This window comes from Halorhabdus rudnickae (genome assembly GCF_900880625.1).
Lineage (GTDB): Archaea > Halobacteriota > Halobacteria > Halobacteriales > Haloarculaceae > Halorhabdus > Halorhabdus rudnickae.
Genome location: NZ_CAAHFB010000001.1, coordinates 900025 through 1127264, shown reverse-complemented (window position 1 = coordinate 1127264; position 227240 = coordinate 900025). Strand labels below are relative to the sequence as shown.

The window sequence follows — 227240 nt, the reverse complement described above, 5'->3', positions numbered from 1 at the left end:
CGTGACGTGGGTCCCCGGCTCCAGCCACTCACTGTCGAAAACCGGCTCGCTCGATTTCGTTGCCGTGATAACCACGTCCGAGCCGGTCACTGCTTGTCTGGGCGTTTCGACAGCCGTTACAGTCGCGTCGAGACGATCGTTCATCTCCTCGGCGAAAGACTGTCGGTGCTCGTGCGTCGGCGAGTAGACCGCAACGCGCTCCAGATCACGGACTGTCGCAACTGCTCGCAGTTGGCCCCGTGCCTGTGCGCCACTGCCGAACAGTCCAAGTTTAGACGCGTTTTCGCGCGCGAGGGCATCGACGCCGACGGCACCGACTGCGCCGGTCTTGTGGGGGTTTAAACTCGCGCCGTCGAAGACTGCCAGTGGCTCGCCGGATTCGGCATCAAACAGCGGGAGGACGAAGTGGGCATCTCTCTCGTCGAAGCCCGCAGCATAGGTGTACCCGCCCATCACGCCCGTTTCGGGTAGCATTGCCAGGTACCCCGTGAGCATCCCCTGTGGATCGTCGGCTTCGAGTGTCGTCCGTGGCTTTGCAGGCGCACCGTCGCCTCGTTGACGGTATCCCTCTCGCACGGCATCGACGTATTCAGCGGTCGTTGCTAGCCCCGAAACCTCTTCGCTCCGAATGAAGTGTACCTCGGCCATGGGTACGCAACGAACGCGCGATAGTTATGCATGCTGGAGACGACGCTTTCAGACTGATCCCGAGCCGCTAGTTATCACGGATGGTTTCAGTCACTGCACGTCATCGAGGGGTTCCCTCGACGTGTGCCACTGATCGTCCGGTATACCGTCGCAGTCGGTCGTTATGCTCATTGATAATCTGGTACCAGTCTTTATTTGGGTGGCGAGCGTACCCACGAGTAGGAGTCAAAACGTGGCACCGTTGCCACCGTGACCCACCATGAGTGCAAAGCCCACGGACGATATGGCCGACCGGCAGCGCGAACAGCCGGAGGACCGCTACGCACAGTTGCAGCTCGACGACGAGTTCGTCATCTACGACCGGGAGAACCACACAGCGTGGGTACAGTCGTCCGTGGCAGTCTCACTCGAAGACTATCGGTGAACTGCCGCCGTTTTTTCAGTGGAGAGTTCGACCGCTGAGCCAGTAGGCTGTCAGACCGCGCCAGGGGAGCAGCAGAACTAAGCCTGCGCCGATAGAGACGGCCAGGAAGACGAGCGAGAACGAACCCGGCGTCGGGAGGAGATCGCGCAGTACCTGGCCGATGAGTGCCGCCGTGATCCAGGCCGGGATCGTCAAAGAGATCGCCCGAAGCGCTGATCGCCGGGCATCAACCGTATAGAGGCTCCCCAGGAATGCAGCCAGTATCCAGCCAACGACGAACGGAACGGCGGTCTCGACCAGTCCCGCGACGTCGGCGAGTGACTCGCCGTGAGCCCCTACCGAACCGATCACGACGAAGGCGGCGATCGCCAGGAGGTCCCCGACGGCCAGGACCACCGTCTCGGCGGAGGGATCGACGCGGCTCCGGAGCGTCTCGACGACAGTTCCCATACTCGTGGGGAGTGCGGGCGGGGACTTGGGCGTTCCCGTTTCCGTCCGGGTCAAACACTTATCGCCCCGCCTCGAAGCGCGAGGGTGGAGTACACGTTGCTTGGCTGGCCCGAAGACGGGCCGACGCTCGATCTCGATCACGAACGGTTCGCCTACGCGGGGAAGTTCGTCATCTCGAGTACGGGCAAAGCGGTCGCCCGGGACGGTGACGAGACTGTCGCCGCCGCCGCGTTCGACCCGGATCGGACTGATGGCGACTGTCTCCGGATCCGGTACGTGACCGTCCGACTGGATCGTCGGGGCAAGGGGATCGGATCGTCTCTCCTCCGGTTCGTCGTCGAGCGCGCTCGCGAGCGAGGATACGACGAGGTGAAAGCCGGCGTCAACAACCCGATCGCCTACGAGGCGTTCTACCGCGCCGGCCTGGCGTACACTGGCGAACGGACGGGACTGGCCGAACTCGTGCTCTCGACGGCGGCCGATCGTGACGCCGAACGCTATCGGGCAGGTCTCGACGTCTATGGCGAGCGTGACCTGGACAAGCGAGAACGAGCGTTCCTCCGGGCGCGGACGGGTGGCTCGCCGCCCGCGGTGGTCACATCACCACTCCGAGAGGGCGGCGATGACCCGGTGGCGGGGGATTCAAACCGTGGCGGGGTCTAATCGATCGCAATGGGAAACGCCGATCTCCGGGATATCGCGGCCATCGAGTCGATCGCTTTCGACGATCTGGCGGGGTCGATCGTGGCCGTCGACGCCCACAACTGGCTGTATCGCTACCTCACGACGACAGTCAAGTGGACGAACGACGAGGTCTACACGACGAGCGACGGCCAGGAAGTCGCCAATCTCGTCGGTGTCGTCCAGGGCCTGCCGAAGTTCTTCGAACACGAGGTCACGCCCGTGTTCGTCTTCGACGGTGCTGTCACGGATCTCAAGGACGACGAGGTAAAGCGCCGCCGTGAGCAGCGCGAGCAATACGAGGACGACCTCGAGGCGGCCCGCGAGGAAGGCGACGCTGTCAGGGTCGCTCGCCTGGAGTCCCGGACCCAGCACCTTACCGATGTAATTCTGGAGACCACGCGGGAACTGCTCGAGTTGCTGGACGTTCCCGTCGTCGACGCGCCGGCGGAGGGCGAAGGCCAGGCGGCCCACATGGCTCGAAGCGGTGACGTGGATTACGTCGGCACCGAGGATTACGACGCCCTCCTCTTTGGCGCCCCTCGCACACTCCGGCAACTCACCAGCAAGGGCGACCCGGAACTGATGGACTTCCAGGCGACGCTGGACGCACACGATCTCTCCTGGGAACAACTCGTCGACGTGGCGCTGCTCTGCGGGACGGACTTCAACGAGGGCGTCCACGGATACGGCCCCAAGACCGCGGTGAAAGCCATCCGCGAGCACGGCGACCTCTGGGGGGTCAGCGAGGCCGAAGACGTCTACGTCGAGAACGCCGATCGCATCCGGGAGCTGTTCCTCGATCCCGCCGTCACCGACGACTACTCTTTCGAGACGTCACTCCACCCCGATCTCGATGCCGCCCGGTCGTTCGTCACCGACGAGTGGGAAGTCGATGCGAGCGAAGTCGAGCGTGGGTTCGAGCGTATCGAATCGTCGGTGGTCCAGACCGGGCTGGACGACTGGGCGTGAATCCGTACCGACGCTTCGGTCCGGTTTTTCATTCCCCGTTTTCGAGAGCATCGGCGATCCGCTCGTGTGCACGGACGAATCGCCAGAGCAGGTAGAACAAGGATATTGTCCAGACGACGGACAGCCAGAGCAGTATCTGTCCTGCGATCAGGAGGCTGTAGGCGAACGACAGAACGACACCGACCACGACGAGTGCGACGACGAGTTGACGCTCTCGTTCGTTGTCCATGGTCGCCGTTCCACCACCGCTCTGATGAATCTACCGTGGGTCTGCTATGGCGACAGCTCGACCCGTATCTTTTTGTCAGTGTGCCGTTCTTTGCACCGTATGTGTCCCCGCTGTGATCGGGCTGTGGTCGCTGGAGCCCTCCTGGTCGTCTTGCTGGCGACGGTCACGATCGCTGCAGCACGGCCACCTCCCCAACCACTCTGTGAAGGCTGCTCCGGGGACGTGGTAGACGGGAGCGATGTCGAGTCCTCGACGATCACGATCGCCCTCGACGAGAACGGTCGCGGACACTGGACGGGACGGCTCGATCTCCGCGCGAACGCGAGCATCAACTCCCAGTCCGTGCAGTCGGCGGCCAAGGACGCACTCCGGGGCCACCGGGACGAAGCGACACCGCGAAATCTCTCGGTGAACGCGAGCGCGGACGCCGTCACGATTGGGTATGACGTTCCGAGAATGGGCCACCGGAGTGCCGGCGGCGTCCTGATCGTCGATTACTTCCACTCCCAGGGGGAGCAGGGACGCTGGTACGGCGTCAACGTCGACCGAGTCGTCGTCACTGGCCCCGAGGGAACACAGCTCATTCGGGCACCCGAGCAGTACCGACTGAACGAAACGGCCCTTGCCATCGACGGGGAGTACGGTGACACGTTCGCTCGAACTATCTCTCCGGGCTGGTATCTGACGTTCGGCCAGGACGATGGCATCCTCACCAGCGTCGCGTCCCACTTCGGGATCGGCGTCGACATCGCTCAGCTGAAAGGGGCCGCCATTCCGGGGACGGCGATCATCCCGACGATCGTGCTCGGGGCTTGTCTCGCGTTCCGTGATCGTCTGGCTGGGACGGTTGCCGACGTGTCGACGAAAACGGCGGCTCTGTCCGTCGTCGCCATCGCCGGGCTGGCGGCTGCAGCCGCTGTTACTGTTGGTCTGGACGGGGCTACGTTCTTGCTCGTGATGAGCGCGACACTGCTGGCCCCGTTGGTCGCGCTCTCGCTCGTCCTGGTTGGACTCCAGTACGGCCTGCTTGCGGGACGATTCGGGTTCGATCTCGACGCCAGATGGATCGTCCGGTCGGCCGCTGTCGGCGTCGTGCTCGCGTTGCTTGCCGCACCGCTCGTCGCCGGTTCGCTCGGCCCGATCGCGATTGGATACGGAAGTGTGGTCGCGGTCGCTGCCCCGACGCTGTTCGTCCCGCTCGCGCTTGCCGAGCGACGGCCGGTACGCTGGCTTCTCGCGGTCGTGATCGTGCTCTCGCCACTGTTACTTACGCTCGGATGGGCACCATACGGGAGCTACGGAGCGATGTACGCCCCGGGACTGCTCGCTGCCTGGGCGCTCCTCACGGCTGCGATCGGAATGGCAGGGTACACTGTTGGACGTGCCCGACGGGACGCAATTGCCGATCGTCCGTCGGCTCAGTAACGTTTCGAGATGAACAGTCCAGAACCGAATTCATCCTACTATCAGCTGTCCCGAAGCCGAGGTGTACGTTGAAGCAGTAGACTACCTTGGGCGGTCCGATCCGATCTATGGTGGAGAAAAATCAGTGACTCCGTGGTTCGTTGGATGCATTGGTCTACCTCAACAACCTGTAGACGACACTTCCAGAGGGTTATGGGTCCGGGCAGTCACGGATGAGATGGAACGCGCGACCGCGCCACCCTACAAGAGATACTACGAGCCAGTCTTCTACAAAGCCGCACAGAACCGAGCGTATCGTGAACGAGTGATCAGCGAAGCGTTTTGACAGGGTAATTCTCGTACAGAGCGGTTCTCAGTCAGTCAGGCGGCCGAGATCGTAGAACATGAGCGTGGTATTCTGGTTCCCTCCACCGTGGGGGAACGCTTTGACGAACCCATATTTTTGATAGAATTCGATCACATCCTTGTGGGAGTGGAGAATAACCAGTCTGAATGGCGTGTCTGAGGTTTGTGTGTCCGCGAGAATGTGTTTTACGAGGTACTCACCGAGTCCTTCGTCTTTGAATCGCTCATCAACAGCGAGATGGCCGAGAAGTCTGGCGGGCATATCGAATGGCCCCTCGTACAACTCGCTTGCGCCATCCATTTCTTCTTCGTTGTAGTCGTCGTCTCGTAACGAGTTCGGTGATACGCAGAAGAACGCGGCAAACTCACCGTCGAAGTACACCAACCTGGTTTTCCCGAGTCGAGCTCGCTGATAATTCTCGACTTCATCTGTGTTGATAAAGTCGTTAAACCAGTCCTTGCCACAGTCAAATTTCGGGAGGGATTCACCCAACTCGTATGGATGGATCTCCACCCGTGGGTGAATTTTCTCGAAGTTGGAAGTCACTAGGGATGAGGAAGCAACAGATCGATAAAAAGGTTAATTAAGTGTCTTCTTGGAGTGCCTCGCGGTGCCGTGCGAGGTCATCTTCCATCTCCTCCGGAGCTTCGAATTCTTCCATCTCGTTACGGAGATGGTCGAACTCGTCCTCGGTGAGAGACGGAACGGACTGTGGGTACGCCATCGTAAGTTTAGGTCGGTCATGCAGGCATATAATAGTTAACACTCAGACACAATCAGTCCGTATTCGGTCTGAGGCCCACGTTCTAAGCTCCATACCCCCATATGAGTTTGCACTGTCTTGAAGGTAGTGTTCAGATAAGGATTGAAGGATGAGGCGTGGCGTTTTCAAAGTGTCTATGCCCGAAAACGCACGCCTCAGCGGTAGTATCGACCAGATCGACTTAGAGTTTGTGGAGCGAGAAGCGACACCGCGATTTTTGATGAAGCTCAGTATTCAGTTGCATCTTGCTGGACTATCGCTTTCGAATACTGTTTCAATTCTTGAGGTATTCGGTGTCCAACGCGCTCGTTCAACCGTCCACAACTGAGTTCACAAGGCCGATCTACAGCCCGAAACTGGACGGAGCCCGGATCACGTTGCGGTTGACGAAACCGTGATCCGACTCGACAACGAGCGATACTGGCTGTACGCTGCCGTCGATCCCGATACAAACGAATTGCTCCATACAACGCTTGAACCAACTACAAATTCAGCTCTTGCTCACGCGTTCTTTCGCGAACTCCGCGAGAAACACGATCTTGACGACGCGATGTTTCTCATCGATGGGTCGCACTCCTTGAAAGACGCTTGCAACCGACACGGCCTCGATTTCAGATACGAACGCGCTGGAAATCGGAACAGCGTCGAACGTGTCTTTCGTGAGGTAAAACGTAGAACATCTTCGTTTTCAAACTGTTTCAGTCACGCCGCTGCGGAAACAGCTGACGACTGGCTCAGATCTTTCGCATTTGCATGGAACCAGCTTATCTGAACACTACCGTCTTGAACGCTCTTGAGTGAGCGATTGTTGGGAGCGGTATAGAACGGTTCGGATAATTTTGGGTGAATGTTTTGCTCGGGGCATCACATTCACATCGTTCGAAGCCAGCGAAGTTGTCTGTAGAGCAACGAACTCAGTAGAACTCTCGCACCAGCCGATCGGCCCGTTCGGGTGCGCCATCGGGAATGTCGGCCATGTTCTCGTCGATCCCCTCGCGCTCGCTGTAGGGAACGCTGGCCTCGTTCTCGTAGAGCACGCCGATGTGCTCGGTACTTGGGTCCATGATCTTGTCGCGGGCGGCCTGGTAGTTGCCGGGGTCGTGGTCGGTCTCCTCGAGGTCGACGATCGCATCCCGGAAGTAGTCGTAGGTGTCGACGTCGTTGAACGTCACGCAGGGCGAGAACACGTTCACGAACCCGAACCCGTCGTGCTCGATGGCTTGCTTGACGAGCTGGGTGTGCCGTTGGGAGTCCGAGGAGAACGACTGGGCGATGAAGGTCCCGCCGGCGGCCAGCGCGAGTGCCTGTGGGTTGACCGGCGGCTCGACCGTGCCGTCCGGCGAGGTGGCGGTCTCAAAGCCCTGCTGCGAGGTCGGGGAGGCCTGCCCCTTCGTCAGGCCGTAAATCCGGTTGTCCATCACGACGTAGGTGATGTCGATGTTCCGCCGCACGGCGTGGATGAAGTGCCCGACGCCGATCGAGTAGCCGTCGCCGTCCCCGCCAGCGACCATCACTTCCAGGTCGGGATTGGCGAGTTTCACACCCGTCCCGACCGGGAGCGCCCGACCGTGAACGCCGTGCAGCGCGTAGCTGTGCATGTACGTCCCGATCTTGCCCGAACAGCCGATCCCGGCGACGACGAACGTGTTGTCCGGGTCGTTGCCCGTCTCGGCGAGGGCTTTCATCATGCCGTTCATCGTCCCGAAGTCACCGCAGCCGGGACACCACGTCGGTTGCTTGTCGGATTTGAACTCCGTGAAGTGTGTCTCAGAACTCATCGTTGGACCTCCTGTGGCGGAGCCTCGCCAGCGATCGCCGATTCGATCTCGTCGGCGAGTTCGTCGGCCTTGAACCGGACGCCCGTATACTTCGTGACGCGCTGGACGCGCGTCAGCGTGTCGTGCTCGATCAAGTCCGCGAACTGCCCCGTCGCGTTACACTCGACGACGATGACGTCCTCGCTGTCTTCGACTTCCGCGGTCAGGTCGGGTCGCGGGTAGATATACGGCACCGAGAGGAATCGAACGTCGACGCCCCGCTCATCGAGCATCCCCAGGGCCTCGCGCATCGCACCTTCGTTCGACCCCCAGGAAAGCACGAGCGTTTCGGCTTCGGAATCGCCGAATTCCCGGTAGCCGAAGTCTTCTCGTTCGCGAGCGGTCTCGACTTTCCGCTGGCGTTTCTGTACCTGTTCGACGCGGATGTCTTCTTCTTCGGTCCGGCGACCGAGTTCGTCGTGTTCGAGGCCGGTCGTCATGTGTGCTGCCTCGGGCGTCCCCGGGAGCGCTCGCGGGCTGATCCCGTCATCGGTTGCCGCGTGCGCCCGGAAGCGCCCCTTCTCGTCGAGCCACTCCTCGACTTCGTCGGGATCGACGACGTTCCCGCGGTCGATCTCGACACTGTCCATGTCGAAGCGCTCGGGCGGGTAGGTCTGTTCGGAGACCGCAAGCGAGAGGTCCGCTGTGAGGTATACCGGAAGCTGATACTTCTCGGCGAGGTTGAACGCCTCGATGGTCCGGTCGAAACACTCCCCGATCGTCGTCGGTGCGAGGACGAACCGCGGGATTTCGCCGTGCCCGCCATAGAGCATCGCGTTCAGATCCCCTTGCTCCTGTTTCGTTGGCATACCCGTCGATGGCCCCGAGCGCATCACGTTGGCGATCACGAGGGGTGTCTCGCTGGTGGCGACGAGACCGAACGTCTCGCTCATCAGATCGATCCCCGGCCCGGACGTGCCGGTCATCGCCCGCGCGCCGGCTCGGGCTGCGCCCAGTGCCATGTTGATCGCAGACAGCTCGTCTTCGGCCTGGACGACCGCGCCGCCGAAGTCCTCGATCCGGCCGGTGAGGTACTCCATGATGTCCGTCGCGGGCGTGATCGGATATCCCGCGTAGAAGCGACAACCGGCTGCGAGGGCAGCCATACCGATGGCCTCGTCGCCGTTGAGCAGGACGTAGTCGGCGTCAGTGGTCTCTAGGCTGAACTGGCCGCCGCAGTCGGTCTCCTCGTGGACGTAATCCCGGCCCAGGCGGGCCGCCTCGCGATTGTTTGCGACGATGGCCTCGCCCTTCTCGCCGAAGCGTTTGACCAGTGCCTCATCGAGGTATTCGACGGGGAAACCGGTGACTTCACTCGCGGCCCCCAACGCGACGACGTTGCGCATGATCGCCCCGCCGGCCTCCTCGGCGAGGCTGTTCAGCGGGACTTCGAGGCCGATGGTCCCGTCGGGCACTTCGATGTCTTGCATCGTCGTCTGCTCGCCGTCGTAAATGATGACGCTTCCCTCTCGGAGTTCATCCAGGTTCTCGTCGATGGTCCGCTCGGTCAGTGCGATCAGCACGTCGAGCCGATCGACGACACTTTCGACCCGGTCGACCGAGGTTCGGACCTTGTAGGCCGTGTACCCGCCCCGGATGCGCGAGGCGAAGTCCTTGGAGGTGAAAACGTGGCGACCGGCCCGTGAGAGTGCCCGGGCGAAGATCTTGCCCGTCGAATCGATCCCGTCGCCGGCCTCTCCGCCGATCGCCCAATTGAGATCGTTTTCCATGTGGGTTCGAACTATCCCGCCACCGAGAAAAAGCCTTCTGCAACCTGCAGTGTTCGGGGCGTATCGGCGTCGCTGATCGACTCCGAACGGCTGTAAGTGGTCGCCCTGCCCTCTGTTGTCGGCACCCGGTCGTAGTAGAGTCGTTCTATCGAGCGAGAACGGTCGGAACGACGACGAAGGTGGTCTGACATGTGTCGGACAGGAAGGGAAAGATAATTAGTGTTGAACCGTTACGAGTCATTTAAATATGGACTCCATCATCGACGACGCCATGGACGAGGGCGAAAAAGACGTGGCGGAACCACCGGTCGAGCAAGCGCCGGAGACGACAGAGACGACAACCGAGGATGTTTCGACGTCGGGACAGATGACTGACGAGGAGCTGGCCGACGTCGTCGAGGACTTAGAGACGAAGATCACGGTCGTCGGCGCTGGTGGTGCCGGCGGCAACACCGTCACGCGGATGATGGAAGAGGGGATCCACGGCGCGAAGTTGGTCGCGGCAAACACCGACGCCCAGCACCTCGCCGACGAGGTCAAGGCCGACACGAAGATTCTCATCGGCAAGAAGCGTACCGGCGGTCGCGGCGCGGGCTCGGTGCCCAAAATCGGTGAGGAGGCTGCCCAGGAGAACATCGAGGACATCCAGCAGTCCATCGACGGCTCGGACATGGTGTTCGTTACCGCGGGACTGGGCGGGGGGACGGGGACCGGCGCGGCCCCAGTCATCGCTCAGGCCGCCCAAGAGGCCGGTGCGCTGACCATCTCGATCGTCACCATCCCGTTTACGGCAGAGGGAGAGCGCCGACGGGCGAACGCCGACGCCGGTCTCGAACGCCTGCGCTCGGTCGCCGATACGGTGATCGTCGTGCCGAACGATCGCCTGCTCGATTATGCTCCGTCGATGCCGCTGCAGGACGCCTTCAAGATCTGTGATCGGGTGTTGATGCGTTCGGTCAAGGGAATGACCGAACTCATCACCAAGCCCGGGCTGGTCAACGTCGACTTCGCCGACGTTCGCACGATCATGGAGAACGGCGGCGTCGCGATGATCGGTCTCGGGGAATCCGACGGCGACAACAAGGCCCAGGATTCGATCCGCTCGGCGCTGCGCTCGCCGCTTTTGGATGTCGAGTTCGACGGCGCGAACTCCGCGCTGGTCAACGTCGTCGGTGGTCCCGACATGTCTATCGATGAAGCCGAGGGCGTCGTCGAGGAAATCTACGACCGGATCGATCCCGACGCCCGGATCATCTGGGGCGCCAGCGTCAACCACGAGTACGAGGGCGAAATGGAGACCATGATCGTCGTCACGGGCGTCGAGTCCCCGCAGATCTACGGCAAGAGCGAGGCCGAACGCGAGAAGGCCGCCCAGCGCATGGGCGACGATATCGATTACGTCGAGTGATCTTTCGATCTCGGTCGACACTTCTCGGCTCGTTTATCTGTTTGATGGCGTTTTTTCGATGTCTCCACCGGTCGAGCTATACATACTTTCGTGCATTCGTTATCACCAATGATATCTGCGACGGAAGGTATTTGTTGACATACCACGCGATTTTCGATACATGGGAACGACTAGGCGAAAATACCTCGGACGGCTTTCTGGCTTGGGAGCGGCCACAGTCCTTTCTGGGTGCCAGAACCTGCCTTCAGGATCGGGAGGTACGATCGAATTTGGGGCCTTGGCACCGCTCAGCGGTGATCTCGAAACATTGGGGAGAGATGCGAAACGCACGGTCGAGCAAGCCACGAAAGATATCAACGACGCCGGTGGAATCAATGGCAAAGAGGTCGAGCTGACTGTCCTCGATACAGAAGCGGACGTGGATGTCGCAACCGAACAGTATCAGTCGCTCGTCGATCGCGGGATCGTCGGGCTTGTCGGTGGACTCGTCAGCGACGTGTCGATCGCGTTGGCACCCGAGGCGACTACCGATAGCGTCATGATGGTTAGCTACGCTAGCACCGCCCCACAACTGTCGACTGCTGGTCAGGCCGACGGGCGAAAGTACTTCGGGCGGACTGTGCCAAACGACGGGATTCAAGCAGCGGTGATGGCGAAAGTCATCGATAGCTCGATCTACCTCGACGCGGATTCGGTCACAGTGCTGAGTATCGACAACTCGTTCGGTTCCGGACTCGCTGCGGCACTCCGTCAGTCCCTCGATGCGTCGGTCGTCGCCGACGTTCGCTACGATCCAGGTGCTGAAACGTTCAGCGACACGATCGAAACCGTCTTCGAAAACGACCCGGACGCCGTAGCCTTTACCAGTGTTTCCGGGCAGGAGCGTGGAGTTCTCGATGCGTATGCCCAATCCGACTACGACGTTCCCTGGGTGTTCTCGGCAGGAATGTTCGGGGGAGATATCCCATCGTATTACGAGGGGTTCTACAGCGCGTCGCTTTCCTCGAACAGGACGGACGGATACTTCGACCTGGTTCGGCGACTGTCGGACATCGACGAGCTCGAAACCTACGCTGCAAACGCCTACGACGCGCTGTTTTTGATGGCTGCTGCAGCCGAGAAGGCTGGCGATGCCAGCGGCCCGGCCATCGCCGAGACGCTCCGGTCGGTCTCCAGTGGCACGGGCCATACCGTTTCAGTCGGTGACTTCGACCGTGTTCGGTCACTTATCGAAGCCGGGAGGGAAATCAACTATCAGGGGGCGTCCGGCAGCGTCGATTTGACAGCGAATTTGGAGCCGTTGAGTTCGTACCTGGTTCAGCGCGTCACTGACGGGTCAGTCGAGTCTTTGGAACTGCTACAACCCCAGTTCTTCCAATCGGGTGGTGACCAATGAGCTCTCTTCGCAAGCGATTCGTGGTGGCGATCGAAAGCGCGCTTCCGGACGTTATCAGACGTCGCTACGCCGCGAAGTTCGGTGTGCTGTTGCTGGTTGTGGTGGCCGTCCTCGTCGTTGGCGGTGTGGTGATTCACTTCCAGACTGGCGGACTCGTCGAGTCCCAGACTGAAGAACAGATCCGTGGCGTTGCGGACTCGCAAGCCAATTCGATCTCGAAGTGGGCTGCAACCAAACAGTCGACGACATTGTTCCTTGCAGACACGATCAGCGACCGTTCGGAATCGCTCTCGCCGTCAGCCCACCAGCGATGGCTCGAAGGGAAACTCATCGGATTACCGGCCGATGTCCGGGCGTTGCACTACGTGACGACCGCGGAAGGTGAGGTCATCGCCAGTACTGATGACGATCTGACCGGGGCGTCGCTTGCCAGTGTCGAGGCGGCATGGACCGACAGTAGCGGTGCGATCGTCACGTCCGGTCCGACGGGAACGTCCCCGCCATACGAAAGCGAAGGTCAGGATGTCCTGGCATTCGTCCAGCCCGTCAGTGAGACGGAGTCTGTCGTGCTGACAGTGTCTCTTCAAGCGCGGTCTCACGAGTTCACGTCCCCGTTCGCGACTGGAGACGTGAAAGTCGTCAGCTCCGACCGAACGATCATCCTGGACAACCGAAAGGCATCGATACTCGAACAGTTCGAAGCGACTGGCAACACTGGATCGGAGAGTGTCGATGCCGCGCTCAACGGTGAGACGGGATACGAACGCGTCTCCGCGGGTACGGGGATGGGCGAAGGCGAGTACGTAATGGCATATACACCGATCACCGGGACCGAATGGGCCCTTCTCTATCACGTCCCGTCGGATCGCGCGTTCGCACTGCAATCTGCCGTGTCCCAGAACATCGGGTTACTCGTCGCGCTGGCTGTCGGCACGTTGATACTCGTCGGGGTGACGATCGGTCGTGGGACTGCACAATCGCTCGCAACTGTCGCCGAAACGGCCGAAGACATCGCGAACGGTGATATCAACAGTACGCTCCCCGAGACGACTCGTGTCGACGAAATGGGCCAGCTATACGACTCGTTCGCGTCGATGCAGGCATACTTGACGACTGCCGCCGAGCAGGCTGACGCGCTTGCAGAGCAGCGGTTCGACGATCCGGTCCTCGAGGAGGAGGTCCCCGGTGAGTTCGGAAAGGCCCTCGACGAGATGGGGCAAGACATCCAGACACTGATCACTGATGTCGAGCAAGCACGAGACGATGCCGAGGCGGCAAAGGAGGACGCGGAATCGATGGCCTCGGCGCTCGAAGCGAAGGCCACCGAGTTCAGTGCCGTGATGGATCGGGCAGCTGCGGGCGATCTCACTCAGCGGATGGATACCGACAGCGAGTACGAAGCGATGGTTGAGATCGCCGAAAACTTCAACGACATGGTCGCCGAACTGGAAGCGACGATCGAGCGTCTCGAAGAGTTCGCCGGGACTGTCGATACGTCGACGGACACGATCACCGCGAGCACCCAGGAAATAAAGTCCGCTAGCGAACAGGTGAGTCAATCGGTCCAGCAGATCGCCGAAGGGGCCGATCGACAGAACGAGAACATCCAGCAGGTCTCTCAGGAGATGACCGATCTCTCGGCAACGGTCGAAGAGATCACCTCATCGACAGATGAAGTCGCAGCGAAGTCAAAGTCGGCCGTCGAAGCTGGTGAATCCGGCCGCACGTCCGCTCAGCGGGCAGCCGCGGAGATCGAGACGATCGAACGGAAATCCACCGAGGCTATCGAGCAAGTCGAGGCTCTCGCGGCCGAGATGGATCGGATCGGTGAAGTCACGACGCTGATCGACGATATCGCCGATCAAACGAATATGCTCGCGTTGAACGCCTCGATCGAGGCGAGTCGCGCGGGTGAGGCAGGCCAAGGCTTCGAGGTCGTGGCCAACGAGATCAAGACGCTCGCCGAAGAGACGCAGGAAGCCACCAACGACATCGAGTCGCTGATCGAAACAGTCCAGTCCCGGACAAACGACACGGTGGCAGATATTCGGGAGATGGACGAAAGCGTCGAGACAGGGAAGGAGACAGTCGATAACGCGGCGGAGACGCTGACTGACATCGTTCGCCAGATCGAAGAAGCGAACGACGGTGTGCAAGCGATCAGCGATGCGACTGACGAACAGGCGGCCTCGACCGAAGAAGTGGTCGCGATGGCCGACGAAGTCGGGTCGATCAGCGAGGAGACGGCCGCCGAAGCCGAAAACGTCGCTGGAGCTTCCGAAGAGCAGACGGCTTCTATCACGGAAGTCTCGGAACGTATCGAGACACTCTCCAGCCAAGCGACCGATCTCAGAGATCTCATCGAGCAATTCGAAACTAGCGAGACGAACGAAGACGAACGATAGTAGCGATTGGAACTGTCTCGCCGGATGAGTCCTCACCGTTCGACGAATCGATTCGGTCCCTGCCTCGCTGTTGCAATTGCTGGACGAGTTTTGATTCGTGTCAGCAATTACCTCCTAGCCAATGCACGGACGAACATTCGGCGTGCATCACAATATAGAAAAGCCATCAGCGGATAGCACCTCCTATGGACGTACCCTACGATCTCACGTCGTACGTGCGGGTGCTGAAGCTCGCGAGCACCCCGTCCTGGCAGGAGTTCAGCCAGGTCGCGAAGATCGCGGGCGCGGGCATCCTGCTGGTCGGACTGCTCGGGTTCCTCATCTTCGTTGTGATGACGTTCGTTCCGGGTGGTATCTGATGGGAATCTACGCCGTCAAGACCACAGCTAGCCAGGAACGCACTGTCGCGGATATGATCATCAACCGCGAGGAGGAGTCAGTCCACGCGGCCCTTGCCCCGGACAGTCTGACCTCGTACGTGATGGTCGAGGCTGACGACGCCTCGGTGTTCGAACGGATCCTCGACGAGATCCCCCACGCTAACGGCGTCGTCCAGGGTGAGTCCTCGATCACGGAGGTCGAGCACTTCCTCTCACCGAAACCCGATGTCGAGGGCATCGCCGAAGGCGACATCGTCGAACTCGTCGCCGGACCGTTCAAGGGTGAGAAGGCCCAAGTTCAGCGCATCGACGAAGGCAAAGACCAGGTGACTGTCGAACTGTACGAGGCGACGGTTCCGATTCCAGTTACTGTCCGTGGGGACCAGATTCGAGTTCTCGATTCAGAAGAGCGGTAACCGTTGGTTCTCGTTGTGGGGCTGGCTGGGCGCACACGCAATGTAGTTACAGACACTTTGAACGCCCCAGTGTAGTACGTGTCCGCGTTTCTGGACACTGCTGGTCGAATTCAGCCTTCTATTTTCGGCTACTGTGTTTCCGCTGGAAGACGCCGGTCGAGTGGAGTTTGTCCTTCCCAAGCCATGCGACTTTGCGTCGGAAAGTTGCTTTGTGGCGCAAACCTTATTTGACAGCGGACGGACAGTGAAATCGTACGAATGTACTCTGCTGCCGTGGCGGCCCCCTCCACGAGTCTCCGTAGTACAGCCCGTTGCGAGAGCCGAGTCGTATCGTTCCGAGACGCGAACTGTCATCCGATCGGGGGTATCCGCGGATGACTGCCATCCAGATCGACGATCTGACAAAGGACTTCGGCGACGTGCGGGCGCTCGACGGACTCGATCTGACTGTCGAGTCCGGAGCGGTCTACGGGTTCCTCGGCCCGAACGGTGCTGGCAAGTCGACGACGATCAACCTCCTGTTGGGGTTCCTCGATCCGTCGGCTGGGTCGGCGTCGGTGCTCGGTCACGACATCGTCAGCGAGTCTCGGGCGATTCGTCGCCGGATCGGCGTCCTTCCGGAGGCGTTCTCGCCGTACGAGCGACTTACCGCCCGCGAGCACGTCAGCTACGCAGCGGATCTCAAGGACGTAACTGTCGACCCGGACGCCCTTCTGGACAGAGTGGGCCTCGAGGAGGCTGCCTGGGATCGTACAGCCGGCGAGTTCTCGACAGGCATGGAGCAACGTCTCGCGCTTGCTTGCGCACTGGTCGGCGATCCCGATCTGTTGATCCTCGACGAGCCGTCGTCCGGACTCGATCCCCAGGGAATGGGGGAGTTACGGAAGTTAACCCGGGAGGAAGCCGCCGACGGGACGACGGTATTTTTCTCCAGTCACATCCTTTCGGAGGTCGAGGCTGTCTGTGATCGAATCGGGATCCTCGTCGATGGGGGTCTGGTCGCCGAGGGGACGATAGACGAACTCCGCGACGGTACTGAGACTCACTCCCCGCTTTCGATCCGTGTCGAGGAGATGCCTCCCGGGCTTGACCTCAGCGAGATGGCCGGGGTCGCGTCCTCAAGCGTCGAAGACAGCACGCTCTCGGTACTCGTCACCGATGCGAGTGCGAAGATCGACGTCATCCGCCGGGTGGATCGCGTCGCGGAGATCGAAGACGTCATCTCCGAACCGGCGTCGCTAGAGGCATTATTCGACCGGTACGCAAACGGGCAAACGGGCACGCCCCGGGGCGACGAGACGGACGAACCTCCAGAGCCATCACCGGAGGTACCAGCATGAACCAGACACTGACCATCGCACGGAACGACTTCCGGGACATCCGTCGGTCGAAACTCCTGTGGGGCGTCATGGGCATGTACGTGGCGTTCACTGCACTGGTCCTCTACGCAGAGGGGACAGCCGCCGCACCAGACGTCCGCCAGGCGGTGTTCAACCAGTTTTTCATGACGACGCTGTTGCTTCCGCCGGTGGCGATCGCGGCCAGTTACCTGGCAGTGGCGGGCGAGCGCGAATCCAATACGGTCGCGTTCTTGCTGAGTCAGCCGACGTCGCGGGCGGCTGTCGTGGCCGGGAAGTTTCTCTCGCGTGGACTCCTTATCCTGGGATCGCTACTCGTCGCGTTTCTCGTTGGAGGCGGTATCGTTGCCGTCATGTACCCCAGTCTTGAATTGGGCGTCTCTGGCGCCTTCGTCGTCCTCTCTATCGTGTTCGTCGGCGCATACGTCGGCCCGTCGATCGCCATCTCGGCGGCGACCCGTACTCGGTCGCGGGCGATCGCCGGTGCAGCTAGCTTCTACGTTCTCACGGACGTGCTCATCGTCTTTGGGGACTTCTCGCTGGTCGCCGCGTTGCGGTTCCTCTTCGAGGAAACCCTGGGGATCGGACTGGCCGATGAGTTCTACTCTTTCGTGTTCAACCTCACTCCTGCGGGATCATATCTGAACACGATGTATCTCATCTTTGACCCGGCCGCCTACCCTCAACTCCCCGCGCAGGCGCCATCGCAGCCGTTCTATCTCGAGCCCTGGTTCAGCGTCGTGCTCTTGCTGGCGTGGACTGTCGGCCCCCTGGCGGTCGGATACTGGCGCTTCCGGGGTGCAGAACTGGGGTGACCGCTCCATGAGTGATACCGACGTGAATCCGGCGGATCTTCAGCGACAACTCGACGATATCAGGGGCGCGATGGGACTCACCGAGCGATATCCGGGGCGAGCGCGGCTGTGGTTGCTCGCGGGCATCCTCGTCGGCACTGTCGCGATCGCCGTCCAGGTGACGTTTTTCTTTCACGAGAGCATTTCCGCGACGGCATACGTCGTCATCTGGGGTGGATTCGTCATCGTGGCCGTCCTGACGTTGTGGCTGATGGCCGCGAGACTCCCCAAGACGGACGCCCCAGAGACCGCGCCAAGCTGGCGCGCCCTCTTCGGGTCGCTGGGTGTGTTCCTCGTCGCCGTCTCCAGTGTCCCAGGTGAGGTCGCCGGGCAGGTCGGCGGGCTCGACCGGGCGCTGCTATACTTCGGGATTGTACTCGCTGTCCTCGGGCTCGCGTTGTTGCTTTCGGGTGTCGTCCTGTCGGCTTATCGCGTCCGCCGACGCGACCGGCTGGTCTTCTACGTCGGCGGGGCCTGGACGCTCGTCTTCGCGTCGATGCTCCCGTACGTCGACGTCCTGCGATACCTCGGCCTTGGCATCTTCGGCGCCCTGTTCGCCCTGTATGCCGTCCTGGCCTACGTCTACCTGACACGGTGACCATGGACTTCGACAAACTCGTCCATCAGCCGACGCGGCTCCAACTGTTTGCCTATCTCTACCGACACGGCGAGTCGAGCTTCTCGGACATCACTGAGGAACTGGACGTGACCGAGGGAAACCTCGCCAGTCACATGAACAGACTCGAGGATGCCGACTGCGTCGATGTCGAGAAACAGTTCGTCGAGAACAAACCACAGACGACCTACGAGCTGACCGATCACGGCCGTGAAAAGTTCGAGGAGCACGTCGGGACGCTTGAGGCGCTGATAGAAAGCCTCGAGGAGTGACCGTCGTCCTCACTGCCCCCTCGCAAGGACCGGAGCAAGTCGAGTCCCACACCCGGATTAGTCGAATATCGTACTGTAGAGGAGCTAGACGTTCAGTACGGAAATCGTTCCGACGATGACGCTCATCACGCTTGCCGTGGAGCGTCGGTTGACACACGCGCCCATGAGTGGTTGACACACGCGCCCATGAGGCCTTCTTCGCGCGTGAAGTAGACGCGGGGGATCAGGACAACGGGAAATTCGAACGAGAGAGCGACCTGGCTGACGACGAGGGAACCTTGCTCGAATCCGGCGAAGACCACGGCGAGGCTTGGGACGAGCGTGACCGACCGCTGGATCCAGACGTTGATATTCACGTCTAGAAAGCCGTCCATGACGGGCTGGTCTGCCATCGTCGCCACGATCGACGACGAGAGCCCGGCGGCGATCATCGCGATGCCGAAGGCGAAACTGGCGTGTCCGCCAAAGACGCCGTCGAGGGTGCGTACGCTTCGTTGCGGGTCTCGATGCCTGTGCCGGTGAGTGCCCCGGCCACGACAGCGAGAATCGCGGCGTTGACGAACATTACGCCGAACAACGCGAGCACGGTATCGGTCGTTTCGTAGTGGTAATGTTTCCGGTAGGCCGCCTCGGTGTCGCTCGATTCCGCGATGAGACGGACGCGCCGATCCTGCATGATACGGGTCAAGATACACGGAGTGGGACATCACGGTCGCGCCGAGGATTCCGTGGCGACCTACAGCGTGTTCGTGTCCGGGATCGGCGGCACATGTCCGGCACCGACCGCCGTGGCCGAGGGCTGTTCGATACCGTTCCGTACACGGCGGGCGTCGGTGACAGCCGACAGTCGCAGGCACGACAAAAACGAAAGTGACGGTCGAGGATAACGATCCACGGCGGCTGGTGGGTCCACAACCACCACGTTCACTCAATTCGTCTTACATGTAGCCCAGATCGCGCAGCCGTTCCATCAGGTCTTCTTTGTCCTGGGCCCGGCCGGCGCGTTCGGTCGTATTGGCCATGTCCTGTAGCCAGGCGGGTTCTTCGGCGGACTTGTCGGTGCTGATCTGACTTCCGAGCGACCGGAAGCCAGCGAAGTACTTCGGGGAGACCGGGACATCTTCCTTCTCGATGCCGTCGGGCAGGTCGTCTTGGCCCTGCGGAACGTAGCCCTCCTCGGGGAACTCCGCGACCGTGTCCGGGACCACGAAGTGCCAGAAGGTCTCCCAGACGTCCGGTTCGGCGAACTGAAGGATCGGCTGGATCCGGTCGTGCGGTGGGTAGATGTCGGGATCGTGACGCGGGCTGAAGAACGTCTCGGCGGCACGGGCCTCCTGCTCGTCCCAGCGCACACCCGACAGAATGCCGTCGACGTTGTACTCCTCGATGGCGTCGTTCAGGGCGACGGTCTTCAGCAGGTGATTGCCGACGTAGGTGTCCAGCAGGAACGGGAACGTGTCCTCCTCGTACTCGAGGATGTTCCGGATGTGGTGCTGGTTGTGATCGCTGAGCGCCTCGACTGGGATGTCGTCGCCGGGTTCCAACCCGTTCTCGTCGACGTAGTCGCCGACGTCGGTGTTCCGGGCCCAGATAACTTCGAGGTCCCATTCCTCGGCCCAATGCTTGACGAAGTCAATCAGTTCGTCGAAGTGCTGGTAGTGGTCGATGAACACGACCGGCGGGACTTCCAGGTCAAAGCGGTCTGCGACCTCTTTGACGAAGTAGAGGGTGAGCGTCGAGTCCTTTCCGCCGGTCCACATGACCACGGGATTATCGTACTGTTCGAGGCCCGCTTTCGTGACCTCGATTGCCTTTTCGATCTTGTGTTCGATGCTCGGGTAATCCTCCGGCTCCTCGCCCTCGCCGTCGGTATACTCGACGCCGAGGTACTCGGGGAACTCCGTTGCACTCGTCATGAGTGTAATGAGATATAATTAGAAGGCAATTGAGTCTTTCGGACTCTCCGGACAGAAACGTCGGGATCGACTCAGCGGATGAACTCGTTGTCCCGCCAGTCGACAGTGTCCTCGCCGCGGTCCTCGGCCGGGTCCTCGGTGACGTTGATCGAGGCCGGCGTGTGCTCGCCGTCGACGATCCGAACGGCCTGCAGTTCCTCATCGATCGAGACGATCGCGGTGAGTGTCCCCTTCTCGGCGATCTCGGCGACGTCACAGAGGACCTCGAACATCGGGAACTGCAGGGTCGTGTTCTGAAGAACCGTTTCGCGGTCGCCCTTGAAGCAGGCGTACTCGACCAGTTCGGACTCGATTTCTTCTTCTTCCTCTTCTGTCAGCGCGCCCCACTGGCCGCCACCTCCGGCGTGTGGCGGTTCGGGCTCTTCTTCGTAGACGCGGTTTTCGGTCACGCTGGCCTTTAGCTGGGCCGTCGGCGTGTACTTACTAATCGAGCCGTCCGTGGCGACGGCACTCAGGATCAGCGTGTTGTTCCGTCGCGTGATCTCGACGTCCTCGATCTCCGGGGGCAAATTGGGGTCTTCAAAGTGATCGTGGACGTCTTCGAGTGGCAGTTCGAGTGTCGAGTGGAGTCTGTATACGCGGCTCGTCATGGTTGGAACAGGGGGCGGGGCCATCTCGCGCGACGATCGAGTGACACCAGTGATCACTGAAACGTACGTGCCCAGGGCATATAGGGCCTGCCCTTTCGGCTCCGTTCGATATTTGTTCAATGCGGCCGTCGTCGACCGTCCTGGCTTGGGTCTCGCCCGAACTGCCGGTCCAAACGGTTTTCTTCGCGCCGATCTGTCCTCACGTATGAGCACACACGTAGCTATCGTCGGCGCGTATGGCAGCGCCGGCTCGGCTGTGGCGGGCGAACTGGCTGACGATCCGGACGTCGAATTGACGCTGATCGACGACGGCGATCCGGGCGGCGGCCTCTGTATCCTTCGGGGTTGTATGCCATCGAAGGAGGTTCTCTCGGCGGCCGAGCATCGCTTCGCCGCGAGACACGACCCGCGACTCCGTGGGGACGCACACGATGTCGATCTCGAAGCCGTCGTCGAGCGCAAGAACGGACACACCTCGGACTGGGCAGCACACCGACGTGATTCGATCGCCGAACTGGCCGACCGCGAAAACGTGGAATTCATCCACGACACCGCACGGTTCGTCGACGACCGAGTGCTCGAAGTCGACGGCCGACGGCTCGAACCCGACTACGTCGTGATCGCGACGGGGTCAAACGTGGCGATCCCGCCGATCCCCGGAATCGAAGACGTCCCCGTCCAGACGAGTGCGGACGTCCTCGATCGCACCGACTTCGGCGACTCCGGTATTGCGCTGGGGCTGGGGTACATCGGGCTGGAACTCGTCCCGTACCTGGCGGAAGCCGCCGATATGGATCTTACCGTCGTCGAGGCACTGCCCGACGTACTCGACGAAGCAGACGCCCCGTTCGGCGAGGAATTGCTCTCCTATTACCGCGAACACTTCGATGTCGATGTCCTGATCGACGCCGAAGGAAAGCACGTCGAGCAGTCAGCCGACGGCGTCCGGATGACAGTCGATGTCGGTGGCGAGACGCGCACGCTCGAGGCCGAGGAACTGTTCGCGTTCACCGGCCGCGAACCGGCGCTCGATCGACTCGGGATCGGAAACACGTCGCTGTCGCCGGGCGAGGGCTGGGTGTCTGACACGATGCAGGCCGCCGGTGATGACCGAGTGTTCGTCGTGGGCGACGTCAACGGCAGGGAACCGATCCTTCACGTTGCCAAAGAAGAGGGATTCACCGCCGCCGAGAACGTCCGTCGTCACCGCGGGGGCGACCCCCTCGAGGAGTACGATAACGTCCACCATCACGTCATCTTCTCAGGACTCGGCGTCCTGCCCTTTGCCCGCGTCGGACACTCCGTGGAGTCGGCCGAGGCCGCCGACCTGGAGTTCGTCACCGCCACGCGGGCGGCCTCGAGCGACGGTGTCTTCAAGACCAAGAACGTCGGCGATGGCCTCGCGCGACTCGTTGTCGGGACGGACGGTACCGTGCTCGGCTATCAGGGGTTGCACTATCACGCCGACGTGATGGCTAAGACGATGCAACTGGCTGTCGAAATGGAACTGGACGTCCGGGAGATTCCCGACCGGGCATACCACCCGACGACACCCGAGATCATCGACGGCCTCCTCAGCGACGCGGCAGCAGAACTCGAGTGAGGGCTCAGCTTTTGCTGGCAGCGACGAACGACTCGTCAGTCGTCGGCCGCGGCTCCGTCGCCGGTACTCGCGTCGGCTTCGATCTCGCTCTCGATGCTCGGCGGGTACTTCCCGCGGTCGAGTTTGAGATCTGACTGCGGGCGAGCCATACAGGTCAACGCGTAATTCTCCATTTCCTGCTCGGTCAGGCCTCGCGCAGCCGGCTGAGTCACCTCGCCTTCGATGATCTCCGCGCTACAGGCGAGACACATCCCGACTCGACAGGAGTACTCTTGGGCGATGCCTTCGTCGAGACACCGGCTCAGAATGGTCTCGGTGTCCTCGACTTGCACGGTTTCGCCCGTACCCACAAACTCCACGGTGTACGTGCTCATGGGATGGGATATGGATGACCCCACCAAAACTCTTTATCAGTCGTCAGGCTCTCATCAGGGAGACTCGCTACGCCCCCTTCCCCTTGTTCGGTGTGAGCGCGGATACGCCGCCTCCAAACGATCCCGCAGGAACAGCTGTGGGGCAGAGGCCTTCCTTCTGGCTACCCTGATTCCGTTTTCGATTCCGATTCGGACAGCGATTCCCAGAACCAGATCTTCTTTAACGGTTCCAGGGGCTTCCGGTCGAGTCGGTCCCGCTCTTCCCAGGCGGTCATCGACGGAGCGATCGTGACCAGGTATGGCCCGACGCGCTTGGTGTAGGCGTAGATGATATCCCCGATGAGGTCGCGGCTGTACTCCTCGACAGGCTTACCGAGTTCGCCGCTGTCTTCGCGGATGACGTCACCATTGTGGTTGAACGTCATCCCATCGCCCTCACGGAACACGACGTAGCCGCTGTGGGGATCGAGGACTTCGAGCTCTTGGAAGTAGTGGATTTGCTCCCACTCGTAGGCACCGAGTTCGTCCATCCCCTCACTCGACACCGGGCCGTCGAGGATTGTTCCTCTGGCTTGCTCGGCGGCCTCCGCGCTCGCGAACCGCTGGATGTCGATCAGCCGCGTCGGTTGATCGGCCTTCCGTGGGTGGGCAGCGAGGAATCCCCGCCCTGTCCGGTCTTTTTCGACGGACACGCCGCCGAAAATGTTCTCCAAGTCACTGATGTACTTCCGGCGATCGAGGCGCGTATTGAACTGCAAATAGGCCAGTGTCGCATCGTGTCGTTTGCGTGATCGGACTGGGGCAACGTACTCGGTCTCTGGATGGGCGATGATGAACGTATACGGATCAGATTTGCTGTATTTCGAAGATGTCGCGTACGCAAGCAACGGCTCGTGGATCGGCCGTTCGGAGAACCGTTTGTTGATCGCCTCGGTGCGTTTGACGTTGTCGATATAGACCCGCAAGCTCGTGAGTTCGCTCTTGACGCGGTCCGTGTCTCCCCGTTCGGAGAATTGACGGATCGTCGAAACGGTGTCTTTGACCTTGAAGACGATGTCTGCTGTCGCCGTGAAGTCCTCCGAGTTCTCGAAGTGTGGCGCCAACCTGTCTTCGAGTAGGGTCACGAACTCCCCGGCGGTCGACTCCAACCGTTTCAGATCCGACTCGGACAGTTCCGGTCGACGTCGAAGATACTCCGTCGTATCGTAGAGGCGCTGTGAGAGGTTCTTGTACTGGGAGATGGCGTTGAAATAGGTAGTCCCGAACCACTCGATCTCTTTGAGGATGTTCCCCGTCCGGTCCGCGAGCCCGGGGTACTGGAGTTGTGGTTCGCCTTCCGTTGTTTCTTGTTGGGTCTCCGGTTCGGTTTCGGCTGACGCTTGCGTTTGTTCCTGGCTGGGCTGGTCTGTCTCTGTCTGTTCGCTGTTGAGGACCCCACACCCGGCAAGCCCTGCGAGTGGCAACACAGACACCGAACGGATGACGGCTCTTCGTGACCGCTTCATGTTACGATCAAAAGATGATATAGGAGTAAATAAAATCCATGGTTGTTCCGCTTCCATACGTCTGGCTGGGAACGGCAGTGGTGCGTCTCTGTTTACGTGTTCGAGTGATTTCGTTTCTCACAGCGGCACCTGTCGCTGTTCACCGACGGAACAAATTGATAGCCGACTAATCGATCGGTGGCCCTGCTCGACGCCGGAGCGCAAAGAATTAACCTGCCTCGGCGTTGACCCGGTTGCATGACCACTGAAGCGTACGACGTCGTCGTCGCGGGAGCCGGAACTGCCGGTTGTTACGCAGCGGCGACGATCGCCAACGAGGGTCTGGACGTGGCGATCCTCGAGCGCAAGTCCGAGGAGGAAGCGGGACACATCGCCTGTGGCGACGCCCTGAAGGGAGCGGGTCACTTCCCGGAGGCGATCCCCCGATCACAGATTGAACCCGCCTTCACGAACACGGATGTCGATCACGGGCGCTTCGAGATTCCCGCGGAGGACACCGTTGTCAACATCCCGATCCCCGGCGAACTCGCGGTCATCGACCGCTGGGAGTACGGCCGTCGACTCATCGACGGGGCAGCAGATGCAGGCGTCGAGTTCCACTTCGATACGGTCGTCCAGGACGTTCTCCAGAACGGGACGGTCGAAGGCCTCGAAGCGATCCGGAACGGGGAACCGGTGGCCTACGAGGCATCGATCGTCATCGACGCCGCCGGCGCGCTATCGATCCTTCAGGACGAGGCCGACCTCGAGGCGGCGACATTCGACACGAACGTCACCTACTCGCAGTTCTGTTCGGCTTACCGGGAGATCGTCGAGGTTGAGGAACCTGTCGAGTGGAACGATGCACTCGTGTTCAAACCGACCGAGCGCTCGGCGGGATACCTCTGGTACTTCCCTCGCACCGAGACGGAGATAAACGTCGGTCTGGGCTTTCAGATGAACGAGGAACCGATGGAGTTAGTCGACGCCCTGAAACGAGATATTCGGGATCGCGAGGAGTTCCAGGGTGCGACCGTCGAGGACAAACTCGGTGCCGCACTCCCGACTCGCCGCCCGTACGACTCGGCGGTTGCCCCCGGATTGATGGCCGTCGGCGACGCCGCCGGTCACGTCAATCCCACTACTGGCGGGGGAATCGCCGGGGCCGCCTACGCAGGCAAGTACGCTGGCGAACAGGCGGTCGAGGCAATCGCGGACGGTGATCTCTCCGAGGACGCACTCTGGCGGTACAACGAACGAGTGATGGACCACTTCGGGTCGCGGTACGCCGCCCTCGACGTCTACAACATCTTCAGTACGGCCTACGACATCGACGACCTGATGGGGTTGCTTGCGCGCCTCCCGGTGAGCAAGCTCTCGGAGGCACTTTACTCGGGCTCGGCCGACCTCTCCTGGCCCCTGAAGGTAAAGATGGCACTGAAAAGCGTCGGCCACTGGGGAACGATACTGGATCTCTATCGGACGAAAAACCACGCCGACGACCTCATGGATCACTACGAGGCCTATCCCGACTCGCCGGGGGCCTTCGCAGACTGGCAGGCCCGCCGTGACGAGATCTTACAGCGTGTCTACGAGACGACTGGTGCCGAGCCGAAGTACTGACGCCCCGATCGGGACTCATCCTGTGTGCATCACTCACGGCCCCAATAGTTAACTCGTCTCACGGTATAGTTACACATAGACAGTGTAGAGTGGGGCTCGGCACTCGCGGTGGTGCCCGTCGCGGCGGCTCGATACACAGGGGAAAGACAATGGACAGAGAGCAGTTTCAGCGGAACAATTCGGCGGTCGCACCACTCATCGGTGTGATCTTGATGATCGCGATCACTGTGTTGCTGGCAGCGACCGTCGGCGCGTTCGTCATGGAGATGGAGATGCCCGATCGCGATCTCGTTACGGCGGTCGATCTACAGATCACACTCGAAGATGGTGGCAACGAGACGCAACTCCGCCACAACGGTGGCAACGCAGTCCCGGTCGAAAAGACGCTCGTCGTTATCGAGGGGGCCTCACCGTCGAGTGTCGACGGCGAGTATCAACTCGCGGCCCTCGACCCCTCCCTCTCGCCCGACGACACGATGACGGCAGCGACGACGATAAGAATAAACAATAGTGATTTCGGGACATCAGTGGACTTCACCGGAGCATCGATAACGATCGTCACGGAGAACTCTCAGGGACGGACCGTTACGCTCTACGAGTGGGACGGGCCGGACGCCTGACTTCGAGTCGTCTGGGGAGTCACTCGTCCCGATCGGCGATCGTCAGAATCGCCTCGCGCAGCGCCGCGACGCCGATCCCGATCGACGCCTCGTCAATGTCGAACGTCGCGGTGTGATGGCCGCCCGGGTGGTCCGTCCCGATGCCGACGAACGTCGCCTCGCCGCCCCGCTGCTGGACGCGACGCATGAGATACGTCGCGTCCTCGCTTCCCCCGAGTTCTGCCCTCCGGAGTCGGGAGTCGACGCCCGAGATCCCGCTGGTGACCTCGTAGATCAGTTCCCGGAGTGATGGATCCGGGTCTGCGCTGGGGGCTTGGCCCGTCCTCTCGATGGCTACCTCGCAGTCGTGCATCTCCGCGGCTGATTCGATGACCGTCTCGGCTCGGTCACGCATATACTCCATCAGGCGTGTCGTCTCCCCGCGGACTTCACCGTCGATATACGCTGATTCCGGGATGACGTTCGAGGCCGAACCACCACCGACATTCCCGGCGTTGACTCGCGTCATTCCCTCGCCGTGGCGCGGGATTGCGTAGAGGTTCTGGACGGCCGTCGCCATCGCTTGGACGGCGTTTCGACCGCGATCGGGGTGCCCACCAGCGTGGGCGGACTCGCCCTCGAATTCCGCCCGAAGGTTCGAGACAGCCAGGATTCCTTCGACTCCGGCGACGACTTCCCCGGTGGGATGCCCGAGTCCGAGGTGGATCGCCATCAGGGTGTCGACGTCATCGAGGTGCCCGCTTTCGGCGATCGCCCGCCCGCCGCCGATCACCTCCTCGGCAGGTTGAAAGATTACTTTCAGTGTCCCCTCGAAGTCGCTGTCAGCGATCGCTTCGAGGACGCCGACACCGATGGTCGCGTGACCGTCGTGGCCACAGGCGTGCATCGCGTCGTCGTACTCAGCACGGAACTCCTCGGCGACTGGGTGATGGTCCGGGTCGGTAGACTCGGTCCGTGGGAGGGCGTCGATGTCCACCCGGAGGGCGACGGTTGGTCCCTCTCCGCGCCGCAGGACCGCAATTGCGCCTGTCTGACCCCCTTCGAGCCGGTCGAGAGTCTGCTCGTCGACACCGGCCTCGCTGGCGCGCTCTCGCCACCGGCCGAGTTCGTCCGCGTCGGGGACGCCGGCCCGGGCATCGCTCGCGAGGGCGTCTGGGCCGACGAAGACGTCGTCGACGCCGATTCGGTCGAGTTCCTCGAGGATCCGGGCGGTCGTATAGAACTCCCGCCAGGCCGGCTCCGGATGGCGGTGCAGGTCTCGTCGCAACGAGATGAGGTGCTCCGGCGTTTCGGTCATGTCTCCCCGGAACAGTCGGGGCTATGTAAAACCGCTCGTGGTGGGATTGCAAAACCAGGGCCGACGGCTCCGTCAGCGACCAGCGCCACGACGCTGTTCGACGGACGCCTCGAGGTGGACGCGGTCGGGGAACTCCCACTCGGTCACGTCACGGGCGAACTCGTCGTGGCCGACGATCTCGATCGTGCGGGTGAAGACAGTGTGTCGCCAGGGATCGAACTGGTTCCCATCTGCGCTCAACCCCCGAGACTGGGGGATGGTGATGTCCTCGGGGGACTGGGGATGGGGGCCCTTTAGTTCGACACCCTTGCGGGCGGCCGTTTCCTTGATCTCGGTCACCACGTCCTCCAGCAGGTGGCGATCCCCACTCTCGACCGTCAACGTCGTCACGAACGGCATACCGTCAGGTGATGGACGGTCGACGCCCAAAAAGCCACCCTTTCGATCGTCTTAGTCCTTGCCGACCGACAACGGTGCCGATCGCGGAGTGGTCGCTTCGCGTCGCTCGGTTCCGCGCTCCGATATGCTCTTAAGGTCTCCCGGTCTAGCCGTCAGTAATGATTGAGGCCACGAGCGCGGGAGCCATCCTCTTTCGCGATACGCGTGGCCAGCGAGAGTACCTGCTGCTCAAGAGCCGACCGGGGGACTGGGAGTTCCCCAAGGGGGGCGTCGAGGGCGAGGAGGAACTCCAGCAAACTGCCATCCGCGAAGTGAAAGAGGAGGCCGGAATCAGCGATTTCCGGCTCATCGACGGCTTCCGTGAGGAGTACGACTACGTGTTCGAGGCGAACGGTGAGACCATCCACAAGACCGTCCACCTGTTCATCGCGAAGTCCTTCGAGGCCAGTGCCGAACTCTCGAAGGAACACCACGACCACCAGTGGCGTGACTACGAACAGGCGAAAAACACCATCACCCAGGACGGACCCCGCGAAATCTTCGAGGAGGCCCACGACTTCATCGACGAGAAAGACGTCTGAACTGTGCCGCGGCGGGAGCGTCACTGATCGGTGTCACGAGACGATAGCAACGGCTTTCGAACAGGTTTGACCGCCGAGACGATGGCACCGAAGAAGACGGCGCCGTCAAAACCACTGCCACGCTTTGCTCTCGTTGAGTGGGCCCCTACCACTGCAATCGAGCAGGGTCCAGACTGTCAGTATGCCCGTCTCGAGTGGGACGGCGAGCTGGCCACCGAATCGGCGCCTGGGGCTCGACGATTATTGGTCCTCGACTGAGGGCTGGTCCCTTTCAGTAGCACTTGAATCCCGGAACAGTGACACGACGAGGTATAGCGGGCCGCCGATAACCGTCCCGTACGTGACTATCACAAGCGGGGTGAACAGCACTCCCCGCCCTGAGCTCAGGTTCGATTGCGTACTCACGAGAACGCCAGCCACCAAGATCGCAACGACGACGAGCCACCGCTTGATCGAGCGTAGCTCTCTGTGGAGGGGAATTCGATCTGTCGGGGACATGTGGGGGGTGTGACTGGCACACTACAAAACAGCGACGGTACGGTTTTGTCTACTCGGTCCATTGCACGCGTGTGGCGATCGACGCGGAATTCGACTTCGAGTTGCGGATCTGTCAGTGGGCCGAGCGCGTCTGGCCGCCCGGCCGCGACCGCCAGCGGCCGGTGATCGTCGCCCGCCAGTTCGGCACCAAACGCCGTCGGTGGGACACGATCGTCATCGAATGCGACCCTGACGGCCTCCGACAGCGGGCCGAGTTCGGCGAGCAAGCGATCGATTCCGATCTGCTGGACGTACTCCCACACGCACCCGCCGAATGGGCGTTCTATCGCGACGTACTCCCCGATCCCGGCTATCCCTGGCGGTACGTCCGTGAGGCGATCCATCGGGCCACAGACCGGGGTATTCTGGAGACGCGCAAGTACGAGGGTCGGATCGAGATCCGCCGAAAATACGCCTATCCGGACTGGGTCGAGCGGATCGTCGCTATCGAGAACAAGCCCGATCTCGATGCCAGTGCTGCCAGGCGCCTCGCTCCCCAGATCGAACGGGACGTCGCGATGGGGCTGGCCGACGAGGTGTGGGTGGCGACGGCCGCGACCGGCGAGCGGGTCGAACCTGCGTTGCTCGAAAACCTGCCTGTCGAGGCCGGCATTCTCGTTGTCGATCCCCGGGCCGGTGATGCTGAGGTGGCCTGGCATCCCCGGACATTGGATCCAACGACGCCCGGTACGCGTATTCTCGAACGGCCGGTCGGGGGCGATCACGACGCTTCGGCGGCTCGCTTCGAGTACGCCGATCCCGAATGGAAAGGCCACAAGCGCCTGGAGATCGCCGAGCGGGCATACGCACGGGGCTGGCGAAAGTACGTCGACACGATGCGTTCGGACTGCCGGTACTTCGACACCCGGTGGACGACAACCGGCCCGGTGCCGTACTGTCGGGCGAAAGAGTGCCAGCAGACGAGCTCGGAGTGCCGTGGCTCCTGTTCGCAGTTCGAGCCCGAACCGCCGGCCTGGCGGTCGAAAGGGTGGCCGCTCTCAGGCGGCCCTGGAAAAGATATCGAACGCGTTCTCGACCGGCGCCGACGGCGTCACCGGCCCGGACTGGAGTGACTCTCGCGGCGGCCCGGGACCTCACTCTTCGAGGACAGACACGTCGAGTTCGTCGCGTTCGACTGCCAGCCTGAACGTCGGGACTGTCGTCCGAACGCGTTCGAGCAACCCTTTGTCGGTCAAGTTTCCGAGCGCGCTTCGGACCGCATCGACGTCAGGATCGTGTCCGTCCTGCCGGAGGTCCTGCAGGACGCTAACCACGCTCTGAGGATTTCCTTCGGGTCCGGCGATGACTTCTAGGACGGCCGCCTGGAGTTCAGGGACGTGGACGACTCCGTCGCCGGCAGCCCCCTCGATCAACCCCTCGTCTTCGACCAGCTGGGCGGCTTCCGGCGTCGCACAGATCAGGCTGTCCTCGTTGCGGTAGTAGTATTCCCCGAGTTCGGACTCCAGATACGTGTGGACCTCGCTGCCGTTTTCCATCCCCCATCGGTCCTGTAACTCGGCGTTCTTCGTCGGCTGCAGGGCGACGACGTCCGCCAGCCGCTCGAGGGCGTCCTCGGAGAGCGTCATCGACGGTGATTCGGCAGGGCGGTATTACAGCCTTCTGTCTTCGGTCGACGGCACCTTACAGTTCCGAGAGGGTCTGGGCCACGTCGTCCCAGTGGCTCCCTTTCCAGAAGTACTGCCCGCAGTCCTCGCACTGCCAGATGTCTGCTTCGTCCGGATCGGGGGCATACGCTGGCGTCGATCCGGCAACTGGGGTCGCTTCCAAGTGGCCGTTGCAACGGCCACAGCGGGTCGGCGTCCCGGCCGGCGTCAGATCCACTCCCGCGTCGACGAGTTCTCGTAACTGCTCGTGAACGTCACGCGACTCGAGGAGGGCGCTGTCTGGCGCGCTCGCGGCGAGCGATCGGTCGCGTGTGACCACCGTCCGACTCTCCGCCTGCGCGATCGCGATAAGTCGATCGTCCGCTTCGATGCCACGGTCCAGCGCGTAGGCCGCGTCGTAGCCACACATCCGCAGGTACGTCGCAAGCTTACCAAGCATGGCGTCGAGAAGGAATCGCTCGGATCTCATGGCTCGTCACATCGCTACGTGATCCGTCATCAAAAGCGACTCTTCCATCTGTCACACCTGATGTCCGTGCTCGTCGCCGGTACTGCTTTGATGGCGGCTGATAAAAAGTAATTAATTTTACCATTAGTGTCAAATATACTTATACTTGCTATTATATCGTCAAGGGATCTTCAAGATGGTTCTTGCCGAGTTGCCATCAGTTTGACCCGGTTGAAACGACTCATTTGGCCTTGTTTAGACGCGTAGTTTTCATGGTGTTGCGTGGCTGAGGCTGAGTTCGATGTTTCTGACAGCGCATTTCAGGACGAGTTCGCGGAACTGTCCGAACCACGTTTGAGCTCGAACGATCTTGCCGTATTTGCGGCGAAGGGCGAAAACGTGGACTCGGCGTTCGAGCGTTGATGGTAGATCGAATCATCTTGCAGAAGATCATTGGCGATGCCGTGCCAGCCGAATTCGCGGGGCTTGACCGCCGGTTTGACGCCTTCAGACCGTGGTCTTTGGCGAAGTGGCCACCAGTCGTGGCCTTTGTCGGCGGTGAGAATGTTCAGCCTGTCGAGATTGCGTTTGACCGTTTGCCAGCCGATCTTCGAATCGTGCAGTTGTTTCATCGAGCAATGTATATCTAGAGTTTGCCAGTTTTGCAACCATTGAGAAGCGTCGTTTTCACCGCCTCGAACGTGTGATTCGTGCGTTTGGCGTAGTGTTGACTGGTGGCTGAGCCATGCCGGTTGCGTCGATAGCTTGCACATCGCCAAGATCGTGCAACTCCGCCGACAGCCGTAGCAAGACGCGCCAGATCCGCATTTCGAGATCTTGCTTGGGCGTAACACAGTCGTGAAATCGGACAGATCAGCCACCGCTAGGTCGAGAGGTTGGCGACAATTCCATGTATCTCGTGAAGTACTGATACGGACCAGTTTTGATCGGTCCTGACGACGGCAAGTGGCCCAACAGCCACACAGATTCCTGACCAAGCAAGGAGGATCATCTGTTGTCGCCCTCGATCTCACCGGGCGTACAGTCGACGCTGGTCGTTCTTCGGAGTCGTTCTCGTTGGCCCCGACGCAGGCGAGTACGTCTCCCTCGAAGACGACAGTGTACTCGTCCACGAGGACGACCGCTGATCTCGACCACGGTCGAGAGTCGTCCACAGTGACCGGCGGACCAACGACCGAAGCGGTGGGTTCGAGTCGCCATCCGTCGTCGTATCCCAGGGGCTACTCGTGAAGGGGAGGCACCGCATCGATGTACCGCTGGAGTTCCGTCTCGGAGCGTGTGACGACATCGGAGTGGGATCGCTTGATCGTCCGCACCGCTTCGGCAATCGATGCCTTCACGTCAATATATTCGTCGTCACAGTCGAGGCGGGACTGGAGGACATCGGCGGCTGGGGCGGCAAGTTCGGCGTGGGAAGCGCCGACCCGCCCGAGGGCTTCAGCAGTCTCTTCCCGCAGTTCAGCGTCGACATCACCGAGGTCGGCCTGCAACTCCTCGAACCAGTGTGGGTCTATGTTGGGATCCGACGCGCCGATCTTCCCGAGGGATTCGAGGGCTGCCACTCGAACGCCGCGATCCTCGTCGTCCACGAGTGGCCACAGGCTATCACTGACCGTCGTCGGTAGTTCCGTGTCGGCTGCTGCAATCGTTCCGAGTGCTTCGGCTGCCGCCTCGCGCACGTACCGTTGTCTGTCCTCGACAAGCGTCTGAAGATCGTCTCGGATGAGCGCGGCAACCTCGGAGTCGTCGGCCCCGATCTTCCCAAGTGCGATTGCGGCGGCGCTCCGATTGTGGAGCGAGCCGTCGTCGAGAAACTCCCGAAGGTCCTCAACGGCTGGCCGAACTGTGGCTGAACGGCTGGCACCGATCTCGCCGAGTGCTTCGGCGGCGTCACACGAGAGTGCCTCGTCGTTGAGGCAGGTCCGGAGGTCTTCAATGGCAGGGTCGAGTGCCTCGGGATGGGCGGCACCGATTCGCTTGTACGCATCGATGATCCCAGACATATCGACCTCGTCGTCGGAATATCTCTCATCCACCGCCGCGAGGATTGGGTCTGTGGTGTCCGCGGTACTGTCGAAGCGGTCGTCCAACGCCGTAACGACGCGCGGTGCGACCGCAGGGTCCGCTGCTGCAATCTTCCCGAGTTCCGTCACGGCGGCGTTGCGCACGGACTCGTTATTGTCGTCTACCAGCGTCACCAGGTCGTCGACGCTTGGTCGGACAGCAGCAGGCCGGACGGTCGCGATGTCGCCAAGGGCTTTCACGGCACCTGCTCGGAGACGGTGATCGTCGCTTTCGAGGTGTGGGGTGATACGGTCCAGTTCGGGAACGACCGCATCGGGATGTGCGGCACCGATCCGCCCGACAGTGTTGAGTATCTCCCCACGGGGCAGGTTGCGAAACCGATCTCCCGTCTCCGTTTCAACACGTCTCAGCAGCTCTTCGACGACGACCGAGAGTTGGTCAGGATAGGCGATAGCGACGTTTGCGAGTGCGACCGCAGTGCCGATCTGCTGTGGTCCCGCCTGCTCGGTAAGCCGGTCTCGCAGGCCCTCGACGACGGGATCGACGATATCGGGACAGACGAGCGCGATCTGGACGAGTGGCGCTGACAACGGACTTTCCTCGACCGTCTCGTCTTCGGTCAGTGCGAGCAGGTCGTGTCTGGCAGGCGCGATCGCCATCGGGTAGTCGTATGAGATCGTCGCCAACAGAGTGATTGCATAGCCACACAGCGACTCGTCCTCGAGGCAGTCGATGATCTCGTCGATGTGCGGGCGCAACAGCACGGACTTGGTCTCGGCGAGTGTCTCGAGCGCTGTCACAGAGGGTTCTCGCACGTGCTCGTCTTCGGTGTCGAGGTTTTCCACGAGCCACTCGACAGTTGTATCGAGCGCGTCCAGGTCATTCTGTGCGACCCACATGAGCATGTCGCGGGCCTCCTCCCGTGTCCGTCTGGTCTCGTGGACGACGTACGGTTGGAGGGCCTCTGCGACGCGTCGAGTGCAGTTGGGGTGGGCCCCGATCTTCCAGAGGGCTTCCTGGGCGTCCGAACGTCCGTGGTGGCCGTCGATGAGCGCACACAGGGCCTCGATCTCGTCGTCCGTCGCCGTGGCGGGATCGACTGTTTCTCGGAGCTCCTTGGCTCGTTGCGCTTCGTCGTCGGGGTCGTCTGAGGTATCGTTCGTCATGTTGTATTCCGAAATCGGGTTGGGTATCTACGTACCGGGGCTGTCGTCTGCTGTCGGTCGGGGAGTCCTTTCGTTACAGCATCGAACTCACCGATCCTCCTGTCTCGGTGGGTTCTCACCGGAGCCACCGGTATCACGGTCAGTTGTCGAATCCGGCCTGTCGGCGGGGTCGTCAGGCTCGTCGACACCCTCTGCATCGAAAATGGCGCTGGAGATGTCGCCGTTGTCTGTGGCCTGGAGTCCCTGATCGAGGCGCGTAATGTAGTCCGCGCGTTCCCGAACGTTGGCCGACAACAGCGTGTCCCGTGCCTTCGAGAACGTTCGCTCGTGGGCCCCATCGGCGCGGAGCAGATCAGCATCGATAGCCTCCTGAACGGACTCGTTCACGGCGTCGATACACGCTTCGATCCGTGTCAAGGGGCCGTGGTTCTCTGCACCCTCGACGATCACATCGGCGTAGAGGCCTTCCAGGAACGCTTCCGGGTCGTTCACGTACGGCCCCCTCGTGAACTCACGGAGCTCCGAATCGAGTCGTCGGTGCCACTCGTCGGCATCGTCCTGCACTGCTTCGAACAGGGCTCGAACGTACACGTCGGCGACGAATTCCTCCGGACGGTCCGGCGCTTCCCGCGTGGCGGTCGATTCGATTTTGTCGCTCACGATCTCGAACCACTCGTCGGTCACCCGGGTGTCGGTGTGGGTTCGACCGACCGTCGCGAGCGCCTCGGCGAAGATCCGCTCGAAGATGTCGGCTCGGTCGAGATCGATCCAGTCGAGGGAGAACCCATCGTCGAGAACCGACAGCACCTCGATCACACAGAAGCGGACCTCCTCGGACTCGACACCGGCGGCGTGTCCGAGTGCGCCACCGAACACCGAGGCCACGTACACGACTGGATGTGGTGGATTGTCCGGCGCGGTCGCAGCCGTTTCGATCTGGGACAGCACCGCCTCGACAAGTCGCTCGTGCGTGCGTTCGCCGACGTCAGACCGAGTCAGCACTGCAGTCAGAATCTCTGCGTCGACTGCCGCGAACGCGTCGAACCAGGCTGTCTTGTCGGGCTCGTCGATGGACTCGCGACTGGTCCGTAGCGACTGGACGAGCACCGTAACCCACTCCTGGGTACGACTCGATGCGCCATCAGCCGCCCAGCGAGCAGCTGCGCCGCCGTAGACGTCTGCGAGGAACTGAACCGGGTCCTCGATCGATTCGGCCGAACTCGCCCGTGCTTCGATGCAGTCCGTGATGCCAGTGTACCACGTGTGCTCTTCGCGTGGCGTCACACTGGGGTCAGCTTCGGCCAAATCGCCAAACATGTTCCACTCGTCCCAGTGGCCCCACTCGCCCGCCCCATCCATCCCGTTCATCTCGACGCTGTCGTCCGAACCGGCCGAGTCGGGTTCGAATCCCTGAACGGCTGTCGAAAGGGCGCGGCGATACACGGCTGTCAGATGCTGGGTCCGTTCCTGGGTGGACTCCGTGGCGGCACCACCCCGTGTCACTGACTCGTCGTAGAGGGCCATCCAGTCCTCGAAGCCCAGGGAGTCGTCGAACGGGATCGATTCTACGCCATATGGGTACTGACTGACCTGGTCCGGGTATTGCTGTTCGACGTTACCAACGGCCGCGAGGGCCGTGGCGTGCAGCACTGCCCGGAGTTCCTGTTCAGCCTCGAAGTGGCCGGCGTCTGCGATGGCGTCGACGAGGCGGTGACACCTCGCAAACAACTGCTCGGCGCGGTCGAGGTCGCCCGTCTGGACGACGGTTCGAACCGCACCCCCGTAGGCGTCCGTCACGAACGCCTCGGGAGCCACGTCGCGTCTCGACACTGCCGCTGTGTTTGCCATGCTGAGCCCGACGGCATCGAGCCAGGGACCGATCCGGTCGTCCGAACACTCGTGTTCGAACACCCACTGGCCGACAGCGGTGACGTAGAACGCTTCGAGCATCGCTGGTCCGGCGTCCTGTTCGGTAATGATAGTGACCGCGTCGCTGGCACGAGACTGGATATCGGCCACCCAGGCAGCCATCGCCTCGGGCGAACAGTCGACGGCCGCGACGGCCCCAAGCATGGACCCAAAGCTCTTGGCGAGTACGACCGTCGTAAAATGATCGCTGGGGCTCGAGGCGTACTGGCGAACGAGTGAGACGATCGTCGAGAGACCGCCGTTCGCTGCCGCTGGATTCTCCGCCCGTCGGACGATCCGGCCGACGGCCTTCCCGTAGACGAAGTGGAGCGGAAACCGCCACCCGTCGTCCGCGACCATCGCGTGAAGCGTTTCGTCGACACACCCGATTGCGCCGTGGTTTACCACCGATCCGTCCGGCGGCTGTGCGAGCCTCGCCAGCGCACCCGAGAACGCGGTGGCAAACGGCTCTAAATTCCCGCCGATGCTCTCCTCGTGGGGGTTCGATACCTCGTTCGTGACCTCTAACACACCGAGTGCGACCGCGTGGACCCACTCGTCCGTTCTCGGATTAGCCAACGCAACGGCTGTGATTGCGGTCTCGTAGACTTCGCCCCGGTACTGGAGTGCCCCCTCCGTATCGGAGCGCCGATTCCGACCCACGTCCGCCACGAGATCGTCGACGAACGAGAGCCACTGCTGTGCTGCGTCCGGCCCGTGTGTCCTCGAGACGATGTCGACGACCTCGGCGAGAACACGCCCCACGAACGCCCCACCGAGTGCGTGATCCGGAACACCCGCAATGGCTGCTAGGGTGCTCTGGTCGGCGACCGACTCGACGTCGAGGTTCCGACGAGATGGGAACTGTACCGTGTTCCAGCCGATCGCATCCAGTAGCTCCTGCGCAACGGCTGCCGGGTCACGCTCAGTATCGACGCTCGGATCCGCGACCGAGAACTCGACGCGGTCGGTCCAGGCTGGAAGCTCATCACAGCCAACCCGTTCAGCGACCTCGTCGAGGCGCTCGCGGTTGGTGTCGTCACAGATGAGCAGTGCGCCGGCACAACTTCCGTCCCCGACCCACTCGGGGAGTGCTCGGACGCCCTCGTCGCCGAGTATCTTCGCTGGTTGGGCTCCGTACGTCGCGACGACGACCGTGTTCGGTGTCGCTTCGATCCCCGTCCGAATCTGGTCGGGGTTTCTCAGATCGGGGAGCTTGACGGTCGTTCCCCAGTCTTCGAGTTCCGAAGCGAGTGTAGCAGCGACCTGTCGTTTTCCGCTCGATTTCGGGCCACCGAGGACGACCAGTCCGCCATCGAGCGCATCGAGGAGGTCGTCGCCATCGCAGCCGTCCTCTCCGTCGACGAACGACCGCCAGTCTAGCCCCTCTTCGTCGGTCTCGTCTGCTTCCTGAATCGTGCCCGGGAGCTCACGCTCGGCAGCAGCCTCATGCAGTGTCTCCGGCCCGTCCCAGTGCCAGGCATCGACGAGTGGCGAGGACCCATACGCTTCAGGGTCCGTGGAGACGGTTTCGAGCGACCGCCTCTCCGACTGGAGCGCATCCACTGCGTCGTCGAGTGCCTCACGAGACACGTCGAGGATCGGTTCCTCGTCGTCGGCCGCGAGACGCTCGCGAATCCGTGCTCGCATCGACTCCCCGGCGAAGACCTGGAGATGGTCGACTGTTCCAGGCGGGAGATCCAGGGCACGTTCCAGTGCCTCAGCAGTCGGTGCAAGTGTCCGATTTCGAGCGATGGAATCGAGCCAGTCCCCGTCCTCGGCGATTCCAACCGCGACGAGCGCGACCGCAGCCAGAGCCGCTGGTGACCGCTTGTTCGGGATTCGGCTGGGGAGACCCCCTCTCGGAAGGAGTCGTGTGATGGCATCCGCGAACTCGCTATCGAAGGGACCGCTCGTGATCTCACACCCCTCGAACACTCGTCTGACGTCCCCAGGCAAGAGTACTGCCGACGTGTCGTGTTTCGAGAGGGGGAGAAACGCTTCCGGCGTGACTGTCCCGTCGTACCATCCCAAGTGCTCTTGCAGCTCCGGGGTGGTGAAGTAGTAGGGTGGATACCTGGCTCGTTCCAGGACGGCGGCTCGCTCGTCGTCATCCAACCCGTGCGTTCCACCTGAGAGACGCTGTCGAACCTCGTCGATTGCTGTCCCGGCAGCAGTCGGCGGCGTTCGAACCACCACCACCCTATCGACAGTCTCGATGAACCCCCCTGACACTCCCGGATCACTCCGGCAGAGCCAGTCGAAACTCCGGGGGTGGGTGACGAGTACTGCGCCACCCGATCTGGAAAACAGCGATTTCTGCCCGTACTCGTAACTGTAGGTCGAGAGGGGCTCGTCGTCGAGGGCGAACGCTGCTGAGACGAAGTCCTCGACGATTAGGAGTTCCCCGTCGTCAGCAACGTCCGTCTCGGGCAGTCGCTCGACGGACTGCCCCAGTGGCCGTAACTGCTGTGACATTCCGATACCGGGTGCACCGAGAACGAGGGTCACCTCGCCCAGCTCGATGGTGGCTGCCAGTTCGTCAGGTCTGACTTCTTGGATCGTGGTATCCATGAGTGTACTGCAACCGACTCTGTTGACGACTCGTCTGAGAGAACGACAACAGTAGGTGGATATGCCCCTTTCGTCATGAAGTTAATATAACAGTTGCTATCTGGCAGTAGTTACCCACTGATCGCCGATCTGACTCCAGCTCTTGATCCGGCGGCCGCGTCGATTCGCACGTCTGGTGGACCCAGGCCTGTGTTTGCGGTGCTCCGTTACTCCAACCGATGGAGTTGGGTTTTATTTCATTCGAAACAGGTCCATCAAATTGCTTATTGTCAGCCGGGTCAGACATCGGGTAATGAACGGCAACGAGCCACCCACTGAAGCCGCCACTGGCCCGCCTCTGGCCCACACTGATATCGTCGAGGCGCTTCTCGCCGCACTCGATTCCGATGCCGCCCCATCCCGGCACGAGGACCGACAGTCACACGTCGACAACCTTCTCCCGCGACTGGCGGACGCCGCTGACGACGAGAGTCAGTCACAGATCGCCGAAACTCTCTTTGCAGCCATCGTCGATGGGGTCGAAACCGGACAGTTCGAACAGCGTTCGGTTCCCCTCGACCGTTTCGAGTCCATCGTTGCGCACAATCCAAGCGCTGACACACTTCGACAGCTGCTGGCCCGGACACTGGTTCGGGTAATCGAGGACGACGGGGAATCGGGACGGGTCGTGTCCATGACGACCCATCTCGACCGCCTCGATACGCTCGCCGCCAAGTACCCCGACGACGAGGAGATACAACACCAACTCGCCAGTGCACTTGCCAGTGCCGTCTATTCCTGGGGTGAGAACGGGCGATTCGACGACGTGCAGCGGTCACTCGACCGGCTGGAAGCCCACGCTCGTGCGTATCCGGGCCACATGGGCGTTCAGTCTCAGTTCGCAACAGGCCTGTTCAATGCCGTGTATCACGCGGCAGACGCCGACCGGCTCGACATGACGCAGACACACCTCGACCGCCTCGATACCCTCGCGACGAAGTACTCGACCGCCGAGGAGATACAACTACAACTCGCCAACGGACTGTACAACGCTGCAGGGGCGGAGGGCAAAGCCGAAGTATTCGAACGACTCGACGCCCGCATCGACCGACTTGAACAGCTGTGTGACGCCACCCCAACTGAAGCGATTCACGTCCGCTATGCGAAGGGACTCTACAACGCAGCGACGTACACTGCGACCGCTGGGCGGTTCGAAGCGGCGCAATCCCGTCTCGACGATCTCGATTCGGTCCACTCTACGTATCCTGACAACGAAGCGATCCAAACCCGCCTCGGCAAAGCCCTCTATCACACCTGCTACTTCCGGGGCGAAGCCGGTCGGCTCGACGAACAGCGAGCGGATCTCGACCAGCTTGCGGAACTCGCCGTCGAGAATCCGGACACCGATACACTCCAGCGCAATCTCGCTAAGGCCCTGGCCAGTTGTGCCACACACGCAGGAAGTCATGAACAGTTCGAGGTACTCGACCGCTTTCTCGACCAGTTGGACACGCTGGCTGACGACAACCTCAACGACGAGGAGATACAGTCGCGATTCAGTCTCGCACTGTTCAACGCCGTGACCGACGCGGGGCAAGCGGGTCGGTTCGAGCACCAGCGAGAGCTTCTCGACCGGTTGGAAACTCTCGCTGGGAACCACCCCGGCATCGAGGAGGTCCACGTTAGACTCGCGAAGGCGAGCCTGAACGCGACGAAGGAGCAAGGTGATGCTGGGCTGCTCGTCGGTCTCCACGTCCATCTCGACCGCCTCGAAGCACTCGTCGCCGACTTCCCTGACAACGCGGACATCCGAAACGCGTTCGCCACCTCGCTGTACAACGTCGTCACGTTCATGGGTGAGGCCGACCGGATAGACGACCTCACGACAGTCCTGTCGCGTCTCGAATCCGTTACCGAGGCCTCGACCGAGTTCGTGGCGGTGCAACGCCAGTTCGCTGACACCCTCCGTGCGGTAGTCTATCATATGATGTCGGCAGGCCGATTCGAGGACGGACAGGACTATCTCGACCGTCTCCACCGTCTCGCCAGTAGCCATTGTGACGATACTGAAATCCAGTGCTATTACGCAAGCGCGCTGCAGACGGCTCTCTCCCACGAGGGTGACGCCGGTCGAGTCGACGTACTTCCAACTCGGCTCGACCAGCTTGAAACCATTGCAGCGGCCCATCCCGAGAGCGAGCGGATCCAGCGTACGTTCGCGTCGGGGCTGCAGACTGCAATCCTTACCCAGCGGGAGGCAGGTCGATTCGAGCACGAACGGGAGTATTTCGACCGTCTCGAAACACTCGCACGCGACCATCCGACCGACGAGGAGATACAGGTCGTCCTCGCGGACGTGCTCGCGAACGGTGGTTCGCTCGACCGACTCGAATCACACGCAGCGGCATATCCCGACGTCGCCGACGTTCAGGCCGCCTTTGCAACGGCGCTCTGGAACGCCACGTTCCACGCGGCCGACGCCGGACGGACCGATGCTGTGGACACACATCTCGACCGTCTCGAAACGCTGGCGACGGCGTATCCGGATATCGAGACGGTACAGGAGCGCCTCTCGAACGCAGTCTTCACTGTCGCGCGATACCAGGCCGAGGACAGTCGGTTCGATGCGTTCGAGCGGTCGGTCGACCGTCTCGAAACACTGGCTGCCGACAATCCTGCCGCCGATTCGATCCAGTCCGATTTCGCGCAGGTCCTGTTCAACGCGGTTTTCGCGTCGAGTGGTGCCTGGCAGTTCGAAGACGCGGCGGACTACCTCGACCGACTCAAAGCCCATGTCGAAGACCATCCAGAGACCGAGGAGCTACAGTCAGAATTCGGTGCTGCGATCTGTAAACTCATGGAACGCGAGGCGGCTGCCGGTCGAATCGAGGACTTTCAGACACACCTCGACAGCCTCCAGACCCTCGCACGGGACCGTCCCGATAGCCAGACAATCCAGCGGCGACTCGCCTGGGCACTGGATCATGCTATCGAAAATCAGGTGGGGACACTTGCCGACCGCCAGTCGACTCTCGAACGGCTCGAACTGCTCGCCCACGAGTACCCCGACGACGAGGAGGTACAGTCACAACTAACCAGTGCACTCCAGTTCGCCCCCTTCGCCGATCACGACCGATTCGACGGTCCCTCGTCCATCTAAACCGAACCCCACTGTCGAAGGAAACCGCCGTTTCGACGGCAGAACCAGCCGAGAGGGACCGTTCGACTACGATCTCTGTGAGTATACGCGTCGCTATCGGTTACAACGGCATGTTCGCCTTCGACGCCCGTGTGCGCGGTCACCCCGGAATGTCCGCACGAGTCAGTCCCTCGGAGCGGGAGCCACAGATCAGTATCCTGTATCCCCAGCACAATTCGTCGTCGTGTCAGAACGCGAATTCACCGGCAAGCTCGACACTGACCGTGTGAAAGTCCATTCTGTCGGTAAAATCTGCCCCGGACACCTTGTCTTCGTCTGCCTGTCGCCACGTCGAGGGCTGAGTCACAGTCTTCGGGCATCGACGCTTCCAGCATCAATGCGACTGATTCGCCCATCCAGCCGGCGTCGGTCTCGTACACGTCGGCCCCCCGATCCAACTCGAGGGTCCCGAACCGGTCGTCGTCGAAGATATCTGAATCTAGACACTCGTCGGGTATTCTCTGTAGCGCCGGGTCGGTCCCTGCGGGATCGACCACCGCTTCGAGCAGGGCCTGTGATGACTCACTGCGGTCGCCCTTGAGGAGACGTACGCTGATCGACACGACCAACTCCGCCCCGATCCGTGTCTGAAACCGCTTTTCTCCTCGTCGGGGAGCTGCAGTTTGACGGTGAGGTGATCGATCCGGATCCTGGGCTTTCATCGAACCTGAGACGTTCATCAGCAAGACGACATCCATCGGTTGTACCTCTGCTTGGTCGGCGGTGTTCAGATACGGATTGAAGAGTGAGGAATGTTGTCTTCAAAGTGAGATACGCCCGAAAAAACACGCCTCAGCGGTAGTATCGACCAGATCGACGTCGTGTTTGTGGAGCGAGAGGCGACACCGCGATTGCTGATGAAACTCAGTATTCAGCTGCAGCTTGCTCGACTATCGCTTTCGAAAACTGTTACGATTCTTGGGGTATTCGGTGTCGAACGCGCTCGTTCAACCGTCCACAACGGGGTTCATAAAGCAGATCTACAGCACGAAACTGGACAGAGCCCGGATCAGATTGCGGTTGACGAAACCGTGATCCGACTTGACGGTGAGCAGTATTGGCTGTACACCACTGTTGATCCCAAAACAAACGAATTGCTACATACAAAGTTTGAAACGACCACAAATTCGGCTCTTGCTCACGCATTTTTCACGAGATCCGCGAGAAACACGACGTTGACGATGCTATGTTTCTCATCGACGGATCGCACTCGTTGAAAGATGTTTGCCACCGACACGGCCTCGATTTCAGAGACGAACGCGCTGGAAATCGGAACAGCGTCGAACATGTCTTTTGTGAAGTAAAACGCAGAACCTCTTCGTTCTCAAACTGTTTCGGTCACGCCGAACCGGAAACTGCCGAAACAGCCGACAATTGGCTCAGATCGTTCGCATTCGCATAGAACCAGCTTCTCTGAACACTGCCGGTAAAAATACCTCGTATGTATTTTGTATATCGGGTTTTATACTGATTCTACTGTCTGTTCTAAATATTTAGACGGGATCTATTTATCATGTAGTTTTAGTTTAGTTATTTTTACTGTTCGATCGGTCTGCGACGGTGCGTCCGAATCGGACAGCTGGTCGAGGTGAGTGGCCACGGTTCGCATATTGGCCCGAATGGCCGGGTCTGAGTGTGTGCCGTCGCAGTCGACTCGCCGAGGGGCCACCCAACGCCGAAACGCCCAGTGGCAATTTCTCGTCTCTGCGTTTAGCTGGTCAACGTGTTCTCCAGAGACTTCGACGCGCTGACGACCAGACTCGCATCCGCCTCGAGATCTCCTTCTAGTAGTTTCTCCGGGCCGCTGGTGACCGCGATCGCACCACGGGGGTACCCGGCGGAGTCGACGATGGGCGCGGCGATCGCCTCGACATCTGGGAGAAATTCTCCGTGATCCCGGGCCAGCCGTTGTTCGCGAACGTCTTCGAGAGCCCTGGTGATCGTCTTCGGATCGGTGAGCGTCGCGTCCGTGTGAGCGGGCAGGTCGCCGTCGAGGATCGCCTCGCGTTCGTCTTCAGGGAGGTACGCCAGGATGGCTTTTCCGGCGGCGGTGGCGTACATCGGCAGCGAGTCACCCTCCGCGACAGGCTGGACGGCGTTCCCGGTCGGAGCCTGACTGTACATGACGGCCGCGGTCGGCCGTTCGTAGATGACCAGGACGACGGTATGCCCGATCGATGCCGCCAGGTCATCGACGACTGATCTGGCCCCTTCGGGGCACAACCGGTCTTGGACGTCAGTCCCGATCGTCCAGTACCGTAACCCGGGCCGATAGGTGGTCCCGTCCTCGACGAGATACCCTCGATCTGTCAACGTCCGCACGTGCTTGTAGATGCCCCCTTTCGACCGGTCGAGTCGGCGGGCGATTTCACTGACTCCGGCTCCTCCGAGGTCTACGACCACTTCGAGGACATCGAGGCTCGTATGAACCGCCTCGACGCTCGGGCCATCTGATCGGTGCATGCCCGGGATATGGCGACCTACCGGTAAATAACGTTCGCCAGAAGCGAACGGTGGTCATCGTCATCGAACTCCGGTCTGGGTACCGGCGGGTTCCCGTCGAGACTCAAAAGAGGGGTGGCGTGCTTTTTCGAGATCCGACGAGCGCACCCAACTGTCAATCGGTTCACTCACGTTCCTCGTCCAGTGAATCTCCCCGATTACAGTCACAGCCACCGGCATCGAGGAGATCTTGCACGGCGTAGGAACGGCCACAGGCCTCGCAGGTGATCCGAACTGAGACGCTCACGTCGGGTTCGGTTACTTCGACGACATCGGCGTTTTTGAGGCGCTGGACCGTCTCGCTGACGACGCTCTCCGAGCGTGAGCGGGCCCACTCGACGGTATTGATCGCTCCCTCGGGAGTGATCGAGGCTTCGCGGGCGGTGTCCACTGAGAGACAGTCGTTGAGGTGGGTCCTGATCGTGGCGTGAGAGATCCAGTCATCCGTGACTGCGTCCACGTCGACGCCTGCCTGTTCGAGCCGCGTCACTAGCCGAGCCTGTTCGGCGGCCGCAGTCCCTTCCTCGTCGCGTAACACTTCGTATAGCGCGCCGATCCCTCTGTCGCTGCTAACGAGCGCAGGGACCGCCTCGCCTGCCTGTTCGATAGCCGTCCGGAGGATTCGCTCGTTGACAAACGTCTCTAAGTCCCGTAAGCTTGCCTCGGCCGTGTATCGGCGACGAAGCTCCTCGTCTAATCCTCCCAAAGTGTATCGGTCGGCGACCCGTCCAACTTTGCACGAGCATCCGTCACTCTCGGACGGCCGTGTGTCGCTCCCGTTCTGTTCGCTATCGACCATCTGTCAGTACTGGGTTAGATGCCCTGGCACATGACGCTACCGGCCCATTTCGTCGACTATCGGATGCGTACTTTTTTATAACTGACCGTGTGAATTCTCCACGGATGGCTACAAATGCGAGTGATCGGTCAATCGACAACCAGTCGGTCACGATCACGGTCGACAATGTCGGCGGGATCGATCATGCCGACGTCTCGGTCTCCCCTGGCGTAACCGTGTTTCGCGGCCGGAATGCAACGAACCGGACGTCGTTCCTCTCGGCGGTCGCCAGCTCGCTCGGGGGATCGAGTGGTTCTCTCAAGAGCGATGCCGAGGAAGGGTCGGTCGAGTTGCAGGTTGGTGAGCAGCGTCACACGCGGGAATTTCAAAGAACAAGCAACTCTGTTCGCGTCGGTGGCGAGCCGTACGTCGACGAGACGTCGCTGATCGACACCTTCGTTTCTCTGCTCGAAGACAATCCGGCCCGACAGGCCGTCGAGCGGGGTGACGATCTCAGGGAAATCATTATGCGGCCGGTCGACACCGACGAGATCGAGCGGCGAATCGAATCCCTCCGGGCCGAGACCGAACAGCTTGAGGACCAAATCGAACGAGTCCGAGAGCGCAAAGATCGGCTACCAGTACTCAAAGATCGCAGTCGTTCCCTGGAGGAGGAGATCGCATCCCTTGACGAGACGATCGAGTCCCTCCGTGAGGAGATCGCCGCTTACGAGGCCGACCAATCGACGGCGGCCGAGGCCGATGCCCTCGTCGAGGAACTCGAGCAAACCCGTGGGGAGCACAACCGCGTGGAGAACGAGATCGAGGTGGTCGAGGCCGAAATAGACTCTCTGGAGGACGAACTCGCCGACCTCGAGGACGGGCGTGACACTGAGTACACGGACGAGGACCTCGAATCGGTCAAAGATGACCTGGCCGCTGCCCGCGAACGTCGTCGACAACTCGAAGAAACTATAAACTCCTTGATTACTATTGTGGAGTTCAACCGGGACCTTCTGGCGGGCTCTCTGGAACTGCCCGGTATCGAGCCGGCCGATGCCGGGCCGGTGACAGAGATCGCCCCAGACGAACAGCAGGACCTCATTTGCTGGACCTGTGGGAGCCAGGTATCCCGCGGCGACGTCGACGAGCGACTGGACGCTCTCGGAGAAGTCATCGACGAGAAACGCACCGAACGTGCCGAGATCGAGAGTCACGTGGCAGACCTAGAGGATCGTCGTGCGGAAATTGAGGAGGAACTAGCGGAACGCGAACGCGTCGATCGGGAACGCCGAACCGTCGACCAACACCTCTCGGAGAAACGCGACCGTCTCTCGACATTACGAGCCCGGGAGTCCGAGCTCGCAGAGCGCATCGTCGATCTGGAGTCCGAAGTGGCCGAGACCCAGCAGTTGCGCGACGACGATCTACTCGAGATGTACGAGCAGGTCAGCGATCACCAGTACGAACGGGGACAACTCGAGCAACGACTGGGGGACGTCCGCGAGGAGATCGACGAGATCGAGTCACTGCCTGGCGTTGAGGACCTCACCGCCGAACGCGAGGGTCTACGCGAGCAGATCGCCCAAGAGCGTGCACGGATCGACCAGTTGGAACGCCGTGCCGTCGAGACGTTCAACCGCCAGATGGATGACCTACTCGACGTTCTCGCCTACGAGAACCTCGCGCGCATTTGGATCGAGCGGCGGACCGCAGATACGAGCCCCGACGCCGACACCACGTTCGCACTCCACGTCGTCCGTGAGGGCGAGGACGGGACCAGTTACGAAGAGACTGTCGACAACCTCAGCGAGAGCGAACGCGAATTGATCGGTCTCGTGTTCGCTCTGGCGGGATACTTGAGTCACGAAGTCTACGAGGAGGTACCGTTCTTGTTGCTTGACTCTCTGGAAGCGATCGACGCCGAACGGATCGCCAGCCTCATCGATCACTTTGCCGAGCACGTCGAAGTCCTGTTCGTTGCGTTACTCCCTGAAGATGCCCAGGCAGTGGACGACCGTCACCAACGGATCGACGCCGATGTTCTCCACTGATCTCGCTCGAGCCGGCGAGATTACAAACATACGGTTGTAAAGAGGGTGCTGTGTTCGTCGGCTGTGAACCACCGAACGATCGCCGCGATCTCCTGCACGCCCGGGCGTTCACCAGAGGTGAACGCTACACTCTCGACGTTGTCTTCCGGTTGCGGTTATCCACGGTTGAATGCAGTCGACCGCCACCTGTGTCGGAACCGCTGGGGAATCGGTCAGTACGATAGTTCGTCCGCGGGGTCTGGTTGTGATGAGCGGCAACTGATCGTGTCGGTCTCAGACAGGGCGTTTTGGCGTGTTGAACGCCCATGTGGGTGATTTCTCCGATATGTCGGAGTCATCGTGGACTGAACGCGTTCACTATGGGTGAACGAATTATTGCGACCACGCTGTAGCTCACCACTCATCTGACGTTATTGCTCCGTAGTCCCCCGTTTTTCTGGCCAGGCGTCTCTCTCGGTGGGCATGACCCGTTCACTGATAGGGAACGTTTGAACAATAGTGGGGAATATCGGCATCGGATAGGATGGATCGGCCCGGCCTCCACTCTGGAGATCTTATTGTCGCATCTGTGGCTCGTCTCCTATCATATGGCTGTGGAGACGTTTTCGTCGGGGAAATTATATGGAGGCCCGTGCAACTTCATAGCTATAAGGGAAACCATGGCAGACCCGCATGACCCGGACACGTCGGGGCCGGACCGAACTCGGTTGCTCAGCCGCGCCGTGCCGAACTTCGTTCGGCGGCGCTTCACGTTGAAGTTCGCGCTCATTCTGGGGGTCATGGGTCTGACCGTCGCTGTCATCGGGGCGACGGCGACGGGAGCCGTCGTCGATCAGGTGGAAGGGAACGTCGAACAGCAGTACCAGAACCTGGCGTCCCAGCAGGCCAATTCGATCGAGACGTGGATCGAGCGGAACTCGATCTCGGTCAAACTCGCCTCGAAAAACCGGGCCTTCAGTGCGAACGAACCAGGCTCTCGCTTCGGGATCCGCCAGGAACTGGCTACTACTGCTGGCAACGTCTACGGTGCTCACGCGATTTATCTGGTGAATGGGAGCGGCACCGACCATCGGGTCGTCGCGAGTCCACAGCTCACCTTCGCCAGGAACCTCTCCGAAACGTCCCGTGCCTGGATTCAGTCCAGTCCGATTGACTCGCTGAACGTGATGGATGTCCACATCACGGATGTCCACCGGGTGAGTGGCACCCCGGTCGTGGCGTTCGTCAGTCCGGTCACCGGTCATCCAAACCGGTACCTCGTCATGGAGTACTCCGTCGAGAATCTCGCGGCGTCCCTGGACACCGACAGCGAAGCCCGCTTCACCCAGGTCGTCAACGACGAGGGGATCGTCCAGGTCGCCCGGGACGACGAAGAGATACTCGGTCAGTACGGTGATGACGACGCGATGCGGCCGGTCCGTCTCGCACCTGGGCTACTCGAGTCCGATCAGCGTGCGGGCGTAATTCCCGAGATGGCACCACAGGACGCCGTCCTCTCGGAGCCGTACGCCGTCGGGTACGCCCCGATCCGCGTCTCGAACGTCCCGCTGAACTGGACGGTCCTCATCCACGAGCCGCGTTCGAACGTCTTCGGGTTCGTGTGGGCCATCTCACGCTGGGGGAGACTCGCCACCCTCGCGGGCGTCCTGCTTGTGGTCGCACTCGGCGCGGTCATCGGGTATAACACCACTCGCGACATCAACCGACTCCGCGAGTGGGCCCGTCAGATGCGTGAGGGCGATCTAGAGACGACTGTCACTACCACCCGTATCGACGCCATTGGCGAGTTGTACGCCGGCTTCGAGAATATGCGGTCGTCGTTACGCCAGCAGATCACGGAAGCTGAACGGGCGCGCAAGGAGGCCGAAGTGTCGCGGGCGGAAGCCATGGAGATGAACCGCTACCTCGAGGAGAAAGCCGAGGAGTACTCTCGGATCATGCGCCAGTGTGCCGAGGGAGACCTCACCCAGCGGTTGGATCCCGACGGCGAGAACGACGCTATGGATCGGATCGCGACTGACTTCAACGAGATGGTCGCGGAACTGGAGCGGACGACCGACCAGCTGAAACGCTTCGCTGTCCGAGTAGAGGACACAGGTGAAGTACTACAGGCCAGCTCCGACAGCGTCCGTGTCGCCAGCGGCCACGTCGCCGACTCCGTCCAACGCATCGCCGATGACGCCGACGAGCAGAAGGAACAACTTCAGGATGTCTCCCGGGAGATCGACGACCTCGCGGACACCTTCGAGCAGTGGGCCGAGGAGTACGCCGACCAGGAGGTGCAGGAATCGATCGATCGTCTCGGAGAGATCGCTACCCGCGTCGGCGAAGTCGCCGAACTCAGCGAGGAGACCCTCGCTGAGTCCGGCATCGTCGCCGGTGCAGCCGAGGAACAGGCTGCGGAACTCAATGAAGTATCCGAACGAGCCTGCGACCTCACCCGTTACGCGCGACCGCTACATGACGCCCTCGACGAGTTCGACACCGATAGCGACGCTGAACTCTATCTCGACTCAGAACCCGTTTCCGACTGAACCCCACCATTTTGGCCCGGTTTTGCCTCCCCGGCCGTTCTTGCCGACCCGAAGTAAGCGAGATAGTCATCCGGCCGCCGACTTCTCGTGGCGACCTCCGGCCGGTCGGTCAGCGGCTCTCTACTGGGCAGTCACAAGGTACAAATACATTTCTGATAAATTGTGGCAGTGACCGCTCGCCAACGACAGACCACTTACCAACTTCCAGTATCTGGCACGCACCACTCTGTCTCGGTGGCGGTCGGCCGATCTCCCCTTTCGGGTCTGTCTTTGTGGGACGCGTTCGGATCGCCACAGAAAATTATTTATATCGTAATGCCGCACAAACGTTTATGGCGAATGTGACCCTCGACGAAGTGACCAAGATTTTCGAAGATGAGAGCGGGGAAATCGTCGCGGTCGACGACGTGAACATCGACATCAGGGACGGCGAGTTCTTGGTACTGGTCGGTCCGTCAGGGTGTGGCAAGTCGACGACGCTCCGGATGGTTGCGGGCCTCGAGACCCCGACCACAGGTACGATCAGCGTCGACGGCGAGCCGATCACGCATCGCTCGCCCCAGGAACGAAACGTGGCGATGGTCTTCCAGTCGTATGCGCTGTACCCGCACATGACTACCCGGGAGAACATGTCCTTCGGGCTCGAGGAGGCAACCGAACTCTCCGACGAGGAGATCCATACGCGCGTCGAGGACGCGGCGACGATGCTCGGCATCGACAACCTTCTCGATCGTAAGCCGGACGAACTCTCCGGCGGCCAACAACAGCGCGTCGCGCTCGGTCGGGCGATCGTCCGCGAACCGGACGCGTTCCTGCTGGACGAACCACTGGCGAACCTCGACGCGAAACTCCGCTCGGAGATGCGGACCGAACTCCAGCACCTCCAGGAGAACCTCGACACGACGACGATCTACGTCACACACGACCAGACCGAAGCCATGACGATGTCCGACCGGATCGCCGTTCTCAACGACGGTCAACTCCAGCAGATCGGGACGCCCCTGGAGTGTTATCACCGTCCGAACAACCAGTTCGTGGCTGGATTCATCGGCGAACCGTCGATGAACTTCCTCCCCGTGACGCTCGAAGACGGCCACCTCGTCAGCGAGCACTTCGAGTATCCCCTCGGAGAGGAAACGCTCGCGAATCTGGAAGGGCAGACGGACTTCGTTCTGGGTATCCGACCGGAAGACATCGAGATCGTAGACGCCCCGAGTGGCGAACACGAGTTCCCGGGCGTCGTCGACGTGGTCGAGCCAATGGGGAACGAGAACACTGTCCACGTTGCCTTCGAGGGACAGGACCGGGCTGACGCCGAGCTGACCGCGACGATAAGTGGAATGCGCAACGTCCCGGAGGCGGCGTCCATCGGGGTCGGGCTCCCGGAGAACGCGATCCACATCTTCGACGGCGAGACCGGCGAGTCCCTACACAACCGCGACCTCGGTGACGTCGAAGGCGACCGCCCGCTCCGCGGCGCCGAACCGGCCTGAGTCCGGGACTGCACCTTCGCGTCGATGCCCGTGGTCCCATAGCTCTTTGTGCGGCAGAGTCCCCAATAAAAATCGAACACAATAATTATATATGAGTATGTTGAACACCAAGGTGTATGACATCGGATAACGGTACTGGCGATGGTTCGGTTTCGCGTCGAACAGTGATCGGCACGGCAGCGGGGCTCGCGACGGTCGGTCTCGCAGGCTGTGGGAGCGGCGACACGACTGAGGCGCCGGCCGACACGCCTGGTGATGGGGACACCGGTGGTGGCGATGGTTCTGGTGGGATGACCGAGATGGGGCCGACACCAAACGACACTGCACTTGAAGTGTTGCACGCATGGACCGGCGGGGACGGCGCGGCGGCCATCGAAGAGTTGACGTCGATGTTCAAGGAGGAGTATCCGGATATGGCGACGAACTTCCGCCCCATCGGCGGGACGGGGAACGTCAACCTCGACTCTGTCGTCGCACGGCGGCTTGCCAACCGAAACCCGCCGGCCGCCTGGCAAGCCTGGCCCGGACAGAACATCACTCAGTACGGTGGCTTGCTGGCGAACATCACCGACGTCTGGGAAGAGAACGGCTACGTCGATTCGATGAACTCCATGGCCGCCGAGCAGTGTAAGCTCAACGGTGAATTTCGGTCGATGCCGATCGGCTCTCACCGGATGAACAACCTGTTCTTCAACGTTCACGTCTTCGAGGAGGCCGGCGTCGATCCGTCTTCGGTCGACAGCCCGACCGCGCTGCTCGATGCATTACAGACGATCGGTGAGGAAACCGACGCGGACCCGATGACTCATGCGATGTCGAGTACGTGGCCGACCCTGCAACTCGTCTTCCAGAACTTCCTCGGCATGGAGGGCGGCTACGACGCCTATATGAACTTCATCGAGGGCGACGTCGATCAGGAACATCTCACGCAGGCCCTCGAGCTCACGGCGGAGATGCTGAAGAACCATATCAATGCGGACGCCTCGACGATCAGCTTCACCGAGGGCAACCAGCAGATGATGGAGGGTAACGCGGGCTGTATTCAGCAGGGCAACTGGGCCTACGGCATGTACCGCGCCGAGGACAGCGGTGTCGAGTACCAGACCGACTGGGACTGGATGGCCTACCCCGGCACGGAGGACATGTACCAGCTCCACATCGACGCGTTCACGTTCGCGCGTGACACTGAGACGCCCGTCAAACAGCAGACCTGGGCGAAGTTCGTCGGTACGAAAGACGCCCAAGTCGCGTTCGGTAATCTGAAAGGCTGCATCCCGCTCCGGACTGACATCGACACGAGTCGGCTGACGGACTTCCTCGCGTTGAACTCCGAACACTTGGCCAACAAAGAGAAGTTCCCGCCGGCGATCGCCCACGGGCTCGCGCTGCCGCCCGAACGGATGGACGCGGCGATGACTGCAATCGGGAACAACTTCATGGGCCCATTCGATGTCGAAGCGACCGCGTCCGCGCTCACTGACGCGGTTTCACAGTAACGCTGTCGCGCCGTATTTCCGAACATTTCAATCATGTCACGCACACAGGATGCGGTAGCGGACACTGGTTCCACAGCCGCAGGCTACGGATGGCAACAGCGGTTACGCCAGTTCTGGAAGAGTGACTTCCTACGATCCTCGCCGTTTTGGGCGCTCCCGCTATTACTTATGGGGCTCGCCGTCTACGGTGGGATCATCTGGAACTTCTTGATCTCGCTCACGGAGTACGAGGGGTTCCTGCAGCCACCGGATTACAGCCAGCTCGACTTCAGTATGTACGTCCAGGCCCTGGGAGATCCGGCTGTGTTCTCGACCGGCAAGAACACGTTCGTCCTCTTGGTGGCCTTCACGACGATATCACTGGTACTGGGACTGTTCTTGGCTATTCTCCTCGACCGGGATATCCGTCAGAAGGGGAAGGTCCAGACGATCTACCTGCTGCCGATGGCGCTGTCGTTCGTCGTGACAGCCCAGTTCTGGCTGTGGATGTACAACTACGAGAACGGACTTATCAACACGATCGTCGGGCTGTTTGGCCTCGGGCCGTACAACTGGATCGGCAATCCACAGCTGGTCCTCGGGTCGGTGCTCTTCGCGTTGATCTGGCAATTCAGCGGGTACTGTATGGTCGTGTTCATCGCCGGCCTGCAGTCGATTCCCAACGACCAGTTCGAGGCAGCCAAGGTCGACGGCGCGAGTACCATCAAAACGTATTGGCGGGTTATCATTCCGCAGCTGAAATCTGCGTCGGTGAGCGCGGCGGTCGTGTTGATGATCTTCGCGCTGAAGATATTCACCTTCCTCTATGCGATGTTCGGGACGTATCGCCCGCCCAAGGGGACTGACGTTCTCGCCACGCTGATGGTGCGAGAGGCGTTCAATCTCCAGAACTGGGCGTACTCTGCCGCGATCGCGACCATCCTCCTCGCGATGGCACTGGTCGTGGTTGCGCCGTACCTCTACTACCAGTACAAAGCGAGGGCACTCTAACGATGAGTCAAGCAACCGACTCGAAACGAAACGGTGTCGCGCGCATACTGCCGGACATGAGCTACAGCCGACTCGGGATTTACTTCCTGGTCCTGTTCTTTACGGCCTTCTTCCTCTCGCCAATCTGGACAGGGCTGGTCACGTCGCTGAAATCCAGCGGCGCGGCGACGACGCCGTTCCTGCCACCCACGCCGGCGAACTTTACCCTTGAGAACTGGGGGCGGGCGTTCGACCTGCTCAGCCGCGGGTTCATCAACAGTTTCGCGATGGCGATCCCCTCGACGATACTCGACGTCCTGCTGGGAAGCATGGCTGCCTACGGCCTGACGCTGGTCGACTGGCGCCGCCAGATGCCCGTCGTGTTGCTGTTCGTCTTCGGGATCTTCCTCCCGTATCAGGCAATTTTGGTCCCGCTGAGTGACTTCTGGACCAACATCCTGCCGCTCACGAACGGCGTGATCATCGAGGGCATCACGATCCTCCCGCCGAGCGATCGGTGGGGGACTCTGGCAGAACTGACGCTCACCCACGTTGCCTACGGGATCCCGATCTGTTTCCTGTTGTTCCGGTCGTACTACAAGGGGATCTCGAAGGAACTCGTCGAAGCGGCGAAAGTCGACGGGGCGAGCATCACGAAGATCTACACTCGCATCGTCCTGCCGCTCTCGAAGCCGATGATTGGCGTCGTGCTGATCTACCAGTTCACCCAGATCTGGAACGAGTTCCTGTTCTCGCTGACTCTGATTGGCAGTTCCTCGGACGAGGCTGCGACGATCACGCTCATCCTGTCGGGCCTCGGTGCCGACCTGAGCGGGGTCAACTTCCCGCTGCGGATGGCTGGCGCCTTCCTCGCCGCGCTGCCGACGCTGTTCATCTATGTCCTCTTCGCCGAGGAATTCGCGGAAGGGCAGGCGACATAACGGCTTTTCTTCTTTTTTGACGCACGTTTTCGGGACGATCGGAGTCCGATTCGTGAAGGCGCTACTCTCTCGGACGCCGTCGGCCGAACACCAGTGTTTTGAGACGCCTGTTCCAATTCCTCCGCTATGAGCGAAGCGCCAACCCGACTCAAAGCTGTCATCTGGACGGTTAGTCTTGGGATTCTGACGTCCTTTACGCTTGGATCGACGATCACCGTCGCTACGCCCGAGAACGAGGCGCTGGTGACGGGCATCGCCCTCATCGTCTCCTCGTTGATCCTCTATCCGCTCATCGTCCGAAACTGGAGCCGCTGGTCACGCGAGCAACCGCTGGTCAGGATCGTCGTTTACTTCTCGCCGCTGTTTTTCGGGGCCGTCGTCTTGGACACGTTTGTCTCACTTCTCGTCGGCTGGCAGGGCTTGCTCACGACTACGCTTGATACTGTCGCCGCCTCTCTCGCCTTCGCCGTCGCACTGTGGCTGTCCTTCTATGGCGGAGCCGACCTCGTCAGGGAATATGTAGTCAGAAAGTTGGATGTTGAGTGGTGATCCAATAGCCCACGAAACGTGACGGGCGTCTCGGATTGGTAATTTTATTTACTATTGGTGGGAAAGTGAATTTTATTGTCATTTGTCTGTCGGCCATTCCGATATTTGCGAGGTGACGACCAACCGATCGGGCGTTCCTGACAACAGTTTCCGTGTTCGTGAGTATTGGATGATTGAGGGCATTTGCCGTCGATTTTCCCCGGATGCTGTTCGTCAAGGTGATCTGTACTGTACTCGTCTGCGAAGCCGTGACCTGGGTCGTAGCGCTACCGATCGACGCCTGAATCCCGTAACTCAATCCTCAGTAACGGCAGCTGGGGAACACCGACTGGTCGGTGGTTTCTGGGTCACCAGTCTATGGTGTGCTGAGCGGTGAAGTACTATCGAAGTAGCTATCGTATCAATATAGTTCTATACTTTATATCGGTATGTTTTTACAGATCGTGTTGTGTGCTATTGCCTTAGGTCGCGGACTCCTCTGCCAGGAACTCACGTATCTTTCCGAGGGGCCAGGTGTTGAGCGTGTCTTCAACTTCGGCCCAGCCGCGCCTGGCGGTGTGGACGCCAAACCGGGTGAAGTCGTAGCTCGACGGGTGGTGAGCATCGGTATCGACGACGATCGTCGCGCCCGCGTCGACAGCCTGTTTGACTTCGTTTCCCCCGAGATCGAGACGTTGGGGGTTGGCGTTGATCTCTAGGGCGGTGTCGTGGTCGGCGGCGGCCGCGGCCACTTTCGGAACGTCGAGATCCAGTCCGGGGCGCCGGTTCAGGTACCGGCCTGTCGGATGGCCGATAATGTCCACGTGTGGGTGTTCGGCGGCGGCGATCAGGCGGTCGGTCCCGTCTCCATCGAGGCCTGCATGTGGCGAGGCGACCACGAGGTCAAGCGCAGCGAGGAGGTCGTCCCCGACCGAGATCGATCCATCGACGTCGATGTTCGCTTCGACGCCCGCCAGCACGGTGATGTCGTCCTCCCGTTCGTCGACGGCGCGAACTTCTTCCAGTTGCGCGCCCAATTCGTCGTCGTCGAGGCCGACGCCGCCGACCATCCCCGGGCCGGTCGCGTGGTCGGTGATGGCGACGTACTCGTAGCCCCGTTCGGCCGCAGCTTCGACCATTCCCTCGATCGTTTCGTTCCCGTCGGACCACTCAGTGTGGACGTGCAGGTCGCCGCGGACGTCCGTCGTCTCCACGAGAGTCGGCAGTTCGCCCGCGACTGCTGCTGCGACCTCACCGCGGTCCTCTCGTAGCTCCGGCGGGATCGGCGGCAATCCGAGTGCGTCGTACATCGACTCTTCAGTCTCTCCAGCCACACGCTCGCCCGCTCGCTGGTCGTCCTCTTCGACACCGTTCACGTCGAAGACGCCGTACTCGTTCATCTTCAGTCCGCGCTCGATCGCCCGGTTGCGCAGCGTGACGTTGTGGCTCTTGCTGCCGGTGAAGTACTGCAGGGCTGCGCCGAACTCCGCCGGATCGACAACCCGGAGATCGATCCGGACGCCACGGGATCGGATGCTGGCCTTCTGCTCGCCGGCCTCGATGATCCGATCGACCCCTCCCCAGTCGGTGAACGTTTCGACGACAGTCGCGGGGTCGTCGCTGCCGACCAGCACGTCGACGTCGCCGATGGTCGCGTTCCAGCGCCTGAGCGACCCGGCAAGCGCACATCGCTCGACGGCGTCGGAGACGTTCAGGTACGTCACAACCTGCTCGCCACGGGGACGGGCGTCGCCCAGCAACTGACGCTCGTGTGCCTGTCGGGCGAAGTCGATCCCTGAGAGGATATTCTCCTCGGTCGTCGCACCGAACCCCGAGACATCCTGAATCTCGCCCGCCTGCGCTGCTGCCTCCAGGTCGTCGAGCGTCTCGATCTCGAGTGCCTCATACAGCGTGCCGACGGTCTTCGGGCCGACGCCCTCGACGCTCGTCAGCGCGTCCATTTCGACGGGCAACTGCTCGCGTAACGCCTCGAGTTCCGCTATCTCGCCGGTTTCGACGTACTCGACGATCTTCGACGCGATGGCCTCGCCCACGCGATCGATTCCCTGGACGGCTTGGACCCCTTCATCGGCAAGGTCGGCGACGTCCTCGGGATATTCGGCGACGTTCTCGGCGGCCCGCCGGTAGGCCCGGGGCTTGTACTCGACGTCTTTGGCCTCCAGTAGGTCGGCGAACTCCTCGAGACGCTCGGCGACCTCGGCGTTGCTCGTCATGGCCCACCCCGTGCGCGTCGATCACCTGCATCCCCGTCCTGGCCGAGTGCCTTCCGGAGGAACCGCATCCAGCGTCGACGGTCTGCGGCCGTCGCGGCGTCCCGTTCGGCCCCGACATCGGCGGGTTCGAGAGTCTCCAGGGCGTGAAGCGCCCGGTCGATCCCGACGATCGACTCGGCCAGCGTCTCACCCTCGTCGTAGGACAACGACGCCGATTCGAGCCGTTCGACTCGGCGATTTCGCTCTCGTCTGAGCTTCGTCTTGACGGACTCGACGCGGTCGCGCTCCTCGGCCGGAACGGTTTCTCGCCGCCTGGTCTCGAAGACGATCGTGCGTAGATCGAGTGACTCCCCGTCGATCTCGATAGCGTCTGGGATCTCGGCCCCCACCGTCGCGCCCTCGCGCTCGATCCGTTCGAGGAGTTGTTTGCGTTCGTACTCGTGCACGTCTTCCCGTCGGAGGCCGACGGACAAAAATACCCGCGTCGGATCCCCTCGAGCGCGTTCCGGCAAGCCCTGTGTTCTGGATCTCCAAGACGGTGATTGGCCGTTTGTCATCGGTGCTCGCTGGGAGACGACCATTTGAGCGGAGCAACCATCCTGTGATCTACTCGCTGTCGGTACATTTCCGTCCGTATTTGACGACCTGGACAACCCAGCCTTCGATGTCCGTGAGCGTGTGTTCACCGTCACTTTTCAGTGTGGTCCGGTCTGGTCGTCGGGTTAGGTGGCAGTCGTCAAACCTCTTTACTCCTGTTGGTTGTCCAAATGGGAGAGAGCGACTGCGCGACGTAGCAACGAATACTCTTCTGGTATATACACTCAGGTGGATTAAAACTAGTCCTCTAGTTGAAACAACACATCGGTCGCTACGTTCAGTATTGTCGCCCTGCGCACTCGCTCATCTGAATATTTGCCTTTAAAGATGTCTTCGTGCTTTTCACGCCGGTTCCCCTCGAACTGTAGTCTACGAGTCAAAGCGGCAACCGGGGACACTTTTAGGAATTTTCATGTGTGTTTGGAGCTATAAAGGTTAGTCGTGTCTCAAGATACTAATCCTGTTTCGCGACGTACCTTGCTGAAGACGATGGGATCGGCAGGGGTTTTCGTCGGTCTGGCTGGTTGTTCGTCATCGAACAAAGCGGAAACGACCGAACCACCCGAAACTGACATGCCGACTGACACGCCGACCGACACGCCGACCGAGACGCCGACTGAAACCGAATCGGCGACTGGGACGGTCTCGATCATCCACGACACCCACTTGCAGGGTCGCTACGGTGAACTCGACAATGCCGAGAACATTGCCAACTACATCGGGCTGATGGATCAACTCAACGAGGAGTATCCTAATGCCCTACGCCTGGGGGTCGGTGACGATCTGGCGTCGTCTGTCCTGTCGTCCGTCTTCGATGGCAAACACATTGTCGACGCTCTCAACGCCGGGTCACTCGACTACGATGGATTCGGAAACCATGACTTCGACATGGGTCCGGACACGTTCCGAGAACAAGTCGCAAACAGCGACTTCCCGTGGCTCAGCGCCAACACGATCGACGGTGAGACGGGCGAGGTATTCGCCAAGGAAGAAGGCGCAAAGAAATATGTTCTCACTGAGGTCGACGGCATCACGGTCGGCTTGACCGGCATCCTCACCGAAGAGACGCCCAACGTTGCGACTGTCGGCAACGCCGAGGTGCTCGAACCAGCCCCCGCGTTACAGGAAGTCGTTCCGCAGATGCGCGAGGAAGGGGCCGATGTCGTTGTCGTTCTCTCACACGTCGCCAGTCCGGTTGTCGAGGAAGAGGTCGCCCCGAAGGTCGACGGTGTTGACGCCTACGTCGGCGATCACGCGGCACTTGCCTACGAGACGCCGAAAGTCGTCAACGGCAGTCTCGTCTCGATCATCGGAGACGAGTTCAAATATCTCGCCGAGCTTCACCTCGAAGTCGAGGACGGCGAAGTCGTCTCCCACGAGTTTACCCGTCACTCGTTGGCTGAAGAGGTCGAGCGCGGCCTCGAACCCAATCCAGAAGTGGCGGATCTTATGCGGTCCTACCGGGACCGACTCGAGGAGGAAGTTGGAGCAGAGATCGGACGTACCGAAACGACTCTTGATGCGCGTGAAAAAGTCGTCCGCCGCGAGGAGTCCAACCTCGGGAACTACGTTGCCGAGAAGATGCGCAATCACCTCGATGCCGATGTCGATGTTGCGCTCATGAACGGCGGCGGTATCCGGACGGACTCCCAATACGAGCCCGGAACGCTTACCCAGCGTGACATCGTCAACATCTTCCCGTTCGGCAACCGGCTGACTGTCTTGGAAGTCACTGGAGAAACGCTGCTCGCGACCCTCGAAAACGGGGTTAGCGAGGTCGAACGTCTCTCCGGTCGATTCCCGCAGGTTGCTGGCATGGAGTACACGTACGATATGAACAACGAGGTCGGCGATCGCATCACCGAGGTGACTGTCAACGGGGAAGCGATCGATCCCGACGCGACCTATTCTCTCGCTACGAACAACTTCGTTTCGGGAGGCGGCGACGGCTACGAAATGTTGGCCGACGTGCCACGGATTCTCAAGCCGGTCAACGGCCCGCTGCTTTCCAGTCTGCTCATCCGACGTATCGAAGCAGAAACCCCGATCGCACCCGAGCGTGACGGCCGCATCACGATCAACAACGCTACCTGGGAAACTATCGTCTCGAAGAAAGTTCCCCTTCTGGCCTGATCGCTCTCGGAGTGATCGGACACTCAGGATTATTCATAGTCGACCCCCGAGTTTCGAAATCGCCGAGAAGGCCCGTTTACGGACCTCTTCCTCGTCGGTCTCGTCTAAGAGTGTATCGAGTGTCTCTCGGGCGCGATCGCCGCCGACTTTGCCCAGCGTGAAGATCGCCTGCGTCCGGGCATTCGTGGGCTGATCCGTGTCCGTGACGACATCGAGCAGTCGCTCCTCGACGCGGTCGTCCTCAAGCTGGGCGAGGCTTGTCGCCGCGAACTGGGCGGTCATCTGATCGTCGTCGGCGAGTGTTTCGACGAGTGCATCGACCACCCGCTCGTCGGCGTCAGTAACGACCCGTCCCAGCAACCACGCCGTATTGCGCCGCTGGGCGGCCTGTGTCCCTTCCTCGATGATCTCGACCAGCGGCACGACGACACTCTCGTCGTCGGTCTCGCTCAACCGATCGACGATCGTCTCTCTGATTTCGTGGCTCTTTTCGGTCGGGACGTTCGCGAGCAATTCGATGAGCGAGTACACCGCTGTCCGACGGACGATCGCCGATTCGTCCGAGAGGGCCGCCACTAGCGCATCGACCGGCGAGGCGTTCTCGAAGTTGCCGAACGCGCCGACGGCGATCCGCCGGACGCGCTCGGAGGGGTCGTCGTACATGTCCAGCAACGCCCCCAGAGCTTGCCGATTGCCGATTTGCCCCAGTGCTTCGGCGGCCTCCCGGCGCACCACGACTGTCGGATCAGTGAGCAACTCTTCTAGTGCGCTCACAGCGCGCGGATCCCCGATCGATCCACAGGCCCGTGCTGCCCGCGCCCGGACGCGGGGATCGTCGTCCTCGAAGCGAGCCACCAGCGGCTCGATCGCGTCGTTGTCGCCGAACTGGCCGAGTCCGTTGGCGGCGGCCATCCGGAGTTCCGGCACGTCGGCCTCCAGAGCGTTGATGAACGCCTTTGCGCGCACCCACTCGGCACTCTCAGCGTCGAAATCAGCCCCGGCCATATCCTCGATCAGTGCCTCGATCGCGTCCCCGCCGAGGTCGTCCAGCGAGTCGACGGCTGCCGCGGTCACCGCACCGGTGTCGTCCTCTCGGGCAGCCCGGACGAGCGCACTGACGATGTCTCGGCGATCCTGGTGGTCGTCGAACTCTCCCAGGATCGACGCTGCACGCTGTCGGACGTCGTCGTTGTCGCTCTCACGGAGTAATCTGATAAGTTCCTGAACGTCGCCCTCTCGCTCTAATTGGAAGAGTGACATATCATGTCCGCTCGTAGATCCGGTGTTGTTTGTCGGCCGCCTCGAAGGCCGAGCGCGCGCCAGCCGGAATGGTTTCGGTCATTCCGATCATGAGGTACCCGCCCGATCGAAGCGAGCCGCGGATAGTCTCGAAGATCGGGTTCTTGTAGGCGGCATCAATGTAGATGAGGAAGTTCCGACACAGCAGGAGATCGAACCCGCTCTTTGGGTCGCCGCCGATGAGATCGTGCTGTTTGAAGGAGACCATCTCGCGGATGTCGTCCCGGACGGTGAAGGTGTCGCCCTCGCGGTCGATGTATCGGTCGCTGTCTGCCAGCGGTTCCAGCTCCGCCTCGATGTCGCTTGTCTGGGAGGCTTCGTAGACCCCGTTGCGTGCCGTTTCCAGGATATCAGGGTTGATGTCCGTCGCCAGGATGTCCAGCCGGTCGGCCCGGATGTCCGGGTCGTCCCGGGCGAGCATCGCCAGGGAGTACGGTTCGCGACCGTCGGCACAGGGCGCACTCCAGGCCTGGACCTCGCGGTTTTCGGCGGTCAACCTCTTGAGGATCGGCCGTAGTCCCTCCCAGGCATCGGGGTTACGGAAGAACCCGGTGACGTTGATCGAAAGCGAATCCAGCAGCGCTTCCTGCTCATCGGGGTCGCTTTCGAGCAGCCGCTTGTAAGTGCGGTAGTTCTCGTTGTCAGTGCGACGCATCCGGGCGGTGATCCGCCGGTCCATGTAGGCGTCGTTGTAGAAGTCGGATTCGAACGATAGCTCCGACTCGAGGTACTCGAGCAGGGACTCAAATCCCCGCTGGGATCCTGACCGGCGACTCATCGATAGGTCACGTTACCCAGTAGTGAGGGCTCGGTAGTATTGATTGCAACGGTTGTCAACGGTCTCACGCGTACAAAAGGGATAGCCGTCACAACCGACGGTGTGTGCAGGCCCGCTACAGCGTCACGACGTCCAGGATGTGGACGATGTTTCCGTCGCCGAGGACGGCTGTCCCCGAGAGTCCAGGCGTTCCCGAGAGGATGCCTTCGAGGGGCTTGACGACGACTTCTTCCTGGCTGTTGACCTCGTCGCAGTGGAGAGCGACCTTCCGTTCGGACTCGCGGACGCGGACGAGCATGCCGTCGCCGTTTGCGGTCTCCCCGGGGACGTCGAAGCCTTCCGCAAGGTCGATGATCGGGTAGATCTCGTCGTTGTGCTTGATGACCTCGTTACCGTTGATCGTTCGGGCCTCCGTGGCTGCGGTGATTTCGTCGACGTTCTTGATCGGGATTCCGTATTGCTCCTTGCCGACCTGGACGAAAAGCACCTTCACGATGGCCATGGTCACCGGCAGGCGCAGAGAGACAGTCGTCCCTTCGCCCTGGGTCGACTCGACGTTGACTGACCCGTCCAGTTGCGTGACCGTCTCGTGGACGACGTCCATTCCGACGCCACGACCGCTGGTGTCGGTTACTTCTTCGGCCGTCGAGAAGCCCGGGTGGAACACGAGGTCATAGATCGCCGAGTCGTCCATCCGCTCGAGTTCGTCTGCCGAGCGGACTCCGCTTTCGAGGGCTTGCTCGCGGATCCCTTCGACATCTAACCCCGCGCCGTCGTCCTCGACAGTGATGACGACGTGATCGCGTTCCCGGGAGGCCCGCAATTCGATATGCCCTTCGCGTGGCTTGCCCTTCTGTTCGCGCTCTTCGGGAGATTCGATCCCGTGATCGACGGCATTCCGGAGGATGTGCATCAGGGGATCGGAGATTTCGGTGAGGATCGTCCGGTCGAGTTCGATGTCCTCACCCTCGATAGTGAACTCGATCTCCTTACCGAGATCCCGCGAGAGGTCCCGAACCAGCCGGGGGAACTTTCCGACGACTTTCCGCAGCGGGATCAACCGCATGTCCATGACGGTGTTCTGGAGGCTGGCGGTGATCTTATCGAGTTCGTTCAACGTCTCGTTGGCCGAGTCCAGACTCTCGTCTTCGACCGCTCGTCGAAGCTTGATCCGACTGGTGACTAGCTGCTCGACCAGCCCGTGGAGCGTATCGAGTTGTCCGACATCGACCCGGACTGACTTGATCTCGTCGACCGAGGAGTCGGTGCTGCTCGCCGACGACGATGGCGTAGAGCCCCCGTCGTCGGTCGATCCAGTGTCCGACGCCGCGACTGCTTGGGTCGCGTCGGTCACCGTCGCCGCCTCGATGGGACCCATCCCGTCGAGTGTCGACTGGACGCTCTCTCCGTCGTCGTCAGCGACGAACGCCGAGAACGTCTCCTCGAAGTCACCGTCCTCGATGGCCTCCCGGTCGGGATCGGTCGCAAGCACGTCGAGTTCTTCGATCAGCGATTCGACGGCGAGCATCGCATCGACACCCTGCATGTTCCCGTCGCCGACGTCGACGCTGACGTGGTAGACCGATCTTTCGTCTGGTTTCGGGACGTCCACGCGTTCGAGGACGGACTCGACGTCGACCGTGTCGCCGTCGGCGGCTGCGGTACTGTCCTCACCGGACGCCGATCCGTCTTCGGATCGGTCACGACCAGCCTCGTGGTCGGAACCGGCCGCGTCGGCACCTTCCTCGATGACCGTCCGGATGTCTTCGACCATCGCTGCGGTCTCGACCGTCGATTCGCCCTCGGCTTCGATCTCGCCGACGATGGCTTCGATATCGTCCACACCGGCGAAGACGAGGTCCATGATCTCGGGGGTGACATCCATCTCCCCCTGGCGCATCTCGTCCAGCAGGTCTTCGATCGCGTGGGCTAGGTTACTCGCTTCCTCGAAGCCCATCGCGCCGAAGTTGCCCTTCAGCGTGTGAGCCGTCCGGAAGATCGAGTCCATCGCTTGCTGGTCGTCCGGGTCCGATTCGAGTTCGAGCAACGAGTTGTTCAGCTCCGTGATCGCCTCCTCGCTCTCACGGATGAACGCGTCGAGATATTGGTCCTCCATGTTGGTTAGTGTCCCTCCGGTTTGATCGCATCCAGGATCGCGCTCGCAATTTCGTCCAGCGAACGGACCGTATCCACCTTGCCGGTCTCGATCGCCCGCTTGGGCATGCCAAAGACCGCCGAGGACGACTCGTCCTGGACGAGCGTCCGTCCCCCGGCTTGCTTGATCGCGCGGATTCCCTCGGCCCCGTCCTCGCCCATCCCGGTCAAGATGACGCCGACGAGTGGATCCGTGATCACCTCGGCCGCACTTTCCATGGTCACGTCGACCGCCGGCCGAACGCTGTTGACTGGCGGCTCTTCGGTCAGCGAGACCCGCAGTCGACCGCTACGGTAATTTGCGACGACCATGTGGTGACCGCCGGCCGCCACCAGCGCCTCGCCGCCCCCGATCCGGTCGCCATCCGTCGCTTCCCTGACGCTGTACTCGCTGCGGCCGTCCAGACGGTCGGCGAATCGTTCGGTGAACTCATCAGGCATGTGCTGGACGATGAGGATCCGCAGGTCGGCATCGACGGGCAACTCCGAGAGGACTCGCTCGACGACGGTCGGGCCGCCAGTCGAGGACCCGATCACCAGCGTCGGGTTCTCGACGTATTGTTCGGCGCCCGGTCGTGAGAGCGCCTCGCCCCCCTTGGTGGTCGAGGAACCAGTGGTTTCAGTCGACCGCGCCGTGGGATCGACCTCGGCGACCGAGTGTACCATCTCGACGAGTTGGTCTTTCAGCCGGGACATCTCCATCGACACCTCGCCGCCGGGTTTCGTGAAGAAGTCCACGGCGCCTTTCTCCAGGGCCTCGAAGGTGACGTCGGCGTTCTCGTCAGTGTGGGCCGAAAGCATCAGGATGGGCGTCGGCGACGTCGCCATGATCTGCTCGACGGCCTCGATGCCGTTCATCTCCGGCATCTCGACGTCCATCGTCACGACGTCGGGGTCGTGTTCGTCGACTAGCTCGACCGCTTCCCGACCGTGTTTCGCCGTGGCGACGACCTCGATCCCACCGTCCTCCAGAATGTCGGAGATCACACTCCGCATGAAGTGGCTGTCGTCGGCGACGACGGCTCGTGTCGATGTCCGTGCTGACATGTTATCTGTTGCTTTGCTTTCGGTCCTGGGGGTTAAATGTGGTCACACGCGCGCCGGCTACCGACTGACCGCGCCTGATCACGTTCTTTGCACTCTCTCCGAACGTTGCCCAACGGGCCAGATAAAGACTCCGCCGTCGTAATCAACCTTGATAACCCGATGGACACACTTATGGTGATTTTGACGGAAGTGAGAGATACCGTTGCCCGGTGGCACGACCCGTTCGCTGGGTCCAACACGGGTCGCCGCCGGGAGGGAGTCACAGATGTCAGATTCAACCGGACAAGTCCTGGAGTTCGAACTCGGCGAGGAGACGTACTGCGTGAGTATCGACTATGTGACCGAGATCGTCGACGTCGGGGAGCTGACGGCCGTCCCGAGCTCGCCCCGCCACGTCGAGGGCGTCATGGACTTACGCGGGCGGACGACTGCCATCGTCGACCCGAAGGTCGTCTTCGACATCGACGACTCCGGCGAGGAACGGCGGATCGTCGTCTTCGATCCCGATATCGTCCAAGATCAGGAGGCCGCCGGCTGGCTGGTCGACGAGGTTCGCCAGGTTCGGCAGGTCGACCCGGAGAACGTCGATGCCTCTCCGGCAGGGATGGGCGCCAGTTCCATCAAAGGTATCGTCAAACGTGAAGAGGGGTTCGTCATCTGGGTCGATCCAGCGGCCGTCCACGCCGAGTGATGGTCCACGCCCGGAGGACGACATCTCCTGTCGGTCTATTGGATCGATGCGGAAGGCTTTTTCACCGATGCCGTCCCATCCTACCGTAACCCGCGGCGAGGGCATCCATTATGATCGAACTCACCAAAACTGGTATCGAAGGACTCGACTCGATTCTCAACGGCGGGATCGTCAGCAACTCGACAACGCTCGTCATCGGGACACCCGGTGCCGGCAAGAGCATTCTGGGGTTGCAATTTATCTACAACGGCGTCGAACAGTTCGACGAACGAGGCATCTTCCTGTCCTTCGAGGAGAATGCAGCGGACCTCCGTGCCGCCGCCGAGTCGATCGGCTTCGACCGCTGGGCAGAGTTCGAAGAAGCGAAGGACATCAAGGTCTACGACAAACAACGGCTGTTACAGCAGAACGATTTCTCTGAGACGCTCGACGTGCTTCTCGAGGATATCGACCAGGGGGAGTACGATCGCCTTGTCTTGGACTCGCTGGCGATGTTCGAACTGTTCTTCGAAGACGAGAGCGAGCAACGTACCTACCTGTTAAAGTTCACTGACATCCTCAAGCAGAACGGGCTGACCAGCCTCTTGACAAACGAACAGGCGGCTGTGTTCCCCGACACGGACATCGGCCTTGAGAACTTCCTCACGGATGGAAACATTTACTTGATACAGACGCCGACCGAGTCGGGAGTCAACCGGTACGTCTGGGTGGCGAAAATGCGAAAGCAGAACATCGAGACGGATATCTATCCGATGGAGATTACCCAGGGGGGTATCGAGGTTCACGACAGCGCCAGCGCCTTCTCGATGATGAACGACTCGACATCTCCGATCTGATAGCCATCCGAAGGCCATTCTTACCGTTGAAAATCGCATATATCGAACGCTCACCGTCTGTATTCGGGGCTTACTGCCCAACCCCTCTCACCAATTTCGCGTGGCTTTCATCGTCGATACTTTTACTTCGACGCGCTATAGTATCTGATAACAATGGCATCGGTCGATTTACTCCGGACACTCGGGAACAAGTACAGCGCCGAGATCCTGGACGCGACCGACGAACCGAAATCGGCACAGGAACTGAGTGACCAACTCGACATCCCGATCGCGACGTGTTATCGACGGATCGACGAACTTACCGACCACGATCTGCTCGAACTTCACGATAACGTCCTCTCGGACGACCGACGGCGTATCAAGGTCTACCGGCGCAACGTCGATGCCATCGAGGTCGACTTCGACGAGTCACTGCTGATCGATGTCCAGGAGCGGTCGGAGGTCACGAACCGACTCGATGAAGCCTGGCGCACTCTCTCAGAATCCTGATCGCGCACACACGAGACAGCGTCTATCTGCGCCCCCGATTATCAGCCGAGATATTTTCGAGGAATGATTTAAGATGTCTCCTCGGGAATCTTTGGACAGTGCCAGTGATCGAACTCCTCTATGCGATTTTGACCCTCGTCTTCGTCGTCGCGGGGTTGACAATGGTCGGCATGGCGATGCGGGCGTACGTCCAGACGTCTCGCCGCGCGATGCTTCACCTGTCCGTCGGCTTTGCCCTCGCGGTAGCGGGTGCCGCGGCGACGATGATCAGCGCGTTCATTACCGGCTTCGACGGGACCCGCGGGCTGTTGCTCGTCAACAGCGGGTTGACGACCTTCGGGTACCTCTTTGTGATGTACAGTCTGGTGACCTACCAGGCTTGATGGGCCTCGTCCCGGTCACACCCTCGGGGCACCCCGTCGCGGATCCGGAGCTCCATCCAGTATTTTCGAATGTGGTAGCCATTTCTCGCCTACTGAACCTGCTGTTTTCAACCGTGATAATTTTGGAGCCATTCTTAAGTAGGTGTACGAGAACCTCTCAAGTAGAGTCTGGGAACCGATACCCAGGCGGAGAATACCATGTTCGAACGCAAAAGCGACAAACCGAACGAACGAGCCCAGGTCGGGATCGGGACACTCATCGTGTTCATCGCGATGGTGCTGGTCGCGGCGATCGCGGCGGGCGTGCTGATCAACACGGCCGGGTTCCTCCAGAGTAGTGCCGAACAGAGCGGTGAACAGGCAGCCGAGCAGGTCACCAATCGACTAGTGGAAGTGAATACAGTCGGAACTGTCAATGACAGTAGTGGCACGTCGAATATCGCCACTATTGAGATGACGACGAAGCTTGCTCCAGGATCTGCAGACGTCAACCTGGAAGATACGACGATGCAATGGGTCTCGCCGGACGAAAGCGCCCAGCTGGTGGCCACGGGTTCAGACAATCCGGGTGGTCTTGACACCTTCAGTTGGACACCAGTGCAGGACAACGACGGATCCATTTCGAACGATTCGACGCTAAACGATCCTGTGGATCGTGCTGAGATTAGCATCGATCTTGCAGGCAGTAGTAACCTGACTTCACTCGAAGGCGGCGCGTCAGCCGAACTCCAAGTGAACACTCGATCCGGTGGCCAGACGACGGTGACGTTGGTCGTGCCAGACTCGCTATCGAACAAGAATACGGTCCAGCTGTAAGCGGCCTTCCCTCTCTTCTTTCTCCGTCAGTTTTAGGCGACAGCGATAGCCCTACCGACGGAATTATACTCCCTCGCCATAGATTCTCTCTCATGGTTACGGGAGACGACGAAGAGGACGACGGACGTGTCCTAGCTCCCGAGGAGTTGGACATCTCTGACGACGAGCACGTCGCCGAGATCGAGGACGGCCGCTACGTCGTCTCCCCGAACGATCCGATCAGCGACGTGGATGGGATCGACACTGTCGACTCGAGCTCGCCGTCGCCAAGCGAGACAGAAAGCGAGCCGTCGACGGAACCGGAGTCCACTCCGGAACCATCGACATCGGACGATCCTGATACCGCGCCACAGCAGGCGAGCGATCCGGGACCGACGCGTCCAGCGGAATTGACAGAGGCAGACGTCGAGGCGTGGCTCCGGGAGTCTTTCCGGAAAGCCGACTCCCGGTACGGGTTTCACGTGACGGCGACGTTCGACGGCCGAGTCTCCCAGCGCCGGATGATGTCCAACGACGTGGTGACTATTTTCGAGAGCCTGATCCTGTGGTACGCCCAGCATATCGACAGCGAAACGCCTGTCGAGGAGATTCTCGGTATCCTGCTGACCGAATCAAATGTTCCGATCAGCTACCCGACTGAACGACTCTCGAGTCTCGTCAAGGCACACGGTCTCGGCCCCGAGGACTCGATCGCGGACCTGCTGGAACGCGTCGACGACGACGGCTTCGAACTCTGATTGGGTCGTTGACGGGTCGTCTTAATATCCACCGAGAACGCTATCAAACGCGATAATCTCACGGAAGCATTTATTGGGTAAATTCGCCAACCCCACAGGTAGAAGACATGCCAGAAGTATTGATCGCGGACGACTCGGAATTCATGCGCAACCTGCTTCGTGAGATCTTAGAAGAGGACCACCAGATCGTCGACGAGGTCGAGAACGGTGTTGAAGCCGTCGAGGCCTACAAGGACAACGAACCGGACCTCGTCATGATGGACATCGTCATGCCCATCAGGGACGGTATCGAGGCCACCGACGAGATCAAGTCCTCGAACCCCGACGCCAACGTCATCATGTGCACTAGCGTCGGACAGGAGGAAAAGATGAAAGAAGCCGTCAAGGCCGGGGCTGACGGGTACATCACCAAGCCGTTCCAGAAGCCAAGCGTGATGGAGGCCATCGAGGACGTCGTCCCATCGTGATATGAAAGTCGATATTCAGTCCCTCGGGACATTCAACCAGCTCGCTCACGAGGGCGCTCAGCAAGCGACTGCGTCGATGTCTCAGATGACCGGCATCGACGCGGCCGTCGACGTGACCAAGATCACGCTCGTCGACCGGGCCGACATCGGCGAGGAGCTGGACGACCGAGAGTACGTGGGGGTCCAGTTCGACTTCGAAGGTGAACTCCGGGGCCAGACGGCGCTGGTGTTGGATCGTCCCTGCAGTGAGACGCTGACCGACGCGCTTCTTCCGGGCAGCGCGGCGGGCGACATGGCCGAAAGCGGCGTCAAGGAGATAGGAAATATCATGATGAGTGGGTTCATCGACGGGTGGGCCGACTACCTCGAGACCACCATCGACCACTCCCCGCCGACCTACATCGAGGGGGTCGGCAGAGACGTCATTCCGTCCTCGACGGGCAACGGTGAAACCGACCAGCTGTTCGTCTTCAAGAGCCAGATCGAGTACATCGAGGAGTCGGTCGAGTTCTACATCTACATGCTTCCGGACTACGACTCTCTTACCGGCCTGATGACGAGCCACGCGGACACCGAGAGCGATGCCATTCCCATCGATAAGCTCGAGGTGTTCAACCAGATGACCGAACAGGGCACTCAGACAGCGGCCGAGAACGTCTCGATGATGACGGGTATCGATACCGAGGCCGAAGTGTCCCAGATCAGCTTCGCCCGTATCGAGGACGTCCCAAAACAGATCGAAAACTCCCGCTACGTTGGGACCGTCGTCGAATTCTCGGGGGTCCCGAGCGGCTTCTTGCTGGTTTTGTTCGACGAGATGTCGGCGAAGAACGTCGCCGAGGCGATGATGCCGATCGAGATGGACGGCGACGATCTCACCGACCAGCACACGGCCGCAATCGAGGAGCTTGGCAACATCATGACCAGCGGGTTCGTCGACGGCTGGGCGAACGTCCTTCAGACGTCTGTCGATCACACGCCGCCCCGACTGGTTCACGACATGGGCCAGGCGATTCTGGATCCGCTGGCGGCACAGGTCGGCCAACACCAGGAGCACGCATTCATCATCGACTCACGGATGCGGACCGACGACCTCGAGTTCGAGGCAGAGATCCATGCACTCCCCAACGAGCAGGAACTCCGGGAAGCACTCGATGCACTGATGGTCGAACGGGCCGAAGAGACTGACGCTAACCCCGACGCACTCTTCCAATGAAGGTCTACGACGGATCCCAGACGGCAGAGACAAAGCAGACCGAACGGATCAAGGTCGGCATCGCCGAGTACGACATCTCGACCGATGGAGCCGTCCTCACGACGAGTGGTCTAGGTTCGTGTATCGGGGTCGCCCTCCACGACGAGGAGACCAAGGCGTCGGGACTCGTCCACGTGATGTTGCCGACCGCCGAGGACGTCGACGGCGGTAACCCTGCGAAGTTCGCCGACACGGGCGTCGAAATGCTCGTCGACACCCTCGAGAGAGAGGGGGCCCACCGCTCGAACATGATCGCAAAGATCGCCGGCGGCAGCGACATGTTGGACTTCTCGAAGAACGGCTCCGGCATCGGTGCCCGCAACCTCTCTGTCGTCCGGAAGACCCTCTCCACACTCGATATCCCCGTTGTCGAAGCGGATGTCGGCGGCGATCACGGCCGCTCACTCAGACTGGAAGGCGATACGGGCGACCTGATCGTCAGGAGCGCCAACCGCGAGGAAAAGCGCCTGTGAGTGACTGTCCCGTCCCGTGATGTATTTCGATCGCGGTTGTCTGACGAGCGTCATTCGTTTCGGAAATCGATATTTTGACGCTCCTCGACCCATTACGTGCCGGAAACAACAGACTGCCGGACGCTAATTTCCATTTGATGGATTGGGATAGAATCATCAGTTATCACATATGATACTCTAAACGGTACATTCAAGGGCGTATGATGGGATATATGTAGTAATGAGTAGTCTCTCCCTCCTCTGGGTTGGATCGAACGTGGAGGTGGTGGCGGGACAATCCCTTCTGGACGCCGGCGGATGGTTCCTCGGCCCGGTGGGATCGGTCTCGCCGGAGCCGGTCGTTGTCGCGGTGTTGGCGGTCGGGTTCGTCGGCATGAGTATCAAGTCGGTCTTTGACTCGATCCTTTCCGACGAGGACGCGGGAGATAGCAGCGAAGACGCGGATGACGACGGATTGATGCCCGAGGAGGGTGGCGACGAGTTTGGCGACCTCGGTGGTCTCGACGAGGGTGGCGACGAGTTCGGCGAGTTCGGCGACGACGAGTTCGGTGGCGACGAGTTCGGCGACATGGACGGCGGCCCGGACACTGACGAGCTCGAACACCGGCTTGACGAACTCGAAACCGAGGTCGGTAGCCTTTCCTCGACGGTCAACACGGTCCGCAACGAGAACGAGCAGATCTCCGAGACGGTCGATGATGTCGAGGAGAACGTCCGGAAACTGCTCGACATCTACGAGATGGTGACCCGCGGCGTCAATCCCTTCGCTGACGACATCGACGCCGGCGGGTTGGGCGGTCCGGGCGAGCAATCTTTCGGCCTCTTCGATGACGGCGGCGGCGACGAAGCCGACGAGGAACTCGAAGAAGGCATCGCTAACGCCGACGCAGAGGGATTTTTCGACGAAGATCTTGTTGAGGATGACGACGAAATGGAGACTGACACCGACGTCGGTGATATGCTGGGTGACGAGAGTGGAAGCGACGAGGACGAGGTCGCATTCGACGACGAATTCGACGAAGACTTTGAGGATGTCGACGATGGATTCGACGAGGACTTCGAGGACGATTTCGAGATGGACGACGACGATACTGAGGGCGATTCCGGCGGCGAGAGCGGCAAGTCCTTCGCGGAGCTGAAAGACGAATATGAGTCCGGCGACGCCGAGTGGGCCGAGGGTAGAGAGGACGCAGACGACCCAGTGGAGGAAGACGTGGCCGACGAGGGTTTCGACACCGACGACGCCGGAGATGCTATCGAGGAGATGGAGACCGAGGCGGCCGACGACGCGTTGGCCGACGACGATCTCTTCGATACGGTCATCGAAGACGAGGGGACGGCCGTCGAAGCGGAAGACGACGCGGAGACGTTCGAAGCGACGGACGACGAGACGTCGGAGGCGCCCGACGAACCGGCGGTCGAGGCCGACGACACTGAAGACCTCGACGAGGACGGAACCGACGACGCGGACATCGACGTGGAAACTGCAGACGAACCTGGTATGGAGACGGAAACGGAGTCCGTCGACCCAAAAACGGCGTCCGCGGAGACAGAAACGGTGTCTCGGGACGCAAGTGAAACGGAAAACGCGACCGATACCGACGATGGAAAACCATACCTTACGGAGTTGCCCGACGGGTTCCTGGCCGATTTGATTGTCGTCGAGTGGCTCGAGTTTCTGGTCTCGGAGGTCGGCGTCAGGGCCACCGCGGAGGCCATCCACTACTACGAGCGTATCGATTGGATCGACGATGAGGTCGCCGAGCAACTCCAGGCGTACCTCCGTGGATTCGAGGACGGTGGGGACGCGACGACGCTGACGATCGATCACCACACCAAGAGTCTCCGATACGTGAGTCAACTCAACGGCGGCGGTGCCGAATCAGTCGCACTCGATCAGATCCCGGCTACGGTCGGAGGTGGGTCAGATGGGATTCAGCGTTAGCGCCTCGGTAGCCATCCTGGCCGCCGCACTGTTGATCGGCTTCGGGATGTTCCACAGTGCCGCCTACGATACCGTCGAACGGGTGACTGACGCCCGGAGTGACGCCCGCGACGACCTTCTCGACCAGCAGAACACGGCGATCAACGTCACGGGGGCCGTCCTCTACAGTTCCAACGACACCACCCGCGTCACCGTCGTCAACGACGGGGCGACGACGCTGAACGTCGACGAGACGGACCTCCTCATCAACAACGAGTACCGGACGGACTTCGACAGCGAAGTCGAGGGTGACAACACCACAGACCTGTGGCAATCCGGCGAGGAACTGACGTTCAGCGGCGAGACGCCGGCCCTCGACCCGGCCAACGAAACCGTCCGGGTGAAGGTCGTCTCCGGCCCCGGCGTCGCCGCCACGGCGGAGGTGACCGAGAGTGGCTAGTGTTTCAGCTTCCCACTTGATCATCTTCATCGCGAGTGTCATCGTCGCCGCCAGCGTCGCCGGCGTGCTGACGAGTACGGTCGACGAACTTAGCCAAGCCGTCGACGACCTCGGACTGGGTGTCAGCGAAGATGTCCGTACGGACGTCGAGATCATCAGCGATAGCGGCGCAGGTATTTACGACACGGACGGCAACGGGAACATTACATTGTACGTCAAAAATACCGGCTCCCAGCGATTGGCCGCCGAAAGCGACGCGATGGATATATTCGTCAACGGACAGTTCAAGACCGGTCCCGACGTGATGGTGACGGTCGTCGATGGAGATGTCTGGACGCCCGGGAACGTCGTCAGAGTCGAAATCGACCACGCGCTGGGGGTCGGCGAGGACGTACGGGTCCAGCTCACGGTCAACGGCGACCAGGAGGTGTTCGAGTTCCGCACATGAGTATCGCAACCACTGATCTATACTCGTTGGGTTTGGACGAGCGCGACCGATTGAACAAGGAACTCGGCGGTGGCATCCCGCCCGGCAGTATCGTCCTCGTCGAAGGCGACTACGGCGCGGGCAAGTCCGCGATGAGCCAGCGCTTCAGCTACGGGCTCTGTGAGACCGGTCAAACGGTCACAATGCTCTCAACGGAGCTGACTGTCGGGAGCTTTCTCGATCAGATGCACTCACTGGATTACGGCATGGTCGAGCACATCCTCGACGAGAATCTGTTGTTCCTGCACGCTGACATCGGCGATTCCAACACGTTCCGTGGGGGCGACGACGAGGAGAACGATCGGATGGATCTGCTCAAGCGACTGATGGACGCCGAAGTGATGTGGGAGACCGACGTCATCATCATCGACACGTTCGACGCCATCCTCCGAAACGACCCGAAGTTCGAGGCGCTGGTCCGCCAGAACGAGGAACGGCAGGCGGCACTGGAGATCATTTCGTTCTTCAGGGACGTTATCGCCGAGGGGAAAGTCATCATGCTCACGGTCGACCCCTCGACGTTGGACGAGGACGCGATCGGCCCGTTCCGGGCGATCGCCGACGTGTTCATCGAACTCGAGATGGTCGAGGTCGGTAACGACGTCCGCCGACAGATCTCGGTCAAACGCTTTGCCGGCATGGGTGAACAGGTCGGCGATACCATTGGCTATTCCGTTCGTTCGGGGACGGGGATCGTCATCGAATCGCGCAGCGTGGCATGAGGGGATGAACACATGACAGATCACGGCAGACCCAAACCGTCGGACGAACTCCGCCAACACGCCGCCAGACGCCCCCATCTTCGTGATCACCTCCAGAAGTTCAAGCAGATCACCGGCGAGTTCCCGATGTTCGTCGAAGAGGCTGACGGGGAATACGAGTCCGACCGACCGAATATTCTCTACCCCGTCGGCGGCCCGATCTACACGCACGTCTATGGCGACATCGGTCAGGACATCAAGTATTACGCGATCGAACCGGAACTGGCCGACGACGAGCGCACGGTCTTCGAAAAGGTCCGTAACCGTCTGCTGGAGAAAAGCGTCATGAAACCTGCCCCCAGCGAGGAGGCCGAGTACGACGACCGCATCGAGGAACTTCTTCAGGAGACGACGGCCGTCAAGAATCACGACGAGGGAGGCGGCGTTCTCAGCCGGTTCAACGACATCACCAACATCGGCAAGGTCGAAGTCACCGAAGAGACCTACGAAAACATCCGATACCGGCTCAACCGCGACATCGTCGGGCTCGGTCCACTCGAACCGGTGATGCGCGATCCGGCCAACGAGGACATCCACGTCATCGGTCCACACGAGTGTTACGTCGACCACGCCGTCTACAGCCTCATCAAGACGACCGTCGACTTCGGGGAACCCGAGGAGTACGAGCAGTGGCTGCGCAACATGGGCGAGCGGATCGGTGATCCCGTCTCGGACAACGATCCGATCATCGACTCGACGCTGCCCGACGGATCGCGTATCAACATCATCTACTCGGACGACGTCTCGCTGAAAGGCCCCTCGCTGACTATCCGCCAGGGCGACGACGTTCCCCTGTCGATCTTCCAGATTACCAAGTGGGGAACCCTCTCACCCGAACTGTCTGCGTACCTCTGGCTGGCCCTCGAAAACGAGCAGACGGTGTTCGTCGTCGGGGAGACGGCCTCGGGGAAGACGACGACGCTGAACTCTATCATGTCGTTCATCCCGCGGGACAGCAAGATCTACACCGCAGAGGACACCTCGGAGGTGTTGCCGCCCCACGATACCTGGCAGCAACTCCTCACCCGGGAGGGCGACGACGAGGGGACGGACGTCGACATGTTCGATCTCGTCGCCGCGGCACTACGGTCCCGTCCCGACTACATCATCGTGGGCGAGGTTCGTGGCGAAGAGGGGCGAATGGCCTTCCAGGCCGCCCAGACGGGCCACCCGGTCATGCTGACGTTCCACGCCAGCGACATCGTCTCGATGATTCAGCGCTTCACGGGCGACCCGATCAACGTCCCCGAGACGTTCATGGACAACGCCGACATCGCGCTGTTCCAGAATCGGGTCAAGCAGGGCGACGACGTCCTCCGTCGGGTCACGTCGGTCCAGGAAATCGAGGGCTACTCCAAGGAGATGGACGGGGTCGTCACCCGCCAGAGCTTCTACTGGGACCCCGTCGAAGACGAGATTGTCTTCCAGGGGATGAACAACTCCTACGTTCTGGAAGAACAGATCGCGACGCTACTGGGCTACGAGGATACGCGTGACATCTACGACGACCTGCAGTTCAGGGCGAACCTCATCGAGCGGGCGATCCAGGAGAACGTTCTGGGCTATCACGAAGTCAACGAATTGATCGAGAACTACCAACGGGACGGCCTCGAGGGGCTGCCCTTCGATATCCACCGCTCAGACTGATGGCCTCCGAAGAAGCCAGCACGCTCGACCTGACGATCTCCGGGACAGTCGCATCGCTACTGGACTCCTACCGACGGATGGGAATTCCCATCCAGCGGTACGTACTCTCTATCCTGTTGCCCGCCTTTGTCTTCTTTCTCGTCACGATCGGGATCGCGGTGGTCGCGCCACTCCCGCTCTCGATCGCGCTTCCGTTCCCGTTGCTCGGGGTGTTGTTGTTCGGGGCCGCCGTCTTCTATCCGAAGGTGCAACTCTCCCAGCGCCGCCAGGCGTTGAACAACCGGTTTCACCTCATGGTCACGCACATGACGGTGCTCTCGACCACGAAGATCGACCGGATGGAGGTCTTCCGGGCACTCGCTTCCGAAGACGAGTACGGTGAACTCGCGACCGAGATGGGGCGGGTCGTCGAACTGGTCGACACCTGGAACTTGAGTCTCGACGAGGCCTGTGCCCGGCGAGCCAAGGAGGTCCCCAGCGAGGCCGTCTCGGACTTTTTCGATCGCCTGGCCTACACCATGGGTGCCGGCCAGAGCCTGGAGGACTACCTGCTCTCCGAGCAGGACATGATCATCGACAACTACAAGACTGTCTACGAGGGGGCGCTGGGCAACCTCGAAGTGATGAAAGACCTCTATCTGTCGATGATCCTCTCGATGACCTTCGCACTGGTGTTCGCCGTCGTGTTGCCGATCCTGACAGGGACGAACCCGATGATGACTGTCAGCGCTGTCATCGTCCTCTTCATTTTCATCCAGTCCGGGTTCTTCGTCGCGATCCGTTCGCTATCTCCCTACGACCCTGTCTGGTATCATCCCGAAGAGGTCAACTCACCGATGGACCGGCGGATCAATCTGAGCTTCGCCGTTGGAGTCGTACTGACGCTCGTCCTTTCGGTCATCAGTTTCGGCGGGTACGCCGGGATCAGCCCGATCACGCTCAACATGCTCCTGCCGTTTTTCGATCCCGTTCCGCTGTCGATGTACGCGGTCGTCCCAATTTCGCCGCTGCTCATCCCCGGCATCGTGATCCGCCAGGAGGAAAACCAGATCAAGGCGCGCGACCAGGAGTTCCCGAGTTTCATCCGGGCGCTGGGATCGACGGAGGGGGCCAAACAGTCGACGACTGGGGCCGTCCTCGAATCGCTCCGCAAGAAGGACTTTGGACCCCTTTCGGAGAACGTTGACAACCTCTATAAACGGCTGAACATGCGGATCGAACCCGCGAAGGCCTGGCGACACTTCACCGCTGAGTCCCGGTCGTATCTCATCCAGACGTTCAGCGAGATGTACCTCGTGGGTCGCGAGATGGGTGGCAGTCCCAAGCAACTCGGCGAACTCATCAGCGAGAATATGAACGAGGTCCTCCAGTTGCGCCAGCAACGCGACCAGGAGACGACAACGCTTATCGGCGTCCTCTATGGCATCACTGCCGCTTCGACGTTTGCCTTTTTCATCGGCTTGCAGGTCGTCAACCTCCTCTCGGCGATGAGCCTCAATCTGAACGCGGGGAGTCGCATGGACGTCGGGTCGCTCATCAACACTGCTGTCTACGACATCCCGACCATCGAGTTCCTGCTCATCATCGTCATCGTGTTCAACGCCCTGCTGTCCTCGCTGATGATCCGGACGACTGACGGCGGACACAAACTCAACAGCTACATGCACTTCGTCGTCCTCTCGTGGCTTGGGGCGATCATCGCGATCTTCACGAAGGGTGTCGTCTCCGCGGTCATCAATATCTGATTCGCTACGGGTCGGGACGTTCCGGTCTCGGGACTGCGAAACGTCGTCTTTTTGCTCGTCGGCGGCGTCGGTGTCGCACATGACCGATCGTGAGGCGTTCTTGGCCGGGAACCGCCCCGACGACGTCGCTTTCTTCCTGCACGAGGACGCGGTATCGAACCCCGAGGCCTTAGACGAGTACGCCGAGCCAGTCGAGAACGGGCTGGTCTTGGTGTTGCCAGGCGAGGAGGGCCGCAGTGCCTTTCAGTCGGCCGCCGGGATCGACCCGATGGCGCTAGCCCAGGCAGCGATGGACACGCCCAGCGAGATCGACCGGAGTCTCGTCGGTGGGACCTGCCCGGTGGCCGACGAGGCGCCCGAAGACGACCATCACGTCAGACTCGTTTTCGCGTTCGCCGAAGCACAGAACGAGGAGGTGGGTGGCATCTACGCCGAGGGCGACGTGATCCACGCCTACGCGGCTTGTGCCTGCGGGCAGCGATACAGCGAGAAGTGGGTCGTAGAGGAGTAATCGTCGAGGATCATTGTCGAAAAGTGACGGTGAGGCCCCGTCTGCACGGGCTCACAGCACTGCAAGATAGGCGATCCAGTAGATAAATCCGACCGCGCCAGCCCCGCCGATGACGAGTGCTGGGCCGGTCCGGTTTGCCTCGGCGTGCAACTTGTAGCTCCAGTACATTGCGAGTAGTCCGGCAAGCGGGAGGACGAAAAGCGATACTGCGGCTGCGAGTATCCCTCCCCAGAAGTACAGACGGCCATCCTCGTTTGCGTCCCGGATCCTCTCACGTATCGATTCGGTGGTTTCGTCCATGCCGGACAGTCGACACGCTACCTAATCGCTCAGTCAATATTTAACTGCTGTGGTCCCCGAGGACAATCTAGATCGAGCAGCCCGTGAAACGTGGGCGAATGCTGGCACGCTTGGGCGGCGGCTTGCCCCAGCAACACCGACACTCCGTTCGATCGTCCGTCGCAGTCGGGTCGACGGCGACACCATCGATGTTTCTCTTCGCTTGCGTGAAGTCGCCCACATGCCCCGTCCCACGCCGATACCACAGGTGAACGATGACAACGTCGGCGCCGTTCGAGACAGCAATGGATAGCCAGATGCCGAGTGAGCCGATAGCTCCACCCCAGACCCAGGCAATGGGAACCGAATAAGTCCAAGCGACAAGACAGAAAGCGCCGCGGCTGTCGGCGTCTCGCTGGTGCTGCGGAAGCTCCCTGTCTCGGCCCACGATGCCGAGGGCCCGACGACGGAGTCGTGATTGCAGCGACGTCCCCGTCACGCAGGCCGGGAATCACGGGACGAGCGCTACCGAGTCGACGATTCCTCACGGCGGAAACGCGGTCGCCATCGGGATCAGCGGGCTCTACCGGTTTGCGCTCGACGCATACTGGACGTGGGGCTAACTGGGCTATGCGTCGATGTCCAATCGCCGGAAGGCATCCACGATCGCCTGCTTGGCTACCGCGCCCCGTGTCGCCCAGTGATGGGCGTAATCGAGCATGTCGTCGTAGACGTCGGGCTTGCAGCCCGCCGCCTTCGGGTGGCCGCCGCCGTTGACCTGGCCGGCAACCTCGTGGGCGCGTTCGAAGTTCTCGGTTCCCCGGATGGACGCCGATCCGGCGGGTTTGACGATGACTGCGGCGTCGGCACCCTGCTCGCGGAGCGCTTCGGCCACCTCGTTCTGCGAGCAGCGACCGTAGGTGACCCCGACCGTCCAGGGACCGATCTCGCGCAACTCGGCGCGTTCGACGGCTTTTTCGATTAGCGCCTGCTTCTCGACGCGTTGCTCCGTGAGTAGCTCTTCGGCGTCGGGGGGGAGATCGGCGCCGTGTTCACGGACGATCTCGATGTACTCCTCGGGTTCGAGCCAGTGAGCGAGGTCCGCAAGGTCGTCGCTACGCGGATCCTCACGGATCCAGAGGTCGTGATCCCGCGTCGCGGCCGCCAGGTCGGCAAAGCGGTCGTCGAAGTCGGCGGCGAGTTCCCGGAGCGCCACGTCGGCGGTACACTCCTCCTCGGACTCGCCGACTGTCAGATCGACTCCGGCGTCCCGTACCAGCGTCGCGAGGTCGCGGTCCCACTGGTGGTGGTCGAACCAGCGAACGTCGCCGTCGCTTTCGGTCAGGTCCGCAAGCGGTTCCAGGTCGCCCGCGTCGTCGGGACAGAGATCACAGACGTAGATGTCGGCCCCGCTCTCCGCGTATTCGGCGACCCAGGAGAGTGCACGTTCCAGATCGTGTGGACTGGCCGGCAGCAGCGGCGCCTCGCCGACGGCGTCCCGGATCAACGCGACGCAGGCGAGACCGTCCGCGTCGGGGTCCGCGACGACGATCTGTTCGGCCCCCTCCAGGCGCTTGGCCGCCTCCTGCTCGCGTTTGGCCTCCTCGACTGTATCGGGATAGAAAAAGCCCTCGCCGGGCAGAATCGACTTGCGCTCGATGGACAGCCGTTCGTCATCAATGAGCCACTCGTCCATGCTCAGGCCCCTCGCTCACGAGCGGGTACCTCGCCGTCTTCGAGTTGCCGGACAGTCAACACGGGGACCGGCGATGTTCTGACGACGGCTTCGGCGACGCTGCCGAGTAGCAACGCGTGTTCGCCGTGACGACCTCGGGTTCCGGTCACCACGACGTCGGCGCCGACGTCGCTCGCGTACTCACAGATCTCCGTCGCAGGCTTCCCCGAACGGATCGCCGTCGATACTTCGCGGTCGCTCTCTCCCTCGATCCGTTCGAGTGCCTCCTGTCCGCGCCGTTCGAGGGACGTTCGGAGATCCGCCCGCACGTCTTCGGGAGTCGAGGCGACTTCACCCTCGTCGACGACGTACAGCGCGTGGACAGCTCCGTCGAATCGGCGGACGAGGTCCAGCCCCACGGTCACCGCCCGCTCGGTGCTCGCCGAGCCATCGGTCGCCAGCACTACAGTTTCGTACATGGGCGAGGATAGTTCGCCCACCCTATATAGATGCGGCGGCCCCTGGACTACAACGTCGGAATCGCCGAAATATCTGTCACCGGGGGACCGCCCCTGGTGGCTCGCTTGAGGGACCCGGCCTCTGCCGGTAGGTTTTTTGACTATGCCTCTCCCAGAGAGGGACAATGGATGTTGAGATCGATACAGTGTTCGTGCCCGTCGACGGGACCGACCAATCGGAACGGGCTGTAGAACACGCACTGGCGATCGCCCAACGCTATGACGCGGATGTCCACGTGTTGCACATCACCGAGGAACACGTCGCACGCGGACTCGAAGCCGGTGACATCGCAGCCGATAGCGTCGCCGAGGAGCACCGAGCGTTCATGGGAGCGATCCGCGAACACGTACGGAACGCCGGCTACGAGGTTTCACTCTCTCAGTCAGCCGCGTTCGGTTACTCGGCGAGTTCGCTAAGCCGCCATCCGGTCAGCGTCGTACTCGATGCGGCCGACGAGGTCGCGGCCGATTTTTTGGTCGTCCCGCGGGAGTCGGCCATGAACGATCCCGGGGCGATGCTCGGGCGGGTTGCCGAGTACGTCCTCTCCTATGCCAGCCAGCCCGTCCTGTCGGTGTAGCCCGACGCCTCGACCGTTTCACTCCCGATCCGCGATCCGGATCGCCATCTCGAGTTCGAAGCTCTCGGTGTTGCGAATCTCGAAACCGACCTTCTGGTAGAGGCCGATCGCCGGTTCGTTCCATCGTTCGACGGTCAGCCAGACTCGGTCGATCCCCTGTGTTTTCCCGTACCCCAGGAGGGTCTGGACCAACTCCGTGCCGATACCCGCCGACTGGTGACTCCCGAGAACGAAGATCGCCAGTTCGTAGGCACCTTTGTCGTCGGGTACCAACATCGAGTGGCCGACCGCGTCCTCACCGTGCCAGGCGATCACGTTCAGGCATTCCTCATCGAAGACCCGGTCGAGCCAGCGTCTGATCTGGCGTTCGCCGACCGGTGGAATACCCTGGGCGCGGTCCTGCGGATCGAAGTCTTCGTACATGGCGACGAGGTCCTCACGATTGTCTTCAGCGACCCGGACGACGATGTCTCTCCCTTCGTCGTCGACGAACTCGTGTGGCGGGGCGGGGAACGGTCCCGAAACCTCCGTCGGATAGGAACGATCCTCACTCATCTGATAAGAGTCACCGGCGTTTCAGCGTTGAGTACGACGAACTCAGCGATCGAGCCGAGTTGAATCTTTCCGAGCGGACTTCGAGTCCCGCCGCCGATGACGAGTCGGTCGAACTCTTCTTGATCGGCCATCTGAACTAACTCGCCACCGGGGTGGTCCGTGATCCGGCGTACCGTCGCCTCGACGTCGGCATCCTCGAGGGCCGTCCGGACGTCGGTTTCGATGTCGGTCAACGTCGACTCGATCTCCTCGGAGTTGAAGATCGCGACCGTTAGCTCGTCGCCGGTCTCCTGGACGCGCTCTATGGTCTCCTCGAGCGCCCGTCGGGAGTTCTCGCTCCCGCCGACTCCCAGCAGAACCTTCATACGCTCTCCATTGGTGTAATGGATAAAAAAACTCCGTTCCGTGACCCTCCGGAGGCGTCGACACGCTTTTTCGACCCCGGGCCGGACTGGCCCGCATGGTCGACGATCCCGCGGACGATTCAGGACCGGCCGTGGAGACGCCACGGACGGTCGAGGGAACCGACGATGACGCCACCGATGGGTCCACGTCGGACGGTTCGCCATCCGAGGGGCCTCCCACCGACGCGCCGGCGGGGGACGACACACCGGCAACTGCCTCGGAAGGTGGCAACCGAACTAGCGACGAGCCGGCTGACGACCACTCGGGGTCCGAGCCACCCGCGGATGTCCGTTCTTACGATCGGTTTCAAAAGATCGACGGTGGCACGTATGACCGTGCCAATGACTTCCTCCGGGAGCGTACCTACATCACCGCCCGTGAGTGGGCCATTGCCCGGCTGTGTGCGGATTTCCGTACCGAGACCGGTGTCGAGATGACCAAGATCGGCGAGAACCTGCCCGACTTGGTCCCGTTCATGACTGACACGTACTCCCCGCAGGCGGTCAATCAGGCTCGGGCCTCTTTCGAAGAGAAGGTCCAGATGGCCGGCGCAACCTTCCTCTACGGGGCGATGAGCGATTTTTTCACCGCCGACGAACTCGACGACCTGATGTACGAGGCCACTGAGGTCGCAAAGTTCCTCCTGGAAGTCGAGGGCGTCGAGTTGAGCGTCGATGAGGAACTCGAGGCCGAGGACCGCATCTCCGAGGTCATGCGCGAGGTCCGGGAGCATAGCGTCGCCTTGCGCCACGACGAAGTCGAGTGTCCCGAATGCGGGCACTCTTTCCACGTCGATAGTGGAGAGTGACTGGCTGCACGGAGTGATCGAGGTCGGTCAGTCGTCGATCCCATCCGCTGTTGCTGGCTCCGATCCTCGTTCGTCCGGTGAGTTGGCAGGCGTCTCATCGGTCGACTCCGATCCGTCGGGGTTAGCCCCGTCTCACGGTTCGTCGGTGTTCTCTGTCCCCTGTGGCTGTTGGCCCTCCTCGTTGCGCTCGATAGTCTGGTCCGGGACGGGACGTGCTACGCGAACGTTGCGTCCCTGGTGGTCGTCGAACACCTCGCCGTCGTCGGTCCGCTCGTAGACAACGGTCCCCCGGACCATCGTCAGCTTGGGGAACAGGCCGCGCCATCCTTCGAAGGGCGTCCACTCGCAGTTAGTATGGAGGTCCTCGCCGTGGATCTCGCGGGTCTGTCCTGGATCGACCAAGACGAGATCGGCATCGTAGCCCTCGGCGATCCGTCCCTTCTTCGGCAGATCGAACAGTGTCGCCGGATTGGCGGCCGTCAGGTCGCGGACGCGCTCGTAGGTGAGGTGGCCGCGTCGCGCTTCCTCGAGCAGGAGGGGGAGGACGGTCTCGACGCCAGGGACGCCGCTGGGGGCCTCCCAGATGCTCGCGTCCTTCTCCGCGCGGGTGTGGGGTGCGTGGTCCGTCGCGACGATGTCGACCTGACCGTCCCGGACACGGTCGTAGACGCGTTCGCGGCGTTTCTCGCGGCGCAACGGTGGGTTCATGCGGCCGAACGTCCCCAGTTCATCGAGGTTCGAACGCGAGAGCAGGAGGTGGTGTGGCGTGACCTCGCAGCTGATTCCCGCGTCGCGGGCTGCGTCAATCGCCTCCGGCGTGCTCGCGTGAGCGACGTGCAGGTGGACATCGTACTCCGCCGCGAGCTCACAGACGCGTTCGACGGCTGTGATCTCGGCGCGGGCCGTCCGGTAGGCCGACCACGCGTCGGCGTCTGTCCGCTCGCGCGTCCCCACGTTGAACTTCGCTGCGTTCTCTGCGTGGACGGTAACGGTCACGTCGTGGCGCTGGGCCACCTCGAGTGCGTCCCGGAAGCGCTGCTCGTCGATCCCCATCTCGCCGGTCGAATCCGCGAGAAATACCTCTCCGAGCGCAAAGATCGGCCGATCGAACAGCGAGTCGGGATCCCAGTCGGGTGTGACCCCACCGTTGAGACCGAAGTCGACGACCGAGTCTGTGGCGAACGCCGCCTTCTCCTCGAAGGTGTCGCCGTCGATGGTCGGCGGGTCGGTGTTGGGCTGGTCGACGACTGTCGTGACGCCGCCGGCTGCGGCGCTCCGTGATCCAGTCTCCCAGGTCTCTTTGTGGGGGTCGCCCGGCTGGCGAAAGTGAACATGTGTGTCGATCATCCCCGGCAGCAGGCGCTTGCCCGTGGCGTCGATTTCGCGCTCGCCCTCGACCGGGGGTAGGTCTTCTTCGACGGCCGCGATCTGTTCGCCCTCGATGCGAACGTCGCGACGACGGCCGTCGGGAAGCGTGGCGTTCCGGATGAGCATGGACCCGGATCGATGCCCCGGGACCCTAAGTGTCCCGGAGTGTCGCGCTCGCCCCGAAACTCGTCGTGCTCAGCGGCTGTCGGTGACTCCCGCCGGAGAGTCTTAGCCGCTGGCAGCCCTGACGCCATTTGTGGCGTCGACCCCGACGGTTCACCAAGTCGCGACTTATAATCGCTTGCCGAAGTCGATCAGCTCGTAGCCGTTCACCTGTTCCGTTCCGAGCCGTTCGTAGCCCCGATCCGGATAGAAGTCGGTTGCACTCGTCTGTCGGCTGGCAGTCGTCAGTCCGATCCGAGCACAGCCACGCTCGCGGGCCGCGCGTTCGAGTCCGTCGACGATCGCCGTCCCGTGGCCTTCGCGCTGGTGGCCGGGATCGACGGCGATCCGCTTGAGTTCGGCGGTCGACCCGTCCCGGAGCAGTCCACCGCACGCGACGATCTCCTCGTCGCTCTCGGCCACTAGGAACTCTCCGCCCGAATCGAGGTAGATCTGCCCGATCGCTCGCAGATCGCCGTTGTTCGGGACGTCGTTTGGGTCCGTCCCCGCTTCCCGGAGCGCCCGTCGGTAGAGATTCTCGACGGCCGGTCCGTCGCCTGGCTCATACCGCCGCACAGCTCTCTCTGGACGAGACCCAATCATTCAGTCGAACTCGATCGACTCGCGGTCGCGTACTTCGCCGAACAGCCAGTCGGCGTGTTCGAGGGCGTACTCGCGGTGATCGTTCTCGATGAACCCGATGGCATCCTCGATCAGGACGGGACGGTAGTCCCGCAGGCCGGCACTGGCGGCCGTATGGAGGACACAGACGTTCGCCAGCGTCCCGCATATCAGCAGATCGTCGATGCCGTGGGCGTCGAGCCATCCCTCCAGTTGGGTCTCGTGGAAGGCGTCGTAGGTGTGTTTCTCGACGACGAGATCCGCCGGCCGCTCGTCGAGTTCGGCGACGAGTTCGGCGTCCCAACTCCCTTCGAGGACGTGTTCTCCCCAGCGTTCGAACTCGTCGTAGTAGTGAGCGTCCGCGAACTGCTCGGGCGGATGGACATCGCGGGTATAGACGACCGACGCTCCGACGTCCCGGGCGCGGTCGATCAGTTCGACGCAGGGTACGATCGCGTCTTCACTCGGCGGGGAGTAGAGACTCCCGTCCGGGCGACAGAAGCCGTTTTGCATGTCCACGACGACCACTGCCGTCGCGTCTGGATCGAATGACATGACTATCGGTGCGTCGGTTCGCCACGGTAAAAATCGTCGGGGCCGTCAGTGGATCGGTCACGTCGGCCCTGCATAGCGGGTGGCTCCGTCGACCGGCTCACCTGTCCCGATCGGGGCATTTGTAAGGAGCTCGCCCCGAGGGTTGGTATGGTCGCCCGAACGCACCTTCTAGTGGTGATCGTCGCGGTGGCGCTGGTCGGTCTCCCAGTCGTCGCGGCGGTCGAGTCCCCCCAGTCAGCATCGACAGCTCTGGACGACGACGCCCTCCAGGCGACGAATACAACGCAGTCCTCGACGGTCGCAGACCAGCACCCGCCCGATCCTGCGGCGGACGTCCTCGGGTGGGAAGCGGGGTACTGGTACAACGAGTCGATCAGCGTCACGCCTGCGGATGGATTGAATGACTCCGAACTCGACGCAGTGGTCGCCCGCGGCATGGCCCGTGTTGAGCAGATCCGTCGTATCGAATTCGAGGAACAGCCTCCGGTCGAGGTCATCAGTCGGTCGGCCTACGAGGACCGCGTCAGCAACGACACCTCGAGTATGACCGACGCCCAGCGTCTCCACCAGAACGTCAAGTACGAGGCGCTGTTGATGGTCAACGAGTCCACTGACGCGACCGCGGTCCAGGCCGACAACCAGGCCGGCGGCGTCGGTGGCTTCTACGATCCTTCGGCGGGCGAGATCAAGATCGTCTCGGAGAACACTTCGACGCCGAAGATGAACGAGATCACCCTCTCACAGGAACTGTTCCACGCGCTCCAAGACCAGCGGTTCAACATCACGTCGTACAATCAGTCGACCCAGGAGCTTCACAACGCCAAAGACGGGATCATCGAGGGTGACGGAAACTACGTCGATCACCTCTACCAGCAACACTGTGAGAACGAGTGGGAAGGGAGCTGCCTCATGCCCGAGGGGTCACAAGTCCCCTCGGACTTTCAACCCCACTTTGGTCTCTATCAGATCCGCCTGCAGCCCTACAGTGATGGTCCGCCCTTCGTCAAGGAGATCCGCGAGGAGGGTGGCTGGGAGGCCGTCAACGCTGTCTACGAGAACCCGCCTGCGTCGACCGAGCAGACGATTCATCCCGAGAAGTACCCTGAAGACGTGCCCACGAATCTTTCCGTCTCTGACCGGAGCGACGATCGCTGGCGGGTGCTTGCACTCAACGGGAGTCATAATTACGCCACCTTCGGTGAGGCGGGGCTGTACGTCACGCTGTGGTACCCCACCTTCGAGGAACGGCTCCCTCCTGACCAGGCTATCATCCCGCTGGTGAACCACATCAATTACGGATCGGACGGTGGCGTCCAGGAATTCGATCCGCACAATTACAACCACAGCTACACGGCTGGCTGGGACGGCGACAAACTGGTGTCGTACGTTACCAACGAGTCTAGCGAGACCAACGAAACCGGCTTCGTCTACAAGACAGTCTGGGATTCAACCGAGGACGCCGCTGAATTCCGAGCGGGCTACCAGCGATTGCTCGAAATCCGCGGTGCGGAGGCCGTCGAGGGTCGACTCGGGACCTGGCGGATCCCGGATTCCACGGAGTTCGGTGACGCGTTCTACCTGAATCAAAGTGGCAAGACGATGGTCATCGTCAACGCCCCGAACGTCGAAGAAATCTCGGCGGTTCGGGCGGGGGCCGCCCCCGAAGGCGAACGGACGGCGACGACGGAATCGGGCGGTGGTGACGGCACGAACGTCGTCACCTCGACTGACGGCCCCGGGTTTACCGTTCTGGGCGCGTTCGCGGGACTTCTCGCCCTCGCCGTGACCTTCATCCGGAGACGCTGAGTTCGATACGGACGACCGGACAGGTTTTTTACACGCAGCGAGAAGCGATCGGTAGCATGACCAAGGAGACGCCGTTCGATATCGTTCCCCCGTCCGCCATCGCGTCGGGACGGGCGACCGACGCCTACTTCGACCGGACGATGGAGGCTCTTGAGCACGCCGAAAAGAACCCTCACGTCGTGGCGGAGGTCTCGGCCGATCAGTTTCCGACCGGCGACTTCGCCGTCCTGGCAGGGCTGAAAGACGCCGCTCATCTGCTCGCGGGCCACCCCGTCGATGTCGACTCTCTTCCGGAAGGACAGCTGTTCGATCACGGACCGGTGATGCGGATCGAGGGCCCTTATCGCGAGTTCGCGCGACTGGAGACTGCCCTGCTGGGTTTTCTTTCCCATCCCACCGGGATCGCTACCAACGCCCTCCGCGCCCGGCTGGCTGCGCCAGACTCGACGGTACTGAGCTTCGGGTCCCGGCACGTCCACCCGTCGCTGGGCGCGATGGTCGAGCGCAGCGCCCTGCTGGGCGGCCTGGACGGCATCTCGAACGTCGCCGCCGGTGAGGTGATCGGCCGGGAGGCCGGTGGAACGATGCCCCACGCGCTGGTCATCTGCTTCGGCCGGGGCAATCAGGAGGACGCCTGGCGTGCTTTCGACGAGGCGGTCCCCGACGAGACGCCCCGCGTCACACTGTGTGACACCTACAGCGACGAGGTCGACGAGGCGATCCGGGCCGTCGAGGCCGTCGATGGTCTCGACAGCATCCGACTGGACACGACGAGTTCACGCCGCGGAGACTTCCGGCGGATCGTCCAGGAAGTCCGGTGGGAACTCGACGCCCGTGGGTACGACGACGTTGGGATCTTCCTCAGTGGCGGGCTCGATCCCGCGACACTCCGGGAGCTTCGGGACGTCGCCGACGGGTTCGGCGTCGGCGGGTACGTTTCTAACGCCGATCCGAAGGATTTTGCCCTGGACATCGTGGAGATCGACGGCGAACCGGTCGCCAAGCGCGGGAAACTCTCCGGGGAGAAGGCCGTCTATCGGACTGCGGCGGGCGGTCACGAGGTCGGCCTTGCCGATCGACCGGGGCCGACGGACGCAGAGTCGTTGTTCGAGCCACTGCTCCGGGACGGCGAGATCGTCCGGGAATTCGATCTGGAGACGGCCGCGAGCCGGGCACGCCAGGACGCCGACGCGGTCGACTTTGGCGAGTGACGAGCACGTCTCCGATGCGATCTCTTCGAGGAACGACCGGCGACGACCGTTAGGTGTCGGTCTGTCGTCCAGGGACCCGCAACGTGACGGTCGTGCCGTCCCCGCCGGTCTCGAAGTCGACGGCCCCGTCCAGCGAATGGATAATCCAGGAGACTAGCCAGAGTCCCACGCCGCTGCCGTGTGACAACTGGGTCTCCTCGCCGTTCGTGATCGGCTCTAGTTCGTGCTCGGGGAGCCCAGGACCGTCGTCGTCGACCGTGATCGTAGCCGTCCCGTCCGCGACTGTAGCTGTGACGGTCACCGTCGGTGCGTCGTCGGGATCGTGTTCGATCGCGTTCGTCAGCAGTTCTTCGAGGGCGATCTCGAGTCGATCCTGGCCGTCGAAGGACAGCGACGCATCGTCGAACTCGACCGTTAGGTCTGCCGCCGGATACGATTCTCGGACCGTCTCCACGACGTCGTTCAATAGGGTATCGAGGGACTCACACGCGTAGCGTTCGCGTTCGAACGTCCGGAGAACGCGGTTGAGCTTCTCCTGTTTGTTCATCATGATCTCGGCGTTCTCTTCGATTACTTCCAACCGTTCGCGAACTTCGTCGCTGCGCGCTTGGGTGGCGGCGTACTCCGCGTTGCCCAGGATCGTCGTGACGGTGTTCGATAGGTTGTGCCGGAGCAGCCGGTTGAGGACGCTGACCTGCTGGCGGTTGTGCTGTCTGGCGGTCACGTCCCGCAATGCGAGCAATGTCCCCGAAGCTGTGCCGTTGCGCTGGGAGAGTGCCGTGGCCTGGACGTCGAAGTACCGGTCGGCGTTGTCGACCTCGCAGGTGATGGTCCGCTCGGTACGGTCGCCTTCCAGCCAGTCACACAGTTCCGGACTGACGACTCCGAGTTCCGTACCGATCACTGCCGCCCGCTCGACATCGAAGACGTCTACCGCAGCAGGGTTCACATCGACGACGCGATACCCATCGTCGACGACGACTACCGGATCGTCCAGTGTCTCTCGGAGTTCCGTCTGGGCAAGTTTCCTGGCCGCCGGGACGACCTCGAGGAACCGATGGCGATAGACCGTCGTGAGCAGGAGCGCGCAGGTCAGTACGATCCCGAGGATCGTCGGATCGTACGGCGTCCGGATCATACCGGTGAGATTGAACGCGTTCGCCCCCCACGGCGCGAGGACGGCCATCAGCAACAGACCCGCCTGGGCCCGGTAGAGATGGTCCGCGGAAACGACGAGTTCGAACAACAGGTACGATCCGAATGCCAGCAGCGCATAGGAGTACGCCGTATGAACCCAGAATAGCGGACCGTACAGCGAGTCCGGGACCGCCGCTGCGGTATCCGTGACGACGAGGGTCTCCCAGAACAGCGAGTGGATGCCGACTGGCTCGTTGGTGAGCGCCGCCAGGATGCTGATGGTTGGAACGACCGCGAGCAGACCGAGACGCGGATCTGTCAGCCAGTCGCGCCGCCCGGTGTACTCGAGGACGAATACCACCCAGGCGACGGGGATAACCGCGATTCCGACATATGTGGCCTTCGTGAGGAGCATACTGGTGAGTCGGTCCGTCCTGAAAAGTTCGAGCCCCGCGGTCAGTGACCACCAGCCGGCGGCGACAGCGATGACGGCGAGGGGCTGGCCGCCCGGCGCGTCACGCTTCCGGAAGACGGCCACCGCTACGGATGTGGCGATCAGTGTCGCGGCGAAAAGCGGCAGCGCAGTGAGCGTGAACTGCCAGCCCATGTCTCTGCGCGTACACAACTCGTTGTGCACGTATGACTGTACTGGCCCCGTTTTCAGGAGCAATAACTGTCTCGCAGAAACTCATATGCCCGAGACACCCTCTGAACACAATCCATAAGTCCTCGCGCAGTGGGGGTAGACACATGACGTCGTCACCACAATCGCGGGCCGGGTCCGGACAGTCCCGTGTGTGGGTGGCGAGCGGGCGGGTAGCCAGTCTATGGCTACAAGTTCCGAAACTGAAGCGTCTCTGAGTGGCTCGGGGCGAGCGTAGCGACCCCGTTCCGGGCCGGTTTTTTGGTGTTGCGCGTCAATCACCCAGCATCCCGATCACATCAATGCCACCACAACCACTGTTCGAGGGCGTCTATCCCGCGATGACGACGCCCTTCGCCGCGGACGGAAGCATCGACTTCGACCAACTGCGGGCCAACGCCCGGCGACTCGAAGCCGCTGGCGTCGACGGGGTCGTCCCTGTCGGATCGACCGGCGAGAGCGCCACGCTCAGCCACGACGAGCACGTCGAGGTGATCGAAGCCGTCGCCGACGCTCTCGAAGACGTGCCCGTGATCGCTGGCACCGGAAGCAACAACACCCGCGAGGCGCTGTCGCTCTCCCGGCGAGCACGCGACGCCGGCGCGGACGCCCTCCTGCTCATCTCGCCGTACTACAACAAGCCCGAACAGCGCGGGCTCCGCGAGCATTACCTGACGATCGCCGACGAGATCGACCTTCCACAGATCGTCTACAACGTTCCGTCCCGCACCGGGCGGAACATCGCGCCCGACACGGCCGTCGCATTGGCCGACCACGAGAACATTCAGGCGTTCAAAGCTGCCTCGGGCGATATGGGACAGATCACCGAAATCGTCGAACGTACCCGCGAGAAAGACTTTACCGTTCTCTCGGGCGACGACCCGCTGACGCTGTCGATGCTGTCGATCGGCGCGCGCGGCGCGATCAGTGTCGTCGCAAACGTCGAACCCGTCCGGACCTGCGCGATGGTCGGGGCGGCACTCGCGGGGGACTTCGAACGCGCCCGCGAGTTGCATCACGAACTCGGTCCGCTCTCGCGGGCGCTGTTCGTCGAGACTAATCCCATTCCGATCAAAGAGGCGATGGCGATCCGGGATCTGGGCTCGCCGGAACTCCGACCGCCACTGACGCGACTATCTGAAGAGCACCGTCAGTATCTCCGAGACGTTCTCGATGATCTCGACCCGATCGACATCGAGACGCCAGTCGAGACGACGGACCGATAGTCATTCCGGGGCCGAGCACGGAGCGGAGGACATGAGACGAATCGGCGTCACCGGGGCGGCTGGACGCATGGGGGAGACAGTCATCGAGACGGCGGGCGATCGGGAAGACGTCACTGTGGTATTCGCCGTGGATGACACAGACACGGAAACGGTCGCCGACAAGCCGGTCCACGACCCGGAAGACATCGGGGCGTTGCTGGCGACACACGAACCGGACGCGATCGTCGATTTCTCGGTCCCCGAGGCGACCGTCGCATTCGCCGACGCCTGTGCGGCGGCGGCCGTCCCACTCGTGACTGGCACCACGGGCTTCGAGGACGGCCAGCTCGACAGCCTGACGCGTGCAAGCGAGGACGTGGCAGTCCTGAAGGCCGCGAATTTCGCCCGCGGGATTCAGGCACTGCTGTCGACCGTCCGGGCGGCCGCAGAAGCGCTGCCAGGCTACGACGTCGAACTCACAGAGACCCATCACAATGACAAGCAGGATGCGCCCAGCGGGACAGCGAAGACACTGCTCGACGCACTTGCTGAGGAGCGTGACGACTTCGAGGAAGTTTACGGCCGGGAGGGTATCGACCCGCGCGAGGACGGCGAGGTCGGCGTCCACGTCCGGCGGGCCGGCGACGTTCGCGGCGAGCACGAACTCATGTTTGCCGGCAACGACGAGGTGCTGACGCTCACCCACCGCGCGGAGGACCGCGGGGTCTTCGCCGCGGGGGCACTCGACGCCGCGGTCTGGCTCGCTGGCCGGGATCCGGGATTCTATACCTTCGGGGACGTAATCGAGGGATGACATGAGCCTGAAAGCCGACGTTGAGACGCTCTGGGAACGATCGGACGACCTTACCCCCGCTGATCTCACCGAGAACCAGCAGGCCACGCTCGATCAGTTCCTCGAAGCCCTGGAAGCCGGCGAGGTACGGGCCGCAGAGAAGCAAGACGGCACCTGGGAAGCAAACGAGTGGGTCAAGCAGGGCATCCTGCTGAACTTCACCCTCCGGGAGACCCAGGCCCGGGAGTACGGCGACGTGACCTACCACGACGTCCTCCCGCTCCGGGACACCGCCGACCTCGGGGATCGAGGAACTCGAAACACGCCCGACGGGACGGTCCTCCGACGGGGCGCGTACGTCGGCAGTGACGCGATCATGATGAGTCCGTCCTTCGTCAACGTCGGCGCACACGTCGGCGACGGAACCTTGGTCGACTCCAACGACGTGGTCGGCTCGTGTGCACAGATCGGCGACGACGTGAAACTCGGCGCGAACACCGTCATCGGCGGTGTGCTCGAACCCGTCGAGGACGCGCCGGTGATCGTCGAGGACGGCGTCGCGCTGGGTGCTGGCAGTCGGGTCACCTCGGGGTTCGTCGTCGGCGAGGGTTCGATCGTCGGGGAGAACACGTTGCTGTCACCCCGGATCCCGGTGTACGATCTGGTCGACGAGGAGATCGTCTACGGACACCTCCCACCCGAGCGGCGGGCCTTCCAGCGTTTCGTCGAGTCCTCCGTCGGCGAGCACGATCTGTTCGAGGGCGGGGCCTACAAGCCCGCCGTGGTGGCGACCCACGTCGAGGAGGAGACGCTGGACGGGGCCGAGCGAGAGGACGCGCTCCGGGAGTGAGACGGAAACACGTTGTGGAAGTGGGGAGTATGTTTGTCCCCCCACGCGGGGCAATGGGAACTCGTAGGCACGATCACCTACCCGGCTGTTTTTTCGAGAATCTCCCCTCGTCAGTCGGGGTCACCAGCCGGTGTGATGGGATTGTCGACAGTGGAAGCTGATACACGAGACAGTAGCAGCGATCGCCTACTGTCGATCGTGTTCGTCGAAAAAGAGCGTCACGCTGTCCTCCTCGCCGGCTGGAATGTGGACCAGCACGGCGCTCTCGTCTTCGCTGTAGGCAAAGGAGTTCACCGTGTCTTCGACCGTGTCAGCGGCGACTTCGTCGTACATCGTCGGCCCTGCTTGGACCTTTTTGGGCGCTCTCGAACGGTCGAGTCCCAACAGGTACGACGACAGCTGCGAGTCGTCGTAGTTCCGAACCTCTGCCCGAGCGTCGAAGGTGACGACGCCTTTTTCCGTCTCCGTGATGGTGAAGTTCGTCACGTTGTACTCGCCATCCTCGAAACCGGTGGTCGCACCGTCGTCCTCGTAGAACGAGTACGAAGCCTCTTCGTCGAGATAGGTGTTTAGTTGAAGCGTCGTAAGCGGCTTTTCTCCCGTGTACTGTTGCACTTCGCGCGTCGGGATGATCGAGTCCTTGCGAACGTAGATCGGCAGGTGGTCGATGGGGACTTCGACGGTCATCCACTGGCCGCCGTCGTACACCTCGTTGTTCCAGAAGTCGACCCACGTCTCACCGTCCGGGAGATAGACATCGCGCTCGGTCACGCCCGCTTCGACGACCGGTGCGAGTAGCATGTCGTCGCCGAAGAGAAACTGGTCTGCGATGTCGCGGACCTCGTCGTCGTTCTGGAACTGGTAGACGAGCGGTTGGAAGATGGGCTTTCCACTCTCCGAGGAATCCCGGAACTCGTTGTAGAGGTACGGCAGTAGTTTGTATCGCAGCTCGGTGTACTTCCTCGTGATATCCACCGCTTCCTCGCCGAACGTCCAGGGGTGTTGATTGCGCGGGAGGTCCGGGTCTTGCTTCTTGTGGGTGTCCGTGTGGTTCCGGAAAAAGGGGATGAACGCACCCACCGCTGTCCAGCGCTTGAATAGCTCGGGAGACGGCCGCCCGACGAATCCACCGACATCGTGCCCGCAAAATGCCAGCCCGGACAGTCCCATGTTCAGCATCATCGGTATCTGCATCTGAAGGTGGGCCCATTCACTCACGCAGTCGCCGGTCCAGATAGCCGCGTACCGCTGACCGCCAGCGTAGAGGTTCCGGTTCAACAGAAACGGACGGTCGTCGGGCTTGAAGAGGTCGAACGACTCGCGTGCCGCCCGCGCGTAGTCGAACCCGTACATGTTGTGGTACTCCTCGTGTAACATCGTGTCGTCTCCCGTTCCGTGGACGTTATCCACTGGCATCGTCCAGTCGTAACTACCGTTTTGCTGGAAGATCGACGGTTCCCCCATATCGTTTTTCACCCCGTCGAAGCCCGCGTCGAACAACACGTCGTGTTGTTCGGCCCACCAGCTTCGAACCTCCGAACGGGAGAAGTCGGGCCACACCGCGACGTCGGGCCAGACTCTCGCTTTGAAGGGCTCGCCGTTAGCGTCCTTGGTCCAGTAGTCGTTGGCAGTCCCTTCGAGATACGGGTCGTACGGTTCGAGCTCCCCGTCACCATCGATGTCAACCGCTTGGTCTACTGCGACGCCCGGGTCGTTGACGGCGACTGTCTTGAGCTCCGGTAGTTCATCACTGAGTGACTGCAGCGCATCCCGATGGGTGTCCTGAATACTGAAGACGCGGTAGTTGTCCATATAGCCGATGTCGAAGTGCATTGCGTCCAGTGGTATTCCTTCCTCCCGGTACCGCTGTGGCACTTCGACGAGTTCCTCGGGGCTGTACTCCCACTTGCTCTGGTGGAAACCCATCGCCCACTTGGGTGGCAGGTTGATCGTCCCAGTCAGGCTCGTGTAGCTGTCGAGCACGTCGCTGATCTCCGGCCCGTAGGCGAAGTAGTACGTCAACTGTCCACCGTCGCCGACGAAATAGTAGTAGTCCTCGCCGGCGTTGGTGTCGTAGGTCTCTTCGACGCCCTCGGGGTTTGCCACTTTGGGTGTATGAAACACCGTATGGTGCGGGTTGTCGAAGAAGATACCGTAGGCACCAGCGTCCTTCAGGCCGACGAAGAACGGGATCGAGGTGTAGACGTAGTCGTTCGTGTAGAAGTACCCGTACTGATCCGTGTTCCAGTTTTCGAGTTTCTTCCCGCGCTGGTCGAGGGTGAGTTCGGGCTGCTCGCCGAACCCGTAGAAGGCCTCGTCTTCGTCGGCCTTCTTGTACACGTAGGGAAGCGGCTCGTTCGGGGTCGGATCGGTCATCTCGACATCGTTTTGCGTGGCTGAGCCGTATCCCGACGACCCCGACTTCAGGTCGCTCTCGTTTTTGTAATACGCATACGATGACGGCGTCGTTGGCGTCGAGTCGGATGCTGTCCCGTCGCGCTCGGGAGACGGTACGTATCCCGACGACCCCTTGTCTAGATAGTCCTCGTTGACGACGGTCCCGTCCTCGTTGAGGAACCGGACGCCGAAGAGTTCAGTATTGATTTCGACAGCGATGGTGTCGGTTTCGATGGCGATCGTTTCGGAACTCGTTTCGACACGAAAGTCCGGGGTATCCCAGTCGTCGCGTCCGTTGTTGATTCCTCGGGATTCGTATTCCTCCTCACCGGGGTCCACGATGGAAACGCGAGCGAGCGTGTCACTGAACAGGCGAATGTATCCTTCGTGACTCCCGAGGTCGAGTTTCACTCCGTCATCGAGAATTTCATGGCCTTCAACGGACAATTGCATGAGCTCGTCCTCGTCGACCTGCGGTTCGTAGTGGACCTTCGAACCGAAGTGGTGGGCCGATGCGGGGGCCGATGTGAGAGCGCTCCCTGCTAGAAGGGCGGCCGTTGATTTCAACACTGTGCGGCGTCCGACCGGATGGAAGCCGGAGTCGTTTGGATTGTCGTCAAACATTGGGTGTGTCGGTGGTGGTATGTGTTCGGAGGGCAGTTCGGTGGGCGACGGTCCACGGTGGTTCATCGCACAGATCCCGGGATCCGATCCAGTGATCTGTACGTACCAGTTGCCATGGATTCAGTTACCACTATGATTCAGTCTCTACCGAAATTCTTGTTCTTTACACATTTCAGTTGGAATCATTTCGCCGGGGAATAATAAACTTCTGGCCGACATAATAGTGATAAAATATAGTGGGGGATGGAATTAAATAAATAGATGTGGGGATTTCCCCGGTGGAAAAAGACATCCCGGCAGCGGCATCGTTGCCACTGGCGCCATCGAACTGTACCCTATCTGTGTCAGCCGGCACGACGAGACACTCACCGCCCTGGTCGATCGTCGAAGCCTCCAGCTCACAAAGCTCCGCTGACGGTCGGGCGTCGGAAACAAGCAGACTGTCGACGGCTCCGTAGTCAATGGCAATTCGCGCTTACTCAGCTCCGTATGCGACATCTCTGCCCTGTTCCATGTCGGAGAGAGGTGATCGACAACGGACACCAGCACACAACCAACGGTCTCTGACGTTGGATAGTTGGTTTTCGGAGTCGCGTTTACTCTCTGTCGACCATCAAGAGCGCGAAACGCCGAAGCGCAATCCTTGTTATCGACCTTCCCGTGTCTTCGCTAATGAGTCACTCGCCGCCGGTCCGGCGTCTGGCCGACTGGGACCACGATCGACTACTCGATCTGGCCGCCGAGTACGAGACGCCGCTGTACGTCCTCGATCCCGACCGTGTCGCCGCAAACTACCGCCGGTTCGACGCGGCCTTTCCAGACGCCGAGGTGATGTACGCCGCGAAGGCCCACACGGGTCGAGCCGTCCTCTCGACGTTACTCGACAGCGGCGCGACCATCGAGTGTGCCGCCCGTGGCGAACTGAAGCGGGCAATCGAGGCAGGCGCTGACCCGAATACGCTCCAGTACACCGCCGTCAATCCGCCCGACGCAGACCTCGATTACGCGGTCGAACTCGCTGGGGACAACCCAGGACTCACGATTACCGGTGGTGCCGAGGATACGTTCGATCGCCTCCAGGCGCGGGGGTACGACGGTCGCGTTGCCATCCGGATCAATCCCGGTATCGGCACAGGCCATCACGAGAAGGTTGCGACGGGCAAGGACGCCAAGTTCGGAATTCCCTACGAGCGCGTTCCCGAACTCGCCGACGACCTCCGGGAGTGCTTCGATCTCGTCGGCCTTCATGCCCACGTGGGCAGTGGCGTTCTCACCGACGAAGTCGAGGACCACGCCCGTGCGCTGGGCAAGGTAGCCGACCTGGCTCGGGAGGTCGGCGACGGCGATCTGGAGTTCGTCGATTTCGGCGGTGGATTCGGTGTCCCCTATCGCGAGGACGAACCACCACTCGATCTCCAAGGCGTGGCCGAGACGGTCCGTGGTGCGATCGGCGACCTCGATGCGACCCCGAAGTTCGAACCAGGGCGGTACATTGTCGCCGACGCCGAGTTGATCCTCACGACCGTCAACACGGTCAAGGAGACGCCGGAAGCGACCGTGGTCGGCGTCGATGCCTCGCTATCGACGCTGATCCGGCCGGCGATGTTCGACGCCTATCATCCGATCCGGAACGTCTCAGCGCCTGGGCGAGACCCCGAACCGGTCTCGGTCGGCGGTCCTTGCTGTACCAGCGCCGATGTCTTCGCCACTGACCGACCGATCTCCCGTCCCGAACGGGAGGACGTTCTCGCGATCGGCAACGCCGGGGCCTACGGGTACGAACTTGCGAACAACTTCCACTCACAGCCTCGGCCTGCCGAAGTGGCGATCGACGGTGACGGCGCGCGGGTCGTCCGTCGCCGGGAGACGATGGCCGACGTCACGCGCGTCGAAGCCGATGCCCCTGGTGCGCCCGACCCGGAGCACGAGTGATGGCCGTCGACGTTCTCGACTTTCACCAACGCGCGGTCCGGACGCCGTCCCACGAGTCGGTCGATTCGATGCGATCGCTGCTCGTCGAGACGCTCGAAGATGCGGGCGTGAACGTCCGCGTCGACGAGGGTGGCAACGTTATCGCGCGACGTGGTGGCGACGCTGGCGACAGCCCCCGCCTTTTGTTCAACACACACCTCGATACAGTACCACCGCACGTTCCGTACGAACGCGACGGCGAGATCGTCCGGGGACGCGGTGCCTGTGACGCGAAGGGGCCGCTGGCGGCGATGGTCGGGGCGTTTCTCCGAGCTGATCCCGCCGATGGGCGCGTCACCCTTGCAGTCACGCCCGACGAGGAAACGACTCAGACCGGCGCGGCACATCTCGTAGAGACGCTCGATACTGACGTTGACGCCGCGATCGTCGGCGAGCCGACGGGGCTGGACGTTTGCTACGCCGCCCGCGGTCAGTTCGAGGGGGAGATCACGCTGGGCGGTGAGAGCGCCCACGCCAGCGATCCGAGCGACGGGACGAACGCGATGCGGGCGGTGGGGCCGGTGATCGACGCGATGGATCGCTACGACGATACACACGGTCCCGGCGAGCACGACACGCTGGGATCTCCGACGCTAACGCCCACGATGATCGAGGGCGGGGAGGCACCCAATCAGGTGCCGGCCGAGGTGACGGTCACCTTCGACCGGCGGAGCGTGCCGCCCGAGCGCAGCACGGAATTTCCGGCATCTCTGCAAACCTACCTGCGGGATGCGTTGCCCGCGGACGCTACCGTCAACGTGGACCTGATCCGCCCGGATACGCCGTTTCCCGAAGCCTTCGAGACCGACCCCGAGGCGCGGATCGTCGAAGTTCTTCGTGAGGCGAGTGGTGGGACGGTCCGGCCGTTCGGTGCGGCGACGGAGGCCGCGCAGTTTGCCACGCTCGCGCCGACGGTCGTCTTCGGTCCCGGCGTGCTGGCCGACGACGAGGGGCCAGTGGCACACTCCCCGCGGGAATACGTCGACCGACGGGACGTCCGGCGGGCGGCGGACATACTCACTGCGGCTGTCGAACGGTTCGTCACTGACTGAACGGCACGACCTTTTCCTCCTCGGGGTTCCTCGCTCACTCCGTTCGCTCGGACCCACTCGTCGCAAAACGTCGATGAAAAGGGCCGCGACTCACGCCGTTCGTCGCGGGGAAACTGCGCTCGCTATGCTCGCGCAGTACGCTCAATAGGTCTTTGCGAAGTAGGCCGTCTCAACCGCCTCTTCACCGCAAATCGCACACGACCTTTTCCTCCTCGGGGTTCCTCGCTCACTCCGTTCGCTCGGACCCACTCGTCGCAAAACGTCGATGAAAAGAGCCGCGACTCACGCTGTTTGTCGCGGGGAAACTGCGCTCGCTGTGCTCGCGCAGTACGCTCAATAGGTCTTTGCGAAGTAGGCCGTCTCTTCGGCCTCCTCCCCACACATCGCACATTCGTCGTGGATTGGCTCTTCGTCGCGGTCCTTCGGGACCATCACGATCTCGGCCGCGATCGCGTCCTTGATCGGCTCCTCACAATCCTCGTCACCGCACCAGCCACACTTGACGTACCCGCCGTGCTGGCCGATGGTGCCGAGGATCTCCTCGCGGGACTCGGCCTCGCGGATCTCTCCCTCCAGGGTTTCCTCGGCACTGGCGTAGAGTTTCGCGAAGACGGTATCGAGGTGTTCTTCGACGGTGTCGGCGACGCCCTCTCGATCGACCGTGAGCTCCTCGCCGTCGGGTCGGTGGACGAGCGTGAGTTCATCGTCGTCGACCTCGTAGGAACCGACTTCGATCCGCAGCGGGACGCCGTTGAGTTCGTGTTCGTTGTATTTGAACCCGGGATTGCGGTGATCGCGGTCGTCGAGTTCGACGCGAACGCCTGCCTCTCGGAGATCTGCCTCGACTGCCTCGGCGTATTCCAGCACGTCGTCCTTGCTTTCCTCGTCCCAGATGGGAACGATCACGACCTGGGTCTCGGCGAGCGTCGGCGGCAAGACCAGTCCCTGGTCGTCGCTGTGGGTCATAAACAGCGCGCCCAGCGCCCGCCAGGACAGCCCCCAGGAGGTCGTGTGGGCCGTCCGCTCTTGCTCGTCCTCGTCGACGTAGGTCACGTCGTAGGCCTCCGCGAAGGAGGTCCCCAGATAGTGGGAGGTTCCGCCCTGGACGGATTTGCCGTCGGGCATCAACGCTTCGACGGACGTCGTGGTGTGGGCACCGGGGAATTTGTCGTGTTCGGGTTTGCGACCGATCAGGACGGGCATCGCCAGCACCTCCTCGTAGAGGCGCTCGTACTGATCGAGGCGCGTCTCCATCTCCTCGATAGCGTCCTCAGCGTCGTGGTGGGCGGTGTGACCCTCTTGCCAGAGGAACTCTTTGGTGCGGAAGAACGGTTTGGTCTCGGTGGCCTCCCACCGGACGACGCTACACCACTGGTTGACCCGGATCGGGAGGTCACGGTGCGAGCGAGTCCACTGTGCGAGGAAGGGCGTGATGATGCTCTCGCTGGTAGGGCGGACTGCAAGACGCTCCTCAAGTTCGTCGTAGCCCCCCTTCGTGACCCACGCCACCTCGGGATCGAACCCTTCGACGATGTCTTTCTCTTTTTCGAGGTACGGCTCGGGAATGAAAAGCGGGAAATACGCGTTCTGGACACCGGTCTGTTTGAACCAGCCGTCGAGATGGTTCTTGAGGCGCTCCCAGATAGCGTACCCGCGGGGGCGGGTAACGATGAACCCGCCCATCGGGGCGTAGTCGGCCAGGCCGGCCTTCTGGACCAGTTCGGCGTACCATTCTCCGGTTTCGTGTTCTTTGCTCGTCGTGATTCCGAGTTCTTGCTCTGACATTGGTCGAACCTCGTGTTCGCTCGGCGTGATGGTCGCTTCGTGCGAGCGTTTATCCGTGGTAACGCATCAACTCCCCATTGCCGGTCGGCACGGCAAGATTACAGATGGACACCTGTTGTGGTTGAAGCCTGCTCGCCGCTCATACTCGTGTGTCCACGAGGGGCGGCTTAAACCCGCCGTGTTCGCGCCGCCACGCATCCGCAAGCGGGCGAGGTCAGTCGGCCGTCAGCGTCGCGGTCCCGTCCTCGGTCGTCCGGAGCGTCCCGGCGAAGGTCCCCCGATAGCCGAAGATGTGCTCGTAGCCGTACGCCGAAAAGAGGATGGGATCGAACCCCTCCTGGGCTGCCAGTCCCTCCCCGTCGACCGCGGCGTAGGTCTCCCCGGCGTCGACGTGGACGAAGTTCTCGGCGAAGACCTCGTACTCCTCTGCGGGGGGTTTCTCGACCGGTTCGCCCTGCTCGTAGACCTCGAGATCGTGAGCGATGGTCTGACCGGCGATGGCGCCCGTCGTCGTCAGGAACTCCCGGACCAGCCGGTAGGCGTTCTCGGCGGCCTCTACCGAACCCTGATAGCCAGCCTCGACTTCGAGGATGTCCGCCTCCGCGGCGAACAGTCGTCCTTCGGCATTGACGCCGGTCTCGACCAGCGCCCGAACGGACAGATGAGGAACGATCTCCCGGGCGAGGTCGTTCAGTCCGGACGTGATCGCGAAGGGCTTTGCCGCTGAGCGCGTCGAGTGGATCGACAGCACCGTACATCCCCGGACCGCCTCGGCGAGTTCGACTGCCAGCTCCCGCTCGTGAGCGTCCTCGGACGTCTCCTCGTCGAATGCCCGGTTGAGGTCCGTATCGACGTAGCGGACACCTTCGGCCAGGGCTTTCTCGTTTGCGACGATCAGCCGGACCGGTCGTTCTACCGTCGATTCGTCGGCAAGCAATCGCTCAACTGCCCGGACGCCACACGGTTCGTCGCCGTGGATCGCCGCCACGATCGCCAGTTCCGGCTCCCCCTCCCCCAGTTGCTCGATTCGCATGGCGGTACGTAGACGACCGAGCCACAAGAGCTACCGGAATACGCGTCGGTGGACACCGGTAGAAGACCGCATTCACTCGCCGTCCGGCTCGACCCCGAACGGACTCTCTCCCTTGGTCCACTCCCAGCCAGGCAATCGCGTCTGGAACCCGGCAGCCAGCGCTGCGTCCAGATCGTCCAGCCCCGCAGCGTCGTCGTCGGAATCTCCGTGGGTCGTCACGTCCGCGTAGTGGAACGTGGCTTCTGCGAGCGTCGACAGTGGCTGGCCACCCGCGATCGTCGCCGCCAGCTGTCGACCGAGCTGTTCGTCGACGACGAATCCCGGGTAGTCACCTTCGACGTCGAGGTCCCGCAGGATGGCGACCAGCGCGGCGACGTTGACGGCCCGGTCTCCGTCCGAGAAGACCGTCTCGACGGCGTCGTGGTACTGTTCGTCGGTGATCGGATCCACCGTCGTATCGAACGCGTCGCCGAGATCACGACGGACCCGATTGACCAGCGGGACGACGACCTCGCCGCGGTCTTCGACCCAGGTCCGTTCGGCGGCGACGACAGCCGGTGTCACGCGCATAGGCACACTCACAACGGGTTCGAGCCTGTAGTTTCCGGAACGTTCTCTCGTGTATCAGCCCTGTAGTTTCCGAAGGTTTTTATTAGCAGAGAAGGATACCCCAACGTGGAGATCGGTTTTCCGGACTCTCAGCGTTAGTCAGACTGGTCCGGAGTACCACACGAGCGGGAAGCGCTATCGTATCATGACATTACTATTCAGTCGGGGTCCCACTCATCGACAGCACGGGACTGCTGTAGCAGTGGTGCGGTCGACTCAGTTCCACGGTGGGGACCGGGACGCCCTGTGTGTTTTGCAGCTATGAGCAAGGTAGATCAGCAACTCGAGGACACGAAGGCGACGATCGAACGCGAAGTACCGAACGACATCTCCATCACGGAGGTCACTTTCGAGGGGCCGGAACTGGTCGTTTACACCCGCGATCCCAAGACGTTCGCGGGCAACGGCGACCTCGTTCGCCGGCTGGCCTCGAAACTCCGCAAGCGAATTACCGTCCGGCCCGATCCCGAGGTCCTCTCGCGGCCCTCGGATGCCAGAGACCAGATTCTCTCGGTGATCCCCGAAGAGGCCAGCGTCACCGATCTGGACTTCCACGAGGACACCGGCGAGGTTGTCATCGAAGCCGAGAAACCGGGCATGGTGATCGGACGACACGGCTCAACGCTCCGGGAAATCACCAAGGAGGTCGGCTGGACGCCCGAGGTGGTCCGGACGCCACCGATCGAGTCGGCGACAGTCAGCAACGTCCGGAGCTTCCTCACTCAGGAACGCGAAGACCGTCGGGACATCCTGGAACGCGTCGGCAGACAGATCCACCGCGAGGAGATGTCCGACGACGAGTGGGTCCGCATCACCACGCTCGGGTGCTGTCGAGAGGTCGGTCGCGCCTCGTTCATCCTTTCGACACCCGAAACCCGCGTTCTCATCGACTGTGGCGACAAGCCGGGTGCAGAGGGCGAGGTTCCGTACCTCCAGGTGCCCGAGGCGCTGGGATCTGGCCCGAGTTCGCTCGACGCCGTCGTCTTGACACACGCCCACCTCGATCACTCGGCGCTCATCCCGCTTCTGTTCAAGTACGGGTACGATGGCCCGATCTACACGACCGAGCCGACCCGCGATCTGATGGGTCTGCTCACGCTTGACTACCTCGACGTCGCTTCCAAGGAAGGGCGGAGCCCGCCTTACGACTCCGAGATGGTCCGGGAGGCGATCAAACACACCATCCCGATCGAGTACGGCGACGTGACCGATATCTCGCCGGACATCAAGCTCACGTTGCACAATGCCGGCCACATCCTCGGTTCGTCGGTCGCACACTTCCACATCGGTGATGGGCTGTACAACGTCGCGTTCTCGGGTGACATCCACTACGACGACACGCGGCTGTTCAACGGCGCAGTCAACGAATTTCCTCGCGTCGAGACGCTCGTCCTCGAGTCGACCTACGGCGGTCGCAACGATTACCAGACCGACCAGGCAGACTCCGAACAGAAGCTCAAGGAGGTCATCAGGGAAACGTACGAACAGGACGGAAAAGTCCTGATCCCGGCGTTCGCTGTGGGACGGTCCCAGGAGCTGATGCTGGTCCTCGAAGAGGCGATGCGAAGCGGCGACATTCCGGAGATGCCGGTTCATCTCGACGGGATGATCTGGGAAGCGACGGCCATTCATACCACGTATCCCGAGTACCTCCGGGACGACCTCCGGGATCGGATCTTCCACGACGACGAGAACCCATTCCTCGCCGACCAGTTCAACCATATCGACGGCGGTGAGGACGAGCGACAGGAAGTCGCCGATGGCGAGCCGGCGATAATCCTCTCGACCTCGGGGATGGTCACTGGCGGGCCGATCATGTCCTGGCTCGAGCACGTCGGTCCGGATCCAGACTCGACACTCGTGTTTGTCGGCTACCAGGCACAGGGAACGCTGGGTCGGCGGATCCAGAACGGCTGGGACGAGATCCCGCTGGGCAACGGCAGCCGGGGCAACACCCTGAAGCTGGAAATGGGTGTCGAGACCGTCGATGGTTTCTCGGGCCACGCAGACCGTCAGGGCCTGGAGAACTTCGTGAAGACGATGAACCCGCGCCCGGAGAAGATCCTCTGTGTCCACGGTGACGAGTCCTCCGTACAGGATCTCTCTTCGGCGCTGTATCACGACTACAACTTGCGGACGTTCGCGCCAAAGAACCTAGAGACGTTCCGGTTCGTCTGACCGATCTTGGAGGATCTCATTCGGGACTCTTCGTCGATCCCATGAACGATACAAGCGCACCCGGCCGTCGTTCGACACGTAGCTTACTGCTCGATCGTCAGCGATCGCTCCTCGCAGGTGCGACGTTCGTCGCCATCGTCGCGACTGCCGGCAGTCTCTATCTGAGCCTTGGGCTCGGACTGGTGCCCTGCCGGCTGTGCTGGTATCAGCGCATCCTCATGTACCCGCTCGTTGTTGTCCTCGGTGTGGCCACTTTCGGGAATCGACGGCGGATTTACCGGACGGTTCTCCCGCTGTCGGTACTCGGGATCGGGATTGCAGCCTATCACTCCCTGATACAGGTTTCGGCCGCGACGGGGGGTGCGTGTACTATCGGTGGTGGGTGCGGGACCGTTCAGTTGCGAGTGCTCGGCCTCTCGATACCGAACCTGTCGCTGCTCGCGTTCGCGCTGATTACGACGGCGATGCTCGCTGTTGGCGTTCGCTCGCTCGATTGAGGCGAGACAGACGATAGCCGTCGCCTCTCTCTTTCATCGGCGACTGATCGCTCCATTGATTCACAGTTGGTACGAATTATCACATCGGACTTATGCGTGTCCATCACCACCAATCCCAATATGGAATACGTCAGACTCGGAGAGACCGGGCTCGAAGTATCGCCGATCGCGCTGGGAACCTGGCGCTTCGGCATGGAACACGAGGACACCGGCGTCGTCGAGACGGATCGTGAAGATGCACACGAGCTGTTAGACGCCTACGCTGAGGCTGGTGGGAACTTCATCGACACGGCCAACGGGTACGGTGGTGGCGACTCGGAGCGATGGATCGGCGAGTGGCTCGACGACCAAGATCGTGAGGACTACGTTGTCGCTTCGAAGTGTTTCTGGTCGGATGTCTCGCGGTTTCAGGAGAACCTCTCGGCGAAGAACGTCCGCGCGGAGGTCGAAGCGTCTCTGGAGAAACTCGACACCGACTACCTCGACATCCTCTATTTGCACCGCTTCGACGACGAGACGCCAATCGAAAAGACGCTGCGGACCATCGACGACCTGATCAGCGAGGGTAAGGTCCACTACGTCGGTCTTTCGACAGCTGACGCCTGGAAACTCACCAAGGGCCTCTGGAAAGCCGACGTCAACAACGACGAGGCCTTCACCGTCACCCAACCCCAGTATTCGGCAGTCCACCGCGAACCGGTCGCTGAGTACCTCGACGTCTGTGCTGACCAGAACCTCGCAGTCTGTCCGTACTCGCCGCTGCACGGCGGATTCCTCACTGGCAAGTACGAACGCGTCGGGGACAGCGAGGTTCGGGCACCCGACGGCTCGCGGGGAGACATCGACGAGCACTTCCAAGACTGGTACCTCCGGCAGGAAGCCTGGGACGTCCTTGAGGAAATTCGCGCGGTGGCCGCGGAAGTCGATGCCTCGCCCGCCCAGATCTCGCTCGCCTGGCTGCTGGCCCACGAGGATCTCACGATCGTTCCAATCATCGGCGCACGAACGACCGACCAGCTAGAAGAGAATCTCGGCGCCATCGAGGTCGATCTCACTCACGAGCAATTCGAACGGATCGACGCTGCGATCGAAGCCTGAATCTCGGGCGACTCGTTCTCAGACGTTCTCAGCTTTCGACTGTCTCGGCCGGATCGACGACCTCGCCGTTTGCTGGGTCGACACCGACGCGATCACAGAGGTCGTACAGCGGGCACGCCTCGGGACCGTCGAGACAGGCCGGCTTGCGCGCCGTGCAGTACTCCCGGCCGAACTGGATGCTCGCGGTGTGACCGAAGCCACATCTCTCCTCGGGAACCATCTCTTCGAGCACCGCCCGGACTGTCTCGTGGTCGGCGTCCGGCGGGGCGATCCCGAGCCGACGATAGATCCGATGGACGTGCGTATCGACGGGAAAGACCCCGTCGCGCCCGCCCGCGAACAGCAGAACGCAATCGGCCGTCTTGGGACCGACACCGCTCAGTTCCAGCAGTGTCTCCCGAACTTCCTCAGCGTCTTCGTCACGCACGAACGCGTCGAAGTCGGCTTCCCTACCGTACTCGGTTCGGATCCGTTCCGCGATGTCGATGATCCGGGCGGATTTCTGGTTGTGCAGTCCCGCCCCGGAGATCGTCTCGGCAAGTTGTGCCCGGTCGGCGTCGGCCAGTGCCTCGACGAGATCCGGTTCCGTCTCACCCTCACGAGCGGCGGTGTCCGGGTTCGCTCCGTACCGTTCCATCAGGGCGTCGTGAGCCGGCTGGCTCGCCGCGTCGCTGGTGTTTTGACTGAGGATCGTCCGAACGAGACATTCGAAGGCGTCCTGGCCGCCGTAGGTTTTCTGCCAGTACAACTCCCCTAACCGATCCACGACTGTGCCGGCTCGAGTGGAGGCGCCCGCGTCGGTTTCGAAGGCCGTCGTCGATCCACCGCCGTCGCCTCCGCCGCTGATGTTCCGACTCGGCTCTACATCCTCGCTCATATCCCTGATTCCGTCAGCCACGGACAAAAACGATCGGACACGTCCGTTCGTCTTCCACCCGTCACTTGTGTCCACATCGTATTTTGTGTGCTATACTTCACGTCCGACCGCTGAGGACGATCACTCGACGGCCAGGGTCATCGTGACCGACTCACCGGCCGAAAGCGCCTCGATCAGATCGCGATCCACGTCGGCGGCCGCCGCATCCGCGTCGATCATTACGGTTCGATCGTCGACGTAGTCGCTGGTTCGGAGCACGAGGCTGCGGTCGTTCTCGAAGGTGAGGTCAGGGTGTCCCCGTCCGATGATCTCGAACTGGTGGCTGTCGGTCGAGAGCGTGGCCGTGATCTGACTGTCCCGATCCTGGCAGGCTTCGACGAATCCGGGATCGAAGTCCGCGGGAACGCGGTCGGCCTCGATCCCGACGATGCAGTCTCCGGCCGGGGTGAGGTAGTCGTCGCTCGTGAGCTCGAGCGTACTTTGGTGCGTCGCGGTCACGTTGTCGTCTCCCCGAGCACGAATGCGTTCGTCCATGGTCGTGGCTCCGGACGACGGTACTTGAGACGTGCGTTTCGATCAGGCTTCCGACGCCAGATCTTCCTGAACGGTCGTCCCGCTCACGTAGGCGGCAAACCGGACGCCGATCAGGCTGACGAGGATACCGGCCAACAGGAACAGCGCGAGTCTGGCCCCGGGAGAGACCGCGAACCCTTCGACGACGATCGGTCCGAGGTCGACCGCCGAGATCCGTATCGAGGCGAACACGGCTGCCCGTTCGAGGAAGTAACCGGTGACTCCCCGAACCACGAGTCCGACGGCGACGACGCCGAACGGGAGATTGAGATAGGCACTCCGAACGCCATCACGCTGGAGCAACTCGTCGAGCAAGCGCCCGGTGCTTGCGGCCAGCGCCGCTGCGGTCAGCCACGGGACGCTATCGAACCCGAAACGCATCGCCAGGATGACCTCGGCGTCAGAGGCCGTGGCCGAGACGCCAAGTGCTCCGACGAACAGGCCGATCAGCGTCAGGCCAGCGGCGACGACGTACGTTACCAGCGACACCTGCCCGGAGTACAGCGCGTCGTGTATCTGCCGGGGCAGCGTTGCGAGGTACTCGTCGATGCCGAGGCCCTTGTATAGCAGTACCAGCCCGACGGCCGCTGCGATCGCCCCGACAGTCATGGTCACGCTATTGAGTACCAAAAGGAGGACCGGCAACGCGAGCAGCGCTGCCCCGATGGGAACCAAGATGGTCTCGCGGAGTTCCTCGTCGGCCATGAACTGTTTGAGGAGGTAGTACGTCGACTCGATGTCCCGAGCCTGACGGACGATCACCTGGTCGACGGCGTCGACGGGGATCCGGCTCTCGACGATCGGAACGAGTCGCTCGTCTTCCGGGCTGTCAGTGACGACGATCGCGGAGTCGGGATCGTGTGACTCGAGCAGTTCGTCGGTCTGGCGGGCTACCGACCGATCGACGCCGACAGTCTCACTGCCACCGGAGAGGACAGCGACCGTCACGTCCTCGCCGTTGTCCTCGAGGTCGCGCGTGATACGAAGTCCTTCGAGAAGGCAGTTCACGCGGCTGTCTTCGGGATCGTCGATACCGAATTCCGTGACTAACGACTCGACCGCTTCGAACCCCACGACCGGCGGGTCCGCGGCTCCAGCGAGGTCGCTTCCCCGGTCTACACACACCACCAGCGTGCTCACATCCGGGAGGTAGCCGGGGATGAATAAAAATCCTCGTTACCGTGGCCCCCACCTGAGAACAGTCGACCGTCTAGAGCAGTCCGGTCTTCTGGAGCTTCATCAGGTCCTCGGTGTCGAGGGTCTCGCCGTCCTTGAACTGCTGGTATATCTCTTCGGCCTCCTCGCGGGCGGCCTCTTTCTCCTCTTCGCGGCGCGAGCGCTCCTCTTTTTCTTCTTTCTTGTCGAGTTCGCGCAGGCGCTTCTGGACGCGCACGAAGTCCTCGTGGTGCTGGTCGGCGGCCTCCTGGGCCTCGACGAACTTCTCGTGCATCTCGTCGGCCTCGTCGCGGACCTCGTCGGCCTCGCGATAGGCCTCAATCATCTGGTTGTGGTGCTCTTGAGCCTCGTCGGCCAGCTCGGTCACCTTCTGGTGGTGTTGGCTGGCCTCCGAGCGGATTTCCTGGGCCTCGGCCTTGATCTCGTCGACGTCGTCAGTCTGCTCTAACTTCTCCTTGCGTTCGGCAAGTTGCTCACGTTTGTCCTCGATTTTCTCGATGAGTTCCTGCTCCTCTTCGGAACCAAGCACTTCCGTCTGCTGTTTGAACTCGAGGTCCTCGATTTCCTCTTCGAGTTGATCGACGCTCTTGCCCTCGTTGAGTTCTAGCTCTTCTTTTTTCTGTTCGACCTCGTCGAAGAGCTCGTTCGCCTCGGCGTTGAGCTCGTTTCGCTTCTCCTTGTGTTCTTGAACCTGCTCGTTGAGCTCGTCGCGCTTCTCGCGGTGTTCCTGGGCCTCGTCGACCTTATCGCGGGTTTTGGCGTTGAGGTCGTCTCGCTCGGAGGCCCGTTCGGAGGCCATCTGGTTGAGATCGTTACGTCGATCTCTGAGCTGGCCAGCGAGTTTGATGAGCTCGCCCTTGGATTTGTTCTCGAGGTCGTCGTCTGTTACTGATACGTTCTTGGATTGGTCTATCGAATCTGTCATGGTTGACTCTCTGTGCCGTTCCCGCCTCGGCGTTCGACAGTACGGTCTCTCCCGACCTGCTGGCGCCTGATAAGTAGCTTCCCTGTCATGCTGGGCGTCGCGCGATACTGCCGAACGCTCGAAGCGTTCAGGTAGTTGCTACTACATCGCCCCATAGTTTAAATATTCCGGTCACCGTGGTCCGTGAGTGGTCATATCACGGGATCGAGGGCCAATTCGCTCGAATGTGAGACTCTACCACAGCCATTTATAACTGGTAGCTGTTGCTGATCGATCTGTCCGGCAGCGAAAGCGCCAACTCGACCGTCTCCGCCCCTGCCGGGATCTCGATCGGAGTCACGGTATTCGAAGTGTTTCCTTCGAAGGTAATTAGATCTTCTCCATATATCGCCCGATTTTCAGGAGAGGTACCGGTCGTCGCCCGGCTTGACTTCCCCGGCACGCCACTCGCGAAACACGATTGACGTCGTGGCCGCCGCCTCGCACTTTCACTTTCACTCCGGGGTCGGATCGCTTTCATACTGTTCGGTGACCTACTGGTAGATATGCTCGAATCGCTCACGCCGACCTGTGACGCCGAGGGCTGTGACCGGCTGCTCTCGGCTGACGAGCGTCAGCTCGTCTACGAGTCCCCCGGCGGAACCCGCCACGTCTATGAGTGTGCCTGTGGCGCGGTGACTGTCACGGTCCATCGTTGAGTCGAGGCGTGGTACTGTTCTCACTCGACTGCCGTGGCTTCGACCGGCAGGCCTAAATCCGGCGACACGGCTAGCCGGGACATGAACGATCGCGGGGCGGGCGCGTGGGTGTCGCTGTTCTCCGGCGGCAAGGATTCTTCCTGGGCGCTGTATCGTGCCCTGGAGCGTGATCTGGCCGTCGAACGACTCGTCACGGTCCACCCGAGTGGGGACTCTTACATGTATCACGTTCCGGCGACTGAGCTGGCTCGACTGGCGGCCGAGAGCATCGGCATCGAACTCCTCGAGGTCGAACCTGATGACTTCGAGGCCGATACCGCCGTCGACGCGGGCACACAGGGTGACGCCGAACTCGAACCCCTCGAGGCGGCCGTCCGCGACCTCGACGCCGCATTGCCGGGCGGCGTAGCCGGAATCGTCGCGGGTGCCGTCGAGAGCGAGTACCAGACCACACGGATCGAGGGGCTGGCCGACCGGCTCGGCGCCGAGTTGTTCGCTCCCCTCTGGCAAGGCGATCCCGAGACGCTCGCCAGTGAGATGCTGGCAGCGGGCTTCGAGATTCGCATTGTCCGGGTGGCTGCTGGTGGCATGGACGAGACGTGGCTCGGGCGCCGGCTCGACGAGGATGCCCTGACGGACCTCCGTTCACTCAACGAGGAGTACGGCGTTCATATCCTCGGCGAAGGCGGGGAGTTCGAGACACTTGTCACTGACGGGCCACACATGGATCGACCGATCGAACTCGAGTACGGCATCGAGTGGGATGGGACGCGGGGGTCGATCCGGGTCGAGGACGCCTGGCTGGCGTAGCCTGACGGAAACAGCGCCCGTAGTCACGTTGCAACGACGGACCGTTCCTGACGTACTTTTGAGTCGCCTCGCTGAGACTGGTCGCGGACACTACTGACCGTTCGTGATATGGGTGTGGGCACCGATCAGCGCGCCAGCGAGGTCGAGGTTCTCGACGTGAGTTTCTTGGTCGATGATCGTGTCGCGGAGCTCGCAGTCCCGGACAGTAGCGTCCGGGAAGATAAGCGACTCGGCGACCGTCGAGTCCTCGACGGTCGCTCCGTCCATGACGTGGACGTTCTCGCCGATCTCGGCGTTGTCGACGGTTGCGCTCTCGGCGACAACGCTGTCGCCGTCGAGTTCCCATGCGACGGCATCGAGGTAACTCTCCGGCGTCCCGATGTCGAACCAGGCGCCGTCGAAGGTGAACGAACGGACGTCCCCCCGATCGACGAGCCACTCGATGAACCAGCCCGGCTCGTCTGGATTGTTCCCGCCCCCGAGATATTCCTCGAAGCGAACGTCTTCGGCGGGGAACGCATAACAGGCGATCGAGACGAGCGTGCTGTCGGGATTCGACGGCTTCTCCTGGAAGTCGACGACGCGATCGTCCTCGACGGCGATGAGACCGTACGATTTCGCCCGTTCCCGCGAGCCGACATCGTACGCTGCCAGTGTCGGCTGACCGTGGCTCTGGAAGCTATCGAGGAAGTCGCTGACGTCGAAACTGATGAGATTGTCTCCAGCGATGACGAGCAAGTCCTCTCCGTCCAAGCCCTCACGGTCGACAAGTTGTGCCAGGGCTCCGATCACGCCGAACTTCTCGTCTTCCTCGACGGTCTCCTCGACCGAGAGCGTCGGCTTCTCGAAGTCGCTCTCTGCGAGATGGTCGAGGAAATCGTCCGCGAAGCGCTCGTTCGTCGAGACGTAGACATCCTCGATGCGATCGTCAGCTTCCAGATCCTCGAGGATGCGATCGATGACAGTCGTCTCACCGATCGGGAGGAACATTTTCGGTCGATTGCGGGTGACTGGCCAGAGACGCGTCGCGTAACCTCCGGCAAGTACGACGGCTTGCATATCACCGAGATCGGGGCCCCGGTCTAAGGCCTTTTTCATTCGGACGATAGACGTGTTTCCCGGTCGTATCCGATGCGGCTATTTTTGCCGTGTACTACGCCGCTACGGCGTTTTCAGTCGATGGGAATGGCCCGGTGGGTTATGGCCCGTCCGGACCTACGTCGAGTCAACAATGCCGGGAATGCGTGCGGAAGTCGAGGTCCTCTCTCCGGACACTTGCCCCGTCGCGGAACTCTCCGAACGGGCCGAGGGCCCGCTCACCTCCGTCTCGCGGGCGGGACAGGACGCGAGTTCGATCACCGAGGAGTTCACCGCCAGCGGCGAGACGGACTTCTCGGACGATCGGCTCTCACAGCTGTTCGAATACCGTTCGACGAACGTCTATCGATTCCGGCACGAACCGCTCGACTGCGTCTGTGAGTTCGTCGAGGACCATAGCCACCCGATCTCTGAAATTCGCGCCCAGGATGGTTCGCTGGTACTCTCGTTGCACCTCACGGCCATTCAGGACCTTCGTGACCTCGTGACGGACCTTCGTGAGCGGTACGGGTCCGTCCGGATCCGCTACTTGCTGCAGGTCGACAGCGACGAGGAGGGCAGCACGGACGTCGTTCCGATCAACCGCAACCGGCTAACTGATCGCCAGCAGGAAGTCCTTGAGACGGCCTACCAGATGGGATACTTTTCTTACCCGCGGGAAGCAAACGCGACCGATGTCGCCGCCGAACTGGGCATCGACTCCTCGACGTTCACCGAACATCTCGCGGCCGCCCAGTCGAAACTGATGGACGAACTGCTGACCGAACTGTGACCTGACCCGTCTTTTGGCCGACTCGGTGATTGAACCCGCATCAGTCCGGGTGTATTCCCGTCCGCTGGGACTTTCGGACGACCTTAAATAGTGACAACGGGGACCGTATTAGTGCCATGGACACCGTCGACGACATCACTGAACTGATCGGGAACACGCCGCTACTCCGACTCGATGACGGGTCTGGGACAGCGGTGCTCGCGAAAGTCGAATCGTTCAACCCATACTCGGTGAAGGATCGCATCGGGCGCTCGATGATCGAGGCTGCCGAGGCGAGTGGGGAGATAACCGAAGATACGGTTGTCGTCGAGCCCACGAGCGGGAACACCGGGATCGGCCTTGCGAGTGTCTGTGCCGCGAAGGGGTACGATCTCGTGCTCACCATGCCCGAGTCCATGAGCGAGGAGCGCCGCCAACTACTCGCCGGACTCGGTGCGGAACTTGTGTTGACCGACGCCGACGGCGGTATGAGCGGCGCGATCGACCGCGCACACGAACTCGCCGCGGAGTACGACGATTCGTTCGTCCCTCAGCAGTTCGAGAACCCCGCAAATCCGGGCGCCCACCGGGAGACGACCGGGCCGGAACTCTGGGACGCTACCGACGGTGAACTCGACGCGTTCGTCGCGGGCATCGGAACCGGCGGGACGATCACGGGCGTCGGCGAGTTCCTCCGGGAGGAAGTCGAGGCCGACGTCGACGTGGTCGGGATCGAACCCGCCGAATCGGCGGTTCTCTCCGGCGAAGACTCCGGTAGCCACGGCATTCAGGGGATCGGTGCTGGCTTCGTGCCCGAGATCTTGCGGACTGAACTACTCGACGAGGTCGTCACCGTCGAACGCGAGGAGTCGATCGCCGAGGCGCGCCGAATCGCCCGCGAGGAGGGACTCGCCGTCGGGATCTCCTCGGGCGCTGCGGCCCTCGCCGCCAAACGGGTCGCCGAAGGGTATCCCGACGACGCTGTCGTCGCTACCCTGTTGCCGGACACTGGCGAACGCTACCTTTCGACGGATCTCTTCGAAGACGTCTGATCTGTTCGTATCACCGGAAAGTTCGGTCTCGCTGGGGGAACTCCTATCCTGTCTCCGATGTCCCAGCAATCGTGGATCTGCCAACCTATCGGTACAAATCTATAAGTATTATCCATCTGTATAAGTGAGCGTGAATACTATGGATTCAGAGAGTTCTAGACAAGGATACCTCAACGAGTGGTATCGCCGGCGTATCGGCACTCCAGCAACTGAGGACGAAGTGATGGGTTACTGGGTGGTTGTGCTCGGACTGTTGCTCGGTATTCTAGGCATTCTGCTGGTGATGACCAGCGAGGCCGGCACCCAGCTCCGCGGTTGGGGCATCATCATGGGCGCCTTCGGTCTCGCGTTACTCGTCGCCGGACCAATCGTACGATTGCCGCTGGGGAATCGCGCGTCGTATGCTCTGCTGGCCGGAATGGTGCTCTGTCTGGCGGGGATCGCGTGGTTCGTGACGGTGTATCCGGGCGACTGGCGACCCCAGGCGAGTCCGATCATCGCCGTGTACTCGATCGGGCTGCTCGTGATGGGCTTTGCGGGCGTGTTCGTCCCGTTGCTCACGATCCGTGATGAGGAACTCGCCCGGTCAGAAGCCGAATCCGACCGGCTGCGCCAGGAACTCACCGAGACGGAAGCCGAGTCCGAACGCCTGGGCGCGGAGCTGGCTGATACCCAGGCTGACGAGGCGGACTTGGCGGCCAGATTGGGACACCTTCGGCGGAGCCAATCTCGATTCGAACTCTACGAGGACGCAGCCGAGGAGTGGCGCTGGCGGCTTCGTCATCGCAACGGTAACGTCATCGCCGAAGGGGGCGAGGGCTACACCCGCAAACACAACGCCCAGAAGGGGCTCGCGGGCGTCCGTCGAGACGCTCTCGGCGCGACGGTGCTGCTCATCGAGGACGAGGCAGATCTGCCAGCCGAGGAGGAGACCTTCGAACCAGTCGCCGAAATAGACAGTCAGTCGACGTTCGAACGCTACGAGGACAACGCGGGGGAACATCGTTGGCGACTCCGCCACGACAACGACAACGTCCTCTGTGACTCCGCCGAGGGATACGCCTCCCGGGGCAACCTCTCACGGGCGCTCGAACGAATCAGGGAGTACGTCGGCCCGGCCCAGTATCTCCGGATCGACCCGACCGCCTTCGAAATCTACGAGGACGCCACCGGGGAGTACCGCTGGCGGTTGATCCACCGCAATGGGAACATCCTCGCTGACGGTGGCCAGGGCTACTCGCGGTACAACGACGCCAGCCGCGCCGTCGACCGCATCCGTGAGAACCTCGCTGACTACGAGTTCGAAATCTACGAGGACAATGCAGGCGAGTATCGCTGGCGATTGCTCGCGAGCAACGACCGGATCGTTGCCGATAGCGGCGAGGGCTACACTGACCGTACTGAGGCAGAGACGGCCCGCGAGCGTGTCGAAAAGTACGCACCGGATGCCGACGCCCTCGAAGTGAGTCCGGCTGCCTTCGAGATCTACGAGGACGCAGGCGGGAAATGGCGCTGGCGACTCCGTCACCGCAACGGGAACATCCTCGCGGACGGCAGTCAGGGATACAACGACTGGAGTGCCGCCCGCGACGGGATCGAGAGCGTCAAGCGCAACGCGCCCAACGCCGAGACCGAAGACGTCTGAGGGCGCTCGTCGTTCGTTCTTTCATTTTCACCAAGGTGCTGCCAGTGCTCCCGCGTCCAACAGCAACAGGACGGCCACGATCGAGGCCGCGAGCAGGAACGGCCGGGCGTTCGTGGCCGGCGTTCGAACCTTCCGTTCTGCGGTACCGTCCGAGAGCCGGGCGGCCGCGATCTCCGAGAGCGCAGCGAGTATGAACCACAGGACGACCATCCCGACCACGAGGTGGCCCTGCGTGGTCTCGAGGAGGCCATCCGCAGTGTACGACGTCGCCGCCTGGTGAGCCCCGGTCAGCAGTGTCACGAGTGCCCCCGCGCGGGCGATCCAGACAAACCGCGTAGTGAGTCTGCTGAGGGGCTCGCTGTCGAGCGTTCCGTCCCGAGCGATTGGCAGGACTGCAAGCGTGAGAAACAGGACGCTCCCAGTCCACAGTGCAGCGAACAGGAGGTGTATTCCGGCGACGAATGCGTCTGCGGGTGTCATATGCTCGGATTGAACTCCCGGCCCATCAAAACATTGGAATCGGCAGCCATCGAGGGCTCGGGTGACGACGCGATCAGAACACCGGATCGGCTTCCGTATCGGAATCGTCGATCTCGCCGAGATCGAGCCGGTCGAGCAGATTGACGAACGATCCCGGATCGGGAATCAGGAACAGCCGGACCTTGAAGGCTTCTGCTCGGTCAGTCACGTCGACGATGCTGTCCAGCACGATCGATAGCGAGTCCACTCGTACGTGCGAGAGAGCGTCCTCGGCGATTTCCTCACCGTCGGCCTTCCGGAGCGTCGGTGTCCCCATGTCGATGGTCGTCCCCAGCGTGTTGGCGATTCCGTCGACGAACCCCGACGTGAGGATGTTACAGACCTCCTGGAGGGCGCTCTCCTGCAGCTGGTTGAACTCGCCGTCGACCTCGGTCCCGGTCAGCAACTCGGCCATCTCGCGAGCTGTCTCCTCGTAGAAGGTTAATAGAAAGACGCCGTAGGGCGGTTCCTCGAGTCGGATGCTCGCACTGTAGATCGGGTCCGTACCGATCTCCTGGGCGATGTCTGGTGGGTCGACGAACGCCAGACTCTTGATGTCGACCGTCGCGTCCACCCCGGCGAGCGAGCCGAGCGACGACGCCGCGTTCTCCGCGCCCGCTTTGATGAGCTGATTGATGACCCGCAGTTTCCGGATGTCGATGAGCAACGGCATCTGCTTGCTATACCCAACAGGGAACTGGTCCTTAGTGATTGTGCCTGCCCCTCGTCGGACGATGGCGACTGTCTCGAGCAGCTGTCACTCGATGATCTCGACGATCCGGCGTGGTTCGCCGGATAGCGCGGGTTCGGGATCGACGAGCTGGAGGACCTCGTGGTCGGTCACGTCGGGGTAGGACTTCTCGACGGCGTCTTCTATCAGCCCTTTCTCGAGGCGGAAGTCGACGCCCTCGTAGACGACGTCGACTCCGTGTTCGTCGAAGGATAAGGCAGTCATAGGCGTGAGTTACGCGGTCGCCCCCATAAGCGTCGCGGACAGATCCGGGACGTTCCATTCTGGCGTCAGACACTAGTCAGACGCGGGCTGGGGGTTTAATATGTCGGATTCCCCTTAATTGACGTGTGCTGGGATCGACGCCGCTTGAGGAACTGGTCATCCCCGACGGGACGACCGTCGAGGAGCACGACCTCGTCGCCGACGGCGACGTGATCGTCGGTGGCCAGAGTACCGTCGAGTTCGGCGTCAGAGGGAACAACGTCATTGCGGGCGAGCGGGTACGCTTTGGCGGTCACATCGAGGCTGCGGGCGACTGTCGGCTGGACATGTGGTGTGACATCGCCGAGGACGTCCTCGTCGGGGAGGACGCCTACCTCGGCGAGCGGGTCCACGTCGGCGGCGAGTTGAAGGTCGCTGGCGATCTGGACATCGGCGACGACGTCGACATCGACGAGGGATTCGAGGCCAACGGCTGGATCGTCATCCGAAATCCGATGCCGACGATCGTTTTCCTGTTCGTCTATCTGGGTCACCTTCTGCGGATCGGTGAGGAGGAGGCCGCCGAGGACGTGCTTGCGACGATGACCGAGGACGACCGCGAGTACGAACCGGTCGTTCTCCCGCGAGGGGCCCACGTTAGCGACGACGCCTGGCGAGTCTCTGCGCCAGCGCGGATCGGCGACGACTGCCGCCTTCACGGCAACCTCCGGGCCGAGTCGCTCACCGTCGGTCGGGACACTATCGTCTTCGGAAGTCTTCGCGCACGGGCTGACGTCACCGTCGGGCGGGCCACCGAGATCAAAGGCGACGTGACTACCCGCGAGGGCACCGTCTCGATCGGTCCTGGCGTCCACGTCTGGGGGGACATTGCCGCCGAGGACGTCGCCCTCCACGAGAACGCGACCGTCGAGGGGACTATCCGTGCCCGCGGCGAGATGGAATTCCACACCGGGGACGTCCTCGAAGATAACGACGAGACTGCCGCTGCCATGGCGAACGCGGCTGACCGACTCGAAAGTGTGGGCGACGACGCCGAACCTGTGGCGTGCGACGGTGATCGAGACGAGGACGCCCCGGCCAGCGGTGACGAGGTGGCCGCCGACGGACAGACCGGCGACAGCCGGCCAGACAAGGTCGCGAATGACGGCCAGGCTGACGAGGTTGCGGACGACGAACAGATCGACGACGGCCAGGCCGAGGAACCGGCTGACCACGGTCAGATTGACGACGGTCGGGCTGACGACGCGGAGACGGGCCCCGACCGGACGACGCCGGAGTCAAACCCACCGGAGTGAGGAATAGGTCGCCGTCAAAAGGAATGCTTGGAGAATACCGTCGACGGTGAGACGCGTCACTCAGTCTCGTATCGGTCGAACAGCGCCGAGAGCTGCTTGGCACGCATGCTGAGCATCTTCGCGTTGACGTACATCTCGCCGAGCGCGAGGGTCTGTTCCTCGGCGATGGCCGCGACGTTCTCGGCACTCTCCATGTTTTCGCGGCTGATCTCGGCGGCGCTGTCGGCGATGCTGGCTACTTCCTCACTGGAGGCCGCCTGATCGTCCGTCGCGTTGCTGATCTCTTTGACACCGCTGGTCGTGTCTTGGACAAAGTCGAGGATCGATTCCAAGGCCTCCAGTCCTTCGTCCATCGTCTCCTGGCTCTGGCCGACTGTCTCGCGCATCTCCCTGATCTCATCGACCGCCTGGGTCGTCTGATCCTGGATATCCATGATGAGGGATTCGATCTCGCCGGTGGCGTCTTTGGTCTCCTCGGCGAGTGACTTCACCTCGTCGGCGACAACGGTGAAGCCGTTGTTATCCCCGCTCGAGGCGTGTGCGGCCTCGATCGAGGCGTTCAGAGCGAGAATGTTCGTCTGTTCGGCGATATCGTCGATGAGGTCGACGATCTGGCCCACTTCGCTCATCTGGTCGTCGAGCGTCTCGACGGTTTCGACGACTCCCTCGGTCTGCTCGTCCACCTCGTTCATGGCGTCGCTGACCTCCCTTGTAGCCTCGATTCCTTCGACGGTCTGGCGCTCGGTCTGGTCGGCCTTCTCGGCAACTTCATCCGAGGAAGCGGCGATTTCCTCGATGGTGGCGGACATCTCGCCCATTTCCTCGGATATCTGTGTCACCTGCTCGTGTTGCTCGTGGAAGGCATCCGCGAGTTGCTGGACGTTGTCGGCCATACTTTCGCTGGCCTCGCGCACAGCTTCGGTTGCTGTCGTGACCTCTTCGCTCGATCCCGAGACCTCCCCGCTGAAGTCACTCGCCGTCTCGATGGTCTGCTGGAAGGTCGTCGCCATCTCATTGAACTCCCCGGCGAGTTCATTCATGGCTTTTGAGGCCGTCTCGGCGTCCATCCGGACCGTCAGGTCGCCGTCGCCGGCCGCGTCGAGCTGCTGTGCGCCCTCGCGGATGTAGCTGTCGAGTTCCTCGAAGGAATTCCCGTCCGACGCAGCGACGCCGCCATCGGGTGCCGGTGCGATTTCCATCCCGCTTTCGGGAATTAACGTCCTCCGGGTCGACTCCAACTCCGTGCGGACGTCTTCGAGTTCCGACTCGAGTGACGCCCGTTCGTCCTTGAGTGTTGTCACTTTCGATCGGAGGTCCGCGCGTTCGGAACGGAACGACGCGGCTCGTTCGCGCTCACGGACGAGTGCGTACCCGAGTGCCCCGGCCGCGAACACGAATCCAGTGCCAGCCAGTATTGGATACAACGATCCAGGGGCCAGGAACGGAAGGAGCGCCTGCCACACGACGTGCACCACCTGTAAGGAAAGGACGACGCGCGTTTCCCGTATCGATAAATCCAACATACTTGTATCTTAAAAGATAGGGTATAAATATTCTTCTACCAACTCTCTGTTCACTGATTGGCTTCGGGCCAGTGTCGGCCGAGACGATGGCCAATCATGGCCGGGAATTATGTTTCTCTGTCCTGTCATGTTCCCGTTGATCGTCCGGAATTCTCACCGGGGTTGGTGACGAACGCAGTCGAACGTTCGAATATAATCGTTCGAAAAGAGACTTCACGGACAGAAAGATGCGACAGGTGGGGGGTCAGCTCAGGCGTCCAGTCCGAGATCCTCGGCGCGCTCGTCGATCCAGTTCTGGAGTTCCTCGATGGCCTCCTCGCTTGGCTCTTCGCCGTCGAAGAGGTGTTTGAAGCGGCCCTGCATTTCGAGCCATTCGCGAACCGGCTTGCGGTCGCTGATCTTGTTGACCGACGTGATCTCGCCGTCTTCCATCTCGAAGACCGGGAACAGGCCGGTTTCGACGGCGAGTTCGGCCAGTTCCACCGTTTTCGAGGACTCGTAGCTCCAGCCGACCGGACACGGCGAGTAGACGTGCAGGAACTTCGGCCCGTCGATCTCGAGAGCCTTCTCGACCTTCTGCTTGAAGTCGTGAGGGTTCGAGATCGAGGCCGTCGCGACGTACTCGACGCCGTGGTCGGCAGCGATCGACGTCATGTCTTTTTTGTTGGTGTCGTTGCCGATGCTCTCCTGGCCGGCGGGCGAGGTCGTCGTCGACGCGCCAAAGGGCGTCTGGCTGGAGCGCTGGACGCCCGTGTTCATGTACGCCTCGTTGTCGTACATGATGTAAAGCACATCGTGGCCTCGCTCCATCATGCCCGAGAGGGCGCGGATCCCGATGTCGGCGGTCGCACCGTCGCCACCGACGGCGATGATGTTGAGGTCATCCGAGTCCTCGACATCCAGGTGATCGGGGTCGCGGCGGTCGAAGGACTTGTAGGCAGCCTCGATACCCGAAGCGACGCTGGCCCCATTCTCGAAGATGTTGTGGATGTAGCTGGTACCCCAGGAACTCTCGGGGTATGGCGTCGAGACGACTTCCATACAGCCCGTCGGCTGGCTGATGATGGTGTTCTCGCCGGCAGCCTCGGTGATGTACTTCATCGCCAGTGCGGGACCACACCCGGCACACGCACGGTGGCCGGGGTTCCACAGTTCCTCGTCGTGTTCGACTTCGTCGGTGAAGTCCTGGTCTTGCAGATCGGAACTCATTGTTAGTCACCTCCGTCCGCGAGCAACTCCTCACGGAGCTGCGGCCACGATTCCTGTTCGTCGAAGGCCATCGGCGCCGAGGCCTCCATCGTCTCCTCGATCATCGCGCCGATGTCCGAAGCAGTGATGTCTCGGCCGGCCATGCCGACGACGAAGCTCTTGATCGGCGGCTGGTTTTCGGCGTGGTATAGCGTGCCCTTGATCTCGCCGGCTAACGCGGACTCGTAGCCGGGCGACATCTCCTTGGTCAGCACACCGACGGCCTCGGCGTCGCCAAGCGCCTCGCGGAGTTCCTCGGTCGGGAACGGCCGGTGGACGCGCGGGCGGACGAGGCCGACATCGACACCCTGCTCGCGATACTCGTCGATGACGCCGCGGATGGTCCCGCACATCGAACCGAGCGCCACGAGGCGGTAGTCGGCGTCCCCGTGGTAGGTGTCGAGCATGCCGTTGTGCTCGGTGTAGTCCCGGCCGAAGACCTCCTTGAACTCCTGGACAGTCTGGGCCCAGACGTCCTTGGAGTCCTCCATGGCTCGCTGGATCTCGTAGCGGGCTTCCGTCCAGTGTTCCGGTCGGGCGAACGCACCCATCGTCTTCGGGTCCGAGGGGTCAAGCGTGTACTCGGGGTCACGCGGCGGGAGGAATTCGTCGACTTCCGCCTCAGTCGGGATGTCTGCGGGTTCCTGCACGTGGGTCAGGATGAACCCGTCGAAGTTCGAGAGGACGGGCAGGTTGACCTGCTCGGCGACCCGAAAGCCCATCAGGACGTGGTCGATGGCTTCCTGGACGTCCTCGGCGTGGAACTGCAGCATGCCGCCGTCCCGTTCGGCGAAGGCGTCGGTGTGGTCGGCCCAGATAGAGAGGGGAGCCGACAGCGACCGATTGGCGACCGCCATCACGATTGGCAGGCGCATGCCCGCCGCCGTAAAGAGCGGTTCGCTCATCAGCTTCAGACCCTGACTCGACGTTGCCGAGAAGGCCCGAGCACCGGCAGCCGAGGCGCCGATACACGTCGAGGCGGCGTTGAACTCGCTGTCGACCTTGATGAACTCACTGTCGAGTTCACCGTCGGCGACGAGGTCAGAGAGCTTCTCGACGACACCCGTCTGGGGCGTGATCGGGTACGCCGAGACGACATCGGGGTTGGCGGCCATGACGCCTTTCGCCACGGCCGAGGTCCCCTTCATTACCTTCTGTTCGTCCGAGGGGTTTTGTTCTGCTTTCGCCATGTTACTTCTCCTCCCGGATCATGTCGATCGCGTCGGTCGGGCAAACCTCCTCACAGATGCCACAGCCCTTGCAGTAGTCGAGGTCGAAGCCGTAGTAGTCCTCGCCCTCGACCGGCTTGGCCGCCTGGTCCGGACAATACGTATCACACTGCCCGCAGGCGATACAGGCGTCGACATTGATGACTGGCTTGAACTGCCGCCACGAACCGGTCTTGTTCACGCGGGACGTGTTCGCTTCGGCGACGGCACCGGTCGTGATCTTGAGATTCTCGTATGGGTCGTCTGACTGGCTCATGCTGATACCTCCGTGTACGCGTCGTTGGTTGCGGCGACGTTCTGCTCGCCGATCTCACCCGAGAACTTCTGGGTGATGACTGCTTCCATGCTCTCCTGTCCCAGCAGGCCCGTCGCACCCGCGAACGCACCCAGTAGCGCGGTGTTCATGATTGGTTTCCCGAGGTGCTCCAGGGCGATGTCCGTCGCATCGACGGTGACGACTTCGGCGTCGGTCTCCAGGTCGAGTTCCTCGGGATCGGCACCCGTGTTGACCAAGACGAGGCCATCCTCGTTGAGGCCATCAGTCACATCGACGTACTCCAGCAGACTCGTGTCCTGGACGATCACGTAGTCCGGTTCGTCGACCTGGCTGCGATCCGTAATTTTCTCCTCGTCGAAGCGCGCGAACGCCTCGACGGGCGCGCCACGACGCTCGACGCCGAACGCCGGGAACGCCTGTGCCCACGTACCTTCCTCGTGGGCCGCCTGTGCTAACAGCTGTGCCAGCGTCACCGAACCCTGGCCACCACGACCGTGAATGCGTATTTCGTCCATTGGAATCACCTAGAGTACTGCGGTGGGCTCCTGGCTGACCCCCTGTGTCGCACGTACCGCGTCACTGGCCATCAGTGAGTCCACCTACTTTGTAGTATGTAACAGATAATAACTAAACCCTACCCCCATAATTCGGGGTGTTTAAGTACGCCCTGTTGGGTTTTTCACGATTTTATCGGATCGTATGTAACCTGTGTGGGGATTCTAAAATGGTCGTTCATGATCGTTCTATGGCCGGATCGCTGGACGAGAGGATGATACCTGTCAGATCATTCGTGACCCGTACCGCTCGATCGGGGTCGGTGGCGGACCCTCGATATAGGGGGTCGGTCGATAGCGTACTGCGAATCTGTAAAAAACTGTTTCCTTTACCGACCAGTGAGCCAGATAACAGCTAGTAATCTGACACTATCCTCAAAGATAGTGGACGTCTAGACGACGGAATCGCAATACTGCGCCGTTGGCGATAGTAAACTAATACAGACGTCTTTGCTTCCCAATTCCGCTAGTGTTAAATCGGTGGACCCGTCATCCAGTGGTATGACTTTACACGGCAGAGAACTAACCCAGGATGTCCGCGAACTGGGGGAACTGCTGGGGGTCGTCATCGAGGAGCAAAACTCCGAGGACGCGTTCGAGGTCGTCGAGACGATCAGGAACAACGCGATCGGTTACCGGCGCGGTGAGGAGGATTCTCGGGATCCGATCCACGACGAACTCGATCGGCTGTCTCCGGAGATGCAAGACGTCGTCGCTCGCGCGTTCACTACCTACTTCGAACTCGTTAACCTGGCCGAAGAACGCGAACGCGTCCGCGAGATCAGAGAGGGAGTTCAGAGCGGTGAGCTTTCCGAGACTGTCGAGGAAGCCGTCGAGACCCTTTCTGCTGAGGGGGCCGATCCTGACACCGTCGAGGAGATTCTCGAGGACGTCATGATCGAGCCGACGTTCACGGCCCATCCGACGGAAGCGCGGCGCAAGACCATTAAGGCCAAGCTCTGGTCGGTCGGGAAGATTATTCAGGATCTCGATCAGATCCGTCTCACGGACCGGGACGAGCGTCGGCTGAAGCGCGAGCTGCGGGCGGAAGTGACGAGCCTCTGGCAGACGCCACAGGTCCGGGATCGCCGTCCCGACGTGACTGACGAGACGCTGAATATCCAGTGGTACCTCGAGAACAGCCTGTTCGACATCATCAGTGAAGTCTACGACGAACTCGAGCACGCTCTTGAGGAAACCTACGACAGTGAAGTCGACGTGCCGAAACTGTACGAGTTCCGGTCGTGGGCAGGCAGCGACCGTGACGGCAATCCCTACGTCACGCCCGAGGTCACGCACGAGACCCTCGACCGCCAGCGTAGCGTCGTCCTCGAACTGTATCGGGACGAACTCAAACGACTCTCCGGTGTGTTGAGTCAGGATATCGACAATCTGGCTCTCGGTGAGCCCTTCGCCGAGAATCTCGAGGCGCACAAAGAACAGCTTCCGGGCGTCGCCAACGAGGTCGAGGAGCGCTACCCCGACGAGCCCTACCGGCAGAAACTGAAGCTGATGCGCGAAAGCGTCCTTCGCGTCGATGACGTCCGATCTGGCGCGTACGACGACGACGGTGAGCTTCTTGCCGATCTGGAGATCATCGCCGAGAGTCTCCGGGCAAACAACGCGGACGAAATCGTCCAAGCCCACGTTGACCCGCTCATCCGCAAAGTCGAGACGTTCGGTTTCTCGCTGGCGAATCTCGACCTGCGAGATCACCGCGAGAAACACACGAACGCGTTGATCGAGACCTTAGATCGGGAGGGCATCGACTACGAGTCGATGGACGAGGACGAACGCGTCGAATTCCTGACTGAAGCAATTCTCCAGGACGAACCCGTCATCGACATCGGTGAGGCCGAAGGGCTCTCGGAGGATTCACAGAAGGTTCTGACGCTGTTCTCCGAGGCCGCCCACTGGCAGCGTGAGTACGGCGTCGACGCCATCGACACCTACGCGATCAGCTGGTTCGAAGAGGCCTCTCATGCTCTGGAAGTCCTCTTCCTGGGCGATCAGGCCGGTATCGTCGACTTGCCCGGCTACTGTGGGTTCGACATCGTCCCGCTGTTCGAAAGTGAGTACGCCCTCACGCGTGTCCGGGAGATGCTGGGGACACTCTTCGAGAACGAGGCTTACAGCCAGGCCTTAGACGCCCGGAACAACACCCAGGAGATCCTGCTCGGGTATTCGGACTCCTCGAAGGAGAATGGCTACCTCGCGGCCAACTGGGAACTGTACCGCAATCAAAAGCGCATGGCGAACATCTGCGCGGATTTCGACGTCAACCTTCGTCTGTTCCACGGCCGCGGTGGCTCGATCTCTCGGGGCGGCGTGCCGATGCACGAGGCGATGCTTGCACTGCCCAACCAAACCGTCAACGGCCAGATCAAGTTTACCGAGCAGGGCGAGGCGATCGCCGAGAAGTACGCCAACCCCGATGTCGCCGAGCGTAACTTAGAGCAGATGCTCAACGCACAGGTCCTGGCGCGGTACAACGCCATGCAGAACCCCGTCGAGGACATTCCCGAGGAGTGGATTGAGGCTTTCGAGACGGCGGCCGAGCACGCCCGCGCGGAGTACCGTGATCTCCTGGAGACTGACGGGTTCGTCGAGTACTTCGAGCAGGCGACGCCGATCACAGTCATCGAGAACCTCAACATGGGTTCGCGGCCGGCCTCCCGAAGTGAAGACCGTTCTGTCGAGGACCTGCGGGCCATCCCGTGGGTATTCTCCTGGACCCAGGCTCGCTGTATCGTCCCTGGCTGGTACTCCGTCGCGACGGGCATCCAGGGGTACCTCGACGACGGCGGCGACATGGAGACCCTACAGGAGATGTACGAGGAGTGGCCGTACTTCGGGACGATTCTCGACCACGCCGGGATGACTCTGGCCAAGTCCGACATGGAGATCGCGACCCAGTACGCCGATCTGGCTGACGACGACGTTCGCGAGCGCATCTTCCCGCGAATCCGCAACGAATACGAGGAGTCCGTCTCCCTCCTGCGAGAGATTTCCGGGCGTGAGACCCTGCTCAACCGGCCCTGGTTAGAAGAGAACCTCCAGCGCCGGAACCCGTACGTCGATCCCCTGAACCTGCTGCAGACCCGCTTGCTCGCTCAATCTCACCTTACCGAGACCGAACGCCGGACGCTGCGACTGACCGTCCACGGCATCGCGGCCGGCATGAAGAATACGGGATGACGTCGCGCCGAACCCGATCAGATCGACGCGGCGACGCTGTCGTCCTCTGATCGACGCGACAATCCTGTTCTCGTCATCTGAACGTCGGGGCGACTGCGGTCTCGTTTTCTGATCGAATAGAATAACGAGGTGGTCTTTCTAGCACATAGTTTCGTTACCCTGGAGTTCCTACGGTCGCTTATGACGCTAGAAACCGTCATGCTGGCCGTGGGACCGAAAGACAGCGATCGCGCCGAGGAACTTGCCGAAACAGTCGTCGAAGTCACTGGGCCCGCTAGCGCGTCGGTCGTCCTCACTCACGTATTCACCCCCGGGGAGTTCGATCAGGCGGCACAGAGGCTGGACTTCGGCAGCGGGTCTAACGCAGATCCAGACGAGGTCGCCAAACGCCACGCCACGATCCGGACGATCGGTGACGTTCTTGAGGATGCCGGGATTGAGTACCGGGTCCGTGGGCGGGTTGGGGACCACGCCACCGAGATCGTCGATCTCGGTCGAGAGATCGATGCCGACCGGATCGTCGTCGGCGGTCGAAAACGTTCACCGAGCGGCAAGGCCGTCTTCGGGAGCGTCGCCCAAGACATCATGCTCGAAGCTTCCTGTCCGGTGACGTTTGTCAAGGCACAGGATTGAACGTCGCAGTCACGATTCGGAACCCGAACACGAGGTATCTGGGCGGAGGACCAACTGTCGACGGGTTCGGTCGCGAGCGTGTCGACGGTATCGGCTCACGTGAGTGCCGTCTCCAGTAGCTGCATCGGATGGTGGATCTCGTAGCCCGTCCCGTGTTCCATCTGCATCGAGCAGGTGGGGCACTCGGTCATGCCGGCCTGGCCGTCGGCCTCCTCCATGTGTTCGAACATCTCTTCGCCGATTTCCATCGAGGTCTCGTACTTCTCGGATTTCCAGCCGTAGGTGCCCGAGATTCCCGAACAGGAATCGCCGACGTCGGTCACAGTGACTCCTTCGACGTCTTCGAACAGTTCGACGGCCTGTCGTCCGAGGCCCTGATTGCGGGAGTGACACGGCGCGTGGTAGGCGACGTCGGGGAAATCGTCGGCGTCAGCCCCTGCGAGTTCAGATTCAATATCCTCGTGGATACGAAGGTACTCCAAGGCGTCGTAGGTGTGGGCGGCGAGTTCGTCGATCCCGTCGAGGTCGAAGAGATCGGGGTACTCCTGGCGGAGGGCGAGCGAACATGACGAACAGGTGCAGATGATGTCGTAGCCTTCTTCGATGGCGTTGCCGAGATGCTCGACGTTGACCTTCGCGTGACGACGCGCGTCGTCGACCCGGCCGTTGGCAAACATCGGTGTCCCCGAGCACTTCTGTTTTGGAACGGTGATCTCGTAGCCCATCGATTCGTAGACCCGGACCATCGCTTTCGCGACCTCGGTCGTGTTGTAGTTCGAATAGCAACCGTGGAAGTACGCGACGCGTTTCTCCTCGCTGTGAACTTGTGCGCCGCCCCGTTCGTCCCACCACTCTCTGAACGTCTGGGTGGCAAACTCCGGAAATTCGCGTTCGCTTGGGATCTTCATCGTCTTCTCCATGAGCCACCGGACCGCCCCGTTGTTCATGAAGAAATTCGCCGTCCGTGGGAGCTTCGAGGCCAGCCAGGCCGAGGTCCGGTAGTTTGCGAGAATCCGATTGCGGATCTTCTTGATCGAGAGCGGTTGTTCCTCCAGGACGTACTTCGCTCGTGCCGTGTTGTGCATCTCGCTGAATGGCACGCCGGAGGGACACCCGCTATCACACTGCAGACAATTCGAACACTCGGTGATCGAGTCATCGATTTCGACCTCGTCCTTCTGTGAGAGTCGCCATTGTTCGGGCCCCTGGAACTGCGGGCCGGGGAAGTCGTCGTTGACTTCGGCGACGGGACACTCGGCGTCACAGGTTCCGACTTTCGTACAGTTGTCGGCCCCGGACCGAAGATCCATCTCCGTTGTCGTGGAGAAGACCTCCCGTGGCTCGTAGGCGTCTTCTGTGGCTCGCTGCTCATCCTCACGACGGTCTCGTGATTCAGTGTCACTCATTAGATCAGACCTCCTTCGCTGCACGCCGACCGGCAGTGTAGCCGGTCGCGATCGAAACACCGCTCGCGGATTTCTCGGCCGGATAATCGTAGCCGCCGATCACAGCCCCTGCAGCCCGGAGATTCGAAAACTCGGGATCGCTTGTCTCAGTGACCGGTCGAAGCGTCTCGTCGGGGACTACCCCGAACTCGGCGAAGGCGTGATCGCCGAAGGCTGTCTCCTCGAACCACTCGTAGCGATCCGCCGGATGGGGAACGTGACAGCCAAAGATTGGCTCGGTGACGCCCTCCCGGTCGGAGTCGATGCCGCCACCGGCCACATCGCCCGTTGCGAGGACGTACTGGTCTGCTGCGTAGGGAATTTCGCTCCCGGATCGATCCATGTATATCTCCGAGATCCGTTCACCGTCGGCGTCGAAGTCCACGATCGGACCACCACCCGCCTCGATATCTGCCCCGGCCCGATCAAGGGCGGCGTAGAGCCGCTCCTCGAGACGGAGTCCGAGAACGCTTGGTGGCCCCATCGGAATCTCGAAGATCGCCGCGTCGAGACGATCCTCCAGTTCAGCCCTGATTTCCGCCGGGTGATCGACGCCCAGCACGGCGGGAAACCCGATCCGCTCGGCGTCGCCGACGTGCGGTTCGATCGCCTCAGCGAGGGCAGTTCTGACGGGGCGATTCTTGCTGTCTGTTGTGACTGTCGGGTTCTCGTCGAGTAGATGGGCGTAGCGCGTCACTTTCGCGTCGTCCCGTACGACAACAGGGAACTCGACGGTCGCCGCATTCGTTTCAGCCGGAATGCCAGCGGCTGCGAGGTGGTCGGCGGCAACACCGGCGTCGAATCCGGTGAGGCGTTCGAAGTCGACCAGTACCATTGCGCGGTCGTCGCTCGCGAGGCCCGCCGCCACGCTTTCGGGATACCGTGCCGTCGGTTTGACCGTCCCGCCGTGGGTCGAAACCAGTGCGTTCACATCGGTGTGGTCACCTCGATACGCCTCGCCGAGTACGTCGTCAAACATCGACAGGCCGTCCCGGACAGCCTGCTCGCCGACGATTGCGTACGGGTGGGTGTCTGGGAGGTCCGCGATGGCGTCGAACGGATCGGCCACCGGTCCTGCACTGTCGGTGTTCGGTGGGTACCCGAGGACGTCGAGCAGGCCGCTTGCGTGATGGAGCGTCGTCTCGGCCTCGCTGACGAGTCGGACATCCGCACCTGCCTGGCGGGCTGCGAGTGCCGTCGAGATCCCGGCGATCCCGCCACCGATCACGAGTACGTCCGAGTCAATCGCCATGGCCGCCCCCCCTGCCGCCGTCGGTGGCAACGCCTGCTGTGCCGTCTCCAGACAGGCCCTCGGCCGCGTTGGTCGGCGGTCCGGAATCGAACGCCCCGAAGTCGAGCGACTCGCCATCGCTGGCGGGATCGCGGTCTCGGTTCATCGTCATCGCGTGCATGGCGTAGGTGATCATCGCCTGAGAGAGCTGTTTCCCCCAGAGGGCGTGGCGTTGGCCTTTCCAGCGCTCCTGATAGAGTTCGCCGAGGGCAGTGCGCGCTTGTCCCTCGTCGAATTCGGGGTGGAGTTCGTTCGCCAACCGGTGACTGCAAAAGCCGCCCTGGCAGTTGCCCATCCCGGCCCGCGTCCGGATCCGAACGGCGTTGAGATCTGTCCCCGATTGTTCGATGGCGTCGGCGACTTCCGCACGCGTGACTGCTTCACATCCACAGACGACCGGGTTCGGCTCGTCTGTGTCGAGGACGTCTTCGGTCCGGGAACCCAGGCGCTCTGCGCTCCGTTTGGCGACCGGAGAGCGCAGGCCGAAGTCGTCCATGGCATCCTCGATGACGCCCTCGTCTTCGCTGCCCGGAAGGGGCTCTTCGGCGGTCCGGCAGGTTGTCTCCATCCCGAACCGGTCGGCGAGGTGATCGACGAGTTGCTCGGCCATCAGCCGGTAGGTCGTGAACTTTCCGCCGACGATGGTCGTCATACCCGGCATATTGTCGCGTTCGTCGTGATCGAGCAGGAAGAACTCCCGTGTAATATCCGTCGGGTCGTCGGTGCCCGTCTCGGGTGGCTCATAGAGCGGCCGGACGCCCCAGAACGAGCGAATCGTACGTGCGTCTTCGAGGATCGGTACCAGTTTCGCGAGTTCCTCGATCATGAGGTCGACTTCCCACTGCTCTTCGGGATAGTCCGCCGGATCAGTGACCTCCTCGTCGGTTGTCCCCAGAATCGCTGTCGTCTCATGGGGGACGACGATGTCCGCGTCTCCTTTGGGCTGACAGCGATTGATCACGGTGTCGACCTGCCGGACGTTCATGATCGTCATCACTCCCTTCGAGGGGCGGACCTCAACGTCGATGTCAGCCATCGCGGCGATTTCGCCTGTCCAAGCCCCCGCGGCGTTGACGATGTGGTCGACCCGGATCTCCTCGACAGTCCCCTCGGCCCCGTGGACGTGCCTGCCCTCACCGCTCTCGTGGGTGATCTCAGCGCCGACGATTTCGCCGTTTTCGACCAGTAGGTCAGTCACTGCCGAGAACGTCTCGATGCGAGCACCGTGGTTCTGGGCACTGATGGCGTTAGCAACGCAGAGCCGGAACGGATCGATCGCCCCGTCGGGAACCTCGATCGCTTTGTCGATATCCGTCGCGAGGAACGGCTCTTTTCGGCGTGCCTCCTCGGCGCTGAGTTCGGTCGCTGGGATCGAACATTCCCGCAGTCCCGTGAGTTTCTCCTGGTAGTACTCCTCGGTGTCTTCCGGGCGCTTGACGAACAACCCACCCGTGTCCTCGACGCAGTGGGTGGCGATGTCCCGGAGAATCATGTTCTCCTCGATACACTCCCGTGCGCTCGCCTGGTCGGAGACGGCATACCGGCCGCCACTGTGAAGCAGGCCGTGCATCCGCCCGGTCGTTCCGTGGGTTAGATTCCCCTTCTCGACGAGTGTCACCTCGAACCCACGCATCGCGGCGTCCCGGGCGATCCCGACCCCTGTCGAGCCGCCACCGATGACGAGCACATGTGGTGATGTTGTCGTCATTCAATATCACTGCCAACGATCCGCATACACTTTATTGTTACTTTGATACCGCTGCTGGCAATAAATATCTCATTCGACCATCCAAAACTGGCTAAATTTCACCGATTATCTCTCGTATTTTCCGGGGGATTTATAATGGACGATGGGGTTGTATACGGACAGACGGGTATCAACGATAATAAATTCCCGTCGTCACAGTACCATCCATGACGGACACCTATATTGGCGCAATCGACCAGGGAACGACTGGCACTCGGTTCATGGTCTTCGACCACGATGGACAGGTCGTCGCGAATGCGTACGAAACACACGAACAGATTTACCCCGAGCCCGGCTGGGTCGAACACGATCCGATGGAGATTTGGGAGAATACGAAACAGGTTGTTCTTGAGGCGCTTGAAGCGGAGTCGATCGATCCAGAACAACTAGAAGGAATCGGCATTACGAACCAACGTGAGACGACGATTATTTGGGACAAAGAGAACGGGAGGCCCATCCATAATGCCATCGTCTGGCAGGATCGGCGGACGACCGACCGCGTCGAGCAGTTACAGGACGAAGACAAAGTCGAGTGGATCCGCGGGAAAACGGGACTCGAAGCTGACGCGTACTTCTCGGCGACGAAGACGGAGTGGCTCCTTGAGAACGCAGAACCCCTCAAGATGCAAGCGTCCCGTGCACAAGACGTACATGACCGGGCCAAAGCCGGGGAGTTGTGTATGGGGACCCCCGATAGCTGGGTCATCTACAATCTCACAGGGAACCACATCACGGACGTGACGAACGCGTCCCGGACCATGTTGTACAACATTCACGACATGGAGTGGGATCAGGAGCTCCTCGAGGAGTTCGACGTTCCCGAGGCCATGCTCCCGGAGGTCCGCCCATCCTCCGACGAGAACTACTACGGCTACACTGATCCGGACGGGTTCCTCGGTGCCGAAATCCCCGTCGCCGGGGCACTCGGTGACCAGCAAGCCGCGCTGTTCGGACAGACGTGTTTCGATGAGGGTGACGCAAAGAACACCTACGGAACTGGCTCGTTCTATCTGATGAACACCGGGACGGAAGCGGTCGAGTCCGAACACGGACTCCTGACCACGGTTGGCTTCCAGATGTCAGGCGAACCCGTCCAGTACGCGCTCGAAGGATCGATCTTTATCACCGGTGCCGCCATCGAGTGGCTCGAGGACGTGGATCTGATCAACAATGCTGCACAGACGGCAGATCTCGCGAGTTCAGTCGACTCGACAGACGACGTCTACATGGTGCCAGCCTTTACTGGACTCGGCGCCCCACACTGGGACGGCCGTGCACGCGGGACCATCGTCGGCATGACTCGCGGGACGAAAAAGGAACACATCGTTCGTGCGACCCTCGAGTCGATCGCGTATCAGACTCGGGACGTCGCCGAGGCGATGGAAGCCGACTCCGGCATCGAGACGACCACGCTACGCGTCGACGGCGGTGCCGTCAAGAACAACTTCCTGACCCAACTCCAGAGCGACATCATCCAAACCGACATCGCTCGTCCGGAGGTTGACGAGACGACGGCGCTTGGCTCGGCCTACGCCGCCGGGCTTGCCGTCGGCTACTGGGAAAGTGTGGACAAACTTCGGGACAACTGGCAGATCGACCGCGAGTTCACTCCCGAGATCGACGCGGCAGAGGCCGACAAAATGTATGACCGCTGGGACGACGCCGTTGAGCGCTCGCTCGAGTGGGCACAAGACGAGGAGGAGTAACGATGGGTGCAGCACTCCTTGACAGTGGGGCAGCACTGTTGGCAAATGGGGACGTGTTCCTCCAGAGTTGGCAGGCCGGCACGATCGATGCAGTCATCAACGTGCTCAGCCAGCCCGAAATCTGGATCGGTGCTGCCGCTGGTGGCGCGTTCGGTGCGGCACTGGGCGCGCTGCCGGCGTTTGCCTTCACAGGCTTTCTCGTCCTTGCTGGCGTCTTTGGCGGTGACGCCGCTCTCGGTGTTGGCACAGGCCTCGGGTTCGGCCCCGTATTCGGCCCTCACATCTCCTTTGCAGGCGGCGCGGCGGCGGCCGCCTACGCCGCCAAGCAGGGGTTGATGGAATCAGGGTTCGACTACCACAACGGCAAAGACATCAATTTCGCACTTGGGTCTCGCCCGGACATTCTTGCTGTTGGGGCTGCCTTCGGTATGTTCGGTATTCTCATGGAACAGACCCTCCGTAACCTCGCTGTGCCGACAGACCCTATCGCGATCACGGTCGTCGGGAGCGCGTTCCTCCACCGGATCGTTTTCGGCTATCCTGTGGTCGGTATCCTCAGCGAGAAGACGGATGGATTCTTCGACATGGGGCCGTTCGAGCGCGGCGAGATGCGTTCGGAAGGCGAAGTGCCGTTCGGTGACGGCGAGAAGGAACCGACGGACATGCTCGCGGTCGAACCCTGGCTCCCCAACATGTACAAGTGGTCCCACGTCGCTAGTATTGGCCTCGTCGCCGGGGCAGCGGCTGGCTACGCTGCATTGCAGACCGGGAATCCGTTTATCGGGTTCGGGATCAGCGCAGCGACGTTGCTGTTCTTGAACCTCGGTGTCGATCGGATCCCAGTCACCCACCACATGACGCTGCCGGCTGCTACCGCGTACTTAGCAGTCACGATGAATCCAAGCGGTGTCGACGCCATCCTGATGGGTGCTGATCCATGGGTTGGCATGGTCGCCGCCGCACTCTTTGGCCTGTTGGGCGCGCTACTTGGCGAAGTCCTCCAGCGGATATTCTACGCTCACGGTAGCACTCACGTGGACCCACCGGCCTTCTCAATATTTATCACGCACTCGATCATAGCAGTGCTGGCGATCGCGGGCGTGTTTGCGACTGCAGTCTGGGTCCCCGGCGCCGCCTTCTAAGGCGGAATCGTTTTTCTCGCGGTTTGACCGTTTTGGCTGTCCACGTCCAGCCGACGGAATAGCACTGTTGGAAGCTTAGGACACGGCATAGCCGTTTGCGATCTCCCGCAGATCAGTCACTTGCCGGGGAGATAGGCCCGCAGGGCCAGGAACGTGCCGGTGGCGATGACAACGCCAGCCACCAGGGCCGCGTAGTACTCAGTCAGTACTGCCATGACGACGAGTGCACTAGTCGAACCGACGATTAGCCCGGCGCCTACGGCTCCGTGGTGATAGTTGCCCGTCTCCGAATGGGCCTGACTTGGAACCTTCTCGGAGATGGAACCGAAGACGCTGACGTGATACGGCACGTAGATCCGGACCCCGATCCCGCCAAACGCTGCGATCGTTGCGTTGAACTGTGGGTTTGCCGTCACCTGTGAGGCAACCACGTACCCCGCGATGGCAACTCCCAATGCGATGACCTTACTCCAGCGGTCGGCCTTCTGCAACGCTTCATCTACTGATTGATCGGCCATTACCCGTTAGAAGTGCACGCTGCACATATATATTTCAGGCGGGAAAGTCAGTTACTGCCGACGGGCAGGCGGTTTGGGTGCTGGCCTTATCAGTTGGCTGCAGGACTCCTCAAAGTACCGCTGTGTCCCAAACCAAGTCGGATGCACTGCTGACACGACCAACAATCTCTCGCCGCTCGATTCACTCACTCGTGGTGGTGGGCCCACTCTTCGATCCGGACGAACGACGTTCCTCCGCAAGCCCCACACGCATCCGGGGGCTCGTAATCGTGCTCTGCGAAGTCCGTCCCGGGTTCGTGTATCGGTGTCCCGACGTGGGTAATCTGGCAACTCTCACAGACGTACTGTTCTGGATCATCTGGTGTGTGCGACATACACAAGCATTATATACGAAAATATATAATACTATTGTCAGAAATCTGGTAAACGGCCATCAGTCGTCTCAAACTCGGTTGACGGCAGTTTCAACCATGACTGACAACAATCGCAATACAGTCCAGAAACCACAGGTGGTTTGGAGGTAAAAACGCAGAACGCATTCCCTCATACTCCCAATTCGGTCCGTGGGCTTTCGACGGTGGCCGGTCCAGTCCGTGAGTGCACTGGCGCGCGCTCTTTTCAAGACACAATCTTCACCAGGCGTCGTGATCCTCATTTCGGAACATTTCTTCCCACTATATCTGTCAGTCGCCGATGAATGATAACAACGACCAGTTCTAGGGTATTCTCGACGACGGCATCGCCGATGTGAGGCGGGGCCTAGACGATGGTGGCAACGCTGGTCGCGTTGCAACGCGTGAGTCGATTGATGAATGCATCAAGGGGTTCGGCGTCCCCCTCATCACTGCTTTCGCGGATGTGGCTTTCGGCGCGGCCCTGGGGCCCTTGCCCGGGTTCGTCTTCACTGGCTTGTCGGCTTCTTCGATGAGGTTCTGGCGGTCCTCGAAGGAAATCTTTGCAGTCTCGAAATCAGCTATGGTGACATCTCGACCGACGTCACAGGGACAATCGGGTTCGGCAGAGTGACTGGCCTTCATATCGTCTTCGCTTGAGTCGTTGCCGCGATCGGCCTCCTCAGCGATGTTCTCGGTGACTTCATCTGTCTCGAACGGGAGAAATGTTCCTTGGATACCCCATCGCCGCGATGAGTCTTCCTTCTCAACCTTGGTGTCGAGAAAATTCCCGTCACACACCACATCACCCTCTCGGGTCAGTGGGTGCGGTACTCGCGATGCCGGTATTCGGCAGGCAACCGGTGGTATTACTTACCGCCGGTGGCTTCGGGACTCTTGAGGTCTGGTCGGGAATGCACCTAGCGCGTTCTCTATTCCCACTCAGGGGCCCACATCGACCCGCCGGCGATAGCTATTGCCATCGTGACAGCACTGGCTGGCGTACTCTATCTGGCTGGACTCTTCCCGAACACGGGCTATCTGGGTCTCTGAGGGTGCCCCGATCGCCCATCAAACCGGAGCGGTTTTTATCGGGGGTCCGAAAAGATACGGCAACGGCGTACCGATTTATGGACATCGATACACGGATCAGACGGCGCCGGCGACGCGGGGCGAACCAGACGCTCGTCCTCGACTACGACCGCGTCAACCCAACCGCTCACGTCGCCGAACCGATCGGCCGCGGTCCGATCATCGAACGCGTCCTCGACCATCTCAATCCCGCTTTCGACGGGTCACTCCCGTCGGACGTCTACGTTTGGGGGCCGCCAGGCAGTGGCAAGTCGGCCGTCCTCACCGCGCTGTTTTCCCGACTGGAGACGCCTGCCACCCAACCACGGACGGCTATCCAGACGACGACACGGGCCCAGAGCGTCGAACTCCCGCGGTTCGTCTACGTGAACGGTCGTGAGGTCGACAGCGAGTTCCAGCTGTATCGTCACGTCCACGACGGCGTAACCGACGTAGACGCTCCTACGCGGGGAATCAGTACCGATGAGCTCACCTCGCGACTCCGGTCGGCGCTTTCCGAATCTGTCGGAACAGTGATCGCGGTTGATCACGCGGATGAATTCGGGTTCTCGCCGACGGCCGTCAGATCATCGCTAAAGGCTCTGGACGGGCCGCTCTCGACCGTCTTGGTCGGTCGGACCCCGCCGAGCGATGTCGACGAGGTGGGAGACATCGCCGAAATCGAGATTCCCGGATACGGCCAACAGGTGTTGATCGACGTTCTGATGACTCGCGGCTCGTCCGGACTCGCACAGGACGCCCTCGCATACGATCAGACCAGGCGGATCGCTGCCTGGGCGGGTGGGAACGCACACGACGCACTGGCAGCACTGTTCAGTGCGGCAGTCACCGCAAACGAAGCCGGTGCCCAGGAGATCCGAAACGACGACGTCGCAGCGGGTATCGATGCCGTCCCAAGGGACGGCACGTCCCTCGGCGTCGTCCTGGCGCTCCCGTCGAACCGACAGCGTGTGTTGCGGGCGTTTTTGGAACTCGACGACGATCAACGATTCTCCGTCACCGCGACCACGGAGGCGATTGCAGACTCGGAGTGGGTTGATCTCTCGGTCGGGACCGTCAAGCGAATCCTCTATGAACTCGCAGACGCCGATGTATTCGATCGGGTCACCGCCGAACGGACAACCGGTCACGGTCGCCCGCCGAGCCGCCTCGAACCACAGTTTCCAACGCTGGTGTTCCGGGAGCTGTACGATATCCAGGCCGACAACTAGTGATCGTCCGGTGGGGATGTCGACCTGACAACGCCTCCGTGAGTGAGACACTCGCGCCTTTCAGTGACGGCTGGCCCTGCGAGGAGATCGGCAGTCACTCTCGGAGCTTCTCGCGATCGCCTGTACCCTGTGTGAGGGCGCTGGCGAGGGCCCCTTTCAAGACGACGTCGTCGCCCAACGTCGTAAGCTTGATCTCGGGGATGTTGCCGAACACCATGTCTGGGAGACGCTCGCGGATCTTCTCGACGACCAGTTCGGGGTTGTTCTCGGCGACTGCGCCGCCGAGGTAGATCACCAGCGGTGCGTAGGCCTGGACGACGTTGGCGACGCCCATCGCGTTGAACGTCGCGAGGCGATCGATGAATGCGTCGGCAAACTCGTCTTCGCCGGCATACTCAAAGAGGTCAGGGGCAGTGAAGTCGGGGGACGTGACTGGCATGTCCGTCTCCCGGTCGCCGGCCTGGTAGAACTCCTTGGCGTACCGCGGGATGTTCTGGCCCGACGTGTAGGCTTCCCAGTGGCCATCTTGGCCACAGCCACAGGTCATCGTCCCCTCAGGATCCAGCGTCATGTGTCCGACCTCGGCCGCATTGCCGTCACAGCCGCTGAGAACGTGGCCGTCGACACAGACCCCGGCTCCGATCCCGGTCGAGATTGTCACATACGCCATGTCGTCTGGATTGCGATCGCTGTGGAAGCGCTCGCCGATCACGCCCGCAATCCCGTCGTTGTGGAGATAGACGTCGTCCGTCTCGGTCAGATTGCCGATCGGGCCAGTGAGCGGGATCTTATCGATCGTGTCCGGGAGGTTTGCCGGACTCCCCAAGGCGCCTTCCGCAAGGTTGAGCGGGCCGACCGATCCGATTCCGACAGCCGTGAGTTCGGTCGGATCGACGCCCGCATTGTCGGCAGCACCTCGTAACGTGTCCAAAATCCCCTCCGTGACGTCGGTCCCGGTCGGTCCCTGAGGCGTTTCCTGACGGTTTCGCCCCAGTTCCTCGCCGGTTTCGTCGCCGACGATCGCCCGTGTGTACGTTGCACCGATGTCGATCCCAGCATATACGCCCATTTGCTCAGACAGATGACGGTGCGGTACTTAACTGCACATATTCGGATCCGTCCGGACTATCAGATTGTCACGTTCGACGTGGACGGTTGTCCGGACCCAAAAAACGAAAACGGGCGCAGTGAACGGAGTCAGCGAGAAACGAGACGCTCAGTCCTCGCGGGTACCCAGAGGGCCCTTGTAGACGACGCCACGTTCCGCGTCGAGTGTCACGGTCGCCCCGTCGTCGAGGTCCTCGGGTATAGCGACGTCACTCACGGTCGGGATGCCCAGCTCGCGACCGATGACTGCAGCGTGACCGCGCCGGTCGGCATGACCGTCAATGATGCCCGCGAGCTTGGCGGGATCGCCCGCGAGTTCGCCGTCGAACTCGGCCGGGACAGCGAGGATAGCGCCCTCGGGAACGCTCCCGAGATCGCCGTCGGTCGTCCTGACGAGTTCTCCGGTTACCAGTCCCTCGACGATGGGTTGGCCGGAGGCGATGGCCTCGGCGGCCACGTGGACCTTCAGCATGTTCGAGGTGTTTACGCCTTCCAGTTCAGTCATCATTCCCGAGACCACGACGACGGTGTCCCCGCTCTCGGCGACGCCGGTATCCAGAGCAGACTGGACGGCGTTCTGGATGATCGCGTCCGCACCCTGGGTAGTGAACGGCGCCGTTGTCGGGTAGATTCCTCGCGAGAGAGCGAGCTGCCGGCGGACGCGTTCGCTGGGGGTCGAGGCGATGATCGGGATAGAGGGCCGATATTTGGCGACTTTCAGCGCCGTGTATCCCGATTCGCTCGCCGCGACGATCGCTTCTGCGTCGATATCTTCCGAGAGCGTCCGGGCCGCGTGGGCCAGTGCGTCCGTCCGGGTCCGATCGGAGTCCGGGATTCGCTGCTCACGTAGCTCCATGTACTCCGTGCTCTGTTCGACTTCGTTCACAACGTCGGCCATCGTCGAGACGACGCGGGGCGGATGTTCGCCGATGGCCGTCTCGCCAGAGAGCATGACTGCGTCCGTCCCATCGAAAATAGCGTTGGCCACGTCAGAGGCCTCCGCACGGGTCGGCCGCCGGGAATCCTTCATGGAGTCGAGCATCTCTGTCGCCGTGATGACCGGGACGCCCGCTTCGTTACACTGCCGGATGATCCGCTTTTGATACAACGGAACCTCCTCTAAGGGCAACTCGACGCCGAGGTCCCCGCGAGCGACCATCACGCCGTAGGATGCCTCGATGATGCTGTCGAGGTTCTCGACGGCGCCCTTGCGCTCGACCTTGGAGACGACCGGCACTTCGGTCCCTTCTTCCTCGAGGAAATCGGCGATCTTGTGAACGTCGTCGCCGTCACGGACGAAACTCGCCGCCACGAGATCGACTTCCTTCTCGGCGGCAACTTTGAGTTCCGTTCGGTCCTGCTCGGTCGGGAAGGGAAGGTCAAGTTCCACACCGGGGACGTTGACGCCCTTGCGTGCACCCAGTTCGCCGCCGTTCTCGACGTGGGCGTAGACGTCGCCATCCTCGACTTTCTCGACTGTCGTCTCGATGCGGCCGTCGTCGAGCAGGACGTTGTCGCCGGGTTCCACGACGGAGATGTCGACGGACAGCCCAACTTCTTCGGGCGTTGCGTCGTCGCCCTCGTAGAATCGTATCGTCGTGCCGGCCTCGAGTTCGATCGGATCGCGGATCGCCGCGGTCCGCACTTCTGGCCCCGGGATGTCGTGCATGACTGCGACGGACTTGTCCAGTTCCGCGTCGACCTCGCGGATGCGGTCGATCATCGTGCGCCGGTGTTCCGGCGAACCGTGGCTGGCGTTCAGGCGTGCGACTGCCATGCCGGCCTCGGCCAGCTCCTTGATCTCCTCTTTCGACTCCGATGCAGGTCCGAGCGTACAGACGATTTTGGCGTTTCGCATTGGTTAGTACCTCCTTCCGGAGGGTGACGGCCACCGGACGCTTTCGGTGCTCGCCATATCTAGAGGGCTCTGTCCCCCAGGGATATGAAACTTATCAGAGCGATCTGATACGGCAAGAATTACCATAACTGGTCGTGGTATGTGTGCCCGCACCGTTCGTAGGTGGGCGAAAATGTAAAAATAAATAGGTATTTAGGGCCTACGTAGGAAATAACCGAAACGTCGATTCGAAAGAATGACCTATCTGAATATTATTGTTAAACTCCTTCTTATTTATAATTCATTTTATCATTGATCCCGTGGTTGGCACCGAACTTCGGCTCCTTTCGGGTGAGTCATTCCGATACCGTGCGCCATCATGGTTTACGATTGGCAGTCTCGCTGTCGACGACGGCTACTGATCCCCGGTAGAGTACGGTTTTCCGGACGAAACGACGCCCTCCTCAAGAGTGGCGGGCGTAACCGCCTCGCGTTCGTTCCACCGCGGGCGCAAGCTACAAACGCCGGCCTCCAGTACGGATCTGTATGACCGACGAGACTGAGCATCGCCGACTCGTCATCGCCGGATCGGGAATCGCAGGGTTGACGGCAGCCATTTACGCCGCCCGTGCGAACAACGATCCTCTCGTCCTGGAGGGCGACGAACCGGGCGGCCAGCTCACACTGACGACTGACGTGGCGAACTATCCTGGCTTTCCGGACGGGATCGACGGCACCGAACTGGTCAACCGCATGAAAGAGCAGGCCAAGAGTTTCGGAGCAGCGGTCGAGAACGGCGTCATCGCCTCGATCGACGACGCTTCTCGGCCGTTCCGGGTCGAACTCAACGACGGCAGGGTCTACACCTGTGATGCCTTTATCGCCGCGAGTGGTGCGAGCGCGCGAACGCTGGGCATTCCCGGCGAGGACGACCTCATGGGCTACGGCGTCTCGACGTGTGCGACCTGTGACGGCGCGTTCTTCCGCGACGAAGACATGCTCGTCGTCGGTGGTGGGGACGCTGCCATGGAGGAAGCCGCCTTCCTGACGAAGTTCGCCGACACGGTCTACATCGCCCACCGCCGCGAGGAGTTCCGCGCGGAAGACTACTGGGTCGATCGGATCATGGAACACGTCGACGCCGGCGACATCGAAATCATGCGAAACACTGAGGCCGTCGAGATTCACGGCTCCCGCGAGGCGGGGATCGAGGGCGTCTCGTTGGTTCGCCACCCCGAAGGCCATCCCAAGGCGAAACTCGATTCCGATCAGGCCGACGAGGTTGAGCACTTCGATCACGACGTCGGGGCCGTCTTCCTCGCGATCGGCCACACGCCGAACACCGACTATTTGACCGACACTGATGTCGAACTCGACGAGACAGGGTACATCCGGACGCGGGGTGGCCGCGGTGGCGGCCAGACCGAGACAGACGTCCCGGGCATCTTCGGGGCGGGTGACGTCGTCGATCACCACTACCAGCAGGCGATCACCGCCGGCGGGATGGGCTCGAAGGCCGCCCTTGACGCCGACGACTTCCTCGAAGACGAGGCCGAGGCCGCCACCGCCGAGGCCGGCGTCGCCGAGACCGACGACTGAAGGAGTCGGTCCGTTCTCCCCGCGGCTTTCGCCGCGCTCGGTCTCCGCGGCTTTCGCCGCGCTCGTCACTCTCATACGCGTCGCGACCCTAACGGTCTGTATGGAGACCGCGACATTCGGTGGCGGGTGTTTCTGGTGTACCGAGGCCGCGATGAAGGAACTCGATGGTGTCGAGTCAGTCACGTCGGGCTATGCAGGTGGACACGTCGAGAACCCCAGTTACCGGGAGGTCTGTACGGGCGATACCGGTCACGCCGAGGTCGTGCAGGTCGAGTACGAGCCCGACGTGCTCACCTATGACGAGTTGCTAGAGGTGTTTTTCGCGACTCACGATCCGACACAACTCAACCGTCAGGGTCCAGACGTCGGGACGCAGTATCGATCGATCGTCCTGTATCACGACGAGGCCCAGCGGGAGACAGCCACAGCTTACATCGAAGCGTTAGACGCCGAATACGACGACGAAGTCGTGACGGAACTTACCGGCTTAGACGAGTTCTATCGTGCCGAAGAGAAACACCAGGACTACTTCGAGAAGAACCCGACCGACGCTTACTGTCAGATGCACGCCGCGCCGAAAGTCGAGAAAGTGCGCGAACGCTTCGAACAGCTAGCTGATCCTCGATAGCCGGTCTAATCGTTCGGTCCAAGGCCCGCCGTTTGCATGTATTCGTCGAGTTGCTTTGCCATCGCCACTGCGAACGCGTGATCGTTGATATCGGTTTCCATCTCGACAAGTTCGATCGATTCGTCGAGTGTCGTCCGGATCGCCTCGAACAACGCCTCGTCGGCATCCGGATCGTAGAAATCTTCTCCCGCGACATCGATCATCGAGACGCCGTCCAGTGGCAGATACACCGCCGTCGGTCCACTCGCCGTCGAGAGTTTTTCGGCGACGATCTCCCCGAGTTTGGCGTTTTCTTCGGGCGTGGTGCGCATCAGTGTCACCTGTGGATTGTGAATGTGGAATTGCCGATCCTCGAACGTCTCGGGCACGGAATCTCGCGGGCCGAAGTTTACCATGTCCAAAGCGCCGGTCGAGACGACCTGCGGCGTTCCCGTTTCGGCACCAGCATCCAGCCGTTCCGGGCCGGCACTGAGTACTCCTCCCACGAGTTCGTCGGCCCACTCCGTGGTCGTCACGTCGAGAACTCCGTCGATGACGCCTTGGCGGATCAGATTTTCCATCGCCTGTCCACCCGTCCCGGTTGCGTGAAAGACAACTGTCTCGTATCCGCGGTCTTCGAGGTACTCGCGAGCGGCCTGGACGCAAGGCGTCGTGACTCCGAACATCGTGATGCCGATCGTCGGTCTCTCCTCGATAGTAACGTCCGGTTGGTTTTTGACCATCCCGACCATCGCCAGTGCGGCGTTGGCGATCACCTTCCGGGAGAGTTGATTGAGTCCCTCGATGTCAGCGACGGAGTACAGCATCATCACATCTTTCGCACCGACGTACGGTTCGGTATCGCCGGAAGCCATCGTCGAGACCATCACTTTAGGGACGCCGACCGGTAGCCGACGCATCGCCGTGGTCGCGATCGAGGTGTTGCCCGAACCACCGAGTCCGAGTACGCCGTCCAGTTCACCGTCCTCGTGCATGCGCTGGACGATGATAGCCGCTCCCTCACCCATCGCTTCCATCGCCTCACCGCGCGCTGCGTCATCTCGTAAGTGTTCGAGCCGCGTTCCAGCCGCCTCTGCGACTTCGCTCGCTTTCGTGTCCGGATCAATCTGTGGGTCGTCCACGACCCCCGTATCGAGAAGGTGGACACCAACGCCTTCCGATTCAAGGATATCCCTGGCGAAGCCAATCTCTTCACCTTTCGTGTCGAGAGTGCCGACAATGACGACACTCATGAGTTCTTCTCGACGTTCTCCGCAAGCGGGAGTTTCCCCGGTGGCACGGTTTCACAGTCGGGATGGTTTCCGAGGACTTCTTCGGGACCGGGCGGCGCGTAGACCGCAAGCAACAACAGCGGTTCCCAGCCTGTATTGACGGTGCCATGTTCGACTCCTTCGGGGACGTACACTAGCTCTCCGGCTTCGATCTCACGGGTCCGGTCAGCGACTTCCTGTTTGCCTTGGCCACGGATGACAAAGAGGATCTCGTCGCTGTCTGGATGGGTGTGTCTGTCGTGGCCCTTTCCGGGCTCGAGCTTGACGACGCCCGCACTGAATCGCTCATTGCCAGTCGTATCCGGAGTGTTCAACCACTTCAGTACGCCCCACTCGAACAACTGACTCTCGACGTCGTCCGGTTCGACGAAGAATTCGTGGTCGGACATCTCAGAGATCGATCTCCTTGAACTCCCGGGCCTGGTTCTCGATAGCTTCCTCGGTAGGGAGACGCTCGATACTGGATGCACCGAAGAACCCGACGACGCCCTCGGTGTTTTCCAGGACGTATCTCGCATCTTCGGGCCAGGCGATCGGACCGCCGTGGCAGATCACCATTACGTCATCGTCGACTGCCGTGGCAGCGTCGTGATGGGCCTGGACTCGATCCGCCGCAGCATCGAGGTCCAGTGCCGTTTCTGCCCCGATATCTCCTGACGTCGTCAAACCCATATGTGAGACGATCACGTCAGCGCCGACCTCAGCCATCTCGCGGGCTTGCTCTTCGGTGAAGACGTACGGGCAGGTCAACATGTCCTGTTCGGCTGCTTCCTGGATCATGTCGATTTCTTTGTCGTACCCCATGCCTGTCTCCTCCAGGTTCTGTCGGAACCCGCTGTCAGCATCGATGAGTCCGACCGTCGGAAAGTTCTGGACGCCCGAGAACCCGCGGCGTTTCAGCTCCTCGATGAAAACGTCCATCTCCCGGAAGGGGTCGGTCCCGTTGACGCCCGCGAGAACTGGTGTATCCTCGACAACAGGGAGGACTTCGTGGCCCATCTCGACAACTATCTCGTTGGCATCGCCGTACGGCAACAGGCCTGCCAGTGATCCCCGTCCGTTCATCCGATACCGCCCGGAATTATAAATAATCAACAGGTCTACGCCACCACGTTCTGCGAATTTCGCTGAGATGCCGGTGCCTGCGCCCGCACCGATGATCGGTTCGCCGTTCGATACTGTTTCCTGGAGTCGGTCCAGAGACTCCTGACGCGTAAATTTCATACGTCACTCGTTGTCATCGCTCACCTATTACATAAGATTTGTGATGGTTAGGGCTAATAAAATCGTGCTCGAATATTACTAGCCACTCTCTCGTCAGGAAACGGTCAGTTCACGGATGCGCGAAGTAGGCGATGAGTTCGTCGTCTTCACCGAGATCCGCCGGGTCGGTCGATTCGGGCACGGCATCGAGGCGGGCGAAGCCGACGCGGACGAACTGGACCATTTCGCCGTCGTCGTAAGTGAGCACACCCGGTTCGACGTGACCAGTGACGTCACCTTCGGTCGTCCGCAGTCGTGCAGGGACGCTCCTCGTCGCAGGTACCCAGTGAATAACGTCGACGTCGCCTTCCCGGACGACGTCGATGTCGTCGTCAGTGAACTCGAACGCGTTCTCATCACTCCGGCGAACGCAGCCATAGCCCTTCAGCCAGACTCGCTCGCCTTCAGGGGGAAGGTCTTCGTTTTCGATCAGCACCGCCGAGCCGACGGGGATCGTTCGCTTGCCGCGTTCCTCGTGTTCGGGGTGGACCGGGGGCTGGCCGCGTTCGGGGCCGCCGGAGAGGCTCATCTCGACGCCGTCCCGGACGAAGAAGGCCCGATCGGCCTCGTCGTCGATCAACTCGCGGTTGTTCGCGTAGATAGCGGACATAGCCAGGTCGACGTTGCTGGTCGAGGTCCCGAGTTGGGTCATGGCGTCGACGATGGCTTCCCCACGAATTCCGCGGCGCCGGAGGCTGGCGATCGTCGGTGCTCGGGGGTCGTCCCAGCCGTCGAGTTCGCCGTCGTCGATTAGCTCCTTGATCGTCGAGGTACTCATTGGCACGTCGTAGGCCTCGACCTGGACGTGCCCCCAGTGGATGACCTCGGGGTACTCCCAGTTGAAGTAGTCGTAGACGAACTGCTGGCGCTTTGCCGAATCCTGTAGGTCGATCCCGCGGATGATGTGTGTGACGCCGGTGAGGTGGTCGTCGACGCCACTCTGGAAGTCCAACATTGGCCAGCAACGATAGTCCTCGGCTGTCGTGCGGGGGTGGGGCGTGTCGATGAGACGGAAGGCAACCCAGTCCCGCAGTGCGGGATTCTTGTGTTTGATGTCGGTTTTGACCCGCAGGACCATCTCGCCGGGACTGTACAGCCCGTCGACCATGCCCTGGAACTCGTCACGAACTGTTTCGGGATCCTTGTCCCGATGGGGGCAGGCTTCCCCGTTGTTCTTCAGTTCTGAGAAGTCCTCGGCGGGACACGAGCAGGTGTAGGCTCCGCCGAGATCGATGAGGTCCCGCGCGTAGGCGTAGTAGGTTTCCAGGCGATCGCTGGCCTTTAGCACCCGATTCGGGGTGAATCCCAGGTACTCTATAGCATCGAGAATCTCGTCGTAGGCCTCCAGATCCGGGCGCTTGGTCTCGGGGTCAGTATCGTCGAACCGACAGACGAAGTACCCGTCGTAGCGGTCCTTGTAGGTGCCGACGACGGCGGCCATCCGGGCGTGACCGATATGCCAGGGGCCGTTCGGATTGGGGGCCACGCGCATCCGGATCTCGTCGTACTCCTCGGCGTTAGGAAGGTCGGGTAACGCGTGTTCGTCCTCCTCGTCATCGGCGTCGAGTTCCTCGAGCCGTTCGGGCGCGAGTTCTCCAAGTCGATCACGTTTTGCATCGGTCGAAAGCCCGTTGACCCGCTCGACAACGGGAGCGATGACTCCCGGAATCTCGTCACCGTACTCACGGAAGTCGGGGTTCTCGCCCATCAGCGGGCCCATGATAGCTCCGACCTGGGCGTCGCTGTCGTGTTTCAAGGCGTTGAACAGCGCGCTCTCCTCGGCGGCTGTTTCGACGCGTTCACGAAGGTCTTCGTCCATTACCCGTCGGTTGCAGGGCGGTCGTCAAAACGTCGTCGGGTTCGAGCAGGTGCGTGCGATGGTCGCTTCCGACCAGCGGTCACCGGCCGAAGCGACCGTGAAGAGAGTCGGTTACGCCGTCGGGGTCATAACTTCGGTCATCGCTACCGAGACAAGATTGGCAGGACAACAGTGCCCGTACTGGCGTCGAATCAGTATTCGCGTTCGATCAGGAAGTCGGCGATCCCTTCAAGCAGGTCGCGGGCCTCGTTGTCCGGGAGGACTCCGAGGTTGTCCTTGCCGTCCTGGATGAGCCCTTCGGCGGTCTCGCGGGTGAAGTCAACATCTATTCGGCCGATTCGCGCTCTCGAATAGACGGTGACCAATGAGTGACGAGGTACTCACATGTAATGGGGAGACCAGTGTCCCTGCAGATCTCCAACGGGAAATGAGCCGATCGAACGAATTCCCGAAACGAGTCTATAATACGAGGTATTCTTAGATTCAATCACAAATGATGGTGGTTAGTTCCTGTGAGACTAATTGGTGGAGGATTCTCCGAAGTAAGAACGGAGCAACAAACCAAATCCGATAACTGCTGGAACGAAACTAATCATGATGTATGTTGATGCATGATGACTGTTTCTACTGACTGACGCCGCAATACTGATAGTGACTACGTAGATCGCTAACGCGATCCAAGAAGTACTATTCGTATATAATTTATCAGGTGACATTATTATCCAATTCTGTATAATTACTATCAAATAATAAGTTTTTTGCTACTGTCTAAGGTCGTGCTTTGTTTACCGAATCTTGTCAGGATGCGAAGACTTGAAGATGGGGTCCGTCTGCTTCCGGTTGGTTTGACTGCAACAGATTACAAATAAAGACATTCGAGGGTCATACCACCAAAGACATATCTGAGATGGCTCCGTTCTAAGTACCGCTTAATCTAAAATAAGAGGGATGATCGTTTCGTTTCTGTATCAAGATTGCAAGTGCCATTGACGAGATCCACGGTGTTGGTGAGACGTGGAGCGTCTCATTCGCCACCACTGATCAGAGAATTATTGGGATGTCTTCAACATCGTGGTTCTCGCAGAGTTCTTGCGGGAATGAATGTGTTAATTCCGTCATTGCTGTCGAATACGGAGAATCAATAGCAGTTCGTTCAGGATTCGCGGCAGTATACAGCAGTACCGCTAGCCACTGATTTCAGTCATTGTTTCGTCAAGCTTGATTTGGTTTGGTACTCTCCCGCTGACTAGCTGTAGATCGGCCTTCTGGACTAATCGTGGATGCCCTTTCACTGTCGCTAGGCACGAATTTCTTTCGTTCTGAGATGGGACTCAAAATGCTGGACCGGCTAAGTGCGGTCGAATGTTACAACTTCATCAACCGACGCCGTTGTCACTCTTGTCCCGAATATCAAATTTCACTTCTTTGATTCCTAATGAGACGGGTAATTACTGGTACGGACCATTACAAATAATCCTGTATTAATTTCATGCTTCACCTGACATCTCATCATTCACCCATCAAAGATCTTCTCTTTTACAGGATATTGCAAGATCGCCCGATGGGTGCACCTTTTCATTAAATGAATCATTCCAAGGCAGTTCAGCATAAAACTCATGAGACAGATCGACAGTTAACATCGTGTCGTTTTCATCTGAATTGTCGATCCACCCCTCTCCCATACTTTCCAATTCAACGAACTGACTTTTCGCTTCTTTGTCCCAAAGATCGAACGGCGATCCAGGATATGTATATTCATGTCCTACCGTCTCATGTGGTTCCGATTCTATCTCTCTAGAAATATAAGGGGTATCGTACGATGCTGTAACGCTTCCTGACGCACCCCCTGGGGAGTAGGATGCAGACATAGACCAATTCAAATGGCCCGTATTAGGTTCTGTTGGGCCCCAGTCAGTAATTTCATAACCGCCAGATGAATTATCGGTCCAATCTTGAATTAGGGTAGTTTCTTCGTTTTCGGCATTTTCCAACCGTCATCATATGCTTTTCCTGGCCAAATGCCGGCTCGTGGAGTACAAGCGATATAGTTCTCAGAGCTACGACTGTCGTTTTCAACTTCCCACACCTCTACGAACAGATCCAGCTTTCCGATCTCATATGTGTCAGTACCGTGCTCTGGAGTGGCGGAAATAGCACTATGTCTGGAAGCTGTTCCGATCCGATTCCATGCTGGCTCAGGAATACTTAATACTTCGGATTTGTTTTCACTTTTTTCTGATAAGATTTCATCAACAGACTCATGCGCATTCCTCTCTTGTCTCTCCCGAAATTCGTTTGGAGAATCCTCCTGACCACCATGTGGGTCTGATGAGGACTCACTGTTTATATCATGACGTTTTCCATCTGGATCCTTTTTTGATCCTTCTCAACTATATTTTCTTCTTTCTTAGGTATAATCTTCGGGTCGTGAACTTCGAAAATATGTTCAGTCGGTGCCCCGTTTTCGATTTTTATGACATATCCAGCCACATACCTATCTTTCGGAACAGGTTCCTCGGAGAGTATGGCCTGACGAGAACCATTTGATGCGTATTCTTCCTTGCTTAGAATATCTGATCGAGCATTCTCAATATGCTTCTTTTTAACAGGCTGAGTACGGTCTCCCTTGCGGCCGACGGCAGCGGGCGGTGAGTCCCCCAGTGCTGTGAAAGGGACTGTTCCGACTCCTATTGTTGTTGCTGCTGCTTTCAACAGACTCCTCCGTTTCCATGCTGCCTGAGTGAAGTCTTCTTCCGACATTAATGACAACATAAAACCATTTCTATAAAACCCTTTCCCATTTCATTTTTAATCTATCTTTTGAATATCGTAGCCACACAAGCATATGATGGATGGTAATATAATGGTCGTAAGAGGTGGAGTTTTGATAGTCATTTGATGAATAAAAAATTTCTTATTTCTAACTATTGAATGTTGGTGGGCTGAAAGGGACAAGCGAGCCTTAGCGACGCAGTACTACTGGCCGACATGCGGCCAAAGCGGCTCTATCGAAAGAATGGACCCTTCCGTCATTTGCTAGTCGGTCATTTGCGACGCACAGCGCCGCGAATTTGCGACGCTTTTCGCTGCCTCACCAACTTGATCACGGGTTCGTTGTACTCCGTCTAATGCTCATCTTGGGTATCTTCGATTTCTGGCAACGTCGCGAGAGTAAGACTATCAGGACTTCTGCCTGTGTATGTTCCTGGTACCGTCTTATGGACACACTATATTACATAACCCGATAGTCGGATATATAGGGTCGACCAAATACACCTATACCACTAGAATATAATTTAGTAAACGTACACCGTTTCAGTCAGTATTCGCGCTCGATCAGGAAGTCAGCGATCCCTTCGAGCAGGTCGCGGGCCTCGTTGTCCGGGAGGACTTCGAGGTTGTCCTTGCCGTCCTGGATGAGTTCCTCGGCGGTCTCGCGGGCGAAGTCGATACTGCCCGCCTCCTCGAGTTGTGCGACCGCCTCCTCGATGGTTTCCTCTTCGACTGCTTCCACGTCGTCCTCGGGGACGAGGCCATCCACGTCGACGCCCTGCTGGCGGGCGTGGACGGTGATGATCGTCCGCTTGTTTTCGACGAGGTCGCTACCGCGCTGTTTGCCCAGCTTTTCGGATGGGGTCGTTAGATCGAGCAGGTCGTCCTGAATCTGGAACCCGCGGCCGATGTTGAGGCCGTACTGATAGAGGGCGTCGATGTGGTCGTCCTTCCCCATGAGAACTGCGGGAATGGATGCAGCGGCGGCATAGAGAACGGCGGTCTTGAGTTCGACCATCTCGAGGTAGTCTTCGGTCGTGACTCCCTCGTCGGTCTCGAACTCGATGTCCATCGACTGGCCTTCACAGATCTGCGTGCAGGTCGTCGCCAGTTCCGATAGCGCTCGAACCGAGCGATCGCCGGTCGCCCCCGTCTCGAGCATATTTTCGAAGGCCTTCGCGTAGAGTGTGTCACCTGCCAGAATCGCCGTCGAGAGGTCGAACTCCCGGTGGACGGCCGGAACGCCCCGGCGCATGTCGTCGTCGTCCATGATGTCGTCGTGGATGAGGGTAAACGACTGGATGATCTCGATGCTCACCGCGGCGGACATCATGTCGATCGGCCCGTCGGCCGCCGGGAACTCCCGATAGGATTCACCCTGCGGGGCCACGTCGGCCAGCGATTCAGCTGCGAGTAGCAGGATCGTCGGGCGGAGTCGTTTGCCACCCGCGTCCAGCAGGTACCGCGAGGCCTCGTAGAGTTTCTTGGGCTCGACGACCGGCAGGTTCTCCGGAATGGCCTCGTTGACTTGCCCGCGGCGCCACTCGATGGCCTCCATGATCGCAGCCGGGTCGTCGGTGTCCGTCATCGCCATCGGGTTATTCGACCAGCGTGATCACGTTTCCGTTTCGCGTGACGTGCAGGTCATCGCCCATCTCGTACCCCTCGCTCTCGGCGAGTTCGACGTACGGAGCGAACCCTTCCATGTTCTGGTGGGCCGGGATGAGGTGCTCGGGTTCGAGCGCGTTGAGCATCTCGTAGTGGCCCTCCCGGTTGAGGTGGCCCGAGACGTGGACGTCGTCGTAGATCCGGGCACCCTGCATCTTCAGGAGGGTCTCGCTTTGGTAGCGCTGGCCCTCGTTGGTCGGCTCGGGGATCACCCGGGCCGAGAAGATGACCTTGTCACCCTCTTCGAGTTCGTAGGGCGTATCGCCTCGCCCCATCCGGGTGAGCATCGCACGTGGCTCGCCTTGGTGGCCGGTGACGATCGGCAGGAACTTCTCTTTGCCCTCGCTCATGATGCGCTTGAAGGTGCGGTCGACGGATTTGCGGTGGCCGTACATCCCCAGATCATCGGGGAACTCGACGAAGTCGAGTCGTTCGGCCGTCCCGGAGTATTTCTCCATCGAACGTCCCAACAGAACCGGCTTGCGGCCGATGTCGTCGGCGAACTCGACGAGACTCTTCACGCGGGCGATGTGACTGGAGAACGTCGTCGCGACGATCCCGCCGTCGTAGTCCTCCATGCTGTACATGACGTCTTTGAGATGGCGGCGTGCGACGGACTCGCTGGGCGTGCGGCCCTTCTTCTGGGCGTTGGTACAGTCCTCGATGTAACAGAGGACGCCTTCTCCCTCGCGGCTGATCTCGCGGAATCGGTCCATGTCGATTGGATCTCCCAGGACCGGGTCGTGATCCATACGCTTGTCCAGCCCGTAGACGATCGAACCCTCGGGCGTGTGCAGGACGGGGTTGATCGCGTCGATGATCGAGTGCGTGACGTTGACGAACTCGAGTTCGACCCCCGAATCGCCGATCTGGGTCGTCCCGCCGGCTTCCATCTTCACGAGGTCGTTCTCGACGCTGAACTTCTCCTCGCCCTGGATCTGCTGTTTGACGAGCTCGATGGTGAACGGCGTCGCCATGATCGGTGCGTCGTACCGATGGGCGAGTTTGCTGATCGCACCGATGTGATCGAGGTGGCCGTGCGTGGGCACGATGGCCTGTACGTCACCCTCGATTTCGCTCATGACGCGATCGTCGGGGATCGCGCCCATGTCGATCAGGTCCAGACTGTGCATCCGCTCGGTCTCGACGTTGTCGTGGATGAGGACCTTCGAGAGGTTCAGTCCCATGTCGAAGATCACGACGTCGTCGCCCGCCCGCACCGCAGTCATCTGTCGTCCCACTTCCTCGTAGCCGCCAATGGTGGCAATCTCGATTTCCATAGTTGTGCCTCCGAGTGGGCCACCCGACGGAAGCCGCAACGTCCGACAGCACGATACTGCCGATCGTATCTGCAAGCGGTGTCGACCGCCGTCCGGTTCCGCCGGACCAACTGGGGCGCGAGCCAGGGGTCGGCCGCTGGCCCGCGACCCGGACGACGACGCGGGCACGAATGCCCGACGTAGCCGCGACGGTCGCGTTGACGTCCATCCGTCGGCCGCCGGTTCCGTTCGGGCGGCCGAGCGCTCGGTTATCACCCGGTATGTGGCGCGGCGATAAAAACCGTGCGGGTTCGGGCCGACTCAGCGGAACCCTCAGTGTCTCCCCGTTCGGATTCTTCTGACCAGGACCGTCAGCGCGGTTCTACGCCGAGTCGGTCCGGTCCCGGTCGTCGGCCTCTCCAGGTGCGAGTGGGTCGTCACTTGCCGACGCCCCCGAACCGCCTTCCTGGTCGGTCTCTGCTCTATCCGTGGGATCTCCGCTACTCACGTCCTCGCCGCTGACCCACGGCTCAGTATCTCTACGGGCAGTCTCACTGGTCGGCGGTGTATCATCTCCTGTCGCACTCCCGGACGTTCCTCGGTTCCGTGTACTCGGTTCGCGTTCGACGCCGGTTTCCGCCCGGCCAGTCGAATCGCTGGCCGGTTCGGGTTCTGGGCTCGTTTCCTCTCCAGCCGGGGGCGCCGCCTCTTCTTGTCCGGGACGATCACCATCCGCCAAATCCTCCTCGACTTCTCGTTTCCAGGCTTCGTTTTCCTCTGGTTGTGCCTCCCGGTCTCGTTCGCCCGGTTGCTGGTGGTTCGGATCCCGAGCCGGTGCCCGTTGTTGCATCGGTGGAGCCGCGTCCGCAATCGGTCGATACTGGACTGGGGCCCATGCCGGTTCGCGTGGTCGTTCCGGGCTCTCTTCGGCGTCCGATCCCGTCTCCGGGACGCCAAAGCGGATCCCATCCGCGATCACGTTGCAGACGATGGTGAAAAACCCAGCGAGGATCACCAACGCACCGACGCCGGTAAGCGTACCGCCGACGATTATCTCAGCCCCGACGTCGACCGATCCACCGGAGAACAGGTCGTTGTTCCACAACAGTACCGCACCGCCGACGGTGATTCCACCGCCGACGAGCGTGACCATCAGGAAGTATCCGAACAGCCGCCCGGCGTACCGCACAGACTCTTTTGTATCGATCGCTGACATACCGACGCCAACGGAAACCAGGGTGAAGTATTTTCGGGGCCGCTGCCTGGTAGTGTTTAGATAAGAATTCAAACTGAGTAAGACCGCCCTGAAAGCCCTCGCCAGTTTCGGTCCCGCGACTCGCTGTGCGCTTCGGCCGCGTTGCGGCCTGCAGTGCTTACTTCGTCGGGATTCCCGAAACTGACTCGCCCTTTCATTCCACCAGGATTCGGCTGGTTAGCGGGGAAAAACAGCCTCTTTGCATGGTGCTTATCTGAACACCGCCCGCTGTCCGGAGATCGTCGCGCGCACGAACGCATGACGTTTCCTGTGTCCGGCGTCTCGGGTTTGCGTCCGATCAGGCGTTCCCGTCGATCAGCGTCCCCGGCTGTTCGCCATCAAGAAAGGCTCGAAGATCGCCTGGGCTGAAGATCGACGCCGGGATCGGGAGTTCCAGCAACGATCGCACCTTCCCAGCCATGCCACCCGTGACGTCCGTCGCGTCGCTGTCTCCGAGTGCGTCGGCGACCGTGCCGTACTCGTCGATCCGTTCGATCACGTGCCCGGCATCGTCGAGAACACCCGGAACACCCGAGCAGAGGCCGACCCGTTCGGCCGACAGCGACCGGGCGAGCGAGGCGACGATCTCGTCGCCGCTGAGAATTGTGCCTCCTTCCCCGGCCTGGACGACGACATCGCCGTGCAGGGCCGGGACGAATGACTCTCCAAGCATCCGTTCGATGCCGTCGGCCGGGAGGTGCGTCGTCCCGTCGAGGTCCCGGTGGGCGAGCGAGAGCGGGCGGACGGGCACGGCTGCGACGCCCCGGTCTGACAGTGCTTCCACGACGGCCGCGTTCAGTTCACCCATCGCCGCGTGGATCTCCCGGACTGCACCTGCATCACGGGTGCCCTCGTCAGCACTGACTCCGTGTGTCGCCGCGTGGTGGTGGCCGAAACTCCCGCCACCGTGGACGACGACGAGTCGATCCGGTTCGGACTCCGCGATCGCCGCCGCTACGCCAGCCAGGGCGTCCTCATCGACGGTCTCCGGTACGTCCTTCTGGGTGACGACGCTCCCGCCGAGTTTGAGCACTGTCGTCACGCTGGCCCTCCTCGCTGACTCGTGTTCATGATCGCTCCACCCGGACGCCGTCCGTATCGAGGTCGGCACGGAACGCACGCTCACAGCCCGGCGTGTAGTCCAGTGCGGTCTCGGTCCCCGCCGAGTCGTCGAGCACGACGATACAGCCGCCGCCGCCCGCGCCGGTCAGCTTCGCCCCTTTCGCGCCGGCGTCCCGGGCGGCCCACACCATCGCGTCCAGCGAGCGCGCCGAGACGCCGAGCGCGGAGAGCAGCCCGTGATTGAAGTCCATGAGCCGCCCGAGTTCCGCCAGGTCGTCGTCTGCCAGTGCTTGCTCGCCCCGCCGGACGAGATCGCCGATCGCCGCGATCGTATCGGCGGCGAAGTCGTACGTCGAGCGCAACGAACGGACGCCGCTGACCAGCGCGCCGGTATCGCCCGATCCGCCATCGTAGCCGATCACGAAGGGCAGATTCGGGACGTCCGTGAGGCGCCGACAGTCGTCACCCTCGACGCGAACGGCGCCACCCATCGCCGAACAGAAGGTATCTGCACGCGAAGCTTCGCCGTCCTGAACGGCCAGCTCGACTCGGTAGGCCCGGTCGGCGATCTCTTCGACGCCGAGGGGTTCGCCCAGTTCCCGCGTCGCCGCATCGATGGCAGCGACCACGACGGCGGCCGAGGAGCCGAGTCCGGCCCCAAGCGGGATCGCGCTGTCGATCGTCACGTCGAATCCCGCGTCCGGACGGTCGGCCGCGTCCCGGGCCTGTTCGATCGCCTCGTTGATGTAGCCCATTGCTGCCTCGAGGAGCGGTTGTTCGACATCGACGTCGGGAGTGCCCGAGGTATCGCCATCGTACTCGACGGTGAAGCCATCGAGCGTCAGATCGCCGGCCTGGACGCGCAAGGCGGCGTCCCCGCGTTCGGTGGCTGTCACCGTCGCGCGGCGCTCGATCGCGCAGGGCACGGCCGGCTCCCCGTAGACGACGGCGTGATCGCCGAAGAGATAGACCTTCCCCGGGGCGCTCGCAGTGACCATGCTCGGCGTTGGGGCAGCGACTATTAAGGGCGTTCCGGACCGTGGGTCAGAAGTCTGTCTCGCGAGTGATGTACCGACCGAGAATACCACCGAGTGCACCAAGGCCGATCGAGTAAAGCAGAATGAGCGCGAACGCGATCAGTGCGAACACGGCGACGAGCGCGGTCATCGATCCGGGCAGGCCGAATGCGGGGAGAAACGGGAGCACGGTCACTACCACCAGCATTAGCAGTACCAGCGGGATCGACGCGAGAAGCCCGGACAGTGCGCCGACACGGAGCGCGTCGGACTGGTCGCCCCCCTGGAGATACCCCGCGGTCGCCCCGCCGAGCACCGGCGAGAACGGGACGAACGCCAGCACGACGGCCACGACGGCCCCAATCAGCGCGTTCAGCAGCGTGTTTCCTCCGGCCATATCCTGTCTGACGGCCCGGGCGCGCAAGAAGGTTCTCCCCTCACTTTTTCTCGCGCATGCTCTCGCCCAGTCCCTGGCCGAACTGGAAGCCCCGTTTCGAGAATGCGTAGAAAGCGAGACTCGCGCTGGTGACGAAGGCCAGGATCGCCGCGACCGTCGGCCCCGTCAAGTTGACGTTCACTACCGACACGACGATCGCGAACAGCGCGAGGACGGCACTTGCCACCACCATCGCTTTCCAGGCTTCCATACGTCCGTCTTGGGCAATCCAGGCCCTATAGCTGTCGGCTCGTCGTCGATCTCTCCTTGCGATGAGTCCACTGTCGGCCCGTGACCCTTTGAGAGTGGAGTCCGTATTTCCATTCATGCCGCCGACGCTCGTCTACGACGACGATTGCGGGTTCTGTACTCGATCAGCCCGATTCATCGCCCGTCATGGCGACGTCCGAATCGTCGGCTTCACCGAGTTGTCACCCCAACAGCGCGAGCGTCTCCCAGCGGAGTATCGGGATTGCGCGCACCTGTTGACCGACGACGCCGTCTACTCCTGTGGGGAAGCCGTCGAACGGGCGTTCGCCGAGACTGAACTGGCTCCCACCGTGTTGTTCGATGCCCTGGGACGGCTACCCGGCTATCCCTCGACACGGGAACACGTCTACCGATGGGTGGCCGAGAACCGTGGGACTGTGAGTCGGCTGGTGCCCTAACAGTCGTCCATCGGCGTTGTCAAGGATCGGCGGTCGAAGTCATAGCACGCAACGACTTCCTTGACTCCAGACGGGGCAGCGTGGAACTACTGTCGGTAGCTATTGAGATTCAATCCGACGATTCGAAGAGCATAAGTCCAGAAGGCGTCGCAGCGTAAATAGTTTCCTGAGACATCGCGAGTGGAGACACGACAGTTTTCTCGGCGTTTTGATATCGTCTCTGTCCATTGTCCCGGCCCAAAGCGACGAGTCCGGCCGGCCCAGCACTAACGAAAACGTTCTCTTCGGTCAGCGTAGGGGCAAACAACGTTCCCGTTGGTTTCTGCCGGCTGCTATCTCGATAGATTGTCGTTTCCCAGAGCGTCTCGCCGTTTAATTCTCTGACTGCGCGAACGCTTCCTGAGCCCTCGTCCGAGATGAAGAGTTCCCCGTCACCTACGGCGGGAACCGTAAACCGCGAGTCACGCGTTCCCGTCTGGTGGGTCCACAGGACATCGCCGTCGTTTCGGTCAATGGCGAAGATATCTCCGCGGGCACTCGTCACGTAGACGTGCCGGCCAACGACGGGGTCAGCATATGTCTCGCCGATTCGGTCCGTCTGCCAACGAACGTCTCCTGTCTCAGCATCGAGCCCAATCAGTTGCCCTCCCTGAGCGTTGCTTTCGATGGCGTATACCGTCTTTTCAGTACTGGCGATCCCCGTCACTAGGCGGTCATTCGAGTAGGTCCACAGTAATTCCGCACCGCTGTCGATCGCCTGTAGACCACCTGATCCAGTCACGTAGAGCCGATCAGTATCGAATAGCGGGCTAGCGTAAGGTGATGCAGTCGATTGTTCTTGACGGACTTGCCAATCATCCGTATCAATTTGATACCGAATACTGTCGGAAGAAACCACGAGATTGGAACAGTGAAGCGCGGGGTAAACCTGTGTCGAGTCGTCAAGTTTGAACGAATCAATCGTCCCGGAAGAAGTGTGATACCGGAAAACGGTTTCACTCTGCCTCCACGTCATCAGCGTTAGGCTATCGGTGCAAACCACCATTCCCATACGTCCAGCCGGGAATGCTTCCGCGGCGACGAAATGTGCTCCCAGACGGGACCCGATAGTACTCGCGGCCCGGCCCAAACGTTGGGGGCCTCCCTGGAACGTCGGCCATGGGGCTTGTTCTTCGCACGCAGGGATGGTTGGGATTGAGCTCTGTCCACCGTTCTCCGTGGTAAACCTTGTACACCCGGCTGTTGGCGTCGTCGCCAATAATGTGAGGAACGTTCTGCGGGATACCATCTGTTTATTGGTTATTTCAAATGAAAATAAATGTGGTGAACAATTCAGCGACAGCCCACGAAGAAGCCGTTCGAGAATGGTTCTGTATGAGTTTTGTTCCAGGCGTTGTAGAACGGGGTCCCGAATTCTACCACCAGTGGGATAGATATTACAAGATCGCTTCCGCCACCAACACAAGTGGGGTCCACGAGGGCCGGACGTTCTTTACGGTCGCCCACATAGAGAGACTATGGATTACGTTTCCGTTTCCGGAACGGAAGTCCCCGCGATCGGCGTCGGCACCTGGCAGATGGAGACCGACACCGCCTACAGAGCGGTCAGCAACGCCCTCGATGTCGGCTATCGACACGTCGACACTGCCCAGATCTACGGGAACGAGTCCGGCGTCGGCCGCGCCATCGCGGAGGCCGACGTCGATCGCGACGGAATCTTCCTCACGACGAAGGTCGATCCGTCCCACCGATCGGTCGACTCGATCGTCGCCTCCGTCGAGGACAGCCTCGCGGAACTCGATACGGACTACGTCGATCTCCTGTTGATCCACTGGCCCCATCCGCTGGCCGACCTGGAGACGGTGATGGCCGGGCTGAACGAAGCCGTCGAGCGCGGTATGGCCCGTCACCTCGGCGTCAGCAACTTTGGCAAAGACCGCCTCGACCGCGCTCGCGAGTTCTCCAATGTGCCCGTCCTGACCGACCAGGTCCTCTTTCACCCCTGGTGGCCACAGCGCGAGTTGCTCGCCTACTGTCAGGACAACGACGTCATGCTGACGGCCTACAGCCCGCTGGCCAACGGCGGCCTGCTCGGTGACGACCTGCTCGAACGCATCGGCGAGCGCTACGGCAAGACCGGGCCACAGGTCGCGATCCGGTGGGCGACCCAGCACCGTAACGTGGCGACGATCCCGATGTCGACCTCGCGTGACCACCTCGAAGAGAACCTCGACGTTTTCGACTTCAAGCTCACCCGGGCGGAACACGACCGCGTGACGCGACCGTCGTACCTCAAGACCGGGCGGGCACTGTTTTCCGGCATGCTTGAGTTCTGAGCGCGGTCCGCTGGTCACAGCGAGACGGTGACGGAATGCCATCCCGTCGATCCGCCGGGATGGGGCGGCGACCGCGAGGAGGTCTGGCGCTCGCCCTCGCCGTCGGTCGCGCGAACCACGACGTCGAGCGGTCCGGAATCCGACCGTTCGAGGACGTACCGCCATCGTCGTCGAGCATGTGGCGAGACTGGCTCTTCGAGCGTGGCGTCGGTCCACGTCGACCCGCCGTCGACACTCACCTCGACCCGATCGATCCCCCGGACGCCAGCGTCGGCGATGCCGCCGATCGCGATTCGGTCGCCGCGGCGCTGTATAGCGCGGACGTACGACAGCGTGTTGATGACGGCTTCCTCGTCCCAGCCTCGCTGCTCCCAGTACGCCTCGTGCTCTTCGGTGGCGAGTTCGAACCCGGTCACCCACTTCGTCGACTTCATGCCGTACCGTCCCGGGATCAAAAGCCGCGCCGGGAACCCGTGCTCGGCGGGTAACGTCGACCCATCCATACCGACGGCGAGCACGATGTCCTCGCGCTCGCTGAGGACCGACCACGGGATCGCTTCCGAGTACCCGTCTTCGGCGTGGGTGACGACGTCGACTGCGTCGTCGGTCACGCCCGCTTCTGCCAGTAGCGTCCGAACCGGAACGGCGATCCAGTCGGTCGTTCCGATCAGGTTCCCGCCGACGCTATTCGAGATACAGGCCATCGTGACCGTCATTTCCCTGCGATCGGGATGGGTCCGGAGCTCCTCGAAAGTGAACTCGCGGTGCTGTTCGGTCGCCCCGTCGATCGACAGCGACCACTCGTCGACACTCACCTTCGGCGGCGAGACGTTCTTATCGACCACGTAGTGATCCGCGGCGGAGCCGATGAGTGCCGGCATCCCTTCGAAGTCGAAGCCAAACTCCTCGTCGCTCGCGGACGACGAGACGACGACGCTGTCCGTCTCACTTCGCGATTCGAGGGTGTCCTGCCCATTCCTCGGCGTTGCCGTCGGCGTCGTCGTTCCGGTCTCGGTCTTCTCCGCGACCGGATCGAGCGGTTCGCCTGGCTGGACGCCCTCGCGTGACGACGCCCCACCGAGGAACTGTGCGATCGCGCCGCCGGCGACGATCGTGCCGCCGGCGAGACCCATTCGCTGGAGTGCGCGCCGCCGCCCGACGGTCCTCGCTCTGGTTCCGGCGACAGCCCACCACACCACGCCGGGCGGAACGACTGCGAGCATCGTCGCGAGCAGCCATCGTGTCGAAATCCCGCCGCCCGCAACGTAGAACCCGCTGCCCGTCGTGACGACGAGGGTCAGCGCCAGCGCGTAGGCTACCCGTAGACGTCGGCGCGGTTCCGGATCGATCCGGGCCAGCAGGAAACCAGTGCCCGTCCCTGCGGCGACGATACCGGCCGAAACACCGACCATCAATAGCGGCTGTGCGTACGATCCGAAGGTATCGATCGCCCAGGTCGCCACCGGCCCCGGTGCGGCCTCGATGACCGTCTGGGCCGCCACCTGTACTGGATCACCGCCGATCAGCGGGCCGGCGGCCACCATTCCGAGTACCCACGCGACCGCGCCGCCGGTCCAGACGAACAACCGTGATCTCTGGCCAGTCATACTGTCACACTGTGCCGCGCGAGGTAATGCCTTGGGCAACCGGTGAGCGTGTCAGGATTCGACCAGCTCGGTGAGATATGATCGTCGGCCAGTGGCTGGCGTCCCGATGGCTTGTCGGTGTTGTACACACGGTCTTCGAGACACCGTCGCTCGAACTGTAGGCCGAAAAACGCGGTAGAAAGCGATCCGAGACTGCGGAATGGGCCGACTTCAGAGGTCGCTCTCGAAGTCGTCGAGAGTGTAGGCGGGTTCGGCACCGCGGCGGTCGAGCGTCTCGTTGGCCAGCAGCCAGTAGACGACCGACAGCGCACGTCGACCCTTGTTGTTGGTCGGGACGACCAGGTCGACGTTGCCGGTCGTGTTGTTGGAGTCACACATCGCGATCACGGGAATTCCGACCGTGATTGCCTCCTTGACGGCCTGGGCGTCACCAATCGGGTCCGTGACGACCACGACGTCGGGTTCGATGTAGCCCTCGTAGTCGGGGTTCGTCAGCGTCCCCGGGATGAATCGGCCGGTCCGGGCCCGCGCGCCGACCGCGTCGGCGAACTTCTCGGCGGGGAAGCGACCGTACTGCCGGGAGGAAGCCACGAGGATCTGCTCGGGCTCGTAGTTGGCCAGGAAGTCCGCGGCCTTGCGGATACGCTGGTCGGTCATACTGACGTCCAGCACGTACAGGCCGTCGGTCCGGACGCGGTGGATGAACCGATCCATGTCCGTAGTCTTCTGCTGAGTCCCGATGTGAACCCCCGCCGAGAGGTAGTCATCGACTGGGATCAGCAGGTCGGCCTCGGCCTGTTCGTCTGGCATGACGTTCTCGTCCTGGCTCGGTGGCTCCTCGGCCGGCTGATCGTCATCCTGTACCCCGACCTCGTCGTCGCCCGACGGATCGCTCTCCTCCGCCTCGGGCGCACTCTCCTCGGCGACCGCGCCGGCCTCTCCGGCGGGTTCCGAGGCGGCCTCGGACTCGTCTGCGTCGATATCAGTTTCCTCGTCGTCGCTCATGCGTTCTCTTCGATTCTGATGAGTTCGTTCAGCTTGGCCGTCCGCTCGCCACCAACTGTTCCGGTCTTGATGAAGTCAGCAGCGGTCGCGACGGCCAGATGTGCGATAGTCGTATCTTCGGTTTCGCCCGAACGGTGGGAGACTGCTGAGACGATACCGTTCTTTGCGCCGAGTTCGATGGCGTCGACCGCGTCGGTCAACGTCCCGATCTGGTTCGGCTTGATGAGGATCGCATTCGAGGATCCCAGTTCGATACCGCGCTGGAGACGCTCGACGTTCGTCACGTAGAGGTCGTCCCCACAGACCACCGTCTGGTCACCGACTCGATCGGTCAGTTCGGCGAATGCCTCGAAGTCGTTCTCGTCCAGCGGATCCTCGACGAACGCGAGATCGTACTCCTCGACCATCTCGACAACGTAGTCGATCTGCTCTTGGGTCGTCCGGTCGGGTTCGCCGTCGTACTCGTAGACCTCCGCGTCGGAGTCGTACATCTCGGCGGCAGCCATGTCCAGCCCGAAGCTAATTTCGAAGCCGAGTTCGTCGCTGACGCGGTCGGTTGCCTCGGCGACGACCTCGAAGGCCTCGTCGTCACCGATCGGCGGTGCCCACGCGCCCTCGTCGCCTTTGTTACAGGGGATGCCGCGCTCCTCGAGAATCGAGCTAATCTCTGCGTGGACCTCTGCGTTGGCGAAGACGGCCTCCGTGACGCTCGGTGCGCCGACGGGTGCCGAGAGGAACTCCTGGATGTTGGTCGCCTCTTCGGCGTGTTCGCCACCACCCACGACGTTCCCGATCGGCGTCGGGAACTGATCGCCACGGAAAGTGCCACCGAGGTGCTGGTACAGCGGTGCGCCCAGCACGTCAGCGCCGGCCTTCGCGGCAGCCATCGAAATAGAGACCGCGGAGTTGGCCCCAATCTCCGAGAAGTCGTCGGTCCCGTCGGCGGCGTGCAGCGCCGCGTCGACCGATCGCTGATCGCCGGCGTAGACTTCGCCTTCCAGTCGCGGAACGGCCAGGTCGCGAGCGTTCGCGATTGCCTCGCTCGGCGGCAGTTCGATCGCTTCGTGCTCGCCGGTCGAAGCGCCGCTCGGTGCGGCCGCACGACCGAAGCCACCACTCTCGGTGGTGACGTCGGCTTCGACAGTCGGGTTACCTCGCGAGTCCAGTACGCGTCGGAGTGTTACGTTGGTGATAAGCGTCATTGTTAGTTACCTCGATTGACTGTAAACGGCAGGACCTCAGCGTCGTACTCCTCGGCCGCGATGAGGATCGGCTGGGTCTGATCGGTTTCGATCAGTACCGGCGCACCGTATGCCACCTGCAGCGCTCGGGCACCGAGGACGCGGGCCTTCTCGTAGCGGTTGTAGTCTTGATCGCCTGTCATTGGTAGGGTGCCACGACGTCAACCAGGTCCTCGTGGGAGACGAGCATCCGCCGACAGCAGTGCCGCTCGACGCCGAGGTCGTCCAGCACTGCCTCCGGATCTTCGTCGCCTTCCCTGGCACGTTCTTTGAACTCCTCCCAGTGTCCGGCGATTACGTTGCCACAGGTGAAACATCGGACCGGTATCATCATGACGTTCGTTCACCTCAACGGTAAGATTTTTGGTATCGGGCGCGGGCACCCGGGCCGCCCCACTTTTTGGATTCGCTCTGGCGAACGTCGTTGACCAGCAGTGACCGATCAAAGGCCATGTAGGCGTCCCGGAGTTCGGCGTCGTTCGTGTATTCAACGAGTCCCCGAGCGATCGCCGTCCGAGCCGCGTCGGCCTGTCCCATGACGCCGCCGCCCTCGACGGAGATGTCGACACTGACTGACTCTCGGAGCTCGTCCTCGGCGATGCGGAACGGTTCAAGCATCTTGAGCTTCGCCAGCTCCGGCTCGAGCAGTTCGACGGGACGGGCGTTGATCCGTACCTCGCCGTCACCCTCGGAGACGGTCGCGCGGGCGACGGCTGTCTTCTTTTTGCCTGATGTATTCGTTACCATGTTACGTTCGCTCCCAGTCGCTGTGAGAGGTCGCCCAGCTGGACGAACCTGATGTTCGAGAGCCGATCCAGCGACGTGTCGGCAAGTACTGTCGCTTCGATATCGTCGCCTTCGTAGGGGTTGCCCACGTACACGCGGACGTTCTCGAAGGCCTCGCGGCCACGTGTTTTCTTGTACGGCAGCATGCCGCGGATCGCCCGCTTGAAGATGCCGTCGGGACGTTGTGGATAAGCCGGTCCTCGATCGGAGCCGACATCCGTTCGCTTCTTGTACGTCTCGAAGACGTTCTCCTCGTCACCGGTGATCACGGCGCGCTCGGCGTTGACCACAGCGACGGTCTCGCCTTCGAGGGCGCGTTCGGCAACCTGGCTGGCGACTCGGCCCATGATACAGTCACGGGCGTCGACGACCACGTCGGCGTCGATGGTGGATATACTCATCGGATCACCCGCACATTGGTACCGTCCGGATTCTCTTCGAGTGCCTGTTCGACTCGGAGTGTTTCGCCGACCTGGTCGATCTTCCGCTCGGCCGTCGACGAGAAGTCAACGGCGGCGACGGTAACGTCCTTCTGCAGGACGCCGCTCCCGAGTACCTTCCCCGGCACGACCACGAGTTCGTCTTCCTGGGCGTACCGCTCGATGCGGCCCAGGTTGACTTCCGCGTGGGTACGCCGCGGTTTTTCGAGGCGCTCGGCGACGTCGCTCCAGACGTCCCCGTCGCCCTCGCGGGCGGCCGACTTCAGATCGGCGATGAGACTACGCAGTCTCGGATTACTCTTGCTCATAACGGTCCTCCTGAAAAATGCAGGGAGCAGGATTTGAACCTGCGGACTCCTACGAGACAGCGCCCTGAACGCTGCGCCGTTGGCCTGACTTGGCTATCCCTGCTCGCATACGTCGGTTCTGTCCGGTCCTTCAAACCGCTTTCGATCGTCCCGACGGTCGCGCCGCTCGCGCCACGTGGGGCAGCGGCCGTCGTCGGTCGTCGGTTCGAAGGAGTGATCATCAGTTACAGTTGAATGGCGTCGGTTAGCTCTTCTGCGCGCGTTCGCAGTGTCCCTGCGGCTTCGTGCACCAGCGTATCCACGTCGAAGGAGCCGTCGGTCTCGACGTGGAAGACGAAGGCGTTGGGGACGTCTTCGATGTCGACTGCCGTATCGGGGTAGCGCTCGGTGAGGTCGTGATCGAACTCCTCGGTCGGGATGAGTTCGGTGTCGTCCTCGATGACACCCCGCACGATCTCGCCGTCGTCGTCGGCGAACTCCTCGCGCTCGCCGGCTTTCTCGACCCGCTGGAGGTGTCTATAGGAGACGGCCACGCCGCCCTGGTGTTTGGCGTGTTCTCGCCCTGTATCGAGTACGGCGTCGGCTTCGAGCTCCAGCCGTTGGCCGTCTTTGAGCTCGATAATCGGGACGTCCGGCTCGGCCGGCTGGACGAGGTCATCATTGGACACCAGATCGCCGGAATAGGCCGTATCCGGTCCTTGGACGTCCAGCGCGAGCGTGACCGTTTCGCCGATCTCGAAGTCTCCGACCGGCGTCGTCAACGGGATCAATCCCAGCCGGAGGCCGATCTGCTCGTCGAACATCACGCTCGAGTTCTCGATGACCCGGACGGTGTCGATGCTCAGGGTCGGAACGTCCGCGACCATCGCCCGCCGGATCCCGTTTGCGAACGCGGGCGTCACGCCACGGACCAGGAACTTGGCCTCGCGTTCCCCGCGCTCGATGAACGTGACGTCGTACTCCGCCATGTTAGAAGCCACTCGATTTTGGACTTCGGGTACCGTCGTGCGGGATCGGGGTCACGTCCTCGATCCGGCCGATCTCCAGTCCGGCACGGGCCAGCGCTCGGATCGTCGCCTGTGCGCCCGGGCCGGGGTTGGTCTGTTGGTTTCCGCCGGGGCCGCGAACGCGGACGTGGACGCCGTCGATCCCCTGCTGGATGACTTTTTCGGCGACCGTCTCGGCCATCTGCATGGCCGCGTACGGCGACGCTTCGTCGCGGTTCTGCTTGACGACCGTCCCACCGCTTGACTTCGCGAGCGTCTCGGCGCCGGTCTGGTCGGTGATCGTGATGATCGTATTGTTGAACGATGCGTGCACGTGGGCGATGGCCCATTTGCCGTCCTCTGCCATGTTATCGTTCCTCCGCGCGTTCTGGGTGGAGATCGTCGGCCAGCGGACTCGTCTCGTCGAACTCGATGGCCGACTCTTCGTCGACAGCCACCATCTTCGAAGGGATCGAGACGCGTTGGTCCTCGACGATGATGTGGCCGTGAGTGATGAACTGCCGGGCCTGATCGACTGTATTTGCCAGGCCCTTCCGGTAGACAACCGTCTGGAGGCGCCGTTCGAGGACGTCCGTCACTTCAAGCGACAGGACATCGTCGAGACTGTCCTCATCGTTGAGGATACCGAGACGCTTCAGGCGGTCAAGGAACTCGTCGGCTTCGCGCTCGTCGGCGTCACGGCCGAGCAGTCGCCGTGCCTCCCGGCGGTACCCGCGCAGTTCGGATTGCGCACGCCAGAGCTCCTCCTTGTTCTTGAGGCCATACTGTCCGATTAACCCCATCTCGTCGGCGATACGCTCGCCCTGGAAGGGGTGGTTAGGCGTCTCGTAGAACTTGGTGTTGGATCCGAGCGCCATTATTCCTCATCCTCCTCGGCGGCCGCTTCTTCGGCCTGTTCCTCTTTGATCGCCTCGACGTTGACGCCGATGGTCCCCTCGGTCCGGCCGGTGGACTTGGTACGCTGGCCGCGGACCTTCTGGCCACGCTTGTGCCGGACGCCCTTGTAGGAGTTGATCATCTTCATCCGATTGATGTCCTCCCGACGGGTCAACTCCAGATCGTTACCGATCTCGTGAGTCGTCTCGCCGTCGAAGAAGTCGTTGCGGTGGTTCGCCACCCAGTCGGGGACGTCGTCGGCGAAGCCCTCGACGCGCTCGACGATCGATTCGATCTGATCGTCTTCGAGCCGGCCGAAGGTCTCCCGGCGGTCGATATCGACGTCGTCGGCGATGATGCGGGCCGCGCGCTGGCCGATGCCGTTCAGGTCTGTCAGGGATCGCTCGACGGACTTGGTCCCGTCGAGGTCTGTCTGTCCGATACGGACGAAATACCGAAGGTCCTCGTCGTCCTCCGGCGCGTCCGCGTCTGGGTCTTCTGCGCTCATATGTTGGGATCGTGAAACGTCGTGGCGGGGATTCGAACCCCGGAGGCTTTACGCCACATGGTTAGCAACCATGCGCCTTGGGCCGCTTGGCTACCACGACTCGCTGTCACGTACTTGCGCCCTCTCGGACTCGGGGCCGGCAGCCCCTGCACGATGCGTACCAGTCGATACCCGGTGTCGGTATATAAACGCAACGAAAGGGCCGTCTTCGGTCATGAGAACCACGATACCGAGGACCATGGTCTGTTTTATTGCCCCACTGACGGTTGACGCTCTGTCTCTGTCCCAACACACGTCTCGTCAGTGGACGGAACGCTTTCGTCGTCGACAGTCGACGGTGTTTCACATGCATACCGTTCTCGTGACCGACGCCGCGTCCGGGATCGGTCGGACCGCCGCCCGGACGTTCGCCGACATCTCCGACGCACTCGACAGTACGATACTGCTTGGCGCCTGCCAGCTTGCAGTCTCACCGGAACTCATCGCGACGACGATCTTCGGGGCCGCGACGGCTCTGAATCCGGCTGCTCGATACCCGGTCGGACTACCAGCCAGACTCGCAGCCGTGACGCGGTGGCTGCCACACCCAGTTCAGTCCCTCGGACAATCCGCGGCGAGCCAATCGGTGGGGGCTCTCGAACGCGTCCGGAGGGCGATCGGCGAATGACCGACTCAATCACCATCTCGACTGGCCATACGTTCGAATTGCCAGTCACGCTGTCGGCGACGATCGCAGGTGCCCTGTTCGCCGCCGACCGTGCGGACGTGGCGGCGTTGCTCCCGTCTGGGCTCGAACCTGTCGAGATGCGAGCCGATCGGGCGGCAATGACCGTTCTGGTCGTCCGGTACGATCGGGTCGGCAGCGAGACGATCCCGCCATACGACGAGGTCGGCGTCCTGTTCCCGGCCGTCGAGGCCGGAACCCGGACGGTTCCCTATCTATCCTTGCTCCGGCGTCCGGTCAGCGGCTATGTCTATACCCTCCCGGTGACGACAGAACCTGCCCGGGCGTTCGGCGTCGACATCTGGGGGTATCCCAAACTCGTCGCGGATATCGACGTGACCGACGCGGGTCGGACCCGTGACGCGACCGTCACGACGGAGGAGGGGACGCTGCTCTCGGTCTCGATCCGGCGACCGTCGACCGTTCCGGCCCGCCTCTCCGGGTACAATTTCACCGTCAGGGGCGACGAACTACTTCGGGAACCCACTACGATGTGCGGTCGCGTCGGCGCCTGGTTCGGTGGATCACACGGCTCGTTCTCGTTCGGCGAGCACCCGATCGGCCGGGAATTGAACGGCGTCGACGTGGCCGAGAGTCCTCTTCTCAGAATGGCTGGTGATTGTGAGTTCACGATCGGCGAAGGCAAGCCGATTGAGTAGCAGTCCAGGCGCAGTCGGTGCTTCAGGATCGCGGGGACGGCGCGTAACAGACCCACCCGGTTTGGGGAAGCGACAGCTCGACGGTCCCGTCGGCGTCGGTCGTGACACCTTCGCCCGTGTCGGATCGCTCGTCGAGTCGCGTCGCCTCCCACGAGGTTTTCACCGTGACCGACTGTCGCCCCTCGGTGCGATTGAGTCCGACCAGCAGGTTCCCCTCGCGCTCGAAGACGTACGTGTCACGATCGACGTGAAGCGTGTGGGCCTGTCCGGCGGCGAAGTTCCGGCGGATCGACAGCAGCGTCGCGATCGTCTCGTCCGTCGGGTCGAAACGTCCGCTGTAGACGCGCGGGTATCCCTCGGAGGTCAGGATGAAGGCGTGTGCGAGTTCCTCGTACTCGGGTGGGGGACTGTCGTGATTGGAGACGAACGTCACCGTCCGGCCCGGGTATCGATCGACGAGTCCGGCCCCTTCCAGCGTGCGCAAGTCCCCGTCGCGGTGGAACGCCTCCTCTTGGATGGTGAAGTAGAGCGGATAGTCCATGACAGTCATCCCCGTCTCGAGGTACTCCTCGCAGGTGGCGACTGATCCGTGGAGGACTTCACCGACAGTAAAGAGCCCTCGCTCCGCTGCCCACGGGTTGGCGTGGTCCCCGAAGAACCACGCCGGGACGTGTTTGACGGCATCCCAGCGGATGCCGTCGATGCCCATTGCAGCGTACTTCTCGACGTACGCTTCGAGGATCTCCCGGACGTACTCGGATTCCTGGCGGAGGTCCGGCAGCCCCTCGAGGTCGCGATGCTGTAGTTCCCAGTCGTCCGTGTCGTCTCTGATCGGCCCCCGGTGACGGAAGTCGCCCCAGCCGAAGTGTGGAAACTTTTCGAAGTCGACGCCTTCCGCCATGTGGTTGACGACCGCGTCGGCGATGACAGACAGCCCGTGTTCGTGGGCTTGCTGGACCATAGCCCGGTACTCCGATTCAGTGCCAAACGCACTGTCGAAGTCGAGGTGATCGATCGGCTGGTATCCTCGAGGCTGTGGATCCGCCCAGGTACGCTTGCTCCGCTGGGCGGGCGGCACCTGGATCGCATCGTATCCCGCCGCTGCGACCGAGGCGAGCGACTCCCGGACCTCCGCCCACGGTGTGTGGTAGTACTGGTAGATGGCACCCGACCCGAGGTCGACATCGCTGTCCCCCTGTGTGGCGCCGACCGCTGGGGCTCCGAAGACAGGCATCGTTGGTCTGGGTTCGTGGCGGCCAGGTGAAATAGTTCACTTCTCTCCGCCGTCCACGTGGTCGGTTCGATCCATCCGTCCGGGCGTTCGTCGACCGAGGTAGTGTCACAAGTCTTTTCGCTCGCTCGGGGCCTACCGCAGGCCATGGACGAAGCCGAGCTGCGGGAACTGCTAGAATCGGTCGAAGATCCGGATTTTGACGAGGATATCGTCTCACTTGGACTGGTCAACGACGTCGCCATCGAGAACGGGACTGCGCGGATCGACCTCGCTTTGGGTGCGCCCTTCTCGCCGAACGAGACCGCCATCGCCGACCGCGTGCGCGAGATCATCGGCGATGCGGCACCCGATCTGGCCGTCGACCTCTCGGCGACGGTCGAACGCGAGGCCGAGGGTGACGTCCTTTCGGGCGTCAAGAACGTCATTGCCGTCGCTTCGGGCAAAGGCGGCGTCGGCAAGAGCACGGTCTCGGTCAATCTCGCCGCGGGACTCGCCGACCGAGGTGCCCGCGTCGGTTTGTTCGACGCCGACATCTACGGACCGAACGTCCCGCGGATGCTCGACGCCCACGAGCGCCCAGAGGCCACCGAGGACGAGCGCATCATCCCGCCGGAGAAATACGGGATGAAACTCATGAGCATGGATTTCCTGCTCGGCGAGGACGACCCCGTCATCTGGCGCGGCCCGATGGTCCATCAGACACTCACACAGCTCTTCGAGGATGTCGAGTGGGGCAACCTCGATTATCTCGTCGTCGACCTCCCGCCGGGGACCGGCGACACGCAACTCACGCTGTTGCAGACCGTCCCCGTCACAGGTGCGGTGATCGTCACGACCCCGCAGGGCGTCGCGTTGGACGACGCACGCAAAGGGTTAGAGATGTTCGGCCGTCACGAGACGCCCGTCCTGGGGATCGTCGAGAACATGAGTTCCTTCAAGTGTCCCGACTGTGGCAGCGAACACGCCATCTTCGGCGAGGGTGGCGGCGAGGCGTTCGCCGCCGATGTCGACATGCCGTTCCTGGGTTCGATTCCACTCGACCCCGAGATCCGGGAGCGCGGCGACGAGGGACGACCCGCGGTTCTGGCGGAGGGCATGGAAGTTTCCGAGGCGTTCCGGAACTTCGTCGCGAACACGGCCAACAATCAGGGGATCGTCCACCGGCGACGGGTCTCTGAGAGTGGGGAGTGACAAGCGAGTCGCAGCTATCGAGCGCGCCGGGAAACGAATCGTTTTAGGGACGGACTCCGGACGAACGCGTATGGACACGGACGAGCGAGTCGAACTGGCGACCCGCAACACTGCGGAGGTCGTCACCGAGGACGAACTCCGAGAGTTGTTCGAAGAGCGTGAGTCGCCGTCGGTGTACATCGGCTATGCACCGACCGGCGAGATGCACATCGGCCACTTCACGACGATCCGCAAGCTCGCCGATTTCCTGCACGCCGGGATGGACGTGACCGTTATGATCGCTGACCTACACGCCCACCTCGACGACGAGAAGAGCCCCTTCGATCTGCTTGAGGCGCGCTCGGCGTACTACGAGGAGACCATCCGAGCGATGGTCGAGGCCGCCGGCGCCGATCCTGAACAGATCACCTTCGTGCGCGGGCGTGACTTCGAACTCGACCGGGAGTATTCGCTCGAACTCCTGCGGATGACCGCCGAGACGACGATTGCCCGTGCACAGCGGGCTGCAAGTGAGGTTGTCCGGGAATCGGACTCGCCGAATCTAGGTGGACTCGTCTATCCGTTGATGCAGACGCTAGATGTCGATGCACTGGACGCCGATGTCGCCTATGGTGGAATCGACCAGCGGGGCATCTACATGCTCTCCCGTGAGGTGTTGCCCGAACACGGTAGTGAGGCACCGACCTGTGTCTTCGCGCCCCTGCTCTCGGGGCTGACAGGCGGGAAAATGAGTGCCTCAGAGGAGTCCTCGAAGGTTTCGCTCACCGACGACCCCGAGACGGTCGCCGAGAAGATCGGCGACGCTTACTGTCCGATGGGCGAGGTCGAGGGCAACGGTGTCCTCGAGTACGTCCGGTACCTTGTGTTTCCGATCCTCGAAGAGCGCGGCGAGACGTTCGTGATCGAGCGTCCCGAGCAGTACGGCGGAAACCTCACGTATGATTCGTACGACGAGCTCGAGCAAGACTTCGTCAGCGAGGAACTCCACCCTCAGGACCTGAAAAACGCTGCCGGGGAGTACATCGGCGAGATCGTCGATCCGATCCGTGAACGGCTCGAATCGCAACCGGAGTTGCTGGCCGAGGCCTACCCCGAGAAGTACGATTGATTCAGTGATATGGATCGCTCCCGCGCGGACGTGCGAGACACGTACGACCGCATCAGCGAGCACTTCTCGAAGACCCGAGAGTACGCCTGGCCGGAGGTGAAGGCGTTCGTCGGTTCGGCTGGCTCGGGTGAGCTAGCACTCGACATTGGGTGTGGCAACGGTCGACACGTCGAAACGCTCCAGCAGCGGGTCGACCGGGTACTTGGTGTCGATGTGAGTCGCTCGCTCCTTGCGGCCGCCCGTGAGCGCGTTCCGGATGCTTCGCTCTTGCTCGGTGACGCATCACGTCTACCGGTCGGGAATGATCGCGTCGACCTAGCCGTCTACGTTGCGACCCTGCACCATCTTCCGTCCCGGGACGCACGGATCGCAAGCTTAGACGAACTCGCACGCGTACTTGATCCGGACGGTCAGGCCCTCGTCAGCGCCTGGAGTACCACTCACGACCGTTTCGACGCCCCAGCCGACGCCGAGATAGGATTCGATACGACCGTCGAGTGGACCCTCCCCGGTGGTGAGACGGTGCCACGCTTCTATCATATCTACGCGCCCGCGGAGTTCCGAGCTGACGTCGCGTCGAGTGACCTCACGCTCGTCGAGTTCGAGATCTCCAGCGGGAATTGCTACGGGACCGTTCGCCCGGCGTCGCGTTGAAAGGAAACGCCCTTAAACTGTGACGGAGTTAGGTTCGAATGCGAACACGGGATTTAGCCCACGGATGGGCGGTCCCGTTGAACGAGCGCCGGTGGTGAGCAAGTCCCTCAGACTTGCGATCCTCGGCGCGAACAAGCAACGTGAGTGAGCGCCGGTGTCTTGCCGAGCGAAGCGAGGCAAGGCTCGGCGCGCGAGGAATGCAGTGACGAGCGCGCCGGTGGTCTAGTGGTATGACAAGAGCCTTCCAAGCTCTCGACCCGGGTTCAATTCCCGGCCGGCGCATTTTATCTGCGAACGACAGTGAGCAGTGAAATCGCCAACGGGAATTGAATCACGGCAGACCGAACGAAGTGAGGTCTGGCATCGGGTTCAATTCCCGGGCGGCGCACTCCCTGCGGTCGTGCGCCGCCCGTAGTTCGCCTCACACAGTTCGGCGAACTCCCGGCCGGCGTCCTCGCGAGCAAAGCGAGCGAGGGCTCGAAAAACGAACGGAGTGAGTTTTTCGGCGCACTACCTCTTTTTACGCGTTCGGGTGTCCTCGCTCACTCCGTTCGCTACGGCACCACTCACGCGCAAAAACGTGGAGAAAAACCCTCGGCGCTCTCATTGGTCGCGCCGAGTGAACCGCGCTCGCTGTGCTCGCGCGGATGCACGAGCGCCGGTGCCGAGTCGCGCGGAGCACGACGAGGACTCGAAAAAAGAACGGAGTACATTTTTCGCGCATAACTGTGGGGAACGGACGCGACGGGCGACGTTGCCAGCACCGATTGATCACGGTGGCCGTCGACGGACGGCTAGCACCGAGAGGTCCGAGAACGGCGTTTCGTCCCGACCGGATCCCCCGGCTTGTTCGGCCAACGTGGCGAGCGACTGCCGCGAAATCGTCTCGTCTTCGAGCGTGAGTTCCTCCAGAACGAGAGTTTCGAGATCCGGCGACGCCCCAGCGGCCAGCAATTCCGCCGCGATGTCTCCGGGCATCATGTCGAACGGGCGGGGCAATACCAGCAGATGGCGCTGCCCGACAGCCTCGCGCAGGCGGTCGAGATCGGATTCGATCGGGCCGGACTTATGAAGAGTAACGAAACAGGTCTCTTCGAGCGGCGTCCGGGCTCGACTCGCCGCGATCTGCACCGACGAAATCCCCGGCAGGACCCGTACCGGCCGATCGACCGCGCGTTCGACCTTGCCGAGGAACTGGTAACCCGAGTGGTTCGGATCGCCCATCAGGACCGCAACGCCTGTCGCGCCGTTCGCGACCCGGTCGCCGAACGTCGAGAGCGCCTCGGCCTCGTCCGCGTAGCCACACCGGAGGAGTTCAGCGTCAGTGAGTTTAGCCACGAAGTCCACGACCGTCGAGAAACCGACGATCACGTCGGCCCTCGCGATCGCGTCGCGTGCCCGGCGCGTGAGGAAGTCCGGGTTCCCGGGACCGATTCCGACGGCCTCGACCGGCGAATCGACGGTCGGGTCTTCAGGGGTTGCAGCTGCCGACACCGCCGGGTCGGATCCCGAGTCGAGATCGTCCTCGCTCATTCGTCGGTCTCCTCGGCTTTTGCCTCGTTCGCGACATGAATCAGTTCGTTCGTGAGTGCCGCGGCAAGCCCGCTGCCACCTCGGCGGCCGACGTTCGTGAGCGTCGGAACGTCGTGGGTGGCCCCGACTTCCCGGAGTCGCTGACGGCTCTCGGCTGCTTTGACGAATCCGACGGGCGTCGCGACGACGACCGCTGGACGCGTCCCTGACTCGATACAGTCGGCGAGAGTCAGGGCGGCTGTCGGTGCGTTCCCGACAACGGCGATCGCGTCGTCGTAGACGCCACGTTCGTTGAGCGCGATGACTCCGGCACGGGTTCGCGTCATGCCTTCATCGGTGGCGAGGTCATCGCCTTCGCCCAACGCAGTGCGTTTCTCGCAGTCGTGATCCCGGTCGGTGATCCCGTGACGGGGCATCGTGACGTCCGTGACGATCGGATTACCGTCCTCAACCGCGTCGGCCCCGCGACGGACCGGATCGTTCCCGAATCTGAGCAGGTACTGGAATTCCGGGTCGCCAGTCGCGTGGACGGCTTTCCGGCGTAGCCGGTCTTCGAGCGTGTCGCCAGGCACGAGGTCCGCCACGATGTCGAGGCTGGTCTCGGCGATCGCGGTGCCACCTTCCGTCGTTGCCCCGAGATCCGTATACGACCGTTCCTCGTCGCTCATCGTCTTCCCTCCGGGCCGTCAGGGGCCGCTTCGAGTTTGCCGTCGACGGTCAGCTGGACATCTTTCAGCCTGTCGATGGTCTCCCGGTCGGCCGTCCAGAGGTCCCGATCGACGGCTTCGAGAAGCCGTTCAGTGATGTGTTCCAGTGCCCACGGGTTCTCCGCGAGAAACCACTCCTGACGATCCTCGTCTAAGGCGTATTCCGCGGCGATCTCGTCCCAGAGCGTGTCGCTGATCGCGTCGGTCGTCGCGGCCCAGCCCAGCGCGATCTCGACGGTCGTCGCGAGGTCGCCGGCGCCCTTGTAGTCGTGTGCTTGCATGCTGTCGATCCAGTCGGAGTTGAGTACTCTCGTTCGCATCGTTCGTCGAAGCTTCTCCTCGTTGGTGTAGATCTGTGGTCGGCTCGGATCACTCGCGTCGCCGACGTAAGAGGCGGGTTCGGTCCCCCGTCGATCGGCCACGGCCCGCTTGAAGCCGCCGTGGAAGGCGTACCAGTCCGAGCTGTCGAACTCGTCCTGTTCGGCGGTGTCCTCCAGTTTAACGGTCGCTTCGATCCGCGACAGCCGGGTCTCGAGGGCGTCTCTGGCTGGGGAGACGTCACCCGAGCCGTCGACTGCGTAACCGCCCCAGGTCACGAACACGTCAGCGAGGTCGGCAGTGTCGTTCCACTCGCCGGTAGTGATCGCTTTGTTCGTGCCGGAGCCGTAGCCACCTGGTCGCGTCGTGAACACCCGGGGAAGAACTGTCTCCGGTCGGTCATCGGCGGCGTCCGCTGTCGCACGCTCTTCGAGATAGTGCTTGCGCACGAAATTTCGGTCCGGCGGTTCGTCACGTGTCGCGACAGTTTCGACGGCCTCCTGAAGGAGGCCGGCCACGCGGGGGAACGCGTCGCGAAAGAGTCCGGAGATGCGCGTCGTCACGTCGATCCGCGGTCGACCCAGGATCGAGAGGTCGATCGGTTCGACCTTCTCGACACGGCCGGACTCCGACCAGACGGGTTCGACGCCGAGCAGCGCCAGGATCTGGGCGACGGTTTCACCGCGGGTTCGGACGGTCGGTGTCCCCCAGGCAACCACCCCGATTTCCTCGGGATACTCGCCGGTCTCCTCGCGGTGGCGATCGAGTACCCCTTCGGCGATCGTTTCCCCGACCTCCCAGGCGGATTTTGAGGGGACGCGTCGGGGATCGAGCGTGTAGAAGTTCCGGCCCGTCGGGAGCAGATCCGCCCCGCCGCGAGTCGGTGCGCCGCTCCCACCTGGCGGCACGTATTCGCCATCCAGCGCGGCGACGGTGTTCGTCGTCTCGTCGCGCGCCGCGTCGACCCGCGCCACGAGATCCGTCGCGATGTACGCAAGAATGTCCGTTAGATCCTCGACGGCCGTCGGATCGCGCTCGGAACCGATGATGGGAACATCGTCCACGAGTGAAGCGATCTCCGCCTCGGTGACCTCGAAATCGCGGGCGGACAGCGATGTGACAAGATCGACGCTCGTCTCGTACACACGCTCGGCGGCTGTCCCGTAGCACATGCCCAGGTCAGGGTCGTACGTTTCGGGCGCTTCGATCATTGACTCGACAGGGACGCCCATCGCTTGGGCGACGGCCGCCCGAAGACTCGGGGCAGCGTTGTTCTCGAAGCGACTGAGCGCGACGAGATATTCCACGAGTCGCTCGCCCGTCGGCGGCTCACCCAGCGTGTGTAGCCCCATCCGGATCTGGGTCGTACTGACCTCGGTGAGATAGCCGTGCAACTCGACGACGAGGTCCGAGATGTCGACGGATTCGACGTCGTCGATCCCCAGATCAGGCCCCAGATCCTTCGCTTGGACCCGTTCTCTAATCGTTGTGTCGAGACTCGCGAGGTCCGTCCGTGCCGCACCGTCACGCGCTCGCTCGCGGTATTCCCGGACGAACCCCTTCAGTTCCGCGAGATCGTCGTCCATTCCCGCGGCTCGCATCGGCGGCGTCAGGTGATCGACGATCGTGGCGTACGAACGGCGGGTGGCCTGGGTTCCCTCACCGGGGTTGTTGATGACGTAGGGGTAGACGTTCGGGACCGCGTCGAGCAGCCCGTCCGGGGCGCTCGCGCCGTCTAATCCGACCGTCTTGCCCGGGAGCCACTCCAGACTGCCGTGCGTGCCGAGGTGGACGATCGCGTCCGCATCGAAGCCCTCGTCGAGCCACCTGTAGGTAGCGACGTACTCGTGGGGGGGCTGCAGTGCGGAGTCGTGATACACCCGCTCGGGATCGGTCTCGAACCCACGGGGAGGCTGGACGGTGACGAGGACGTTCCCAAGGTCGACACCTGGAATCGTGATCGGCTCCGTGGGAGGATCGCCCCATTCCTCACGCACGGCGGTCTGCAGGTCCGGATGTAACTCTCCGAACCACGACCGGTAGGTGGCCGGATCGACCGTCTCGATCCCAGCGCTATCGGCGGGTTCTGTCCATCGCGTATCGTCCGTGAGCTGGCCGACCAACTGTTCGACGATCGCCTGTCCGTCAGCCGGCCGGCCGGCGATCCGGTAGCCTGCCGCATCGAGGCGATCGAGTAACCGATCGAGACTCGCCGGCGTATCCAGGCCGAATGCGGTCCCGATCCCGTCTTCGGAGGGGGGATAGTTGTGGAGCACGACGGCGATCCGCTTCTCCTCGGGTGGTGTTCGGCCGAGACGCGCCCAGTTGGCCACCAGTTCGGCGGCGTGTTCGACGCGGCCGTCGATCGGCTGGTGTGTGCGGGGGGCCGGCCCATCGAAAGCAGCCGGTCGATCGTCCCGATCGGCGCGTTCTTTCCCGCTGATCGGGTGTGAGACGATCGTGCCGTCTAGTTCCGGGAGAGCGACCGACAGCGCGAGTTCGAACGGTGGGAGGCCCGCGTCATCCGCGCGGTACTCCGCCCGAGGACGCATCGTCGTCATCGCCTGGACGACAGGCACGTCGAGAGCTTCCAGAAATCCGATCGTGGGATCGGCAGGTTCCCCGGCCGAGCTCCCCCGCTCGGTCATCGTCAGCGAGTACATGAACGTCGTCACGATCGCGTCCACTTGCACGTCCGTCCCGTCGCCGAACCAGTTGGCTGCGACCCACGCGGCGTCCCGTCGATCCGGGTCTTCGGCCCGCGGGGTGGTGAACACCGGGAACGCGTCGACTCCTTTGGCTTCCAGTGCCCGGACGAGTGCGTCTACGTACTGGGTGTTCTCGACGGTCCAGTGGCTCTCGTAGAACCAGATTCCGACCGTCGGCCGGTCCGAATCGAACGTCTCCCGAAGCGCCTCGACAGTCGCCCCCGGATGATCCGGATGATATACTCCCGTCGACGGGAGCGCGACCGGATCGTCGTACGTCCAAGTCCCCGCTCCGAACTCCGACGCGAGGTATCGACAGAGGTTTTCGACGTTGAGGACACCACCCCGGTCGAGATAGCGACGAACCTGGCGCTGGACGGCGGGGTCGACAGTCGAGTCTCCCGCGCCGCTAGTCGTTCCCGCTCGGGCAACCACGACTTCGAGGTCCATCCGGTACAACTGCTCGCGGACGGATTCGAAGTCCGGGAGTCGCGATTCGGACCCGTGGAGCCAGCAGACGACCACGTCACAGCCTTCGAGGCGGTCGAGGAACTGCCCTACCGCCGCCGGACCCTCCAGGTCCGACCCCGAACGAACGAGGAGATCGATCCCGGAAAGGCGCTCGGCGGCCGCCCGGATCGCGGCGACCGGCTGATCGGTCGCTGTGTAGAGTCCGATCGAACACATCCTTATTATAGTACCATTGGATTACCCCAAGTATGGTTGGATTTCGATCCGCCGTCCCGTTCCCGGACATCGTGGGCCAGGAGCGTCTCAAGCGGGCGTTGCTCGCGGTGGCTGTCAACGACGCCCTCGACGGGCTGTTGATACGGGGCGAGAAAGGGACGGCAAAGTCGACGGCGGTGCGGGGACTGGTCGATTTGCTCCCCAACCAGCGGGTGATCGCGGATTGTCCATACGGCTGTCCGCCGGACGAACCGGCCCGTCAATGTGACTCCTGTCGGGGCCGGGAGAACCCGCCTGTCGAGACCCGTCCCGTCCCCCTGGTCACGGTCCCGTTGGGGGCGACCCGCGAGCGGGTCGTCGGATCGCTGTCGCTCTCTGACGCACTGGATGGGGAGCCGACGTTCGAACCGGGGCTACTCGCCCGGGCTAATCGCGGCGTGCTGTACGTCGACGAGGTGAACCTTCTAGACGATCACTTAGTCGACGTATTGCTGGATGCTGCCGCCAGCGGTGTCAATCGCGTCGAGCGTGATGGAATGAGCGAGACGCACCCGGCCGAGTTCACCTTGATCGGCACGATGAACCCCGAAGAGGGGGACATCCGTCCACAACTCCGTGATCGCTTCGCCATCCAGGTCGAGGTCACGGGGGCCCAAGATATCGACGAACGGGTAACGATCGTCGAATCGGCGCTCGACCGCTCCCGGGAGACCGAGTCTGACTCGGACGACTCCGCTAAACTCGACCAATTGCGTCGGACGATCACCACTGCGCGGGAGGCGCTCGACGACGTCTCATTGCGGCGTGACCTGGCCGCGACGATCGCCGAGGTCTGTGTCGACGCTGGCGTGGACGGCCACCGTGGCGATATCGCCGCGGCTCGCACCGCCCGGACCTTCGCGGCACTGGATGGCCGTCGGAACGTAACTGAACGTGACGTCCGGGAAGCCCTCGGGTACGCGCTCCCCCACCGACTGCGAAGTCGCCCCTTCGAGGAGACCGAACCCATCGAGGACCTGCTGGCGGAGCATTTCGACGAGTCGGCCGCCGAGTCGGGTGACGATACCGAGGAAACGGACGAAGCCGACAGGGAAGGAGGACGAGAACAGTCCCAGGCCGGGGGTTCGGCCAACAACTCCGAATCAGAAGCGAGCAGGACGGTCGACGGGACGGATACGCCCGCCGACGCTGACGGTACCGGACCCGACCGCGACCATTCAACGGCTACGGCAGGCGGACCAGCAGAAACCGATCGCTCGGAAACGGAATCCACGACCGAACAGGACCGATCCGGCACAGACACCGCGGAGGTCCCGGCCGAAATCGGTGAGAGGGAGGACGCACGAGCTGAGTCGGACGATAGCTCCAGAGACGGAACTCAGTCGGATACCGCGGACGGCGAGCAGTCAAAAGGGACGGACGGCGACTGGTCGGGGGATTCAGCGGGCGATCGAACTGCTCGTCCGGCATCTGCCGAAAGCGTGACGCCGGTCGAAACAGACGGCACCCCCGGATTGGGTATCGACGACGAGACGCCTACATCAGCTGTCGACACCGGCCGCATCGAGGCCAAACCCGACGCCGACGCGGTCGGTCCCCGCGTTCGCACGGAGCCGGTTGACTCACCCGACAACGTCGACACGGCCGCGACGATCAGGCAGAGCGCAAAGCGTGGGCGGGCCGACATCCAGCGCCAGGACCTCCGGCAGTCGGTCCGGTCCGGGTCGGCGACAGCACTGGTGGTCTTCGTCGTCGACGCGAGCGCGTCGATGCGGTCGGCGATGGAGGCCGCGAAAGGGACCGTCCTCGAACTGTTGAAAGAGAGCTATCGAGAGCGCGACGAGGTCGCGTTCGTCGCCTTCGCGGGCGAGGAAGCGACCGTCCTCCTCCCGCCGACGGACAGCGTCTCACTCGCGGCCCGTCACCTCAAGGAACTGCCGACCGGTGATCGGACGCCACTGCCCGACGGACTGACGACGGCCCGTGAGGTGATCGACCGGGCCGACCCTGCCGCGAGCGTGGCCGTCGTCGTGACCGACGGTCGGCCGAACGTCGCCGCCGGACGGCCGACGGCGGCGACCCGCACGGCTGCCACAGACCTCGCCGAATCCGCCGACGAGGTCCTGGTCGTCGATGCTAGCCAGCCGGACGACCGGGCAACGGTGACTGCGGATCTCGCGGAGGCCGCCGACGGGCGGACGATTTCGCTGGAAAACCTTTCCACCGAGTCAGTGCAGTCTGCGTCCCGATCTGCCAGAGAGTAAGGCCGCGCCTGGGTCATCCCGAGCGCGGTCCGTCGTGGCTGTGGTCGTGCTCGTGCGTTGCTGTCCCATCGTGACCATGGTCGTGAGCGTCGGCCTGTCCGTGGTCGTGCTCGTGATCGCGCCCACCTATGTCGCCGTGGTTGTGACCATGGTCGTGAGCGTCACTGACGTGTGCCAGCGTGTGCTCTAACGCCTCGGCGAAGGCCGTTTCGCCGTCGACCCCCGAATCGTAATCGGCAAACGAGACTTTGTGTGTACACGTGTCACAGGGCATCGAGACGGTACCGGTTCGTGCCTCCTGCACCCGGTATTCGAGCGCACGAATGAGTCGTTCGTCGACGCCCAAGACGTCCGTTGTGGTCGCTTCGATCCCCGGGTGTAACTCGTCGAACTCCTCGACCTCCTCGCGGACTCGCTGTGTGAGAACACCGTCGCCGAGCATATACGGGGCGACGATCGTGGCGTCGGGGTCGTGGCGGGCGACCTCACGGAGTGTTCGGTCGAGTTGGGGTTCAGTGACCCCGATAAACGTCGGTTCGACCCGGCTGAAGGCTCTGCCCTCCTGGATGAACCGGGCGAGCCGATAGGCGTCGGCGTTCGCGTTCGGGTCGCTGGATCCGCGACCGACGAAGACGACCGCCACGTCGTCATCGTGGCGATCGGCGGCCAGTTCGGCCTCGGCAGCGTCGATCCGGTCGGCGACGATCTCGACCAACTCCGGGCGAACGCCCAGGTTCGAGCCGTACGCAAACTCCACGTCGGGGAATCGCTGTCTGGCATACTGGACGACGAGCGGTACCTCGTCTTTGACGTGCCCGGCGGCGAACAGCGCGAGCGGTACAACGGTGATCGACTCGGCGTCCGGGGCCAGCTCCGCGATCCGATCGTGAATGTGTGGTTCGGCAAGTTCGATGAACGCCGGTGCTACCCGTTCGTCCAGCTGGGCTTCGAGGGCGGCCGCGACCGCCCGCACTTGATCGTTCGATGCCTCGCGTCGAGAACCGTGTCCGGCGAGTACAACCGGTGTGTCCGTCGTCATGTGTGTCTCAGTAGTCGTATTTCCGTTCGTAGCCTCTGGGGGTGAGCAGCCGGTCGCCCCAGACGCGCGTTCGTTCGGTGCCGACGACGATCGTCGACGTCATATCGAGAAGATCTGATTCACCCAGTTCCGGAAGCGTTTCGAGGTCGGTGACGTGCGTTCGTTCGTCCGCTCGGCCGGCCCCGCGGACGATCCCGACTGGCGTCTCCGGGTCCCGGTGGGCCGAGAGTATGTCACAGGCCAGCTGGAAATTCTGTGCTCTGTTGGGACTCCAGGGATTGTAGAGAACGACGACCATTCCCGTCGGGGCGACCGCTCGCAGCCGCGATTCGATATCGGACAGCGGGGTGAGGTGATCCGAGAGGCTGATCGACACGGTGTCGGTGACGAGTGGAGCGCCGAGCCGTGCTGCCGAGGACTGTGCCGCCGGGACGCCCGGCACAACCTCGAAGTCGATACGGTCGGGGTGAATCTCCCGTGATTCGAGGATTTCGAGAACGAGACCACCCAGCGCATAAACGTTCGGGTCGCCGCTCGCGACGAGGGCGACCGACGCCCCGTCGAGAGCCCGATCGACGGCGGTCTCCGTTCGGGAGACCTCGGTGCCCATCCCTGTCGCGTGGACCGCGTCGGCACTCCGGCGCACCGACTCGGGGAGCAACTCGACGTAGGTCTCGTAGCCCACGATCTGATCGACTGCTTCGAGGGTTTCTCTGGCCCGGATCGTCATCCCTGCATCGTGACCCGGCCCGAGTCCCACCGCCGCGAGGGACCCCTCGACGATACTGTCGGCGTCGGTGTCGATCCCGGCGGAACGTCCGTCTGTGTCGCGCTCGGGGGCAGTTTCAGGTTCCATCGTCGCCACCTCCATCGGTGAACGGGGCGGAACCGTCCCGCGGCGTGACCAGGAACGGCCGGCCCCCGTTGGCGGGGCGCAGGACCCGGGAGTCCTCGGTCCCGACGATGACGAGCGTCCCGACCGTTTCGGGAGCGCATTCGTCACGGGCCGCCGCCAGCGTCGTGATCGTGACCGTCTCTCCCGTCGGCGAGCGACCCCGCTTACCCCGGGCCACGTCTTCGAGTACTGCGACCGGAACTGAATCCGAGCGGTGGGTTCCGATGGTATTCAGGGCCGAGTCCAGTGAGCGAGCGACGTTGTACAGCGCGATCACGAACCCGGCCCCGGCGGCGGCTTCGAGTTTCTGATCGATCGCCTTCCAGTCGCGTCGAGCCGTCGACAGCGAGAGCGCACAAAAGTCGTTCGACAGCGGTGCCCCGAGCAGTGCCGCCCCGCCCAGCGCCGCCGTGACGCCGGGCAGGACTTCGATCGGTATCTCGCCGTCGGCCTCGGTCTCGGCCAGCGTGACAAGCAGGTCTGATTTGCCGAAGACCGCCGGGTCCCCGCCCGAGACGTGAACGACTGTCTCACCGTCACGCACGCGGTCGAACGTCGCCGCTGCCTGGCGTTTGCGGTCCCGGCGTGCGGAGTCGATGACGACTGGTCCACTGTCCGGCTGATCCGTTTCGCCACCGAGCAGTCCGTCCTGCTGCAGAAATCGCTGATACAGGGGGGCGGCGTAGACAGCGTCGGCCGTCTGGATCGCGTTGCGAGCGGCCCGCGTCAGATGCGCCGGCGACCCCGGTCCCATGCCGACGACGACGAGGCGACCGTCGGGCGTATCCTCTTCTTGCGGCGGGTCGGGACGGGCGACGTGTGCGGCCGTTGGCCAGTCGGTCATCGTCCTACCGCCACCGTAACGCGGTCCTCGAACGTCCGCTTCGGCGCCAGTAACTCGTGGGTCCGTCCGCCCGCGATGGCACTCGCCTCGGCGATGCCGGGCCAGTCGAGCAACTCCCGTGCTCGCGATTCTGAGGGGCCATCGAACCGTTCGAGGGTCTCCTTCTCGAAGGCGACGACACCGAGGTCAAGCGACGCGGCGGCCTCCAGGAGGCCAGGCTCGTCCGCTTTCAGTTCCCCCGTCGCGACGAATTCGATGTCCGAGCGATCCCGGCCGGTCGCTTCGAGGGTGTCCAGCCAGGCTTGCCGACAGGTCTCGGCGTCGGTCCCTGCCCGACAGCCAGTCCCGATCACGACCTCGGCAGCGTCAGTCCGTTTGAGTACCGTCACGTCCTCCTCGACGAGAACCGCCCGCGGCCCGTCGAGGCGCTCGATCGGGCCGAGAGCACCGTCCCGAACAGCCAGGTTCGTCGCCACCGTCGAGTCGGGAGTCTCGATCGAGGCCCCGAGTGCAGCCGCGCGGGTCTCGACTCCCTGCTGGCCGGCCGCGTCGGTCGCCGTCGTCACCGTCGGGACGGGACCGGCGGACGCGAGTTCCTCGGCCAGCCGGTTGGCCCCGTGATGGCCGCCCACGAGCGGGATCGCCCAGGTCCGTTCCGCGTCGACCGCCACCACGGCCGGATCAGCCCATTTGTCGGCAAGCAGCGGCGCGATCTTTCGGACGACGATCCCGCTCGCCATCAACGCCACGATGCCGTCCCGGTCCCAGACCTGCTCGAAGACCCCATCGTCGTATGTGCTGACCTCGACGGTCCGGCGGTCGTTCCTGAGAGTCTCGGCGAGCTGCTCAGCCGTCGAGTGCTCACGTTCGAACGAGACCACGGCGACGGAATCGACGCACGCCTCGCCACTCACGAGCGATCACTCTCCGTGGTCCCGTCTTCCTCATCTGCCCAGCCGTCGTAGAGGAACGATCGCTCGTACTCGCCGCCGGTCACCGCCTCGCCGACGATCACCAGCGCGCTTGACTCGTAGCCGGCCGTCTCAACCTTTCCCGCGATGTCCCCGACCGTCCCCAGCAACACGTCCTCGTCCGGCCACGAGGCGTGATAGATGACCGCCACGGGCGTCTCGGCGTCCACTCCCGCCTCCAGCAGTCGATCCATCGTCGCGTCGATCGCGTGGGTTCCCAGGTAGACGGCCGTCGTCACGTCGCCCATCTCGACGAACTCGCTGACGTGCTCGTCGGAAGCGTCGAGCGTTCGTCCCTGTGGGCGGGTGAACGCGACGTGATTTGCGACGTTCGGCAGCGTGAGTTGGGTCCCGAGCGTCGCGCTCGCGGCGAAGGCGGCGGTGACGCCGGGGATCACGTACGCCGGGACGCCCCGCTCGGCCAGCATGTCGATCTGTTCGAGCGCCGCCCCGAATATCGCCGGATCACCACTGTGCAGGCGGACGACGTTCAGACCGTCCTCGTAGGCATGCGTCATCTCCGAGACTAGCGTTTCGAGGTCCGTCCCCGCGCTGTCGATGCGGTCTGCCTCGGGGGCGTAGGCGTCGAGAATCTCACTGTTGACCAGCGAGCCGGCGTGGACGACGAGGTCGGCCTCCTCGAGTGCCTTTCGACCGGCGACAGTCACGAGCTTCGGGTGGCCGGGTCCGGCACCGACGAAGGGGATGGCGTCCGACTCGGCCCACGGGAGTCCACTCACGGCGACCGTCCTCCGTCGGCACGCTCCGCGTAGGCGACCGTGAAGTAATCGCTGTCCGCCAGCGCGTCCGGGTCGGTCGTGATCGTCGCGTCGTCCATGAACAGCCGTCGGCCGTAGGTCACTGTATAGCCCGCCTCGGTCAGTGTGTCGTGCGTTTCGGCGACGTCGGTGACTTTCAACAGCAGCAACTGTTCGGGACGGTCGGACGGAATCCCGGCGGCGGCCTCGCACACGGTGAGCGATCCCTCGTCGATTTTCACGTCGAGTGCCGTCGTGAACGCCGTGACGACGCTCACGCCAGGCACAGTCCGGACCTCGACGGCGGGATAGTCGGCGAGTGCGCGTTCGAGGTGGCCGAACGTGGCGTAGATCTTCGGGTCGCCGACCGTGACGAAGGCGGCGTCGTCCTCGCGAGCGACCTCGGCAACCCTTGCGGCCGCATCTTCCCAGGCGGCTTCGAGTGCCGCCTGATCGTCTGTCATCGGGAACGTCAGGCGTTCGGTGCGCTCCGTATAGGGATCGACGAGACACTCGGCAATATCGCCCGGGGTAAACACGGTCGTCGCCCCCGTCACGATCTCCCGGCCTCGAACGGTTATCAGCGCAGGATCGCCCGGGCCGAGCCCGACGCCGTAGAGTGTCACGCTGCCTCCTGGCCGGGGTGGCCGCTGATTACGTACACTGGTCGTTCGGGTTCGATCGCCGTCTCGCCCGCCAGCGACGATCCCCGGCCGATCGAGACGCGACGGACTTCGGGATCGAACGAACGGGACCGGAATCCGTCGATCGCACGGACGGCCGTTTCGAGCCGGGCCGCGTTGAGGACGACGACCCGCGGCCCCGCCGTCGCTACCCAGTCCAGAACGGCATCTAGATTGCGCGTCCCACCGACGAACACGGCATCCGATGACTCGGGGAGTCCGTCCGGGGCGGTCGCCCGAGTGACTGTCACCGAGGATTCACAGTCGTTGGCCGCCAGATTCGTCCGGATCGCTTCGACACGTTCCGGATCACGTTCGACGGCAGTCACTCGATCGGCGGTCCCGACAGCCTCGATTGACACCGCGCCGGTTCCGGCCCCCACATCCACGACGTGATCGCTCGGCCGGAGATCGAGCGCCCACAGCACTAGCGCCCGAACTTCCGGTTTCGTTGGACCCGGGGCAGTCGACTCCGGGAGTGAGATGCGTCCCATTGTGGGTGGCCTGCGTCCCGTCGCTGAAAACAATATCGTTTGATGTAGTACAACTCAACCTTCTCGTGTGGCGGATTGGACCGTCTCCCTCCGTTCGTCACTGCAAGAGCAGACACTATGCTGTCCGAGAGTGTAACTGTGAGTGCAAAGCGTCCGGGAGAATTACCGGGCCAGTGAGGTCGCTACTCGGAGCGCAGTTCGTCCATGTGGTCGATCCGTGACTGGACCAGTTCGGGCGTGCCGATGTCCCAGCGGACGCGCAGCCCCTCGGTGCCGGCGCTTTCGAGCGCGTCGGTCGCAATCTGTTCGGCGTCAGTGATGGAATCGGCGAGACCGACGACCGCGAACGAGCGGGAAGTCGTCGTGTAAATGCCGTCATCCCGTTCGTCGACGCTAGCGTAATACAGCAGTGCGTCGCCGGCGTTCTCGGGCGAAATTCCGACCTTCGCGCCGGATTCGGGATCGGTCGGGTAGCCATCGGGTACTGCGTACTTACAGACGGTCGCCCGGGACTGGAACTGGAGTTGTGGGAGCGACTTGCCGTCCCGTGCCGCGACGAGGACGTCAAGCAGGTCGGTTTCCATGACGGGGAGGGTGTTCATCGCCTCGGGATCGCCAAAGCGGGCGTTGAACTCGACTACCTTCACGCCATCGGCAGTGAGCATGAACTGACCGTAGAGGACGCCTTTGTACCCGTCCAGTGCGTCGACGGTGGCTTCGAGGATATCGACGGCTTCCAGGTAGTCCTCGCGGTCCATGAACGGCAGTTCGAGCTCAGAATCGCTGTAGGACCCCATGCCGCCAGTGTTGGGTCCCTCGTCGCCCTCGTAGGCGCGTTTGTGGTCCTGGACGGCGGGGGTGACCCGGATTTCGCCGTTCGCGACGAGCGCCTGAACGGTGAACTCCTCGCCGATGAGGCGTTCCTCCAGAACCATACGGTCGTACTCGGAGTCGCGGATGTACGCCTTGGCTTCTGTGGCAGTCACTTGATCGCCGATGACGCGGACGCCCTTCCCGCCTGTGAGGCCGGCGGGTTTGACGACCAGATCGCCGTCATATTCGTCGATGTATTCGCAGGCAGCCTCACTGTCGGTGAATTCCTCGAAATCCGGACAGCCCGAGATGTCGTTGCGGTCCATAAACCGCCGCTGGAAGCCCTTGTCCGTCTCGATACGGGCCTCCTCGGCCTGGGGACCGAACGCGTAGACACCGGCGTCGTCCAGCGCGTCGGCGACGCCCGCTTCGAGGGGGGCTTCCGGGCCGACGATGGCGAGCGTGGCGTCGACTTCGTTGGCATAGGTTGTGACGGCCTGTGGGTTGGTCGCGTCCAGTGTCTCAAACCCATCGGCCAGGCGGGCGATCCCGGGATTGCGGTTGCCCGCGGCGGCGTACAGCGAGCAGTCCGAATCGTCGAGCGCGCGAGCGATCGCGTGCTCACGGCCGCCGCCCCCGATCAGCAGTACCGTTTCGGTCATGGGAGAACACCCTCGCCAGGGGAGTGTAAAGGTTGCTTTTGGGCGTGCGAGTCTCGCCGCCGACGCCACGGGTAAACCCCTGGCGACCCGACGGGGGCCATGAGCAACCCACTCGAAGACAACCGTCTCGACGCGGAGGGAAGTCCCTACCTCCGCCAGCACGCCGACAACCCCGTCGATTGGCAGCCCTGGGACGACGACGCCCTCGCGGCCGCAGAACGCGAGGACCGACCGATCTTCTTGTCGATCGGTTATTCGTCGTGTCACTGGTGTCACGTCATGGCCGAAGAGAGCTTCTCGGACCCCGCGGTCGCCGAGACCCTCAACGAACACTTCGTCCCGATCAAAGTCGACCGTGAGGAACGGCCGGATGTCGACCGGATCTACCAGACGCTGGCCCAACTCCTTGGCCAACAGGGTGGCTGGCCGCTGTCGGTGTGGCTGACGCCCGATCGTCGCCCGTTCTACGTGGGGACGTACTTCCCACGGGAACCCCAGGGAGGCCGGCCAGGGTTCGAGCAGTTACTCGAAGACCTCAACGAGACCTGGGAGAACGATCGCGAGACCGTCGAGGAACGGGCCGAGCAGTGGGCCGACGCGGTCGCCGGGCGTCTGGAGGGCACTCCAGACAGTCCGTCCGAGATCACTGACAGCCCAGACGGGCAACTCCTCGAAACGGCCGCACAGTCGGCAGTGCGTCAGGCCGACCGCGAGCACGGCGGGTTCGGGCGCGGCGGACCGAAGTTTCCCCAGCCGGGACGGCTCCACCTCCTGTTGGGGGCCGACGCCCGCCTGGACGGGGCCAGCGGCGATGCCGGAAGCGACGTCGATCTCGACGGGATTGCGGGGAGCGAACTCAAAGAGAGTGGGGACGCGGACGTGGATGCCGAGACGTACCGCACAGTTCTGACGGAGACGCTCGACGCGATGGTCTCTGGCGGCCTCTACGATCATGTCGGCGGGGGGTTCCACCGTTATGCGACCGATCGGTCCTGGACGGTCCCACACTTCGAGAAGATGCTCTACGACAACGCCGAGATCCCGCGGGCACTCGTCGAAGGCTACCGGGCGACCGGCAACGAGCGCTACGCTCGCGTCGCACGGGAGACTTTCGAGTTTCTCGATCGGGAACTCGGCCACCCCGACGGCGCGTTCTACAGCACGCTCGACGCCCGTAGCGAAGGTGAGGAGGGAACGTTCTACGTCTGGACGCCCGAAGCGGTCCGGGATGCCGTCGACGACGAGACAACTGCTTGGCTCGCTCTGGAACGATACGGGATCACCGAGGATGGTAACTTCGAGGACGGACGGACGGTGTTGACCATCAGCGCCGAACTGGAAGAACTTGCGGCGACCTCCGGTCTGGACGAAGCCGAGATCGACGACCGTCTCGAACGGGCACGCAAGCAGTTGTTCGCGGCGCGTGGCGAGCGCCCCCGGCCGGCCAGAGACGAGAAGATCCTCGCGGGCTGGAACGGGCTGGCGATCTCGGCACTGGCGGAGGGTTCGCTCGCGCTCGATGCGGAGCTGGCCGACCGCGCCGTCGACGCACTCGCGTTCGTCCGCGAGCACCTCTGGGACGCCGAGGCGGGCCTGCTCAAACGTCGCTACGCCGACGGCGACGTACGGATCGACGGCTACCTGGAGGACTACGCGTTCCTCGCCAGGGGCGCTTTCGATTGCTACCAGGCGACTGGCGACCCGGACCATCTCGCGTTCGCGTTGGACCTCGCTCGCGAGATCGAAGCGCGGTTCTTCGACGAGGGGGCTGGCACGCTGTACTTCACGGAAGCCGGCGAGACAGATCTACTCGCCAGGCCCCAAGAGGTGACCGATCGCTCGACACCGTCGAGTGCCGGCGTCGCCGTGGACGTACTGTTGTCGCTGTCGGCGTTCGTCCCCCACGACCGGTTCGACTCGGTCGCCCGTTCCGTTCTCTCGACCCATCACGATGCGATCGCGGCGGATCCGCTTCAGCACGCCTCGCTGGCACTTGCGGCCGATCACGCGGGCAGTGGGGCGAGCGAATTGACCATCGCCGCCGACGCTGTGCCCCAATCGTGGCGCGAACGCATCGGGCGAACGTTCCTTCCCAGTCGGATCCTCGCACGCCGACCACCGACCGATGGGGGACTGGATGCGTGGCTCGAGACGCTGAATATCGAGTCCGCACCGCCGATATTCGCCGACCGGGCAACAAAGGACGGCGAGCCGACGGTCTACGCCTGTCGGGAGTTCACCTGCTCGCGCCCATTGACTGATGTCGAAGAAGCGCTCGCGTGGTTCGACGCCGGGGCCTGAAAACTCGCGGCGTGATCAGACCGATGCGTCGACCGATTCGAGTTGCCTCGCCAGGTAGACGGCGATCGGTTCGCCCTCGTCCTCGACGAAGCGGGCGATTTCTTCCCCGTCGCGTTCGACGACGACCGTCGGGATGTACTCGATCCCGTATTCTGCGACGCCTTCTCCTTGCTTGTCCTGATCGAGTGGGTAGTGTTCGATGTGGTTCTCGGATACGTCGGCGGCATCGAGTGCCGCGCCGAAATCGGGAAGTAGCGATCGGCAGTCCCCACACCAGTCCCCACCCCAGACCTTGTACGTCACGTCGTCGAACCCACGGAGGATCTCGACGGTTTCCTCGTGGGCGTCAGCGCTCCAGACCGGATTCGGTTCCATCGTCTCGAGTGGCATGCCTCAAGGTAGACTTCCAGCGGGTTTAACCGCGCCGTTCTCGGGAAGTACTGCGGGATCGACGCGCCCTTCGACAGCGGCACGACCTGCCGGTGACCGTCGGGTGTTTACTCCTGGCCGGCGAACCGCCGGGTAATGGACGACAGCATTCTCGATACCATCGGGACTCCGTTGGTCGAGATCGGCTCCCAGCCGGGCGTCACGGTCGCCGCGAAAGTCGAGGCATTCAATCCCGGCGGGTCAGCGAAGGATCGCCCCGCGCTGGGAATGATCGAGGCCGCCGAACGCGAGGGTGACCTCGAAGCTGGCGATCGACTCGTCGAGCCCACCAGCGGCAACACTGGCATCGGCATCTCGCTTGTGGCCGCCGCGAAAGGATACGACGTGACGATCGTCATGCCCGAGGACATGTCTGTCGAGCGCCGGCAACTCATGCAAGCCTATGGCGCGGACCTCGAACTCGTCACCGGAGATATGAGCGACGCCCGCGATCGGGCCGACGAACTCGAGGCGGAGCACGGAATGATCCAGCTCCGGCAGTTCGAGAACCCCGCCAACCCACAGGCCCACTACGAGACAACGGGCGTCGAGATCCTCGAACAGATCGGCGATCGGACGATCGACGCGTTCGTCGCCGGTGTGGGCACGGGGGGGACGATCAGCGGGACGGCCCGCCGCCTCCGGGAGACGTTCCCCGAGATGGACGTGATTGCTGTCGAGCCGTCCGACAACGCTGTCCTCTCGACCGGCGAGTCGGGGTCTGATGATTTCCAGGGGATGGGACCGGGCTTCGTGAGCGAGAACCTCGATCGCAGCATGATCGACGAGGTGCGGACGATCGACATTGAGGACGCCGAGGCGGAGTGTCGTCGTCTGGCTCGCAAAGAGGGGCTGCTCGTCGGCCAGTCCAGCGGCGCGATGGGCGTGATCGCCCGCGACGTCGCCGCGGAGCTGGCCGACCCCGGCGCCCAGGAGCCGCCGCTGGTCGTGACCGTCTTCTGGGACAGCGGCGAACGCTATCTCTCGACCGGGCTGTTCGACGGGTGAATCGACTGCCAGCGTGCCTTTTTCTCGCAGCGTAAATCGACGCGTATCGTTATGGTAGCTGGCGTCGTCCCCTCAGTCAGCGATGGACCCCGTTTCCGTTCTCTGTGTCGACGACGATTCGGACTTGGTGGCGCTGACGGCGGCGAACCTCCGACGGGACACGGACTCCTTCGAGGTCACGACGGCGACCGACCCCAGACGTGCACTCGAGGAGGTGTCCACCTCGGCGGTCGACTGTATCGTCAGCGATTACGATATGCCTGATATGGACGGCCTCGAATTCCTCGAGGCCGTCAGGGAGGGCCACCCAGACCTCCCATTTATCCTGTTCACGGGCAAGGGGAGCGAGGAGGTCGCAAGCGAGGCGATCGCCCGCGGTGTGACTGACTACCTCCAGAAAGGGACCGGTGAGGACTGCTATGATTTGCTGGTAAACCGGGTAACAAACGCCGTCGAGAAATATCGGGCGGGCAAACGGGCAGAGACACTCGATCGAATACGTGGGATTCTTCGGGACGTCAATCGGTCGCTGGTCCGGGCCGAGGATCGGGAGGCACTCGAACACCGCGTCTGTGAGATCCTCGCGAGTGCCGACCCCTATCGGCAGGCCTGTATCCTCACTCCCGCCGGCTCGGCGGCGTTCGACATACGCGCTCGCGTGGAGGAGGGGACCTTCGAGAGTGTCGAGGAGAACGCCGCGGATCTGGCGGCTGCTTGCCCTGTCGACGTAGCTCTCGAGAACAGTGAGATCGCGATGGTGACGATTGACGGGCACGCACCGGTATCCGAGCGGGAACGCGCGCTGTTCGAACAGGGGTACGACGCGACCGCCGCCATCCCGATCACGTACGACGGCAGCGACTACGGCGTCCTTTGTCTGTTCACGAACGAGACCGACGCCTTCGACGCCGAAGAGCGTGCGCTGCTGGCAGAGATCGGCGAGGATCTCTCGCACGCGATCTATCGGGCGGAACTACACGATCGGTTTCGCCGGAACGAACGTATCATTGCGAACCTCCCCGTCGGCGTCTATCGAAATTCCCCCTTGCCGGATGGGGCCCTACTCGAAGTCAATCCAGCGCTCGTCGATCTGTTCGACGCTGAGGACGCCGAGGACCTCTTGGGCCGCCCGTTTCGCGAACTTTACGCCGATCCCGACGACCGAGAGCAGTTCGTCACGGCGCTCGAACGCGAGGGAATCGTCCAAGATATCGAACTCGAACTCGAGACGCTCTCGGGCGACTCGTTCCGAGCATCCGTGACCGGACTTCTGACTGAGGATGGCGACGAGCGGTACTTCGACGGTGTGATTCAGGAGATTCCCCAGGCTGACCAGCAACGCGCACGCCGGACGCCGATCGACCCCCGGACAGATCGCTGAAGGCGGTAATTCGTGCTGCTTTCCTGTCCGCACGACGAATTGCTGTCGATGCCTTCGACACTCGATCTCCTGATCGGTAGCGGCCCCGGCCAGCGGGTTGTCGTCCTGGGTGCGGTCGTGCTGTACGCGTATCTGTTCCTCACGCGGCCGGACGACGCCAAAGCAGCCGTAGGCAACGGGCTCCGGTTGTTCGGTCGGATGTTCTCGCTCATCCTTGCCGCCCTCGCCCTCGCCGCGGCGATCCAGACGCTCGTGTCCGCATCGGCGATCCGGCACGCCCTTGGCGAGGCCGCCGGCGTCGGTGGGAGTGTTCTCGCGGGCTTGATCGGCGGGATGCTACCCGGCGGCCCCTACGCCGTCTACCCGATCGTCAGCGGTGTCGTGGCCGCCGGTGCGGGTGCGGCCGCCGCGATCGCGATGCTCGTCGGCTACGGGGCCATCGGGCTGGGGCGCGTCCCCTACGGCCTGGTGTTTTTCGATGTGAAGACGGTCGCGCTCCGACTTGGGATCGCGATCCCGACGACGGTCGCAGTGTCGGTGGGGGTGTATCTGCTGCTATGACTGCCGGAGACATCGTCGACGGGGTTCGACGCCGCGTCCGGCAGACGACGGTCGGCGACGTCGTTGACGTCCTCCTGGGGGGCCAGTGGAACCAGCGGGTGGTCGTCCTGGGCGCGATTGCGCTGTACGGCTGGCTGGCGCTCACCGACCTCGAGGCGGCGCGCCAATCGGCCGCGTCCGGGCTCGGGACGTTCACCCATATGTTCACACTCATCCTCGCGTCGCTGCTGATCGCAAGTGCCCTGGAGACGCTTCTGTCTCCCGACGCGCTGGCCGACTGGCTCGGCGAAGCCGCCGGTGCTCGCGGCGTCGTCCTCGCGGGCCTGATCGGCGGGGCACTCCCCGGCGGTCCCTACGCCGTCTACCCGATCGTCCGCGGCGTCGCCGACCGCGGCGCGAGCTATCCCGCCATGCTGGCGATGCTTGTGGGTTACAGCGTGATCGGCCTCGGCCGGGTTCCGTTCGGTCTCGTCTTCTTCGAGACGTGGATAATCGCCGCCCGGCTCGTCATCGCCGTCCTCGTCACGGTCGTCGTGGGGCTGTCGCTGTACGCCGCGGCACAGACCACCATCGGCGGACGCCTCCTCTCGTTTGACGACTGAAGAGACAGACGACTACCCTTCTGACGACACAGACGACCGATCACCGGAAGTTGCGGATGACCGGCCATCGAGAGATACAGAGACCGGTCACCTGGAGAACTCGTCTTCGGTGACGCGTACGACGACCGTCTCTTCGACGTCCCGGAGATCGTACGCCGGAACCGACCCCTCGGTCCGCGTGACGTACATCGGTTCGACGAGTTCCGGCAAGCCCACACTCCGCCCGAGTGCTTGGTTTTTTGCGTCTCCCGGCTCGCTTCCCGCTCTCTCCGGCGATTCGGGACCCCCTCCGTCGGACGTGGTCCTCTCGCTTTCGTCCGGCGGCCCCGACTTTGGCCCTGCGGACGGGTCGTCGTCGCCGGCCTCGTCCGAACTATCCCCGGCCGGTTGGACGCCGTAGACTTTCAGATAGCGGTCGGACTCGGCGGGCGCCACGCGGTCGTCCCGGATCGCGGTGGCGAGGTCTCGGGAGAGCCACTCGGACTCGCTGACGCTGGGTTCCCGGACCAGCGCGGCATCGGCGTACCGGACGAGATACCAATTGAGATCGTTCAGCAGCGCGACCGCCGCGCCGAGGCTCACCGTCTCGAGGCCGACCGCGTTGTGAAACGGTTCCGAGAGGTCGTACGTCCGCAACGCCTCGCGGGCGGTCTCGTGGGAGAGAAGCGTCTGTCTGAGCCGTACGTTCTCCGATCCCAGTAGACAGACGCGAGTCATCGAGTTCGACTCGGGACGCCCGGGACAAAAACCGTTCCGTCCACGCCTCCTCTCAGTGGTCGACCCGTGGCGGCTCGACGCGTTCGGGCTCGGCGGCCACCCGCTCGGCCAGTTCGAGCAACTCGTCCGGCTCGGCGGCCCGGACGGCCGCTGGATCGCCCCGTGTCTCGGGGTTGTCGGGTGCGATCCGGTTGCACCCGGCGGGGACAGTCGCGTCGTCGTACGTCTCGAGGGTCCGCGCCTGCTCGGTGACAGCGGTCTTGTCCATCGTCACCAGCGGCCGGTGGATCGGCAGATCCGTGACGGCGTCCGTCGCCGCAAGGTTGGCCGTCGTCTGGCTTGACTTCTGGCCGATCGCCTCGCCGGTGACGATTCCGACCGCCCCCTCCTCGCGGGCGACTGTCTCGGCGGCCCGGTACATGAACCGGCGCAGGGAGAGCATCCGGGTGTCCGCTGTCTCCGTCACGAGTCGTTCGACAGCCTCGCTCCCGTCGATCACCCGCAGATCGAGGTCGAAGTTCGGTGCGTGCCGGGCCAGCTGGCGGACGGCCGCTTCCGCCCGGGCGCGATGGTCCGGTCCGCCGTACGGGCCGAGATCGACGTACACTGGCAGGATCGGTGCCCCCCGAGTCATCGCCTGCCAGGCCGCCACCGGCGAGTCGATCCCGCCGCTGATCAGCGCCACAAGTGGCTCCTGGGTGCCCAGCGGGAGACCACCCGGTCCCGAGCGCTTCTCGAGGAAGACGAACGCCTCGTCGGGACGCGCCTCGACATAGACCGTGAACGCCGGATCGTCGAGATCGACCGTCGGCGTCTCCCCCATAGCTTCGATCGCGTTCCAGATCGCCGATCCCCCTCGCTCCTCGATGTCTCGGCTGGTGAACTCGTGGATCTCGTCGCCGCCGGCCCGTCTGGCTCGAACGGCGAAGGGGCCGCCGTCGTAGCATTCTCTGGTGGTCGCTTCGAGCGTCTCGGTGATCGCTTCCATTGATGGTTCGACCGACCGTGCGGGACTGGCCGAGACGACGCCGGGAGCGTCCGTCGCGGCGTCTGTGGCCGCCTCAACATTGTCCTCTGTCGTCCGCACGTACAGCCGATTGCGCTCACAACCGGTGTCCCCCGTGAGATCGCGATCGGCGAGGAGCGCGTTGAGGTTCTCCTGTAGCTGGAACTCCATTTTCATCCGCACCTGGTCGCTCTTGACGCCGACTTCGCCGTGTCGGACAACGACCACGTCGGCTCCCGGGGGATGCATAGCCTTCCGTATTCGATGGGCGAGTAAACAGCCTTCGACAGCGACCGATGGACAAGAAGGGGTCTCCCCGGCGCGTCAGAACGTCGAGAGTTCGCCGTCGATGACGCGCTCGGTGATCCCGGTGATGTCTGCGAGTTCCTCATCGATGATGGCCGTCACATCGTCTTCGACATCGGCTACGTCCACTCCGTCCTCGGTGATGATCGTCGCGTCGGCGACGTGGGGATCGTCGATCGGCGAGCCGATCTGGCTGAGCAGCCGAACCTGGAGTTGCTTGATGCCCTCGACCTCCTCGACGACCGAGTGAGCGATCTCCGTGCTGAGTAGATTATAGATCTTCCCGATGTGGTTGACCGGGTTCTTCCCGCTGGTGGCCTCCATGCTCATCGGACGGTTCGGCGTGATGAGGCCGTTTGCCCGATTGCCCCGACCGACCGACCCGTCGTCCCCCTGTTCGGCGCTGGTGCCGGTCGTCGTGAGGTAAATCGCTCCCTCCTCGTAGTCGTCTGCCGTGTTCACGTGGACGCTGACCTCGCGATCAGTGTACTCGGCGGCGAGGTCGGCCACGTACTCCCGGACGCCTTCGACGGCATCCCGGTACTCGTGGATGTCGTTGACGTGGGCGTCGACGGTCGCCGCGGCGACGGTCACGTCGATCTGCTCGCCCTCGCGCTTGCCCATGACCTTGATGTCCTGACCGATCTCCGGATGCGAGTCCGTGTATTCGCCGTTGAGTCGCCGTTCGGTGTTCAAGACGATCTGCTCGGTCTCGGTCAGCGGCGCGTGGCCGACCCCGTAGGAAGTGTCGTTGGCCATCGGTACGGCCGCGCCATCCTCGCCGAAGACTTCCTGCAGGTCGCCGCTACCCTCGCCCAGTCGAACGTCGACGATCACGTCCGAGCCGACATCGAGGTGCGGGAACGTTTCGTCGAGGTACTCGCGGGCGGCCCGGAGGGCGATGGTGTCCGTCGGGATGCGCTGGCCCTGGAACTCTTTGGTCGCGCGGCCGACGAGCAGCAGGTAGATCGGTTCGATCACCTCGCCGCCGCCGAAAGCCGGCGCGGACGTCCCCGCGACGAGTTGCGTCTCGTCGGTGTTGTAGTGTAAGACCCGACCGACCCGATCCAGATACGCCTGGGCGAGCGCTTGTGAAACGCGTTCAGCTACCCCATCACAGATCGAGTCCGGATGGCCCAATCCCTTGCGTTCGACGATTTCGACCCGCTGGTCCTCGACTGCCCGTCCGCTCGCCCGCGAGACGCGAATGTTCCGATCGGTCATTACCAGTCCTTGCCCGCCACGGAGTCTATAACTTACGGAAACCTTCGAGAGTCAAACGATTACTCAGAAGCATCAAGCAGGAGGCCGAGATAGGAGGTCCGGATGCTTTCAGCGGGATCGAGTCCGACGTTCGAAAGCCGCGACTGTAGTTTTTCCCGGGCGTCTTCGACGGCGTCCTCGCTTTTGACGTCCGTCTCGATCTCGACGAACTCTCCGAGATCGGTCACGTCGTCGAGCGTGACGGTGTATTCATCCAGTCTGTACCGATGGCGTTCCTTTTCGACTGTCGCGGCGGGTTCGAATCCGAGTCCCCGGAGGATCGCGTCGGCCGTCTCGCCGTCGCCGACCGTCGTCTCCGCTTCCTCGCGGGTCTTGGATTCGGTGTCGATCTTTGGGCCCTTGTAAGTAAGTTTCACCGTCGTCTCGCCGTGGCGATGCTCCCGGCGAATCCGTAGCGCCTCGTCGGTCGCGGCGAAATCCCGGTGCGGGGCCTCGTAGTAGGTGTCCACCTGTCGGATCGTCCCGAGGGGGTTCGCTCCCGCATCGACGAGTGCCTCTCGGACGGTCGCGTGGTCGGCCCGGACCTTGATCTCTACCTCGAACATGCCCGAGACGAGCGCAGTGTACGACAAAAAGGCTCTGTTGAAGCCCTATTTTCAGATATATAGTTGATAGGCCTCCTTGCCACTACACATACCACCTGTTTGTCGATGACAAAATCGGTGATCGTGGCGAAAAGGGGAGTCCACTTGTCTCCAGGGTCGGATCGGCTTGGTGGTGATTTGACCCATCGTCGAGTACGTACCCATGGATTAAGATTACATATCAGATGTCATAGAGACCGGGTCAGGGGCAGGTGGAATAGCCACCGCACTGTATGCCGATCACAATGCCATTCGACCATACTCTTCAGAGGATACCCTGTTTTTCGAGTTGGTCGATCCGATTTCGATCGTCGCAGTAATACCCCCATTTCTACGATCGGCGGCGCCTGTGTATTCCGCGCATCCTGTGTTAGGTAATAAGAATGCGCTTATCGACCTCACCCACACGGTGGTCCATACCGGAAGTACGGCCGACACCCAACATTAACACTCGCTATCTCGGGGAATCACCGCGGTCATCTGTTCACTCTCATCTGAGACTAGTATCCCTGCAATTCGTTTAGAAAAATATATTGCTATTTTATTTGGGTAGCAAAAACTGGGTGCCAAAATTTATGCTATGGACAAAAATAGTGGCAGGCAGGCAATTATGGTATCGGTGCTGACTATCGGGGCCGTCCTCACGCTACTTGCATGGATAGGACTTCAAGGTACCGTAGTGCACGGCAAATATGTCGTGGACAAAATCGCTGACGGGGAGTACGATAAAGGTCCGTTCACAAAGGAAAACAGTGGTGATTCCCGTGAGTGACGACGGCGGACTCCCGGGCCACAGCCACGACGAGGAACTTGCTCGGGACCTTTCCCTATTCGATATTACGATGATCGGCATCGGTGCGATGATCGGTGCCGGGATCTTCGTGCTGACGGGACTGGCAGCAGGGCAGGCGGGTCCCGGACTTGTGATGGCCTTCGCGTTCAACGGTTTCATCACTATCTTCACGGGCATGGTCTATGCGGAACTCGGTTCCGCGATTCCAGAAGCCGGTGGGGGATACCTCTGGGTTCGAGAAGCACTCGGTCGCTCACAGGCCTTTCTCGCCGGGTGGATGTCGTGGTTCGCTCACGCAGTCGCTGGCTCGCTGTATACGCTCGGGTTCGGTGCGTTCGTCCACCTGCTGTTAACTGACTATTTCGGCATTCAGTTGTTCCAGCCCGTTGATCTCCTGTTTATCTCCTTCGGCCCGGAGAAGCTCTTCGCCGTATTCGCGGGAGCACTGTTCGCGTACATTAATTTCCGCGGCGCCAAGGAGACCGGCCTCGCTGGAAATATCGTGACCATGGTCAAGATCACGGTCATTATCGTCCTCATCGCGTTCGGTTTCGGCTATATCTTCGGCAATCCCGCCGAAGCGACCGACCGTTTCAAGCCGTTCCTTCCTCGTGACTTTGGTGGCGTCTTCATCGCCATGGGTCTGACTTTCATCGCCTTCGAAGGGTACGAGATTATCGTCCAATCCGGCGAGGAGGTCGTCAATCCGAAGAAGTCGGTGCCGAAGGCGGTCTTCTACTCCATGTCCGTGGTGGTCACTATCTATATGCTGGTGGCTATCGTTCTCATTGGGGCCGTCCAGGTCACGCCCGGTCTGTTTTCGCTCGCCCAAGAGGGAGCGGCGTCGGGCGCCCACGGTGCGACGAACCTCCCGCCAATTCCGGGTAGCGCCGAAGCCGCCGCAGTCTGGGAGATCCTCGGTCACCTCGGTGAACTCGGACTTGCGCGTGCGGCCGGTCAGATAATGCCGTACGGGACACTCGTAATTTTGGTCGCTGGTGTCTTCTCGACGCTCTCGGCACTCAATGCGACGACGTACTCCTCTACTCGCGTCTCGTTCGCGATGGGTCGTGATCACGTTCTCCCTGACGCATTCAGCGAGGTCCATCCAGAGAAACAGACGCCCCACATTGCAACAGCGCTTTCTGGCGCACTCATCATCTTCATGGCTGTCGCACTTCCGATTGAGGCTGTCGCGGCCGCAACCGACGTGATGTTCCTCCTGTTGTTCCTCCAAGTGAACTACGCGGCCATTGTCATTCGGCGGAAGTGGGGCGACCAGATCGACTACGGCTACGTGATGCCGTATTTCCCGTACGTCCCCATCATCGGCATTCTCACGAAGCTCGCCCTCGCAGTCTATCTGTTCAACTACAGTCCGCTCGCGTGGTACGGCGCCATCGCTTGGATTCTCGTCGGTGTCGGTATCTTCTTCCTCTATTCACGGGGCCGGGTACGGGAGACTGAGGCGGAGGAAGAAACACGGCTTATCACGGAAGAGCGGGCACCCGAGGATCGAGGCTACCAGGTGTTGATTCCGATTGCGAATCCGAACCACGCCGAGCAGCTCATCCGCGCTGGCAGTGCCGTGGCTCGGCACAACGACGGCGAGGTCCTCCTCACGAGCGTCGCCACGGTTCCCGACCAGACGCCGCTTTCCGAAGGCCGTCGATACGCAGAAGAGCAGCGTGAACTCCTCGACGAGGCGATGCAGTACGCACCCGATGACATCCCCGTGCATCGAACCGTGACGATCGGCCACGACATTGCAAAGAGTATCAATAACGTCGCATACCAACGAGAGAGCGATCTCGTGTTACTGGGATGGCGGGGCCAGCGCAAGCGCGTCTCCGATTACGCACTGGGCTCGAATATTGATACGGTCGTTCAAAACGCCGAATGTGACGTTGCAGTATTGAAGACCGACGGATCTCCGCAACCGGGGCACGTACTCGTGCCGACTGCCGGCGGTCTCAACTCGGTCCTCGCAGAACAGTTTGCAGCCGCATACGCGGCAGCCGGTGCCGACGTGACGCTATTTAATGTCGTCAGCGATGGTGATGCTGATGTTGCTCGGTCGACCCTCTCCGACAGACAGGACGCGTTGGCCGAATCGGACATCGACGTCGATATCGCCGTCGAAGAAGGCGACGACATTGCAGGGACGATTCTTACGTACGCTCGCGACCGAGCATTCGAATCGATCATCGTCGGTGCAGCGGGTGAAGGCATCCTCCGTCGTGTGCTGTTCGGAGAAGTTCCTGAGACCGTGGGTGAAGAGTTCGAGGGTGAAGTCGTGATGGTCCGCAAGCGCCGGCCGGTCAAGTCAGCCCTGAAGCAGCTCGTCAGAAAATGGGTAGGCAAAGGCGCCAAAGCAACTCACCTTGGAGAGTAAGTGGTTAAGCCTCGACCGTCCAGGCCTGACGAGTTTGGTACGCCGAACCGATCGTTAGGTGGGCGCTTGCAGGGGGATATCTTGCTCCAAGGGGAGAATCTACCGGTTATGGTATTGACGAGACGCTTTGCGTCTCGTTCCTACAACAGGCTTCGCGTTTTGAGGATGTCACCAGAATCCGTCCGATTCTGGTTGCCCACCAGACGCAGTCTGGCGAACGGGAGTGAATCTGACAACTCCTATACCTCGTGTCTCTTGGCATACCGACTGACGGGACGACTAGGCGAGGCTGTGATGTTGGTATTCGGACTAGCACACAATGTGACATTCCTGTGCTCGTGCCGCCAGTCATTCTTACAGCGCTGGTGACGACCGTCGGTCTGTGGGTGAACCCGATCGTCGAGACAGTAGCCGTCGGTCCGGTCCATGCGATGGCGCAGACGTACCGGATCGTCCAAGGGGAGTCGAATTCCCATCCGTCGATCACCGATTCCGGCCACGCTCGTGCCGATACACTGTAACATAGACGGTTCTCAAACCAGTCCACAGAGAGGGTGAATTGAACGATAGGTCTATCACCTGCAGTGACTGCGGACGGGCCAGAAAATACCAATCTTCTAATATTTAAATAGAGTCCGTACACGGCTCGACTCTGTGTTCCGGTGGGACCGAAACGTTGTCCTTAAGAGTGAAACGGGACTCCCTTCCGGTATGAGCGACGATTCCGAGGCCGAGACGGCCGACGAGGAAGCGAGTCAGGACGACGCGACGGGCCTCCAGGACGGGGAGTTCGTCACGCTCGAATACACCGCCCGAACAGTCGAAGGCGACGACCTCGTGGACACGACCAGCCAGGAGATCGCCGACGAAGAAGGAGTCGGCGAGGATCAAGAGTTCGAACCGCGGACGATCGTCATCGGTGAGGGCCACATTTTCGACCCCGTCGAGGAAGACATCATCGGCAAGGAGGTCGGCGACGAGGGTTCGGTTGTCGTTTCCGCCACTGAAGCCTTCGGCGAGTACGACGACGAAGAGGTCCAGACTATCAGCGCCGAGAAGATCCCCGAGGACGACCGCTATCCCGGCGCGCACGTCGATGTCGACGGTGAGCACGGCCACGTCGAGACGATCATCGGCGGGCGCGCTCGTGTCGACTTCAACCACCCGCTTGCGGGCGAAGATGTCGAGTACGAGTACGAAATTATCGATGTCGTCGACGATCGAGAGGCCAAAGCCCAGAACCTGCTGGAGACAATGCTCGGCATGGAGCTTGAGGTCTTCTTCGAGACCGACGTCGAGGAAGAAGAGCAGATCGTCGAGGACGCCGACGATCTCGAAGACGCAGCGGACGAGACAGACGAAGACGAGGACGGGCCGGTCACCGAGACCGTCGAGGTCGAGAAGGACACGCTGTACATCGAGGCCACCCCGCAGCTGTCGATGAACCAGCAGTGGATGTTCCAGAAACAGCAGATCGCCCAGCAGTTCGTCGAGCTGCTCGGCGTCGATCGCGTCATCGTCCAGGAGACGCTGGGCGAGGGCGCCGGCATGATGGGTGGCATGGGCGGTATGATGGGCGGTATGGGCGGTGCCGGCGGCGGCGACCTCGAAGCCGCGCTCGAAGACGCCGACGTCGACGCCGACGAACTCGCCGAGGAACTCGACGTCGAGGACGGGGCCTGACGACTGCCAGGATTGGGCCGACGTTTCTGTCGGACCCGAAAGCTCTTTGGTTCGTACCTACTCTGTCGCGCTACTCATTCAGACAGCCGTTCGGCCTTCCGACAGCGTTCTCTGTTCGATCAACAGACGATCAGAACAGATCGAACAACGAGGACCCGGTAGCAGCGGTCGGGCGTGGCATTGTTTCCCCTTTGAGTTTCATCAGCGGCGTTCCTTCCTCGCCCTGTCGATATTCGGCCACGACCGCGATCAGGTTCCCTTCGGCCTCCGGACGGACACTCCCCACTGCGAGACAGTCGCTTTCCGGGTCTTGGGCAACCCAAATCGGCTCGTCGACGTTCGCCGTCGTCGGATCGCGGTGCTCGATCCAGGCTCGTTCGAGTATCGCGTCGCTGTCGACTTCCATACGGTCTCTCGGTGAGCTGAAAAGTTAGTCTCTGTGCCCGTGGCAGTGGTCTCGTGTCTGAGATACCAGCGCCCCACCATCTGATAAACGGTACTACGCCACCTGACTGGCGTCAGGCAATGTCGCGGCTGGTATCGATGCTGACCTCTTCGGCCAAATCGAGTTTGATAACGTCGGTGGGCGCACGGCCGCCGCGGAACTTGGGGATGGCCATGCGGTTCTCCACCTCGTCGCCGCTGATCGTCGTGTGGAGTTCGAAGACCACGTCCGCGAAGTGTTCAGTCGTGTCCCGAAGCGGGGGAACTCCACGCCCGTCCAGACAGTGGAGGACGGCCAGGCTCCCGGTGTTGAAGATGTGGTTCTGGAGGTCGTTCATGAAGCTGCGAAATCGCGAAGGCGGTTCCTGTTCTTCGAGGACATCGAGGGGGTCGATGATGAGGTTCGACGTTTCCGGCAGTGCGCTCACGAGTTTACCCGCGTTGTCCAGCGGGGCCTCCCCCGAGACGTGCCGGACCGTCGGTTGCCCAGTCGCTGTCGGTGACTGGTCGAGACTGTCCTTGATGGCCTGCTCTGAACGGTCCAGCGAAAGATATAGCGTCCCGCGCGTCGCGGTCAACTCATAGAGGAATAGCTCTGCCTGGCTGGCGGGCGTCGCGTTCAACACGACGATACTCCCGGCCGGTATCCCCCCATCCAGTTTCCGATCGAGAACGTCGATCCCAGTCCGGAGCCGATCGGCCATGTGTCATCTTACTACATTGGAGTCCACCAGATTAAACATTCCGGAATGACAGCGGGAGAAAAATTCACTCGAATGTGATTGCCATCCCGAGAGATTCAAGAGTCCCGAGAGCGGGGTTGGGATCGATGCGTCACGATCACATCATCAGCGCCAAACAGCTCTCCCGGGACGATATCGAGGAGGTGCTGGACCGCGCCGCCGAGATCGACGAAGACCAGGCGGCATTCAGGGATCGACACCCTGGAGCGTTACTTGGGTTGCTGTTCTTCGAGCCGAGCACGCGCACGAAGATGAGTTTCACGGCCGCGATCAAGCGCCTCGGCGGGGACGTGGTCGACATGGGGCCCGTCGAATACTCAAGCGTCGAGAAGGGCGAAAGTCTCGCCGATACCATTCGTGTCGTCGAGGGGTATGCCGATGCGCTCGTCTTACGGCATCCGAGCGAGGGTTCGGCGACGATGGCCAGCGAGTTCGTCGACGTGCCACTGCTCAATGGCGGGGACGGGGCCGGACAGCATCCAACCCAGACGCTCCTTGACCTCTACACCATCCGGGAGAACGCGGGGCTAGACGATCTCACGATCGGCATCATGGGGGATCTGAAGTACGGGCGGACCGTCCACTCGCTGGCTCACGCCCTCACCAACTTCGACGCCCGCCAGCACTTCATCAGCCCGGAGAGCCTCAAAATCCCGCGGAACGTCCGGTATGACCTCCACGAGGAGGGCGCGACGATTCAGGAACACACCGACCTCGAACCGATCCTCGACAGCCTCGACGTGCTGTACGTCACACGCATCCAGAAGGAACGGTTCCCGGACGAGAGTGAGTACCGCGAGGTGGCCGGCGAGTATCAGATCGACGCTGGTACGCTCGAACGGGCCGACGACGATCTGACCGTGCTGCATCCGCTCCCCCGCGTCGACGAAATCGGTCACGACATCGACGAGACGAGTCACGCGACATTCTTCGAACAGGCTCACAACGGCGTGCCGGTTCGAATGGCGCTGCTCGATCTCTTGCTTGCAGGTGAGACGGCATGAGTTCAGACGAGCAACTCCGCGTCAGCAAGATCCCCGAGGGCACGGTCATCGATCACATCACTGGCGGCCAGGCGATGCACGTCCTTTCGATTCTGGGTATCGAGGGCGGAGATGGTGACACCGTCTCAATCGTCATGAACGCCCCGAGCGATCGCCTCGGAACCAAGGACATCGTCAAGGTCGAGGACCGGGAGTTGAGCCAGGCCGAACTGGACGTGCTCTCGTTGATCGCCCCGGCGGCGACGATCAACATCATCCGGGAGTTCGAAGTCGTCGAGAAGCATCGAGTCAATCGTCCCGAGGAGGTCGTTGGTGTCCTCTCGTGTCCGAACCGCAACTGTATCACGACTGCGAACGAACCCGTCGATTCACGCTTTGACGTCCTCGAGGACGGCGTTCGCTGTCGGTACTGCGAGACGATCGTCCGGGACGACATCGCCGAACTGATCGAGTGACCTGCCGCGGGTTTCGGTCCTGTCCGGGACGGGAGGAAGAAAGTTTTTGTCCGTTTAGATTGAACGACCACTTGATGTCCAAGAAGAAAGTTCTGGTCGTCCTGCTGGTCGCCGCCCTCGCCGTGGCGGCTGCCAAGAAGGTCCAGAGGTAGTCCCCGCAATCTATCGTACAGTATCCGCGTTTCGGCGCGCGAACGGCCCGCTGGTGGGGGTCGGTTGGGGATCTATCCCCGTTTTCGTTGTTGTCTGGTAGCGAGCGCTATCCCGTTTCTCGGCTGCTCGCTCCGCCAGATTTCGATCACGCCACTGCGTCAGTACATTCACTCCGCCAGATTGCGATCACGCCACTGCGTCAGTACGTCTCGATCACGTGTATCCTCCGGGAGCGACTCGAACCAGTCGGCGTCGGTGATCTCGGCGTCGGGGTCTTCGACGGTCAGCGTCGTCTCCGCTGCTTCGGCCTCGTAGATCGGGAGCACGCCCCACGTCTCGTACTCGTCACAGTAGAACTCCACTCGGCCGAGCAGCGCCACCCCGCGATAGGTCCCTTCGATGCCCGCTTCTTCTCGCAGTTCGCGCTCGGCGGCCTCCCGGAACGTTTCCCCGTTGTTCACCTCACCGCCCGGGAGAACCCACTTGCCGACCGCCTCGTGGCGGACCAACAGCAGTCGCTCCCCGTCGTGGACGACAGTGTGGGCACCGTAGGGGAGGCCGTTCTCACAGATCCGATCGGTGATCGTCTCGAAGCGGGGGCGAGAGATATACCGCGTCCGGGTAAACGCCGTCGGACTCTCGGCATCCTCAAGGAGGCGGTGATGGGTCTGTTCGGCCGCTTGCTGGGCCTCCTCTGCGCGATACCACAGGTTGTCGACGACGGTCATCCGTCCAGGTTCGGCCGGGCAAGCGTTCCGACGCGATCCGCGGGTCCGGTGTCGCTGGTCGGGGGAATCATACGTTCCCCTTCGGTTGTCTCCGGCATAAGTCTTCGACACCCGAATCAGTCGTTTTTTAGTCGCCAGTCCAGTAGCAGGCCACATGGCATTCGAAGAAGACGATGCGGTCACGCTTCACGACGAGCACAGTGAGTACGACGGCGAGACGGGCAGGGTCACCCAGATCATGGAGACGATGTTTGGCGACGCGACCTACACCGTCGAGTTCGAGGACGGCCGCGAACAGGGCGTTCCCGAGGACTCCCTGGAGGCCGCCGAGGAGGATCTGGCGGACGAACAGGCGGACGAGGACGAAGAGGCCGACGCCTGACCGGATGGCTTCCGTACCGTTCCACTACGTCGACCTGCGGACGTTCTGTTACGCCACCGAGGACGAGGCCCGCGTCGAGGACGCACTCCGGACGTTCCTCCCCGAAGACGCGCCCGTCGAGCGCGTCGAGACCGAGGGCCATCACGGTGATCGGATCCTGGTGCTGTCGACGCGGCTGGAACGGGCCGACGAGGTGAGACACGTCCTTTCGAAAGTAGCGTCGCTCGAAGCAGACGAGCGAGAACGACTGCTCGGCGAACTCGACGAGCGGGTCGACGAGAACTGTTCGTTCTTCTTGACGCTCTCGAAACAGGCCGCTTTCGAGGGGCGCGTCGAACGCGGCGACGGGATCACGCTCCGGGGAAAGGTCGAAGCCTATCCCGCCGAGAAGGACCGGGCGATCGAACACGTCCGGGAGACGCTCGAAGAACTGTGACGGCGGTGAGGACTGTGATGGACGGGATCGTGGAATCATGATACACGAACGCGAGGGTCTCTAATGGACGAGCACGGGAGACTGTGATGTACGCTGCCGTCCACGCGCGACCGGACGGCGACAGCACCGTCGCCAGACTCGCCCTGACGGCCGCCGAGTACGGTTTCGACGGCCTGGTGATCCGCAACCACGGCGATGCCCTCCCTGACGACGATCGGGAGGGGATCGCGGACACCTACGGGATCGATGTCGTCGACGGCGTAGAGATCCGGGCTGAGGATCCTTCTCGGGCGAGCGGGTTCGTCGGCAACCACCGGGACCGCCGGACGCTGGTCGCGGTCCACGGTGGCGATCCCGACATGAACCGATTCGCCGTCGAACAACCGGCCGTCGACGTTCTCGCTCACCCGCTGGCCGGTGATGGTGACGTCGATCACGTCACGGTGAAGACAGCCGCCGAGAATGGCGTCCATCTGGAGTGGTCCCTCCGGGACGTTCTGCGAAGCGACGGCGGGCGACGTGTCGAAGCGCTTCGGGATCTGGGAAAACTGCACGATCTGCTGGTGGAGTACGACGCCCCCTACGTCGTCAGCGGCGATCCGAGCAGTCACCTCCAGTTGCGGGCGCCGCGGGATTTGGTGGCCGTCGGCGAGGCGCTGGGCTACACGGCGGCGTGGGTCGAAACCGGACTCTCGGCGTGGGGAGATATTGCGACGCGGAACCGCGACCGGGCGAGCGATGCCTTCGTCGAACCCGGCGTCAGACGTGGTCGAGATGACGATTCCGAGTAAGGCCGATCAGTGCTGCTCCTCGAGGACTCCGCCGGATTCCTCCCGGTAGATCCGATCGAGCACCATGCTGGCGTGCGACGCCAGCAGTTCGAGCAACTGTTCGTCCTCCGTCGATAGCGGTTCCGTCCCCTCGCCGACAGCGATCAGCATGCCGGTCGTCGACGCCGTGCTCTCCAGACGGACAGTGAGCACCGACGCCGTCGGTTCCGGGAGTTCATCTTCCCGGTGGGAAACGACAGTGTCGTCTTCGGCAGCCGTCCTGGCGAGCGATCGAAGCGTCCCGTCCTCGACGGTCGTGACAGTACTGCTCGTGACGTGTTCGGTGTCGGCGTCCACCTCGACGAACGCCGTTTCGTCGTGATCGAGCAACGCCGAGAGCCCTTCGATGCAGTAAGCGCCCACTTCCTCGACGGTGGTGGCCTGGGCCAGCGCCCGGCCGTAGTTGTTGAGATCTGCGGCCTTGCGTGCGAACGCCGCCGTCCGGTCGCGTTCGCGTTCTAGCTCCCGCAGGTGGCGCTGGCCCTGTGCGTCGTAGAGACCGACGACCGTTCCAGCGACGGCCCCGACGGTTACACTATCGATGGTGACGTAAGCGATCCGGCCGGGCGATCCCGTTGCGACGCGCTGACTGAACAGTATCAGTGCCGCCACCGCCGCCAACAGGACGGTGCCGCCGAGTGCCCAGGTGGCGATCCGGGGCAAGTCGGGTTCGAACGCCGGGTGGGTCGCCAGCCAGTAGCCCACGAACGAAAGCGAGAGTCCGAGCAGGGCAAACGGGACGCCGTCCACGGCGATCGCGATCGCTACGTCGGTCTGCTCGACGGCGTGGCTCACCTGCACGACCGCAAGCACCGCGCCGACGAGTCCGAACGTCGTCCCGTAGAAGTGGCGTGACTCCATGCGTTGGCCAATGGAGACCGGCCCATTCAGCGTTCCGGTGGTCGCGGGTCAGTGTAGGGTGGCACAGACCCAAGTCGTCCCGAGGCCTTGATACTGCTCGGTCCGCAACGGTCCGGTATGAAACGATCGGTGGAAGATCACGCTGCCCGCTTCGATCGGGCGGCCGACTCCTACGACGAGAACGGGACGCCGGAGTATCGCGCGGCCGCCGACCTCGTGATCGAGCACGCCGCGCCGGAACCGGGTGACGTCGTGCTCGACCTCGGAACCGGAACGGGGGCGATCGCGCTCGCGCTGGCCGACGAGGATGGGGACGTGATCGGCCGGGACATCAGCGAGGGGATGCTCGAACAGGCCAGAGAGAAGGCCACAGAACGCGGGATCGAGTCCGTCACGTTCGGTGAGGGGCGGTTCCGCGAGCCGAACGTCCCCGACGATCGGTCCGTGGACGTGGTGGTCTCGAACTTCGCGATGCATCACCTCGACGACGACGCCAAGCGCGAAGCCATCGAGACGATCGCCGGGCTCGAACCCCGCCGGTTCGTCCTCGGGGACGTGATGCTGTTCGGGGAGGCCGATCCCGACGAACCGTTCTACTCGCCGGAAGTGGACGACCCGGCGACCGTCGGGATCCTCGCCGACGCGCTGACCGACGCGGGCTTCGCCCTGACGGCCGTCGAACCCGTTCACGAGCAGGTGGGCGTCCTCGTCGCCGAGCGCTCGGAACCCCCGGAGAGCGAGAGCGCATGAACCCGCTGCCCAAGCACGTCCGCCAGCGCTGGCGATACCTCGCGGTCGGTATCGAAACATGGCCGGGTGCCGCGATCGACCGTCGGGACTTCCAGCGTCACCTCTGGTTCGCCGCCCAGAACCTGCTTGGCGATGTCGGCTCCGCCGAAACCGATCTCTCGGTCGTGCGGTTCGATTACACCGATGGGACCGCCTCGGCGGTCGTCCGGACGCGCCGAGGGGCGGAGAGCGATGCCCGTGCCGTGCTGACGTGTCTTGACGCGATCGATGGGAATCCGATCGGACTGCGCGTTCGGGGCGTCAGCGGCACCGTACGCGCCTGTGAGGAAAAGTATTTAGGAGGGCCGGGGGAAGCCATCGAGCACGGCGACGTCGCCTTCGAGGGCGCCAAGCGGCCTGCGGACAGTCGAGACGGCCGCGTCGACGTGCGAGTCGGCGAGGGGTTCGTCGGGGCGACGCAACGTGATATCTCGTAACTATGCAAGGGCAAACCCAACAGCAGGCCTACGACCGCGGCATCACCATCTTCTCTCCCGACGGCCGACTCTATCAGGTCGAGTACGCGAGAGAGGCCGTCAAGCGCGGGACCGCAAGCATCGGCGTCCGGACGGAGGGCGGCGTCGTCCTGGCGGTCGACAAACGGATCCGTTCGCCGCTGATGGAACGATCGAGCGTCGAGAAGATTCACAAGGCCGACGATCACATCGGCATCGCCAGCGCCGGCCACGTCGCTGACGCCCGCCAGCTCATCGACTTCGCGCGCCGACAGGCCCAGATCAACCAGCTCCGGTACGGCGAGGCAATCGGCGTCGAAACGCTCACCAAGGAGGTCACCGACCACATCCAGCAGTACACCCAGATCGGCGGTGCCCGACCGTTCGGCGTCGCGCTCATCATCGCGGGCGTCAGCGACGGCGAGCCCCGCCTCTACGAGACCGACCCGTCGGGGACGCCCTACGAGTGGAAGGCCCTGGCTGTCGGTGCCGACCGGGGTGATATCCGGGAGTATCTCGAGAACCATTACGACGAGGGAATGAGCCTTGAGGAAGGCGTCAAGGTGGCTCTCTCGGCGCTGGCCTCGGTCAACGACGACGAACTCGCGCCGGTCGGCATCGGCGTCGCCACCATCGGCGTCGAGGACGCTCAGTTCCACGAACTCACTGACGACGAGAAAGAGTCCTATCTCGAGGACCTCGATATACTCGCCGAGGAAAACGAGTCGGACGACGCGGAGGGTAATGAGTCGGAAGGTGCGGACGGCGACGAGAACGACGCAGAGAGTGACGAGTCAGCGGACGAAGAGACCGACGAGTCGGACGACGAGTGACCCGGGTCGGACGACGCGGAGAGTGACGAGTCAGCGGACGAATGGCCCGAGTCAAACAACACGCCGGGACGCTTCTGAGGACGCGCGTGCCATCGGTTTTGGCGTCCGTTCATAGTATTCGGAAACACCTTTGTCCTGGGATCCTGTAGCTTTCGGCATGATATCGCTTGACGAGGCTGTGACGGCTCGCCTGGAATCTCACGGCGAGCGTTTCGAGGTACTGCTCGATCCCGACGCGGCTTTAGCGATCAAACGCGGCGATTTCGAGGGCGAACTCGAGGACGTCATCGCTGCTGAGGACGTCTTCGAGAACGCCTCTCGGGGGGACCGACCGCCGGAGAACGCACTGGAGGAGGTTTTCGACACAACCGATCCACTCGAGATCATCCCCGAGGTCGTCCGCGAGGGCGAGATCCAGATCACCGCCGAGCAGCGCCGCGAGATGCAGGAACGCAAGCACCGCGAACTCGTCCAGCGGATCACACGCAACGCTGTCAACCCGCAGATGGACGACGCCCCGCATCCGCCCGACCGGATCGAGAACGCCCTCGAAGAGGCCGGCTTCCAGGTCGATCCGATGGAACCCGTCGAGAACCAGGTCGAGGACGCCCTGGAAGCCCTGCGGCCCGTGATCCCGATTCGCTTCGACGAAGTGACCGTGGCGGTGCAACTCCCGGCGGAGAACGCGGGCAGTGGGCAAGCAAAGATCCGCGAGTTCGGCGATCTCGAACGCGAGGAGTGGCAGGCTGACGGCTCCTGGGTCGGCGTGGTGACGTTCCCGGCGGGCTTACAGAACGACTTCTACGAACTCGCCAACGAGGTCTCCGGCGGCGAGGCCGAGACTCGCATCATCAAAGACGAAGACGACATCAAAACGCGCTGAGGACGGTTACGACCCCGCTATGTCGAGTGTGGGTGCGCTGTGGATTCGCTTCCGCTTGGCCTGCGCTGCTCTTTCCGGCCGAATCTGTGGCGCTCGTTCAGACGCGTAATGACTCGTTTGCGACGGCACTTGCCCTCTGGACCCGATGAACGGTCCGGAGGATTAATTAGGTAGCTGCTGTCTATCCCGCCAAAATGGTTCCCCTGTCGATCGTCGACCGGTATCGCAAGCCGGAATACACAGGCGAGAACCGATGTCTGGCGTGTACTGTGGTCAACGCTATGTTTGCCCTGCTGATCGGGATGATCGCCTTCGTGGGACTGCTCACCCTCGATCGATCGTTGTGGCTCGCTTTCGCCGTCGAGGTCGCCATCCTCGTCGTCTGTGGCGTCCAGATCTGGCTCCGTGGGTACCTGCTTCCCCGAACCCCGACGCTCACGAAGCGGTACCTGCCGGGACGGGTCCTCCGCTGGTTCGGCAAGGATCCTACGCCGGGAGCCGCGGAGGCAGCTGTCGAGGTATCTCGGCGTGATCGGCGGGTAGGCGAAGCGGACCCTGAGAGCGGGGCACCTGCCGGGACCGACTCGGAGCTGGATGTCGAGGGCCTTCTCCGCGAACTTGGTGCGCTCCGTCCGGCGGAGTCTCGCGAGGATTTCGAACTCGCCGAGACCTTCGGAAAAGATTGGCATCGCGAGATCGAGTCTATCGGTGAGAAACCACTCTCGGCGGTGATCACTTCGGTCTTCGCCGTCGAGGGTGACGTTTCGGTACAGGAAACGTCCGGGGCGGTGCGGGTCTATCGGGACGATCGGCTGCTCGCCCAGTGGGAGTCCCGGCCGGCATTGGTCGCCGATCTGGCGGCCTGTCGCGTCCTGGCCGAACGCGCCGACGCGTGGGCACGTCTCTCGGCTGCCGAACGGAGTCAACTTGCCGGGGGACTGCGACTGTACCTCGATCGCTGTCCGGCCTGTGCGGGCCGGACCGCTTTCGACACCGAGACGACGACATCGTGCTGTCACGAGTACGAGGTCGCCACAGTTTCCTGTGTGGACTGTGGCACACGGCTGTTCGAACTCCCGGTCGACGCCGTCTCTGAGACCGACGGCACGGTCTAAAGGGTTTTTCGACCCCGTCTTTCGTTCAGAATCTCCGAAATGAATCCATTCTTTGTTCGTCAGACTGCCAGCCAGTGTTGCTAGCATGTCAACTGACACAAGGTGCGACGGGGTAATCCCTGGCGACCTACGGGATCGTCGTCACAGCCGTTCTGATTGGAACCGTCCTCGCGCCGTCCGCGCGGGATCTACTTGTACTATATCGTGATGAATATCCGCCGATACCCGCTAAAACCCCAAATGGACTGGTTTCCAGACCTCTGAGTGCGGATTCGTAGTATCTCCAATATTAAATGCAATCTCTCCATTGTATATTATTGGATTCTAATCTAGTTCAAACTATTAATAAAATTCATTGGCGCTGTGATTCCTATTTGTTGACTTTCTTTATCTCGGCCTGTGTCCGCTCAGGCTTTCTTAAAGGCTAACAGAAAGCCGCCGGTGAAGCCGGCCCCGAGCGGAAGCGTCGCGAGCAGGCTCATCAGGTAACCGTTGACCTGGGATCCACCGTCTCCGGCCGCCGCCGTCGCGTTGCCGGCTGCGCCGCCGATAGCGTCCCAGTTGACGCTCAGGATGCCGCGGGTTTCGAGGAACTTGAACAGCGCAAGTTCGAGACCGATGATGATCGCGATGAGTTTTGCGAGCTTCTTGGCCGCGAAGCCGATCACGGCACCGATGAGCGCACCGCCCCCCAGTTCGAGACCGATCTGTGGCAGGCTAAATTCCACCATACCGGATCCGTCACGACCGGCGGTTAAGGCTTTTGTGGCGTCGTTGGAGATTATCGCTGTTCGTTGTCGGTACGTTGCGTCGCCGACGACTACGGCTGCTCGTCGTCGGTGTCGGCCTCCAGCAACTCCTTGTATCGGTTACGGATGGTGACCTCGGAGATGTTCGCGACGTTGGAGATGTCGCTTTGGGTGACTCGCTCGTTGCACAAAAGCGCTGCCGCGTAGATCGCGGCCGCCGCCAGGCCGACCGGACTCTTCCCGCTCAGGATTCCGTTCTCGCGGGCTCCCGACAGCAACTCCCGGGCCCGGTTGGTTACCTCCTCGGGCAGGTCGAGGTCCGATGCAAAGCGGGGGACGTAACTCCCGGGATCGGCGGGTTTGATCTCCAGATTCAACTCACGGACGATGTACCGGTAGGTTCGCGTCAGTTCCATGCGCTCGACGCGGGAGACCCGCGTGAACTCATCGAGACTCCGCGGGACGCCAGCCTGTCGGGCGGCCGCATAGAGGGAGGCCGTCGAGACGCCTTCGATGGAGCGACCGGGCAGGAGGTCTTCGTCGAGGGCGCGGCGATAGATGACGCTCGCGGTCTCGCGGACGTTTTCGGGGAGGCCAAGGGCGGAGGCCATGCGGTCGATTTCGCCGAGGGCCTGTTTGAGATTGCGTTCTTTGGAGTCACGTGTGCGGAAGCGTTCGTTCCAGGTACGCAATCGTTGCATTTTCTCGCGCTGTCGCGAGGACAGCGAGTTGCCGTAGGCGTCTTTGTCCTGCCAGCCGATATTGGTCGAGAGCCCCTTGTCGTGCATCATGTTGGTAGTGGGGGCACCGACGCGGCTCTTCTGGTCTTTCTCTTTGGCGTCGAAAGCGCGCCACTCCGGGCCGGGGTCGATTTCGTCTTCTTCGACGACCAGGCCACACTCGCTACAGACCGTCTCGCCCCGCTCGGAGTCCGATTGCAATGTTCCGCCACACTCCGGACAGACGTGGGTCTCGGTCTGTTCGTTCTCGCTCTCCGCTTCGGGTTCGGTTCGCTCGCGCTCGTCGTTTGATGTTTCGTTCGTTCCTTCTCGGGTGTACAGGGGAGTCGTCGTTTCACTCATGATGGGGGGGACGTGGGCGCCCAACGGAGAAAATATTAATACCGTCGAGCTACCCTTCCTGACGTGTAGTAAGGGAGGTGTGTATTTAAGCCTTTCCCCAACCCTTATAGGCTCACGGCCTTTATATCACGGGAAATATTATCTAGCGTAGCGTTTCGGTCGTAGAGCCGTCCCGCTCAGACGGTGAAGAGATGGCCCTCTTCGGGAACGTCGAAAAGGCCGATCCGGGCGCCGGCGTCCAGCCAGGCGTGGCCGTAGGAGAACGCCGCCAGGGCGTTGACTGGGTCGTCCTCGGTCTTGAAGTGGCGGCCGTCTTCGAGATACGAACGTGCCATCTCCCGGAACTCCCCTGCTGCCTCTCCCAGTGGCGTGTCGGCGGGTGGCTGGACGGTCGCCGCTTCGAGGGCTTCGGCGAGTAGTTGTTCATAACGGTCGGTCTTCTCTGCGAGTTCGGCTGGCATGGATTGGGATTCTCGGGGTCTCCCCCTCAGTCTGTCGGCTGTCCGTTCGGAGGCCCCCGGGTGTAGTCCTCGACAGTCATAGGACCGCCCGAAGATTTCTCCGCGAACACCTGCGCCGAGAAACGTTTGACGATGACCTCTTCGGTCCGCCAGGCGTCCGGCGGAAGCCCGGCTTTCCGGGTCGTGCCACGGAGGAACCCCTCGGCTGTCCAGTTTTGCTCGACGGCCACCTGCGGGAGCAAGAGACCGCTCCGTCGACCATCCGAGACGATCAGCCCGTCGCGGCCGACCTCGATCGCGTCCGGATCGAGGTGAGAACAGAATTCAGGCGGCGTCAGCACGCTCACCGAGATCGTCACGTCCTCGATCTCGTCGGGCAAGAGGGGCGAAAAGCGAGGATCCGATGTTGCCGCGCCTGTCGCCGCCGCCTCGAGTGCCTCCGTGAGCACCCTTTCGGGCTGGGGACGCCCGATACAGCCCCGCAACTCGCCGTCCTGTTTCAGCGTGACGAAGACGCCGCGTTCCTCATCGAGCACCGGCAACACCGGGGGGTCGGGTGGTTGGTCGTCGCGGGCGGCGGCCCCGACGATCGATCGGGTGTGTTCGAGCAGTCGCTTCCCGGTTTGGCGGTCGAGGCGACCGGTTTCCTCGCCGGTGGGCATCGGTCGTCTCTATGCTCTCGACGCACGTACCCGTCGACCCCCAACATCGTGGGCTTTTAGAGAGTCGCCTTCGGGCGGCACTCTCAGGCCGACCACTCGGCGTCCGAGAGCGTCCGCTGGACTGCCTGCTCGCCGACCGCTTGCGCGAGCGTCCGGAAACCCGAGCGCTCGGCTCGCTCTTCGGCGTCGGCGACGAGCCGCGAGACGATGAACTCCGGGGTCGAACGTCCGACCGTCTCGAAGCGGGGCTGGTAGTCCACCTCGAGTTCGAGATCCGTCGTCAGTCCCTCGGCGAAGATGCCGTCGGTCCGGGCGGTCGGCGGTAGTGGCTCTAAGTCGTCGGCGAGGTGGGTGACGAACACGCCCAGTGCGGCGCGTTCGACGGTCAGCGTCACGAGGCCATGGAGCAAGTCGGCGGCGCTTCCGGGTTCGGTGATCGCCTCGAACTCGTCGACGAGCATCAGCGTCCGACCCGCTTCGGTCAGTGGCGGGACCACCGATCGAAGCGTCGATTCGAGGACACCGGCGTTGAAACTCGCGTGCCGGCGGTGGAAGACGACGGTGTCGACGATACCTACCTCCGCACGCTCGGCCGGAACGGGTAGTCCCATCTGTGCGAGCAACTGGATCTGACAGAGCGTCTCCAGCAGCGTCGTCTTCCCGCCGCTGTTGGCGCCGGTCAGGACGGTCACGCGATCCCCCGACGGCGGGGTAGTCGCCTCCGGTGTCGACAGTGTGTGCTCGCCCACCGCGTAGGTGATCGGCTGGACGTCCTCGCTTGCGGCCGTGAGCGCCAGATTGCGGGCCCCTTCGACTGCCAGAACGTCCCGATCCTCGACGTAGGTGGGGGCCTGGAGATCGTACTCGATTGCGAACCGTGCCAGCGAGACGTACAGCGCGATTTCGTCGACGGTCTCGACCGCACGCGTGATCTCTTCGTCGGCTGCCGACAGCGTCGACTCGAACTGGTCACGGACCTCGACCTCCCGTTCGCGCTCGGTCTCGCGGCGGTCGGCGGCGAGTTCGCGCAACGCCGCCGCGACGAAGTCGGTGACGTCGGCCGCGTCGGTCGGTGCCGACTCCCGGACGGCCTCGACGTCGACGTCGGCCTCCTCGACGACGTATCGGACGAACGCCTCCTGAAACGCGTCGCCGCCCCGGATGCCCTCTCCACGGACGCTGGCGATCACGGACTCGGGGTCGGCCGCCATGTCTTCGACGGCTCCGCGCTGTGCCCGGAGCGCATCGAGCCGCTCGTCGGCTCCCTCGGCGACGCCCTCGCCAGCGAGAGCCTCCAGGGCCTCCGCGCCGACTTCGAGGCGGTCCCCGTCGAGGTTGGCGAGAGGGGCGAACACCCCATCGGTCACGCCAGCGTCCTTCAGCGCCAGCGCCGCTCGAACGCCCGCCAGATCCCCGCCTTCGACGCTGTCGTACCCTTCGAAGGCTTCGAGGACTGTCTCGCGGATGTCCCCGTCGAGTTCCTCCCAGGCGGCCGTGGCGTCTACGACAGTAGCGAGGTGGTCTTCCATCTCCGACAGCGAGGCCTTCGGCGTGAGCAGCCTGATACTGTCGGCGGCGTGTTGGGTGACGGCGAACGAACTCGCCAGGTCCAGTACCGTCTTGTAGACGTCGCGTGCGTCCCGGGTCGCCAGCACGTCCATCGCGCCCCCCTGGGCTCGCCGGAGAATGCGAGTCCCCCGGCCCCGGGAGAGGCCGGCGGCGGTCAGCGTTCGCAGATCACCCGATTCGATCGCCGCCACGGCCGCCTCGACGCCCAGCGAGTCAGCCAGGAGATCGCGGGTCTTCGGCCCGACGCCCCAGTAGTCCGAAAGATCCATGTCTGGACGTGTTCCGGCGGCCGTTAAGAGCTTATCCCTGCCGGGGCGCGTCAGTGTGTCTTCCGGAGCCCACGGGCCCCTTTCCGAGGTTGATCACCGTGTTTTGCAAAGACAACGGGGAAAGGTCAAATGCCTCCGTTGAGAAGGGCGTCCAATGGCCGATGCAGGCGACGCGACCTGTCCCGAGTGTGGGGCAGCCCTGGACGGTGCCCGGAGCTGTCCGGACTGCGGGCTCCGGATCCGGACGGCAGACGACGAGTTGACCGACGACGCCATCAGCGCGGTCGTCGACGACGCACTGGCCGGCGCCGACGACATCCGATCGCCGGCCGGCCACGCCGTTCCGTACTCACTGCGATTGGGCATCGCGCTGGCGATATCAGTCCCGTTCGCACCCTTGTCGGCGTTCGTGCTCGTGAGCATCGTCTCAGCACACCCGATCGCGGTCGTGCTCGTCGGCATCGTTGGGTGGATGGCACCTGCTGGTGTCCTGGCCCGGGCGACGGTCCCATCGTTGATCGTGGGCCGCGGACTCGTCGTTCTCGGGGTTGTCGTGACCGTATCACCGTTGGTCGTCGTCGGGAGCCGCTGGCTGGTTGGGGAGACGGCGGCCACCGACCCGCTTATTCACGGATCGGGGACGTTGATCGGGTCGTTCCTCCTGTTCGGCGTCGTCGTGCTCGCGCTGGGAATCGTCGTCTCCAGAGTCGCAGTTCGGAAACGCGGGAACTGGCGCGAGGCCGACGCCACGACCGAGTCGCTCGATCGTCGGTGACTGGCCGGTACCGGCCGAGTCGGCCGACTCACTCCCAGAACGAACGCGTTCGGGCGTACTCCCGCTCGCGCTCGAGGATGTCTCGGTAGAAGTCGGCTTCGTCCTCCCGGAGTTTGTTGATGATCCGGGCCGCGTTCGTTGGCCCGACGCCCCGGCCAGCCAGCGCGATCACCGCCTGCTTGCCGTGGCTCTGGACCAGATCGGCCGCCTGGTGGGCGCGCTTGGTCCGGCGCCGTTGCTCGTCGTCCTTGTCCGCTGCCCGGACCGCTTTGACCGTCTCCTCGTCCCAGGGGTTTAACGCAGCGATCCGCGTCGAATCGCATTCGGGACAGCGGGGTTGCTCGCGCACCCGCTTGATCGGCTTCGTTCGCTCGAAGGATGTACAGTGAACACACAAAAGGATAACGCGGTCTTCCTGGAGTCGCTCCTTCAGCGTCTGGATCACGCTCGCGTCGGCGTTCTCGGGCGCGAGCAACTCTTTGCTCCCCGATCGACCGCCGCGACCGATGGCCGTCCGGCCACCGACAGTCTCGATTGCGAGATCTCCCGACTGGACATCCCCGAGCAGGTCGGCCGTCGCCCCGATGGCGAGTTTCTCGTGGAGTAATTCTCGGAGGGCCTCGTCGTAGATCGGCGTGTCTTCGAGGGCCTCCAGCAAGCGATCGCGGCCGAAGCGATTGCTTCCCCGGCCGCGCCAGCCTTTCAACGCCCCGAACTTCGTCGCGATCTGTGCGAGTCGGAACTTCAGGGCGTCGGCGTTCTTCAGGCTCAACTCGATCAGCCCCTCGACGTGGGCCGGATCGGTCGTCTCTAACACCTCGACGGCGTCGCCGGCGGTCACCGTCCGGGGTACTTCCAGAGAGATCCGATAGGGGTCGACCTCCAGACCGACTGACGATCCCGTCCGCTGGCCCAAAAGCGAGGACAACAATCGGCCGAGCGTCTCGTTGACCTTGTGGCCGAAGGCGGCGTTGACGACCACGTCCCGGCCCTCGAATTCGACGACGATGCGGTCGGGACCGGGAATGGGTCCCTCGTGGTAGGCTATCTGCTCGAGTGCCGACTCCAGCGTCGCCACGTCGGCGTCGTATCGTCCGGCGAGATGACTGGCGACGGATTCACGATCGCCCCCGGAACGCATCTGTTCGGCGGCGACTTCTCGGATCTCCGCGACTTCCTGTGCGACAGCTTCGGGGACAGGGATTTCCTGGCCGGTCCAGGAGGGTACCTCGCCGGCAGGATCTTCGATTGGCGTCACGTGGACCGTCTCGTCGTCCTCGTCGATCTCAGTGATCCGCCACATGTCCCCGCGCTGGATGAACACTTCCCCCGGCGCGGCGAAGTTGACGACGAACCGCTCGTCTAAGGTCCCGACTTGCCGGCCGCTCGCGCCGTCTTTCACGTCGTAGGTCGCCTCGTCGGGGATCATCGAGAGGTTGTGATAGAAGTACTGCCAGGTCCCCCGTCGCTTGCTGAGTTCGTCCTCGTCCTCCTCGAGCCAGATCACGCGATTCTCGGCGAGTTCGCGGACGATCTCCCGGAAGGCCGCTTCCGAGAGGTCGCCAAAGGGATAGGCCTGCGTGACGATCTCGTAGGCCTGTCGGGCGTCGATCTCGCCGAAATCCATGACGATCCCCGCGATCTGGTTGGCGACGGTGTCGCGGCTGCCGTGGTGGATCTCCGCGGGTTCGACGTCGCCCGCTTGCGCCTGACGGGCGATCGCCACCGCCTCGAAGGTCTCGTCGGGACTCGTGGTGACGATCGTCCCACGGGAAGTCAGGTCTCGGCGGTGGCCGGCGCGGCCGACGCGCTGGAGGAGTCGGGCGACTTCCCGGGGACTGTTGTACTGGACGACGTGATCGACTCGGCCGACATCGATGCCGAGTTCCATCGAAGAGGTACACAGCAGAGCGTCCAGATCGCCGGCTTTGAACGCGTCCTCGACCTCGACGCGGGAGTCGGACGCCAGCGACCCGTGGTGGATGCCCACGTCCGTCCCGTACTCCTTGAGTCGGGAGCCCAGTGCCTCGGCAGTTTGTCGAGTGTTGACAAAAACCAGTGTCGACTCGTTCTCGTCGATCAGCTCGTCGATCTTCCGGACGTGACTGGCGACATCGGGGTCGGTAACTAGCTGACCAGCCAGTTCCTCGTCGCTGTCCCGGAGTGACGGACGGACCACGTCTATTTCCAGGGAACTCCCGGCGTCGATCTCGACGAGCGCACAGCCGCGGTCGCCGGTAAGGAACTTCCCGACTTCGCCGGGGTCGCCGACCGTCGCCGAGAGACCGATCCGCTGGAATGGGCCCGCGACTTCGCGGAGGCGTTCGAGGCCGACGGTCAACTGGGCGCCACGCTTGGCCGCGGCGAGTTCGTGTACTTCGTCAACGACGACGTGTTCGACACTCTCGAGAGCGCCACGCAGCTTCTCGCCGGTCAGGATCGCCTGGAGCGTCTCAGGTGTCGTGACGAGAACGTCCGGCGGATTCTCGGCCTGTTGCTGGCGGTGGTAATCGGAGGTGTCGCCGTGGCGAACGTCCACCTCGAGGTCCAGGGTCTCGCCCCACCACTCCAGACGGTCGCGCATGTCCCGGTTGAGGGCGCGCAGGGGCGTGACGTACAGCGCTCCGAACCCCTCGGGCGGATCGGCGGCAAGCGCGTCGAAGACGGGCAGCATGGCGGTTTCGGTCTTGCCGCTGCCCGTGGGTGCGATCACGAGGGCGTTCTCGCCGTCAGCCAGCGGCGGGATCGCACGGCGTTGTGGCTCCGTCGGCGTGGAAAAGCCACGTTCGGACAGGGCCGCACGGACGGCCTCCCCGAGGTGGGTGAACGCGGCATCCCCGTCACGCGTCGCCTCACTCATCGATTGTTTCTAGCGGATTCAGCCGATTAAACGCGTCGGGGTAGTGGCAACAGATACCACGGCTACTCAGTGGAGTGCGGACAGAATCACAGTCGGACGCATTTGTATAGGGTGCGATAGAGCGTCATATCTAGCCGATTCACGACGGTCCTCCCTAGAGCCGACATCCAATGTAGCTGTACGCATGGAAAGTAGCTACATAGCCCCGATAGCCCACAATCGTTGGCGTGACACGACGCCTCTTTCCTCGGCCAGCGAGACGGGACCAGGCAGTACACCTTGGTGTGCTCGGCGTCATGGAACGACCCGAGGGGACTGACAGGAACGTCACCAGACACACGAACTCCAGGACTTTCTTTGGGCACCGCCGAGGATAGCCACTTTCACCGCGCGACGACGTCCTTGTCGGTCGGCCCCTGTCCATCGTAGTGCTCGACCAACTCGTCCAGCCGGTCGGCATCTTCTGCGCCTGGCAGTTGGCGTCTTGCGGTCTCGCAGTCAGCGTTGACACCGAGTTTCCCACAAACGTGGTCGGCAGTTGTCTCGGCCATCTGTCGGTAGGTCGTCAGCTTCCCGCCCACAATGCTAGTGAAATTCTCGACACCCTCCCCAGTGTGATCCAACACGAAATAGCCCCGAGAGATGCCGCGCCGGTCTCCCTCGCCTTCGTCGGGGGCATACAGCGGCCTGACGCCCCACCACTCCCGGACGACTGGGGCGTCGGCGACCGGCGGCAGCATATCCGCACACTCCTCGATTGACTTCTCGACTTCCCAGGCGGCTGTCTCGTAGTCGTCGGGGTCCGAGACCGGGACACTTGTCGTCCCGAGGACTGCTTCCCCGACGTGAGGGACGACGATGTCGCCGTCGTCGGGGTCCCGACAGCGGTTCAATACGGGGGCCAACTCGTCGTACTCCACGGCCACCATCACGCCACGGGAAGGCGCCATATTGACATCGACACCCGCGAGATCAGCTACCTGTCCGGCCCACGCGCCAGCTGCGTTGACGACGTGTTCCGGTTCGATCGTCTTCTCGACCGTTCCGCCGAGCGTGGCCTCGGTTATTCGACCGTCGGTGACGGTCACCGCTTCGAGAGGTGCGTGCGGGTGGATTGTCCCACCGTGTTCCTCGGCAGCCGCAGCGTTGGCCGCCCCGAGTCGCGAGGGATAGATTGCGCCATCGGGGACCCACATTGCCCGCTCTACGTCCGGCGTCAGATCGGGGACGCGTTCCCTGGCTTCATCGGCATCGAGCAATTCCGTTTCGATCCCGATATCCTCACAGGCCGCGCGCTTCTCTTCGAAGTATTCTGGGTCGTCCTCGTCGAGTTGGACGAACAGCCCTCCGGTGTCTCTGATACACTCACCGGCGATCGAACGGAGGACTTCGTTCTCTTCAATACACTCCTCGGCACCGACCCGATCGGACTCGGCGTAGCGTCCGCCGCTGTGGAGCAGTCCGTGCGAGCGCCCCGAAGTGCCACTGGAGAGTCCGCCTCGCTCAACGAGCGTCACATCGATCCCGCGAAGTGAGAGGTCCCGTGCGATGCCCGTGCCAGTCGCTCCGCCTCCGATGACGAGTACCGTCGCTGAGTCTGACATCGTTATATATTGTTTTGGGCGCTTATGTGACTACCGCCGATCAGCAGGCTATCTTTGGGGTGGACATCCTAGACCGGAGCCACAATGCCCGCCACTCTCGGCTTTGACGGTTCGGTGAGCCTGCGTCGCGTGTTTCTATCGCCGGTGGTCACCGAGTGTGCGGTCGTTTCTCGACCAGCTTGAGGGAGGAGTGGTCTCGATCATTTCTTCACCTGAACGACCCAACGGTCGCTCGACAGCGTGGGACACGTTCATGGGCACGCATCCCCGAAAGTGGAGTATGTATCTTCCGGACGAGGCTTGGCCTGACCTCGCATCGTATTTCGAGTCAGAATCGTTAGCGTTGGTGCCGCTGGGATCGACTGAGCAACATGGTCCACATCTCCCAGAGGGAACTGACCACCTCATCGCCGAAGCGTTCGCCCGCGAGGTGGCCGACCGGACTGGGTTTCTTTGTACGCCGACGGTCACAATCGGTGTCTCCGATCATCACTTGCAGTTCCCCGGGACGGCATCGGCCGATCCGAGCGCGTTCAGGGACTACGTCGAAAGCATTACCCGGAGTCTGACAGCCCACGGGATCGACCGGGTGATCTACGTCAACGCCCACGGCGGGAACGTGACTCACCTGCGGGAGGTCGGTCGTCGCCTCCGCAACGACGAGGCTGCCTACGCTGTCGAGTGGATGTGGGACGAGAGTATCCCCGACACCGTCGACGAGGCCTTCGAACACAACGGCCCTCACGGCGGGCCCAAGGAGACGGCACTCATCCAGCACCTCCACCCGGACCTCGTCCACGATGACCGTCTCGAAGAGGCACGCGACGGGGGACTCGCCGAGGTCGACGACCGAATCGGTCGAACACACGGCTCACGGACGTTCTACGACTCGATCGACAACAGCGAGAACGGCGTCTTCGGGGACCAGACCGACGCCAGCGCCGAGATCGGGGCCGAGTTGTTCGCGGCCGCAAGCGACGAACTCGCGGCGCTGGCGGAGTGGCTGGCCGACCAAGATTTCCGCGATCTCATGCCGAAAGAGCACGTTTGAACGCGTAAGTCGCTGCTCCGTCTACTGGACCACGGTGGCGCTCACCGGTGGTCCGTCTACCGAACGACGGTGACGCTCACCGGTGGTCCGTCTACCGAACGACGGTGACGCTCACCGGGGACCGTCGAACGACTTTCTCGGCGACACTGCCGAGCAGGATTCGGGAGACCCCCTCGCGGCCGTGACTGCCGATGAGTATCCGCTCGATCTCGTCGTTTTCTTCGGCGTATTCGACGATCTCTCTGGCGGCGTTGCCGATCACCGTCTCGACTTCGTAGTTGCCGTCCGTCGCTTCGAGAGTCTCGAGCACCTCGTCGGCGATACCCTCGGCCAGTTCCTCGGGTTCGTCTTCGAGACTCTCCCGGATGAGATTGAACCCCGCCCCAAGAGATCCGTCCGCGACCTCGATCACACGCAGGAGGACGATCGTCTCCTCGCCGTATTCT

The 227240-nt window shown here is 62.1% G+C and carries 215 protein-coding genes, 3 tRNA genes and 4 pseudogenes (2 of these 222 only partly in view); 101 read left to right on the top strand and 121 right to left on the bottom strand.

The features are described 5' to 3' along the window. Positions 1 to 648, bottom strand: partial view of an ornithine cyclodeaminase family protein gene (locus BN2694_RS05560; protein ID WP_135663406.1) — the 5' portion only. Its footprint begins 342 nt before the window's first position; 648 of the gene's 990 nt are visible here — the first part of the coding sequence; the start codon lies at positions 646 to 648; its stop codon lies beyond the left edge, outside the window. A 259-nt stretch (positions 649 to 907) separates the two neighbouring features. Between BN2694_RS05560 and BN2694_RS17000 the strand changes: the two genes are divergently transcribed. After that, complete coding sequence (locus tag BN2694_RS17000) at positions 908 to 1072, top strand: DUF7331 family protein (protein ID WP_167879967.1); 165 nt, start codon at positions 908 to 910, stop codon at positions 1070 to 1072. Between the two features lie 15 nt (positions 1073 to 1087). Here the strand turns inward: BN2694_RS17000 and BN2694_RS05555 are convergent, their stop codons facing one another. After that, positions 1088 to 1522 carry a DUF3054 domain-containing protein gene (locus BN2694_RS05555; RefSeq protein WP_135663404.1) on the bottom strand — a complete coding sequence of 145 codons (435 nt, stop codon included), beginning with the start codon at positions 1520 to 1522 and terminating at the stop codon, positions 1088 to 1090. An 84-nt stretch (positions 1523 to 1606) separates the two neighbouring features. On the opposite strand from BN2694_RS05555, the gene BN2694_RS05550 reads away from it, so the two are divergent. After that, the gene (locus BN2694_RS05550; RefSeq protein ID WP_135663402.1) at positions 1607 to 2185 is read left to right on the top strand and encodes a GNAT family N-acetyltransferase; all 579 of its coding nucleotides are present in this window, start codon (positions 1607 to 1609) and stop codon (positions 2183 to 2185) included. A gap of 9 nt (positions 2186 to 2194) precedes the next feature. After that, on the top strand, positions 2195 to 3175 hold the full coding sequence (gene fen / locus BN2694_RS05545) for a flap endonuclease-1 (protein WP_135663400.1): 981 nt from the start codon (positions 2195 to 2197) through the stop codon (positions 3173 to 3175). A gap of 28 nt (positions 3176 to 3203) precedes the next feature. Here the strand turns inward: fen and BN2694_RS05540 are convergent, their stop codons facing one another. Further along, the gene (locus BN2694_RS05540) at positions 3204 to 3404 is read right to left on the bottom strand and encodes a hypothetical protein (protein WP_135663398.1); all 201 of its coding nucleotides are present in this window, start codon (positions 3402 to 3404) and stop codon (positions 3204 to 3206) included. Positions 3405 to 3503: 99 nt separating this feature from the next. Between BN2694_RS05540 and BN2694_RS05535 the strand changes: the two genes are divergently transcribed. Further along, complete coding sequence (locus BN2694_RS05535; protein ID WP_135663396.1) at positions 3504 to 4829, top strand: hypothetical protein; 1326 nt, start codon at positions 3504 to 3506, stop codon at positions 4827 to 4829. A 352-nt stretch (positions 4830 to 5181) separates the two neighbouring features. Here BN2694_RS05535 and BN2694_RS05530 read toward each other — a convergent pair whose 3' ends face one another. Continuing rightward, on the bottom strand, positions 5182 to 5721 hold the full coding sequence (locus BN2694_RS05530) for a GNAT family N-acetyltransferase (protein WP_135663394.1): 540 nt from the start codon (positions 5719 to 5721) through the stop codon (positions 5182 to 5184). A gap of 37 nt (positions 5722 to 5758) precedes the next feature. Then, entirely contained in the window at positions 5759 to 5899 is a 141-nt protein-coding gene (locus BN2694_RS16995; RefSeq protein ID WP_167879966.1) for a hypothetical protein, read from the bottom strand. Positions 5900 to 6074: 175 nt separating this feature from the next. Here BN2694_RS16995 and BN2694_RS05525 point away from each other — a divergent pair. Then, positions 6075 to 6710: pseudogene (locus tag BN2694_RS05525) on the top strand (IS6 family transposase). A 142-nt stretch (positions 6711 to 6852) separates the two neighbouring features. Here BN2694_RS05525 and BN2694_RS05520 read toward each other — a convergent pair. Both BN2694_RS05520 and BN2694_RS05515 read right to left on the bottom strand, forming a co-directional pair. Further along, on the bottom strand, positions 6853 to 7716 hold the full coding sequence (locus BN2694_RS05520) for a 2-oxoacid:ferredoxin oxidoreductase subunit beta (protein WP_135663392.1): 864 nt from the start codon (positions 7714 to 7716) through the stop codon (positions 6853 to 6855). After that, positions 7713 to 9485 carry a 2-oxoacid:acceptor oxidoreductase subunit alpha gene (locus BN2694_RS05515; protein ID WP_135663390.1) on the bottom strand — a complete coding sequence of 591 codons (1773 nt, stop codon included), beginning with the start codon at positions 9483 to 9485 and terminating at the stop codon, positions 7713 to 7715. Before BN2694_RS05515 ends, BN2694_RS05520 begins: the two co-directional genes overlap by 4 nt. 247 nt (positions 9486 to 9732) lie before the next feature. Between BN2694_RS05515 and ftsZ the strand changes: the two genes are divergently transcribed. The 9 genes from ftsZ (at position 9733) to BN2694_RS05470 (ending at position 18590) form a co-directional block, all read left to right on the top strand. Next, a complete protein-coding gene (gene ftsZ / locus BN2694_RS05510) occupies positions 9733 to 10893 on the top strand; it encodes a cell division protein FtsZ (RefSeq protein ID WP_135663388.1) in 1161 nt (386 codons plus the stop codon). Positions 10894 to 11053: 160 nt separating this feature from the next. Then, positions 11054 to 12289 (top strand): ABC transporter substrate-binding protein, encoded by a 1236-nt coding sequence (locus BN2694_RS05505; RefSeq protein WP_135663386.1) that lies wholly within the window; start codon positions 11054 to 11056, stop codon positions 12287 to 12289. Further along, complete coding sequence (locus BN2694_RS05500; protein WP_135663384.1) at positions 12286 to 14694, top strand: methyl-accepting chemotaxis protein; 2409 nt, start codon at positions 12286 to 12288, stop codon at positions 14692 to 14694. The genes BN2694_RS05505 and BN2694_RS05500 overlap by 4 nt, the downstream gene beginning before the upstream one ends. 185 nt (positions 14695 to 14879) lie before the next feature. Then, the gene (locus BN2694_RS05495) at positions 14880 to 15053 is read left to right on the top strand and encodes a protein translocase SEC61 complex subunit gamma (protein WP_135663382.1); all 174 of its coding nucleotides are present in this window, start codon (positions 14880 to 14882) and stop codon (positions 15051 to 15053) included. After that, a complete protein-coding gene (locus tag BN2694_RS05490; protein WP_135663380.1) occupies positions 15053 to 15490 on the top strand; it encodes a transcription elongation factor Spt5 in 438 nt (145 codons plus the stop codon). The genes BN2694_RS05495 and BN2694_RS05490 overlap by 1 nt, the downstream gene beginning before the upstream one ends. A gap of 374 nt (positions 15491 to 15864) precedes the next feature. Then, positions 15865 to 16830: an ABC transporter ATP-binding protein gene (locus BN2694_RS05485; protein ID WP_135663378.1), complete on the top strand. Its 966-nt coding sequence runs from the start codon at positions 15865 to 15867 to the stop codon at positions 16828 to 16830. Beyond that, positions 16827 to 17663, top strand: a complete 837-nt coding sequence (locus BN2694_RS05480) for an ABC transporter permease (protein WP_135663376.1) — start codon at positions 16827 to 16829, stop codon at positions 17661 to 17663. The genes BN2694_RS05485 and BN2694_RS05480 overlap by 4 nt, the downstream gene beginning before the upstream one ends. 7 nt (positions 17664 to 17670) lie before the next feature. After that, positions 17671 to 18300 carry a hypothetical protein gene (locus BN2694_RS05475; RefSeq protein WP_135663374.1) on the top strand — a complete coding sequence of 210 codons (630 nt, stop codon included), beginning with the start codon at positions 17671 to 17673 and terminating at the stop codon, positions 18298 to 18300. A 2-nt stretch (positions 18301 to 18302) separates the two neighbouring features. Next, positions 18303 to 18590 (top strand): transcriptional regulator, encoded by a 288-nt coding sequence (locus BN2694_RS05470; RefSeq protein WP_135663372.1) that lies wholly within the window; start codon positions 18303 to 18305, stop codon positions 18588 to 18590. A gap of 125 nt (positions 18591 to 18715) precedes the next feature. On the opposite strand, the gene BN2694_RS17595 is transcribed toward BN2694_RS05470, so the two are convergent. The 4 genes from BN2694_RS17595 to BN2694_RS05455 all read right to left on the bottom strand — a co-directional run bounded on the left by BN2694_RS17595 (position 18716) and on the right by BN2694_RS05455 (position 21156). Next, positions 18716 to 19027, bottom strand: coding sequence for a divalent metal cation transporter (locus tag BN2694_RS17595; RefSeq protein WP_244605419.1), 312 nt, complete (start codon positions 19025 to 19027; stop codon positions 18716 to 18718). Continuing rightward, complete coding sequence (locus tag BN2694_RS17590; RefSeq protein WP_244605433.1) at positions 19018 to 19266, bottom strand: hypothetical protein; 249 nt, start codon at positions 19264 to 19266, stop codon at positions 19018 to 19020. The genes BN2694_RS17595 and BN2694_RS17590 overlap by 10 nt, the downstream gene beginning before the upstream one ends. Before the next feature lie 262 nt (positions 19267 to 19528). Continuing rightward, positions 19529 to 20506 (bottom strand): phosphoadenosine phosphosulfate reductase family protein, encoded by a 978-nt coding sequence (locus BN2694_RS05460; protein ID WP_135663370.1) that lies wholly within the window; start codon positions 20504 to 20506, stop codon positions 19529 to 19531. A 71-nt stretch (positions 20507 to 20577) separates the two neighbouring features. Beyond that, positions 20578 to 21156, bottom strand: coding sequence for a DUF7110 family protein (locus tag BN2694_RS05455; RefSeq protein WP_135663368.1), 579 nt, complete (start codon positions 21154 to 21156; stop codon positions 20578 to 20580). Positions 21157 to 21361: 205 nt separating this feature from the next. Between BN2694_RS05455 and BN2694_RS05450 the strand changes: the two genes are divergently transcribed. Next, the gene (locus BN2694_RS05450; protein ID WP_135663366.1) at positions 21362 to 22759 is read left to right on the top strand and encodes an FAD-dependent oxidoreductase; all 1398 of its coding nucleotides are present in this window, start codon (positions 21362 to 21364) and stop codon (positions 22757 to 22759) included. A gap of 35 nt (positions 22760 to 22794) precedes the next feature. On the opposite strand, the gene BN2694_RS05445 is transcribed toward BN2694_RS05450, so the two are convergent. After that, entirely contained in the window at positions 22795 to 23133 is a 339-nt protein-coding gene (locus BN2694_RS05445; RefSeq protein WP_135663364.1) for a 2Fe-2S iron-sulfur cluster-binding protein, read from the bottom strand. 161 nt (positions 23134 to 23294) lie between these two features. After that, positions 23295 to 24638 (bottom strand): hypothetical protein, encoded by a 1344-nt coding sequence (locus BN2694_RS05440; RefSeq protein ID WP_135663362.1) that lies wholly within the window; start codon positions 24636 to 24638, stop codon positions 23295 to 23297. 237 nt (positions 24639 to 24875) lie between these two features. Between BN2694_RS05440 and BN2694_RS05435 the strand changes: the two genes are divergently transcribed. Together BN2694_RS05435 and BN2694_RS05430 are read left to right on the top strand one after the other, a co-directional pair. Next, positions 24876 to 26240, top strand: a complete 1365-nt coding sequence (locus BN2694_RS05435) for a geranylgeranyl reductase family protein (RefSeq protein WP_135663360.1) — start codon at positions 24876 to 24878, stop codon at positions 26238 to 26240. 149 nt (positions 26241 to 26389) lie between these two features. Continuing rightward, complete coding sequence (locus BN2694_RS05430; protein WP_135663358.1) at positions 26390 to 26860, top strand: type IV pilin; 471 nt, start codon at positions 26390 to 26392, stop codon at positions 26858 to 26860. Positions 26861 to 26879: 19 nt separating this feature from the next. Here BN2694_RS05430 and BN2694_RS05425 read toward each other — a convergent pair whose 3' ends face one another. Both BN2694_RS05425 and BN2694_RS05420 read right to left on the bottom strand, forming a co-directional pair. Then, positions 26880 to 28157, bottom strand: coding sequence for an amidohydrolase (locus BN2694_RS05425; RefSeq protein WP_135663356.1), 1278 nt, complete (start codon positions 28155 to 28157; stop codon positions 26880 to 26882). A 72-nt stretch (positions 28158 to 28229) separates the two neighbouring features. After that, positions 28230 to 28556: an uS10/mL48 family ribosomal protein gene (locus tag BN2694_RS05420; RefSeq protein ID WP_135663354.1), complete on the bottom strand. Its 327-nt coding sequence runs from the start codon at positions 28554 to 28556 to the stop codon at positions 28230 to 28232. 158 nt (positions 28557 to 28714) lie between these two features. Between BN2694_RS05420 and BN2694_RS05415 the strand changes: the two genes are divergently transcribed. Continuing rightward, positions 28715 to 29137 carry a bis(5'-nucleosyl)-tetraphosphatase gene (locus BN2694_RS05415; RefSeq protein ID WP_135663352.1) on the top strand — a complete coding sequence of 141 codons (423 nt, stop codon included), beginning with the start codon at positions 28715 to 28717 and terminating at the stop codon, positions 29135 to 29137. 569 nt (positions 29138 to 29706) lie between these two features. Beyond that, complete coding sequence (locus BN2694_RS05410; protein WP_135663350.1) at positions 29707 to 30747, top strand: DUF5787 family protein; 1041 nt, start codon at positions 29707 to 29709, stop codon at positions 30745 to 30747. Between the two features lie 21 nt (positions 30748 to 30768). Here the strand turns inward: BN2694_RS05410 and BN2694_RS05405 are convergent, their stop codons facing one another. The 5 genes and pseudogenes from BN2694_RS05405 to BN2694_RS05380 all read right to left on the bottom strand — a co-directional run bounded on the left by BN2694_RS05405 (position 30769) and on the right by BN2694_RS05380 (position 39441). Continuing rightward, positions 30769 to 31260 (bottom strand): DUF5797 family protein, encoded by a 492-nt coding sequence (locus BN2694_RS05405; protein WP_135663348.1) that lies wholly within the window; start codon positions 31258 to 31260, stop codon positions 30769 to 30771. A 55-nt stretch (positions 31261 to 31315) separates the two neighbouring features. Further along, positions 31316 to 31768, bottom strand: coding sequence for a Mut7-C RNAse domain-containing protein (locus BN2694_RS05400; RefSeq protein WP_135663346.1), 453 nt, complete (start codon positions 31766 to 31768; stop codon positions 31316 to 31318). Positions 31769 to 32017: 249 nt separating this feature from the next. Beyond that, a pseudogene (locus BN2694_RS05395) lies at positions 32018 to 32681 on the bottom strand (transposase); the annotation flags it as partial. Between the two features lie 307 nt (positions 32682 to 32988). After that, the gene (locus tag BN2694_RS05385) at positions 32989 to 34959 is read right to left on the bottom strand and encodes a HEAT repeat domain-containing protein (RefSeq protein ID WP_135663342.1); all 1971 of its coding nucleotides are present in this window, start codon (positions 34957 to 34959) and stop codon (positions 32989 to 32991) included. Positions 34960 to 35046: 87 nt separating this feature from the next. Beyond that, a complete protein-coding gene (locus BN2694_RS05380) occupies positions 35047 to 39441 on the bottom strand; it encodes a hypothetical protein (protein ID WP_135663340.1) in 4395 nt (1464 codons plus the stop codon). Positions 39442 to 39733: 292 nt separating this feature from the next. Here BN2694_RS05380 and BN2694_RS05375 point away from each other — a divergent pair, with 292 nt between their 5' ends. After that, entirely contained in the window at positions 39734 to 42580 is a 2847-nt protein-coding gene (locus tag BN2694_RS05375; RefSeq protein ID WP_210408915.1) for a hypothetical protein, read from the top strand. Positions 42581 to 42819: 239 nt separating this feature from the next. Here the strand turns inward: BN2694_RS05375 and BN2694_RS05370 are convergent, their stop codons facing one another. Further along, positions 42820 to 43182 (bottom strand): hypothetical protein, encoded by a 363-nt coding sequence (locus BN2694_RS05370; protein ID WP_135663338.1) that lies wholly within the window; start codon positions 43180 to 43182, stop codon positions 42820 to 42822. 240 nt (positions 43183 to 43422) lie between these two features. Between BN2694_RS05370 and BN2694_RS05365 the strand changes: the two are divergent. Then, a pseudogene (locus tag BN2694_RS05365) lies at positions 43423 to 44021 on the top strand (IS6 family transposase). 308 nt (positions 44022 to 44329) lie between these two features. Here BN2694_RS05365 and BN2694_RS05360 read toward each other — a convergent pair. Both BN2694_RS05360 and rdfA read right to left on the bottom strand, forming a co-directional pair. Next, positions 44330 to 45082: an IclR family transcriptional regulator gene (locus BN2694_RS05360; RefSeq protein ID WP_135663336.1), complete on the bottom strand. Its 753-nt coding sequence runs from the start codon at positions 45080 to 45082 to the stop codon at positions 44330 to 44332. Between the two features lie 163 nt (positions 45083 to 45245). Then, the gene (gene rdfA / locus BN2694_RS05355) at positions 45246 to 45920 is read right to left on the bottom strand and encodes a rod-determining factor RdfA (protein ID WP_135663334.1); all 675 of its coding nucleotides are present in this window, start codon (positions 45918 to 45920) and stop codon (positions 45246 to 45248) included. Between the two features lie 104 nt (positions 45921 to 46024). Here rdfA and BN2694_RS05350 point away from each other — a divergent pair, with 104 nt between their 5' ends. The 7 genes from BN2694_RS05350 to BN2694_RS05320 all read left to right on the top strand — a co-directional run bounded on the left by BN2694_RS05350 (position 46025) and on the right by BN2694_RS05320 (position 55935). After that, positions 46025 to 47953, top strand: coding sequence for an archaea-specific SMC-related protein (locus BN2694_RS05350; RefSeq protein WP_135663332.1), 1929 nt, complete (start codon positions 46025 to 46027; stop codon positions 47951 to 47953). Positions 47954 to 48612: 659 nt separating this feature from the next. Beyond that, complete coding sequence (locus BN2694_RS05345; protein WP_167879965.1) at positions 48613 to 50487, top strand: methyl-accepting chemotaxis protein; 1875 nt, start codon at positions 48613 to 48615, stop codon at positions 50485 to 50487. A gap of 332 nt (positions 50488 to 50819) precedes the next feature. After that, positions 50820 to 51980 (top strand): ABC transporter ATP-binding protein, encoded by a 1161-nt coding sequence (locus BN2694_RS05340; protein WP_135663328.1) that lies wholly within the window; start codon positions 50820 to 50822, stop codon positions 51978 to 51980. Positions 51981 to 52096: 116 nt separating this feature from the next. After that, positions 52097 to 53476 carry an ABC transporter substrate-binding protein gene (locus tag BN2694_RS05335; RefSeq protein WP_135663326.1) on the top strand — a complete coding sequence of 460 codons (1380 nt, stop codon included), beginning with the start codon at positions 52097 to 52099 and terminating at the stop codon, positions 53474 to 53476. A 33-nt stretch (positions 53477 to 53509) separates the two neighbouring features. Beyond that, positions 53510 to 54466, top strand: coding sequence for a carbohydrate ABC transporter permease (locus BN2694_RS05330; protein WP_135663324.1), 957 nt, complete (start codon positions 53510 to 53512; stop codon positions 54464 to 54466). Positions 54467 to 54468: 2 nt separating this feature from the next. After that, entirely contained in the window at positions 54469 to 55386 is a 918-nt protein-coding gene (locus BN2694_RS05325) for a carbohydrate ABC transporter permease (protein ID WP_135663322.1), read from the top strand. 126 nt (positions 55387 to 55512) lie between these two features. After that, positions 55513 to 55935, top strand: a complete 423-nt coding sequence (locus tag BN2694_RS05320) for a hypothetical protein (RefSeq protein ID WP_135663320.1) — start codon at positions 55513 to 55515, stop codon at positions 55933 to 55935. A 461-nt stretch (positions 55936 to 56396) separates the two neighbouring features. Here the strand turns inward: BN2694_RS05320 and polX are convergent, their stop codons facing one another. Both polX and BN2694_RS05310 read right to left on the bottom strand, forming a co-directional pair. Next, entirely contained in the window at positions 56397 to 58148 is a 1752-nt protein-coding gene (gene polX, locus BN2694_RS05315; protein ID WP_135663318.1) for a DNA polymerase/3'-5' exonuclease PolX, read from the bottom strand. Beyond that, complete coding sequence (locus tag BN2694_RS05310; protein ID WP_135663316.1) at positions 58145 to 58594, bottom strand: DUF5788 family protein; 450 nt, start codon at positions 58592 to 58594, stop codon at positions 58145 to 58147. Before BN2694_RS05310 ends, polX begins: the two co-directional genes overlap by 4 nt. A 640-nt stretch (positions 58595 to 59234) precedes the next feature. On the opposite strand from BN2694_RS05310, the gene BN2694_RS05305 reads away from it, so the two are divergent. After that, positions 59235 to 60878, top strand: coding sequence for a bifunctional metallophosphatase/5'-nucleotidase (locus BN2694_RS05305; RefSeq protein ID WP_135663314.1), 1644 nt, complete (start codon positions 59235 to 59237; stop codon positions 60876 to 60878). A 33-nt stretch (positions 60879 to 60911) separates the two neighbouring features. Here BN2694_RS05305 and BN2694_RS05300 read toward each other — a convergent pair whose 3' ends face one another. The 4 genes from BN2694_RS05300 to BN2694_RS05285 form a co-directional block, all read right to left on the bottom strand. Next, complete coding sequence (locus tag BN2694_RS05300; RefSeq protein ID WP_135663312.1) at positions 60912 to 62138, bottom strand: HEAT repeat domain-containing protein; 1227 nt, start codon at positions 62136 to 62138, stop codon at positions 60912 to 60914. Position 62139: 1 nt separating this feature from the next. After that, entirely contained in the window at positions 62140 to 62955 is an 816-nt protein-coding gene (locus BN2694_RS05295; RefSeq protein ID WP_135663310.1) for a CheR family methyltransferase, read from the bottom strand. Between the two features lie 115 nt (positions 62956 to 63070). Next, a complete protein-coding gene (gene cheA / locus BN2694_RS05290) occupies positions 63071 to 65071 on the bottom strand; it encodes a chemotaxis protein CheA (RefSeq protein ID WP_135663308.1) in 2001 nt (666 codons plus the stop codon). Positions 65072 to 65076: 5 nt separating this feature from the next. Continuing rightward, on the bottom strand, positions 65077 to 66156 hold the full coding sequence (locus BN2694_RS05285; RefSeq protein WP_135663306.1) for a protein-glutamate methylesterase/protein-glutamine glutaminase: 1080 nt from the start codon (positions 66154 to 66156) through the stop codon (positions 65077 to 65079). A gap of 265 nt (positions 66157 to 66421) precedes the next feature. On the opposite strand from BN2694_RS05285, the gene BN2694_RS05280 reads away from it, so the two are divergent. The 16 genes from BN2694_RS05280 to BN2694_RS05205 all read left to right on the top strand — a co-directional run bounded on the left by BN2694_RS05280 (position 66422) and on the right by BN2694_RS05205 (position 79838). Beyond that, positions 66422 to 66847, top strand: a complete 426-nt coding sequence (locus tag BN2694_RS05280; RefSeq protein WP_135663304.1) for a chemotaxis protein CheW — start codon at positions 66422 to 66424, stop codon at positions 66845 to 66847. A gap of 110 nt (positions 66848 to 66957) precedes the next feature. Then, positions 66958 to 67683 carry an RAD55 family ATPase gene (locus tag BN2694_RS05275; RefSeq protein ID WP_135663302.1) on the top strand — a complete coding sequence of 242 codons (726 nt, stop codon included), beginning with the start codon at positions 66958 to 66960 and terminating at the stop codon, positions 67681 to 67683. A gap of 153 nt (positions 67684 to 67836) precedes the next feature. After that, positions 67837 to 68172 (top strand): winged helix-turn-helix domain-containing protein, encoded by a 336-nt coding sequence (locus BN2694_RS05270; protein ID WP_135663301.1) that lies wholly within the window; start codon positions 67837 to 67839, stop codon positions 68170 to 68172. 104 nt (positions 68173 to 68276) lie between these two features. After that, the gene (locus tag BN2694_RS05265; RefSeq protein WP_135665457.1) at positions 68277 to 68555 is read left to right on the top strand and encodes a DUF7521 family protein; all 279 of its coding nucleotides are present in this window, start codon (positions 68277 to 68279) and stop codon (positions 68553 to 68555) included. A gap of 198 nt (positions 68556 to 68753) precedes the next feature. Next, positions 68754 to 69371: an archaellin/type IV pilin N-terminal domain-containing protein gene (locus BN2694_RS05260; RefSeq protein WP_135663299.1), complete on the top strand. Its 618-nt coding sequence runs from the start codon at positions 68754 to 68756 to the stop codon at positions 69369 to 69371. Between the two features lie 92 nt (positions 69372 to 69463). Further along, positions 69464 to 70108 carry a DUF7500 family protein gene (locus BN2694_RS05255; RefSeq protein ID WP_135663297.1) on the top strand — a complete coding sequence of 215 codons (645 nt, stop codon included), beginning with the start codon at positions 69464 to 69466 and terminating at the stop codon, positions 70106 to 70108. Positions 70109 to 70215: 107 nt separating this feature from the next. Continuing rightward, on the top strand, positions 70216 to 70575 hold the full coding sequence (gene cheY / locus BN2694_RS05250; protein ID WP_135663295.1) for a chemotaxis protein CheY: 360 nt from the start codon (positions 70216 to 70218) through the stop codon (positions 70573 to 70575). Between the two features lies 1 nt (position 70576). After that, a complete protein-coding gene (locus BN2694_RS05245; protein ID WP_135663293.1) occupies positions 70577 to 71791 on the top strand; it encodes a chemotaxis protein CheC in 1215 nt (404 codons plus the stop codon). Continuing rightward, positions 71788 to 72303 (top strand): chemotaxis protein CheD, encoded by a 516-nt coding sequence (locus BN2694_RS05240; protein WP_135663291.1) that lies wholly within the window; start codon positions 71788 to 71790, stop codon positions 72301 to 72303. The genes BN2694_RS05245 and BN2694_RS05240 overlap by 4 nt, the downstream gene beginning before the upstream one ends. Before the next feature lie 220 nt (positions 72304 to 72523). Beyond that, positions 72524 to 74248, top strand: coding sequence for a FlaD/FlaE family flagellar protein (locus BN2694_RS05235; protein ID WP_135663289.1), 1725 nt, complete (start codon positions 72524 to 72526; stop codon positions 74246 to 74248). Then, a complete protein-coding gene (locus BN2694_RS05230; RefSeq protein WP_135663287.1) occupies positions 74232 to 74687 on the top strand; it encodes a flagellin in 456 nt (151 codons plus the stop codon). The genes BN2694_RS05235 and BN2694_RS05230 overlap by 17 nt, the downstream gene beginning before the upstream one ends. Next, positions 74680 to 75135 (top strand): flagellar protein G, encoded by a 456-nt coding sequence (locus tag BN2694_RS05225; RefSeq protein ID WP_135663285.1) that lies wholly within the window; start codon positions 74680 to 74682, stop codon positions 75133 to 75135. Before BN2694_RS05230 ends, BN2694_RS05225 begins: the two co-directional genes overlap by 8 nt. Beyond that, complete coding sequence (locus tag BN2694_RS05220; RefSeq protein WP_135663283.1) at positions 75132 to 75896, top strand: ATPase domain-containing protein; 765 nt, start codon at positions 75132 to 75134, stop codon at positions 75894 to 75896. The genes BN2694_RS05225 and BN2694_RS05220 overlap by 4 nt, the downstream gene beginning before the upstream one ends. Before the next feature lie 12 nt (positions 75897 to 75908). Next, positions 75909 to 77582, top strand: a complete 1674-nt coding sequence (locus BN2694_RS05215; protein WP_135663281.1) for a type II/IV secretion system ATPase subunit — start codon at positions 75909 to 75911, stop codon at positions 77580 to 77582. Continuing rightward, positions 77582 to 79327: an archaellar assembly protein FlaJ gene (gene flaJ / locus BN2694_RS05210; RefSeq protein WP_135663279.1), complete on the top strand. Its 1746-nt coding sequence runs from the start codon at positions 77582 to 77584 to the stop codon at positions 79325 to 79327. Before BN2694_RS05215 ends, flaJ begins: the two co-directional genes overlap by 1 nt. A gap of 79 nt (positions 79328 to 79406) precedes the next feature. Then, a complete protein-coding gene (locus tag BN2694_RS05205; protein WP_135663277.1) occupies positions 79407 to 79838 on the top strand; it encodes a DUF5807 family protein in 432 nt (143 codons plus the stop codon). A gap of 51 nt (positions 79839 to 79889) precedes the next feature. Here BN2694_RS05205 and BN2694_RS05200 read toward each other — a convergent pair whose 3' ends face one another. Beyond that, positions 79890 to 80138: a hypothetical protein gene (locus BN2694_RS05200; protein WP_135663275.1), complete on the bottom strand. Its 249-nt coding sequence runs from the start codon at positions 80136 to 80138 to the stop codon at positions 79890 to 79892. 428 nt (positions 80139 to 80566) lie between these two features. On the opposite strand from BN2694_RS05200, the gene BN2694_RS17380 reads away from it, so the two are divergent. Next, a complete protein-coding gene (locus BN2694_RS17380; protein ID WP_210408914.1) occupies positions 80567 to 80740 on the top strand; it encodes a hypothetical protein in 174 nt (57 codons plus the stop codon). Between the two features lie 5 nt (positions 80741 to 80745). Here the strand turns inward: BN2694_RS17380 and BN2694_RS05190 are convergent, their stop codons facing one another. Together BN2694_RS05190 and BN2694_RS05185 are read right to left on the bottom strand one after the other, a co-directional pair. Next, positions 80746 to 81813: a DHH family phosphoesterase gene (locus BN2694_RS05190; RefSeq protein ID WP_135663273.1), complete on the bottom strand. Its 1068-nt coding sequence runs from the start codon at positions 81811 to 81813 to the stop codon at positions 80746 to 80748. Positions 81814 to 81815: 2 nt separating this feature from the next. Then, the gene (locus BN2694_RS05185) at positions 81816 to 82271 is read right to left on the bottom strand and encodes a universal stress protein (protein ID WP_135663271.1); all 456 of its coding nucleotides are present in this window, start codon (positions 82269 to 82271) and stop codon (positions 81816 to 81818) included. Positions 82272 to 82435: 164 nt separating this feature from the next. Between BN2694_RS05185 and BN2694_RS05180 the strand changes: the two genes are divergently transcribed. Beyond that, positions 82436 to 82888, top strand: coding sequence for a universal stress protein (locus BN2694_RS05180; protein ID WP_135663269.1), 453 nt, complete (start codon positions 82436 to 82438; stop codon positions 82886 to 82888). An 18-nt stretch (positions 82889 to 82906) separates the two neighbouring features. On the opposite strand, the gene BN2694_RS05175 is transcribed toward BN2694_RS05180, so the two are convergent. Both BN2694_RS05175 and BN2694_RS05170 read right to left on the bottom strand, forming a co-directional pair. Then, on the bottom strand, positions 82907 to 83443 hold the full coding sequence (locus BN2694_RS05175) for a GNAT family N-acetyltransferase (protein ID WP_135663268.1): 537 nt from the start codon (positions 83441 to 83443) through the stop codon (positions 82907 to 82909). Next, the gene (locus tag BN2694_RS05170) at positions 83440 to 83808 is read right to left on the bottom strand and encodes a universal stress protein (RefSeq protein WP_135663267.1); all 369 of its coding nucleotides are present in this window, start codon (positions 83806 to 83808) and stop codon (positions 83440 to 83442) included. The genes BN2694_RS05175 and BN2694_RS05170 overlap by 4 nt, the downstream gene beginning before the upstream one ends. Positions 83809 to 83903: 95 nt before the next feature. Between BN2694_RS05170 and BN2694_RS05165 the strand changes: the two genes are divergently transcribed. Next, a complete protein-coding gene (locus BN2694_RS05165) occupies positions 83904 to 84656 on the top strand; it encodes a DUF5806 family protein (RefSeq protein WP_244605364.1) in 753 nt (250 codons plus the stop codon). A 132-nt stretch (positions 84657 to 84788) separates the two neighbouring features. Here the strand turns inward: BN2694_RS05165 and BN2694_RS05160 are convergent, their stop codons facing one another. From BN2694_RS05160 to BN2694_RS05150, 3 genes are all read right to left on the bottom strand, one after another. Then, positions 84789 to 86150, bottom strand: a complete 1362-nt coding sequence (locus BN2694_RS05160; RefSeq protein ID WP_135663266.1) for a dihydroorotase — start codon at positions 86148 to 86150, stop codon at positions 84789 to 84791. A 165-nt stretch (positions 86151 to 86315) separates the two neighbouring features. After that, on the bottom strand, positions 86316 to 86762 hold the full coding sequence (locus BN2694_RS05155) for a GNAT family N-acetyltransferase (RefSeq protein ID WP_244605363.1): 447 nt from the start codon (positions 86760 to 86762) through the stop codon (positions 86316 to 86318). 27 nt (positions 86763 to 86789) lie between these two features. Then, positions 86790 to 87362, bottom strand: a complete 573-nt coding sequence (locus BN2694_RS05150) for a cysteine hydrolase family protein (protein WP_135663264.1) — start codon at positions 87360 to 87362, stop codon at positions 86790 to 86792. 147 nt (positions 87363 to 87509) lie between these two features. Here BN2694_RS05150 and BN2694_RS05145 point away from each other — a divergent pair, with 147 nt between their 5' ends. After that, entirely contained in the window at positions 87510 to 89168 is a 1659-nt protein-coding gene (locus BN2694_RS05145; RefSeq protein ID WP_135663263.1) for an Hvo_1808 family surface protein, read from the top strand. A gap of 56 nt (positions 89169 to 89224) precedes the next feature. Continuing rightward, positions 89225 to 90379 (top strand): nicotinate phosphoribosyltransferase, encoded by a 1155-nt coding sequence (locus tag BN2694_RS05140; protein ID WP_135663262.1) that lies wholly within the window; start codon positions 89225 to 89227, stop codon positions 90377 to 90379. A 49-nt stretch (positions 90380 to 90428) separates the two neighbouring features. Here BN2694_RS05140 and BN2694_RS05135 read toward each other — a convergent pair whose 3' ends face one another. After that, a complete protein-coding gene (locus BN2694_RS05135) occupies positions 90429 to 92153 on the bottom strand; it encodes a sensor histidine kinase (protein ID WP_135663260.1) in 1725 nt (574 codons plus the stop codon). Positions 92154 to 92461: 308 nt separating this feature from the next. Here BN2694_RS05135 and dapA point away from each other — a divergent pair, with 308 nt between their 5' ends. The 3 genes from dapA to BN2694_RS05120 are packed head-to-tail and all read left to right on the top strand — an operon-like array spanning position 92462 to position 95007. Then, on the top strand, positions 92462 to 93385 hold the full coding sequence (gene dapA, locus BN2694_RS05130) for a 4-hydroxy-tetrahydrodipicolinate synthase (RefSeq protein ID WP_135663258.1): 924 nt from the start codon (positions 92462 to 92464) through the stop codon (positions 93383 to 93385). 31 nt (positions 93386 to 93416) lie between these two features. Then, positions 93417 to 94178: a 4-hydroxy-tetrahydrodipicolinate reductase gene (gene dapB, locus BN2694_RS05125; protein ID WP_135663256.1), complete on the top strand. Its 762-nt coding sequence runs from the start codon at positions 93417 to 93419 to the stop codon at positions 94176 to 94178. Position 94179: 1 nt separating this feature from the next. After that, entirely contained in the window at positions 94180 to 95007 is an 828-nt protein-coding gene (locus BN2694_RS05120; protein ID WP_135663254.1) for a 2,3,4,5-tetrahydropyridine-2,6-dicarboxylate N-succinyltransferase, read from the top strand. A 186-nt stretch (positions 95008 to 95193) separates the two neighbouring features. Here BN2694_RS05120 and BN2694_RS05115 read toward each other — a convergent pair whose 3' ends face one another. Continuing rightward, positions 95194 to 98028, bottom strand: a complete 2835-nt coding sequence (locus BN2694_RS05115) for a glycoside hydrolase family 31 protein (protein WP_135663252.1) — start codon at positions 98026 to 98028, stop codon at positions 95194 to 95196. Positions 98029 to 98700: 672 nt separating this feature from the next. Here BN2694_RS05115 and lysA point away from each other — a divergent pair. Further along, positions 98701 to 99960, top strand: a complete 1260-nt coding sequence (lysA, locus tag BN2694_RS05110; protein ID WP_135663250.1) for a diaminopimelate decarboxylase — start codon at positions 98701 to 98703, stop codon at positions 99958 to 99960. Beyond that, on the top strand, positions 99960 to 101051 hold the full coding sequence (locus BN2694_RS05105) for a M20 family metallopeptidase (RefSeq protein WP_135663248.1): 1092 nt from the start codon (positions 99960 to 99962) through the stop codon (positions 101049 to 101051). The genes lysA and BN2694_RS05105 overlap by 1 nt, the downstream gene beginning before the upstream one ends. Positions 101052 to 101384: 333 nt before the next feature. Here BN2694_RS05105 and proS read toward each other — a convergent pair whose 3' ends face one another. The 3 genes from proS to BN2694_RS05090 all read right to left on the bottom strand — a co-directional run bounded on the left by proS (position 101385) and on the right by BN2694_RS05090 (position 104439). Next, on the bottom strand, positions 101385 to 102836 hold the full coding sequence (gene proS, locus BN2694_RS05100; protein ID WP_135663246.1) for a proline--tRNA ligase: 1452 nt from the start codon (positions 102834 to 102836) through the stop codon (positions 101385 to 101387). Positions 102837 to 103050: 214 nt separating this feature from the next. Further along, positions 103051 to 103869: a succinylglutamate desuccinylase/aspartoacylase domain-containing protein gene (locus tag BN2694_RS05095; RefSeq protein ID WP_135663244.1), complete on the bottom strand. Its 819-nt coding sequence runs from the start codon at positions 103867 to 103869 to the stop codon at positions 103051 to 103053. Positions 103870 to 103941: 72 nt separating this feature from the next. Continuing rightward, positions 103942 to 104439, bottom strand: coding sequence for a hypothetical protein (locus BN2694_RS05090; protein ID WP_135663242.1), 498 nt, complete (start codon positions 104437 to 104439; stop codon positions 103942 to 103944). Between the two features lie 300 nt (positions 104440 to 104739). Between BN2694_RS05090 and BN2694_RS05085 the strand changes: the two genes are divergently transcribed. From BN2694_RS05085 to BN2694_RS05075, 3 genes are all read left to right on the top strand, one after another. Further along, entirely contained in the window at positions 104740 to 106656 is a 1917-nt protein-coding gene (locus BN2694_RS05085; RefSeq protein ID WP_135663239.1) for a beta-CASP ribonuclease aCPSF1, read from the top strand. 41 nt (positions 106657 to 106697) lie between these two features. Further along, positions 106698 to 107153 (top strand): disulfide bond formation protein B, encoded by a 456-nt coding sequence (locus BN2694_RS05080; protein ID WP_135663237.1) that lies wholly within the window; start codon positions 106698 to 106700, stop codon positions 107151 to 107153. 120 nt (positions 107154 to 107273) lie between these two features. Then, entirely contained in the window at positions 107274 to 108251 is a 978-nt protein-coding gene (locus tag BN2694_RS05075; protein ID WP_135663235.1) for an aldo/keto reductase, read from the top strand. A gap of 28 nt (positions 108252 to 108279) precedes the next feature. On the opposite strand, the gene BN2694_RS05070 is transcribed toward BN2694_RS05075, so the two are convergent. The 4 genes from BN2694_RS05070 to BN2694_RS05055 all read right to left on the bottom strand — a co-directional run bounded on the left by BN2694_RS05070 (position 108280) and on the right by BN2694_RS05055 (position 111802). Next, positions 108280 to 109128: an endonuclease III domain-containing protein gene (locus BN2694_RS05070; RefSeq protein WP_135663232.1), complete on the bottom strand. Its 849-nt coding sequence runs from the start codon at positions 109126 to 109128 to the stop codon at positions 108280 to 108282. 120 nt (positions 109129 to 109248) lie between these two features. Next, a complete protein-coding gene (locus BN2694_RS05065; protein ID WP_135663229.1) occupies positions 109249 to 109662 on the bottom strand; it encodes a DUF371 domain-containing protein in 414 nt (137 codons plus the stop codon). A gap of 42 nt (positions 109663 to 109704) precedes the next feature. After that, positions 109705 to 110841, bottom strand: a complete 1137-nt coding sequence (locus BN2694_RS05060) for a DUF373 family protein (protein WP_135663226.1) — start codon at positions 110839 to 110841, stop codon at positions 109705 to 109707. 70 nt (positions 110842 to 110911) lie between these two features. Further along, positions 110912 to 111802, bottom strand: coding sequence for a coiled-coil protein (locus BN2694_RS05055; protein WP_135663223.1), 891 nt, complete (start codon positions 111800 to 111802; stop codon positions 110912 to 110914). Between the two features lie 545 nt (positions 111803 to 112347). Here BN2694_RS05055 and BN2694_RS16990 point away from each other — a divergent pair. Both BN2694_RS16990 and BN2694_RS05050 read left to right on the top strand, forming a co-directional pair. Further along, positions 112348 to 112500 (top strand): hypothetical protein, encoded by a 153-nt coding sequence (locus BN2694_RS16990; RefSeq protein WP_167879964.1) that lies wholly within the window; start codon positions 112348 to 112350, stop codon positions 112498 to 112500. 81 nt (positions 112501 to 112581) lie between these two features. After that, positions 112582 to 113310, top strand: coding sequence for a diphthine--ammonia ligase (locus BN2694_RS05050; RefSeq protein ID WP_135663219.1), 729 nt, complete (start codon positions 112582 to 112584; stop codon positions 113308 to 113310). A 90-nt stretch (positions 113311 to 113400) separates the two neighbouring features. Here the strand turns inward: BN2694_RS05050 and BN2694_RS05045 are convergent, their stop codons facing one another. After that, positions 113401 to 114369, bottom strand: coding sequence for a sugar phosphate nucleotidyltransferase (locus tag BN2694_RS05045; protein WP_135663216.1), 969 nt, complete (start codon positions 114367 to 114369; stop codon positions 113401 to 113403). A gap of 172 nt (positions 114370 to 114541) precedes the next feature. Here BN2694_RS05045 and BN2694_RS05040 point away from each other — a divergent pair, with 172 nt between their 5' ends. The 3 genes from BN2694_RS05040 (at position 114542) to BN2694_RS05030 (ending at position 117856) form a co-directional block, all read left to right on the top strand. Next, positions 114542 to 115180 (top strand): helix-turn-helix domain-containing protein, encoded by a 639-nt coding sequence (locus tag BN2694_RS05040; protein WP_244605362.1) that lies wholly within the window; start codon positions 114542 to 114544, stop codon positions 115178 to 115180. Between the two features lie 116 nt (positions 115181 to 115296). Next, complete coding sequence (gene cysK / locus BN2694_RS05035) at positions 115297 to 116211, top strand: cysteine synthase A (protein ID WP_135663212.1); 915 nt, start codon at positions 115297 to 115299, stop codon at positions 116209 to 116211. 139 nt (positions 116212 to 116350) lie between these two features. Continuing rightward, positions 116351 to 117856: a DUF1508 domain-containing protein gene (locus tag BN2694_RS05030; RefSeq protein WP_135663210.1), complete on the top strand. Its 1506-nt coding sequence runs from the start codon at positions 116351 to 116353 to the stop codon at positions 117854 to 117856. Between the two features lie 27 nt (positions 117857 to 117883). On the opposite strand, the gene BN2694_RS05025 is transcribed toward BN2694_RS05030, so the two are convergent. The 3 genes from BN2694_RS05025 to BN2694_RS05015 form a co-directional block, all read right to left on the bottom strand. After that, positions 117884 to 118336, bottom strand: a complete 453-nt coding sequence (locus BN2694_RS05025) for a CopD family protein (protein WP_135663208.1) — start codon at positions 118334 to 118336, stop codon at positions 117884 to 117886. A 73-nt stretch (positions 118337 to 118409) separates the two neighbouring features. After that, entirely contained in the window at positions 118410 to 119048 is a 639-nt protein-coding gene (locus tag BN2694_RS05020) for a chemotaxis protein CheC (RefSeq protein WP_135663205.1), read from the bottom strand. Between the two features lie 84 nt (positions 119049 to 119132). Continuing rightward, positions 119133 to 119330 (bottom strand): DUF5800 family protein, encoded by a 198-nt coding sequence (locus BN2694_RS05015; protein WP_135663203.1) that lies wholly within the window; start codon positions 119328 to 119330, stop codon positions 119133 to 119135. A gap of 125 nt (positions 119331 to 119455) precedes the next feature. Here BN2694_RS05015 and BN2694_RS05010 point away from each other — a divergent pair, with 125 nt between their 5' ends. Continuing rightward, positions 119456 to 120625, top strand: a complete 1170-nt coding sequence (locus tag BN2694_RS05010; RefSeq protein WP_135663201.1) for a polymer-forming cytoskeletal protein — start codon at positions 119456 to 119458, stop codon at positions 120623 to 120625. Between the two features lie 56 nt (positions 120626 to 120681). On the opposite strand, the gene BN2694_RS05005 is transcribed toward BN2694_RS05010, so the two are convergent. The 5 genes from BN2694_RS05005 to BN2694_RS04985 form a co-directional block, all read right to left on the bottom strand. After that, the gene (locus BN2694_RS05005) at positions 120682 to 122148 is read right to left on the bottom strand and encodes a methyl-accepting chemotaxis protein (RefSeq protein ID WP_135663199.1); all 1467 of its coding nucleotides are present in this window, start codon (positions 122146 to 122148) and stop codon (positions 120682 to 120684) included. A gap of 249 nt (positions 122149 to 122397) precedes the next feature. Continuing rightward, positions 122398 to 123357 carry a pyruvate synthase subunit PorB gene (porB, locus tag BN2694_RS05000; RefSeq protein WP_135663197.1) on the bottom strand — a complete coding sequence of 320 codons (960 nt, stop codon included), beginning with the start codon at positions 123355 to 123357 and terminating at the stop codon, positions 122398 to 122400. A gap of 2 nt (positions 123358 to 123359) precedes the next feature. After that, on the bottom strand, positions 123360 to 124586 hold the full coding sequence (locus BN2694_RS04995; protein WP_135663195.1) for a pyruvate ferredoxin oxidoreductase: 1227 nt from the start codon (positions 124584 to 124586) through the stop codon (positions 123360 to 123362). Between the two features lies 1 nt (position 124587). Further along, entirely contained in the window at positions 124588 to 124881 is a 294-nt protein-coding gene (locus BN2694_RS04990; protein WP_135663193.1) for a 4Fe-4S binding protein, read from the bottom strand. Beyond that, positions 124878 to 125417 (bottom strand): pyruvate ferredoxin oxidoreductase subunit gamma, encoded by a 540-nt coding sequence (locus BN2694_RS04985; protein WP_135663191.1) that lies wholly within the window; start codon positions 125415 to 125417, stop codon positions 124878 to 124880. Before BN2694_RS04985 ends, BN2694_RS04990 begins: the two co-directional genes overlap by 4 nt. Before the next feature lie 540 nt (positions 125418 to 125957). Between BN2694_RS04985 and ppc the strand changes: the two genes are divergently transcribed. Together ppc and BN2694_RS04975 are read left to right on the top strand one after the other, a co-directional pair. Then, the gene (gene ppc / locus BN2694_RS04980) at positions 125958 to 128654 is read left to right on the top strand and encodes a phosphoenolpyruvate carboxylase (RefSeq protein WP_135663189.1); all 2697 of its coding nucleotides are present in this window, start codon (positions 125958 to 125960) and stop codon (positions 128652 to 128654) included. Positions 128655 to 128834: 180 nt separating this feature from the next. Continuing rightward, positions 128835 to 129287, top strand: coding sequence for a universal stress protein (locus BN2694_RS04975; RefSeq protein ID WP_135663187.1), 453 nt, complete (start codon positions 128835 to 128837; stop codon positions 129285 to 129287). A gap of 95 nt (positions 129288 to 129382) precedes the next feature. Here BN2694_RS04975 and BN2694_RS04970 read toward each other — a convergent pair whose 3' ends face one another. From BN2694_RS04970 to glpA, 3 genes are read right to left on the bottom strand one after another with little or no spacing between them, the layout of a single operon-like run. Next, positions 129383 to 130693, bottom strand: coding sequence for an anaerobic glycerol-3-phosphate dehydrogenase subunit C (locus tag BN2694_RS04970; RefSeq protein ID WP_135663185.1), 1311 nt, complete (start codon positions 130691 to 130693; stop codon positions 129383 to 129385). A gap of 4 nt (positions 130694 to 130697) precedes the next feature. Beyond that, positions 130698 to 131984, bottom strand: a complete 1287-nt coding sequence (gene glpB, locus BN2694_RS04965) for a glycerol-3-phosphate dehydrogenase subunit GlpB (protein WP_135663183.1) — start codon at positions 131982 to 131984, stop codon at positions 130698 to 130700. Then, entirely contained in the window at positions 131974 to 133731 is a 1758-nt protein-coding gene (glpA, locus tag BN2694_RS04960) for an anaerobic glycerol-3-phosphate dehydrogenase subunit GlpA (protein ID WP_135663181.1), read from the bottom strand. Before glpA ends, glpB begins: the two co-directional genes overlap by 11 nt. Positions 133732 to 133937: 206 nt before the next feature. Between glpA and glpK the strand changes: the two genes are divergently transcribed. Together glpK and BN2694_RS04950 are read left to right on the top strand one after the other, a co-directional pair. Continuing rightward, positions 133938 to 135476, top strand: coding sequence for a glycerol kinase GlpK (gene glpK / locus BN2694_RS04955; RefSeq protein WP_135663179.1), 1539 nt, complete (start codon positions 133938 to 133940; stop codon positions 135474 to 135476). A gap of 2 nt (positions 135477 to 135478) precedes the next feature. Then, on the top strand, positions 135479 to 136618 hold the full coding sequence (locus BN2694_RS04950) for a hypothetical protein (protein ID WP_244605361.1): 1140 nt from the start codon (positions 135479 to 135481) through the stop codon (positions 136616 to 136618). Positions 136619 to 136734: 116 nt separating this feature from the next. Here the strand turns inward: BN2694_RS04950 and BN2694_RS04945 are convergent, their stop codons facing one another. The 3 genes from BN2694_RS04945 to BN2694_RS17375 form a co-directional block, all read right to left on the bottom strand. Further along, the gene (locus BN2694_RS04945; RefSeq protein WP_135663177.1) at positions 136735 to 137136 is read right to left on the bottom strand and encodes a hypothetical protein; all 402 of its coding nucleotides are present in this window, start codon (positions 137134 to 137136) and stop codon (positions 136735 to 136737) included. 185 nt (positions 137137 to 137321) lie between these two features. Further along, a complete protein-coding gene (locus BN2694_RS04940; protein WP_135663175.1) occupies positions 137322 to 137510 on the bottom strand; it encodes a hypothetical protein in 189 nt (62 codons plus the stop codon). A 342-nt stretch (positions 137511 to 137852) separates the two neighbouring features. Continuing rightward, positions 137853 to 138332 carry a hypothetical protein gene (locus tag BN2694_RS17375; RefSeq protein WP_210408912.1) on the bottom strand — a complete coding sequence of 160 codons (480 nt, stop codon included), beginning with the start codon at positions 138330 to 138332 and terminating at the stop codon, positions 137853 to 137855. A gap of 326 nt (positions 138333 to 138658) precedes the next feature. On the opposite strand from BN2694_RS17375, the gene BN2694_RS04930 reads away from it, so the two are divergent. Then, on the top strand, positions 138659 to 139831 hold the full coding sequence (locus BN2694_RS04930; RefSeq protein ID WP_135663173.1) for a Cdc6/Cdc18 family protein: 1173 nt from the start codon (positions 138659 to 138661) through the stop codon (positions 139829 to 139831). Between the two features lie 94 nt (positions 139832 to 139925). On the opposite strand, the gene BN2694_RS04925 is transcribed toward BN2694_RS04930, so the two are convergent. Further along, the gene (locus BN2694_RS04925) at positions 139926 to 140900 is read right to left on the bottom strand and encodes an ROK family protein (RefSeq protein ID WP_135663171.1); all 975 of its coding nucleotides are present in this window, start codon (positions 140898 to 140900) and stop codon (positions 139926 to 139928) included. 147 nt (positions 140901 to 141047) lie between these two features. Next, positions 141048 to 142796 (bottom strand): pyruvate kinase, encoded by a 1749-nt coding sequence (pyk, locus tag BN2694_RS04920; protein ID WP_135663169.1) that lies wholly within the window; start codon positions 142794 to 142796, stop codon positions 141048 to 141050. Positions 142797 to 143321: 525 nt separating this feature from the next. On the opposite strand from pyk, the gene BN2694_RS04915 reads away from it, so the two are divergent. After that, on the top strand, positions 143322 to 144374 hold the full coding sequence (locus BN2694_RS04915) for an NAD(P)/FAD-dependent oxidoreductase (protein ID WP_135663167.1): 1053 nt from the start codon (positions 143322 to 143324) through the stop codon (positions 144372 to 144374). 100 nt (positions 144375 to 144474) lie between these two features. Further along, positions 144475 to 145002, top strand: a complete 528-nt coding sequence (gene msrA / locus BN2694_RS04910; protein ID WP_135663165.1) for a peptide-methionine (S)-S-oxide reductase MsrA — start codon at positions 144475 to 144477, stop codon at positions 145000 to 145002. A 5-nt stretch (positions 145003 to 145007) separates the two neighbouring features. Here the strand turns inward: msrA and BN2694_RS04905 are convergent, their stop codons facing one another. The 14 genes and pseudogenes from BN2694_RS04905 to BN2694_RS04840 form a co-directional block, all read right to left on the bottom strand. Then, entirely contained in the window at positions 145008 to 146234 is a 1227-nt protein-coding gene (locus tag BN2694_RS04905) for a Tm-1-like ATP-binding domain-containing protein (RefSeq protein ID WP_135663163.1), read from the bottom strand. Next, a complete protein-coding gene (locus BN2694_RS04900) occupies positions 146231 to 146662 on the bottom strand; it encodes a cupin domain-containing protein (protein WP_135663161.1) in 432 nt (143 codons plus the stop codon). Before BN2694_RS04900 ends, BN2694_RS04905 begins: the two co-directional genes overlap by 4 nt. Position 146663: 1 nt before the next feature. Next, entirely contained in the window at positions 146664 to 147497 is an 834-nt protein-coding gene (locus BN2694_RS04895; RefSeq protein ID WP_135663159.1) for a phosphoenolpyruvate hydrolase family protein, read from the bottom strand. A gap of 109 nt (positions 147498 to 147606) precedes the next feature. Beyond that, complete coding sequence (locus BN2694_RS04890) at positions 147607 to 149355, bottom strand: glutamate--tRNA ligase (RefSeq protein ID WP_135663157.1); 1749 nt, start codon at positions 149353 to 149355, stop codon at positions 147607 to 147609. 191 nt (positions 149356 to 149546) lie between these two features. Then, positions 149547 to 149678: pseudogene (locus BN2694_RS04885) on the bottom strand (polyprenyl synthetase family protein); the annotation flags it as partial. A 1197-nt stretch (positions 149679 to 150875) separates the two neighbouring features. Further along, on the bottom strand, positions 150876 to 151346 hold the full coding sequence (locus BN2694_RS04880; RefSeq protein WP_135663155.1) for a hypothetical protein: 471 nt from the start codon (positions 151344 to 151346) through the stop codon (positions 150876 to 150878). Positions 151347 to 151698: 352 nt separating this feature from the next. Then, complete coding sequence (locus tag BN2694_RS04875; RefSeq protein WP_135663152.1) at positions 151699 to 152115, bottom strand: hypothetical protein; 417 nt, start codon at positions 152113 to 152115, stop codon at positions 151699 to 151701. Between the two features lie 559 nt (positions 152116 to 152674). Then, positions 152675 to 153715 (bottom strand): geranylfarnesyl diphosphate synthase, encoded by a 1041-nt coding sequence (gene idsA3, locus BN2694_RS04870; protein WP_135665450.1) that lies wholly within the window; start codon positions 153713 to 153715, stop codon positions 152675 to 152677. 10 nt (positions 153716 to 153725) lie between these two features. After that, entirely contained in the window at positions 153726 to 155075 is a 1350-nt protein-coding gene (locus BN2694_RS04865) for a ribonuclease J (protein WP_135663150.1), read from the bottom strand. A gap of 361 nt (positions 155076 to 155436) precedes the next feature. After that, positions 155437 to 156270, bottom strand: coding sequence for a hypothetical protein (locus BN2694_RS04860; protein ID WP_135663148.1), 834 nt, complete (start codon positions 156268 to 156270; stop codon positions 155437 to 155439). 337 nt (positions 156271 to 156607) lie between these two features. Continuing rightward, complete coding sequence (locus BN2694_RS04855; protein ID WP_135663146.1) at positions 156608 to 157351, bottom strand: isopentenyl phosphate kinase; 744 nt, start codon at positions 157349 to 157351, stop codon at positions 156608 to 156610. Positions 157352 to 157376: 25 nt separating this feature from the next. Continuing rightward, the gene (gene mvk, locus BN2694_RS04850; protein WP_135663144.1) at positions 157377 to 158369 is read right to left on the bottom strand and encodes a mevalonate kinase; all 993 of its coding nucleotides are present in this window, start codon (positions 158367 to 158369) and stop codon (positions 157377 to 157379) included. A 46-nt stretch (positions 158370 to 158415) separates the two neighbouring features. Beyond that, positions 158416 to 158784: a DUF5518 domain-containing protein gene (locus BN2694_RS04845; protein WP_135663141.1), complete on the bottom strand. Its 369-nt coding sequence runs from the start codon at positions 158782 to 158784 to the stop codon at positions 158416 to 158418. A gap of 40 nt (positions 158785 to 158824) precedes the next feature. Beyond that, a complete protein-coding gene (locus BN2694_RS04840) occupies positions 158825 to 159034 on the bottom strand; it encodes a hypothetical protein (RefSeq protein WP_135663139.1) in 210 nt (69 codons plus the stop codon). 115 nt (positions 159035 to 159149) lie between these two features. Between BN2694_RS04840 and BN2694_RS04835 the strand changes: the two genes are divergently transcribed. Next, positions 159150 to 159491: a thiol-disulfide oxidoreductase DCC family protein gene (locus BN2694_RS04835; RefSeq protein WP_135663136.1), complete on the top strand. Its 342-nt coding sequence runs from the start codon at positions 159150 to 159152 to the stop codon at positions 159489 to 159491. A gap of 109 nt (positions 159492 to 159600) precedes the next feature. On the opposite strand, the gene BN2694_RS16985 is transcribed toward BN2694_RS04835, so the two are convergent. After that, positions 159601 to 160272 carry a PQQ-binding-like beta-propeller repeat protein gene (locus BN2694_RS16985; protein WP_167879963.1) on the bottom strand — a complete coding sequence of 224 codons (672 nt, stop codon included), beginning with the start codon at positions 160270 to 160272 and terminating at the stop codon, positions 159601 to 159603. A 736-nt stretch (positions 160273 to 161008) separates the two neighbouring features. Here BN2694_RS16985 and BN2694_RS04825 point away from each other — a divergent pair. Further along, complete coding sequence (locus tag BN2694_RS04825; RefSeq protein WP_135663132.1) at positions 161009 to 161827, top strand: aldo/keto reductase; 819 nt, start codon at positions 161009 to 161011, stop codon at positions 161825 to 161827. A gap of 14 nt (positions 161828 to 161841) precedes the next feature. Here the strand turns inward: BN2694_RS04825 and BN2694_RS04820 are convergent, their stop codons facing one another. The 14 genes from BN2694_RS04820 to BN2694_RS04755 all read right to left on the bottom strand — a co-directional run bounded on the left by BN2694_RS04820 (position 161842) and on the right by BN2694_RS04755 (position 169705). Next, the gene (locus BN2694_RS04820; RefSeq protein WP_135663130.1) at positions 161842 to 163434 is read right to left on the bottom strand and encodes a molybdopterin-dependent oxidoreductase; all 1593 of its coding nucleotides are present in this window, start codon (positions 163432 to 163434) and stop codon (positions 161842 to 161844) included. Positions 163435 to 163644: 210 nt separating this feature from the next. Then, the gene (rpsB, locus tag BN2694_RS04815; protein ID WP_135663128.1) at positions 163645 to 164439 is read right to left on the bottom strand and encodes a 30S ribosomal protein S2; all 795 of its coding nucleotides are present in this window, start codon (positions 164437 to 164439) and stop codon (positions 163645 to 163647) included. Further along, positions 164436 to 165641, bottom strand: a complete 1206-nt coding sequence (eno, locus tag BN2694_RS04810; protein ID WP_135663126.1) for a phosphopyruvate hydratase — start codon at positions 165639 to 165641, stop codon at positions 164436 to 164438. The genes rpsB and eno overlap by 4 nt, the downstream gene beginning before the upstream one ends. 2 nt (positions 165642 to 165643) lie before the next feature. Then, positions 165644 to 165823: a DNA-directed RNA polymerase subunit K gene (locus BN2694_RS04805; protein WP_135663124.1), complete on the bottom strand. Its 180-nt coding sequence runs from the start codon at positions 165821 to 165823 to the stop codon at positions 165644 to 165646. Beyond that, positions 165820 to 166014: a DNA-directed RNA polymerase subunit N gene (locus tag BN2694_RS04800; RefSeq protein WP_135663122.1), complete on the bottom strand. Its 195-nt coding sequence runs from the start codon at positions 166012 to 166014 to the stop codon at positions 165820 to 165822. Before BN2694_RS04800 ends, BN2694_RS04805 begins: the two co-directional genes overlap by 4 nt. A 14-nt stretch (positions 166015 to 166028) precedes the next feature. Beyond that, positions 166029 to 166427 (bottom strand): 30S ribosomal protein S9, encoded by a 399-nt coding sequence (locus BN2694_RS04795; protein ID WP_135663120.1) that lies wholly within the window; start codon positions 166425 to 166427, stop codon positions 166029 to 166031. Then, positions 166421 to 166867, bottom strand: coding sequence for a 50S ribosomal protein L13 (locus BN2694_RS04790; protein WP_135663118.1), 447 nt, complete (start codon positions 166865 to 166867; stop codon positions 166421 to 166423). The genes BN2694_RS04795 and BN2694_RS04790 overlap by 7 nt, the downstream gene beginning before the upstream one ends. Continuing rightward, positions 166864 to 167214: a 50S ribosomal protein L18e gene (locus BN2694_RS04785; protein WP_135663116.1), complete on the bottom strand. Its 351-nt coding sequence runs from the start codon at positions 167212 to 167214 to the stop codon at positions 166864 to 166866. The genes BN2694_RS04790 and BN2694_RS04785 overlap by 4 nt, the downstream gene beginning before the upstream one ends. An 18-nt stretch (positions 167215 to 167232) precedes the next feature. Continuing rightward, positions 167233 to 167317, bottom strand: a tRNA-Leu gene (locus BN2694_RS04780). 121 nt (positions 167318 to 167438) lie between these two features. Beyond that, positions 167439 to 168182 carry a DNA-directed RNA polymerase subunit D gene (locus tag BN2694_RS04775; protein ID WP_135663114.1) on the bottom strand — a complete coding sequence of 248 codons (744 nt, stop codon included), beginning with the start codon at positions 168180 to 168182 and terminating at the stop codon, positions 167439 to 167441. Position 168183: 1 nt separating this feature from the next. After that, positions 168184 to 168567, bottom strand: coding sequence for a 30S ribosomal protein S11 (locus tag BN2694_RS04770; RefSeq protein ID WP_135663112.1), 384 nt, complete (start codon positions 168565 to 168567; stop codon positions 168184 to 168186). A gap of 1 nt (position 168568) precedes the next feature. Further along, the gene (locus BN2694_RS04765) at positions 168569 to 169078 is read right to left on the bottom strand and encodes a 30S ribosomal protein S4 (RefSeq protein WP_135663110.1); all 510 of its coding nucleotides are present in this window, start codon (positions 169076 to 169078) and stop codon (positions 168569 to 168571) included. After that, positions 169078 to 169605: a 30S ribosomal protein S13 gene (locus BN2694_RS04760; protein WP_135663108.1), complete on the bottom strand. Its 528-nt coding sequence runs from the start codon at positions 169603 to 169605 to the stop codon at positions 169078 to 169080. Before BN2694_RS04760 ends, BN2694_RS04765 begins: the two co-directional genes overlap by 1 nt. A gap of 17 nt (positions 169606 to 169622) precedes the next feature. Continuing rightward, positions 169623 to 169705, bottom strand: a tRNA-Ser gene (locus tag BN2694_RS04755). Between the two features lie 246 nt (positions 169706 to 169951). Here BN2694_RS04755 and BN2694_RS04750 point away from each other — a divergent pair. Both BN2694_RS04750 and BN2694_RS04745 read left to right on the top strand, forming a co-directional pair. Beyond that, on the top strand, positions 169952 to 170272 hold the full coding sequence (locus BN2694_RS04750) for a hypothetical protein (protein WP_135663106.1): 321 nt from the start codon (positions 169952 to 169954) through the stop codon (positions 170270 to 170272). After that, the gene (locus BN2694_RS04745; protein ID WP_135663104.1) at positions 170269 to 170988 is read left to right on the top strand and encodes an acetoacetate decarboxylase family protein; all 720 of its coding nucleotides are present in this window, start codon (positions 170269 to 170271) and stop codon (positions 170986 to 170988) included. Before BN2694_RS04750 ends, BN2694_RS04745 begins: the two co-directional genes overlap by 4 nt. A 22-nt stretch (positions 170989 to 171010) precedes the next feature. Here BN2694_RS04745 and BN2694_RS04740 read toward each other — a convergent pair whose 3' ends face one another. After that, entirely contained in the window at positions 171011 to 172222 is a 1212-nt protein-coding gene (locus BN2694_RS04740; RefSeq protein ID WP_135663102.1) for an alpha-amylase family glycosyl hydrolase, read from the bottom strand. A 144-nt stretch (positions 172223 to 172366) separates the two neighbouring features. Here BN2694_RS04740 and BN2694_RS04735 point away from each other — a divergent pair, with 144 nt between their 5' ends. From BN2694_RS04735 to BN2694_RS04720, 4 genes are all read left to right on the top strand, one after another. Further along, positions 172367 to 173413, top strand: coding sequence for an Mrp/NBP35 family ATP-binding protein (locus BN2694_RS04735; RefSeq protein WP_135663100.1), 1047 nt, complete (start codon positions 172367 to 172369; stop codon positions 173411 to 173413). A 70-nt stretch (positions 173414 to 173483) separates the two neighbouring features. After that, positions 173484 to 174521, top strand: coding sequence for a tyrosine--tRNA ligase (locus tag BN2694_RS04730; RefSeq protein WP_135663098.1), 1038 nt, complete (start codon positions 173484 to 173486; stop codon positions 174519 to 174521). 9 nt (positions 174522 to 174530) lie between these two features. Beyond that, positions 174531 to 175175 (top strand): class I SAM-dependent methyltransferase, encoded by a 645-nt coding sequence (locus BN2694_RS04725; RefSeq protein ID WP_135663096.1) that lies wholly within the window; start codon positions 174531 to 174533, stop codon positions 175173 to 175175. Between the two features lie 211 nt (positions 175176 to 175386). Beyond that, positions 175387 to 175457, top strand: a tRNA-Gly gene (locus BN2694_RS04720). Positions 175458 to 175946: 489 nt separating this feature from the next. Here the strand turns inward: BN2694_RS04720 and BN2694_RS04715 are convergent. Genes BN2694_RS04715 through cobN form a run of 3 tightly spaced genes read right to left on the bottom strand, consistent with a single transcriptional unit; the run spans position 175947 to position 181128 of the window. Beyond that, positions 175947 to 176708, bottom strand: a complete 762-nt coding sequence (locus BN2694_RS04715; RefSeq protein WP_135663094.1) for a cobalt-precorrin-7 (C(5))-methyltransferase — start codon at positions 176706 to 176708, stop codon at positions 175947 to 175949. Then, on the bottom strand, positions 176705 to 177376 hold the full coding sequence (locus BN2694_RS04710) for a precorrin-8X methylmutase (RefSeq protein WP_135663092.1): 672 nt from the start codon (positions 177374 to 177376) through the stop codon (positions 176705 to 176707). The genes BN2694_RS04715 and BN2694_RS04710 overlap by 4 nt, the downstream gene beginning before the upstream one ends. Further along, on the bottom strand, positions 177373 to 181128 hold the full coding sequence (gene cobN / locus BN2694_RS04705) for a cobaltochelatase subunit CobN (protein ID WP_135663090.1): 3756 nt from the start codon (positions 181126 to 181128) through the stop codon (positions 177373 to 177375). The genes BN2694_RS04710 and cobN overlap by 4 nt, the downstream gene beginning before the upstream one ends. 32 nt (positions 181129 to 181160) lie before the next feature. On the opposite strand from cobN, the gene BN2694_RS04700 reads away from it, so the two are divergent. Further along, positions 181161 to 183392: a VWA domain-containing protein gene (locus tag BN2694_RS04700; RefSeq protein WP_135663088.1), complete on the top strand. Its 2232-nt coding sequence runs from the start codon at positions 181161 to 181163 to the stop codon at positions 183390 to 183392. A gap of 13 nt (positions 183393 to 183405) precedes the next feature. Here BN2694_RS04700 and BN2694_RS04695 read toward each other — a convergent pair whose 3' ends face one another. The 8 genes from BN2694_RS04695 to purD all read right to left on the bottom strand — a co-directional run bounded on the left by BN2694_RS04695 (position 183406) and on the right by purD (position 190551). After that, positions 183406 to 184431: a CbiX/SirB N-terminal domain-containing protein gene (locus BN2694_RS04695; RefSeq protein WP_135663086.1), complete on the bottom strand. Its 1026-nt coding sequence runs from the start codon at positions 184429 to 184431 to the stop codon at positions 183406 to 183408. A 7-nt stretch (positions 184432 to 184438) separates the two neighbouring features. Continuing rightward, a complete protein-coding gene (gene cobJ, locus BN2694_RS04690; RefSeq protein ID WP_244605359.1) occupies positions 184439 to 185287 on the bottom strand; it encodes a precorrin-3B C(17)-methyltransferase in 849 nt (282 codons plus the stop codon). Further along, complete coding sequence (locus BN2694_RS04685; protein ID WP_135663082.1) at positions 185277 to 186170, bottom strand: precorrin-3B C(17)-methyltransferase; 894 nt, start codon at positions 186168 to 186170, stop codon at positions 185277 to 185279. The genes cobJ and BN2694_RS04685 overlap by 11 nt, the downstream gene beginning before the upstream one ends. After that, entirely contained in the window at positions 186167 to 187084 is a 918-nt protein-coding gene (cbiG, locus tag BN2694_RS04680) for a cobalt-precorrin 5A hydrolase (RefSeq protein WP_135663080.1), read from the bottom strand. Before cbiG ends, BN2694_RS04685 begins: the two co-directional genes overlap by 4 nt. Continuing rightward, on the bottom strand, positions 187081 to 187881 hold the full coding sequence (locus tag BN2694_RS04675) for a cobalt-precorrin-4/precorrin-4 C(11)-methyltransferase (protein WP_135663078.1): 801 nt from the start codon (positions 187879 to 187881) through the stop codon (positions 187081 to 187083). The genes cbiG and BN2694_RS04675 overlap by 4 nt, the downstream gene beginning before the upstream one ends. Continuing rightward, positions 187878 to 188525 carry a cobalt-factor II C(20)-methyltransferase gene (locus BN2694_RS04670; protein WP_135663075.1) on the bottom strand — a complete coding sequence of 216 codons (648 nt, stop codon included), beginning with the start codon at positions 188523 to 188525 and terminating at the stop codon, positions 187878 to 187880. Before BN2694_RS04670 ends, BN2694_RS04675 begins: the two co-directional genes overlap by 4 nt. After that, positions 188522 to 189076, bottom strand: coding sequence for a precorrin-6Y C5,15-methyltransferase (decarboxylating) subunit CbiT (gene cbiT / locus BN2694_RS04665; protein WP_135663072.1), 555 nt, complete (start codon positions 189074 to 189076; stop codon positions 188522 to 188524). Before cbiT ends, BN2694_RS04670 begins: the two co-directional genes overlap by 4 nt. Positions 189077 to 189258: 182 nt before the next feature. Further along, positions 189259 to 190551: a phosphoribosylamine--glycine ligase gene (purD, locus tag BN2694_RS04660; protein WP_135663070.1), complete on the bottom strand. Its 1293-nt coding sequence runs from the start codon at positions 190549 to 190551 to the stop codon at positions 189259 to 189261. 99 nt (positions 190552 to 190650) lie between these two features. Between purD and BN2694_RS04655 the strand changes: the two genes are divergently transcribed. Continuing rightward, complete coding sequence (locus tag BN2694_RS04655; RefSeq protein WP_135663068.1) at positions 190651 to 192852, top strand: thioredoxin domain-containing protein; 2202 nt, start codon at positions 190651 to 190653, stop codon at positions 192850 to 192852. A gap of 15 nt (positions 192853 to 192867) precedes the next feature. On the opposite strand, the gene BN2694_RS04650 is transcribed toward BN2694_RS04655, so the two are convergent. Beyond that, entirely contained in the window at positions 192868 to 193242 is a 375-nt protein-coding gene (locus BN2694_RS04650) for a thioredoxin family protein (protein WP_135663066.1), read from the bottom strand. A 135-nt stretch (positions 193243 to 193377) separates the two neighbouring features. Between BN2694_RS04650 and BN2694_RS04645 the strand changes: the two genes are divergently transcribed. The 4 genes from BN2694_RS04645 (at position 193378) to BN2694_RS04630 (ending at position 196833) form a co-directional block, all read left to right on the top strand. Then, positions 193378 to 194289 (top strand): PLP-dependent cysteine synthase family protein, encoded by a 912-nt coding sequence (locus BN2694_RS04645; RefSeq protein WP_135663064.1) that lies wholly within the window; start codon positions 193378 to 193380, stop codon positions 194287 to 194289. Positions 194290 to 194371: 82 nt separating this feature from the next. Next, a complete protein-coding gene (locus tag BN2694_RS04640; protein ID WP_135663062.1) occupies positions 194372 to 195670 on the top strand; it encodes a response regulator in 1299 nt (432 codons plus the stop codon). 48 nt (positions 195671 to 195718) lie between these two features. After that, entirely contained in the window at positions 195719 to 196231 is a 513-nt protein-coding gene (locus BN2694_RS04635; RefSeq protein ID WP_135663060.1) for a hypothetical protein, read from the top strand. After that, positions 196228 to 196833 (top strand): permease, encoded by a 606-nt coding sequence (locus tag BN2694_RS04630; protein WP_135663058.1) that lies wholly within the window; start codon positions 196228 to 196230, stop codon positions 196831 to 196833. Before BN2694_RS04635 ends, BN2694_RS04630 begins: the two co-directional genes overlap by 4 nt. A gap of 87 nt (positions 196834 to 196920) precedes the next feature. Here BN2694_RS04630 and BN2694_RS04625 read toward each other — a convergent pair whose 3' ends face one another. The 4 genes from BN2694_RS04625 to cyaB all read right to left on the bottom strand — a co-directional run bounded on the left by BN2694_RS04625 (position 196921) and on the right by cyaB (position 200691). Continuing rightward, positions 196921 to 197550 carry a DUF5804 family protein gene (locus tag BN2694_RS04625; protein ID WP_135663056.1) on the bottom strand — a complete coding sequence of 210 codons (630 nt, stop codon included), beginning with the start codon at positions 197548 to 197550 and terminating at the stop codon, positions 196921 to 196923. Between the two features lie 52 nt (positions 197551 to 197602). Next, positions 197603 to 198805 carry a tRNA sulfurtransferase gene (locus BN2694_RS04620; protein WP_135663054.1) on the bottom strand — a complete coding sequence of 401 codons (1203 nt, stop codon included), beginning with the start codon at positions 198803 to 198805 and terminating at the stop codon, positions 197603 to 197605. A gap of 75 nt (positions 198806 to 198880) precedes the next feature. Continuing rightward, a complete protein-coding gene (locus tag BN2694_RS04615) occupies positions 198881 to 200086 on the bottom strand; it encodes a methionine adenosyltransferase (protein WP_135663052.1) in 1206 nt (401 codons plus the stop codon). A 59-nt stretch (positions 200087 to 200145) separates the two neighbouring features. After that, positions 200146 to 200691: a class IV adenylate cyclase gene (gene cyaB / locus BN2694_RS04610; RefSeq protein ID WP_135663050.1), complete on the bottom strand. Its 546-nt coding sequence runs from the start codon at positions 200689 to 200691 to the stop codon at positions 200146 to 200148. Between the two features lie 619 nt (positions 200692 to 201310). Between cyaB and BN2694_RS16980 the strand changes: the two genes are divergently transcribed. The 4 genes from BN2694_RS16980 to BN2694_RS04595 all read left to right on the top strand — a co-directional run bounded on the left by BN2694_RS16980 (position 201311) and on the right by BN2694_RS04595 (position 205601). After that, the gene (locus BN2694_RS16980; RefSeq protein WP_167879920.1) at positions 201311 to 201502 is read left to right on the top strand and encodes a hypothetical protein; all 192 of its coding nucleotides are present in this window, start codon (positions 201311 to 201313) and stop codon (positions 201500 to 201502) included. Next, complete coding sequence (locus BN2694_RS04605) at positions 201495 to 203918, top strand: amino acid permease (RefSeq protein WP_244605358.1); 2424 nt, start codon at positions 201495 to 201497, stop codon at positions 203916 to 203918. The genes BN2694_RS16980 and BN2694_RS04605 overlap by 8 nt, the downstream gene beginning before the upstream one ends. A gap of 332 nt (positions 203919 to 204250) precedes the next feature. Beyond that, on the top strand, positions 204251 to 204439 hold the full coding sequence (locus BN2694_RS04600) for a hypothetical protein (RefSeq protein WP_135663046.1): 189 nt from the start codon (positions 204251 to 204253) through the stop codon (positions 204437 to 204439). 190 nt (positions 204440 to 204629) lie between these two features. Further along, a complete protein-coding gene (locus BN2694_RS04595; RefSeq protein WP_135663044.1) occupies positions 204630 to 205601 on the top strand; it encodes an FKBP-type peptidyl-prolyl cis-trans isomerase in 972 nt (323 codons plus the stop codon). Positions 205602 to 205731: 130 nt separating this feature from the next. Here the strand turns inward: BN2694_RS04595 and BN2694_RS04590 are convergent, their stop codons facing one another. Continuing rightward, positions 205732 to 206007 (bottom strand): hypothetical protein, encoded by a 276-nt coding sequence (locus tag BN2694_RS04590; protein WP_135663042.1) that lies wholly within the window; start codon positions 206005 to 206007, stop codon positions 205732 to 205734. Between the two features lie 112 nt (positions 206008 to 206119). Continuing rightward, on the bottom strand, positions 206120 to 206749 hold the full coding sequence (locus BN2694_RS04585) for an RAD55 family ATPase (RefSeq protein ID WP_135663040.1): 630 nt from the start codon (positions 206747 to 206749) through the stop codon (positions 206120 to 206122). A 125-nt stretch (positions 206750 to 206874) separates the two neighbouring features. Here BN2694_RS04585 and pyrB point away from each other — a divergent pair, with 125 nt between their 5' ends. Together pyrB and pyrI are read left to right on the top strand one after the other, a co-directional pair. After that, a complete protein-coding gene (gene pyrB, locus BN2694_RS04580) occupies positions 206875 to 207792 on the top strand; it encodes an aspartate carbamoyltransferase (protein WP_135663038.1) in 918 nt (305 codons plus the stop codon). Next, positions 207789 to 208247: an aspartate carbamoyltransferase regulatory subunit gene (gene pyrI / locus BN2694_RS04575; RefSeq protein ID WP_135663036.1), complete on the top strand. Its 459-nt coding sequence runs from the start codon at positions 207789 to 207791 to the stop codon at positions 208245 to 208247. Before pyrB ends, pyrI begins: the two co-directional genes overlap by 4 nt. A gap of 320 nt (positions 208248 to 208567) precedes the next feature. On the opposite strand, the gene BN2694_RS04570 is transcribed toward pyrI, so the two are convergent. Beyond that, the gene (locus BN2694_RS04570) at positions 208568 to 209128 is read right to left on the bottom strand and encodes an NUDIX domain-containing protein (protein WP_135663034.1); all 561 of its coding nucleotides are present in this window, start codon (positions 209126 to 209128) and stop codon (positions 208568 to 208570) included. A gap of 154 nt (positions 209129 to 209282) precedes the next feature. On the opposite strand from BN2694_RS04570, the gene BN2694_RS04565 reads away from it, so the two are divergent. From BN2694_RS04565 to BN2694_RS04555, 3 genes are all read left to right on the top strand, one after another. Then, on the top strand, positions 209283 to 209510 hold the full coding sequence (locus BN2694_RS04565; RefSeq protein WP_135663032.1) for a DUF1918 domain-containing protein: 228 nt from the start codon (positions 209283 to 209285) through the stop codon (positions 209508 to 209510). Positions 209511 to 209514: 4 nt separating this feature from the next. Beyond that, the gene (locus BN2694_RS04560) at positions 209515 to 209946 is read left to right on the top strand and encodes an RNA-binding protein (RefSeq protein ID WP_135663030.1); all 432 of its coding nucleotides are present in this window, start codon (positions 209515 to 209517) and stop codon (positions 209944 to 209946) included. Between the two features lie 86 nt (positions 209947 to 210032). Continuing rightward, positions 210033 to 210737 (top strand): RNase P subunit p30 family protein, encoded by a 705-nt coding sequence (locus BN2694_RS04555; RefSeq protein WP_135663028.1) that lies wholly within the window; start codon positions 210033 to 210035, stop codon positions 210735 to 210737. Positions 210738 to 210743: 6 nt separating this feature from the next. Here the strand turns inward: BN2694_RS04555 and BN2694_RS04550 are convergent, their stop codons facing one another. Continuing rightward, a complete protein-coding gene (locus BN2694_RS04550; protein ID WP_135663025.1) occupies positions 210744 to 211637 on the bottom strand; it encodes a hypothetical protein in 894 nt (297 codons plus the stop codon). 117 nt (positions 211638 to 211754) lie between these two features. Here BN2694_RS04550 and BN2694_RS04545 point away from each other — a divergent pair, with 117 nt between their 5' ends. The 5 genes from BN2694_RS04545 to BN2694_RS04525 all read left to right on the top strand — a co-directional run bounded on the left by BN2694_RS04545 (position 211755) and on the right by BN2694_RS04525 (position 215712). Next, positions 211755 to 212387 carry a class I SAM-dependent methyltransferase gene (locus tag BN2694_RS04545; RefSeq protein ID WP_135663022.1) on the top strand — a complete coding sequence of 211 codons (633 nt, stop codon included), beginning with the start codon at positions 211755 to 211757 and terminating at the stop codon, positions 212385 to 212387. Continuing rightward, entirely contained in the window at positions 212384 to 212863 is a 480-nt protein-coding gene (locus tag BN2694_RS04540; protein ID WP_135663018.1) for an Rpp14/Pop5 family protein, read from the top strand. Before BN2694_RS04545 ends, BN2694_RS04540 begins: the two co-directional genes overlap by 4 nt. Before the next feature lie 2 nt (positions 212864 to 212865). Beyond that, positions 212866 to 213714 carry an archaeal proteasome endopeptidase complex subunit alpha gene (psmA, locus tag BN2694_RS04535; RefSeq protein ID WP_135663014.1) on the top strand — a complete coding sequence of 283 codons (849 nt, stop codon included), beginning with the start codon at positions 212866 to 212868 and terminating at the stop codon, positions 213712 to 213714. 157 nt (positions 213715 to 213871) lie between these two features. Beyond that, a complete protein-coding gene (locus tag BN2694_RS04530; RefSeq protein WP_135663011.1) occupies positions 213872 to 214597 on the top strand; it encodes a ribosome assembly factor SBDS in 726 nt (241 codons plus the stop codon). Between the two features lie 194 nt (positions 214598 to 214791). Continuing rightward, positions 214792 to 215712 carry a hypothetical protein gene (locus BN2694_RS04525; protein ID WP_135663008.1) on the top strand — a complete coding sequence of 307 codons (921 nt, stop codon included), beginning with the start codon at positions 214792 to 214794 and terminating at the stop codon, positions 215710 to 215712. A 407-nt stretch (positions 215713 to 216119) separates the two neighbouring features. Here BN2694_RS04525 and BN2694_RS04520 read toward each other — a convergent pair whose 3' ends face one another. From BN2694_RS04520 to BN2694_RS04500, 5 genes are all read right to left on the bottom strand, one after another. After that, the gene (locus BN2694_RS04520) at positions 216120 to 216443 is read right to left on the bottom strand and encodes an FUN14 domain-containing protein (RefSeq protein WP_135663006.1); all 324 of its coding nucleotides are present in this window, start codon (positions 216441 to 216443) and stop codon (positions 216120 to 216122) included. An 89-nt stretch (positions 216444 to 216532) separates the two neighbouring features. Continuing rightward, on the bottom strand, positions 216533 to 217543 hold the full coding sequence (locus BN2694_RS04515) for a transcription initiation factor IIB (protein ID WP_135663004.1): 1011 nt from the start codon (positions 217541 to 217543) through the stop codon (positions 216533 to 216535). Positions 217544 to 217719: 176 nt separating this feature from the next. Then, positions 217720 to 218004, bottom strand: a complete 285-nt coding sequence (locus tag BN2694_RS04510; protein ID WP_135663002.1) for a DUF357 domain-containing protein — start codon at positions 218002 to 218004, stop codon at positions 217720 to 217722. Positions 218005 to 218030: 26 nt separating this feature from the next. After that, the gene (amrA, locus tag BN2694_RS04505; protein ID WP_135663001.1) at positions 218031 to 218666 is read right to left on the bottom strand and encodes an AmmeMemoRadiSam system protein A; all 636 of its coding nucleotides are present in this window, start codon (positions 218664 to 218666) and stop codon (positions 218031 to 218033) included. Between the two features lie 83 nt (positions 218667 to 218749). After that, the gene (locus BN2694_RS04500) at positions 218750 to 220504 is read right to left on the bottom strand and encodes a MutS-related protein (protein WP_135663000.1); all 1755 of its coding nucleotides are present in this window, start codon (positions 220502 to 220504) and stop codon (positions 218750 to 218752) included. 154 nt (positions 220505 to 220658) lie between these two features. Between BN2694_RS04500 and BN2694_RS04495 the strand changes: the two genes are divergently transcribed. Continuing rightward, positions 220659 to 221279 carry a hypothetical protein gene (locus tag BN2694_RS04495; RefSeq protein ID WP_135662998.1) on the top strand — a complete coding sequence of 207 codons (621 nt, stop codon included), beginning with the start codon at positions 220659 to 220661 and terminating at the stop codon, positions 221277 to 221279. 28 nt (positions 221280 to 221307) lie between these two features. Here the strand turns inward: BN2694_RS04495 and BN2694_RS04490 are convergent, their stop codons facing one another. Together BN2694_RS04490 and BN2694_RS04485 are read right to left on the bottom strand one after the other, a co-directional pair. Continuing rightward, on the bottom strand, positions 221308 to 224139 hold the full coding sequence (locus BN2694_RS04490) for a DEAD/DEAH box helicase (RefSeq protein WP_135662996.1): 2832 nt from the start codon (positions 224137 to 224139) through the stop codon (positions 221308 to 221310). Positions 224140 to 224522: 383 nt separating this feature from the next. Then, positions 224523 to 225743: an FAD-dependent oxidoreductase gene (locus BN2694_RS04485; RefSeq protein WP_135662994.1), complete on the bottom strand. Its 1221-nt coding sequence runs from the start codon at positions 225741 to 225743 to the stop codon at positions 224523 to 224525. 280 nt (positions 225744 to 226023) lie between these two features. Here BN2694_RS04485 and BN2694_RS04480 point away from each other — a divergent pair, with 280 nt between their 5' ends. Then, positions 226024 to 226794 carry a creatininase family protein gene (locus BN2694_RS04480; protein ID WP_135662993.1) on the top strand — a complete coding sequence of 257 codons (771 nt, stop codon included), beginning with the start codon at positions 226024 to 226026 and terminating at the stop codon, positions 226792 to 226794. Between the two features lie 91 nt (positions 226795 to 226885). On the opposite strand, the gene BN2694_RS04475 is transcribed toward BN2694_RS04480, so the two are convergent. Further along, a protein-coding gene (locus BN2694_RS04475) for a universal stress protein (RefSeq protein ID WP_135662991.1) crosses the window boundary here: on the bottom strand, positions 226886 to 227240 show its 3' portion. 65 nt of this gene lie beyond the right edge of the window; the window shows 355 of its 420 coding nt (coding positions 66–420); its start codon lies off the right edge, out of view — the gene reads right to left on this strand; it ends in the stop codon at positions 226886 to 226888.

What these genes read in the sequence shown, in the direction of transcription:
- BN2694_RS17000 (WP_167879967.1), top strand. Translation starts at nt 908, where the DNA reads ATGAGTGCAAAGCCCACGGACGATATGGCCGACCGGCAGCGCGAACAG.
- BN2694_RS05555 (WP_135663404.1), bottom strand. Translation starts at nt 1,522, where the DNA reads ATGGGAACTGTCGTCGAGACGCTCCGGAGCCGCGTCGATCCCTCCGCC.
- fen (WP_135663400.1), top strand. Translation starts at nt 2,195, where the DNA reads ATGGGAAACGCCGATCTCCGGGATATCGCGGCCATCGAGTCGATCGCT.
- BN2694_RS05540 (WP_135663398.1), bottom strand. Translation starts at nt 3,404, where the DNA reads ATGGACAACGAACGAGAGCGTCAACTCGTCGTCGCACTCGTCGTGGTC.
- BN2694_RS05535 (WP_135663396.1), top strand. Translation starts at nt 3,504, where the DNA reads ATGTGTCCCCGCTGTGATCGGGCTGTGGTCGCTGGAGCCCTCCTGGTC.
- BN2694_RS16995 (WP_167879966.1), bottom strand. Translation starts at nt 5,899, where the DNA reads ATGGCGTACCCACAGTCCGTTCCGTCTCTCACCGAGGACGAGTTCGAC.
- BN2694_RS05520 (WP_135663392.1), bottom strand. Translation starts at nt 7,716, where the DNA reads ATGAGTTCTGAGACACACTTCACGGAGTTCAAATCCGACAAGCAACCG.
- BN2694_RS05515 (WP_135663390.1), bottom strand. Translation starts at nt 9,485, where the DNA reads ATGGAAAACGATCTCAATTGGGCGATCGGCGGAGAGGCCGGCGACGGG.
- ftsZ (WP_135663388.1), top strand. Translation starts at nt 9,733, where the DNA reads ATGGACTCCATCATCGACGACGCCATGGACGAGGGCGAAAAAGACGTG.
- BN2694_RS05505 (WP_135663386.1), top strand. Translation starts at nt 11,054, where the DNA reads ATGGGAACGACTAGGCGAAAATACCTCGGACGGCTTTCTGGCTTGGGA.
- BN2694_RS05500 (WP_135663384.1), top strand. Translation starts at nt 12,286, where the DNA reads ATGAGCTCTCTTCGCAAGCGATTCGTGGTGGCGATCGAAAGCGCGCTT.
- BN2694_RS05495 (WP_135663382.1), top strand. Translation starts at nt 14,880, where the DNA reads ATGGACGTACCCTACGATCTCACGTCGTACGTGCGGGTGCTGAAGCTC.
- BN2694_RS05490 (WP_135663380.1), top strand. Translation starts at nt 15,053, where the DNA reads ATGGGAATCTACGCCGTCAAGACCACAGCTAGCCAGGAACGCACTGTC.
- BN2694_RS05485 (WP_135663378.1), top strand. Translation starts at nt 15,865, where the DNA reads ATGACTGCCATCCAGATCGACGATCTGACAAAGGACTTCGGCGACGTG.
- BN2694_RS05480 (WP_135663376.1), top strand. Translation starts at nt 16,827, where the DNA reads ATGAACCAGACACTGACCATCGCACGGAACGACTTCCGGGACATCCGT.
- BN2694_RS05475 (WP_135663374.1), top strand. Translation starts at nt 17,671, where the DNA reads ATGAGTGATACCGACGTGAATCCGGCGGATCTTCAGCGACAACTCGAC.
- BN2694_RS05470 (WP_135663372.1), top strand. Translation starts at nt 18,303, where the DNA reads ATGGACTTCGACAAACTCGTCCATCAGCCGACGCGGCTCCAACTGTTT.
- BN2694_RS17590 (WP_244605433.1), bottom strand. Translation starts at nt 19,266, where the DNA reads ATGCAGGATCGGCGCGTCCGTCTCATCGCGGAATCGAGCGACACCGAG.
- BN2694_RS05460 (WP_135663370.1), bottom strand. Translation starts at nt 20,506, where the DNA reads ATGACGAGTGCAACGGAGTTCCCCGAGTACCTCGGCGTCGAGTATACC.
- BN2694_RS05455 (WP_135663368.1), bottom strand. Translation starts at nt 21,156, where the DNA reads ATGACGAGCCGCGTATACAGACTCCACTCGACACTCGAACTGCCACTC.
- BN2694_RS05450 (WP_135663366.1), top strand. Translation starts at nt 21,362, where the DNA reads ATGAGCACACACGTAGCTATCGTCGGCGCGTATGGCAGCGCCGGCTCG.
- BN2694_RS05445 (WP_135663364.1), bottom strand. Translation starts at nt 23,133, where the DNA reads ATGAGCACGTACACCGTGGAGTTTGTGGGTACGGGCGAAACCGTGCAA.
- BN2694_RS05440 (WP_135663362.1), bottom strand. Translation starts at nt 24,638, where the DNA reads ATGAAGCGGTCACGAAGAGCCGTCATCCGTTCGGTGTCTGTGTTGCCA.
- BN2694_RS05435 (WP_135663360.1), top strand. Translation starts at nt 24,876, where the DNA reads ATGACCACTGAAGCGTACGACGTCGTCGTCGCGGGAGCCGGAACTGCC.
- BN2694_RS05430 (WP_135663358.1), top strand. Translation starts at nt 26,390, where the DNA reads ATGGACAGAGAGCAGTTTCAGCGGAACAATTCGGCGGTCGCACCACTC.
- BN2694_RS05425 (WP_135663356.1), bottom strand. Translation starts at nt 28,157, where the DNA reads ATGACCGAAACGCCGGAGCACCTCATCTCGTTGCGACGAGACCTGCAC.
- BN2694_RS05420 (WP_135663354.1), bottom strand. Translation starts at nt 28,556, where the DNA reads ATGCCGTTCGTGACGACGTTGACGGTCGAGAGTGGGGATCGCCACCTG.
- BN2694_RS05415 (WP_135663352.1), top strand. Translation starts at nt 28,715, where the DNA reads ATGATTGAGGCCACGAGCGCGGGAGCCATCCTCTTTCGCGATACGCGT.
- BN2694_RS05405 (WP_135663348.1), bottom strand. Translation starts at nt 31,260, where the DNA reads ATGACGCTCTCCGAGGACGCCCTCGAGCGGCTGGCGGACGTCGTCGCC.
- BN2694_RS05400 (WP_135663346.1), bottom strand. Translation starts at nt 31,768, where the DNA reads ATGAGATCCGAGCGATTCCTTCTCGACGCCATGCTTGGTAAGCTTGCG.
- BN2694_RS05385 (WP_135663342.1), bottom strand. Translation starts at nt 34,959, where the DNA reads ATGACGAACGATACCTCAGACGACCCCGACGACGAAGCGCAACGAGCC.
- BN2694_RS05380 (WP_135663340.1), bottom strand. Translation starts at nt 39,441, where the DNA reads ATGGATACCACGATCCAAGAAGTCAGACCTGACGAACTGGCAGCCACC.
- BN2694_RS05375 (WP_210408915.1), top strand. Translation starts at nt 39,734, where the DNA reads ATGAACGGCAACGAGCCACCCACTGAAGCCGCCACTGGCCCGCCTCTG.
- BN2694_RS05360 (WP_135663336.1), bottom strand. Translation starts at nt 45,082, where the DNA reads ATGCACCGATCAGATGGCCCGAGCGTCGAGGCGGTTCATACGAGCCTC.
- rdfA (WP_135663334.1), bottom strand. Translation starts at nt 45,920, where the DNA reads ATGGTCGATAGCGAACAGAACGGGAGCGACACACGGCCGTCCGAGAGT.
- BN2694_RS05350 (WP_135663332.1), top strand. Translation starts at nt 46,025, where the DNA reads ATGGCTACAAATGCGAGTGATCGGTCAATCGACAACCAGTCGGTCACG.
- BN2694_RS05345 (WP_167879965.1), top strand. Translation starts at nt 48,613, where the DNA reads ATGGCAGACCCGCATGACCCGGACACGTCGGGGCCGGACCGAACTCGG.
- BN2694_RS05340 (WP_135663328.1), top strand. Translation starts at nt 50,820, where the DNA reads ATGGCGAATGTGACCCTCGACGAAGTGACCAAGATTTTCGAAGATGAG.
- BN2694_RS05335 (WP_135663326.1), top strand. Translation starts at nt 52,097, where the DNA reads ATGACATCGGATAACGGTACTGGCGATGGTTCGGTTTCGCGTCGAACA.
- BN2694_RS05330 (WP_135663324.1), top strand. Translation starts at nt 53,510, where the DNA reads ATGTCACGCACACAGGATGCGGTAGCGGACACTGGTTCCACAGCCGCA.
- BN2694_RS05325 (WP_135663322.1), top strand. Translation starts at nt 54,469, where the DNA reads ATGAGTCAAGCAACCGACTCGAAACGAAACGGTGTCGCGCGCATACTG.
- BN2694_RS05320 (WP_135663320.1), top strand. Translation starts at nt 55,513, where the DNA reads ATGAGCGAAGCGCCAACCCGACTCAAAGCTGTCATCTGGACGGTTAGT.
- polX (WP_135663318.1), bottom strand. Translation starts at nt 58,148, where the DNA reads ATGACGAGCAACGCCGAGGTCGCCGAGCGTCTCGAGGAGTTCGCCGAC.
- BN2694_RS05305 (WP_135663314.1), top strand. Translation starts at nt 59,235, where the DNA reads ATGGGATCGGCAGGGGTTTTCGTCGGTCTGGCTGGTTGTTCGTCATCG.
- BN2694_RS05300 (WP_135663312.1), bottom strand. Translation starts at nt 62,138, where the DNA reads ATGTCACTCTTCCAATTAGAGCGAGAGGGCGACGTTCAGGAACTTATC.
- BN2694_RS05295 (WP_135663310.1), bottom strand. Translation starts at nt 62,955, where the DNA reads ATGAGTCGCCGGTCAGGATCCCAGCGGGGATTTGAGTCCCTGCTCGAG.
- cheA (WP_135663308.1), bottom strand. Translation starts at nt 65,071, where the DNA reads ATGGAGGACCAATATCTCGACGCGTTCATCCGTGAGAGCGAGGAGGCG.
- BN2694_RS05285 (WP_135663306.1), bottom strand. Translation starts at nt 66,156, where the DNA reads ATGTCAGCACGGACATCGACACGAGCCGTCGTCGCCGACGACAGCCAC.
- BN2694_RS05280 (WP_135663304.1), top strand. Translation starts at nt 66,422, where the DNA reads ATGTCAGATTCAACCGGACAAGTCCTGGAGTTCGAACTCGGCGAGGAG.
- BN2694_RS05275 (WP_135663302.1), top strand. Translation starts at nt 66,958, where the DNA reads ATGATCGAACTCACCAAAACTGGTATCGAAGGACTCGACTCGATTCTC.
- BN2694_RS05270 (WP_135663301.1), top strand. Translation starts at nt 67,837, where the DNA reads ATGGCATCGGTCGATTTACTCCGGACACTCGGGAACAAGTACAGCGCC.
- BN2694_RS05260 (WP_135663299.1), top strand. Translation starts at nt 68,754, where the DNA reads ATGTTCGAACGCAAAAGCGACAAACCGAACGAACGAGCCCAGGTCGGG.
- BN2694_RS05255 (WP_135663297.1), top strand. Translation starts at nt 69,464, where the DNA reads ATGGTTACGGGAGACGACGAAGAGGACGACGGACGTGTCCTAGCTCCC.
- cheY (WP_135663295.1), top strand. Translation starts at nt 70,216, where the DNA reads ATGCCAGAAGTATTGATCGCGGACGACTCGGAATTCATGCGCAACCTG.
- BN2694_RS05245 (WP_135663293.1), top strand. Translation starts at nt 70,577, where the DNA reads ATGAAAGTCGATATTCAGTCCCTCGGGACATTCAACCAGCTCGCTCAC.
- BN2694_RS05240 (WP_135663291.1), top strand. Translation starts at nt 71,788, where the DNA reads ATGAAGGTCTACGACGGATCCCAGACGGCAGAGACAAAGCAGACCGAA.
- BN2694_RS05235 (WP_135663289.1), top strand. Translation starts at nt 72,524, where the DNA reads ATGAGTAGTCTCTCCCTCCTCTGGGTTGGATCGAACGTGGAGGTGGTG.
- BN2694_RS05230 (WP_135663287.1), top strand. Translation starts at nt 74,232, where the DNA reads ATGGGATTCAGCGTTAGCGCCTCGGTAGCCATCCTGGCCGCCGCACTG.
- BN2694_RS05220 (WP_135663283.1), top strand. Translation starts at nt 75,132, where the DNA reads ATGAGTATCGCAACCACTGATCTATACTCGTTGGGTTTGGACGAGCGC.
- BN2694_RS05215 (WP_135663281.1), top strand. Translation starts at nt 75,909, where the DNA reads ATGACAGATCACGGCAGACCCAAACCGTCGGACGAACTCCGCCAACAC.
- flaJ (WP_135663279.1), top strand. Translation starts at nt 77,582, where the DNA reads ATGGCCTCCGAAGAAGCCAGCACGCTCGACCTGACGATCTCCGGGACA.
- BN2694_RS05205 (WP_135663277.1), top strand. Translation starts at nt 79,407, where the DNA reads ATGACCGATCGTGAGGCGTTCTTGGCCGGGAACCGCCCCGACGACGTC.
- BN2694_RS05200 (WP_135663275.1), bottom strand. Translation starts at nt 80,138, where the DNA reads ATGGACGAAACCACCGAATCGATACGTGAGAGGATCCGGGACGCAAAC.
- BN2694_RS17380 (WP_210408914.1), top strand. Translation starts at nt 80,567, where the DNA reads ATGCCGAGGGCCCGACGACGGAGTCGTGATTGCAGCGACGTCCCCGTC.
- BN2694_RS05190 (WP_135663273.1), bottom strand. Translation starts at nt 81,813, where the DNA reads ATGGACGAGTGGCTCATTGATGACGAACGGCTGTCCATCGAGCGCAAG.
- BN2694_RS05185 (WP_135663271.1), bottom strand. Translation starts at nt 82,271, where the DNA reads ATGTACGAAACTGTAGTGCTGGCGACCGATGGCTCGGCGAGCACCGAG.
- BN2694_RS05180 (WP_135663269.1), top strand. Translation starts at nt 82,436, where the DNA reads ATGGATGTTGAGATCGATACAGTGTTCGTGCCCGTCGACGGGACCGAC.
- BN2694_RS05175 (WP_135663268.1), bottom strand. Translation starts at nt 83,443, where the DNA reads ATGAGTGAGGATCGTTCCTATCCGACGGAGGTTTCGGGACCGTTCCCC.
- BN2694_RS05170 (WP_135663267.1), bottom strand. Translation starts at nt 83,808, where the DNA reads ATGAAGGTTCTGCTGGGAGTCGGCGGGAGCGAGAACTCCCGACGGGCG.
- BN2694_RS05165 (WP_244605364.1), top strand. Translation starts at nt 83,904, where the DNA reads ATGGTCGACGATCCCGCGGACGATTCAGGACCGGCCGTGGAGACGCCA.
- BN2694_RS05160 (WP_135663266.1), bottom strand. Translation starts at nt 86,150, where the DNA reads ATGCTCATCCGGAACGCCACGCTTCCCGACGGCCGTCGTCGCGACGTT.
- BN2694_RS05150 (WP_135663264.1), bottom strand. Translation starts at nt 87,362, where the DNA reads ATGTCATTCGATCCAGACGCGACGGCAGTGGTCGTCGTGGACATGCAA.
- BN2694_RS05145 (WP_135663263.1), top strand. Translation starts at nt 87,510, where the DNA reads ATGGTCGCCCGAACGCACCTTCTAGTGGTGATCGTCGCGGTGGCGCTG.
- BN2694_RS05140 (WP_135663262.1), top strand. Translation starts at nt 89,225, where the DNA reads ATGACCAAGGAGACGCCGTTCGATATCGTTCCCCCGTCCGCCATCGCG.
- dapA (WP_135663258.1), top strand. Translation starts at nt 92,462, where the DNA reads ATGCCACCACAACCACTGTTCGAGGGCGTCTATCCCGCGATGACGACG.
- dapB (WP_135663256.1), top strand. Translation starts at nt 93,417, where the DNA reads ATGAGACGAATCGGCGTCACCGGGGCGGCTGGACGCATGGGGGAGACA.
- BN2694_RS05120 (WP_135663254.1), top strand. Translation starts at nt 94,180, where the DNA reads ATGAGCCTGAAAGCCGACGTTGAGACGCTCTGGGAACGATCGGACGAC.
- BN2694_RS05115 (WP_135663252.1), bottom strand. Translation starts at nt 98,028, where the DNA reads ATGTTTGACGACAATCCAAACGACTCCGGCTTCCATCCGGTCGGACGC.
- lysA (WP_135663250.1), top strand. Translation starts at nt 98,701, where the DNA reads ATGAGTCACTCGCCGCCGGTCCGGCGTCTGGCCGACTGGGACCACGAT.
- BN2694_RS05105 (WP_135663248.1), top strand. Translation starts at nt 99,960, where the DNA reads ATGGCCGTCGACGTTCTCGACTTTCACCAACGCGCGGTCCGGACGCCG.
- proS (WP_135663246.1), bottom strand. Translation starts at nt 102,836, where the DNA reads ATGTCAGAGCAAGAACTCGGAATCACGACGAGCAAAGAACACGAAACC.
- BN2694_RS05095 (WP_135663244.1), bottom strand. Translation starts at nt 103,869, where the DNA reads ATGCGAATCGAGCAACTGGGGGAGGGGGAGCCGGAACTGGCGATCGTG.
- BN2694_RS05090 (WP_135663242.1), bottom strand. Translation starts at nt 104,439, where the DNA reads ATGCGCGTGACACCGGCTGTCGTCGCCGCCGAACGGACCTGGGTCGAA.
- BN2694_RS05085 (WP_135663239.1), top strand. Translation starts at nt 104,740, where the DNA reads ATGAGCAAGGTAGATCAGCAACTCGAGGACACGAAGGCGACGATCGAA.
- BN2694_RS05080 (WP_135663237.1), top strand. Translation starts at nt 106,698, where the DNA reads ATGAACGATACAAGCGCACCCGGCCGTCGTTCGACACGTAGCTTACTG.
- BN2694_RS05075 (WP_135663235.1), top strand. Translation starts at nt 107,274, where the DNA reads ATGGAATACGTCAGACTCGGAGAGACCGGGCTCGAAGTATCGCCGATC.
- BN2694_RS05070 (WP_135663232.1), bottom strand. Translation starts at nt 109,128, where the DNA reads ATGAGCGAGGATGTAGAGCCGAGTCGGAACATCAGCGGCGGAGGCGAC.
- BN2694_RS05065 (WP_135663229.1), bottom strand. Translation starts at nt 109,662, where the DNA reads ATGGACGAACGCATTCGTGCTCGGGGAGACGACAACGTGACCGCGACG.
- BN2694_RS05055 (WP_135663223.1), bottom strand. Translation starts at nt 111,802, where the DNA reads ATGACAGATTCGATAGACCAATCCAAGAACGTATCAGTAACAGACGAC.
- BN2694_RS16990 (WP_167879964.1), top strand. Translation starts at nt 112,348, where the DNA reads ATGCTCGAATCGCTCACGCCGACCTGTGACGCCGAGGGCTGTGACCGG.
- BN2694_RS05050 (WP_135663219.1), top strand. Translation starts at nt 112,582, where the DNA reads ATGAACGATCGCGGGGCGGGCGCGTGGGTGTCGCTGTTCTCCGGCGGC.
- BN2694_RS05045 (WP_135663216.1), bottom strand. Translation starts at nt 114,369, where the DNA reads ATGCAAGCCGTCGTACTTGCCGGAGGTTACGCGACGCGTCTCTGGCCA.
- BN2694_RS05040 (WP_244605362.1), top strand. Translation starts at nt 114,542, where the DNA reads ATGCCGGGAATGCGTGCGGAAGTCGAGGTCCTCTCTCCGGACACTTGC.
- cysK (WP_135663212.1), top strand. Translation starts at nt 115,297, where the DNA reads ATGGACACCGTCGACGACATCACTGAACTGATCGGGAACACGCCGCTA.
- BN2694_RS05030 (WP_135663210.1), top strand. Translation starts at nt 116,351, where the DNA reads ATGGATTCAGAGAGTTCTAGACAAGGATACCTCAACGAGTGGTATCGC.
- BN2694_RS05025 (WP_135663208.1), bottom strand. Translation starts at nt 118,336, where the DNA reads ATGACACCCGCAGACGCATTCGTCGCCGGAATACACCTCCTGTTCGCT.
- BN2694_RS05020 (WP_135663205.1), bottom strand. Translation starts at nt 119,048, where the DNA reads ATGCCGTTGCTCATCGACATCCGGAAACTGCGGGTCATCAATCAGCTC.
- BN2694_RS05015 (WP_135663203.1), bottom strand. Translation starts at nt 119,330, where the DNA reads ATGACTGCCTTATCCTTCGACGAACACGGAGTCGACGTCGTCTACGAG.
- BN2694_RS05005 (WP_135663199.1), bottom strand. Translation starts at nt 122,148, where the DNA reads ATGTTGGATTTATCGATACGGGAAACGCGCGTCGTCCTTTCCTTACAG.
- porB (WP_135663197.1), bottom strand. Translation starts at nt 123,357, where the DNA reads ATGAGTTCCGATCTGCAAGACCAGGACTTCACCGACGAAGTCGAACAC.
- BN2694_RS04995 (WP_135663195.1), bottom strand. Translation starts at nt 124,586, where the DNA reads ATGGCGAAAGCAGAACAAAACCCCTCGGACGAACAGAAGGTAATGAAG.
- BN2694_RS04990 (WP_135663193.1), bottom strand. Translation starts at nt 124,881, where the DNA reads ATGAGCCAGTCAGACGACCCATACGAGAATCTCAAGATCACGACCGGT.
- BN2694_RS04985 (WP_135663191.1), bottom strand. Translation starts at nt 125,417, where the DNA reads ATGGACGAAATACGCATTCACGGTCGTGGTGGCCAGGGTTCGGTGACG.
- ppc (WP_135663189.1), top strand. Translation starts at nt 125,958, where the DNA reads ATGACTTTACACGGCAGAGAACTAACCCAGGATGTCCGCGAACTGGGG.
- BN2694_RS04975 (WP_135663187.1), top strand. Translation starts at nt 128,835, where the DNA reads ATGACGCTAGAAACCGTCATGCTGGCCGTGGGACCGAAAGACAGCGAT.
- BN2694_RS04970 (WP_135663185.1), bottom strand. Translation starts at nt 130,693, where the DNA reads ATGAGTGACACTGAATCACGAGACCGTCGTGAGGATGAGCAGCGAGCC.
- glpB (WP_135663183.1), bottom strand. Translation starts at nt 131,984, where the DNA reads ATGGCGATTGACTCGGACGTACTCGTGATCGGTGGCGGGATCGCCGGG.
- glpA (WP_135663181.1), bottom strand. Translation starts at nt 133,731, where the DNA reads ATGACGACAACATCACCACATGTGCTCGTCATCGGTGGCGGCTCGACA.
- glpK (WP_135663179.1), top strand. Translation starts at nt 133,938, where the DNA reads ATGACGGACACCTATATTGGCGCAATCGACCAGGGAACGACTGGCACT.
- BN2694_RS04950 (WP_244605361.1), top strand. Translation starts at nt 135,479, where the DNA reads ATGGGTGCAGCACTCCTTGACAGTGGGGCAGCACTGTTGGCAAATGGG.
- BN2694_RS04945 (WP_135663177.1), bottom strand. Translation starts at nt 137,136, where the DNA reads ATGGCCGATCAATCAGTAGATGAAGCGTTGCAGAAGGCCGACCGCTGG.
- BN2694_RS04940 (WP_135663175.1), bottom strand. Translation starts at nt 137,510, where the DNA reads ATGTCGCACACACCAGATGATCCAGAACAGTACGTCTGTGAGAGTTGC.
- BN2694_RS04930 (WP_135663173.1), top strand. Translation starts at nt 138,659, where the DNA reads ATGGACATCGATACACGGATCAGACGGCGCCGGCGACGCGGGGCGAAC.
- BN2694_RS04925 (WP_135663171.1), bottom strand. Translation starts at nt 140,900, where the DNA reads ATGGGCGTATATGCTGGGATCGACATCGGTGCAACGTACACACGGGCG.
- pyk (WP_135663169.1), bottom strand. Translation starts at nt 142,796, where the DNA reads ATGCGAAACGCCAAAATCGTCTGTACGCTCGGACCTGCATCGGAGTCG.
- BN2694_RS04915 (WP_135663167.1), top strand. Translation starts at nt 143,322, where the DNA reads ATGACCGACGAGACTGAGCATCGCCGACTCGTCATCGCCGGATCGGGA.
- msrA (WP_135663165.1), top strand. Translation starts at nt 144,475, where the DNA reads ATGGAGACCGCGACATTCGGTGGCGGGTGTTTCTGGTGTACCGAGGCC.
- BN2694_RS04905 (WP_135663163.1), bottom strand. Translation starts at nt 146,234, where the DNA reads ATGAGTGTCGTCATTGTCGGCACTCTCGACACGAAAGGTGAAGAGATT.
- BN2694_RS04900 (WP_135663161.1), bottom strand. Translation starts at nt 146,662, where the DNA reads ATGTCCGACCACGAATTCTTCGTCGAACCGGACGACGTCGAGAGTCAG.
- BN2694_RS04895 (WP_135663159.1), bottom strand. Translation starts at nt 147,497, where the DNA reads ATGAAATTTACGCGTCAGGAGTCTCTGGACCGACTCCAGGAAACAGTA.
- BN2694_RS04890 (WP_135663157.1), bottom strand. Translation starts at nt 149,355, where the DNA reads ATGGACGAAGACCTTCGTGAACGCGTCGAAACAGCCGCCGAGGAGAGC.
- BN2694_RS04875 (WP_135663152.1), bottom strand. Translation starts at nt 152,115, where the DNA reads ATGTCGGAAGAAGACTTCACTCAGGCAGCATGGAAACGGAGGAGTCTG.
- idsA3 (WP_135665450.1), bottom strand. Translation starts at nt 153,715, where the DNA reads ATGACGGACACCGACGACCCGGCTGCGATCATGGAGGCCATCGAGTGG.
- BN2694_RS04865 (WP_135663150.1), bottom strand. Translation starts at nt 155,075, where the DNA reads ATGGAAATCGAGATTGCCACCATTGGCGGCTACGAGGAAGTGGGACGA.
- BN2694_RS04860 (WP_135663148.1), bottom strand. Translation starts at nt 156,270, where the DNA reads ATGTCAGCGATCGATACAAAAGAGTCTGTGCGGTACGCCGGGCGGCTG.
- mvk (WP_135663144.1), bottom strand. Translation starts at nt 158,369, where the DNA reads ATGGTCACTGCGAGCGCCCCGGGGAAGGTCTATCTCTTCGGCGATCAC.
- BN2694_RS04845 (WP_135663141.1), bottom strand. Translation starts at nt 158,784, where the DNA reads ATGGCCGGAGGAAACACGCTGCTGAACGCGCTGATTGGGGCCGTCGTG.
- BN2694_RS04840 (WP_135663139.1), bottom strand. Translation starts at nt 159,034, where the DNA reads ATGGAAGCCTGGAAAGCGATGGTGGTGGCAAGTGCCGTCCTCGCGCTG.
- BN2694_RS04835 (WP_135663136.1), top strand. Translation starts at nt 159,150, where the DNA reads ATGCCGCCGACGCTCGTCTACGACGACGATTGCGGGTTCTGTACTCGA.
- BN2694_RS04825 (WP_135663132.1), top strand. Translation starts at nt 161,009, where the DNA reads ATGGATTACGTTTCCGTTTCCGGAACGGAAGTCCCCGCGATCGGCGTC.
- BN2694_RS04820 (WP_135663130.1), bottom strand. Translation starts at nt 163,434, where the DNA reads ATGACTGGCCAGAGATCACGGTTGTTCGTCTGGACCGGCGGCGCGGTC.
- rpsB (WP_135663128.1), bottom strand. Translation starts at nt 164,439, where the DNA reads ATGAGCGACGACGAGGAAACTGATATCGACGCAGACGAGTCCGAGGCC.
- eno (WP_135663126.1), bottom strand. Translation starts at nt 165,641, where the DNA reads ATGACGCTTATCACCAACGTAACACTCCGACGCGTACTGGACTCGCGA.
- BN2694_RS04805 (WP_135663124.1), bottom strand. Translation starts at nt 165,823, where the DNA reads ATGACAGGCGATCAAGACTACAACCGCTACGAGAAGGCCCGCGTCCTC.
- BN2694_RS04800 (WP_135663122.1), bottom strand. Translation starts at nt 166,014, where the DNA reads ATGATGATACCGGTCCGATGTTTCACCTGTGGCAACGTAATCGCCGGA.
- BN2694_RS04795 (WP_135663120.1), bottom strand. Translation starts at nt 166,427, where the DNA reads ATGGTAACGAATACATCAGGCAAAAAGAAGACAGCCGTCGCCCGCGCG.
- BN2694_RS04790 (WP_135663118.1), bottom strand. Translation starts at nt 166,867, where the DNA reads ATGAGTATATCCACCATCGACGCCGACGTGGTCGTCGACGCCCGTGAC.
- BN2694_RS04785 (WP_135663116.1), bottom strand. Translation starts at nt 167,214, where the DNA reads ATGAGCAAGAGTAATCCGAGACTGCGTAGTCTCATCGCCGATCTGAAG.
- BN2694_RS04775 (WP_135663114.1), bottom strand. Translation starts at nt 168,182, where the DNA reads ATGGCGGAGTACGACGTCACGTTCATCGAGCGCGGGGAACGCGAGGCC.
- BN2694_RS04770 (WP_135663112.1), bottom strand. Translation starts at nt 168,567, where the DNA reads ATGGCAGAGGACGGCAAATGGGCCATCGCCCACGTGCACGCATCGTTC.
- BN2694_RS04765 (WP_135663110.1), bottom strand. Translation starts at nt 169,078, where the DNA reads ATGGCGCTCGGATCCAACACCAAGTTCTACGAGACGCCTAACCACCCC.
- BN2694_RS04760 (WP_135663108.1), bottom strand. Translation starts at nt 169,605, where the DNA reads ATGAGCGCAGAAGACCCAGACGCGGACGCGCCGGAGGACGACGAGGAC.
- BN2694_RS04750 (WP_135663106.1), top strand. Translation starts at nt 169,952, where the DNA reads ATGCATACCGTTCTCGTGACCGACGCCGCGTCCGGGATCGGTCGGACC.
- BN2694_RS04745 (WP_135663104.1), top strand. Translation starts at nt 170,269, where the DNA reads ATGACCGACTCAATCACCATCTCGACTGGCCATACGTTCGAATTGCCA.
- BN2694_RS04740 (WP_135663102.1), bottom strand. Translation starts at nt 172,222, where the DNA reads ATGCCTGTCTTCGGAGCCCCAGCGGTCGGCGCCACACAGGGGGACAGC.
- BN2694_RS04735 (WP_135663100.1), top strand. Translation starts at nt 172,367, where the DNA reads ATGGACGAAGCCGAGCTGCGGGAACTGCTAGAATCGGTCGAAGATCCG.
- BN2694_RS04730 (WP_135663098.1), top strand. Translation starts at nt 173,484, where the DNA reads ATGGACACGGACGAGCGAGTCGAACTGGCGACCCGCAACACTGCGGAG.
- BN2694_RS04725 (WP_135663096.1), top strand. Translation starts at nt 174,531, where the DNA reads ATGGATCGCTCCCGCGCGGACGTGCGAGACACGTACGACCGCATCAGC.
- BN2694_RS04715 (WP_135663094.1), bottom strand. Translation starts at nt 176,708, where the DNA reads ATGAGCGAGGACGATCTCGACTCGGGATCCGACCCGGCGGTGTCGGCA.
- BN2694_RS04710 (WP_135663092.1), bottom strand. Translation starts at nt 177,376, where the DNA reads ATGAGCGACGAGGAACGGTCGTATACGGATCTCGGGGCAACGACGGAA.
- cobN (WP_135663090.1), bottom strand. Translation starts at nt 181,128, where the DNA reads ATGTGTTCGATCGGACTCTACACAGCGACCGATCAGCCGGTCGCCGCG.
- BN2694_RS04700 (WP_135663088.1), top strand. Translation starts at nt 181,161, where the DNA reads ATGGTTGGATTTCGATCCGCCGTCCCGTTCCCGGACATCGTGGGCCAG.
- BN2694_RS04695 (WP_135663086.1), bottom strand. Translation starts at nt 184,431, where the DNA reads ATGACGACGGACACACCGGTTGTACTCGCCGGACACGGTTCTCGACGC.
- cobJ (WP_244605359.1), bottom strand. Translation starts at nt 185,287, where the DNA reads ATGGAACCTGAAACTGCCCCCGAGCGCGACACAGACGGACGTTCCGCC.
- BN2694_RS04685 (WP_135663082.1), bottom strand. Translation starts at nt 186,170, where the DNA reads ATGACCGACTGGCCAACGGCCGCACACGTCGCCCGTCCCGACCCGCCG.
- cbiT (WP_135663072.1), bottom strand. Translation starts at nt 189,076, where the DNA reads ATGGGACGCATCTCACTCCCGGAGTCGACTGCCCCGGGTCCAACGAAA.
- purD (WP_135663070.1), bottom strand. Translation starts at nt 190,551, where the DNA reads ATGACCGAAACGGTACTGCTGATCGGGGGCGGCGGCCGTGAGCACGCG.
- BN2694_RS04655 (WP_135663068.1), top strand. Translation starts at nt 190,651, where the DNA reads ATGAGCAACCCACTCGAAGACAACCGTCTCGACGCGGAGGGAAGTCCC.
- BN2694_RS04650 (WP_135663066.1), bottom strand. Translation starts at nt 193,242, where the DNA reads ATGCCACTCGAGACGATGGAACCGAATCCGGTCTGGAGCGCTGACGCC.
- BN2694_RS04645 (WP_135663064.1), top strand. Translation starts at nt 193,378, where the DNA reads ATGGACGACAGCATTCTCGATACCATCGGGACTCCGTTGGTCGAGATC.
- BN2694_RS04640 (WP_135663062.1), top strand. Translation starts at nt 194,372, where the DNA reads ATGGACCCCGTTTCCGTTCTCTGTGTCGACGACGATTCGGACTTGGTG.
- BN2694_RS04635 (WP_135663060.1), top strand. Translation starts at nt 195,719, where the DNA reads ATGCCTTCGACACTCGATCTCCTGATCGGTAGCGGCCCCGGCCAGCGG.
- BN2694_RS04630 (WP_135663058.1), top strand. Translation starts at nt 196,228, where the DNA reads ATGACTGCCGGAGACATCGTCGACGGGGTTCGACGCCGCGTCCGGCAG.
- BN2694_RS04625 (WP_135663056.1), bottom strand. Translation starts at nt 197,550, where the DNA reads ATGACTCGCGTCTGTCTACTGGGATCGGAGAACGTACGGCTCAGACAG.
- BN2694_RS04620 (WP_135663054.1), bottom strand. Translation starts at nt 198,805, where the DNA reads ATGCATCCCCCGGGAGCCGACGTGGTCGTTGTCCGACACGGCGAAGTC.
- BN2694_RS04615 (WP_135663052.1), bottom strand. Translation starts at nt 200,086, where the DNA reads ATGACCGATCGGAACATTCGCGTCTCGCGGGCGAGCGGACGGGCAGTC.
- cyaB (WP_135663050.1), bottom strand. Translation starts at nt 200,691, where the DNA reads ATGTTCGAGGTAGAGATCAAGGTCCGGGCCGACCACGCGACCGTCCGA.
- BN2694_RS16980 (WP_167879920.1), top strand. Translation starts at nt 201,311, where the DNA reads ATGGACAAAAATAGTGGCAGGCAGGCAATTATGGTATCGGTGCTGACT.
- BN2694_RS04595 (WP_135663044.1), top strand. Translation starts at nt 204,630, where the DNA reads ATGAGCGACGATTCCGAGGCCGAGACGGCCGACGAGGAAGCGAGTCAG.
- BN2694_RS04590 (WP_135663042.1), bottom strand. Translation starts at nt 206,007, where the DNA reads ATGGAAGTCGACAGCGACGCGATACTCGAACGAGCCTGGATCGAGCAC.
- BN2694_RS04585 (WP_135663040.1), bottom strand. Translation starts at nt 206,749, where the DNA reads ATGGCCGATCGGCTCCGGACTGGGATCGACGTTCTCGATCGGAAACTG.
- pyrB (WP_135663038.1), top strand. Translation starts at nt 206,875, where the DNA reads ATGCGTCACGATCACATCATCAGCGCCAAACAGCTCTCCCGGGACGAT.
- pyrI (WP_135663036.1), top strand. Translation starts at nt 207,789, where the DNA reads ATGAGTTCAGACGAGCAACTCCGCGTCAGCAAGATCCCCGAGGGCACG.
- BN2694_RS04570 (WP_135663034.1), bottom strand. Translation starts at nt 209,128, where the DNA reads ATGACCGTCGTCGACAACCTGTGGTATCGCGCAGAGGAGGCCCAGCAA.
- BN2694_RS04565 (WP_135663032.1), top strand. Translation starts at nt 209,283, where the DNA reads ATGGCATTCGAAGAAGACGATGCGGTCACGCTTCACGACGAGCACAGT.
- BN2694_RS04560 (WP_135663030.1), top strand. Translation starts at nt 209,515, where the DNA reads ATGGCTTCCGTACCGTTCCACTACGTCGACCTGCGGACGTTCTGTTAC.
- BN2694_RS04555 (WP_135663028.1), top strand. Translation starts at nt 210,033, where the DNA reads ATGTACGCTGCCGTCCACGCGCGACCGGACGGCGACAGCACCGTCGCC.
- BN2694_RS04550 (WP_135663025.1), bottom strand. Translation starts at nt 211,637, where the DNA reads ATGGAGTCACGCCACTTCTACGGGACGACGTTCGGACTCGTCGGCGCG.
- BN2694_RS04545 (WP_135663022.1), top strand. Translation starts at nt 211,755, where the DNA reads ATGAAACGATCGGTGGAAGATCACGCTGCCCGCTTCGATCGGGCGGCC.
- BN2694_RS04540 (WP_135663018.1), top strand. Translation starts at nt 212,384, where the DNA reads ATGAACCCGCTGCCCAAGCACGTCCGCCAGCGCTGGCGATACCTCGCG.
- psmA (WP_135663014.1), top strand. Translation starts at nt 212,866, where the DNA reads ATGCAAGGGCAAACCCAACAGCAGGCCTACGACCGCGGCATCACCATC.
- BN2694_RS04530 (WP_135663011.1), top strand. Translation starts at nt 213,872, where the DNA reads ATGATATCGCTTGACGAGGCTGTGACGGCTCGCCTGGAATCTCACGGC.
- BN2694_RS04525 (WP_135663008.1), top strand. Translation starts at nt 214,792, where the DNA reads ATGGTTCCCCTGTCGATCGTCGACCGGTATCGCAAGCCGGAATACACA.
- BN2694_RS04520 (WP_135663006.1), bottom strand. Translation starts at nt 216,443, where the DNA reads ATGGTGGAATTTAGCCTGCCACAGATCGGTCTCGAACTGGGGGGCGGT.
- BN2694_RS04515 (WP_135663004.1), bottom strand. Translation starts at nt 217,543, where the DNA reads ATGAGTGAAACGACGACTCCCCTGTACACCCGAGAAGGAACGAACGAA.
- BN2694_RS04510 (WP_135663002.1), bottom strand. Translation starts at nt 218,004, where the DNA reads ATGCCAGCCGAACTCGCAGAGAAGACCGACCGTTATGAACAACTACTC.
- amrA (WP_135663001.1), bottom strand. Translation starts at nt 218,666, where the DNA reads ATGCCCACCGGCGAGGAAACCGGTCGCCTCGACCGCCAAACCGGGAAG.
- BN2694_RS04500 (WP_135663000.1), bottom strand. Translation starts at nt 220,504, where the DNA reads ATGGATCTTTCGGACTACTGGGGCGTCGGGCCGAAGACCCGCGATCTC.
- BN2694_RS04495 (WP_135662998.1), top strand. Translation starts at nt 220,659, where the DNA reads ATGGCCGATGCAGGCGACGCGACCTGTCCCGAGTGTGGGGCAGCCCTG.
- BN2694_RS04490 (WP_135662996.1), bottom strand. Translation starts at nt 224,139, where the DNA reads ATGAGTGAGGCGACGCGTGACGGGGATGCCGCGTTCACCCACCTCGGG.
- BN2694_RS04485 (WP_135662994.1), bottom strand. Translation starts at nt 225,743, where the DNA reads ATGTCAGACTCAGCGACGGTACTCGTCATCGGAGGCGGAGCGACTGGC.
- BN2694_RS04480 (WP_135662993.1), top strand. Translation starts at nt 226,024, where the DNA reads ATGTATCTTCCGGACGAGGCTTGGCCTGACCTCGCATCGTATTTCGAG.